Source organism: Blautia sp. NSJ-140 (assembly GCF_022868965.1).
In the GTDB taxonomy this organism is placed as follows: domain Bacteria; phylum Bacillota; class Clostridia; order Lachnospirales; family Lachnospiraceae; genus Blautia_A.
In genome coordinates, this window is the sequence record NZ_JALIFS010000006.1 from 57672 (window position 1) to 231665 (window position 173994).

A 173994-nucleotide genomic window follows, 5' to 3' on the forward strand; every position below is an offset into this window, starting at 1 on the left:
GTCCAATCAGTATAACGATAGACCACCCGCCACTTCCCAGTGACATTATCTTTGTAAATACTCATACAAATTCTCCTCTCTTTCTCTTACATTTCGCTGTAACATACTTTTTTGCGGAAATAATTAGTGTTTACTCTGCCAACTACCGTAAGATAACCCAGCTTCTGTAATTCTTCATTTAGCTGTTTGACAATCTTATAAGCATAAGACTTGGAAACTCCCAGTTCCGCTGCAACTTCTTCTAATCAGCAAGGAAGAATATGATGAATGGAGATATAAGTATCCGGAACTGGATACTTACCAGAAACGTGCCAAGATACCATCTCAGGAATTGAGTGATTACCTCGTAAAAGAATTGACTAAAAAAGAAAAATAAGGAAAAAGAAAACCTTACCGATATTCAGTTTTTTACTTCTGAAAATCAGTAAGGTTTCTTTATATACGTTATGAAATAAAATTTTTATTCGCCGAATAACCACAAAATGTTGCCATTTTGTTTCCAGATACTAAGCAAATTTGTTTGAAACTCGCATAAATACTGGTTAATCTGATGTTATCATGTATCAAAATCGTATCATTTTGATGCGTTTTTATTTTTTGTTAATGTGGTTTCAAAGCTGCTGTACCCAAATTGTACCCATTTACATAAAAACAAATATATATATATTTATATATTGCTCAATAATGTTGATATCCATATAAGAAGCACATAGAAACCTATAAATGCCAACAAAACACCTACAACTTTTATCCGTTGTTTCCAATTCATTTTAGACCATAAATCAACTATTTCTCCCACAAAATTTTTTGCTTCTTTTATATCCGACCGAATCATTTCTTCATTTTTTTCATATTGTTTGTCAACTCCTTCAAGATATTTCTCTAATCTTCCTTCTCTCATTGTGACATTCTCCCTTCATTTATCGTTTTCCATAGGGCGCCCTGTTTTAGGGCCCCCTTTACAATTTTTCAGCTCCAAACAAATTGTCAATATATTCATAACGTTCCGTCTGCGCCTTATCATCCCTCTCCTTTGTCTGCTATCTACAGGTGCGTGACACGCTCCTGCAATAAGGCAATCAGAGAAAATCTTTACCATCGAAAGTTCTCTGGTATTCCCCGCCTGTCCAGATATTCCTGCCGGGATTTTTCCCGTTCTTCCTCTGTCGGTGCAGTTTTATATTTGCTGTATAATTCTCGGTTGACCATTGTATCCAACTTTCTTTCCAATCCCTGCCGAATTATTTCTTCGCTTTCATAGTTTTCCATCAAAAAATATTGCAAAAGTTGAAAGAACAACTCGTATGGGATCTGCACATTTCTGTTTTTCATCCTATCTCCTTTCAAGGTGGCAAGATGCCCTTTTCTTAAGATATGGTCACCTTGCCATCTTCCCTTTCTATTCAGGCAGCACCCAGTACCACTGATTTCCCCGTTTTATCGAATCTACTTCCAGTTCTGACTTCGCATTTCTCAGCGTTTTTCCTTTGATTCCACGCTTCGCAGCTTCTTCTAATATTTTCTTCTGTGACATACCACCATCTGCCAGTATCTCAAGCAGAAATTCTTTCGCTTTCCGGCTTTTCTGTCCCTTGCCATCTCCATTAAGCAACTCGTCTGCACTGATATCATATTCTCCAATCCACTCAAATCCATTATCCTTATCTAATCGAAAAGCAATAGATTTTCCTTCTGGTGCTAAAGAACTTTTCGTATGGCACACCACCCTCGTTTCTGGTTCTTCCTTGATTCTGCCAACAATCAGGACACTTCTTGCTGCTGCTTGAAAGTCAATGGATCCAAGTCCACGGTAGGAAGATTTTCCGTTACTGTTTTTGTTCATATGTCCGATTAAGATAATCGCACAGTGATATTTTTCTGCCAGCACTGCAATGCGCTTCATCAGCGGACGAATCTCATTTGCACGGTGCATATCAACTTCAGCTCCCAAGAATCCCTGAATTGGATCAAGCACAACCATTCTTGCTTTTGTCTGTATAATTGCCTCCTCCAGCCGGATATCTGCCATTGTCAATGGCTGGTCTGTATCATCAATAACCAGCACCTTGGAGCAGTCTGCACCTGCAGCAAGCAATCTGGGTTTTATGGTATCTCCCAAACCATCCTCTGCTGTCTGGTAAATCACATTTACAGGTACTTCGGCATTTTCTTTATCATCAGTTAATGAAACTGTCGGAAGAATTGCTTCTCCTCTGGTCAGTTTTGCAATGATCTGAAGTACCATTGTAGTCTTTCCTTCTCCCGGATCTCCTTGGATAATCGTTACTTTCCCATATGGGATAAATGGATAGAGCAGCCATTCAATCTGTTCAACTTCTACCTTATCCATGTTGATAAGCTTCAATTTCGGCTCCATTCTTTTCTGTACTGTTTTCTTTGCTTCTGTTACTTTGTTTTCCATCAGTTCCTCCATATTTTCCCGTTGAAAGAAAGAATGGATTTTGATAGAATACTCATAGAAACATTTTGGAAGAGTATTCTACCAAATCCCTGCCTTTAGGTGTTTGCCGACACTTAAAGGCATTTTTATTCATCTTTCATTCCATCCATCGTTACTGTAATCAACTGAATTACTTCCAGTAAATCTTCTGACACATTTTCTCCTTTTTTCATACTCTTCAATTCATTCAATACCTTTGCAAGTTCATTTTTCAATGCCTTATACACTCTCGGATTCCCGGTTACTACAACCTCTTTTTCCTGTAATCTCCGGATAATATACTCTTGTTTCGTCAATCCTGATAAGCGGACTGCTGTTTCCAGAAGTTCATCTTCCTCTGGTGACATTCGAAACGCTACAACCTTATTTCTCCAACGTCCCTGTTGATCCAGACATTTAGCTGACATTTGCAAGTCCTCCTCCCATTTCATTCGGTTCTTCCTTCATATTTTCCGCATCTAATTGCTCTGCCATATCCAACTGTACCGATGGAAACAGGTGTGCATAACGGTAAGTGATCTTTTCTGCTGAATGACCAACTCTTTTTCCAATTGCCAGAGCTGTATATCCCATATTGATCAGTAAAGATACATGACTGTGCCGTTACGGTATAATAACGACAAACAGAAAAAGCCTTTATTTTCAAGGGGTTTGAGCGTTTGTCGTCTTTTATTCAATTCCTTTTCCAAGTTGAAAATTGACGAAAACTATAAAGAAAAAAGGAGGCTGTTTTATTAACGACAAAATTTAATAGTGCCAGCGGTCCGGCTTTATGTCTGACTGGAAACTCGGTACCTACTATGTGACAAAAGGCTATTCGATCCTGCGGACCAATTTTGAAACCAAAGAAGCTGCCCTGAAATGGGTGCAGGAACTTGCCAAAGGCAGGAACAAAAATGGGAAAATCCGGTTTGTCCCTCCCCAGCTCGCCCATGTCAAACGTACCGGCCCGGATTACCGGAATGGTGTGGAGATCACCGGACAGCATTATCTTGATACATTTGGATTCCGCGGCGGCGAGTTTGGAAACTGGATGAACCAGAACGACCGGCAGACCTCCCTTAACATGGGATTTGAAGCACTAAAGGATCTGGCGTCAGCCCTTAAGATCAGCGATAAAGATATTGCTTATCAGGGAACACTTGCTATCGCTTTTGGTGCAAGAGGCAGCGGCAATGCTGCAGCTCATTATGAACCTTTGCGTACAGTCATCAATCTTACAAAAATGCACGGGGCCGGTTCCCTGGCACATGAATGGTGGCATGGACTTGACGATTATCTTGGTACAAAGATGAGAGCAAAAGGGATGCTGTCAGAACAGCCCCGCCTCTATGCGCCGTTCCAAAAACTCATTGACACCATGAAGTATAAACCGGAAACACCGGAACAGGCAGCAAAGCGCACGGAAGCACAAACAGAACGCACCCGGAAAAATGCGGCAAGCTGGCTGGATTCCTCGGTTCTTGCCTCTCTGAAACGGTATGGCAATGAGGAACAGATGGAAACCTACGCAGTCTTGCGGGAAGCATTTTTGTCCGGCGAACCCGGCTCTGTGGAACAGATCAGCGCATTTAAGAAGAATGTTACCGGCCGGGTAATTCCCAAAAGTGAACGGGAACGGCTGGAAATTTTTGAGCGTATGCTTTCCGGGATGCAGGCGCAGGAAGCTCCGCAGATTGGACGGACGGAAACTGATTTTTACCGTAATTCGGTACGCATGGGAAAAGAATGTGAAAAAGACGGCGGTTATTGGGACAGCAATGTGGAAATGACAGCCAGAGCCTTTGCCTGTTATATCAAGGACAAACTGCCCTACACATCGGATTATCTGGCAGGCCATGCCGACTGTGCCCTTACCCTGGTTTCCGGTAAAGACGGAGAAATGGAGGTATTGAAAGCCTTCCCTGTGGGGGAAGAACGCCGTGCAATCAACGCTGTTTTTGACGAGATCATTCAGGATTTGAAACGGGAACAGCTATTGACCCATGCCGATGTAACGCTTCCCCTCTCTGTTTCTGAACTTCGTGAGGCGGCGGACGGGCAGCTATCCATGTTCGGCGTCGGCCGTCCTTCCGTGATGGATCAGCTTGCGGCAAACAGGCCGGCAGATAAAAAATCACCGGCACAGACGTTTTCCAGAAAAAACCACGAGCCGGAAATATAGCAGGAGGTGAACAGCATTTTGGAAGAAAATAAAGATTATCATGCCTACCGGTATGGCGACCACTTGACGCCGGGATCAGAGCTTAAAATTGAACACAGCGTAGTTTGTGAAAATGTGGATATTTCTACTCTGATCACAATGGGAATAGATAGCCTGGAAGCCATGCGCCAGGGAAGTATCGACGGGGAGCAGAAAGCCTATGAAATCGTGGTGGCTGCTGCAAAACAATGGGAACAGCAGGCAGCGGCAACACAGACGATCAACCGGGCTTTGGAATATCTTCGTACACCGGAGATTGAACATACCGGCAACCAGTGGAAAGACACCGATAACTGGAGGGCGGATCAGAAAATCAGCAACCGGGTCTATCAGATGACCTGCAGTATTTGGGAAGATACGAAATATGACAGAGAAACCAAACAGAGTGTTCCGATTGCCTGGTATGTGACATGGGAAGTCCGTATTCATTCCCCGAAGCAGGGATATGGAGCAAAGATTGCCGGACAAAACCAGAAACGATATACAGATAAGAACGCAGCCATAAAATACCTGGACGGGCGAAAGAAAGCCTATTCCCATTTATTCACGGAAATTTCCCCGCCGATCCCGAAAGAATATGAGCACCATTTTATGGTTCACGGTACTCTTTTACCTGGCTATACGGTTGAAGGACTGGAACAGGCCAAAACGGAACATGCCGCCGCCGAGGTTTCGGAGGGCGGTATTTTTACACCCGAAAACCAGGAGAAGCCTTCCGTCCTGGGGAAGCTCTCTGTGGCAAAAACTCAGGAAAAAACGCCAACCACTCCCGGTACGGCAATGAAAAAGAAGGAGGATATACAATTATGAAAGTGTTAATGGTAGAGCCGGGCAAGTCCCCTTATGCTGCGGAGATCGAAAGTGGTCTGAAATCCTTGCAGGCGGCAGTGGGCGGAGATATTCAGGCGGTCTATCCGTATGAGGACCCGGTGGCTCTGATCTGCAATGAAGAAGGCAAGCTGATGGGGCTGCCTTTGAACCGGGCTCTCTTTGACGATGACGGCCACATCTATGATATTGTGTCCGGGAATTTTCTGATCGTTGGTCTTGGCGAGGAAAATTTTACAGACCTTTCCCCGGATCTGATGGAGAAATATGGGGAGCAGTTTAAGTACCCTGAAAAATTTGCAAGGCTTGCCGGCGAGATCATTGCAGTCAAGCAGCCTGCAACCAATGAGCGCCGGGAAAAACCGATGATGCACCATTCCGGCCCGGATTTGTAGAAAGAAAGGAGCCAATTATGTTAATGGCAGTAAATGAACCTTATGCCCTTATGGTGCAGCCGGACGATATTCTGATCTCTCCCCGTGAGGTAGATGAACATTTTGGGACGATGGTATGCTTTCATCCCCGCTATGCGCTGGGCGACCATCACAACCATATGGACAAAGATGACTTCCTGCGGGAAATGTATTTAGATACCGTAGGACATGATGAAGCCGGCATGAAACGCTATGAACGGATGGTAAACATTGTAAGCAGCCGTTTCCGGCATGGACCAAAGACAGAGGAACGGGCGATCGATGAAGCAATGCAGAAAGTAATTTCGGAAAAGTATCTGATGCTCCCCCTCTATCTCTACGACCACTCAGGTCTTGCCATGAGTACAGAAAGTTTCTCAGGCAGGGCTCCTCATGCAGAATGGGACAGCGGACAGGTCGGCTGGATCTATGTTTCCAAAGAAGATGCCCTAAAGGAATTTGACGCTGACAAGATGACCGGCGCCATCCGGCAGAAAGCGGACGCACTGATGCGCAGCGAAGTCGCCGCTTATGATTCCTATCTGCGTGGCGAATGTTATGGGTTTGAGCTTTATAAAAACGGGGAGCTGTCGGATAGCTGCTGGGGCTTTATGGGTAACTTTTCCGATGTGTTGAAAGATATGGCGGCATACCTCCCGGATGAGTGCAAAGGGATGGTCGATCATCTGGAGGAACAGGAACGCCCGGCTACGATCATCAAGACGCTTTTGAAACATGCTAAAATTCAGGTCGATCAGGCAGCAAAAGCCTTTGAACACGCTTCCCGACAGCAGGTTCTTGGGGAAAGCCGGTAAAAAGTTATTTCCATATTATAAATACCGATTTTATCAGAAAGGAGGATGCTCTTGCAGGAAGATCTCGAACAACGAACGGTTTCTGTTTCTATACAGGCAGCAAAACTGTCAGGGCGGGTACTGCGTGCGGCTATTGCTGCGGTACTCCAAAAGATGGAACAGGAACGCACAATGCCAAAAGTCGGGCGCAACAGCATGAAGCGGCTGACTTATAAAGACCCCGGAGCCAATACCATTGAAGTTTCAGGGCGAATCCGCTCTTTTGAACGGTATGCCAGGAAACATCAGGTACGCTACCATATAGAAAAAGAACTTGGGACCGATCCCCCAAAATGGACGGTATATTTCAAGGCAAACCAGGCAGATGCACTGACGGCAGCTTTTAAGGAATATACGAAGAAAGACCTTACACACAGCACCAGACCGTCGCTGCTTACACAGCTTCATAAGTTCAAAGAACTGGCGCAGTCGCTTGGCCGTGACCGTGTAAAGAACAAAGAACACGGAGGACCGGAACGATGAAGATCGATGCAGAAACATTGAAAAAACAGGTCATTCTCCATCTGCCTTATGTTCTGTTCCTTCTGGTATTTGCCAAGCTGGGCGAGGCGGTGCGTCTGGCTCCCGGAGCAGACGCTTCCCAAAAGCTGTTAGGACTGTCCGAAGGCTTTGCCCTTGCGTTTCAGAGTATGTGGCCGGGGGCGGCAATGGACTGGCTGATCGGTTTATGCGGTGCAGCCATTATGCGGCTGGCAGTCTATCTTAGAGGGAAAGACGCTAAGAAATACCGCAAAAATGTGGAATACGGTTCAGCTCGTTGGGGAAATAAAACCGATATTGCCCCGTTTATGGACCCAAAGCCGGAAAACAATATCATTCTTACCCAAAGTGAAGGACTGATGTTAAACGGAAGGCCCAAAAATCCGGCCAATGCAAGAAATAAAAATGTACTGGTAGTCGGAGGATCAGGTTCGGGAAAAACGCGCTTTTTCATCAAGCCCAATCTGATGCAAATGCACAGTTCCTACGTCGTCACCGATCCGAAAGGTACAGTCCTTGTGGAATGCGGAAAGATGTTACAGCGAGGCACGCCAAAGCTGGACAAGGACGGAAAGCCTGTGCGGAATGAAAAAGGAAAGATCATCTATGAGCCCTATAAAATACGGGTATTCAATACGATCAATTTTCAGAAAAGTATGCACTTTAACCCATTCGCCTACATTCATTCCGAGAAAGATATTTTGAAAATCGTCACGACTCTGATCTCCAATACCAAAGGCGAAGGAAAAGCCGGAGACGATTTCTGGGTCAAAGCAGAAACCCTGCTCTATACGGCACTGATCGGATATATCTACTATGAAGCCCCGGCAAACGAACAGAATTTTGCCACACTGGTAGAAATGCTGAACGCAATGGAGGTCCGTGAGGATGATGAATCGTTCAAAAATGCCGTTGACCTTCTCTTTGACGCGCTGGAACAAAAAGACCCGGATCATTTTGCCCTGCGTCAATATAAGAAATATAAGCTCGCTGCCGGAAAAACAGCAAAGTCGATCCTTATTTCCTGTGCTTCCAGACTGGCTCCTTTTGACATTAAAGAAGTCAGGGAAATTACCATGTATGACGAACTGGATCTGGATATGCTGGGGGATGAACGGACTGCTCTTTTCCTTATTATGAGTGATACGGACGGGACCTTTGCATTTTTGATCAGTCTGATCTATTCCATTTTGTTTAACCGCTTGTGCGAACGGGCAGATGATATATATGGCGGAAGGCTTCCCATCCATGTACGCTGCCTGATCGACGAGGCGGCAAATATCGGGCAGATCCCGAACCTGGAGCGTCTTATGGCGACCATCCGAAGCCGTGAGATCTCTGCCTGCCTGGTGCTGCAGGCGCAAAGCCAGCTCAAAGCCCTGTATAAAGACAACATGGACACCGTCATCGGTAACTGTGACGCCTCTCTTTTCTTAGGAGGCAAAGAAGAAACCACCTTAAAAAGCTGGAACTCCCTATTGGGGAAAGAGACCATCGACCTGTATAACACCAGTGTCACAAAGGGCAATCAGGAATCCCACGGACAAAATTTTCAAAAGCTGGGAAAGGATCTGATGTCGGTGGATGAACTGGCAGTTATGGACGGGGGCAAATGTCTGCTGCAGATCAGGGGTGTGCGGCCGTTCCTCTCCCGGAAATACGATATAACCAAACACCCAAATTACAAACTGCTTTCCGATTTTAATGAGAAGAACGCTTTTAATATCGAAAAGTTTCTTTCTACCCGGATGCCGATGCGTCCCGGTGAACGATACCGCAATTATGAAGTCACAGCCGAAGATCTGGCTTCCCAGACTTTATAGAGTTGTTCCTGCCTGTCAAAGCATGATGCCCCGGCAGGCTTTGTTTTTGTCACGATGAAAGGAGGATTTTTTGAGGATTCGTGATTCTCCCTGAAAAGTAAATAACCGCAGGATTCTTCCTGCCCCATGCCGCCGTGCTGTTTGAAACAGATTTTTTTCTAAAAACAGTGCGGCGACTTTTTTTGTTTCCGGCCTGATACGGCCATATCACAAATTAAAATTTCTGAAATTAAAGGAGGAACATTATGGCATTTTTTGCAAGCGCGATTGATACTTTGAAGATCCTTGTGATCGCCCTGGGCGCAGGTCTGGGCGCATGGGGTGTTGTAAACCTTCTCGAAGGTTACGGAAATGATAACCCAGGTGCAAAATCCCAGGGGATCAAGCAGTTCATGGCTAATTAAAGGGAACAAAAAGAAAGGAAAAGCACAATCCAGACGGTATCAGCGGCAGTCCACAAGAATAAATTGTGATTTCACAAGATTGGTGCTATAATAAGAGAAAAGTTCCTGCCGGGGCAGCCGCCCCGGTGGTATGGATAGGAAGGCGGGAAAGCAATATGCACATCAGCTATAAACCACTCTGGCATACACTGTTAGAGCGTGATATGAGAAAAGAAGATTTAAGGCTTGCTGCTGGTATGACAACGAATATGATTGCCAACATGAGCAAAGAGGGAAAGCACATCAGCATGGATACATTAGCCCGTATCTGCGAAACGCTGAATTGTGAGATTACCGATGTGATTGAGTTAGTATCAGACGAGCCTGCTTCCACAGGAGGTAAGGAGCATGAGCGAATTGAAACCAAGAATAACGGAAAACGGAATTGATTATATCCTTGTCGGAGATTACTATATCCCAGATTTGAAGCTGCCGGAGGAACATCGCCCTATCGGAAAGTACGGACGGATGCACCGGGAGTATTTAAGAGAAGTCCACCCAGCCAAATTGAACACCTTGACCTTGACAGGGGAGTTATGGACATACCTTGCAGACCTGAACGAACAGGCACAGGAACGGTTAGACACCATCATGGAGCAGATGAAAGATGCCGAGGGCGTGACCGAGGAATTGAAACGAACCCAACAAATGGAATGGGTGCGGCGTTGCAATAACATTCACAACCGGGCAGAAGAAATTATTTTGCAAGAGATGATTTATTCATAACGGTATGGTAGAATGATTATGACAAATAAGAATTTTTTGCTCCATACGCCCTTGACAATAGTCCTTACAATATACTATAATAGTATTTGTAAATACTATTTGTAAGAGGAGGACTTATGGAAAACAATCATTTTAACGTTGCGTGGGCGAAAAGCACTGCGCTATATACAAAAGCAGCTTCAGTACTTGGCATCGGATACCCGGAAATGATGGTGCTGTATGCGCTGGAATCCATGGGAGAACTGACGCAAAAGCAGATCGCAGAGAATTTCGGTATGCAAAAACAGACGGTTCATACGGTCGTGAGCGCACTTCAAAAGAAGGGCTATTTACTGTTGGAGGCCAGCGAGGGCGATAAACGTGAGAAGCGGATCGTCTTGACTGAAAGCGGACAGGTATACGCCCACAGAATGATTGCGCCTTTACGAAAAGCCGAGGAGAAGGTTTATAGAACAATCGGGAACGAACGGCTCCAAGCCATGTGTGAAATTCTTGACCTTTTCAATCTTCTCTTTGAAAGAGAGCTGAGAGGAGGTCTGGGCAGTGAATAACAAGCGGACTTTCTTTCAGTATGTGATTCCGTCCGTGTTATCCTTTGCGCTTTCCGGGGTGTATGCCATCGTTGACGGTTTCTTTGTAGGCAACTCAATCGGGGATGCCGGACTTTCCGCAATCAACATTGCATATCCCATCACGGCGGTCCTGCAATCCGTAGGGACAGGAATCGGAATGGGCGGTTCAGTCAAATACTCCATTCTGAAAGCAGCAGGAAATGAGAAAAAAGCACGGGAGTTCGTTGCCGGTGCAACATGGCTGATGCTTCTTTTCAGCGCTGTCCTGACTGTCACCGTTTTCTTCACTTCAGAGAAAATCCTTTCTGCCCTTGGTGCATCGGGCGAGTTGCTTACTCTGGGAAATGAGTATATCAAGGTAATTGCCCTTGGAGCGATTTTACAGGTGTTCGGCACCGGACTGGTTCCGTTTATGCGTAATTACGGCGGTTCTTTGTGGGCAATGATCGCTATGATCTGCGGCTTTGCTACCAATGTTGCTCTTGACTATACTTTTGTGTGGGTTCTTGGACGGGGCATGTACGGTGCGGCATTGGCGACCATTATTGGGCAGGGAGTTACCATGGCGGTTGCACTCGTGTATTGCGCCATCAAAAAGAACCTCACTCTGAAAATCGCACCTGTTGATACCCCGAAAACGGCATTTCAGATATTAAAAATCGGACTTGCTCCATTTGGCTTGACCCTTGCCCCAAATATCTCTCTTGTGATCATCAACCGATTTTCGGTTTATTATGGCGGACAGGAGGCTATCGCCACCTATGCCTGTATCTCCTATATCATCTGCATTGTTTATCTTCTTTTGCAGGGTGTCGGTGATGGTAGCCAGCCGCTCATGAGTCAGTTCTACGGAGCAGGCGAAGAAAAATCGCTCAAACAAACCAAAACGCTGGCGTATGAATTTTCCATGGTTTTGGCGGTAATCAGTGCGATTCTGATTTACCTGCTCCGTGGAAAGATTGGACTACTGTTCGGTTCATCTGCCGAGGTAAACGCAGGGGTCATAAAGGTCATGCCGATCTTCCTTGTGTCGGTTCCGTTTGACGCCATCACACGAGTTTCCGCGGCGGCTTTCTACGCAACCGAAAAAAGTGTGCTGTCCTATGTTCTGACCTTTATCGAACCCATCATCATGCTGGTGTTGATGCTGATGCTGCCGCCGGTGTTTGGCGGTCAAATCACGATTTGGTGGAGCGCCGTATTTGCAAAGGTCATTACCGCATCAGTAAGCATTGTGCTGTCCGTTAGATACAGCGCACAAAGAAATCGATAACTTCCAGTTTATCGTTCTGATTTTCAACTGAATAACCACAGTAAAAACCGCTGCTACATGGAAGCTAACAAACCATGCAACAGCGGTTTTTCTTTACCGTTTTTTCCTTTGGCTGATAGGCGTTCCCATTTTCTTTGATTTTTTGAGAATCCGAATGAGCCAGCGAAATTCTTCATCTGACAGATTTTTATAGTTGATACCGAGCTGCTTGCAGTAAAGGACAACGAGCTTTTCATCCCGACTGCCCTTGAAATTTTCGACCGCTTCCAGATTTTCTTTCAGTTCATCGGCAACGGTGGTCTGGGGCGCACTCTCACTGTCCTTTTTGTGAGCTTCCCGAATATCCCGGATAATGAGATTGAGGTCATCCAGAACCATGTGGCTGAAATATTCATCATCGCTGATATGGGCGGCTTGCAGCACTTTCAAATGCGGGTCATCTTCGCCGGGGCGATACCGTTCAATGATTTCATGCCGGACGGTATCGACAAGTGCATTGAGATTTTGAATCTGCATGGTGGCAATCCCGTCCACATAAATCTCAATGTCTGCAAGAAACTTGATAAAATCTTTATGTGTGGCAAGCTCACAGAGCAGACGGTTGTTAATCCGACCGCTTTTCAGGAGAGCAACCATCTCATCATTCAAATGCAGCTCCGTCAATGACGTGTTGATCTGCTCCCTGTTCTCTGTCCGGCACAGTAGATAATCAACGGAAACCCCATAGAAGTCTGCCAGCGTGATAAGGTTGCCATGATTGATTTCCTTAAAATCCTCTTTTTCATAACTTCCGAGAGCAGATTTGGAAATACCCGTCAGCTTTGATAGTTCTTCCAGATTTAAGCCTTTGTCCTTGCGGAGTTCCCAAAGGCGTTCCTGTATGCTTGTTGCTCCTTTCATGGGCGCACACTCCTTTCCGGCGGTTTCATTGCTGCCGCTTAACTGGATTATATCACACTTTCCGCAATCGTGGAAATTTCTGATTTTTACTCCTAATTCCTACTTTGTGGACATACGGCACAGGGCACAAAAATGTTCTATGATACAGGTAGTTCATCGATGGATTATTCCAATCGAATGACCAGCCTGTGTGGGATATGCTTCCCCGGCGATGTAGTGCCATGACTTTTGGCAGGGATGTGGAGGAACCCTGACCGAAACGAGCGTACCAAAGGGAGCGATACGCCGCTGTGAGATTCAGGGGAGGAACGACACCGGGGAGAACTGGCGGACTGACACCGAAATGATACCGAAACACGACAATCTGATAGGGGGATAGCCTACCCTATCGCTGATACTTCGGGAGATTTTAGGCGGCTCTATGGCTGTAATTTTTCCGAAAATCGCCCCGAAACCATACACAAAAACGGGAGGAAGCGCAATATGCCGAGAATGAGCAAAAAGAGGAAACAGGAGCTTTCCTTTTACCTCAATGACCGGGGGCGTGTCACTTACAACGAATTATGCCGGAAATGCCAGCATGGGTGCAAGCAGAGCTTCCGGGCGGTTGTGATTGACTGCCCCCGTTATTTATCCAAACGAGCAAAGAAAAAGGAGGAACACACCGAATGAATTTTGAATTTATGACGATAGACACACCCTTGCCGCCCTGTATGCCTTTTCCCAGGGCGTTGACAGGATTTCCAGTCAGCAGCACCGCAAAGGTCATGTACTGCCAGATGCTGGACGCTATGCTGTCCAAAGGGCAGGAGGACGAAAACGGAATCCTGTTTGTCTGCTTCCCTGTTACAGCCATTGCCGCAGTCCTGTCCCGCAGCTCCATGACAGTCAAGCGTTCTCTGAATGAACTGGAAATCGCCGGACTTATCATGCGGGTGCGTCAGGGCATTGGAGAACCAAACCGAATTTATGTGCTGATACCGGGAAAGGAGGACGCTGCCTTTGCCTGATACCTCAATGCTGGAAAAGCTAAACCAGAAGCTGGAGAAAAGCGAAAAGAAACTGCGGAAAGCCATCAATGATGAAAAGGTATTGCAGCACCAGTTGAAACAGCTTACCCGAAAGGAACGGACGCACCGGCTCTGTACCCGTGGCGGTATGCTGGAAAGTTTTCTGCAAGAGCCGGAACGCCTGACAGATGATGATATCATGCTGTTGTTGAAACTCATTTTTCACAGGCAGGACACACAGGAACTATTGAAAAAACTGCTGGAACGGAAGAAGCCGGAAACCCCTTAGTTTACTAAGGGCGCAATTATACACCACCCAGAGGTTGGTGCATTGCGTTCTCCGAAGGCTCCTCGCCGGAGGGCTGTGATTTTCCGCAGTCATGGTCTGCTTCAAATCAAACAGGGGACGCTACGCTTCCCCTGCGCTGGCTGCCGCCAGCTACCCTTTTGTGTACTTGCCATCTGGGGACACCTTGCGTTGCAAGCTGTTCCCAGCCGACAAGTTTCATAAAATATGCTATCTTTTCGATAGCCAATGAAGTATAATGAAGATGACAACAAATCGTTAAGGAAAGAATCGAAGGTGGTGCAAACGAAAAAGCAGTATGGAGACTTTTCATTAACTGCCCTTTCGTTTGCATCAATTTCGATTTTTTCTGGTTGAACAAAGTGCGTCAACTCTATATGGACTTTTAATTATGACACTCTATTTATAATAGGATAGCATGTACACATAGAAACACATAGAATTTATAATTCAGTCCTATATTATGACACCAGAAATAAGCCTCCCTAAAGAAGCTAAAAAAATATACAGTTATGATACGTTAACAGAGCATATGTGGTTTTGGTTTTATAAAATGTTGTTCTGTAGACAGAGGAATAATCTTACCACCACAGGAAGAACACTTGCATATATCTTTATTATAAAGAAGACGGATAATGGCAGGTGCATCCATATCTTTCAGCTTGGAAATATATTTTTTGCAACCAAGGATGTTTCTACATAGGGTAATCTTTTTCTTCTTATTTCTGGATGAAAGAAGACCATAGTGCCTGATACGTACAAAACGTTTTGGAGGAACATGCATTAAAAATCGACGGATAAATTCCTCGCTGGATATGGTGATCTCTTTCCAAAGCCCTTGGTTTTTGTAATCTTTAGCGGAAAAAGTAACTGTAGATTCTGTCATGTCTTTGATACGGTAGTTGCTGATAGCAATCCGGTGGGTGTATTTTCCAAGGTATCTGATGACAGATTCGGCACCGTCAAATGGTTTCTTGCAATAAGGAATCCATTCCTTTGTATAGCAGGTATTTAACAATTCCTTGAAAGTATAGTAGTTTTTGTAAGGTGCAGCCGATCCATGAAATTCAAGCCTGTCATTTTCCCAGAGCTGCTTAAGTTCAGCCATATATTTTCCACGAAATATTTTGGAGATCACCTTAATCGGAAGAAAAAACTCTTTCCCGTTGTCTTTCCAATGATTTTTCACATCCAGCCCTCCACCAAGAACAATCGCATGGATATGAGGATGAAAATTCATGGTGCTTCCCCATGTATGGAGGATACAAATATAGCCGATATCAGTCCCAAGATATTTACTATCAGCAGCAAGTTCACTGAGAGTATCTGAAGCCGCATGATAAAGAGCAGTGTATAAGAATTTCTGGTTGCTGTAGATAATGGGATTAAGTTCTTCTGGAACTGTAAAAACTACATGGAAATAAGGAGCATCTAAGATATCCTCACGCCGTGCATCTACCCATTTTTCTTTTGGAAACTCCTGACACATAGGACAGCATCTGTCACGGCAGGAGTTATAGTGGACTGACATGCAGCCGCAGTCCTCGCATACGCTTACATTCACACCAAAGGCACCGGTTTTGCAATTCATGATGTGATAAGCGGCCTTTCGCTGAGCGGGAGAAATACTATGTGTGGATTCAAAAGATGGATAAAAACGATGAAAAACATCCTGAATCGTACAATCCTTACTCATGATTCACCACCTTCCGGGTTGTCGAACGGGCTGCGGATTCCAAGAAGTGTCTTGTTGCTCACATGAAGGTAAACATCTGTAGAGCGAGGATCAACATGTCCCAGAAGTGACTGGATATATTTTATATCTGTGCCACTTTCGAATAGGTGGCTGGCAAAACTATGACGGCACGCATGAGAGGAAACATGACGGTTAATGCCGGCGAGTTTAGCACTTTTCTTAAAGAACTGGTTAACACTGGCTATATCAAGATATCCACCGGACCAGGAACTTGGGAAAAGGATATCTTTAGGGCGACCACATTTGTACCAATACTCTGTGAGAAGGTCTAAATTTTTTTGAGACAGAATTGTATACCTGTCAATTCTGCCTTTGGTTTCACGAACATGAATTGTCATGTTGGTACGTGAAATGTCATCATAATGAAGATGAACAACCTCTGATACACGTAATCCGGAAGAATACATAGTTGCAATAATCGCTTTATGCTTCAGATTCGGAGTGGCGTCAATGATTGCATTTATTTCATCGCGGGATAGAACAGCAGGAAGATTTCGCTCTCTTTTCATAGCCGGAACAGTGTCATCATCCCAGAGAATCTTCAACACCTTTTTATATAAGAACTTGATTGCAGACCGATAGTGATTGTGAGTTTCAGGAGACCTTCCTTCCAGACGTTTGGCAGTGAGAAAACTTTCCGCATCTTCAAGTGTAAGATCAGAAACATTTTTTCCAATCCAACGAAGGAAGTAACTGACATCAGAGCAATACAGTTGAATAGTTCTTTCACGCAGGTTACGTTTTTCCGCTTCATTGCGGATGGATTCAAAAATATCTTTATACATAATAAAACCTCCAGAATAAGTAGTGTTAATAATTACATCTACCTATTCGGAGGTGCGTTAGCATCATAATTCCGATTGCGGAAGAGACTGGAAAATGTTATTCTTATCATAGGCAGTGGAGCTTTCTTAGTTCAGTTGTTTCGTGTGGTAACTTAACAATAACGGATTATGGAAAGTAATTCCACTGCTTTTTTAATAAAAATAAAACTGCGCCACAGCCTTGGCAGGCCATCGCGCAGCGATTTTGTTCAATCGGCATTTGTAAAGGAGGATTTACAATGAAGAAAATTGGATTAGGTATTGCAATACTACTCTTTGCCATTATAATTTCTCTTTGCTCATCAGGAATGGGGCTGCTCGTTATCGGAATTGGGATTGTAGGATTGATTTTTTCAATCATAGGATTTATAGAACGCAAGTAAAATAACTTCCAGTTGATATTTCACATATTTTAGGAAATTTAATAACTGTTATATTTGATTATCAAATTCTTCGCAAACCCTTGAAAATACTAAGTTTGTAGCAAGTGAACTTTCCCTTACTCTTTCCCTTGTGTTACATTTTCCCATTGCTTTTCATGAACCTTAATATGGGAAAAATTAAGGGAAAGAAAATTTCATAACACAATATAACATATAACAATAACGACATGGTGAACTGATTGAAATGTTTTCGATATTTAACTCTGTAACTGATTATCAAAAGAAAATGGAGATAAGATACGATGAGAACAATTTATGCAGAATATAATATAAACCACGATAGTATTGATGTTTACACAAGTGCTGGATATATGCTTCGCATTGATTGCTGGGAAGCTGAAAAAAATTTAAAAACCACATATGGATCAGAATGTGCGCTTACTTCATTGGCTGTGGATGAGCCTTTGGAATATGCAAGATTATATCTTGATGGCAATTTACAGATGTGGGTGGATACAGAAGATTCATTAGAACTTTATTAAGCAAGAAGTGAGATAGTGTTGTAGGGAGTTTCCTGTAGTTAAAGATACCACACCCGATATGATGAACCCACGCTTATACACTACCAGCTATGATAAAAGAAAGGACAGCAATTTGACACTGCTGTCCTTTCTTTTATAAAATTGCAGTACACAGAAAAAAGCTGTAAAATGAAAAATATATTTGTCCTTGTAACAATTCTCGGACATTTGCCTGTTATACTATCTGCAAAAAGAAAAGGAAGTGATAATATGAAGCATATTTTAATTGTCGAAGATGATAATCTTTTGAATAAAACGCTTACTTATAATTTGGAATTGGACGGTTACACAATAACTTCTGTTCTGAATGCAAGGACAGCCGCTGAATCATTAAAAACAAACATTTTTGATTTGGTATTGCTGGATATAAATTTACCAGACGGAAATGGTTATGACCTATGCCGTCTTATCAAGCCAGAGCATCCTGATACAGTAGTTATATTTCTAACTGCCAACGATCAGGAAAGCAATCAGATACGGGGATATGAAGCTGGTGCAGTGGATTATATCACGAAACCTTTTTCGATTAGTGCTTTGCAGCGAAAAATCAAAGCCATGTTCGCTATGTTGGAGCATCACAAACCAGCTAAGGATATTTACGAGGATGGTAGCTTGTTTCTGGATTTTTCGGAACAATTTGCAAGTTTGAACGGGAAACCATTAGCACTTTCTGCGATGGAATATAAAATGTTGAACCTATTTCTTAAAAATCCGAAGCAGGTACTTACTCGCCAACAATTTTTAGAAAAACTGTGGGATGTTGATGAAAAATATGTAGATGAACATACCCTTACTACTTCTATCAGCCGTATTCGCAGTAAGATTGAAGCGGATGGCGACACATATATCAAAACGGTTTATGGTATGGGGTATCAATGGACAGGAGGCGAAAAGAAATGAATCTGAATAACCTTTCTGCTAAGAAAATTTGTAGACTGGTTAGTGCTGGCATGGTTTTCTCTATGCTGGTAATTACCGGTATTTTCGGCGGTATAATGCAGGATATACGAATTTTTATAGTGGGTGGAACATTGACACTCTGTGCGTTTTTCTGGATTTGGCTATTGGTGCTGATTTTTGGAAAACGCCTTTCTCATTTTACTTCTAATTTGTGCCGGACGCTGGACAACATGATTGATGGAAACGAGGAATTACAAAAGTCAAATGATAGTGAAACTCTTTTTGCCCGTATCAACCACCGCTTAATTCGGTTGTATGAGATTATGCAGAAAAACCGGCACAAGGTAGACATGGAACGACAGGAGCTTCAAATGCTGATTTCTGATATTTCACATCAAGTTAAAACGCCTGTCAGCAATTTGCAAATGGTAACGGACACACTTTTAACAAAGCCTGTTTCAGAAGAAGAACGGATGGACTTTTTACAAGGCATACGTAGTCAGACTGATAAACTGGATTTTCTGTTCCAAGCACTGGTTAAAACGTCCCGGTTGGAAACCGGAGCAATACGATTAGAAAAGAAAGACAGCAGCTTATTCCATACGCTTGCACAAGCCATGAGCAGTATTGTATATGCCGCAGAGAAAAAAGAAATTGCTGTATCCGTGGATTGCCCGGAAAATTTGATAATCTCCCATGACAGCAAGTGGACAAGCGAAGCCCTTTTCAATCTGCTGGACAATGCAGTAAAATACACTCCGTCAGGTGGAAAGATTTCTGTATCAGTGGTTCAGTGGGAAATGTACGTAGAGGTCAAAGTGACCGACACCGGCAAGGGCATTTCAGAAAGCAATCAGGCTGCCATCTTCCGGCGCTTCTATCGTGAGGAAGAAGTACACGATCAACAGGGTGTGGGAATAGGTTTGTATTTGGCTCGTGAGATTGTAACAAGGCAAGGGGGCTATATCAAGGTTGTTTCAGAGCTGAGGCAAGGCTCAGAATTTTCTATTATGCTTCCTGTAAGGTAAGATATAACCACTTTTTTTGAAATGTCCGAGCGTTGTAACATTTCACTCTGATTTTCGATAAAAATTTTTTCTATCTCGGACATTTGTGTAACATTTGTGGTTTACAATGGCTTTATCAACAGATAGAAAGCCTTGAAAGGAGCATTTGAATATGAGCATTTTACAAACAATCGACTTAAAGAAGTATTACGGCACAGAACCAAATATTACTCGTGCCCTTAATGGTGTAAATTTTACTGTGGAACAGGGAGAATTTGTTGCCGTAGTTGGAACTTCCGGCAGCGGTAAGTCTACATTGCTTCACATGATGGGAGGACTTGATACCCCCACTTCCGGCAGCGTGATTGTACGGGGAGAAGAACTCGCAAAAAAGAATGATGATGAATTGACAATTTTCCGCCGTCGTAACATCGGATTTATCTTCCAAAATTATAATCTGGTTCCGATTTTGAATGTATATGAAAATATCGTCCTGCCTGTGGAACTGGATGGCGATACAGTAGACCAGAAATTTATGGACGAAGTTGTGTATATGTTGGCTTTAGAAGATAAACTGGAAAATATGCCGAACAATCTTTCAGGCGGTCAACAGCAACGTGTAGCGATTGCACGAGCTTTAATTACGAAGCCTGCGATTATCCTTGCTGATGAACCGACCGGAAATCTTGATAGCAAGACCAGTGCAGATGTGTTAGGGCTTTTGAAGCATACCAGCGGAGAATTTAATCAGACCATTGTAATGATTACTCACAACAACGAGATCGCTCAACTCGCAGACCGCATTGTACGGATTGAAGATGGTAAAATTGTTGGCTAAAGGAGGTGGGAATTATGAATTATCCTTTTGAAAATGATACCAGTGCAGTAATTAAAAAATTAGCACGAAAAAGTGTGCGTTTTGATAAGAAGAAAAACTTATTTTGCCTTTCGGCAATTATTGTAGCCGTTGCTATGATAATGATGTCGTTGCTCACAGTGCAAAATATCATTTATCAAAATCAGAAAGAAATCGAAGGATTACATCAAGGGATTTTCTTTGACATTACGCAGGACAGTAAAGAAAAGTTGTTAGCAAACGAAGAAGTAAAAAGTGTAGGACTTTCCTGTAATATCAAAACAGTGAAAGAAAATTCTAAAGAACTGTCTCTGATTTATTATGATGATGACATGCTTAGTTTGATTCCTGCCTTTGACGGAAAATATCCAGAGAAAGCAAGTGAAATTGCTGTTACAGATGCCTTTTTTGCCAGTGAAAATAAGTCTCCGGAAATCAACGCCATAGTTCAGTTGAATCTGGATGGTACTTTGAAGAATTATACTATTGTTGGTATTTATCATGATAAAACTTCTACCGCTTATCCTGTTTTTGTTTCACTTGAAAAATGCCGGGAATTACGTGGAAATAACCTGCTTAATGGATATGTTTGGCTTGAAAATGCAGATACCCTTACAAAAGACGAAGCAACAGAAATATTATCTCAAATTTCAGAGGAGACTGGACTGAATAATTGGACAGTCAGCAGTTACTATGATTATGTAAATACAACTTTGTCCTTCAGTAATTATGCGGTATATGGTGTAGTTGCTGCCATTTTGTTTTTAGCTGCCGCACTTGTAATTTACAGCATTTTCTATATTTCGGTTGGACAAAAAGTTGCTGAGTTCGGACAGCTTCGGACAATAGGGGCAAGTAAAAAGCAAATTTATAAAATAGTTCTTAAACAGGGTTATATGCTTGCAGTTCCGGGGATTTTAATTGGTAGTATCATGGGAACGATCATCAGCTATTGTCTGCAATCAAAAGGCTGGTCAGTATTTGCATTTATTGTTTCTCTATGTGGCGCATGCCTTTTTGGAATACTGCTTGTTTATATTAGTGTTCGTAAACCAGCAAAAATTGCAGCGAATACTTCTCCAATTTCCGCCCTGAAAAATCCAGTGGGAATTGTAAATTACCGCACTCACAAAAGACATCGTATTACGCCTGTATATTTAGCGAAAATCAGCTTTTCCAGAAACAGAAAAAAATCTCTATTGACCATTTTATCATTGGGACTGTGCGGAGTTATATTTTTCCTTGCAGCAAGTTATCAGAGTTCTTTTAATGCCGAGAGTATGGCTCGTTATTGGGATATGAAGTACGGAGATTTCAAAATCAGCATTGATTTAGAAAACGAAAGTGAAAATTTGGATGCTCTCTTGCAGAAAGAATATTTTTCTGATTATGTAAAGCGTGTTGGAGATATAGAGGGAGTTAGCAATATATTTACTTATGCTACCGTACCAGTTGATTTCTCAACAGACAATGATATTTCAGATAGCACCTTGATGCTCGGCTATAATGAAAAGGATTTGGCGTCGCTAAATGCAGCGGTTTTGTCTGGAAATATTACTGATGATACAGAATTAGTTGTAAGTGATCCCGAACGTATTTATGATGTTTACCATTGGAAACCTCAAATTGGGGATACTGTGACCTTTAATTTCAAAAATCATAGTGGTAAAACAATAACAAAAGCATTCAAAATTGGTGCAATCACTTCCAGCAATGATGGAATGGGTGGCTATATTTTCAGAATGCCGGAAAATATGCTCAAAGAACTTGCAGGTTATGACTGTACATACGCAATCGAAATACAAGCAGAAACTGAATATCAGGAGATAATCGAGCAAGAACTCAAATTACTCGTTTCTGACAATAGGGATGTTCGCTTACAAACCCTTCAAGATTTTATTGTAGAACACCAATCAGACAATCGTGCAGGTTTTACATTAGCTTATGCGATTGCAGCCATCTTGTGGATATTTGCGGTCATCAATCAAATCAATCTTACTGTGACAAATCTTTTATCACAGAAACAGGAAATGGGCACACTAAAATCTATTGGTATGACAAATAAGCAGTTGAAGCAAGCATTTATGATGGAAGGTCTTTTTACTACTTTGATTGCATTGCTTATAACTGCTGTTGTTGGAATCCCCGGCGGATATGCAATCGGTATATTTTTGAAAAATGCAGGCATGTCTACGGGATTTGTATTTCCGGTTGTTGCTTTTACTCTTTTTGCTGTTGCTATGTTTATGCTTGAAAGTTTGATGACAATATTGCTTATTCATTCATGGAAGAAGCAATCTGTTATTGCAATAATGCGAAATTGATGATAGAAAGCTTTTCATATCTCGGTCAGCTCCACAATTACATTACTCTGCTGATACAGCCAGTCCGTAAATTCTTTCGGGCTGGCTGTTCCTGTTTTTACAGCCTTTTTTCTCTGTAATACTTCTTTTCATACAGTAAATTTTCACTAGGCTGGTATGGAGTAATTTTACTGTCTATACAGTAAGTTGAAAATACTAATATGGTCTTTTTTCTAACCAAACTTTAAGATAACATCTAATTCCAACATATGCGCCCTGCGAAAGTACGAAAAGCAATAGAAGATTTACTGACAGTACTTTTTTGATTGATTCTCCAAAATAAATGACAATAGCAACACTTGTCAGTATCATTAGTAGAGTAATAACATCCCAACAGTTTTTCTTATATAATTCTATAACCTTTATTTCTATCAGTATCGCCAGCATCCCTGTTCCTGCCATACATATTCCTACAATCAATATTAGCAATAACCAATATACCATTCCGGCTATAAAAGCATTTGGAATTTTTGTACTAATCTGTGCCGCAGAATGCCCGGCATCAATCGTCCATCCGACAAAGGTTTGTATGAATGATGCTAAATCATTGAAGAATGATTTACAATCGACAAGGAACATATCTGACTGTACTGCCTGAAAAAGAGTGGTTGTCAACGAATACCATGCAAGAAGGAACAAGGTTGTTTGGAACATTACCGTTTTTGCTTTATACTGTCCTGCAAGTCGCTCTTTTTGTGTTTCGTATTTTGCTTTTGCATTCTGATAGGCTGTCCGGTTACAGGCTTCACATTTTTCATAGAGTACCGGCTTTTCTACCGGTATTTCTACGATTTTCTGATGTGTCCGGGCATAATCCCGTTCCTGTGTTAAATAGCATATTTTATCTTGACATTCCTCTATCATGACGTTTGCGCTTCGCAACTTCTCTTTCTCGATCCGCAATGCTCTGTCTGCCAGCTTCAAGTCGTTCTTTAATGCTTGAATATTCCCGGCTCTGTTCTCTTTGTTTAATTTCTCGTTCAAGGTCAGAGATTCGCTGAGCTGCGTCTTCAGTTCCACGATAAGCTGTTCTTTCTGTTCTAGTTCTTCTTGTATCTCCTCGGTCAAGAGCAGAAGTTCTTCCAACTGTTCGGCGTTCTTTGATTCTCTGGATTCGTTCATCTATATCACGTCCTTTCTCTATCTGCTGTTCCAGTTCAGCAATTCGGTGTTCTGTTTCAGTAATAAACTGTTTTCGCTGTTCAGCTTCTGTGCCAATTTCTGCCATTGCTGATTTTCGTTTTCCAAAAGCTCTATCTTCGTTTTCTGTTCTTCCATCTTGGAAAGCAGTTCCTCGGTATTTGGCAAAATGTTGAGCAGCTCGGTTAACTCGTTGTTTAATTTTTGTAATTTCTGATTCTGTTTTTGCATAAGAGAGAGTTGAGTGTCCCGGTTCTGCATTTCCAGAATCATTTCTGCCATTAGGTTCTGCTGTTCTTCGATTTGACCAATCATGGATTCCATTAAGGGTATAATTTCCCGGCTTTCTTCTAATGTCATTTAATCGCTCCTTCCATAATGATAATGCACCCGATACTTTCCCAAAGGTGTTTAGTATCTTTTGCAATAACGTGTTTTGTTGTTTTATGATTTGATTTTCCGCTACTTTCCACGAGCCTTTTATTTCCTGCCCGGCAAAAAACTTTTGTTCAATCTTTCTTGCGTCAGCTCCTTCATGGATGGTAGGAATCTGGAGTTTTCCCTGCTTTTCATAAGAACGATGATCAACTTGATTATGCAAAGGCAGATGTTCATTACATACCTTTGCCCATTCACTCCGCCACAGTTCACAATTTTTTGGATTGTTCCATCCAGTAGCATCGGTCAGCACCCGTTTCCATTGCAGGCGGTTTCTTGCTCCAATCTTCTGAATTCCGTTTTCGTCTAATACAGGGATACGGATTCCATGACGGTCAGGGTTTTTCTTATCCTGCCACCAGTTCGGATGGGATTCATCAATCACGATATTTCCGTTTTTATCTCTGACAAAATCCCAATCCTTGACTTCTTTCTTTCCCCAAGAATGATCCGGGTTAAAAGGACGCATAGTTAGAAGCAGATGGACATGGGGGTTGCCATCCCCTTTGTCGTGGATACTCCAATCAGCGCACATTCCTCTATCTACAAAAGTTTTTTGGATATAGTCGGTTGTATATTGAATTTGTTCCTGTCTGCTCCATTCTTTGGGGAGGGCAAATTCAAATGACCTGCCAAGTTGGGCATCTGCATTTTTTTCAATCTTCAATACCTCATTCCATAACCTCTGTTTTTGAAATGTGATTTTAAATTTTTTTATAGCAGCTTCTTTATCTTCTGACCTTTTGTATCGGACAGACTTTTGAAAGCGTTTTATATTTTCCTCTGGTACTATCTGCCATTCAGAAGGTGCGTTTTCGCACATCATCAGACTGGTGTAGACCACTTCTTTTTTAGAAGTGTAATAACTGATACTCCCGGTTTCTTCGTTTTTCATCACATCCCCATTGAGATATGCAGAAGCGGAGATAACAGATTTTCCTTTACTTCGTCCGACTATTTTGATTGTGTAATGAAAAATCGCCATGTCTGGATTCCTCCTTTCTGCACATCCGGCATAGATTTCCGGCAACATTGCTTTCAATTTTAGAAAAAGCAGCATTGCCGGAACGCCCTCTGCGTAAGAGTGCCCTGCGCATAGCAGTCTGCATGGAATGCGCCCCTCTGGCGAAGAGTGCCTCCTGCGGCATGAGCAGGTCTGGCTGAAAGCCCCGCCGACGGAACGAGCCCGGCAAGCGTGAGCGCAGACCGGTTGCCACTTGTGGCAAACTTATTGGGACGACCTCTGGTTGTCCATAAGTGCGCCCTTCATGAAAAAGCAATGAAGGGAATGAAAAACTCATCCCCTCCGCCATTACACTTCCTCCATATCGGTATTGGCTTCTTTCTGCATTGCCTTTGAGAAAAACTTCCCATTGGCTTCCTGCCTTTTCAGAAAACCAATCAGCTTTGGGATGTCTTCCTCCTCAATAGGTGCACCAAGAACGGATTCCACTGCACCGCCAATCTGACAGAGCCTATGGGTTCGTTTTTTACTTTCTTCGGCTTTCTTTCGTTTCAGAAGTTCTTTCTTCTGTGTTGCATATCTTTTCGCCTTTTCAAGGCTTTCCTGTTCCTTCTTTTCCATTTCAAGCATTCGTTCTTCATAACTTTTTGTTGATTTTGCCATGATTACATTCCCCTTTCTTTTGCAAACATAAGTTCTCGGTTGCGTATCAGAAGAAGCACATGGTATAATCTTCTTGCGTGTAGGTATATCATGGCTTCGGTCTGATAGAACCTTTGGCGGTTTCTTTGGAAGCCGCCTTTTTAATTTGCCGCAGTTCTTGTTACGGCTTTTACATTTCCTCTATCCCTCAAATCACGACCTTCATTCGCTTCCATAAACATTTCCAGAATATCGGTTTTAATCAGGACTTTGCGACCAACCTTTAATACTGGAAGTTTCTTCCATTCTACAAGCTGTCTTAAGGTATTTCTGCCGATTCCCGTATAATCAGCAGCTTCTTCGATGGATAATGCAATTTTTCTTTGCGTCATATAATCACCTCCTTATAAATTGCATTATGCAATTCTTGTGATGTAAGTATATCCTTTCCAAATCTTTTTGTCAAGCGTTACGAAATATTAAAAATAATTTTTATATTGCATATTGCAATTTCAGAAAAACAATGCTATAATTCATACATACCGAAAAAGGAGGCAGTCAGCATGAAAGATAAAGAACTACGCAAGCTGATAGGCAGCAGAATAAAACAGCGCCGTCTGGAATTGAATCTGACACAGCCTTATGTCGCAGAAAAGATGGGTGTTACCGCTTCTACAATCCTGCGTTATGAGAATGGTTCGATTGACAATACGAAAAAAATGGTGCTGGAAGGTCTTTCGGAAGCACTCCATGTATCCGTGGAATGGCTCAAAGGGGAAACAGATGAATATGAAACCGACATTACGGATAAGAGAGAATTACAGATTCGTGATGCGATGGGAGATATTCTGGAACAGTTACCGCTTGCCCTTACCAAAGAAGAAGATGCTTTTTCAAAAGATTTATTACTGCTGATGTTAAAACAATATGGTCTGTTTTTGGATTCCTTCCAGTTCGCCTGCAAAAACTTCAAGGGAAATGCTGGTCAGACGGATATTGCCAAAACAATAGGGTTTGAATCGAATGATGAATATAATGAGATTATGTTCTTAAGGGAAATCACTCCTACCATCAATGCTTTTAATGAGATGGCAGACATTGTAAGGCTCTATTCCAAGAAACAAAAAACAGCAGAACAAAGGCTTGCAAATCTTTTATCAGAAGTCTTATACGAAGATTCCGAATCGGTATAGTAAGACAACCGGAGTTATGATATACTTACACGCACGAAGCATTTCATCAGTTCCGATTTTACGATTGTGATGGCGGTCTTTGATGTGGCCCAAAATGTGGTGTCGCAAAGTGCCGGTGTCATAAACGGGAACCTGGATGTGCAGGCGGCGTTGTCTGATCTGGAAACCCAGCTTGAAGCAATGGGAATGTGGGAACTGATTGGACTGTGGCTGGAAACCAACATCATCAATCTGTGTATGTGGGTACTGTCCATCGTGATCTTTGTCATTGTATATGGCCGTATGATCGAGATTTATTTAACCGTGAGCCTTGCACCGATCCCGTTTTCCACAATGGCAAACCGGGAATGGGGACAAATGGGAACCGGGTATCTGCGTTCCCTTTTTGCCCTGGGTTTTCAGGGTTTTTTGATTCTGATCTGTGTTGCCATTTATGCAGTGCTGGTCCAGTCTATCCCATCGTCCGGCGACGTGCACGGCGCGATCTGGGGAACGGCGGGTTATACGGTACTGCTGGCCTTTGCCCTGTTTAAGACAGGTTCGTTATCCAAATCCATATTTAATGCAAGATAGCATGAACAAAACCAATTCTAAAAAGGAGGATTTTATATATGAGTAAAACCAATACAGAAAAAATGGCGCCGGAGACACAGACGCCGGAAATGACAAACGGCATGAAGCTGGATGTCCGCGTGCGTCCGATCGCCCCAATGGGAAACCTGCTGGCGTTTGCCAATGTTACGATTGGCGGATGCTTTAAGATTGACGGCTTCCGTATCTGTTCCAGTGAAAAGGGGCTGTATGTCAATATGCCCGCAACCCAGGATAAGGGAGGTAACTGGAAAGATGTCTGCTGGCCGGTTACGGCAGAGTTCCGCAAACAGCTTAATGACGCTCTGATCGATGGATATGGGCAGGCTATTGAAAATTTGCAAGCAACTCTTGAAGCAACAAAGGGAGCTGCGGAAAAACCTTCCCTGACCGGTGCATTGAAGGAAAATGCCGGTAAGGTCAAAGAACAGCCGGCCAAACCTGCCCCATCTAAGAATGAGCAGGCTCGCTAATGCCGGAAACGAAACAGTACGGCATTATCTATGCCGATCCGCCCTGGCGCTATGATAGGAAACATGGAAGCGGCGTTGCGGAGAACCATTACCCCACAATGAGCATTGAAGAAATCTGTGCCCTGCCGGTATCGGAACTTGCCGCAAAAGACAGCACCCTTTTTCTGTGGGCGACCTTCCCGCAGCTCAATGAAGCCTTCCGGGTGATCGATGCCTGGGGATTCAAATATAAAACGCTGGCTTTTCTATGGCTCAAACAGAACCGGAAAGCGGATAGCTGGTTTTATGGCATGGGCTTTTGGACCCGATCTAATGCGGAGGTCTGCCTGCTGGCAACCAGAGGCCGACCGAAACGCCAGTGTGCGGGAATCCATCAGTTTGTAATCTCCCATATTGAGCAGCACAGCAAGAAACCGGACGAGGTGCGGGATAAGATCGTAAAACTCATGGGCGATCAGCCCAGAGTGGAACTGTTTGCAAGACAAAAGACACCCGGCTGGGATGTGTGGGGCAATGAAGTGAACTGTACGCTGACTATGCCGGAGCGAAAGGGGTGATTTTGATAGAACAAGATGCAAAGCGGCTGCTTATGGAACGGCTGGACGAGTGTTTGAAGGTTCATGCGGATATGCTGGATGCACAGAATATCGGTAGTATTTACGAGTTACAGGGACTTTCGGAACTCCACTATTATCTGAAGGTTGAACATGTATTTACCCCGGCGGAAGTAGAGGCGCTTCTTTCTTTTCAGGACCCGTTGGACGTAGCCCGATGGTGCTGGGAAGAAAATAACCATGAACATAGTTTCCCGATCTGCGATCTTCTCAAAGAAATTGATGCAGAGCAAAAATTTGAACATTTCACAAGCGAAGCTTCCGCACAGGACAAATATACACTCCTGATGAAACGGCTGGGACAGAATTACTTTGCTTACCGGGAAAGCCTTATGTCAAGAGATAAGGAATCCTTAATTGAAAAAGCTGCTGAAATTACAGCCATGCAGGAGGCGTATTCCTATCTGACAACAAAGTTTGAGTTCGGGGATGAAATGTTGGATGATGTGCTGGCGCTTGAGAATCCTTTGAAATACTTTGCAGACCGTTGGCTTTTACCGGTTTCGGATGTGTTCGACGTGGATATGGATATTCGGGAAAATATTGCCGGAATCCGAGATAGCCAGGAATACCTGTGTCAGAGAGGACCGGCTGTTTCTGTCCTGGCACGGCTGCAAAATGCGGCTCAGGAAGTGCGGGAATGTCCGGCTTCGGAGAAACCGGTACGCGAATTCGGTGCACGGTAATGGGCCGGAAACTATATTACGATGGGAGGTGTATAGATGCCTTATGTACCTGTACCAAAGGATTTAACCAAAGTTAAAACCAAGCTGGCCTTCAATCTGACGAAGCGCCAGCTTATTTGTTTCAGTCTTGCCGGGCTTGTCGGCCTTCCGGTGTATTTCTTTACCCGCGGGGCGATCGGCAATTCGGCGGCTGTACTTTTGATGATCGGGCTGATGATGCCCTTTTTCTTCTTCGCCATGTATGAGCGTGACGGACAGCCGGCAGAAAAGATCTTGAAGAACCGGCTCCGTTATAAGCTCTGGCCGAAGAACCGTCCATACAGGACGGATAACCTGTATAAATCTATGTCAAAGAAGGAGGTTACAAAGATTGCCAAAAAACAAGCAGCAGGAAGCTCAGGAAAAGCGTCTGCAAAAAAATATCAGGCAGGCCAAAAAGACCAGATCCGATGCAAAGCAGGGCAAAACTAAGTCTGCCCGTTCCAAGCCGTCTAAAAAAGGCGGCTTTTTTGCCGGGCTGAAAGCAGATGCCCCGCAGACGGTCCAGCAGAGCATTCCCTACCGTGAAATGTACCGGGATGGGATCTGCCGGTTGACCGATACCCTTTACACCAAAACGGTACAGTTTTTTGATATTAACTATCAGCTTGCACAGGCAGATGATAAAGCACAGATCTTCGAGGGTTACTGCGATTTCTTAAATTACTTCGATGCTTCGATCCATGTGCAGCTTACCTTTATCAACCAGCGGGCCAATATGCAGGATTTTACCAGAAGCATTGAAATCCCTCCCCGCGGCGACGAGTATGACGGAATCCGCAAGGAATACGGGGATATGTTAAAGAACCAGTTGCAGAAAGGAAATAACGGTCTCACCAAACGCAAATACATTACCTTTGGGATCGAGGCAGATGACCTGCGTACTGCGAAAATGCGTCTGGAACGCATTGAAACGGATGTGCTGGCAAATTTCAAAACCCTTGGAGTCCAGTCAAGATCCTTAAACGGACTGGAACGTCTGGAACTTCTTCACGGCCAGCTTCACCCGGACGGTCAGGAAAAGTTTCATTTCCAGTGGTCGGATCTGCCTAAGACCGGTCTTTCTACCAAAGACTTCATTTCCCCATCCGGGCTGTCTTTTTCAAAGGATGGAAAGACATTCCGGGTAGGCGACCATTCCGGTGCCGTCTCCTTTTTGCAGATTTTGGCGCCGGAGCTTACTGACCGGCTTTTAGCGGATCTTCTTGACTTAAACGACGCCGTGACTGTCAACTTGCATATTCAGTCTATCGACCAGGCACAGGCAATCCGAAACATCAAGCGTAAAATGTCGGACCTGCAGAAAATGACCATTGAGGAACAAAAGAAAGCGGTCCGATCCGGGTATGATATGGACATCATTCCCACCGACCTTGCCACCTATGGAGAGGAAGCAAAAAATCTTTTGCAGGATTTACAGAGCCGCAATGAGCGCATGTTCCTTGTGACGGTACTGGTGGAAAATATCGCTGCCAAACGCCAAAAGCTGTTCAATGATATTTTTGCCGCTTCGGGTGTGGCACAGAAATACAACTGTGCCTTAAAACGGCTGGATTACCAGCAGGAACAGGGGCTTATGTCCTCGCTTGCTCTTGGTACGAACCAGATTGAAATTGAGCGCGGGCTTACGACCAGCAGCACAGCGATCTTTGTACCGTTTACCACCTGTGAATTGTTCCAGGAGGGCGAGGCGTTGTATTACGGCCTGAACGCCCTTTCCAATAACTTGATCATGGCGAACAGAAAAACGCTGAAAAACCCCAATGGGCTGTTTCTCGGTACCCCAGGAAGCGGTAAATCTTTCTCTGCCAAGCGTGAGATCGTCAATGTGTTCCTTCTGACGGAGGACGACATCATTATCGCTGACCCGGAAAATGAGTATGGGCCGCTGGTGCAGCAGTTCGGTTCCCAGGGGCAGGTCATTGATATTTCCCCTACTTCCACAAACTACATTAACCCTATGGACATCAATCTGGACTATTCCGATGATGAAAACCCGATCACTTTGAAAAGTGATTTTATTCTGTCGCTGTGTGACCTTATCATCGGCGGCAAAGAAGGGCTTTCCCCTATTGAAAGGACGATCATCGACCGTTGTACCAGACTGGTGTACCGGGAATACCTGCAGGACCCATGCCCGGAAAATATGCCGATCTTAGGCGATCTTTACGAGCTGCTTTTGAAACAGTCTGAACCGGAGGCACAGAATATCGCAACTGCGCTGGAAATCTATGTCAATGGTTCCCTTAACGTGTTCAACCACCGTTCCAATATCCAAATGGATCAACACCGGGTACTGTGTTTCCAGCTTAAATCACTGGGAAAAGCCTTAAAGGAAATCGGGCTTTTGATCATGCAGGATGCGGTGTGGAACCGTGTTACGGCCAACCGTTCCAAACATAAAACAACCTGGTTCTATATCGACGAATTCCACCTTCTTTTGAAAGGGCAGACAGGAAGTTTCAGCGTGGAGATCTGGAAACGCTTTCGTAAATGGGGCGGAATCCCATCAGGTTTAACGCAGAACGTCAAGGACCTTCTGGCTTCCCGTGAGATCGAGAACATTTTTGAGAACTCGGACTTTATCTATATGCTCAACCAGGCCCAGGGAGACCGTCAGATTTTGGCAAAGCAGCTGGGAATCTCCCCGCACCAGCTTTCCTATGTGACCCATTCCGGTCCCGGCGAGGGGCTTTTGTTCTTTGGAAATGTGATCATCCCCTTTGTGGACCACTTCCCGAAGGACACACTGTTGTACAGTGTGCTTACCACAAGACCGGATGAAATAGCGGGGACCAAAGCGTGAGACAAAAATTAAAATGGATCGGAGGTGAGAACAATGGCACACGACAGGGAATTTCAAAGGAAGCGCAAAGATACCCGGATGCCGGTGCGTGATTCCCACGGGGAGGATCAGCCGGCAGTCAGGCAGACCGAACAGGATTTTGACCTGCGCAGGGCACGGGACACCCCTTCTTCTGTCACCGGCAAAACACACAGGCAGGACATCCCTGTACAGACGGAATTTTCCCATCTGTCACCGGAAACACCGGAGTCCTTGCTGGAGCAGGGCGAAGTGTATGCAACCTCTTTGGATGGCTTTTCAGATCGCTTTGAGATACCGGATGCTACCGGAACAGAGTCCCCGACACAGGACAACGGACGAAGCAATTTCCGGCAGGAGGTTTCCAGGCGTTCTTTTGTAACAGAGGATGTGACAGACCATGATACCGGACAATATGCACCTTCTTCCGAAGGATCAGCCCCACCGAGCGGCACAGACAGATCCGGTCAGGGACATCGTTATCGGACACATCAGCATGGGAACAAATATCAGCAGCGTTTTCAGGAAGCGGCACAGGCGGAGGAACAGGCAGCACAAAAGGAAAAGGGTGTGGATAGCGAACCGCCGAAAACATCCAAGCTGGAATTTACTGCGGATGAACTGCCACCGGAGACAAAGGATAAAAAGCTCACCCATGCAAGACGGAAGGCGGAACGGACTGCACAAAAAGCAGAGCAGGCGCAAAATCGTCTGCCGGCCCGGAAGAAACTGCGCATGGAGACGGTTTCCGACCCGGAGACCGGAAAAGCCAAAAAACACTTAAAATTTGAAAAGGAGGTTAAATCCCAAAAGGCCCATGTAAAAGGACCTGTACCCCTGCGTCCGGTCAAGGCGGGCGCCAATACTGCCATTGGTTACGCTCATAAAAAGATTTATGAGGCAGAGGATGAAAATGTGGGGATCAAGGCAGCCCACCGCTCTGAACTTGTGGGCGAGGCGGGGCTTCGCACGGCATATCACCGGCATAAAACTGCCCCCTACCGAAAGGCAGCGAAATTACAGCAAAAATCAGCAAAGGCCAACGCAAGACTTGCCTACCGGCAGGCTCTTAGCGACCACCCGGAGCTGAAGAAACATGCGATTGCCCGGATATGGCAGAAACAAAAACTGAAAAGGCAGTATGCCAAGGCTGCCCGTGAAGCCGGGAAACAGGCAAAAAATGCCGCAGTCGCAACAGAGAGGGTCAGCGTCGGTATTGTCCATGCGGTCAAACGGCACCCTATGATCTGCCTTGTCCTCCTGCTTCTCCTTTTGGTAATTTTCTTGATCATGTCCCTGTTTTCCACGTTCTCCAATATTGGGACCGGCGGTCTGGGAAGTCTGGCTGCTTCTACCTATCTTGCAGACGATCAGGACATCAATCAGGCGGAGCTTACCTATACCGAGTGGGAAACAGATCTGCAAATGGAAATAGACCGGGTGGAATCAGACCGCCCCGGTTATGACGAATACCGGTATAACCTGGGTGCGATCGAGCATGACCCGTATGTGCTGATGGGGTATCTGACTTCTGCTTATCAGGGATTTACTTACGATGAAGTGGAAAGCGTGCTGCGGCAGCTTTTCCAGGAACAATATACCCTGTCCTTTTCAGAAGAAACCGAGATCCGTTACCGCACCGAAACTTCCGTTGACCCGGAAACCGGGGAAGAAACCCAGGAGGAAGTGCCTTATGAATGGCGCATCTTAAATGTCAAGCTCACAGTCACACCTCTGGAAAACCTGGTCGTTTCCCGGATGAACGCAGACCAGAAAGAGATCTGCGAGATCCTGCTGCAGACAAAAGGAAACCGCCAGTATGTCAAAAATATCTTTGGCACCAACTGGCTCCCTTATGTGACCAGCTACTACGGCTACCGGGTACATCCCATCAGCGGGGAAAAGAACTATCACACCGGTGTGGACATCGGGATGCCGGAGGGCACAGAGATCCTTGCCGGGCATGACGGAACAGTCACCCTTGCGGGAAATGCCAGCGGTTATGGCTTATGTGTTGCCATTGAAGGCGAGGCATACGAAGGACATACCCTGACGACCAAATACGGGCACTGTTCCCAGATCCTTGTTTCTGCCGGGCAGGAGGTCAAAGCCGGGGATGTGATCGCAAAGGTCGGGAATACCGGAAATTCCACCGGTCCCCACCTGCATTTAGAAGTCCTGGTTGACGGTCAGTATTTGAATCCCCTGTATTTTGCTGATACCGGCGATACCAGCGAACGGCACCTGCCGGAAGTTGGTTCAGGCGGCACAGGAAACTACTTCGATTATGACATTCCACCGGAAGCCCTTGCGGATGAACAGTTTGCTGCAATGATGGCCGAGGCGGAAAAATATCTTGGCTATCCGTATGTATGGGGAGGCGCAAGCCCTTCCACTTCCTTTGACTGTTCCGGCTATGTGTCCTGGGTGATCAACAACTGCGGCGTCGGCTGGAATTTCGGAAGGCTGACTGCGGACGGTCTTTTAGGTGTATGTACGCCGGTATCAAGCGCAGATGCAAAACCGGGCGACCTGATCTTCTTCCAGGGGACCTACAATACCAGCGGCGCAAGCCATGTAGGGATCTATGTAGGAAATGGAATGATGATCCACTGCGGAGACCCGATCTCTTATGCCAACATCAATACAAGCTACTGGCAGCAGCATTTTTATACATTTGGGCGTCTGCCTTAACAGATTGGAGGTAATAAATTGAATCCTAAAATTGAAAAACTGGAAAAGGAAATTGAAAAGACCAAAACAAAGATTGCGGAAATGCAGGCAAAGCTCCATAAGCTGGAGGAACAGAAAACGGAGCTGGAAAATACCGATTATGTGGCGGTGGCGCGCAGTTTCAAACTGACGCCCCAGCAGCTTGCGGATTTTTTGAAATCACAGCAGGCGGCCCCTTCGGAAACTATTTTACCGCAGGAGAAGGAGGATGTGCATGAGGCTTAAAAAACTTTCCCTGCTGCTGGCGCTTACGCTTCTTGTAAGTGTCAGCGCATTACCTGTAACGGCTCATGCCGGCGGTTCCAAAGACACCACACCGCCAACGCTGACTGCTTCCCTGGAGGGCGATGCCCTGAAAATAGAAAGCAGTGACGATCTATCCGGCGTGGAGGCGGTCTTTGTTGATGAAAACCGTATCAACTCCCTTACCGATGGGAAAGCGTCGGTTGCACTAAAAGATTATGCAGGAACAGAAAAACAGGTAAGCATATACGCAAAGGATTATGCAGGAAACCGTTCTGATGCGGTAAAGCTGGATAATCCGTATTACAAAGAACCGGCTCCTGAAAAGAAACCTGCTGTGGCAGCACCCCAGAGTCCGTCCGGTACACAGACAAAACCGCCTAAGGAAGAAAAACCTTCCGGCTCAAACGTTGCAACCCCTTCCGGCGGCGGAAATTCTTCCGGTTCAGATAACAGTACCGGACAGCAGGAAAATACTTCTGCGGTCCCGGAAGGTGCATTTACCCCGGAAGGCACCGGAACGGTACAGGACAACATCAGTGGTACGGATGGGGAAAAACAGTTTTACACCATCACTACGGACGCGGGCAATGTCTTTTATCTGGTGATCGACGGGAAACGGGAAGATAACAATGTCTACTTCTTAAACGGCGTCACAGAGTCCGACCTGATGGCGCTTGCAGAAAAGAACAATGGCAGCATGAGCATGATTCCCCAGGAAGAAAGCTGCAGCTGCACAGAAAAATGTGAGGCGGGAAAAGTCAATACCGGCTGCCCGGTCTGCAAAAATGACTTAAATGGCTGCAAAGGAAAAGAAAAGCCGACGGAAACTGAAAAACCGGCAGAACCGGAAAAGCCGAAGAAAGAAACCGGCAGCGTCGGCACGATCCTGTTTATCCTTGTTGCCTTACTTGCGGTCGGCGGAATCGGTTACTATGTAAAAATCGTGCGTCCGAAACAGCAGGCCGAGGACGATGCGGAATTTGAGGATGACGGTTATGGCGAAGGCTTTGACCCGGATGAGGCATACGGGGAACCGGAATATCTTTCCGAGGACGATTTTGACGACAAGGACAGCAAATAAGGCTGTCCTTTTAGATTTTATGAAAGTGAGGATTTTTTCATGGAACATATCATAACCAGACGCCGCGGCTTTCGCAAGCTGTTGGCGTTTTTGCTTTGTATGGCAAGCATTTTGGGGCTTCTTCCGGCTCAGGCTTTTGCCATGTCTGTCGGACAGACGGCAAGCTCCTGGCTGGGCGACCAGTATGTAGGCTCTGATGGGAACCACTACCGCGCCCCGGCGCCTTACACCTATCTTGCCTACCATACAGACGGAACCATCGACGTACACACCAGTTCCGGGGGCAATGCTTACCGGCACTATATGCTGACGGATTCTGACGGGATCAGCCACCAGGTTTACTGTGTGGAGAGCGGGATTCCTTACCATACTTCGGAAAATACCTATGTTTCGGAAAGCGGGACCAACAGCCAATACCTGAACCTGCTTCCTGCCGAGGCAAGGAGGGGGATCACCCTGACTGCGATCTATGGCTGGAAACCCGGTGCGGCGCTCCCTGTTTCCGGAATCAACGAGGATGACTATAAGATGGCAACCCAGATCATCCTTTGGGAATACCAGCAGCAACTTAGAAGCGATCCGTACAGCCGCCACGGAAACGGCCACGCAGACGCCGACCAGTATTTCAGCGTGATCGCCGGACGACCGGCAGAAAAAGCCTATGACTGGATTCTTGCACAGGTCGCTTCCCATTCCACAGTACCTTCCTTTACTTCTTCTAAGAAAAGCGAAGCACCGGAACTGGAACTGAAATGGGATGTAGAAAAAAAGGTCTATACCCTGACGGTCACAGATACCAACAACTTGAAGATCGATCTGGAGGCTTTGAAAGGCAGCGGCGTTTCTGTGACAAGAAACGGAAATGAATACACCTTTACCAGCAGGCAGATGATGATGGACCCGGTGCTGTTTGAATTCCGAAAGAATATCCCGGTGGCAAACGACATGCTGATCTGGGGCAGACCAGGCTACCAGACCATGATGACCGGCGCCAGCGATCCGGTTTCCTTCTTTGTAAAGATCAAAACGGAAACTTACGGTACCGCAAAACTTGTCAAGACCAGTGAGGACGGCATTGTTTCCGGTATCACCTTCCATATCTCCGGTACGGACATTTTGGGAAATGAAGTCAATGAGGAAGTTACGACCGGAGAAAACGGCCAGATTGAAAAGAAGCTCCTGCCGGGAACCTATCTGGTAAAAGAACTTCCGGTGGATCGCTATGTGACCCCTTCCGCACAGTACGTGACCATTGAAAGCGGGCAGACTTCTTCGGTACATTTCAGCAATATCCTGAAGAAGTTCCGTGTCCATGTGGTAAAGAGTGATGCTGACACCGGAAATGCCCAGGGGGATGCCACGCTTGCAGGAGCGACCTATGGGATCTTCCGTGATGGCGAACTGATCGACACTTATACTACCGGGCCGGATGGCAGCTTTATGACCCGCTATTATGTATGCGGGGATGGCTGGACGATCCGGGAAATCGAACCGAGCACCGGGTATCTTCTGAATGAAACCATTTATGAAGTGGGTGCATCCCCTTCCCTGTATGAAGTGGAACTCAATACCACAGAAAATCAGGTGACGGAAACGGTTATTTACGGAAATATCCAGCTTGTCAAGCACACCGATGACCTGGACCCGGATGTGCCTGAGGGCGAAAATACCGACGATCCCAATGCCGGTATCATCGAACGCCCGGAAGCAGGCGCAGTCTTTGAAGTTTACTTAAAGGCAGCCGGAAGCTATGACGCGGCAAAGGAAAGTGAACGTGACCTTCTTACCACGGATGCGGATGGTTTTGCTTCCAGTAAACCGCTTCCTTATGGGCATTATACGGTCCATCAGATCGCAGGCGAGGAAGGCAAAGCCTTTGTCCCGGACTTTACGGTATTCATTTCCTCTGACGGAAAGACTTACAGCTATATCCTGAACAACCGCACCATCACAGCCCGTCTGAAAGTTGAAAAATGTGACGCAGAGACCGGAAAGATTATCCCTGTGACCGGAACCGGTTTTCAGATCAAGGATCTTTCCACCGGGGAATTTATCACCCAGACCGTCTACTATCCGAACCCGGAAACACTGGATACCTTCTATGTTTCTGACGAGGGCTGGCTGATGCTGCCGGAGCCTTTGGCCGCTGGGGATTATGAACTTTATGAGGTGGCTGCCCCTTATGGCTATGTGCTTTCCGATCAGCCGGTACCGTTTACCATTGACGGCAGCGAGGCGGTTGTGACGGTCACTCAGTACAATATGCCGCAGAAAGGTCAGCTTACCATCACAAAGACCGGAGAAGTATTTGCTTCTGTCCAGGAAAACGACGGACTGTACCAACCGGTATATGAGGTTGCCGGACTTCCTGGAGCGGTCTATGATGTGATCGCAGATGAAGATATTTATACCGGTGACGGTACCTTGCGGGCAGAAAAAGATACGGTTGTGGAAACACTTACGACCGGCGAGGACGGCACAGCGAAAAGCGGGTCTCTCTATCTTGGCCGTTATCGTCTGGAGGAACGTCAGGCGCCTTCCGGCTGTGTGTTGAATCCTCAACCGGAATATGTGGAACTGACCTATGCGGGTGAGACCGTAGAGGTTACACAGACAGCGGCCGGTCTTTATGACGAACGCCAGAAAGTGGATGTCACACTTTTCAAGGCAATGGAGACCGATGACCTGTTCGGTCTTGGCATGAACGAGGAATATAAGGATATTTCCTTTGGACTTTATGCTTCCGCAGACCTGACGGCGGCAGATGGCAGCGTAATCCCGGCAGGTGGACTTCTGGAAGTGGTCTCTGTTTCGTCTGAGGAATCCGGCGGTTACAGCGCTTCCTTCGCTTCCGACCTGCCTTTTGGCAGCTATTATGTCAAGGAACGCACAACCAACGGCGCCTATATCCTTTCGGATCAGGAATATCCGGTTGTCTTTGAGTATGCTGGTCAGGAAACCGCCCTGGTACAGATCCTTGTCAATGAAGGCGAGGCTGTTTCCAATGAACTTCTCCGCGGGCGTGTAGACGGTGTAAAAGTTGGGGAAAACCCGGAAGGCGGCGAAGATGTCACGCTAGCCGGTGCACTCATGGGACTGTTTAGACCTGATACAGAAGAATTTACCGAAGAAAATGCACTGCTTACTGCTGTTACCGGAAAAGACGGCAGTTTTTCCTTTGAGAACATTCCTTACGGACACTGGATCGTCAAGGAGATCTCTGCCCCTGACCTTTATACAGTAAGCCCGCAGCAGCACCATGTATATATCGGTGCAGACGGACAGCATATCGAGATCCGTGTGGAAAACACCCTGATCCGCGGCAGCGTGCAGGTGACCAAAACCGAAGCTGTGGAAGAACCTTCCCCTGCGGAAAAGGAGGATAAGAAAGACAAGAATTCTTTCCTGCGTTTCCTGCCCGGTGCGGTGTTCGACCTGTATGCGGATTCCAATGCCAACCAGGAATATGATCCTGACGATCAAAAGATCAGTACGCTGAAAGAAACCGATGCAGGCTATCATACGGCGGAAAACCTTCTGGCTGGCGGCTACTTTATCAAAGAAAGCAAAGCGCCGGAGGGCTATCAGCCTGACCCAAACGCTTACTATTTTTCCATCACAGAAGATGGACAGATCGCAGTTGTGGAAAATGGAGAAGCCGGGCACGGATTTACCAATGAGGCTTACCGCGGCAACTTAAAGATCACAAAGGATTCCAGCGACGGGCGCAAAGATGGTTTTGCCATCGAGGTCAAGAGCGCGGACGGCTCCTACTGCGAGACATTCACCACTCCAAAATCCGGTGTAATTGAAGTCAAGGGCCTTCGTGTTGGTATTTATACCGTAACAGAAGTTGCAAACCGGGCAAGCAAGGATTACATCATTCCTGATGCCGCTACGGTGGAGATCAAAGCTGACCAGACATCTACGGTCCAGTTCTTTAATGAAAAACCGGAAAAGCCGGAGAAGCCAGAAAAGCCTTCTGTTCCGTCCAATCCTTCCACCCCTCAAAAGCCGGTACCGCAGACCGGGGATGATCCATATATTTTCCTATATGGCGGACTGTTGGCAGCCGCACTGATCGGCGGCAGCGTATTTGCTGTGTATTATTTCAAAAAGGGAAAATACAGCAGGACTTCCCTGAAAAGAACGGCTGTCGGGGTTTCTGTCCTTTCACTCTGCGTTCTGGTGGCTCTTGGCAGCGGTTTTTTGGTGTTCCGTGACTTGAACCAGTATGCTGAGAGTAAAGATGCCTATCGAGATCTTGCCGGATATGTGGAAGTGCCGGAGCAGACAGCTTCCCCGGAGTCGGCACCCGATCCGACAGAACCAAAACGGGACGATACCGATATTGTCCTGCCTTCGGTAGACTTTGAAACGCTCCGTGAAAATGGACCGGACATCATCGGATGGCTTTCCCTTCCTGATACGGTGCTCAATTATCCGGTAACGCAGACCGACAACAACGAATATTACCTGAACCATCTTTATGACGGAACCTATAACAAGGTTGGCTGCCTGTTTGCCGATTATGAAAACCAGGCAGATTTTTCAGACCGCAATACGATCATTTATGGTCATAATATGCGGGATGGTTCCATGTTTGCGCTGCTGAACCGGTACGATGAACAAAGTTACTTTGATGCTCACAGGCAGATGTATCTCGTTACTCCGAAGGGGGGTTATGTCATGGAGATCTTTGCGGCGTTTGCAGCAAAGCCGGAAGAATCCGGCAGTGAAACTTCTCCCTGGCAGCTTTCCTGGAAGGATGACGGTGCTTATACTACCTGGCTTACAGCTATGAAGGAACGTTCTGCGGTGGAAAGTGATGTGACTGTGACCTGCAGCGATAAGGTACTGACCCTTTCTACCTGTACGCCGGGCGGCACAGGACGCTTCCTTGTCATGGGAAAACTCGTGAAAGTAGATAACGAAATATAGATTTTAGACGGTGCGGGGGCAAAAGCTCCCGCACCTGCTGTTTACAAGGAGGATTTTATTTTATGGTAAATACCATGATTTCCATTCCCGGCTATGTCCATCTTTACCGCTCGCTTTTGCGGTTTTACGACATGCCGGAAAATGAAGTCCGGGAAATGCTCTATCTTCTGAATACGGCAAACCTGGACTGCTATGAGTATTATCACCCGGACCGCAGTGTGATCCAGAGCGGACCGGTCGCTTTTTGCGGATGGCTGGAAACGAAAGACTGCCGCCCTTACCGCACAGAGGTACAGCTTTACAAATCGCTGCTGTTTTTGAAGCGTAGCATTGACCGTGACCTGATCGTATCAGCTCAAAGGGAGGCTCTGCAAACCCTGCGCTGTATTATCTCCAATCTGGAATACCGCTTTTATAAAGCCTATGGCATGGAGATCGAGGACAAACGCACGGTCTATGGGGAATGTACCTACCGTCTGGTTCCCAGGGAGGATGAACCCAGCGTGTGCCTGATGCACGACTGGATCTACCTGCCAACTGCCTGATGTCACGAATAATATATAAAATATGTGACATATATGAAAACTGTACTGCCTTGCAAAATTTTTGATTTTTGATGTATAAATCAGATTTTTAATGGGAACACTCAAAATAAGAGGAATAGGACCTATTGCAATCATGTCACGAATAATATATAATATTCGTGACATGAAGGGAGGCGGTATTGTGGACAACGGATATACAAAACGAATACGAGAGCGTGTTCTTTCTCTTGAAGATGGAACTGTTTTTGTGATGTCTGATTTTGCGGATATTGCAGATACATCCACTATTCGTCAAAGTTTAAGCCGTTTAGTGCAATCAGGAACATTGCGCCGTATTTTGAAAGGAGTTTATGAAAAACCAAAATATAGCAAACTTCTGGATGAATATGTGGCGGCAGACCCGGAAGCGGTGGCGAACGCATTGGCACGAAGTTATCACTGGACGATTGCCCCATGTGGGAATACAGCATTGAACCTGTTAGGTCTTTCAACACAGGTAACAGCAGTATGGTCCTATATCAGCGATGGTCCATATAAGACCTACGAGTGGAACTCTACAAAGCTGGAATTTAAGCACCGGACCAATAAGGAGATTACCGGATTGTCCTATATGACAAGTTTGGTTATACAGGCATTAAAAACGCTTGGCAGATCGAATGTTACGCCAGAAGTCATACAGATGCTTTCCGAAAAACTGACAGACAAGGATAAACAGGCTTGTTTGAAGGAAGCAACCGAGTCTACGGATTGGGTTTACGATACGATACGGCAGATTTGTGGAGGTGAAAAGGTACAATGAGAAATATAGCAAGACTTTCAGATAACGACCGCAGGGAGCTGTTCAGAAATACAGCAGATAAAATGGGGCTGAATGATGCCATCGTGGAAAAAGACTTTTGGGTATGTTTTACGCTGGATTATTTATTTCATCGCTCACCATGGAAAGAGTCCATCACCTTTAAGGGTGGTACCAGCCTTTCAAAAGCCTTTCACCTGATCAGCCGGTTTTCAGAAGATATTGATTTGATTCTGGACTGGCGTGTATTGGGATATGGTAAAGATGAACCATGGGAGAAACGTTCCAATACAAAACAGGATGCTTTTAACAAAGAAGCCAATGTGCGTGCAGAGGTATTTCTGTCCGAAACATTCTGCCCGGCAGTCAAAGCCGGCTTATCCCAGGAAATCGGTTGTGAAGCAAATGTCTACATAGATGAAAAGGATAAACAGACGGTCATTTTCGCCTATCCGCACCTTTTTACGAATACGGCGACTTTACAGGTGATCCGTTTAGAGATTGGTGCGCTGGCAGCGTGGACTCCTGCAAAAACAGCGCTGATCGAACCATACGCGGCAAAATATTATCCGAAGATTTTTGAGCAAAAAGAAACTGCAATCCTTACCGTTGCCCCGGAACGGACCTTCTGGGAAAAAGCCACAATCCTGCACCATGAAGCGAACAGACCGGAACATTTGGAAATGCCGCAGCGGTATTTCAGACATTATTATGATCTCTACCGCATGGCTGCAACACCGGTCAAAGAAGCTGCTTTTTCCAGGCTGGATCTCCTGAAGAAAGTTGTAGATTTCAAAATGAAATTCTATCCCAGAGCATGGGCGAAGTACCCGGAGGCTGTGCCGGGCACATTAAAATTACTCCCGCCGGAATATCGGTTCGCAGCATTGGAAACGGACTATAACTCTATGCAGGATATGTTGTATGGGGATATTCCGACATTTGAGACAGTCATAGCAGCGGTCCAGGAACTGGAAAAAGAGATCAATACACTATAAACAATTACATATCCATTTATTTGCCGGCTATTCTAAGATGCTTTAGAATAGCCGGTTTCTTGTTTTCAAAGGAGGGATGCTATATTACGCAAAATGAAGTCAATGCCGTTTTTGACGAACAGGTGCGGCTCTGTGCTGATACCTTGAAACGGAAAACCAAAGAATACACCGGGGATGATCCGGACCGGCTGGGTGCATTTAAGGCAGCGGCAGCTTTACAGCACACAACGCCCCAGCGTGCCCTTGCCGGTATGCTGGCAAAGCATATTGTTTCTCTATACGATATGTGCTTTGCCGAGGAAACAGTTTATCCGATGGACACATGGGACGAAAAGATCACAGACAGTCTTAACTATCTGTTCTTACTGAAAGCGATTGTAAAGGAGGGACATACCAATTAAACAGATTGAAGTAAAAATTTTGAACTGCCAGGCGGTAGCGGAAGCAGAAAAAAACATGGTCTTTGCGGCAAGACTTACCCAGCAGGGACATAAGATTGCCTCAATGGACGACCTGATGGAGCTCTACGAAAAATCATTCAGCGTTCAGACAGTAGCAGCTATGGGGGCGCTTCCCCATCCTACCATCCAGAAATTTGCGGTGATCACGGTAGCCATTGTCGGCGCCAGCAGGCGTTTTCTGGCGCAGATCACCCGCCACCAGAACGAAGTAAAATTTATGAGTGCATCGCTGCAGTACAGCAACTATACGGGACAGGCGGATTTCGCTGTCCCGTATTCTATTATGACGGCTCCGGCTGTGGTACAGGAGCTGTACTTAAAAAGTTGTAATGAAAGCATGAAATGTTATGAAGCCCTGTGCACTGCCGGAAGCGGGCACGATGCGGCCGGCTATGCCACGCCCCAGGGATTACGGAATGTACTGCTCATCAGCGCCACCCCTTATCAGTGGAAACATATCATCGGCCAGCGGGTATGCCGGAGAAATACAGATGAAACAAGGATCGTGCTGTTAAAGGTCTGGAAAGAACTTTATGACCTAAGCCCTGCCTTGTTTGCCCCGTCACTGACCGGGCCTTTCTGTCAGTTGGATCGATGTCTGGAAGGGAAAATGACCTGCGGGCGAAAACTGCAGGCAGATATGACGCCAGAGGATATTTTAGAAAAAGACTATCCCGCTCTTTGGGAAGGAGGCTGCCGATGAAAATAAAACTAATCGATTTTGGCGTGCCGGAGCACCAGCGTCCTTACCGTCCTCATGGCAATGATGCCGGAGCAGATGTTTATCTGCCCTATGACTGCACCTTACAGCCCGGAGAAATCGCCAAAATTCCTCTTGGCTTTGGACTGGAAATACCGGATGGGTATGCGGGATATATCTTTCCCCGTACCAGTATGGCGGTAAAAGGTCTGGTCTGTGAACTGCCGCCTGTGGATTCCGGCTACCGAGGAGAGATCCATGCGATCATCAGCAATGTAAGCAATCAGGCGCAGTCTCTTTTTAAGGGAGCCCGTATCGGGCAGCTTGTGATCACGCCGACTGTCATTGCGGATTTTGTAACAGATCTGGGAACAGAGCGAGGAACCGGCAGCTTTGGCAGTACCGGCGAATAGAAAAAGGCTGTTTGGGGAACAGTTTTTGAATACTTATCGGTATAGGGAGCGGACATTTCGAGAACATTATAAAATATAATAAAGAAAGTCACGAAAAAAGCGGCCATTACCGTGACCGCCTACTTTCTGCTATTGAGTTCTTTCATAATACCAAGGATATATTGCATGGATTGAGGATCAAGCTGTCTTGCCTCTGCAATGAATGAGGCGGAAATCTTACTGCACCAGATAGCGAAGAATCATTTTGACGAACTGGGAATCAAAAAGCTCCCCTCTGTCAAATCTCTCCGAGAGGAATACACCGATCTTCTGGAACAAAAACGGAAAGCCTATTCTGCCTATAAAGAAGAATTTCTTTCTTATCGAGAGGACTATCAACAAAAAGAAACGCTTTACTCCAAACAGATTGAAACGCTGGAAGAAAAGAAAAAGGAAAGTGTAACAGAAGATGTTTTTGAAACACCGTGGTTAAGGCGGTTGTTGGAACTGAAAGACATTGAAGAATTAGACAGAGATATTATTGTGGAAATGATAGACCAGATAACAGTTTATGAAAACCGCAAACTTAAAATCTCATACAACTTTGGAAATGAGCTGGAACATTTATTTTCAAGCGTTTACTGTGAGGACTTGGAGAAAAAGGCTATCTAATCTCAATACATTTCTAACTCCCCATATATACTGGGGAATACATATCACAATTTGCGTAAACTACAATCAGCACAACCGCAGCGCAGCACAGAAAAATCCCGTCAATAAGATTTGTCTGCTTTTGGTTTTCAGCGTTCCAACGGAACGCGCAGCCATTGCCACCGGCAATGATCTCAGGGGTTTGGGGATATGTCACCAACAAGCATTAGCAGGAATTCCGGAAACGGGATTTCTGCTAAATACGCAATCTTACGTAAGATTGCATTGCTTGCCAGTAGTTTTAAGAGTTTTTGGCAGAGGATCTGTTTACAGTTGCCGCATTGATAAACCTTTGATAACTGCCTATAATAGAGTTATTATTTTGAACTGCTATAACAGAGAAATGCAAAAAATTAAAATTTTTTGTCCGCTGTAACATTTCGCGGACATTTGCCTGTTATACTATCTGCAAAAAGCAAAGGGAGTGAGAATATGAAGCAGATTTTAATTGTCGAGGACGACAGTTTTTTGAATAAGATGTTGGCCTATAACCTGACCGCAGACGGTTACGGCGTGACTTCTACTCTAAATGCCAGAACCGCAGCCGAAGCTATCCGCCAGCGGGAATTTGATTTAGTGCTGCTGGACATCAACCTGCCAGACGGGAACGGCTTTGAGCTATGTAAGCTGATAAAGCCCCAGCACCCGGACACCATTGTGATTTTCCTGACCGCCAACGATCAGGAGAGCGACCAGATACGGGGCTATGAGGTGGGCGCGGTGGACTACATCACAAAGCCCTTTGTGATCGGGGCCTTGCAGCGGAAAATCAAAGCCATGTTCGCCATGCTGGAACACCACAAGCCGGCCAAGGACATTTACGACGACGGGCGGCTGTTTCTGGACTTCTCGGAGCAGACGGCTTCCTTAAATGGCAAGCCCCTGACCCTATCCCCGATGGAGTACAAAATGCTGAACCTGTTCCGTAAAAATCCCCGGCAAGTGCTGACCCGTGGGCAGCTTTTGGAAAAGCTGTGGGATATAGACGAGAAGTATGTGGACGAACACACCCTGACAACCTCCATCAGCCGGATTCGCAGCAAGATTGAATCCGACGGCGGCGCACCCTACATCAAGACCGTTTACGGCATGGGCTATCAATGGACGGGAGGCGAGGCAAAATGAAGGTTAAGAACCTCTCGGTAAAGCGGCTGTTTGGCCGGGTGGCAATGGGGCTTGTCCTCTCCATGTCCGGAATCACCATAGCCCTGTTTCTTGTGACAAAACAGATTGCGGTGCTGCTGACGGGCGGGGCGCTGCTGTTGTGCGCCCTTGTGGGGATTTTTGTACTGACGCAGGCGTTTGGAAAGCGGCTGTCGCAGTTTACCGCTGACCTGTGCCAGACCTTAGACCACATGATCGCCGGGAATGAAGCGCCCCAGCGCCCGGAGGACAGCGAAACCCAGCTTGCCAGAATCGGACACCGGCTGGCAAGGCTTTACCAGATCATGCAGGAGAACCGCCGCCGGGTGGACGAGGAACGGCAGGAGTTACAGACCCTTGTATCGGATATTTCCCATCAGGTGAAAACGCCGGTAAGCAATCTGAAAATGGCGACGGACACCCTGCTGGAAAAGCCTATGACCGAGGCAGAGCGCACCGACTTTATCCGGGGAATCCGCAGCCAGACGGATAAGCTGGACTTTCTCTTTCAGGCCCTTGTGAAAACCTCCCGGCTGGAAACGGGCGTGATCCAGTTGGATAAGAAACCGGGCCGCCTCTTTGATACCGTGGCGCAGGCCATGAGTGGGATCGTGTATGCAGCGGAGAAAAAGGAAATTGCCGTGTCCGTGGACTGCCCGGAGGATTTGGCCGTTTCCCATGACAGCAAGTGGACATCCGAAGCCCTCTTTAACCTGCTGGACAATGCGGTGAAGTACACCCCGGCAGGCGGGAAAATCGCTGTGTCGGTGGTGCTGTGGGAAATGTATGTGGAGATCAAAGTAGCCGACACCGGCAAGGGAATTTCCGAAAGCAATCAGGCCGCCATCTTCCGGCGCTTCTATCGTGAGGAAGAAGTACACGAACAGCAAGGTGTGGGTATTGGACTGTATCTGGCCCGCGAGATCGTAACGCGGCAGGGCGGCTATATCAAAGTGGTTTCGGAGCCGGGCAAGGGTTCGGAATTTTCCATTATGCTGCCTACAAAATAGAACGCGGCGGACGGCCATTTCCGGCTGCCCGCCGTAAATTTTTTTGAAATGTCCGAGCATTGTAACATTTCACCCCGATTTTCAATGAAATTTTTTGGCCGCTGTAACATTTCGCGGACATTTGGGTTTTACAATACCCTTATCAAATATGGAGGTGATACAACTATGACATGGCCTTTTGAGAACGATACAAGTGCCATTACAAAAAAGTTGGCAAAACGAAACTTAAAAGCAGATAAAAGTAGAAACATCCTCATTATCATTACGATTGCCTTAGCTACCTGCTTGATAATGACAACGACCTTGTATTTTTTTGCTTCGCAGCGAAAATCATTAAATGATGCGGCTGGGCGTTATCAAGCAATTATCAATGAAGTCGATAATGATACCATTACGAAATTAGTAAATGACGATAGGGTTCAAGTAGGTGTAAGTCATTTATTGGGTTTAGTATCTTATGGGGACTACAAATTAACCGTTCGTTCAATGGATGAAACACTAATGAAATTAGCAAAATATCCTGATTTAGAGGGAGAATTGCCCAAATCTACAAATGAAATTGCTATCACAAAGGCGTTTCTTGATAGAGCTGGATTGTCCAAATCCATAGGCGATACTATATCGTTAAATCTGGGAGATGGAGAAAAAGATTATACCTTATGTGGTATTTTGCCTGTCGAAAATTCAAATTATTCCGTATTCGTGTCGCAGTCTTATATTGAAAACAAGATCAGCGAACCGGCATCCTCCGCTTATATCCGTTTGAATGAATCTGATGGTTGGTCTAAGGCTGCTATACAAGCTGAATTATCAACATTGTGCAGAGAATTGGAAATACAGCCGGAGCAAATGCAGTTTTCAACATATTATTTTTCTCTCATTGAACAGAGAAGCAGTCAATATATCACTGTAATAGCATTTATCAGTCTTATTATCGCTTTGGCTTGTACTCTTGTTATTTACAGCCTGTTTTATGTGTCCATAGCCAGAAAAACAAAAGAATATGGAAAACTGCGGACAATAGGGGCAACTGGAAAACAAATGAAAAGAATCGTTTTTAGAGAGGGATTTCATCTTTCCAGAATTGGTATTCCGATTGGAATATTAGCCGGTGCAATAGCGGGATATGTCCTTGTCCCGCAAGGCTGGAACACTTTAATGGTATTTGTAATTGCCGCTGTCACAGCTCTGTTTGTGTATCTATGTGTTATGATTGCTGTAATTAAGCCAGCCAAAATTGCTGCTCATGTTACGCCTATTGAAGCAGTCCGTTATATGGCGGGCAATAATGATGTAATGTCCAACAGTACAAAAGTGTTACATCGTTCTCTATCCGCGAAAAATTTAGCATTCCTTAATTTTGCGAGGAACAGAAAGAAAACCGCTTTAACGATCCTGTCGTTAGGGGTATGTGGAATTTTGCTGATGGCAAGCTCTGCATATTTTAATTCCATTGATCCTTTAGCGATGGCGCGTAGGAGTTTTCCTTACGGAGAAATTCGCCTTGAATTAGGCGATTACGGGCCGCAGGCACATAACAGCGAACAATATTCAGAACTCCAAAAATCGAATCTGCTTACAGAAGATTTTAGAGAATCCATTTTGGACATAGATGGTGTGGAAGAAATAAAAGAATACCAAGGCACCGTTTTGAATGTTCGTATGCCAACGGGGGATATTGAACCGATTGTTTCAGACGCATATACGCCAAGCTCTCAAAAATTGCTTGAAGAATACTTGATTGATGGTACAGCAGATTTACAGGAACTAATCAATAATAATGGCATTATTATTGAAAATGGCCCACAGTGGAAAGAAACTTTTGGGTGGGATGCAGCGATTGGGGACGAACTTCTGATTGAAGTTGGCGGACAAACATTGGAAGTAAAAGTAATGGGAATTGTGGACACTAATATTCCGTATGGCGGATATGATACGCTATTTATTCCTTTAGAAATGCTGTCAAAGATCGTTCCTATTGAAAACCTCAATTATCAATTTATTGTAGATACAGATGACAGTAAATGGGCAGCCGCAAAGGATGAAATCCAAAAGATAATTCCACCGACTTCCAGCCTCTATGTTAGTACCTTGAATGATTGGGTAGAGGCATACAACGAAAAACTATTGAACTATCGTATGCCAGTCTACATTTTTGTGATGTTTATCGGGGTTTTTGGCATTATCAATCTGCTAAATACACTGATAACAAACATCTTGACACGGAAGCGAGAATTGGGTGTTTTGCAAGCGGTTGGTTTGAGCAGTAAACAGCTTTCAAAAATGTTATTGATAGAGGGCTTGTTCTATACATTAGGGGTGCTGCTTCTTTCCATATCATGCGGAACTCTTATCGGGTATCTTCTCTGCACTGTCTTTAGTGCAATGAGTATTTTTGGAAAAGTAAGCTATCATTTTCCGACAGTTGAAATGTTCAGTTATTTTATACTGATGCTTGCCGTCCAAATGCTTTTCTCGTATTTGGCAATTCGGCAGATAAAAAAACAATCTCTGGTAGATCAAATACGGGAATTGTCATAAGAATTTTTGAAATGTCCGAGCGTTGTAACATTTCACCCCGATTTTCAATGAAATTTTTTGGCCGCTGTAACATTTCGCGGACATTTGGGTTTTACAATGACCTTATCAACAAAAGCGAGGAGGCAACGCAATGGAACTGACCCCGACATTGATTTTGAATCTGGCGCTGCTGATCGTCCTACCCGTTGCCCTTGTGCTGGTGTTCCGGCAATGGCTGGCCCGGCACATCCGCTGGACGGTTGCCTTGACTGCTCTCTGTGATGTTCTCCTGTTTTGGAATGAACTGTTCTACTATGAGAGTTTCGGCCTGTTCGCTGTGCTGATTCTGGTACAGTTGGCAGCCACCGGCGCAGCAGCGTTCCGCATTTACAACAAACAAAGAAAGGATTGAATTTTATGAGCATTTTACAGACTATCGACCTGAAAAAGTATTACGGCACAGAGCCGAACATCACCCGCGCCCTTGACGGCGTGAACTTCTCCGTGGAGGACGGCGAGTTTGTGGCTGTTGTGGGAACCTCCGGCAGCGGCAAGTCCACCCTGCTTCACATGATGGGCGGGTTAGACACTCCCACCAGCGGAACCGTGATCGTCCGGGGCGAAGAACTGGCAAAGAAGAACGACGAACAGCTCACCATCTTCCGCCGCCGCAACATCGGCTTTATCTTCCAGAATTATAACCTTGTTCCCATCCTGAATGTGTATGAGAACATCGTCCTGCCGGTGGAGCTGGACGGGGACACGGTGGATCAGAAGTTTTTGGACGAGATCGTTCACCTGCTGGGGCTGGAAGATAAACTGAAAAATATGCCGAACAATCTTTCTGGCGGCCAGCAGCAGCGTGTGGCGATTGCCCGCGCCCTGATTACCAAACCGGCTATTGTGCTGGCCGACGAGCCGACCGGCAACCTTGACAGTAAGACCAGCGCCGAGGTGCTGGGGCTTATCAAGCGCACCAGTGCGGAGTTCCGGCAAACTGTTGTGATGATTACCCACAATAATGACATAGCCCGTCTTGCAGATCGGATTGTCCGCATTGAGGACGGAAAGATTGTGGAATAAGGAGGTGGCAGGCTATGACATGGCCTTTTGAAAATGATACCAGCGCCATTACAAAGAAGCTGGCAAAGAAAAGTTTGCAAAGCGAGAAGCGCCGGAATCTGATGGTAGTGATTGCCGTTGCGCTGGCGGCGTTTCTGATCTGCTTTACGGGAATTGTAGCTACTTCCCTGACACAAATGCAGCGCAATCAGGTTGTCGATACTTATGAGGCGGTCTGGCTGGGCGTAGAGGAAAACGACATTGAAACCCTGAAAGGACTGCCGGAGTTTGAGCGCGTAGGCGGCTACTATATGCTCGGTGAGGAACTTTCGGAACAGGGCTATCATGCCTCTTATGTATATAATGACGCAGAAATGATGGAGATTGGGCGCGACCAAATGAAGCTATTGGAGGGGAATCTGCCCCAAAAAGCAAATGAAGTTGTCGTAAGCGAATACTTTCTCTCCACCTATGGAAACAATGCCAAGATCGGGGACACTGTGACCTTAGATACCGAGAGTTTTCATGGTGATTATGTCGTTACCGGCATTATGGACAGCGTAAATGAAAAAGAAGCGAATACCTGCGCTATCATTCTTTCCAAAGCTGCCCTGACAGAATGGAAAGGGTTTGATCCGGCTGGGTATCGCGCCTATGTCCATTTCAAAAACAGCGACCAGTTGGGCGAGGAACTGATAACCTCTTATTGCAGGGAGATTGCAGAGGAATATCAGCTCCCTAATCCCAGCATGAACAACAAGTATTTTGCTTATGCTTCTAAATCCTTTGATTTTTTACCGATTGTTGGTGTGATTGTTATTGTTCTGATCGGCGGCTATATTGTGATCCAGAGTATCTTCCGTATCTCCATCAATGACAAAATCAGGAGCTACGGACAGCTTCGGACGATTGGTGCAACGCCAAAGCAAATCAAGCGGATTGTAAAGCGGGAGGGACGCAAACTCGGCAGTATCGGAATTTTGATTGGTACAGTGCTGGGTGTATGCTGCGGTTTTCTTCTGTTTTCCAAGGGATTTAACGCTGTTTCCTATGTCGTTATGGTTTCCCTGACACTCATAAGCAGTTGGATCATGGTGTCTATTTCCATCCGTAAGCCGGTGAAAATCGCGGCAGGGATTTCCCCCATTGAAGCCGTCCGTTTTACCCCGGTGCAAAAGGATATCCGCAGACGGAAAAAGAATATCAAGCTCAATCCTGTTTCAATGGGAATTGCGAATTTTAAGCGTGACCGCAAAAAGACAATCTCTATTATAGCGTCTTTGAGTTTGGGCGGAATTATCCTGCTTGTGGTATCTTCCATTGTTTTGCTGCGCTCCCCAGAGGCACTTGCAAGGCAGATTTATCCGTATGGTGACTATAAAATTTATTTACATTCCGAGTTGGCAGTAGAAGAAGCTATGGCAGCGGGAAATCCTTTGAATGAGAAATTGAAGCAGGAAATTTTGGCCATTGATGGTGTAACCGATGTGATTACAAAAAGGCAAAGCCTTCATATAAATTATCGTGCCAACGGAATTGATACGGCTGGTTGGTGTGATATACTGACTGAACAAAATTATTCTGCGGTTGAAGCTGCATTGATAGAGGGAACTATGCCAGCGGATGCACACAGCATCATAATTGATTCGGCAACAAGTAACCTTTATAATATAGGAGTAGGAGAAACCGTTAAACTTATCTCCGGGAAATCAACCATTCCTGTTACTATATCCGGGGTGTTTGACAACGCTAACATACCAACTGATGGACATGGAACAGTTCCCCTTGACTCTCCACTTGAATTTGCACCGGAAGCATTGTTCCATGAACTGCACCCAGAAATCACTTCTTTCGATTATTCATGGAGTATTGTAAGTGATCCGAAAAAAGCGGACGATGTAGAGTCTGAATTGAAAAATATTGTAGCCACTCATACTGATATTGCGTTAGAAAATATTGACACTATAATTGAGTATGAAAAAATGGTAAATTCTATTGTTTTTGGAAGTATGGAAGCGTTTTCGTGGGTGGTATTCCTCTTTGGCGTTATCAACCTGATTAACACAACACTATCTAACCAGATGTCCAGAAAGCAGGAAAACAGTGTTTTGCGTTCCATCGGCCTGACCCAAAAACAGCTATGTAAAATGAACATCTGTGAGGGGCTGTGCTATGCGTTCTTCGCAACATTGGCGACGCTGATCGTTGGGCTTCCGGCTTCCATCTTTGCTTGTAGCAAAGTTAGTGTAGGTGCTTTTGCCGGAAAGGTAGTGCCTTATCAATTCCCGGTTTTGGAAATGGGACTGTTCATTCTGGTATTGTTCGGAATGGAACTGATTTTGTCTGTATGGACAGTCCGCAGACAGAAAAAACAATCCCTGATTGAACAAATGCGGGCGATGGAATAACCGTATGGGATCGGCGGGGCAGCGTGTGCTGCCCCGCTTTTTCCGCCATTTCTCAAAAAAATTTTTGAAATGTCCGTGCTTTGTAACAATTCAGCCTGTTTTTCTGTCGAAATCAAAGGCACCTCGGACATTTGTGTAACATTTGTAGTTTATGCTTGTGGTAAATCAATATTGGGGGTGAGGACACATGAAAAAGATACTGCTGATCGACGACAGCGACACCTATACATGGTGCCTGCAAAAATACTTACAGCACCAGGGCTACCCGGTGAAAACGGCTTGTACGCTAAAAGAAGCGCGGGCCGCCATCCAAGAGGAAATGCCGCTGGTGGTCTGCTGTGATCTCGACCTGCCGGATGGTTCCGGCATGGAGCTGTTGGACGAGGTGCGGGCCGCAGACAAGAAACTGCCTTTTATTCTGGTGTCCTGCCATGACAAGGAGGACTACGAACAGGAGGCCAAGCGCCGGGGCGCGACGCTGTGCATGGACAAAATGAAAGGACTGTTGCTGCAAGATAAGCTGGTGGAATATGCCTACCGGCAGTTATCCGGCGAAAAGGCCCCGACTTTTCACAAGCTGCTCTTTGTCCATGCGGAAGATACCAGTGCCGAAGTGCTGCGGGCTGCTATGCTGCAAAAGGGCTTTGACCTGATTTTGATTCCCTCGATTGGGGAGGCCAAGCGCCGGATTTTTGAGGATAAGGAAATAGAACTGATCTTGTGTGATCTGGAACTGCCGGACGGCACAGCAATGGAGCTGTTTCATACGCTGCGGCGGGTGGCGGGGATGTTCCAAATGAAGAATCCCCCTGTCCGGCTTCTGCCGTTCTTTATCCTCACCGAGAACAACGACCTTGCCACGGAATATGAATACCAGCATGAGGGCGTGAACGACTATATCACCGCCCCGGTAAATATCCCGGAGCTGATCCGGCGGGTTTTGTTCTTTGTGGAATGAAAATTTTACGGAGGTGATGATATAATGGGACATTAGCTGTTTTTGATATAGAAGAATCCGGAAAGCAGATCGGAGAAAAGTTATTTCTGCTTCTTAACGAGGAACAAAAAAATGCTCTAATGCAATATATTTTGGAACAAGGAGTCTGTCATGGAACGGTATTCAATTCCTGTCACACTTCCTCCGCAGCAAAGAAGAATCCTCTAACAGAAATACAGGAAGGCGAGCTTTATCTATGCCTGGAGCACCGCACTGTCAGGGTTCGTGAACGGATTATCAACCTGACAAGTAAAGAGTTTGATATACTGGCATTGCTCATTGCCAATCCCAAACGTGTTTTTACTTACGAACTAATTACCGATTTGGTTTGGAAAGAGGATTGTGATTTCTATTCGAGAAAAGCCATTCATAATCATATAAGTAAGTTGCGTAAGAAATTGCGTTTTGAACCGGATCTTCCAAACTATATTGAGAGTGTCGCCGGGATTGGCTATAAATTTGAACACTTGTAAGCTAAAGCCATGAGATTTTTTATCTTGTGGCTTTAGTTTTTAATATTTATTTCCAAACACTTAATATGGGATGTTGTATTCTTCGAGCAAAAGAAATATAATAATCCATATTGGAGGGACACTATATGGACTACATGACTCTAAAAGAGACAAGCGAGAAATGGGGTATCTCTCCCCGAATGATTAACTACTATTGCACCGAGGGTCGCATCCCCGGCGCTGTGAAGATGGCCGGTGTTTGGCTGATACCAAAAGAGGCAGAAAGACCGGTTGATCGACGATATAAGAAAAAGTGAAAGGAGGCCCCTCTCTATGGCAAATATTTTAATCGTGGAAGATGAAAAAAATATGCAGAGCATTATTGCCGAGTATATGCAGCGAGGCGGCCACACCTGCTTTACGGCTGACGATGGCGTGGACGCACTAATGATCTTGAAAAACAATCCTATGGACTTAATGATACTGGATGTGATGATGCCCCACCTTGACGGTTTTTCCGTCTGCAAGATGGCAAGAGAAATGAGCAACCTCCCTATTATCATGCTAACTGCGAAAAGTGAGGAAGAAGATAAACTGAAAGGCTATGAGCTGGGAGCTGATGACTATATTACCAAACCATTCAGCCCAAAAGTGTTACTGGCAAAGGTGGGCGCTTTGCTGCGCCGTTCCTCTATCACACCTACCGATTCTGTGAACGCCGGAAAAATTACGATCATCCCCACATCTCATAAGGTCTTTGTAGATGGACAGGAAATCAATTTAACCCACAAGGAATATGAACTGCTGTATTTCTTCATGGGCAATCCCGGCCAGATATTCAGCAGAGAACAGCTTCTTAACCGGATTTGGGGCTACGACTTTGAGGGAACAACACGGACGGTCGATACCCATATCAAAACCTTGCGGCAGAAATTGGGCGATGAGGGCAAGCATATTGTCACCCTGATCCGTTCCGGCTACAAATTCGAGGTGAGCGTATGAAAATCAAGGAAAACATGAACATCTTTACCATACGGAAGAAGATCCTGCTGGCCTCCAAACTGATCGGCGTTGTCCTGATTATTTCTTATGTACTGTCCACCAAACTGCCGATGGACACAGATATTTCCTTTGTGATCTGGCTGGCTTTTGTGGTGGTTCTGGTCTGTGCCATTGACCTACTAATGGCTCGCTTTATCACAAAGCCGGTTTCGGAACTGAATGAAGCTGCCCGGAACATGGCAGAGCTTAATTTTTCCCATCCCTGCCATGTGGAAAGCCATGATGAATTTGGAGAACTTGCGGAGAGCCTGAACAAGATGGCTGAAAATCTGCAACAGGCGTTTTCTTCTCTGGAAGGTGCCAACCGGAAATTAGAGCAGGATGTTGAGCAGAAAAAAAGACTGCTTGCCGAGCGTAAAGAACTGGTGGACAACCTCTCCCATGAAATGAAAACTCCGCTGGGCGTGATCCGGGCCTATGCCGAGGGATTGCAAGACGAAACGGACGAAGCAAAACGGCAAAAGTATTCCGAGGTCATCATAACGGAAACAGAACGCATGAGCCGCTTAATCACTACGCTGCTTGATCTGTCTGCATTGGAAAATGGGGCTACCCAGCTCCGCCCGGAGCGGTTCGACTTTGTAGACTTTTTGGAAACGGTGGCAGGACGGCTGCTGATCGACACCCCGGACGCAGATTTTGTTTTGGAATATGAACTGCCGGAGCATCCTGTCTATGTCAATACAGACAAAGGGCGGATGGAACAGGTCTTGAATAATCTGATCGTCAATGCCAAACGAAATAACAGGCCGGGCGGGATTTTGAGATTGTCCCTGCTTGAAAAAGACGGCCTTTTGAACTTCTCTATCTTCAATCAGGGGGCGCCTATCCCGGAAGAAAGCCTGTCAAAGATATGGTCGAAATTTTATCGTGATAAAAATTCCAAATACAGCGGTTCCGGGCTGGGCCTTGCCATTGTTGCACAGGTCTTGTCCATGCAGTACCTACACTATGGCGCAGAAAATCAGCCGGGGGGCGTGGCCTTTTATTTCTCCCTCCCCACAGTAAAATAACAAATTCATATTCTCTCATAGGCTCTGGTTTCCAAATGGAGATCAGGGCCTTTTCTTCTGCCGGTAAGATTTCACACCAACTTCACAGCGACCTCACACCGACTTCAACGCATTTTCGTACCTTTATCCCACAAGGAGGGAATGACCCTCCAGATAAAGGAGGTAGCGATTATGTTTTTAGGTATGGAATGGTACTGGTGGCTTTTGATTGTTGTGGCGCTGGTGATCTGCATCCCGTTCAAGGTAAAGTTTATGAAATGGTGGAGCAAACGGGAACAGGAGAAGAAAAAGAACCAGATCGGAAAATGGGGTGATGAAGATGATCGAGGTTAAAAACCTGACTTTTTCCTACGGAAAGGATAAGCAGGCGTTACATGGCTTGAATTTTTCTGTGGCAGATGGGGAGATTTTCGGATTTTTGGGGCCGAATGGTTCCGGGAAGTCCACCACCCAAAAGATATTGACCGGCATCTTAAAAGGGCATGGCGGCGAGGTTTCCCTATTCGGAAAGGATTTGAGAACCGTGCAGACGCAGGAGTTTTTTCAGCAGATCGGCGTCCTGTTTGAGTTTCCTTATCTGTACGCTAATTTAAGCGCAGTGGATAATCTGAACTATTTTGCGTCCTTTTATCCCAAAGAACAACTGCGGGATGTAAAAGAACTGCTGGAAGAACTGGAATTTAAGAAAGACTTTCTCAATAAGCCGGTGTCCTCCTACTCCAAAGGGATGCGGCAGCGTGTAAGCATGGCGAGAGCTTTGATCAGCAATCCGAAACTTTTATTTCTGGACGAACCCACCAGCGGCCTTGATCCCGCCGGCGCTGTCCTTTTTAGAAAAATCATCGAGGAAGAACGGCAAAAAGGCACAACGGTATTTCTCACAACACACAATATGCTGGACGCTGACCTACTCTGTGACCGTGTAGCGTTTATCACGAATGGAAATATCGTTGCGCTGGACACGCCCCAAAATCTGAAAGAGAAAAACAGCAATCACCGCATTGTGGTTTCCTATCTTTATCAGGGCAAGCGAAAGGAGCAGACCATAGAAGCGCCTGAACTGAAAGCCGGTATTCCTTTCGCCTATGATGAAATCATCAGCATCCATTCGCAGGAGCCGACACTGGAAGATGTCTTTATCCAGTACACGGGAAGGGGGCTGTCTTAATGTGGAAAAGCCTTTGTTCTCTGTTCAAAAAAGACTGCCGGATGATGATGTCCGGGAAATTCTTTCTGGTGGCGCTGGGTTCCCTTGTTTTATACACGCTGTTCATCAATTTCGGCTATGTGAAATTCATGGACGCCCAGCTCTACAATGTGTATCTGTATGATCCGGCTGGGATGCAGACAGAGGTTTCCTCCCTCGTTCGGCCCGTGTCCTCTTTGGAAGAACTGAATAATGCCCTTGCCAGTGATACGAACGGTGTCGGGATTGACGCCAGCGGAAAGACACCCCATGTTCTGTTCTATGCGGCCACCGAAAAAGCAGACAGACACAGAACAGACTATGCGTTGTCCCTGCTTTCCCCAGATGGGAATGATACAGCAAAAACCGTCGGCAGCAACAGCCCTGAAATGAAGCAGCGCCGGGAGATCACCTGTGAACTTCTCTTTATTGAGATTGTAGCCGTTGGATTTTTGGGGATTGCTTCGGTGCTGTTTAAGGAAAAGCAGATGGGAGTGATCCGCGTCCATGCCATTATGCCGCTGCATAAGAGCCTGTTTGTATGCTCCAAAATCATGCTCTTTCTGATTACCGATCTGGTTTTTGCGGCCTTAATGGTTCTGTTCAATGTGGGGTTGGACGGGATGTCGGTTTTGCCTGCGGTGCTGGTGCAGACCGCTATCCTCTCCTTGATTATGGCACTGGCAGGCTTCGGCTGTACCATGCTTCTGCGGGACTTTAAGCAATTTTCACTGGCGTATCTGGTAATTGCGCTCTTTGCGGCTACGCCGGTATTTCTAGCGGCAAATACTTCCGTAAAGATGGCGTGGATCGATTACCACCCGTTTTACCATGTATATATGGGACTGAAAAACGCCTTTTTCGGTGTCCCGACTACAAACCCGGTCTACTATGCCGGTGCGATAGGCGCAATCATTTTACTCTTTCTCCTTGTAGAAGCTGCGTTCCGCAAGGAAATGGGAAAGGAGGGCTGACCATGAAAGGACTGCTCTATCAACTGAAAAGTGTCCGAAAAGACAAGTTCTGTATCATGTCATTTCTCCTGCCTATCGTGGTCGCTGTGGCATTGAATTTTGTCGGCTCCATTGACCTTTCTTCATTGGGGGAATTTCATTTTGGAGTAACGGCAAAGGCCACCACTTCGGAAGTCAACACATGGCTGGAACGATATGGTACTGTCACAGTTTATCCCACACAGGAAGAACTGATTGAGGCCATCAATGAACCGTCAACAAACCTGATTGGTGTGGAAATGTCTAACGGCAGCATCCAGACAATCCTTTCCGGCGATGAACTGGATATGTTTCAGCAGACAGCCAACACGCTCCCGGCTCTTTACGAGCAGAGGGAATGGGCGGCACAGGCCAGTGTGCAGGTATTGGAGCGCCCGGATATGATGGCGGGTTATCAGAATATCTTTATTGCCATTACGCTGATCGTGGCAATGTTCATGGGCTGTACCTTTAATGCCATGAACATTATTTCCGAAAAAGAGGATGGCGTTGCGCTGATCAATGAAATCCTGCCTATGACGCACAGGCAGTACATGATGCAGAAAATCTTTGTGGGTTTTGTATTCGGCTGCCTGTCCGCTATTCTTACGGCGGCCATCTGCTTCCGGCTCTCTTTCACAGGGGCGGCGGTCATGCTGGCATTGATCGTCCTTTCCGCATTTGTGTCGGCTCTGATCGGTTTGTTTGTAGGCAAACTCTCCGATGGCATGATGGTAGGCGTGGTCTATATTAAAATCGTGATGATCGTATTTATGGCAGTTCCAATCCTGAATTATCTGGTCGGTGCAGGAAACAAAGTCCTTTCCTACATTTGCTATCTGATTCCGTCCAGCGCCACCTTTGAGGGCATTATGGATTTGGCAAATGGAACTGCATCAACAGCGGTTAAGGACATCGTTATTCTCACTCTCCATTGTGTTCTTTGGTTCTTGTTTTATCTGCTTGTATCTAAGCGACAGAAAAAACATATTTAACAAAACTATTATTCTTGGGTATATTAGCACTTCTATGTAACGTTAAGATACAAATGGTTTAAGGATGGTGATGTGATGGGACATTAGCTGTTTTGGATATAGAAGAATCTGGAAAGCAGATTGGAGAAAAGTTATTCTTACTTCTTGACGAGGAACAAAAGAATGCTCTGATGCAATATATTTTAGAACAAGAAGTCTGTCATGGATCGGCACTCATTTCCTGTCACACTTCTTCCATAATAGAGAAAAATCCTCTGACAGAAATACAAGAAGGCGAGCTTTATCTATGCCTGGAACATCGTACTGTTAGGGTTCGTGAACGGATTATCAACCTGACAAGTAAAGAGTTTGATATACTGGCATTGCTCATTGCCAATCCCAAACGTGTTTTTACTTACGAACTGATTACCGATTTGGTTTGGAAAGAGGATTGTGATTTCTATTCGAGAAAAGCGATTCATAATCATATAAGTAAGCTGCGTAAGAAGTTGCGCTTTGAACCAGATCTTCCAAACTATATTGAGAGTGTCGCCGGAATCGGCTATAAATTTGAACATTTGTAAGCTAAAGCCACGAGATTTTCTTGTGGCTTTAATTAACATCCACTTCCGAACGCTTAATATTGAAGGTTGTATTATTCGAGCTAAAGAACTATAATAGATTCTATGGAGGTGCGATATGGAATATATGACATTAAAAGAGGCCGCCGAGAAGTGGGGCGTGACACCTCGTAGAGTAAATTATTATTGTGCTGGTGAACGTATTTCTGGAGCAGTAAAGATGGCCGGTATTTGGCTGATTCCCAAAACTGCAGAAAAGCCGATTGATGGTCGGACAAAACAAGGGAGAGAATTGCGCCATGAATAAAATTTTGATTATAGATGATGACAGAGAACTGTGCGCTTTGATTAAACACAGCGTACAATCAGAACATATAGAAGCCGATTTTTGTAATACCGGAAAAGAGGGCTTGCAGAAATTAAAAGAGCAAGAATACCAGCTTGTGGTGCTAGATGTGATGATGCCCGGTATGGATGGCTTTGAAACGCTGGAAGAAATCCGCAAAGAGAACAGCCTGCCGATTTTGATGTTCACATCCAAAAATGACAGCGCTTCTAAAGTGCGGGGCTTACGGGCCGGAGCGGACGATTATCTAACAAAGCCGTTTGATATGGACGAACTGATTGCCCGTATTGCGTCCCTCATTCGCCGCTACACCCGCTTTAATCAGCAAACGGGAACTATGCAAAAACTGGATTTTGATGGGTTGCAAATTGACCTTGAAAATCGTTCTGTTACGACGGAAACCGGCACTTTTGAACTTCCACCAAAGGAATTTGATCTGCTCCTGTACTGTGCAAAACATCAAGGAAAAATTTTGACAAAACAGCAGATTTATGAGGAAGTTTGGGGCGAAGAATATTTCTATGATGACAGCAACATTATGGCGATCATCAGCCGGCTTCGTAAAAAATTAGAAGTCAATCCTTCCAGTCCAAAGTATATTCAAACGGTCAAAGGGATTGGCTACCGCTTTAATAAGGAGGTATAGCTGGTATGAAGATCATCGTTTTCCTGTCCGTTGTGATTGCTATTGTAGCTGTGCTAACCTCCATCCTTCTCATTCGTCGCGTAAAAAAGCAAATAGCAGAAATGACCGATGCGCTGGTTGATGTGAAAAATGGAAATGGCAATCGGCGTATTTTGTCTGCAACAAATGAACTGATAGCACCTCTTGCCTATGAAATCAATGAGATCGTTGTGTCCTATGAAAGCAGACTTTCGATTGTCCGGCAGGCAGAGGAAACCAACCGCCAGCTTATGACGAGCCTTTCCCACGATGTTCGGACACCCCTTACAACCCTCATCGGCTATCTTGACGCTGCACATAAAGGGCTTGTTACAGGGAAAGACCGGGATGATTATATCGAAATCGCCCGCCGGAAAGCCCATGATTTGAAAGAATATATTGATGTACTCTTTGACTGGTTCAAGTTAAATTCCAACGAGTTTGCTTTGGAAATCCATCCTATTGAGGCCGCAGAGCTGACAAGAAATATCCTGATCGACTGGATACCGATTTTTGAAGATAAGCAGGTCGATTATGACATTGATATTCTCGAACAGCCTGTCCGGGTAAGATTGGATACGGACAGCTATATGAGGATTATCAATAATCTCATTCAAAATGTAATCGCTCACAGCCATGCGGACAAAATTAAAATTGCCCTGTCAAAGCAAGGAAATAACATGAGGCTGCTGCTGGCGGATAATGGTGTAGGAATTGAGAAAGAAGATTTGAAACACATTTTTGAACGGCTTTATAAGTGTGATAAAGGTCGGTCTGAAAAAGGCAGCGGTCTTGGTCTTTCTATTGTCCATCAGCTTGTAGAAAAGATGGGTGGAAGCATAACAGTTGAAAGTTTGCCGGGAAAAGGAACTGAATTTATGTTGTTTTTTCCTTTGGAAATTTAAGTGGGTTCCCGTCTTTATGGCGGGAACCTTTGTCATTTTGCCGGATTTCAAATTGCAAGGTTAATGCAAGGTTGCGGCAAGGTTAATGCAAGGTTGGCGTGATAGAATACTTTACAGAACAGGAGGTTTTGAATATGGACACAAATTACATCATTGAAACGAAAAATCTGACGAAGCAATACGGTTCACAAAAGAGTGTGGCTGACTTAAATATCCATGTGATGCGTGGGAGAATTTATGGTCTGCTGGGCAGAAACGGAGCCGGAAAAACTACTACCATGAAAATGCTGTTGGGCTTAACAAATCCGACTTCCGGGGAGGTCAAAATCTGGGGAAAACCCTTGCAGGGGAATGAAAAGAAATTGCTGCCCCGTATCGGCAGCTTGATTGAGTCCCCCGGTTTTTATCCAAATCTGACCGGCACAGAGAACTTGCGTATCTTTGCTACTCTGCGGGGCGTACCAAACAATCATGCCATCAAAGACGCTCTGGATTTGGTAGGACTGCCCTACAAAGATAAAAAGCTCTTTTCACAGTATTCTCTTGGTATGAAGCAGCGGCTTGCCATCGCCCTTGCCGTTATGCACGATCCAGAACTTTTGATTTTGGATGAGCCGATCAACGGTCTTGATCCCATCGGTATTGCGGAGGTACGCTCCTTTATTCGGGAGCTTTGCGACGCAAAGGGAAAAACGATTTTGATTTCCAGTCACATTCTTTCGGAGATTTCCTTGCTGGCTGACGATATTGGAATTATCGACCACGGTGCATTGCTGGAAGAAGAAAGTCTTGCTGAGCTGGAGCAAAAAAGCAGTAAGCATATCCGGTTTACGCTCTCTGATACTGCACAGGCGGCAAGAATTTTGGAACGCAATTTCCGTGAAAACCATTTCTCTATACAGGATGACCACAATCTGCGCCTGCACAACCTTGATCTACCTGTGGGGAAAATTGTAACTGCCTTTGTTGAAAATGGATTGGAGGTATCGGAGGCGCATACTTGTGAAGAAAGTCTTGAAGATTACTTCAAGCGTGTGACGGGAGGCGAGGGAATTGCTTAAACTGATCAAATGCGAATTTTGGAAATTAAAGCGAAAAAGATTATTATACGCACTGATGTCATTATCGTTATTTTTTCCGTTGATTTTGGCATATATGGCAAAGGCGGGAACAGGTGCAGATACAACGGAACATTATCTTCAAACCCGATTTGATTATGTTTATACAATGATGTTGGGATATGGATTGGTTTTTTTGCTTCCATGTCTAATTGGTATCATTGCCGCTATTTTGTTTTTTATAGAAAGAGATTGCGATACTTCCAAAAACCTTAGAACAATTCCTGTTACAAATACACAACTCATTATGGCAAAAATTTCTATGCTCTTTATTTTTAGCATTGCGTTTTGTCTGACAAGCACATTATCTGTTGCGTTGTTTTGTAAACTGTTTCATGTAGGAATGGTTTATGGTATGACTTATAAGATATTTATGAGCCTTATTTTTGGAGTTCTTATCGTAGCAGCTTCTTTGCCGATTGTATTTTTAATTATTTGTTTTAACAAAAGTTTTTTGCTTTCTATCCTGCTTGCGTTTTTTTATTCTATTTTTAACTGGGGCATACTGGGGACGATTGGAACATCTATAAGTGCTGCAAAAATTACTTTCTTAAATTCTTTCCCAGTTATATGTGTTATGAACTGGACAAGCGGCTTAATGATGGATCATTTGCAAAAAGACAATCTTTTGCCGGAAGCCTATGCGATTGTACCAACCACCTTCCATACAATTTTTATTCTGGCAATTACTGTTATACTTTCGTTGTGGTTGATCATTCGCTTTTATAAAAAATGGACGAGGTAAATGATATGGGAAAGATAATAAAAACGGAATTTTTAAAACTAAAACGCTATTCTGTAATAAAAGCCGGAATTATTATGACAGTGCTTTCGCCGCTGCTGTCACTGTTTTATTCCACAGCCAACGGTGGACAGACATGGACATTTGACTATTTTATGCAGCAAGTTATGATTAGTAACTGTACCTTGTTTTTTCCGATTATCATTGCACTGATAGCAGGTTATATTATAACAAGGGAATATACAGACGATACGATGAAGAATATATCAACAATTCCTATTTCATATAAACAGTTACTTTCAGGAAAACTACTTGTCCTATTGTTGTTGACAATCTGCTTTAGCTTTATAGGATGCGTGCTAGCATTAGTAATCAATGTTATTGCTGGATTTCCAGGAGTGCATTTTGGCAATCTGCTCAATATGTTTATTCGTGTTACCGGAGCAAATTTAGGAATTTACATTTCAGTTTTGCCGATTATTTTACTATTCTGTTGTTCGGTAAACAATTTTTTGGGTGGGGTTGCGTTAGCATTTGTGTATGGATATTTCGGAACTTTTGAAGGAACACTGTTAAATTATTATCCGATTAAAGCAAGCATGATTTTAGTAGACCCTACTTGTGGTGCGGAATATGGTTATACTTATCACATTTTCCCTGCTTTCATCACAATAGTTTTGACTTTCTTGATTTCTGTGATTATTCTTGCAAATAAAAAGAAAGAACCCAGCACATTGACTGTCACTAAGAAGAAAAAAGTAGTTAGAAAAAAGGGATGGTGACGTGATGGGACATTAGCTGTTTTTGATATAGAAGAATCCGGCAAACAGATTGGCGAAAAGTTATTTCTGCTTCTTAACGAGGAACAAAAGAATGCTCTAATGCAATATATTTTGGAGCAAGGAGTCTGTCATGGAACCAGGTGCCATTGTTGTTCTTGTAAATTGCCATTCCTAATTCCTCCCATCATTTGATCTGGTTCCGTAGAACTGTTCGTAAAAATATTTGCGGTCAACTTTTCCAGCGATTGTCTGACATCCCATTGCCTGTAATTCTCTGTTGAGTCGCTTCATCAGCTTATAAGCGTAGGATTCTGACACTTCGAGGACTTCCATGACCTCTTTTACATTCATAAACATTTTACTCATTGTAAATCCCTCCTTTGTTTGTCACTATACATTTCTGTATAGCTCGTATGATACTATACTTTTTTGTATTGGTCAAGCGTTTTCAGCGTAAACTTCTATACTTTTTTGTATGGTTTTTTCTTGTCTGTACTATACAGATATGCTATACTCAACCTATCAAGAAAAAGACAGGAGATGTAAAACTATGGCAATAGGAGAAAGAATCCACCATTTTCGACTTCTGCGTGGATTCACGCAGAAATATTTAGGGCAACAACTCGGATTCAGCGAATCACAGGCTGATGTCCGTATTGCACAGTATGAAAAAGGTGCCCGCAGTCCAAAAGAAAACTATCTGAATGCACTGGCTGATATTTTTGAGGTCTCTCCGCATGCACTGGCTGTCCCGGATATTGACAGCTATGTAGGACTTATGCATACTTTATTTGCATTAGAAGACCTTTACGGACTTCATATTGGTGAGATTGATGGAGAACTCTGCCTCCGGCTGGACAAATCCAAAGGAACCACCTACCTTTCTATGTTTGATATGTTCCATGCATGGCAGGAACAAGCTGAAAAGCTAAAATCCGGAGAAATCACTCAGGAAGAATATGACCAGTGGCGGTATAATTATCCAAAAAACTGCAAATAAAAACCAACGAAAAAAGGCCTTACCAAATTGATTTCACTCAATTCAGTAAGACCTTTTTGTTGGTTTCACACATATTACCTGATAACCACAAGATTCCGGATAAATAATGCCAAAATCTCTCGTGTTATTATTTTGTTATCAAATAGAACTTTATCTGCTCGGAAACGCCCTGTTTATAAGGCTTTCCAGAAATTTTTAATTATTCAAACTCTACAAAGACTAACGCTTTTTGTTTAGGAATTATTCTCTGTAATGTTTCTCGTTCTTTTGATTATTTGATATATCCATATTATCCTGCCTATACGAGCTAATGTTATCATTTTGTTATCGGCATTGATAACACCTACTCGATAACTGTGGATAATAACTATATGTAGCATGTCAAATTATAAGCTATTTTGCTTAGAGATTCAACACAAAACTGAAATTTTACTTTTCCTTATATTCATCTGGTATTGCTATTTGAAATGTTTCACACAACAGCATCACATCATGCACATCATTTTTATCGTGTTCATATCCCAAATGAAGCATTACCTGACTCAATGGTTCAATACAAGAAACAGTTATATCTCCAACTTTTCCAATACCGGAAAAAGTTTTTGATGGAAATATATCTCCCTCATAAACAATTCCGTCATCTGTAAATTCAAAACAATGTAAATCAATGATTCTTTGTTTATCATCTTTCCAGACAGTATGACCATCCGTTGTATAATCAGTATTTACTTCCTCAAATCCATGCTGCTTAATCACATAAATATAATCATGATAATGTTTCAGTTCAACAAACAAATCAATATCATTGTGTATTCTTGATTCTCTTTTAAGAAGTGCATCAACACCCCATCCGCCATCTAAATATACTTTAATTTCGTTTTGCAAAGCATATTTTATAATTTCACATGCATCTTCTGTACGTACCATAATCTATCCTCCAAATTCAAATCTTTGTATGCTTTCCAACTCACTAAAAGCCTGAAATTTGTCAGTCTTTCATCCTTTTTGTTATCAATCACCAATTAGCTGTAATCCATTAGGATTTAGCTGATATATTTTATCGCACACCTCTTCAATATACTTTCTATCGTGAGAAATGCTAATGACAGCCCCCGGAAATTCTCGGAGCATTTTTCTTATTACCGGACCGGACAATGGTGAAAAATTTCTTGTCGGTTCATCCAGAATAAGAACATTTGCACCACTTAAGCTCATCCTCAAGAGAAGCACTTTCGCCTTTTGTCCGCCTGATAACTCCCGAATCGGATGCTCCATTTCATCTGGTGTGTATTTAAGTGAACCAAGGTATGTTCTAATTCTTGTACGCTCTTCTTTATCTCCTGTTTTATCAAGGTAATCAACCGGTGTAACATCCAAATCCAGCAGGTCTTCATAAGTTTGAGGCATATATTCTGCTTTAATGTCATTCCGATTTAGGAGTTCTTCCGCTATCTTTTTTAGAAGAGTCGTTTTTCCTGCCCCGTTGGCTCCTATCATACAGATTTTTTCTGAACCTTTTATTTTTAAATGAATTCCTTCTGCTAAAATTCTTTTGCCATCCGGAGTCACAAGCTTTGAAAGTTCATATTCTATGACCGTTTTTCCTGCGGGAATGTGTGAGTTTTCATCCCCTAATTTGACAAAGATTGCTTCTTCCTGTTCCGGCATCTGAGTCATATTTTCATCTTCTTTTTCAAATCTTCGTTCCATTGCCTTAACCGTATGCATTTTGTCCTTTAAGTTTTTGGCAACAGACGGTGCTTGTCTGGTACAACTTCTTAATGCACCTTGTACACTCTGCATAACTCTTTGATATTTTTCATCGCGAATCTTTTTCTCCCTACGGTCACTCAGTGCCCGCTGTTTTTGGATTTCAAATTTATGAAGCCGTTCTTCCACATAGCGTCTATAGGGAAGCTTTGCCACGGTATATCTCGCCTTTGTTTTTCGTATAATCTGCTCGATATGTATCACCATGTTGGCAGTACGCTCTATCAGCGTTTCATCGTGTGAAATAAAAAGCACAATGTGCTTCCAGTCATTTATGATTTTTTCCAGTAATGTAAGCGTCGCAATGTCGATGTCATTGGAAGGTTCGTCCAACAACAGCACAGAAACATCGCGAATGAAAAGCCTCATAAGTTGTGTCTTGACTTTTTCGCCTCCTGAAAGACTACCCATTGTCTGGTTACTGTAGAAAAAATCATTTTTCATTCCAAATTTTCCCGCAATAACAGACAATTCTTTAGGCGTTTTCTCCCAGAATATTTCCTCTTCAGAAAAATATTCGTATATTGTTTTTTCCTTATCTTCATCGAGCATCTCCTGCGGAAGATAACCAAGACGTTCGTGTCCCATTATCCTTTCCCCATCTGCTTCTATATAGTTTTCTACAAGCGACGGATTGTATATCCACTTCATTAATGTCGATTTCCCATTTCCCTCTTCTCCAATAATAACTGCCTTATCTCCATCATTTAGCACAAGGTTGAAATCATTAAGAATTATTCTCAGGTCTTTTTTATGTGTTAAATTTAATTTTTTTATCTGCAACATTAAAGTTTCTCCTTTTCGAAGTCTGAGCCAATTATTATTTTGAACACACAAAAACGAGTCTTTTTTGCATACGCAAAAATAGACTCGCTAAATAGCCCCTTATTTCTTTTCCAAAAGGAAAACAAAGGAAATGCCTCTTGCGATAATCCAACTTAAGCGTACACAAAACAAACCTATTCTCTACAGGCTCAATAACTATATGTGTCTTACTTAAATCAAATTATCTATTAATCATTTCCTCACCTTACACAAAATGTGCCTTTCTTTCTTCTAATGGCAATACTATCATACTGTATTTTTTGTGTCAATACATTTCACCTTATGGAAGTGCAAATTAAAATTTTCACTTCCTAATTATACATCCAACCATTACGAAATTCAATCTTTCACAACCTCTTTACAACCACAACCACAGCACTCCAGCAAACGCAGGAGCACCATACCGTAAAACGCTTATGTGTAAATCAACTCCGTTCCTACAACTTCCCTCACACAAGCCTGAATATTATTCATTCTTCCAATCCATTCGTAGGGATTATCTTTCTTTAATTGTTCCGTCACATCTTGTCTGTCGGCATATTCCTTTACCAGTCGAAGAAACATATCCTCTGCTTGCTTATCGACTTCTGCAAGATAACTATGCAGCTTTCCGCTTGTCAGCAGGTTCATATATAACACTTTATAGTGTTCCTTTAAATGCCTTGCATGTCGTTTCCCCCATAAACCAATCGGCTCTATTTCTTCTTCGGCTGGTACTGTGATGTTCGGCAATAAATAATCACCCACCTGTCTATAAGTTCCGCCCATTTCTTCAAAAATTGTCTTTGTCATTTTCCTTTTCCTCCTGTGATTTTTGTCTATCGTGATCGTGTATTATCACGCTTGCGACCTTTAACTGTTCTTGCCTGCTCCAACAAATCATCTATCTGTTTGCGACCAAAAACCTTACGGAGCAGGCTGTAATCTTTATTTTCTGCTTTTAGGATTTTGTTTTCTTCGGTCAATCTTTCATTGACTTTCTCCAAACGCTGATTGGTGCGGTATAACTGTGCATTCGCTGTATTCAGCCTATGATAGTTGTCCCACCCCTCAAAGCAGCGGGCAAGCACCGTTTTGACAAGTTGCTTCAATTTCCTTACAACCGGCTCTGCCATTTTGGTTTTATATGCCTTTGCAGTCATAAATTTCTCTGGTTCTGGCAACTGATATTTCGGTGCAGTATCAAGCTCTATTTCAAGATTTGACAGCTCGTCTTTTGCCTTATCATAGTTCAATACTCGTTCCGACAACACATCAAATTCAATCTGTTTCTGCTCGATTTTCGCACCTAATGCCGCCACTTCTTTTTCTCTTTCCTGCTTTTTATAATCCAAAACAGAAAGATGTTTTTCGTGTGTGCCTAAATGTTCCCACTCAATCCCATAACGTTCCATCACCGCCGCAAGCTGTTCTTTTTCGGACTGTATCCATTGCGACCACTCCGTATCGCCACGACTGCCGCCCTTAAAACCTTGCGTTGCAAGAGCCTGCTTTAGTGACACTCTTGTATCAAGTCCACGCTTGCTGCCTGTGGTAAAAGGTACAAAATCTATGTGCAGATGTGGTGTAGCTTCATCCATATGCAGATGAGCCGAGAACACCCGAAGCTGTGGATTTCGCTCCTGAAAACCCTGATAGTATTCATCTAAAATCTGCTTTGCCAGTTCTCCGTTTTCCGTATCGGCGTTCATATTTCCCTTACCGCCCACCTGTAAAATGATTTCGTGGAACGGTTTTTCCTGCTTGGAACTTCGGATTTTTTCATAATAATCTTTTATCTTTCGGTCTGACCTTATCTGCTTGGCATTGTATCTTTCCAATGCTTCATCAAACAATTCGTGATAAACTGTCTTTATATTTTCATTGCAGTAGTCGATATTGAGATGAGTACGAGTTCCGTCTACATTTTCTGCTCGGAACTTTCGGCTATTGTGATTGACCGAGCCTTTACCGACCATTGCACTTATCGTTCTCTGCATTTTTTCATCTCCCATCTGTAAATTTCAACATTCTCAGGTTTTGTTACTTTTGTCAAAAGTAACGCAAAAGCACTTTTGACGGGTACACCCATCAAAAATGCGACCTGTAAACAGGTTTTGCGTTCTCCGAAGGCTCTCCGAGGGGTGAGCGTGTGCCGGTGGCACACACGCCTGCGAACCGACCGAGCCAGCAGGCGAGACCAAAGAGCCGCCTTTGAAAAGGCACTCTCTGCACACTCCCCTAAACTTTATCCGGTGTCAAAGTGTGACGATGGTGACAATGTTTTTCACAGCGTGCTGCTCTCAAAAACATTGACACCTTTGACACCGTTTGTCACGCCGTCTGCTCGGTTTCTTTCCAAAGTGAAACCTTTCTTCCGTCGTGTGTGCGGCTGTTCTGATAACGGATACCGTAATCACGAAACAGCCTGCTTGCGTTGATACTGAGCCTTAAAGAAAGTACATTCGGCTTTATATCCACCGCAAGCCTTTCGCAAAGTTCCGAAGCAGTTCCTTCCCATCTGTCACTTTCCGAAAAGAGCGTATCCGCTATCTTCTCAAGCAGAGGTTCGGGCGGTTCTTTCCACATCTCCGTTTCCGATTTTGCAAAGTTCCACACCAATCGCTCGCTGTCCCTTACAAGATGGATTTTCATATCCTGCTGGTCTCTGCCAGCAACATCAAGTGTGGCATTGTTGGAAGTACGCTTGTCCTTACTGAGAACAAATGCACCGTCTGCCGCACCCATCAGACCATTCGTGCCTGAAATCATATCGAATATATCTTCCGATTTTTGTTTGCGTGTATGATGAACAATAAGCATTGAAACCTTGTAACTGTCTGCCAACGCTTTCAGCCTTGCCACAACATCATAATCACTTGCGTAGCTGTAATCTGCTCCGCCTGCTTCACGCACACGCTTTAAGGTGTCTATGATAATCAAGCCTGTGTCTGGGTGTTCCCTCATAAACCCTCTTATCTGTTCTTCCAGTCCGCCATTGACCGTTTTACATTCCGTTGCGAAATACAGATTGCCTGTCTCCTTTGCACCGAACATCTGAAACAATCGCTTCTGCAAACGTGGGTAATCATCTTCAAGGGCAAAATAAAGCACCGTTGCCTTACGCACCTTATACTCCCAAAGCGGTGTGCCTGTGCTGATATGATAGGCAAGCTGTGCCATCATAAAGCTCTTTCCCACTTTCGGGGAACCTACGAAAAGGTAAGTTCCCCTTTGGAGCAGACCGTCGATAAGTGGTGTCTGAACCTCAAACACCGTATCATACAGCGTTGTCATTGATACTGTTTTCAGATAGGAAGGGTCTAACTGTCTGAGTATTTCCCTTTGCATTTCTTCAAAAGATTGCTCGTACCCCTTGAAATCCGTATCCTGATTGACTATACTATTGTCAGTACATTTGGAAAGTGACTGTTCCGCATCTGTTGCCGCAGATACATTTGGAATAGTCATTTCTTTTTTATTCTCCATTCGCATCCTCTCCTTTCAAACCGCCGAGAATAATGGAAATCAGTTCTATTACACTCAGCAGTTCATCATCCACACCTTTTCCTGCTTCAATCCTTTTCAGTTCCGCAAGGACTGTGGCAAATTCCGTTTTCAACGCCTTATACACTCTCGGATTGCCCTGTACCACCACATCCTGATTTAAGCAACGGCGGTAACAATACTCCTGTTTTGGCAATCCTGATAGAGCTACAGCTCTGTTAATGAGTTCGTTTTCTTCGGGCGATACTCGAAACCCTACTGTGATATTCCTCCAACGATTTTTGTTATCTCTGTTCTTAGCTGACATTTTCAAAATCTCCTTTCCCTAAATCATCTAATTTTTCTGCCATCTCAATCTGCTTTGACGGAAAGAGGTGTGCGTACTGATAAGTAATATCAATACTTTCGTGACCAACTCGGTCAGCAATCGCCACCGCAGAAAAGCCCATATCAATCAAGAGTGAAATGTGGCTGTGACGGAGATCGTGAATGCGGATACGCTTCACGCCTGCCGCCTTTGCCCCTCTGTCCATCTCGTGATGAAGATAGCTTTTCGTCACCGTAAAGATACGGTCTTTCTTCTTCAATCCGTAAAGCATACCGAGATATTCTTTCATTTCCTCACACAGAAACTTCGGCATTTTAATCGTGCGGTTGCTCTTTTTCGTTTTCGGAGAAGTAATCACATCCTGCCCTTTCAAACGCTGATAGGATTTATTGATTGTGACTGTTTCCTTATCAAAGTTGAAATCTGCCGGAGTCAAAGCTAACAGCTCGCCCTCTCGGATACCGCACCAGTAAAGCATTTCAAACGCATAAAAGGAAACAGGCTTGTCCATCATCTCAAAAGAGAATTTCTTGTATTCTTCCTTTGTCCAGAACAGCATTTCCTTGTGTTCCTCACGTCCCATATTTCCCACCTTTGCCGCAGGATTGGAACGCAGTTCATAGTAGCGGACAGCGTGATTGAAAATGGCGGACAACTGATTGTGCAGCGTTTTCAGATACGTCTGTGAATAAGGCTTTTTCTTCTCATCACGATAGGCAAGCATTTCATTCTGCCAAGTAATAATCTCCTTTGTGGAAATCTCGCTGATTTTCAGTTTCCCGAAATACGGAAGTATCTTTGTGCGTATGATATGCTCTTTGGTAAGCCACGTGTTTTCCTTCAAACGGTTCTTCACATCATTGATATAAAGCTCCGTAAAGGCTTCAAAACTCATATCAAGGTCTGAAGAAGTCTGCAATTTGAACATTCTTTCCCATTCCTGTGCTTCTCGTTTGGTAGCAAAGCCACGCTTGCATTTCTGCTTGCGTTCCCCTTTCCAGTTCACATACCTTGCCATCACATACCAAGTACCGTTATCTTCATTCTTAAATACCGGCATTTACATTTCCCCCTTTCCTGCTCCGTAGAGCCTTTCGTAAAAATACTGGCGATTTACACGCCCTGCAATCGTAATAAAGCCCTTTGCTTTCAATTCCTCATTTAATTGTCTGATGAGTTTATATGCATAAGGTTTTGATACGTTTAGTTCCTGAGCCACATCTTCGGCTCGGATAAATCTGTTTTCCATATCCTTTTTCTTCCTTTCTTAAAATAATTTTTTGCTTGCCGCTTTCTCCGTGTTAAAGTTCCAACAGGCACTCCTGCTTGTCGGCAGGCGCTGTGCTGTCCCAATGCACCGCAGTACATCAGGCGCTCGCTCGTATAGGGGTTCCCGAAAAGTCGGAGACTTTTGGGGAAGAGGAGGAGCAGTGCAGCGAATGAGCTTTTGTGCTTGCACACAAGCGAACGATACGGAACTTGCTCCGACGAGGTCTTGGCGGTTTGGCTTTTCGGACGGTCATTCAGTTGTCGCATTAAGCATATTTGTTTAATTCGTAATTTATTTTACTAAACATATTTGCTATTGTCAAGTGGTTGCAAAGAAAATATTAAACATTTTTGTTTCGGTTTTTCTTGACTTCCACTAAACATTTCTGCTATACTTATTTCACTAAATATAAAAGGAGCGTATCATTATGGCTATCAGCGAAAGAATACATTTTTTCAGACTAATGCGTGGTATGACACAAAAGTATCTCGGTACAGCAATCGGTTTTCCAGAAAAGAGTGCTGATGTGCGTTTGGCACAGTACGAAACTGGTACACGCAAACCGAAAGCAGACCTTACAAATGCATTGGCACAGGTGCTTGATGTTTCTCCACAGGCTCTTGATGTTCCTGACATAGACAGCTATATCGGTCTTATGCACACTCTGTTTACCCTTGAAGATATTTACGGTCTTACTGTCAGTGAAGCAGACGGAGAGGTATGCTTAAAGGTCAACAAGGACAAAGGCAGAGAAGCATATGAACTCCTCAAAATGCTGTATGCTTGGAAAGAACAGGCAGACAAGCTATCTTCCGAAGAAATCAACAGAGAAGAATACGATAACTGGCGTTACCATTATCCAGAGTTCGACACCACACAGCGTTGGGCAAAAGTTCCATCACAGGAATTAAGTGACGCTCTCGTGGAAGCATTCAAAGACCACTTGAAAGATAAATAAGCACCTACAGGACCTGCCACTGGCAGCTCCCTACAGATGCTTTGGCAACGACAAAAAAGCCCTTAACTATGGTTATTAACCACAGCTAAGGGCTTAGTTTATAATATGGAATTTGTTCAGAGCCAAGCTCCGAACTTTAGTCTGCAAGCCACCTGTTAATTGTTCCGTTACCCATAAACCACTGGATAACAAGAATAATGGCACTTGCTATGACTGTTATCAATTTGTTATCAAAAGACTAATCGAAATCGCTGAAACCCGCATAAACACTGGCTTTTTTAAGCAACTCGATTTATTCGAACTCAATCGTTCCCGGCGGCTTACTAGTAAGATCATAGAATACGCGGTTTACGCCCTTAACTTCATTAATAATACGGTTCATCACCTTATTAAGTACTGCATAAGGAATCTCAGCAGACTCCGCAGTCATGAAGTCAATGGTCTTAACGGCGCGAAGCGCCACTGCATAATCGTATGTTCTGAAGTCTCCCATTACACCTACGCTTCGCATATTTGTAAGGGCTGCAAAGTACTGGTTCGGCATCCAGGACGGATCTTCTCCGTGTTCTTTTTTGTAGTCGGCGGCTGCATTGTCGACTTCTTCACGGTAGATGTAGTCTGCATCCTGTACGATGCGTACTTTTTCCTCGGTAACTTCACCGATGATACGGATTCCAAGTCCCGGGCCCGGGAATGGCTGACGGAATACCAGTCTTTCCGGAATTCCAAGCTCAAGGCCGGCTTTACGGACCTCATCTTTGAACAGGTCACGAAGTGGCTCAATGATTTCTTTGAAGTCAACGAAATCCGGAAGGCCTCCTACGTTGTGGTGGGATTTGATCACTGCGGATTCTCCGCCGAGACCGCTCTCTACAACGTCCGGATAAATGGTTCCCTGTGCAAGGAAATCTACAGCACCGATCTTCTTGGCTTCCTCCTCGAAGATACGGATAAATTCCTCACCGATGATCTTACGCTTCGCTTCAGGCTCTGTAACACCGGCAAGCTTGTCGTAATATCTCTGCTGTGCATTCACGCGGATAAAGTTCAGGTCAAACTGACCATTCGGTCCGAATACACCTTCAACCTCATCACCTTCATCCTTACGAAGAAGACCATGATCTACAAATACGCAGGTAAGCTGCTTGCCGATCGCTCTGGAAAGAAGTCCTGCTGCTACGGAGGAATCTACACCACCTGACAGGGCAAGGAGAACTTTTCCATCACCAACTTTCTCGCGGATCTCTTTGATCGTGTGTTCAACAAAGGCATCCATCTTCCAGTCTCCGGCACATTCGCAGACACCAAGTACGAAGTTGGACAGCATTGTCTTTCCTTCTACTGTGTGCAGTACTTCCGGGTGGAACTGGATCGCATACAGTTTCTTCTCTTCATTCTGTGCAGTTGCTACCGGACAGTCTGCAGTATGTGCAGCGATCTCAAATCCCGGTGCAGTCTGGGAAATATAGTCTGTATGGCTCATCCAGCAGATTGTTTTGTCGGATACATTTTTGAAGATCCTGGAATCTTTCTTATCGATGAGAAGCTCTGTCTTACCGTATTCGCTGACATCTGCCTTCTCAACTTTTCCGCCAAGGACATGCATCATGAGCTGTGCTCCATAGCAAAGTCCAAGTACCGGAATACCAAGCTCAAATAATTCCTTCTGGTAAGTCGGTGAATCTGCCTCATAGCAGCTGTTTGGTCCGCCGGTAAGGATGATTCCCTTAGGATTCATCGCTTTAATCTTCTCAAGATCTGTCTTGTAAGAATAAATTTCGCAATATACATTACATTCTCTGACACGTCTTGCAACCAGCTGATTGTACTGACCGCCAAAATCAATGACAATAACTAATTCTCTTTTCAAGGCTTTCCTCCTGTTATTTATAACATCTTTAGAATCTGTTACTCATTATAAATGAGTACATGCACTTTTACAATGCTAATTTTATCTCCCGCCGGACTTTTTATTTTCCGGAAAAATTTTTCACTGTTTTTTTTGCCTGCTCATCCCAGTAAGCGCAGTCATTTCTTCCAATTATCTCCGATGTAAACGGAGTACCGTCATTCTTCTTATAATGTCTGGTCGCCCGGAAAACATATTTCGCACCGACATAAACGATCGGTACGTTGAAAAATACGATCAGAATATTTCCAAGATCAGAAAATGCCCAGAGATTTCCAAGCTCCAGTCCTGCGATATTACAGAGGATACCAAATGCGGCAACAAAAAGACCGATACAGCGTACAAAATTAATACAGATCTTATCCTTGCGGATACGGTTGGCTGCGATTTCCGAAAAACTGATCATTCCAAGCAGACAGGTAAATGCAAACAGGCAGAAACATAAGGTTACAAGAAATGTAACGATCCCGTTCATTGCAGTTCCCGGAGTCAGCACAGCAATGGACTCCGTATATTTTGGAAGTTTATCAAGAGCCTGCCAGCTTTCCGCATCTGCTCCCGTCCAGCAATGTGCCATAACTACCACAAATCCGGTAAGTGTACAGATCACAATGGTATCAAGAAAAACTCCCAGAGAAGCGATCACACCCTGCTCACATGGATGCTTTGCGTCAGCTGCTGCTGCTGACATGGTGATCGTTCCCTGACCAGCCTCATTGGACATCAGGCCTCGTTTTACGCCCTGTGCAAGAACTGTTCCAAAAACACCTCCAAAAAATGCATCCGGCTTAAAGGCTCCTGCAAACACACTTCCGAAGAAATACGGAATACGGGTAAAATTCAATATGATAAGAAGTAACACTACTACCATATAGAGCACTGCCATCACCGGCACCATCATATCTGTCCATCTGGATACTTTTTTGATTCCGCCAAATGCGATAGCTGCTGTGAGGATTACGATCAGTGTACCTACTATATAATAGAAGGCTGATCCGCTTGGAATGGTTTTTCCGGTTATGATCTCTGCCATGCGTCCTACTGATGAAACAACGTTAAAGCCCTGTGCCGGCAGACAGCAAAGCGCATACAGAATATACAATACCGAAAGAAAAACACCGATCCATACCTTATTTCCAAGAAGCTTTCTCCCATAAAAAGGAAGACCTCCTACGAACTCATCGTCCTTCTTCTCCTTGAAAATCTGAGCAAGGACACCCTCCATGTATGCAACTGCCATCCCGAAAAACGCAGATATCCACATCCAGAACAGGGCCCCCGGTCCACCCACTGCAATAGCACCTGTTACGCCCAGGATATTTCCCGGTCCTACACGCATAGCTGAACTCAGGAAAAACGATGCAAGCGGCGAAATTCCTGTTTCCACAACACGTTTCTCCGTCATGGTTCGGATTCCTTTTTTAAAGTAAGTCACCTGCATAAAACCGATCCTGAAACTGAAAAAAATCCCGGACCCAAGAAGTAATATGATCGCAAAGGATATATTTCCCAGAATCGGGATACTGCTGTACCAGTCAAAATTCGTGGGGAACTCCCACAGAAAATCAGACAGTGGACCGATAAAGCTGAACACTCCATTGATCGCCTCAAACACTTTCTCCATAGCCATCTCCTCCCTTTTCATCTGAATACCTCAGAATTGAACCATCTTTCCGGATATCACATTTTCCGCTGAATATAAAATATAGATATATTCATTTATACCCCTCAGAAAAATTTCCGCACCTGTTCATATAACATGTGTACCACATCCATACTCGTTCATTTCCCCTCCGGATTTTTATGCTATGGTTTATTATACCGTATCGGCTTAAAAAAGTCTTATTTATTTTCACTATTTTTGTACAAATTTCAGAATTTTCTATTCTTACAAGCCCCACCGACTGCTATTGCTTTTCGCCCCCCGCAGGGGACTTACTTGATTCGAGTCAAGCGGATATTCGCAATCCGCTTCGCTACGCGGCTCTACACCGAATAACTTCTTCGCAGTTTATCAGACTTTATAAGATATTTAGACTTTCCTCACAAATTTTTAAAACGCTTCTCACAGTTCCATCACATTTTGACGGTATATTATTAATCAAATAAAGCACAAAGCTTTTTCATCTTATAGATCATTACTTATTTTTCTTTTCATACTCTGCCGGGTCCCTTCCAAGACCCGGCCCTCCTTTTTATCTGAGGTACTTTTCCTAAAAAAACATCTGATCTATAATATCTGAATCAAACACCCGGATATCCCACCTTAACCCCCACATAAACGCAACGAAAAAACACCGTCCCCGCAGCTCCATATCTGCAAAAACAGTGCTTTTAGTGCGTCTTCAGGGGTTCGAACCCTGGACACCCTGATTAAGAGTCAGGTGCTCTACCAACTGAGCTAAAGACGCTTATTTAATTGTTTGTCTTTCGTTTTTTGTTTCGTTCGTTCCTCAAGACATGTTGTATTATACGTTATGATTTGAAGAAAGTCAACACCTTTTTTTAATTTTTTTTATTTTTTTCTTTTTTATTTTTTATATCTTCATTTGATGCAATTTTATCCAGCATTTTTTCCATTTCCGACAACGAATTTCTGATATGGGCAGCCTGGCTGTTAATGCTGCGGCTTACCGTATGGAGATTCTGCTGCAAGGATCTGAATTTTCTTTTTTTCAAAACTTATGGCCTCCTGCTTTGCGCAAATACCTTTCCAACATCACGGATATTTTATTATATGAAAATATCCTGATCTGTTTCCTGATATTTGCGCAAAGTATTTAAAGCGGACTCTTAGAAATCCACTTTTTTCCACCAGCGCCATACCAGCACCACCGCCAGCACTGCCGTAAGGAAATCCGAGATTGCCTGAGAAGCCAGAACGCCATGATACCCTGCCACCTTAAGAGCGATCATCAGTACAACCGCAAAGACCACTCCCTGTCTGCTCACTGATAACAGAAAAGCTCCCATAGCCTGTCCTGCAGACTGAAACGTACAGGTGCTGATCAGCACGATTCCCATACACAACATTCCCGCCAGCTGCAGCCGAAGCATCAGCGCGCCATTTTCCACAACGGAAGGATCGCTCATAAAGATCTTTACCATCTGCGGGGCAAAAAATCCAAGTACCGCCATCAGTACAAGCGCCATTCCTCCCTCAAGAAGATATGCAAACTTCAAAGTTGCTTTCAACCTTGTGCGGTTTCTCGCGCCGTAATTGTATCCGGTCAGCGGCTGTCCACCAAAGGCAAAACCAACCAGGACCAACGCAGCGATCATATTAATTTTCATAACGATTCCCATAGCTGCAACCTTATCGTCACCAAATCCCAGCAACGCGCGGTTTGTCAGCGCAATTCCGATGCTCTGCATCAGATTAGTAACAGAAGCCGGAATACCAATGGCAAAAACCGCTCCTATCTCCGACCTGGAAATGTGAAATCCCCTGGGATCCACAGAAAGATTTTTGCTCTTTTTAATAAGAAACCATACAAAGAAAATATCGGTACAAACATTTCCGATCACGGTCGCTGTAGCTGCGCCGGCCGCACCCCAGCCCAGTACAAAGATCATGATCGGATCCAGAATAATGTTTACAACTGCGCCAAGTACAGAACCAACCATCGAAGCCGTCGCAAATCCTTCTGTTCGTAACTGATTGGACGGTGTCAGCGCAACAATGATAAACGGCGCACCCAGTGCAATACAGGTATAATACTGTGACGCATACTCCCAAGTGGCCTCGCTTGCACCCAGAAGTCCCAATACCAGACTTCTGAAGATCATCAGTACAGCCGCAACTGCAACACCGCTGACGATCGCGCCATAAAAGCTGAATACGCTGATCCGCTTTGCGTCCTCGTATCTTTTTTCTCCAAAAAGCCTGGAAATAAAAGAACTGCCGCCAAGTCCGAAAATATCTCCCAGCGCGATCATCAGGGTAAAGATCGGTGATCCAAGGGCAACCCCCGCCACCAGATCCGTATTGCCGGTTCCTGCGATAAAATACGTATCTACCATATTATAAACAAGCGAGATAACCATACTGAACACAACCGGAAGTGCCAGCTTAAAATATGCCTTTGGTATAGGATACTTTTCAAAAATTTCTTCCTGCATCTTATTCCCTCTATTTCTGTCTGATCACCATTTTACAGATCGGATTTCCCATAGAAGAAAACTTCTCCTCATATTCCGTCATGACATTTCCCTTCACCAGCTCCTCATCATGATGAAGATCAAAGGTACACACCTCCAGATTCCAATCGGAATCCCTAACCTCTTCCAGGGAAAACTCAAACAGACCACGGTTATCTGTCTTAAACTCTACAGTTCCTTCTTTTTTCAAAATCTTCTCATATCTTGCCAGAAATTCCCTGGACGTAAGTCTTCTCTTTGCATGACGCGCCTTCGGCCACGGATCCGAAAAATTCAGATAGATCCCATTAACCTCATCCTTCTCAAAAATCTCCGGCAGCAATCTTGCATCCACCCGGATAAAAACAAGATTGGAAAACTCCTCTCCTGCCGATTCCAGTTCCTCTCTCTTCTGCAGCGCCCGAAGAAGCACACTGTCATACATCTCAATTCCCACAAAATTTCTCTCCGGATGAAGTCTTGCCATATCCATCAGAAAACGCCCCTTCCCCATACCAACTTCCAGAAAAAGCGGTCTCTTCACTCCAAAAACCTCATCCCACTTTCCTTTAAACCTCTCCGGCTCATCAACTACCCACTCACAATCCAAAATAGCATCCTTAGCACCCGGAATATTTCGTAATCTCATAAATAACCTCCAATAATCTTTCCATAATAATGTCTCAATGATTCTTATCAAACAACATTCCAATACTCAACTATACATGTAACCCCCACCCCGCCGCAAGCAAAAAATAAAAAAAATCCTCAACCAAGCAACAACAAAAACGCCTCGCCGTCCACCCCAACACCACCGCATCCTCTCAAACCCAACCAACCAGGCGACAGCAACGCGCCTCGCCGTCCACTTCCAACACCATCCGCATCCAACACCATCCGCATCCACTCAAACCCTCTCAACCAGGCGACAGCAACGCGCCTCGCCGTCCGCATCCAACACCATCCGCATCCACATACATCGGCTCAACCTCACACATCCAACACCGCAGCATACATACACAAGTCAACAACCTCACACCGCCACAACCAAGAACTCCTAAAAAAAGCCCGAGGGGTGTGCAGAGGGGCCGTGGCTTTACGGCCCCTTTGCGGTTTTCATTTTTTCCCAAAACTCAATCATCGTCTAATAAACAAATTTCTTTTTTTCGTCTCTTTTTGAACATATTTATTCAATAATTGCAAAAAATTTAACAATTTTTTAGTTGTTTTTACCATAAAAAAGGTGTATCATATAAAAATCAATTATAAACTATAAACAAACAAGGAGGGCGCTATGGAACAAATCCTAAATAAGCTTTCGGAAATCGAAGCTACAGCCAATGCCATCATGCAGGACGCTGCGCGACAGAAACAGGCTCTCTCGGAAGAAGCAGAAAAACAGACGAAGGAATTCGACGCTTCACTTGAAAAAGAAACCAGCGACGAGATCCAGAAGATCCGTGAAGATCTGGCCCGTGAGAAAGACGCCCGGATCAATGAGCTTCGTGCAGAAACCGAAAACCAGCTTTCCAGGCTGGACGCCTATTACGAAGCCCATCACGAAAGTCTTTGCAGTGAGCTGTTTCAGAAAATAACAGGCATCACCGAAACCTGAAGGGAAAGGAAGTGATTCAATGGGCTCTGTCCTCTCATACAGCGGACTCTCCACCAAGATCCGCGCCATGCAGAGCAGGCTTGTGACAGATGAGCAGCTGGAAGAAATCGTTCAGCTTCCCAATGTCCCCCAGGTAACAGCCTACCTGAAACGGACTCCTGAATATCAGAATGTCTGGTCCGGTCTCGATGAAAATGATCTTCACCGCGGACAGATAGAAAAACTCCTGAAGAAATCCATCTTCCTGAATTTTTCAAGGCTTTACCACTTTGCAAATCAGGAACAGCGAACGTTCCTGTCGCTTTACTCGAGGCGTTATGAGATCCGCGTCCTGAAAGAAATCATGACGAATCTCTTTGACCACCGGGACACCGATCCCGTGGATATTTCTCCCTACCGCGATTTTTTCAGACATCATTCCAAGCTGGACATTGACAGGCTTGCCGCCTGCACCAATATGGATGAATTCATTGCGGCACTGAAGGGAAATGATTTTTTTATTCCGCTGTCTCAGGTCAATGAACGTGGAAATGCCACGCTTTTTGACTTCGGCATGGCACTTGACCTTTCGTATTTTTCACAGATCTGGAATGTGCGGAAGAAGCTTTTCAAAGGTAACGATCTGAAACAGATCACCAGGGCTTACGGTGAAAAATTCGATATGCTGAACCTGCAGTTCATCCAGCGCTCCAAACGCTGCTTTCAGATGGAACCGGCTGCTATTTACGCACTGCTGGTCCCCATGAACTACAAGCTCCGCAAAGAGGAGATCACCACCCTTGTGGAAGCCCCTACACCAGAAGAGTTCCGTCGTATCTTCAATGGGACTTATTATGGTAAAAAATACGAACAGCTGACCGTCGCCAGTCTGGAAGAATTTTATAACTATATTCTTCGCAGCATACTGGAACAGGAAGCACGCAAGGATCCCTATTCCGTAGCAGTCATCTATTCCTATTTATATCACAAAGAACATGAAGTCAACCGTCTGACCATTGCCCTTGAATGCGTGCGCTATGGCGTGGACCCAGAACAATCCCTGCGTTATATACGCAACGGTTAATAACCAGGAGGTAGCAACGTGATTGAAAAAATGAATTTTCTGAGCATCACCGGTCCCAAGGCAGATATCGACCGGGTTGTAAACACCTACCTGTGCAAGTACGAGATCCATCTGGAAAACGCTCTCTCAGAGCTGACCACAGTAGAAAGTCTGACGCCTTTCCTGGATGTCAACCCTTACAGAGATGCCTTAAATTCCATCAATACCATTTATGAGGAGCTAAAAACTCCTCCGTCCACTTCCAACAGAAGCCCGGGTATTGAAACAGCACTTTCCACAGTAAAGGAGATCCGCTCCCAGGCGGATCAGCTCCAGAAGGAACAGTCCGAACTGGAAGAAAAATGTTCCTCTCTGGAAGAGTCACTGCGGATCATACGTCCCTTCCGAAATATTGATTATGATATTTCATCCATACTTCATCTGAAGTATATCCATTTTCATTTCGGACGTATCGAGAAACAGTATTATGAGAAATTCAAGAAATATATTTACGACAATCTGAACACGATCTTCCTTAAATGTGATGAAGATGACCAATACGTCTGGGGCGTTTACTTCGTACCGAAGCATGAAGCGCACAAAATCGATGCCGCCTACTCTTCTATGCACTTTGAGAAGATCTTTGTGCCGGATAATTATACCGGAACTGCCCAGCAGGCATTTTCAAGCGTAAGCAAACAATACGAGGATGCCCTGAAGCATCTGGAAGCACAGAAACAGAAATACCAGAGATTTCTTGCGGATCAGGCAGAAGCCATCGTTACCGCCAGAAACACCCTTCTTCAGTTTTCCAGAAATTTCGATGTCCGTAAAGCGGCTGCCTGCACCGGAAAGCATGAAAATTTCTATATTCTCTGCGGCTGGATGACAGAAGCCGACACCAGAGCCTTTCAAGCCGAAATCTCATCCGACGAAAAAATCTTCTGCCTGGTAGACGGAGAAGATACCAATACGCCGGAGCACGACCAGAACCATCAGCCACCGACCAAGCTGAAAAACCCAAAGCTTTTCAAGCCCTTTGAAATGTATGTAAAAATGTACGGACTTCCCGCCTATGGTGAGATGGACCCCACCTGGTTTGTCGCCATCACCTACTCCTTTATTTTCGGAGCCATGTTCGGTGATGCAGGACAGGGACTCCTGCTTTTTATCGGAGGATTGCTCCTGTACAAACTAAAGCATATCGATCTTGCCGGAATCATCAGCTGCGCCGGAGTCTTTTCCACATTTTTCGGTCTGATGTTCGGAAGCATCTTTGGATTTGAGGATGTCATACCTGCTCTGTGGCTGCGGCCTGTGAACAGTATGACGACCATACCTTTTATCGGAAAACTGAATACCGTATTTATTGTTGCCATCGGCTTCGGCATGGGAATCATCCTCCTGTGTATGGTTTTCAACATCATCAATTCCTTTAAGATGCATGACGTTGAAAAAACCTGGTTTGACACCAACGCTGTGGCAGGACTTGTATTTTATGGCTCCGCAGTTCTCTGCATCGGACTTTTTGTATCCGGGCATGCTGTTCCGGGTGGTGCAGTCCTTGCCATTATGTTTGTTTTACCGCTGCTTCTTATTTTCTTCAAGGAGCCTCTTACAAACCTGGTAGAAAAAAAAGCCGAGGTTATGCCAAAAGAAAAAGGCATGTTTATCGTACAGGGTATCTTTGAACTGTTCGAGGTTATCCTGAGCTACTTTTCCAATACACTCTCCTTCGTGCGTATCGGTGCTTTTGCAGTCAGCCACGCAGCTATGATGGAGGTTGTACTTATGCTTGCAGGCGCAGAGAACGGCAGTCCGAACTGGATCGTCATCATTCTCGGAAACCTGTTTGTATGCGCTATGGAGGGCCTGATCGTAGGTATCCAGGTACTCCGTCTGGAATATTACGAAATGTTCAGCCGTTTTTACAAGGGCAGCGGACGGAAATTCGAGCCGTTCTGCTCCAAGAACAAATAAAATGCCAGAGTCGGAACGCATTCTGATCCGGGCATTCAATTAAACGAATATTAAGGAGGTCATCATCATGACAGTCATTACACAGATCACAATCGCAGTTGCACTTGTACTCAGCATCATTCTTCCATTTGGTTATTATCTTCTCGGCGAAAAAAACCGCGGCCGCTACAAAACAGCTCTTGGTGTCAACGCCTTTTTCTTCTTCGGGATCATGCTTGTTGCCATTGCAGTAACATTTGCAGGCGGAGCTTCCGTACAGGCTGCTACAGGCGCTGACGCAGGCCTTGCAACAGGTATGGGTTACATCGCAGCAGCACTTGTTACCGGACTTTCCTGTATCGGTGGTGGTATTGCCGTTGCCAGTGCGGCAAGCGCAGCACTTGGAGCGATCAGTGAAGATCAGAGCATCCTTGGTAAATCTCTTATCTTCGTAGGTCTTGCCGAAGGTGTTGCTCTTTATGGACTGATCATCTCTTTCATGATCCTGGGTAAACTTTGATATGAAAATGTATCTGATCAGTGACAATATTGATACTCTGACAGGAATGAGACTGGCCGGTGTAGAGGGTGTGATCGTTCATGAGCACGACGAGCTGAAGGAAGCTCTAGAGCGCACCATCGCAGACAAAGAGATCGGAATCATACTCCTGACCGAAAAATTCGGCCGGGAGTTTCCTGAGATCATTGATGATGTCAAGCTTCATCACAAAACACCTCTCATCATTGAAATTCCTGACAGACATGGTACCGGCCGCAGGCCTGATTTCATTACTTCTTATGTAAATGAGGCCATCGGATTAAAATTATAGGCAGGTGATATTATGACAATCGAAGAGAAGCTTACACACTTCTATGACACCTCCGTGGAAGAAGCCCGCCGTCAGGCGGAAAAAGATGTCCGGGAACACAAGGAAGCCCTGGATGCCGCACTGGAGGAACATAAAAAAATGTCTCTGGGAAATGCTGCCAGTTCCCGCAAAGCCGAGATCGCAAACGCAAAGCGCGAGATCAACAAGGCACTTTCCGCAGAGCAGCTTCACATCCGGCGAAACTGGACTGCCAGGCAGAGCCGCTTAAAAGAAAAACTTTTTGCAGATGTTCGGGTACAGATCCTGAAATTCATGGAATCTCCCCGCTATGAAGAATATCTTTGTACAAAGATCGAGGAAGCTGTCTGCTTCGCGGAACACGATGAGATCCAGATCTATCTTTCAAAAGAAGATGAACCCCGTCTGAAGTCTCTCACTGTAAAGACCGGTTTCCCGCTGAAGCTTTCCGATGAATCCTTTATCGGCGGGATCAAGGCGATAATCCCTGAAAAAAATATCCTCATCGACAATTCCTTTGAGGAAGGCTATCAGGCAGCTTACAGAGAATTCAAATTTGACGGAGGTCCAGCACATGAGTAAAACAGGTATTATCTACGGTGTTAACGGTCCTGTTATCTACCTCAAGGGCGACACCGGCTTCAAGATCTCCGAGATGGTCTATGTAGGCCCCGAAAAACTGGTTGGAGAAGTTATCGGTCTCAAGAAACATATGACGACCATACAGGTTTTTGAGGAAACTACGGGACTGAAACCCGGAGAAACTGTTATCGGAACAGGAGACGCCATTTCCGTTCTCCTTGGTCCGGGAATCATCCACAATATTTTTGATGGTATCCAGAGACCTCTGGCAGAGATTGCCCAGGCCTCTGGAAAATATATTTCCCGTGGTGTCAGCGTTGACTCTCTTGACACAGAGAAAAAATGGGAAACACACATTACTGTAAAAGAAGGCGATGTCATCGGTGCAGGTACGGTTATCGCCGAGACACAGGAAACCGCTTCTATCCTTCACAAATCCATGGTTCCGCCGACGATCACACACGGAACCGTTATCCATGCCGTTCCTGACGGAGCTTATACTGTTCTGGAACCCATCGTTACCGTCCGTCTTGATGACGGAACTGAAAAAGAACTGGCACTTGCCCAGAAATGGCCGATCCGTGTGCCGAGACCGACCTACAAACGTTTCCCGGCAAGCGTTCCGCTTCTTACCGGCCAGCGAATCCTGGATACTCTTTTCCCTATTGCCAAGGGAGGCACTGCTGCAGTTCCAGGCGGATTCGGAACAGGAAAAACCATGACACAGCACCAGATCGCCAAGTGGTCTGACGCAGATATCATCATCTACATCGGCTGTGGCGAGCGCGGAAACGAAATGACACAGGTTCTTGAGGACTTCAGCAAGCTGATCGACCCGAAATCCGGAAACCTGATGATGGACCGTACCACACTGATCGCCAACACTTCCAACATGCCGGTTGCAGCCCGTGAGGCTTCCATCTACACAGGTGTTACACTTGCGGAATATTACCGTGATATGGGTTATGACGTAGCAATCATGGCAGACTCCACATCCCGATGGGCCGAGGCTCTCCGTGAGCTTTCCGGACGTCTGGAGGAGATGCCTGCAGAGGAAGGCTTCCCTGCGTATCTGGCAAGTAAGCTTTCCGCCTTCTATGAGCGCGCGGGAATGATGCAGAACCTGAACGGAACAGAAGGTTCCGTATCCATTATCGGTGCAGTTTCCCCTCAGGGCGGTGATTTCTCCGAGCCGGTCACACAGAATACTAAACGTTTTGTCCGCTGTTTCTGGGGACTGGACAAGGCTCTTGCCTATGCCCGTCACTTTCCTGCCATCCAATGGCTGACCAGCTACAGCGAATATCTGGAGGACCTGACTCCCTGGTACAGAGAGCATGTCTCCCCGAAATTCGTTTATGACAGAAACCAGATCATGGCTATCCTCAACCAGGAAAGCTCTCTTATGGAGATCGTCAAGCTGATCGGAAGCGATGTTCTTCCGGATGATCAGAAGCTGACGCTGGAGATCGCCAGGGTTATCCGTCTGGGCTTCCTGCAGCAGAACGCTTTTCACCAGGAGGACACCAGTGTTCCTATGGAAAAGCAGTTCCTGATGATGGAAACCATCCTCTATCTCTACGAAAAATGCCGTGCCCTTGTAAACCGTGGCATGCCGGTTTCCGTGCTGAAGGAGGATAAGATCTTTGAACGTATCATCGCCATCAAATACGAGGTTCCAAATAAAGAGCCGGAGCGTTTTGATGAATATCATAAAGATATCGACCGCTTCTACGACAATGTACTGGAAAGAAACGGTTAAAGGAGGGATCAGTTTATGGCAATCGAATATCTTGGCCTGAGTGAAATAAACGGCCCTCTTGTTGTCCTTGAGGGTGTAAAAAATGCATCTTACGAGGAGATCGTGGAATTCCACATGGAGGACGGCACTCAGAAGATCGGCCGTATCGTGGAAATCTATGAGGACAAGGCCGTTATCCAGGTTTTTGAGGGAACTGACAATATGTCCCTCGGCAATACACACACACGTCTTACCGGACATCCTATGGAGATCGGGCTTTCCCCTGAGATCCTGGGACGTACCTTTAACGGTATCGGCCAGCCCATTGACGGGCTTGGCGAGATCACACCGGAAGTCAGCCTGAACATTAACGGGCTTCCGCTGAATCCGGTAACCCGTGAATATCCACGAAACTATATCAACACCGGTATCTCCGCTATCGACGGACTGACCACACTGATCCGCGGCCAGAAGCTGCCGATCTTTTCCGGTAACGGTCTTCCACATGATAAGCTGGCTGCACAGATCGTTCAGCAGGCTTCCCTGGGAGCAGATTCCGATGAAAAATTCGCCATTGTTTTTGCGGCAATGGGCGTCAAATATGACGTAGCCGAATTCTTCCGCAGAACCTTTGAGGAAAGCGGTGCCTCCGATCACGTTGTGATGTTTTTGAACCTTGCAAACGATCCGGTTGTAGAGCGTCTTCTGACACCGAAGATCGCCCTCACTGCCGCTGAGTATCTTGCTTTTGAAAAAGGCATGCACATCCTGGTAATCCTTACAGATATCACCTCCTTCTGCGAGGCCATGCGAGAGGTTTCCTCCTCCAAAGGTGAAATTCCTTCCCGAAAAGGTTATCCCGGATATCTGTACAGTGAGCTTGCAACTCTTTACGAGCGTGCGGGAATCGTCCGTGGCGGCACCGGTTCTGTAACCCAGATCCCGATCCTGACCATGCCAAACGACGACATCACACACCCGATCCCAGACCTTACCGGATATATCACAGAAGGCCAGATCGTACTGGACCGCCAGCTTCACGGTCAGGCGATCTATCCGCCGATCAATGTTCTGCCATCCCTGTCCCGTCTGATGAAGGACGGTATCGGTGAAGGCTTCACACGTGCCGATCATCAGGATGTTGCCAACCAGCTCTTCTCCTGCTACGCAAAGGTAGGCGACGCAAGAGCTCTGGCATCCGTTATCGGTGAGGATGAGCTTTCTCCGCTGGATAAGCAATACCTTGTATTCGGAAAAGCCTTCGAGGCAGAGTTTGTAGGACAGTCAGAAACAGAGAATCGAAGCATCATCGAAACTCTGGATAAGGGCTGGGAGCTTCTTGGTCTTCTTCCAAGAGAAGAGCTCGACCGTATCGATACCAAAGTTCTGGATCAGTATTACAGAGAAACCGTCCGTTAGTGAGGTGATTTTATGGATCCGAATACCTTTCCTACCAAGGGAAATCTTATACTTGCAAAAAACTCTCTGGCTCTTTCCAAACAGGGCTATGAGCTTATGGACAAAAAGCGTAATATCCTGATCCGTGAAATGATGGAGCTGATTGATCAGGCAAAGGACATTCAGTCCCAGATCGATGAGACCTTCCGTACCGCTTACGCGGCGCTTCAGAAGGCAAATATGGAAATTGGAATCGCTTTCGTAGACCAGATCTCTCATACCGTTCCTGTGGAAGATTCCATCCGAATCAAAACCAGAAGCGTTATGGGAACCGAGATCCCTCTTGTGGAATATGACAAAAAAGCAAGCAACACGCCGACCTACGCCTACTACAGCACCAAGCTGTCCCTGGACGAGGCCAAGGCAGCCTTCGAGCGTGTAAAGGAGCTGTCCATCCAGCTCTCCATGATCGAAAACGCCGCCATCCGTCTTGCTACCAACATCAAGAAAACCCAGAAGCGTGCCAATGCGCTGAAAAACATCACCATCCCCAGATATGAAACCCTCACCAGAGATATCACTAATGCTCTGGAGGAAAAAGAGCGCGAAGAGTTTACACGTCTGAAGGTGATCAAGCGTATGAAACAAAACAGTTAAAAAAATCCTCCGCAGATCTTTCCGGTTCTGCGGAGGATTTTTGGGTTATCCACACTTATCCACATCTGAAAATAACTTTTCAACACCTTGCAGTGACCGTTTTAACTGGGCACTGTTCTTTTTTATCCTCATTTCCATACATCCGATAATCCCCCTTTTAAATAGATTAGTTTTTCAAGAATTTACTCACTATTATCTGATTATTTATTTTTATTCTTTTATATTATGTCTTTTTTGCAATAAATTTTATGATATTTAGAATTTAAAAATGTCAATAGTTTTAAGAACTTTTTTCCCACTTTTTACAATTTTATCATTTTACACAAAACATATGTTTAAATTTATTTATGTAAATCAGCTCATCCACATGGTTATCCTTGTGGATAATGTGGATAAATTTGTGCATAACTTGATTATTAGCGGATTTGCGGATTTTTGTCATGTGGAAAACTTTTTGGAAAGTTTTTCACTTATCCACCATAGTTCGACAGGTTTTGTGCATATTGCCAGAACGACCTTTTCAAGGCTGATATTGCCCGTATCCGCACGCACCTGCCTAACGTTGCCAATCCTCTCCGATGTTTATATCAAGCCTTTCTTTTTGCAGCTTTTTATGGTGTTTCTCCTGCGTGCAGTCTTGACATCAGCACTGTTTTTTGTTAAGGTGAAAACGCTAAAACAACGTGTGGATTTTTCAGTTCCGACTTTTTTCGCCACACAATCTGCCTTCACCAGTAAGACAGATTGTGTGGCTTTTATTATGCACAAAAAGCACACCTTTTTTCCCATGATCTACATTGTGAATTCTGATATAAAGGAGGATTTTTCATGAACGACACATTTATGAAGGAGAAGCCTGTCGGCCCGCTGCTGGCGTCCATGGCGCTGCCTATGGTCTTTTCCATGCTTGTAAACTCACTATACAACATTGTGGACAGCTTCTTCGTGGCACAGATCAGCGAACAGGCCATGACCGCCCTGTCCCTTGTCTATCCGGTCCAGAACATGATCAACGCCGTTGCCATCGGCTTCGGGATCGGAATCAACGCCAGAGTTTCCTATCACCTTGGCGCAGGGGACAAAAAAATGGCAGGCACCGCCGCAACCCACGGATTTTTTCTGTCTGTGATCCATGGAATCCTGATGACTGTGATCAGCATCGCTGTTATGCCCGTATTCCTTCAGATGTATACCCAGGATGAAACTGTGATCCGGATGGGGCTGGAGTATTCTACCATCGTTTTCATGTTTTCCACAGTAATTTCCATCAGCCTTTTCTTCGAAAAACTTTTCCAGGCTGTAGGACGGATGAAAGTATCTATGATCGCCCTGCTGGTGGGATGTACCAGCAACATCATCCTGGATCCGTTCCTGATCTGGGGAATCGGTTTTTTTCCGAAGCTGGGTATCCGGGGCGCAGCTCTGGCAACCGGCATCGGCCAGCTGCTTACGATCATTGTATATGTGGCCTTTTACATCCTGCGTCCGATCCTTGTCCGGGTGACGCCAAAAGCTCTGAAAGCCAGTATCGAGACCGACAAAAGCCTCTACACCATCGGTGTTCCCGCGATCCTGAACCTGGCACTGCCATCGTTTCTGATTTCTTTTTTAAACTCCGTACTGGCTTCTTATTCCGACAGTTACGTTGTGATCCTCGGCATCTACTATAAATTGCAGACCTTCCTGTATCTCCCGGCCAACGGAATCATCCAGGGAATGCGCCCGCTGATCGGTTATAACTTCGGTGCCCGTGAAATGAAGCGTGTGAAAAAAATCTTCCGGCTGACCCTGGAGTCCAGCTGTGTGATCATGCTCTTTGGAACCGTTATCTGTCTCCTGGCATCCGGACAGCTTATGGGACTTTTCACAACTACCCCGGAAACCATTGCCGCAGGCTCCAGAGCCCTGAAGATCATCAGCGCCGGTTTCCTGGTTTCCGCTGTATCCGTTACTGCCTCCGGTGCCCTGGAAGGCCTTGGAAAAGGTACCCAGTCCCTTGTTATTTCTCTTTTCCGCTACGTGGTCGTTATCATGCCCACCGCATATCTTCTGTCCCGTTTTATGGGTCCTGATGGCGTGTGGAACGCATTCTGGATCACAGAGGTGTTTACAGCCATCGTTTCTGTCATGGTTTATCACAAAACGTTGAAAAAAGCCTGAGAATGCAAATGTCCGCCCCACCGGCCTGCTTGCAGCCGCCTGCAGGTTTACGTCCCGAAAGCACAAAAAGCTTCGATCCACCCTCTGAGCACATCGCTCATCGATGAGAGTTGAATCGAAACTTTCTTTTTTAACCAAATCAGGAAAATCCCATGAGTGATCGCTGATATCCGCCTGCTTCAAACGGATATCCATGATCTGCGTTCATTTAATTCGTGGAAATTTCCTCAGTATCTCTTACAGCAGCCCCTTCTCACGGATCAGCTTTAAAGCGCCTTCATCGGCCACAACCGTCACATCCGGGTGAAGCTGCAGGATAGATGCCGGCACGTTGGGCGTGATCGGTCCGTAGAGAGATTTGTAAAGGGCATCTGCCTTTGCCTCTCCGGTAGCGACCAGAAGGATCTTCTTTGCAGTCATGATGTTCTTGATACCCATGGTATACGCCTGCTTCGGCACATCATCCATAGTCTCAAAGAATCTTGCATTTGCCTTGATGGTGCTCTCTGTAAGGTCTACGCAATGAGTCTCTTTCTCAAAAGCTGCTCCCGGCTCATTGAATCCGATATGACCGTTTCCGCCGATTCCAAGCAGCTGCATGTCGATACCGCCTACGCTGCGGATGATCTCATTGTAATCCGCACAGGCTTTCTCACTGTCCTCTTCCAGTCCGTTTGGCACATAAGTTCTTGTCTTATCGATATTTACATGATCAAACAGATTTGTGTTCATAAAATAGCGATAGCTCTGATCGTTATCTCCGGAAAGTCCTTTGTATTCATCAAGATTTACGGATGTGATCTGTGAAAAGTCCAGATCTCCTTTTTTATACCACTCGATCAGCTGCTTGTACATTCCCACCGGTGTGGAGCCTGTAGCAAGTCCGAGAACAGCGTTTGGCTTCATGATGATCTGTGCAGACATGATGTTTGCCGCTTTTCTGCTTACGTCATAGTAATCTTTTCCTGTATAAATAATCATAATCTTTTCCCTTCTCCTTATGGTAAAAAAGAACAACCGGATAACTGAGATTCGCATATCTCCTGCTTTTCCTGTTGTTCTTTTTTTATTATTGATTAGTTTTTTACTCAGCCATCTCTACTTCGAGAACATAGTCTACCGGATCCGGAAGTACCGGGTCAGGTCCCAGATCAACGAATGCGATATCCGGGTAATCGCTGTGCATCCATGCATTGGAGATCGGCACCTCATGTCCGTCATCCAGTGCACGCACCTTCACGATCTTATCCTTATCAAATCCCAGAAGTGGAAGTGGTCCCAGTGTATTCTCATAAATATGCACATAGTATTTATTTCCGTTTCTGGTGATACGTCCGTAATCCGGCTTCGGAATGTTTTCAGCCGGTACACAGCCGTAGATACTGTCATGATTCTTATCCATCCAGCGGCCGATCTCAGCCAGGATCGCAGAAGATTCCTTCGGGAATTTACCTTTGGCATCCGGTCCTACGTTCAGGATCATGTTTCCACCCTTGGAAACACACTCTACCAGCTTCTTGATCAGCATGGAAGCCGGTTTGTAATAATGGTCGTTTGCACAGTATCCCCAGTTGTTGTTCATGGTGAAGCATGCTTCCCAGACCATTGGATTGCCTTCCTTATCGCAGATTCCTTCCGGCGGGATGATCTGCTCAGGGCTTACGAAATCGCCATGGTACGGTGTCGGATCACACTCATACAGGGATCCTCTTCCCTCTCCGCTGGCTTCCAGACGGTTATCGATGATAACCTGCGGCTGTAAGCTGCGCACCATGTTGATCAGCTTTGTTGCGCCCCATTTTTCCCCTCTCATATCGTCGTAGGAGAAATCAAACCAGATGATATCGATCTGTCCGTAGTTTGTACAAATCTCTTCTACCTGATTATACAGATATTCTGTATAACGTGAGAAATCACGGTTCTCATTTCCGCACTCTTTGTGGTTTCTCATCGGATGGATACGGTCTCCGTAATGCGGATAATCCGGATGATGCCAGTCAAGCAGTGTGAAATAAATTCCAACCTTAAGGCCTTCCTCACGAAGTGCCTCTACATATTCCTTGATCAGGTCTCTTCCTGCCGGTGTGTTTGTTACCTTGTAATCTGTGTATTTACTGTCAAATAAGCAGAAGCCGTCGTGATGCTTCGCTGTCAGGACTACATACTTCATACCTGCAGCCTTGGCCTCTTTTGCCCACTGCTTCGGGTTGTAGTCTCTTGCATCAAACTCTTTCATAAACGGAAGATATTCTTCCTCAGGTATTTCCTCTACACTTCGTACCCACTCGCCTCTTGCAGGGATAGAATATAATCCCCAGTGGATAAACATTCCAAAACGGGCATCCTGGTACCACTCCATACGTTTTTCATATTCTTTTCTGTCAAACTGATACATGATTTTTTCCTCCTGTTTAGATTAAAAGCATCAGCCTTTGATAGCTCCGGAAAGCATACCTTTTTCAATCTGTTTATGGAACACGATGTAAATGATAATCATCGGAATTACAGACATTACTACATATGCAAACTGGCTTCCGATCTCCTGTGTATGCGCGGAAGAGAAGTTCAGCATCGCACGTGAAACTGTGAAATATTTGGTATCTGTCATCAGGATCATGGAGAATACAAGTTCACTGTATCCATAGATGAATACGAAGATCGCCTCTGTTGCGATGATCGGCTTGCAGACAGGGAAAAGGATCTTCCACAGCAGCTGCCAGTTGTTACATCCATCAATGATCGCCGCCTCATCCAGGTTCCTGGAGATTCCATCCATGAATCCTGTATAAAGGAATATCGCCTGGGACATGCCAAACGCAACATAGATCAGGATCAGGAAGAACAGGTTGTTCTTTGCATTTAATGCTGTTGCAATGTTGTTGATCGGGATCAGTGTACAGTGAACCGGAACCATTACTCCGATCATAAAGAATACATATACCCATTTCAGGAATTTGTAATCTTTTCTTGATAAGATGTATGCTGCCATCATTCCGACTACAGTATTAAATACAGTTGTCAGAGTTGCTACAACCAGGGAGTTCTTGATGGTATTCAATGCATCCGCTGTTTTGTTTGCGCTGATATAGTTCTGGAACATAAGCTTCTTAGGTAAGCTCAGCAGGTTCAGGTAGATCTCTGAGTTTGTTTTGAAGGAAGCCATTACGGTCACTACTACCGGAAACAGTGTAACAACTGTCCACAGGATCGCGATAACGTACAGTGCTATCTTTCCTCCGTGCATTTTCTGTTTATTAGCTGTTTTTTCCATATTGTCTCTTCTCCTTCCGCCTACATTGCAAGATCTTTATCTTCACGGAACAAATGATTAGTTATAAGACTCAGTGCAACACCCAGTACTAACAGAATAACGCCGTATGCACTGCTTCGTCCAAACAGCTTATAGGAGAATCCCTGTGTATAAAGCATGATTGAAGGTGTGGAGCTGATATCGTTCGGGCCTCCTCTTGTCATCGCCCAGATAATATCGAATACTTTCAGACATCCTGTGATACACAAAATAGAGAATACCTTGAAGGAGTTTTTCATCAGAGGCAGGGTAATGTAACGAACTCTCTGCCATCCGGTAGCTCCATCCAGTGCTGCTGCCTCATTTAACTCATCCGGGATCGCCACCAGACCCGCTGCAAATATCAGCATGTTATATCCGGCATACATCCACTCATTTACCAGGATAACGATCCAAACGTTTACAGTCTTTATCGTCAGCACATCAGGGATCGTACCATGAAGGCCGAAAATATTTTCAATGGTATTAAAGATACCAAAGTTCGGATTTAACATAAATGTCCACATCAGGGCTACTGCTGTTGTTCCTAACATATTCGGAAGGAAGTAACAGGTTCTGAAGAATCCGGTTCCCTTGATCTTTGCAGTTACCAGCATTGCGAGACCAAATGAAAGCGGCATCAGGATAACGAAACCACCGATCATAAAGTACACGCTGTTGAGCATTGCATTCCAGAACAGCTTATCTGAAAAGATCTTCTGATAGTTCTCAAGTCCTACCCACTGCTTTGCTGCACCAAACATACCGTTCCATTTGCGGAATGATAAGCCTACGGTGTCAAAAACAGGGTAGATAACAAAAATAACAGTTATTAAAATTGCCGGAAGAAGGAACGCTAAAGAAAGCGTAAGATCTTTTTTGTCCAGCTTCTGTTTTACCTTTGGTACAGATTTACCTGCCATATGTATACCTCCGTAATAAACAAGGGGAAGCAGATGATGCTTCCCCCTGTTTCTCTTATCCACACATCATGCGTTCAGTCAAAATTCTCTTTATTCGTAAGCAGACATTTTGTCAACGATATCGTCTCCAACTTCCTGTGCACTTGCGCCTGTCGCTAATGCCTGAAGAGAATTACGGATTGTGTCCATAGCTGCTGTGTTGCTGTCATATGTAGGAATCTCAAGTTTAGACTCTGTATTCTCAGCCATGATCGCATTTACATCGTCAAGCAGATAGTTACCTGTATCGATTGTAACCTTCTCAGCATATGTTGTCGGGCTGGATTTGCACATTTCGTTGATGGAATCTACACTTGTAAGGTATTTGATGAATTTAACAGTTGCTGCGATTTCCTCATCACTCTTGTTTAATGTAGTGATGTAGTATGTATCAGAACCGCCACCCATCTCTACAGTCTTGTTTGCTTCGTCGATATAAGGAATTCTTGTAACACCGATCTTCTGAGCATCGAAGAGAGTTGTATCGGAGTCATTCTGGAAGTTACCGCAGTTCCATGTTCCGTCAACTGTGAATGCAGCTTTTCCTGCCTCGAACATATTTCTCTCTGTGTTGAAGTCTGTGCTGAGGATTCCGTCTCCCCAGTATCCTGCATCGATCATATCTTTCATCTTCTGATAGATTGCAACCATCTTCTCGCCGTTGTAAGCTTCTTTGTCGCTTGCAAGATCATCTGCGATGCTTGTTCCGTAAGCTTTCAGAGCAAGAGCACTCATCAGATGCTCGAAGTGATAGTTATCTTTGTCAGAGTAGTTGAATGGCTGGATTCCTGCATCTTTTAATTTCGCGCAGGCATCAACAAGATCATCCCAGGACTCCGGAACATCTACGCCAACCTGATCAAGGTAATCTTTGTTGTAGTAGAGGCAGAGCTGATAAGCGGACCACGGAATACCATAGGTTCCTTCAATGCCGTCAAACTGTGTTGTCTCCCATGCAAAATCCTGAACTCCCTCTTTCCATTCCGGATACTGCTCGAAGTATGGTGTCAGATCCAGTATATATCCTGCATCTACATACTCTCTTGTACGGCTTCCGCCATACTGAAGGAATGCGTTCGGTACATTACCGGAAGCGAAATCTGTTGTAAGCTTCTCTTCGTAATCAGACTCTGTAGAAATACTCTCATCTGTTACATGGATCTTTCCTTCGTTCTCTTTATTGAACTCTTCAAGAGCTTTGTAATACCATTTAGCCTGTCCGTCTGTATCAGATCCGTTGTTAAATCTGAATGCTACACGCAGCTCAACGTTTTCAAAATCCATACTCTCTACATCGTAGTTTGTGTCACCCTTTGCAAATACAGCGCTTCCTGTTACGCCTACTGTAGACATTGCTGTTACACCGGCGAGACACAGTGTTGCAACTTTTTTCATTCGTTTCTTCATGAATAAATCCTCCCTTAATATGATTTTATTTATATAGTTTACCCATTGATGCTCTTAAGTTAATCGATGATCGCCTCAAAGATCGGCTCCTCTTCCTCAAGCTCCAGGCATACACAGTAGTTCTTTGCTCCCTGAAGTTTCTCCGGAAGTTCAACCTCTACCATGGAGTTTCCTTCGCAGCACTTTAATGCGCGGCATGGAAGTTTCTCTCCCGTGCTTACCACATATGCACCTTTTAACTGGTTGCCGATGTTCAGCAGCTCTACACGATATCTCGGTGCAAGTACATGTACATAAAGTTTATGTGGTCTCTTGGTAAATTCAATGCTCGGAATCTCATACGGATAGATACCAACATTCTTGGTTCCGTAAATTGCTTCCGCATTCTCAGTCACGTATTTACCAACCTCATTCATAACCTCGACACAAGCTTCCGGAACAGTTCCGTCTGCCATTGGTCCTACGTTCAGCAGGTAATTTCCGCCTCTGCCGACGATCTTGAGAAGAAGGTTCAGGATATCATCCGGATTCTTCCAGTTTGTATCGTATTTATTGTAACCCCATGTGTCATTTACAGTTGCCGGTACTTCCCAGTCACCGTCGTATGGAAGACGTGGGATAAAGTTATCACCGGTGGTCATGTAATCGCCCTTCTGGTGTCCGATACGTCCGCTGATGATGCAGTCAGGCTTAATACCCTTAACCCAGTCTCTTAATTCCTGAGCCTCGTCTGCGGTCATTCCCATCGGAGTATCAAACCAGATCAGGGAAATATTATCGTAATTCTCAAGAAGCTCTTTTAACTGCGGCTTGCATTTCTCATCGAAGTATGTACGGAATTCCGGCTTCCACTCGTTCTTGTCTTCGTAATCCTTCTTATAGGCATTGTCATCATCCCAGTCCTGAGCCTGTGAATAATAGATACCCATAGTCATGTCATATTTCTTACAAGCATCGGAAAGCTCTCTTAAGATATCTCTTCCTGCAGCCTTCACTACATTAAAATCACTGACCTTGGAATCGTACATTGCGAATCCCTCGTGATGCTTGGAAGTAAGAACGATATATTTAACACCCCACTGCTCTTTCGCTCTTTTCACAAACATGTCCGCGTCAAATTTGTCCGGATGGAACTCATCTTTCAGCTTTCTGTAATCTTCCTTGTCAATGTTGAGATTGTTCTCGATCCACTCTGCAATACGGTCTGTCTTGGTGACCTCGCCGGTCTTCGGATCTTTCCATTCTCCTGCAAGGATGGAATAAAGTCCCCAATGGATGAATAATCCGTATTTGGCATCTTTATACCACTGCTGCTTTGTGTCTGCCATAACCTTCTCCTTGTTTCGTATAGCTGATTTTCTTGTTGCGTAAAACGTTTCGTTTTTTGTTAAGACTATCTTACCGCATCCGAAGCAGTTTTTCAAGTAAAATCATGGGTCAAAAATCATTTTTCCTATTTTTTATAATTATTCCATCTTGTTTTTGTGTATTTTTTCGTATCAGGTTTTGTTAAACGTTTCATTTTTATCAATTTTCTGTACAATACACTCGTTTTTTCTGATAGTTTATGTGTAAAAAATGCCTTATGTGTTGAGGCGTTTTCTTTTTCATGATATAATATGAGAATACTCTATTATCTGTAAATGTATCAGAACCGGAGGTTTTACATGAACGTTACGATCAATGATATCGCCCGTGCGACAGGCCTGTCCACCGCAACGATCTCAAAATATATAAACCACAAAAAAATACGGGAAGAAAATCGTATCATTATAGAAAAGGCAATTCAGGAGCTTGGATATACCCCAAACCGGAATGCCCAGCTTCTCCGTGCCAAAAACACACATACCATCGGTATCCTGATCTCAGATCTTGGTAATTATTTCTGGGGCGAGCTTGTCAATTCCATTATCAAGCATTTCACGGATCATGGTTATACAGTTATTGTCTGTTCTTTCTTTTTTGAACATCAGAAGGAGATCGATACGATACAGGATATTATCTCCCAGCACTTTGACGGAGTTATCATGCTCCCATCCTGCTGGCATGATGATCTGTACCAGCTTTTGCAAAATGCCAGCATACCGGTTGTAATGCTCGATCAGATTCCTGCTTCCATGAGACATTTTCCTGTAGACTGTGTTATTTCTGATAATTACAAAGGCGGTGCACTGCTGGCAGAGCACCTTTTGGAAAAAGGCCACACAAAGGTCTGGATCATGGAACAGTATCTGGACGCCTACACGATCGAGCAGCGGATTCAGGGCTTTGTGGATGTATACCAGAAAAATGGCATTGACCTTCTGAAACAGCAGGATTCTTTTCCCCCTGTTTCTTTTGGTTCCACTGCAGAAACCATCACCCAGAGCAACCTGCATTTCCAGAAGCTTATTGATTCTTCCGATCCCCCTACTGCTGTTTTTTTTGACTGCTATCTCTCCGCAATGGGTGGTTTAAGCGCTGCCAGCCAGGCACGGATTTCCGTTCCTCAGGATATTTCCTTTGTGTGCTTTGATGATGATCCGCTTTTCAAGACCATGAGTGCGACTATGACCTGTGTCTCACAGGATCTGACAAGCATGGGGAAACATGCTGTGGAATTACTTTTAAAAAGAATCCATGGAGACTATACGGATTTTCCAAAAATAGACATGCTGGATATTGTATTCCACCCGCGGCGCTCTGTAAAAGACCTATCCGGGCACAACAGTACAGCATCCGGAAAGGATTGATTTATGAGTGCAACCATCAAGGACATTGCCAAAGAAACCGGTCTGGCACTGGCCACCATTTCAAAATATATCAACGGCGGAACTGTACGGCCGCAAAACAAAAAGCAGATCGACGAAGCGATCCGGAAACTGAATTACGTTCCACGAAACACGGCCCGGGGACTTCGTTCCTCCAAGACATACCGTATCGGTCTGATATCCGCTCCTCCCAATAATCCGCATAATGCTTTTCTTCTGAGCAAAATAGAAAACACCATGCGTGCTCACGGTTATTCTCTCACATTTATGAGCGGCGACAAATATAAGGATCATGTCAATAAATTTATCCCCCATATGCTCCACTCAGGGATCGACGGTCTTATCATTTCTTCTTTCTGTCTGAGCAAGGACATCTGTTCTGCCGTGGAACATACCAAGATCCCTGTTGTGGAGCTGGAAGAGCATAGTCATTTCCACCGTACAGACTGTGTACAGACCAGCTGTACCTCCGGGGCCTATGAGATTGTGGAGCATCTGATAAAAATGGGGCATCAGAAGATCGCCCTTGTCACCGGTCCTCCTGCATCCTATACCGCATGCGAACGAAAAAAAGGATATCTCCGGGCACTGGAAGACTACAATATTCCTGTTAACCCCGATTATATCATCGCTGAAAATTATGCAAACGACTTTGGATATCAGGCAATGCAGAAATTATGGAATCTTCCGGAACGTCCGACTGCCGTATTTTCTGCGAACTACACACTATGCCTCGGTATTTATGAAGCGATCTACAGCCTTGGCATCCGTATCCCGGAAGACCTGTCTGTTGTCTCCTTTGATGATTTTGAACTGTCCATGCTGCTTTCTCCTCAGCTGACCGCTGTCCGTCAGCCGCTGGCCGGTCTGGCAGAGCAGGCCTGTGATCTGCTGCTTCGCAGAATGAACGGAGACTACTGCGATTTTCCAAGGACGATCCGCCTGAAGCCGGAATGCATTTACCGGGATTCTGTGCGTAATCTCTATTCTGATGGTAAGTAATGCAAAACAACTTTTATTACGGCAATTTCGGGAAGCACAACAGGCATTCTCATTCCGATCTGCTTTCATATTCTGAGCATCTGAACCACTGCAATAATTTCACAGCTTTCACAGGGGCACAGACCGTCACCGACACAGTCGATGATACGGTCTGTGTTCCTTCTGTATATATCCGATATATCTGTCACATCAGTCTCAACAGCATATCTCCGGTTCCCACATTGTATCCACTGGTTGCATAAATCCCATTCAGGCTTTTGTTTGTCACAATGATCAGCGGAAGCTTATCCGGATCTACGTACATTCTTCTTCCCAGTGTATTGATGATCTCTGAAAAATCATCATATAAGATCTGGACATTTCCAAGCTTGCCAAGTGCTCTTGAAAGGGTAGGTGTCTCCAGCGCTTTTTTGCTTTTTACTACAAAAATGATTCTCTTCGCATATCGGGAAAAGGCTTCTTCCTGCTCCATCATCTCATTTAAGATATGCTCCGTCGGTTCTTTCTCCTCTTCCAGAAACGCCAGGATATGCTTCCCATCTGCCGTCAGTTCTGACGCCTTCACGGTGCTTCCATCCTCTTTTCTGAGAGTAAATTCCGGTATGGAAATATTCTCCAGCATATCTTCCAGGTTTGCATTCCGAAATGCCAGCTCCACCCTCTTCATTTCTCCGATCTGAATCTCAAAATAATACTCCGCGGCAAATATATTTCCATTTGGCAGTCTGTTTGAGGTAAGGATCCTGTAATTTCCCGCTTCCAGTGGCAGCTTCATCATCTGATCTCTGAAATTTTCGGCTTCCAGCTTCAGTGTGCTGTATTTTCCGGCTTCCAGCTTTGCGATACTCCAGTTCTGGAAATATTTCCACTGTGTATCCTCACTTGCCTTCAGAAGGATCGATGCGTTTTTCTCCGTTTCCGCAGATACCGGGATGAATTTTCCGTTTTTCATATACTCCATGGAACGGTCATGAGGGTTCAGGCGTGCCGGAATTCCCAGTGTTCTCGCCATTGCCACAAAAAGGATCTTCTTTGACAGAAGGCTTCCTGTTCCCGTTTTCAGACATCCGGCCGGCGTGGTGATCACACTGCTGCGTTCTTTCTCCGGGCTGGAAATGATCTTATCCTCAATCCATTTCCAGATCTTTGCCGGATCCTTTTGCAGCATATTTTTCTCTTCTTCCGACAGCTGCTCAAGGATCGCTTTTCTGTATTTCTGTAAAACTTCATCGTCAACTCTCGGGTTCAGTACATATGGTACAAAAATATCTGCATCCATGTTTTTTTCATACGGTAATGCAAATTTCAGATGCTCCTCCAGGACCTGGCTGATGCAGTCTGTTCTGTCTTTCTCTGTGAGGACTTCAAGGAGTTTTTTTCTCATTGAAGAATCTCCGGTTTCTTTTTCCAGGAATTTCCGGCACTCCGGATTGCTCAGGTTTCTTACCTTCTGTTCCCTGTAAGCGTTTGCCTCTGCCAGACGTCTGCTGCCTCTTTCCTTCTGCTCCGGTGTCGGCATATCTTTATTTACAGGCGCATCATGAGGTGCGATCATATCGTTCTCCGCCCACTCCTCATAAAAAATACCCTTTTCCTTTCCCACGGGCATCAGGCAGATCTCACAACAATCCTCTGTTTTTGTATCCATGCTGTTTTCTGCATGCAGCCATTCTCCATCTGCATACATCCTTGCAGAAATATGGATACTTCCAAGCCCTGTTGTCAGGCTGACTTTTCCCAGACTGTCGGTTTTCAGTTCTGCGATCGGAGCATATTCCGAATAATTCAGCACCTCAAAAGAAACTTCTGCACCTTCTGCCGGTTTTCCATGTGAATCCTTTACAGACACAGTGATCTCTTTTGTCAGCGCATATCGTTTCAGCTCGTTGAGCATAGTCACCATACCATCTTTGCCGATCACTTCTCCCTCCGGGATCATGGTATCAAAAACTCTTGAATGGACCATCATGGCCCTTGAGGAGGCATTGGTAAACCATCCCTTATTCAGGATCTCCTCCGGCTCACAGGCTCCCAGAAAATACCAGCTTCCATCGCACCAGATTTCCACCCAGGCATGATTGTCATCACAATGAGACCACTTTGGTGCATATACCTGACGGGCAGGTACACCAACACTTCTCAGTGCATTAACGGTAAATACAGATTCCTCTCCGCATCTTCCGTTTCCTCTGCGGTATACGGCAAGTGCAGACAGGGTACGATCATCTGTACAATGATAGGTAGCCTCCTGTGCACACCAGTAGTTCACCTCCAGGGCAGCTTCTCTGAAGCTCATTCCCTCAGTTCTCTCTCCGATCTCCCTGCGGAAAAATGTACGGCAGGGTGCGATCTCCTCCTCATTTACTCTGTGAAACAGCACATAATTCAAAAAGATCTCTTCCGGCAGCTCTGCCACCCCGGAGTTTTCCTTCCATAAATGTACGCCATTTTCCGCATAATCCAGAAATACTTCAAACGCGTAATTTCCGATATCACTGTATGGCATGAACGCATATAAATATTTGCACGCCAGAGCCACTTCGTCTGTGCATTCCGCAAGCTTTTTATCAATATCCGCAAAAGCCTGCGGTAACCCCATCACCTGCTCCCGATATTTTTTTTCGATCCGATCACGGTTTTCTTTCAGAAAAATCTTCCCCTCAGCCATTATAATTCCTCCAGAACTTTCTTTGCAGCACGAACATTTTCAATATCTGTACGCCATATCTCATATTCACTGAATGTCGGAAGTCCCATATTGACACCTTCCTTGCGAAACTGCATCGCACTGTCCGTTACAACCTTGCCGCTCATATGATAAGCCTTGATCCCGGTAAGGGGATAAAGCTGGCGGATCACTTCCGCACCGACGCCACTCCCCGCCTGGATGGTAATACGCCCCCGGCTCCTGGTTTCCAGTTCCTTCAGAAGCTCCGCGCCCTGAAGGCAGGTATTCTTCTGTCCGGAGGTAAGGATAGTATCGATTCCCAGCGAGATCGCCTGTTCCATAACCTCGATCGGATCTGCACACACATCAAAAGCCCTGTGCAGCGTAACAGACATATCTCCCGCAGCATCCATCAGTTCTTTCATCTGTTCCATATTCAAGGTGCCATCCGGTTTCAGGATACCTACCACAACACCCTCCGCTCCCATTTTGCGGAAATCCTTTACCGCATTCCTTATCATGGAAAATTCCGCATCTGTATAACAGAAATCTCCAAACCGCGGACGGATCAACGCATGGATCCTGATATCTGAACGCTTCCTTATTTCCTCAAAAAGCCATGGGCCGGGAGTTGTCCCCCCGATGATCAGATTGCTGCAAAGCTCCAGTCTATCCGCACCACCCTCGGCTGCTGCCATGGCGGATTCCACAGAATCCACACAGGTTTCCAGAATATAGTCTTTCATGTAAAAATCCCCCTTTGTTACTGTCTGCTCAGAGTAATTTCACTCCGGCATTCCTCAATGTATTCACAATGGTATCATCCGGAAATTCATCGGTAATGATCCCGCTGATATCATCAAAATGTGTATATTTATAAGATTCGTTAAAATAAAACTTCTCTCTCTCCATAACCACATATTTATGTCTGCTGCTCTGAACTGCCGCCTTCTTGGTCAGCCCATCCACCACTCCGGATGTGGTGACTGCAAGATCTGTCATATCCACGCCACAGCTTCCCAAAAAGGCCCGGTCAAAGCTGTACTGCTTGATCACCTCAATGGCCGCAGCTCCCATAAATCCATTCACCGAACGGTACATAGTTCCCCCTGTGCCTATGGCCGTGATGGACGGATTCGCAGCAAGGATCTGCAGGATATCGATCATATTGCTGATAACCACAACATGCATGCCCGACGAAGCGATAAGTCTTGCCAGCTCTATATTTGTAGTGGAAACATCCAGAAAGATCGTTTCGTTATTTTTGATCAGCTTGAAGGCTTTCGCAGCAATCACTTTCTTCTTATCAAGATTGTACATACGCCTGTCTACTACGTTTCTCTCCAGAGGATACTCCTGTGACAGGATTGCTCCGCCGTAAGTCCTCTTTAATCTGCCTGCATTTTCAAGGATCTTGAGATCCTTGCGGATACAGTCCTCCGTAACCTGAAACATCTCACTTAATTCTTTGACTCTGACTTTTCCTTTTTCACGGAGACATTTCTCTATTGCATTCTGTCGTTCTTCTGTAAACATGATCCTATCTCCTCATTCCTGATTTTTCTGTGATAAAAGTTCCAGGAATCAATGCTCCGCAAAACAATATCCGGCGCATTGGTCCCTGGAAAGCCTGTGATTTCAGTATAACAGTTCGGCATCTTACTGTCAATTATTTAGTATTATTTTTTATTGTTTTAGCGTATTTTGATCAAATCATCTGCACATATATTCATCCAGCTCTCTGATAAATTTCTCCGGCATCTTTCTCTCAAACGGGAAAACCTCCGCATTCCCAAGCGCATCCGCAATGCATCCCAGAAGGATCGCACTTCTCTCCAGCGACCAGGCAGACAGCAGATCAATAGTATCATAACGGGTATGCATGCCAAAACCATCCCGGTTCAGAGTCATGGCCGGAATTCCCTTCCAGGCAAAAGAATTGGAATCACTTCCCCAGATCTGATTCTTGACAGACGCTCCGATCCCTGCTCCGTCAGCAACCTCAAGAAGCTTATCACAAACTGAAGTCTCTCCCGTCACTCCCAGAACATTTCCTCCGATCAGCTGCCCGGCCAGATCTACATTCATATTAAAACGATGCGCTCCAAGCTCGCTCTCATGAACTCTGATGTAATCCCGGCTGCCCAGCAAGCCCTTCTCCTCAGCACCAAACCACACAAACTCCATAGTCCTGCGCGGTCTGTACTGCTGAAAATATCTGCAAAGCTCCATGATAATCGCCGCCCCGGACATATTATCATAGGCCCCCGGTCCCTCCGGCACCGAATCATAATGCGCAGTGATCGTTAAGATCTCATCTTTCTTATCCGTTCCCTCAATCCTTGACACTACATTTCGGGATGTACATGCTGTCACTTCCTGTTCTACAGCCAGGCACACCACAGCTGCACCCTCCGTCACCAGCTCCACTGCATCCTTATAATGAAGATTCGCCCCCGGAATCCTGCCACTATATTTTTCCTGCATCTTGTGAATATCCTCTGCAGACTCCGACAATCCTTCTGTCTCTTCTGCCGCATCCCCCGGAAAGATCGTCGGCAGGCTGCGCTGACAGGGAACCCTGTCCACTCCTTCATCCAGCGGAGACCCCTCCACACTGATAAAACCAACAACTCCGGCGCTCACCAGTCTCTGATACACATCACCACTCACCCGGCCGTTCACCATAACGATCTTGCCCTTCGCCCGGGAAAGGCTGACAGCATCCCCGTTCTCTACATACAAAAAAGGGGCTTTCAGACCTTCTTCTCCAGTATTTCCACATCTTCCATACCCGGTCACCACATACTCCTTCTGATAAGGCTCCATAACCTTAAGCACTGCTCTGTTGATCCGAAAGCCCCAGAAATCAAACTCCTCCATCCAATTCTTCGCTCCGAAGCTGTCCAAAGTATCCCGGATCATCTTCGCCGCCTTCACTTCCCCCGCAGTACCCGCTTCTCTGACAAAATCAAACCCGGCCAGAAACTCCATCTGCCGCCTACCGCTGAACTCTTTTGTATTCATACCCCACAACCTTTCTGAATTTTTCTGAGTAGTACAGCGAAAATTAAGTTTCTGCTATATTGACGCAGGATGATTTCTTCATCTGCAAGGCGGAGGAATGAGGCGTAGCGGTGGCTACGACGATTGACGACAACGCAGCAGATGAAAAATCAGACAAGTCAATATGGCGGTTACTTAATATTCGCTGTACCAGATTATACACTATTTTTCTGCAAAAAAACTGCCTGCAGCTATTTTTCAGCCTATCCGGCCAGAAAATCTCCTCAGACAGTTTATATTTCATATCAGTAAATCATTTATATCTATATCCTAAGCCACAAACGTACCGACAGCAGCCGGAGCCCGGTAATCATAGTCGGAAACCTTGATCCCTGTAGCCGCTGTACTGGCGTGAACGATCTTGCCATCACCAATATAAAGAGCCACATGATCAATGCCGCCATCACCATAAAAAACCAGATCACCAGCCTCAATATCCGCAACACTCTTCTTCTCAGAAGCCGCACACTGAGCCGCAGCAACACGAGGAAGCTCATACCCAAACTCCGCAAACACAGACATCACAAATCCGGAGCAATCTGCCCCGTTAGTCAGACTCGTACCACCATAAACATAAGGATTCCCCACAAACTGCAGCGCAAAATCCACAATCCCCTGCCGCTTCTCCAGACGCGCCTCCTCAGCAGCCTTACGCTCCTCTTCCGCCTTACGCGCAGCCTCAGCAGCCGCTTCAGCCTCAAGCCTCTCCTGTGCGATCACCTCAGCCTCAGCCTTCGCCTCCTGATACCCCTGAACCTCAGAAACCGTCTTATCCGCCAGAGCGCTGGCAAAAGCAGAAATAGAATCCGCATCATCCGAGAAATCATCCTCAATAGAAAGCTCCTCCACATCCCCATCAGACACAGCACTGACATCATCCACATCCGCAAAAACAACAGAAGGAACCACACCCACAAGAACAACGCTCAAAACAACAGCAGCAAATTTCTTATAAAACATAAACAATAAAACTCCTCTCAGAAAACCACGCAGCAGCACCCACCCATTCAGGCAGACATTCACAATTCACTTCGCCACGCTCCTCGCTCACTAATTTGTTACAATTTTATTAATTTTGTTACGCAAGTGTGTATCCTACCATAAAAATCCCCACCTGTCAAACCCTTTCACAAAACCTTCACACACCAATCAGCCATCCAGCGCAGCGACGATGGCTCATCCCTCACCTTCAGGCCACAGGAAACTCAGCCTTTCCTCCCAACCATCCAGCGCAGCGCTGATGGCTCATCCCTCACCTTCAGACCACAGGAAACTCAGCCTTTCCTCCCAACCATTCAGCGCAGCGCTGATGGCTCATCCCTCACCTTCAGACCACAGGAAACTCAGCCTTTCCTCCCAGCCATCCAGCGCAGCGTTGATGGCTCATCCAACTCCCGGGAATCCACTCAATCCTCCAGCCCTCATCAATCCCCACTTCCGCCAGTCGCCCCACACCCCCACCACTATCTCCCGCCCGGAACCGAACAGCCGGGGAGACGGGTGCCGGTTTGCTACGACTCTGCAGGAGGGGAGCTGATTCTTGGCTGGCGGAAATCTGCGTTGTTTTTAAAAAGTTCGCTGTCTGAGCGGCAGCAAGCCGCGAGTTCGGACTTTTTAAAAACGGTTTTAGCAGAATTCCGGCAACCTAGAAGCAGCCCCCGACGAAGCCCGGAGCAAACCGGCACCCGTCTCCCAGGCGTCCGTCATCCGCCATCCGTCATCCACCACAAAAAAAGAGCGCTCCCGCAGCCCATCCAGCCCACAAAGAACGCTCTCCTAATTTCCATCAGCTTACAATCATACACGATCACCTGCGATCAGCATACAATCCCATACGATCGCATCAAATATAACTCATAAACCCCTTCCCAATAACCTCACTACTCTTAGTAACCATCAAAAACGCCTGCGGATCCACCTCATCAATAAACCTCTGCAGCAGCACCGCCTGCCTCACATCAACAACCGTCAGAATAATCTTCTTATCCTTATGCGAATAAACACCCTCCCCATGATAAACCGTAGCACTCCGATCCAACCCATTCATAATAAACTCACAGATCTCATCCGGTTTACTGGAAATGATCGTAAAATACTTATTCAGCTTCATCCTCTCAATAGACTTATCGATCAGCAACGTCTTAGCTATAAGCCCCAGTACAGAACAAAGCCCCGTAGTAAGATCAAACACCATAAACGAAACAACAACGATCACACAATCCACTGCAAACAATGCACCCGAAATATTCATCGTAGAATACTTCTTAATGATCATCGCCACAATATCCGTGCCACCACCCGAAGCATTCTCAAAAAACAGCAGCGCCGCAGCCAACGCCGGCAAAATGATCGCAAAGCAAAGCTCCAGCATAATATTCCCCGTCAGCGCCCTGTCCATAGGAAAAACCTTCTCAAACACATTCAGAAGCAAAGAAGAAACAACCGTAACATAAGCCGTCTTCACTCCAAAATCCCGGCCAAGAACAATAAACCCGATCACCAGCAAAATCAGATTGATCACCAGATTGATCTGCGCAGACGTCATCGGAATAAAATGCGAAAACACAACCGCCATACCCGAAACACCACCAAAGGAAAAATTATTCGGAAACTTAAATACATAAATCCCCACATCCATCAGAACAACAGCAAATGTGATAATGATGTACTCCATCACACGCTTTGGTATCAGATTTTTCATTAAAAATTACCCTCCTGATCTCCTCAAATAATTTTCACCGGTAACTGCCAGGCAAAACCAGCAATCCCCGCATCCTCTTCGTTTATCATACCTTATATCACCAAAAATGAAAATAAAAAAGACAGAGAAAAATACATTTCCCTGTCCCTTATATCAACGATCACGATCAACCACAGCTCACAGCCCGAAAAACCTCTCCAGAAATTCCGCCACACCATCATGATCATTATCTCCGGTCACCTCATTAGCTGCATCCTTTACATACTGTTTGGAATTGCCCATAGCAACACCGATACCTGCACCCTCCAGCATTTCCAGATCATTTTCATTATCTCCGAAAGCGATCACATGCATCCGGTCAATACCAAGCTTTGTGCGAAGCATGGCAAGACCCACACCCTTGTCCACGCCTGCTGCATTAAACTCCGCATTGCCGCTGATGGAAGTAGTCACTGCCACATCATCCAGATCCTTCCATTTCTCACGAAGTGCCCTGCTGTTCTCCATATCATCAAAATAAATATTAACCTTCTCTGCCTGATCCAGAATATCTTTCTGCTGATAAAAATCCTTAACATATACATGTCTGCTGAGGAAATAATCTACAAAAGTTTTTTCCAGCAGATCTTTATCCACTACAGATGCCACATAATCTCTGGCATCCACATCAGAATAGGCGATTCCGTTTGCATAAGCCTCTGCGATCCAGCCTTTTGCGCCGCTGTTTTCCACATCCTTCAGGATTTTACTTACCATTCCTTTTGGCATGGTTTTTCTCCAGATCATCTCATTTTTATCGTAATCCCAGACAACACAGCCGTTTTCCACGATTCCCCATTTCACACCCCGGAGCACAGAAAACTCCTGAGGGATCAGCTCTCTGGTCCTTCCGGTTGCCGGCACCACATAATGTCCGTCATCGATCAGACGCTGCAGAACATTTCTGTTCCTTTCAGAAATCTTATTCTCGCTGTTCAGAAGAGTTCCGTCCATATCCACTGCAATGATATATTTTTCCATAAATTCCTCCTGTTTGTCTTTTCCCCACAGGCAAAAAGCGTATCTGCACTGCACCCGGATATCCTTTGGCAGTACAGATACGCACAAATACTCATACCTGCTCTCTGTAAAGCGGAGACTTTTCTTCCACTTTACTACTACATATACAACAGCTCAGGAATTACCGGATCCTCATCATAAACGCCTCGTACGGTCTTAAGTCCGCTTTGATTCCTGTTCTGTCCTTATAGTTTGCAATCTTAATATCCTCTTTATCGGACACATATTTCGCAAGACCTTCTGTACTTACCGTATCCTCAGAAAGGTTTGCCACCACGATCCACTGCTCTTTGTCGGAAGTTCTTAAATATGCAAAGATCTTCTCATCTTCCGGAAGAAGGAGCTGATAGTCACCTTCTGTGAGAAGCTCTTCCTCATGACGAAGACAGATCAGATCCTTATAATAATAAAACACGGAATCATTTTTTTCCAGAGCTTTTTTTACATTGATCTCCTGGTAACGATCAGAAAGGCGGAACCATGGCTTACCGGTCGTAAATCCTGCATTTTCGCTGTCATCCCACTGCATCGGAACCCTGGCATTGTCACGACTCTTGTTCCATACTGCCTTGCGGAAATCATCCTCAGAGATGGTTTTGTTCTTAATAACAAGATCCTGGTATGCGTTACGCACCTCGATATCCTCGTATTCATCCAGCGGGAACTGTACATTTGTCATACCGATCTCCTCACCCTGATATACATAAGGAGTTCCCTGCATGCCGTGGAGAACAGTAGCGTAAGCCTTTGCGCATTCCTCACGGTAAGTGGTATCATTTCCCCATCTGGAGATCACACGTGGCTGGTCATGGTTTTCGAAGTACAGAGCATTCCAGCCCTTCCCATAAAGCTTGTTCTGCCACTGGGTCATCACACGTTTCAGCTCTCGGAGATCAAAAGGTTTCAGCGCCCACTTGCGGTTTACAGAACCCGGAATACGGTCGATGTTCATATGCTCAAATGTGAAGATCATATTCAGTTCCTCACGCTCCGGATCTGTAAACAGTCTTGCAACCTCCGGTGTGGAGCCCGGCGCCTCACCTACCGTCATACAGTCATATTTTGAAAGCACCTCCCGGTTCATCTCATGGATAAACTCATGAAGTCTTGGTCCGTTGCTGTGATATTTTCCTGTATAATACTTGCGGCCATCCGTTTTCGGGTAATCCGGGAAGGACTGATCCTTGGAGATAGATGCGATCACATCCATGCGCCATCCGTCAGCACCTTTGTCCATCCAGAACTTCATCAGATCATAGATTTCCTTACGGACGGCTTCATTTTCCCAGTTGAGGTCCGGCTGCTTTCTGCTGTAAAAATGAAGGTAATACTGGCCGCGCTCTTCTTCATATTCCCAGGCACTTCCGCAGAAGCTGGAGCCCCAGTTGTTTGGCTCACTGCCGTCTGCTTTCGGATCCTTCCAGATATAATAATCATTGTATTTGTTGTCTTTTGACTTCCGGCTTTCCACAAACCATGCATGCTCATCGGAAGTATGGTTGACAACAAGATCCAGAACGATCCTGATACCAAGCTCATGAGCTTTTCCGATCAGCTCATCCATATCCTCGTTACTTCCGAAACCCGCGTAGATTTTACGGTAATCACTGATATCGTAACCGTTGTCGTCCTGTGGGGAGTCAAAAACAGGGCTGAGCCAGATCACATCGATCCCAAGGTTCTGAAGGTAGGGGAGCTTTTCAATAATACCCTTGAGATCGCCGAAGCCGTCTCCGTTGGAGTCCTTAAAGCTTCTTGGATAAATCTGATATACAACGGAATTCTTCCACCAATCTTTCATTTCTTATGTCTCCTTTATTTTGCATTGAGCAGATATTTATAATCCGTATTTGCCGCTTATTTATATCCCGTCAGATACTCTTCAACTGCCCTTTTTACGATCAGTTATTTTAATATAACTTTTTTTCAGGTTTTTTATAGGCGGACCACCCGAGGTCCGCCTTTTCGTAGTTCTGATCTTTATCCTTAAGGTTTATGCAATTCCAAGAAGAGAGAGAATGATGCTCAGGATGATAACACCGATGATCAGAACTGTGATGCTGATATTTTTCTTTTTCAGCAGATAATAGCAAAGAAGAGTCAGTCCAAGAGGAACGATGCCGACAAAAATCTGGTCCAGCATGTTCTGGAGGTTCAGAACAGATTCCCCCTTCATGGTAAGCTCATAAGTAGAATTAAAGGTTACCATGCTTGCAGTCATGCCGCCGACCATGATCAGGCCTACAATGCTGGCAGCCTTTGTCAGGATGTTCATAAGACCGCTTGCATAAACCTTCTGGATGTATTCGGAACCAAGCTTGTATCCCAGGAAGGTTCCGTAATATTTCACAAGAATAGACGGAATATTGAAAAGAAGCAGGAACACGATCGGTGCCAGAACGTTTCCGGATGCACCAAGACCTACTGCGATCCCGGCCGCGATCACACGGAGAACGCCCCAGAAAATGGAATCACCGATGCCGGCCAGAGGTCCCATCAGAGAGGATTTGACTGCATTGATAGAGCTTGCATCAAAATCCTTCTGCTCGCTGTTTTTCTTCTCCATGGAAGCTACAAGACCCATAATGAAAGTGGAACAGGTGATGGTTGTATTGAAATAGGACATACTTCTTGTGAGGGCTGCTTTTTTGCCCTCCTCATCGTTTTTGTAAAATTTGTTGATAAACGGCATCAGGGAATAGCAGAAACCAGAAGCTCCCTGTTTTGCCGGGCTTACTGCCGCATACAGAGTGAAGGAACGCCAGAATGCTTTTCTCAGCATTTTTCTTTCATCTGCAGGAATGGATTTCGTTAAATTACTCATGAGAAAAATTCCTCCTCTTCTTCATCAAGATATTCGTCAGAACCACCGGCCGGTGAAGCTGTCACTCTCTGCGCCGCAAGCTGGTTCAGCTTGTAATCATTCATACCAATAGAAATGGCAATGATCACACCGATCACGGCAAGAGCGATCAGCGGAAGCTTTAAGTATGCTGCAAGGACAAAGCCCAGGAAATAAAACATACAGATCTTGTTATCCCAGAGCATCTTCATCAACATTGCCATACCTACTGCCGGAAGAAGTCCGCCGCAAACTGTCAGACCATTCATAACAACATCCGGGATGGCATCCAGAAGTGCACTGACTGCATCAGATCCGAACAGGATCCCGAAAAATGCGAACAGGGAATATAAAAACCAGTTTACAGTCCAGAGCCCATAGTGAAGAGCAACAATCTGTTTTTCTTTTCCTTCTGCCGCCAGACGGTCGAAGGTTTTTGCAAACATACCTACAATAAAAATGTAGAGAACGGTCTTGATCTGAAGACCAAGGATACCGATTGGAAGTGCAAGTGTCAGGGCAACCTCAGAGCCTTTGCCAAGCATGATGGCAAAGGCAGTTCCTACAGCTGTGGCAATTCCGGGTTCTGCTGCAGAAGCTCCGCCGATATTTACAACTCCCATGAATACAGCTTCCAATGAAGCTCCGATGATAACTCCTGTGTGAAGATCTCCAAGGAACAGACCTACCAGTGGCCCGATGACGATCGGACGGTTCAGCATGGTAAATCCGACCAGCTCTGCACCGCCGACACAGATAAATACGGCAAGTGCTACAAGAAATGCGTTTAACATTTTTTCTTTCCTCCCTTTTTTGTGCTACGTTTTATTTATTCAGTGGATGTCAGTCAAGCTTGTCCAGTATAACCTTCACAAGCTTCTGCTCATCATTGGGTACCTGCTGCATACAGGCCTTCGGATCAAGAGCCACCAGCTCTTTCAGTGCCTGCTGTTCTGCTTTTGTCAGCATGATAGTCGGGGTCAGGACAAGCTTCTCGGAAACATCGATCCCATCAAAACGTCCCGTATTTCCTACATTGAGGAATCCGATCTCACCAACACTTTGTCTTATCTTCAGAGCATCCTTTACCGTTCTTGTCAGAACCAGAATACGCATCCTGGATGCCTTCGGATTGTTTAAGATACGAATGGCTTCATCCACCGGTTTGATCAGCGATTTGATTCCGCCCGGTACGGCCATTTTCAATGCCATCTTCTGGGTGTTATCGTTAGCTGCCTCGTCGTTAGCTACCACGATTCCCTGTACAGCCAGCTGTTTGGTCCAGGTCATGGCAACCTGTCCGTGGATCAGACGGTCATCTACACGAAGTGCGGTGATCTTTGCTGTGGAATTGTCATAGGACTGGGGAGCCAGAGCTTTTTTCGGTGCGGATTTTTTTGCATCCGATGCAGCACCTTCTGAAGTCTGTGCGTTATTTTCGGTACCCTGTGCAGTATCTTCTTCAGCATTTTTTTCAGATGTGGATTTCTTTCCACCGCCAAAGTCCACTACCTGAAGCTCTTCTCTGGCATCATCGATGAACTCCTGGATCTCCTCCTCTGTCACATCGTCATCTGCCATCATGACCTGCATCAGGACCGGAAGGTTGGTTCCTGTGATCAGCGTAACATTTTCTTTCTGGCTGTATCCCAGAAGCTTCTGATTTACGCTTCCTCCCATCAGATCTGTGAAAACGAAAATCCTGTCGTTTTCATGCTGTGCGAAATATTCTTCAAACTTTTTCTCCACATTGTCTTCCGGTGTCACATAAGCGTCGATGGTTGTGATCTCATCCATTTTTCCAACGATCAGCTCTGCTGTATAACGAATGCCGGAGGCCATTTTTCCATGTGTGGCGATCAGAATCTGTTTCATCTGGTATTCACTCCTTCTGTACTCTTTCCCTTTGGTTATGTACCTAACCTTTATATTCACACTATAGCATCAAAGTTAGACTATGTAAATAGGTTATGTACATAACCTATCATTGTAACAAGTTCAAAATCATGGTTTTGTGCAGGTTTCACATAGAACAGCAAATGCTTATTATCCACATCTTCAGCACGAACCTACACAGGATAACTCTTTTACGATTTCAGGTAAATTTACAAAAAGCCGAAAATACTCTGACTGTCAGACACTGACAGTTCCCGTATATTTCGGCTTTTGATATCTTTATATCTCAGATTCTCTGTACTCTTACTATATTGAAAGTCCCGATTTTCTATTTTTCACAGTTCTACAGTGACTTCTCGTATCTACCCCCTGATCAGATCGGGTACATTCTCTGCAGACTTACTTTTCTTCATGCTGCGGCTGTACAGATCTCCTGGGGATCAGCGTGACCGGAAGCATGATCTCATTTTCACGCTCTTTTTCCACTCCATTGATCCGTTCCATCAGAATTTCCACTGCAAGAGATGCCTTCTGCTCCACATTCTGGCTGATAGTAGTCAGACGAGGCACGGAAAATTCCGCATAGCTGATGTTATCGTATCCTGCAATTCCGATCTCCTCCGGAATCTTTACTCCACGACTGCTGAAAAAGCTGATAGCCTCCAATGCATAGAGGTCCGACAGGAAAAACAGTGCGGCCTTTGGTTTTTTCCGCTGGAGCAGCCACGCATAGCTTTCTTTTCGTTTGGCGTAGTTCATTCCAAGAGCAGTAAACTGCACCTTCTGCTTTTTCTTTGCAAAATCCTTCGCCGCCCGCTGAGCGCCCATGTAACGAAGATGATCCACACCATTATCACGGCCTGCGCAAACCTGGATATGCTCATAGCCGCATTCCAGAAGATATTTTGCCATAAGATAGCCACCACTTTCGTCGTCCAGTCCGATATTCAGGACATGGTTTTCCTGGCCTGCATCAAGCTCACCGTATGCATCAATGGAAACGATCGGTTTGTTGATCAGCTGATATATCTTTTCGCAGTTGCTTTTGCTGAAGGAAATGGCAATAACACCATCTACATCCCAGCCCATGACCATCTGGAATATCTTATCTGTATCCTTTGCGGAATACAGCATCAGATAATATCCCAGTTCCTGCACATATTTCTCGATAAAACCGATGATCTTTCCATAAAAAGGATCTCCGATGATAGAATCCTTGAAGTCTTTATGATAATTGATCACAACTGCGATCAGCTGGGATTTTTCTTTATTCAGAACTCTCAGTCCCATTTTCTGGACATATCCCATTTCACGGATAAGATTCTCGATCTTCTGAATATTGGCAGGAGATACTTTTTTTGTTTTTCCATGTATGACGTTGGAAACAGTTGTTGTACTCACGCCTGCTCTTTGCGCGATTTCCTTAATCGTTGCCATTATCTTTCCTCCAGAGATATTTCTGTGCGGAAGCCACTGCATTGGCTCCGTCTGAAACAGCAGTTACTATCTGGCGAAGTGCCTTGGTACGAATATCCCCCGCTGTAAAAACCCCTGGTGCGCTGGTAACACCCTCTTCTCCTGCACAGATATATCCATTTTCATCCAGCTTGAGCTGGTCCTTTACAAGTGTCGTATTAGGAACGATTCCCACAGCAATGAAAACACCATCTGCGGTCAGTTCCCTCTCTTCTTTTGTTTTTATATTACGGATTCTAAGACCGGTCACTTCGTCCTGTCCCAGGATCTCAAGGGGAACACTGTCCCACACCATTTCTATATTCTCACAGGCAAAGACCTTCTCCTGAAGTGCCTTATCTGCTCGAAGCGCATCACGGCGATGAACAAGATATACCCTTTCACAGAGGCCGGAAAGGAAAACTGCATCCTCTGCTGCCACGTTTCCTCCTCCCACTACCACTGCGGTCCGATCCTTATAAAAAGCTCCGTCACAGGTAGCACAGTAGGAAACACCAAGGCCGCTCAGATCATCCTCTCCCGGGATATCCAGCTTCCGGTGCTCTGCCCCAAATGCAAGGATCAAAGCTTTCGCCTGATATTCATGCTTTTTTGTGCGAATCGTCTTGATCTCCCCGGAAATATTTTCCAGGGAAAGGATCTTCTCTCTCTGCGGTTCCAATCCCAGCTTCCGGGCATGCTCCCCGAAGGCTTCTCCGATATCCATGCCCGATATCCCCGGCATTCCCGGATAATTATCCACCTCATAGGTAGCTGTGACCTGGCCGCCCGGTGCAAAGTTTTTATCGATCCATATGGTATTTAACCTGGCCCTGGACGCATAGATCGCCGCCGTGATCCCTGCCGGACCTCCGCCTAAAATTGCAAGATCATAAATATCACTCATGTTATTTCTCCATTTTTGTATATTTCCGCTCACATAATATCATAGATTCCGTAATTTTCCAATATGATAGAACAAAGCGCCACTCTGAAAGGACGTTACTGTTTGCTTCGAGACCATCAGCACTCTCCACATGGCATATGTCTGTAAACAGTAACGAAAGACTGTCGTATGTCTCTTAAAATCAGGAAAAATAAATCTCCTATTTTCATCACTCTGCTTCTTATCCTGGCACTTCTCACCGGCCTTACTGCCGGTTATTTTTCCGCTCACGGGATCACAGAAAACGGAAAATTCGAAGCTTTTTCCGGAAAAGTTTTTCAAAATGAAGTTTCCGGCAGCACCCTTACCCTCCATTATACCCTGGCACATCCGGAAAAACAGGGCATCCGGCGAAAAAAAGCTTCTCTTGGCACTATTCCCACAAATATGAAAAATACATACCAGATCTGCAGCCAGTACGAAAAAAAACTGAAATCCTTCCGCTACAGCCGCCTTTCCACGGAAAATCAACTGACACTGGACTCCATGCTCCTCTATTACCACACAGAAAAATCACTGGGTGACAATTATCTGCTTCAGGAACCCCTTGGTCCAAGTCTTGGTATTCAGGCTCAGCTTCCGGTGCTTCTGGCGGAATATGCCTTTTATGAAGAACGTGATATCACCGACTATCTCACTCTTCTCACCACCATCCGCCCATACTTTCGGAGTATCCTGGAATTTGAGAAAAAGAAATCCGAAGCTGGTTTTTTTATGAGTGATACCACACTGGACCGGATCCTGGCACAATGCAGTTCTTTTATCCGAAACCCCGACAACAGCTATATGCTGAATATCTTTCAGAAAAAACTCTCCGAATACGGAAAGCTTTCCGTGTCAGAGCAGAACGCTCTGATCCTGACCCACCAAAATCTTATGAAAACAGAAGTCATCCCAGCCTATCAGGAACTTATGACCGGTCTGGAAGCTTTGCGTGGCACAGGAAAAAACACTCGTGGCCTGACTTATTTCAAGGGAGGAAAAGCCTACTATCTCTATCTTCTTCAGAGTCAGACCGGCTCTTACGTTCCTGTAAAGCAAATGGAAAAACGACTCTCCAGACAGCTTTCCGACGAGATCGGCATCGCAGGAACCATGCTTCGACAAAGCCCGGAGCTTCTGACTACTCTCAGCCGGGGAATCACTTTCAGAAAAATGAAGCCTGCCCGGATGCTGAATGCCTTGCAGCAGAAGATCCAAACAGACTTCCCACCTCTCACAGATGTCACCTTTGAGCTCCGCACAGTCCACGATTCCATGAAAGAATATCTAAGCCCCGCCTTTTATCTCACTCCACCTATGGATACCGGAACCCCCAATGTGATCTACATAAATCCGGCTGCCAGTTACCAGGGTCTGGAGCTTTTTACCACACTGGCACATGAAGGATTCCCGGGGCATCTTTACCAGACTGTCACCTTCCAGCGCCAAAAATCCTCCAACATCCGAAATCTTCTCTGCACCTCCGGCTTTGCGGAAGGATGGGCCACCTACATTGAACCCTATGCCTACCAGTACGCCGCCGATTATATTCAGGATCCTTCTGCCACAGAGCTTGCCAGGATCTCCTGGCTGAACCGAAGCATCAATTTATGCATGTACTCCCTTCTGGACATTGAGATTCATTACAACGGCTGGACTCAGGCCGAAGCTTCCAGCTTTCTGAAAGCCTTTGGCATCGAAGACAGCGCCGTTGTCTCCGAGATCTACCAGTATATCCTGGAAACCCCGGGAAATTATCTGAAATACTACTGGGGCTACTTAAGCCTTCTGGACTTACGCACTTCCGAACAGAACCGCCTTGGCCAGGACTTTGATCTGAAAGCTTTCCACAGCCAGGTACTGAAGATTGGTGGTGTACAGTTCCCTGTGCTGGAGAAGTATATTGATGCGGAATTGAATTCCATTTTTTATTCCAGCCCGGCAAAAAACAATTCATAAAAATCATCCTCACCCTCAAGCATCGGAGAATTCTCTCCACCACCATTGGTACTCCTCTTCATCGCTGCATAAAATTCCTCACCAGCTGCGATCAGATCCATCTCATAAACCGGAACCCCAAGCTCCCGGCACTTCTTACAGAAAGCAGCCAGCGGCTCTTTCTCCCTGCGGGTAGCAAGCAACATCTCCCGAAGCGCCGGGTCCCTGCGGGCCTTTTCCTTCAGATTATCAAGCATCTCCACAACTTCCATCAAACTCAATCCCCCTTCACACAGCTTCTGAACAGCAAATCCAGTTCCGGAATCTCCTTTTTCAGAGAAATCAGCTCCCCATTCCTGGTAAAACAATGCTTCGAGGAAGCCTCTGTACAAACCTCACTTCTGGTCACATTAAAAAAATCATAAGCCAGCTCCAGAACCACACCACTGTACTTCTTCACCGAAACTGAAATCTCCACTACATCATCAAAAAGCACCGGCTTCTTATAAGAAACCGAAACCCCTGCAACCGGAGAAACAATTCCCCGCTTCTCCACCTCACCATAACCAAAACCCAACTCCTTCATGAAATCGATACGGGCCTCTTCCATCCATTTCACATAATTGGAATGATGGATGATCCCCATCTGATCCGTCTCATGATACTGTGCCTTACGCCTGTAAACACCCATGTCTGTATCCTCTCTTCTGTAAAAATCTGACATTTGCCACCAGTGACAAAATATCCTCTTTATTTCTCACAAACCATACTCTTTATACAACTCCCTGCAAGCCTCCGCACTGTCTATTATTCTCCCAGCTCAAGCAAGCGTTCCGATTCCAACTGTAAAACCTTTCCACCCATAACTTCATCTACTCCATCATCGTCCGAAAAACATCATCAAATATAGTATTATTGGTCATTAACACTCCTACTGATATATAAATTATACCACACAAAGAAAACATAAAAACCACATAAAACGTATTTTCATAACCTTCACAGTAACAAAAAACGGAAAACGCTTCAGAACCCGAAGCTCCAAGAATGTCCATACAGACAAAAGATCTTATAAGATATACCAACCATACCATGCACCAGAGAAAAAATCACACAAAACCCATCCAAAAATTCCACCACAATTCGACACACTCCCAGCCGACAGCGAAGCGCCTCGGCCCACCCCCTTCCCATCAAACCACAAAGAAACTCAGCCTTTCCTCCACGCCGTCCAGCGCAGCGCTGACGGCTCATCCAATTCCCGTGAACCCACTCAGCCTCACACTTTAAATCAAACTCCCGAGCAGCCACCCTAACCCTACCGCCCTGAACCTCACAGCCCGAGCCGGGGATGCTGCCTGGTCTGCCTCTGCAGGAGGGGAGCTGATTCTTGGCTGGCCCCCGACGAAGCCGCAGACCAGGCAGCATCCCCGGCTCAGGCGTACGTTCAATCCCCACCCCCTCTTCCCACCAAAATAAAAATCTGCTATAATACAACCACACAACAAAAAATCAAACAACAAAGTGGCATTCACATTCCACTACACCAAACACTCATGAATGCAATCACCAATCAATCGCATTCAGAATCCAAAGAAAGACAAGGTAAAACATAAATGAAATTTCCACCCAACATCAACATCCCCGACTCCCTCAAAGGAGTCTTCAAAAAAAGCTCCACCCCGGATCCCCTCAGAGAACCCCGGCGCAACCCCAAGGACAACATTCCCCTGAACTTCCGCGAACGCAGCAATGCCCGCGTAAGTCTTATGGCATCCGTCATCGTCCTTGCGATCCTGGTCCTCTTCTTCAATCAGCTGGACTACCGCCTCATCCGCAAACCAGCCATAGACGCACAGAAAAAAGCCGCGGCAGCCAAAGCCAAAGCCGATCAGGAAGCAGCCGACACCACTGCCGAAACTACCACTGCCTCCGTCATCGCAGTAGGCGACAACCTCTATCACCAGAGTCTCATCGACGCAGGCGCATCCTCTGACGGCAACTGGAACTACGACAAGATCTACACCCACATCCAGGACGCCATCAAGGACGCAGACATCAAAATGATCGATCAGGAAACCGTCTTCACAACCGACCATGACAGCGTAAGCTCCTACCCATCCTTTGCAACACCCACAGAAGTAGGAGACGCCATTATAAAAGCCGGATTCAACGTAGTAGAATCCGCCAACAACCACATTGATGACTTCGGAGAGGGCTTCCTCACAGACACACTGAACTTCTGGAAAACCAAATATCCGGATGTCACACTTCTGGGAATCCACGATTCCCAGGAAGATGCCGACACCGTAAAGATCCGCGAAATAAACGGTATCAAGATTGCATTTCTGGATTACACCTACGGTACAAACGTAGGCGGCATTGAAGGAAAAGACTACATGATCGACATGATCCGCAAAGACAAGATCACAGCCATGATCCAGAAAGCAAAAAAGCAGGCCGACTGTATCATCTTTGTAGCACACTGGGGTACCGAAGGCGAAACCATGCCAAACGAATATGAAAAACAATGGGCAGCCTACCTTATGGAGCAAGGCGTAAATGTCATAATCGGCGGACATCCACATGTACTCCAACCATATGGCCGTCTTACTGATGACAAAGGCAATGAAACTGTAGTCTTCTACTCTCTGGGAAATTTCGTATCCACCCAACAGAAGCTGGAAGAACTTCTCGGCGGAATGGCAAAATTCACCATTCAGAAAACCGTACAGAACGGCAAGACCTCAATTGAGATCCTGACTCCTACAGTGGAACCTCTGGTCATGCATTACAACAGCGATGCCGGTGAATTCGGACCATATATGCTTTCCGATTACACAGAAGAACTTGCATCTCAGAACGGTGTACAGTCATACATTGGTTCCGGTGTATTCACTCTTGACAATCTGAAAAAGAAGTTCAACGAGATCATGTCCATGAATGTCACTCCATCCACAGGAACCAACCTCCTGGATGTGACCATTGACACAGACCTGAACATGATCGATGCATCCGGAAATATCGTAGAAGATACCGACTCCATCACAGCAGAAAAATATTACGCAGATAAAGGCATTGACATCACTTCCGAAGACTTTAACTCTGCTGATAATAACTCAGGCAGCACAGACGACTCCTCGGATGACGGTTCCTACGATGATGGTTCCTATGATGACGGTTCCTACGATGATGGTTCCTATGATGATGGTTCCTACGATGACGGTTCCTACGATGACGGTTCCTACGATGATGGTTCTTACGATGATAGCGAAGAATAGTGATAACCTTTCGTGACCAGTCTATACCCTGATTCATAAAATACCGGAGATCCGGCACCTCTGAAGTGAACACTTCAAAGGCACACAGATCTCCGGTATTTTTATTTTATCTTTTATATTTTCTTTCAAAGATTTCACTATACAGAATATCAGTATGTAAATATACCAACTCCATAAGCTTCCAACGGATATGCAAAAGAAAATTCCCGGTTATCACAATTTTTCTTTTCGGCTTTAAATACCTTGCCCTTCGGAAGAAGCCCCTGCTCATCCATGATCAGTTTGTACTGTTTTTTCTTCGGAACGCCTACACGGTAATCCGGACGTGCTACCGGTGTAAAGTTGCATACTACCAGAATATTATTACGTCTTGTAGGAGATTTTCTCACAAAGCTGAAGATACTTCTGTCACCATCGTTGGCATTGATCCACTCAAATGCAGATGGATCATTATCTGCACCGTAAAGTGCCGGATATTTGCGGTAGATATGCAGAAGATCACTGACATACTGCTGCAGCTTCTGATGATTTTCCTCGCCAAGAAGATACCAGTCAAGCTCTCTGGCCTCACTCCACTCACGCAGCTGTCCGAAATCCTGTCCCATAAACAGAAGCTTCTTACCCGGATGCCCGAACATAAAAGTATATCCGGCCTTCAGGTTCTTAAATTTATCATCCAGCTCCCCAGGCATCTTCTCCAGCATAGAACACTTCAGATGTACTACCTCATCGTGAGACAGAACCAGAACATATTTCTCACTGTATGCATAAGTCATAGAAAATGTCATCTTATTATGATTAAATTTACGGAAATATGGATCCAGCTTCATGTATTCCAGGAAGTCGTTCATCCAGCCCATATTCCACTTCAGGGAGAATCCAAGCCCGTCGTCTTCTGCCTTGCCTGTTACCATCGGCCATGCGGTAGATTCCTCTGCGATCATGACAGTTCCATGATTTCTTCCGAGAACAACGGTATTCAGATGCTTAAAAAATTCAATAGCCTCCAGATTCTTGTTTCCGCCGTATTTATTGGCGACCCACTCACCGTCTTTCTTACCGTAATCCAGGTAGAGCATGGATGCAACCGCATCTACACGAAGACCATCAACGTGGCATTCCTCTACCCAGTAAAGAGCATTTGCGATCAGGAAGTTCTTCACCTCCGGACGTCCGTAATTGTAGATCTTGGTTCCCCAGTCCGGATGCTCACCCTGTCTCGGATCTGCATGCTCATATACAGCAGTTCCGTCAAAGTTAGCCAGTCCGTGTGCATCCTTCGGAAAATGTGCCGGTACCCAGTCAAGAATGATACCGATCTTCTGACGATGGAGATAATCCACCAGATATTTGAAATCCTGCGGTGTTCCGTAACGGGAAGTCGGTGCGTAATAGCCGGTTACCTGATAGCCCCAGGAACCGTCAAAAGGATGCTCTGCGATACCCATAAGCTCCACATGGGTGTATCCCATTTTTTTGACATACTGGGCAAGCTTCGGCGCCAGTTCTCTGTAGGAATAGAAACCATCCTCATCCTCTGCTGTCTGCGGATGCTTCATCCAGGAACCCGGATGCACCTCATAGATTGACATGGCACTTGTGTCCGGATCAAAGTTCTCACGATTTTTCATCCAGGTATCATCTTTCCATTTGTAGTTGGTGATATCTGTAATACGAGAGGCTGTTCCGGGACGCATTTCAGCGGCATTGGCATATGGATCTGCCTTGTAAAGTTCCTCACCATGTGCACCTGTAATGTAAAATTTATACAGCTGTCCGATCTTTGCTCCCGGTACAAATGTCTCATAAACGCCAATGGGTCCAACTTTTTTCATGGGATTCTTCTCCGTATCCCATTCGTTGAATTCACCTATAACAGAAACCGCCTGTGCATTAGGTGCCCACACTGCAAAATAAACCCCTTTTTTCCGATTCTGCGTGTCTGGATGTGCTCCCAGCTTCCTGTAAATATCATAATTCGTGCCCTGACCGAACAGATACTGGTCAAGCTCCGTAAATTGTAATTTCTTTCCCATTTTCAGGTACCTCCCTTTATAGTTCTGCCACCGTCCATTCCCCAATTTTAAGTGGAATTTTTTATTCTATAATTATACCAATCCCTATATTTTCAGTCAAGGAAAAACCCTCTCCGGCTAATATGTGTCTATTATCCGACAGTGTCAGATAAAGTCAAAAAAGAGACCTGAATGACGCACATCTTGTCATTCAGGTCTCTCCTGTTATTTTTTAATATTCTCCGCTTCCATCGTCATAGGAACCGTCATCATAGCTTCCATCATCGGAAGATCCATCAGAATAATCACTTTCGTCAGAGCCATCGGAGTAGTCATCTTCGTTGGAAGATCCGTCACTGACATCAGATCCGTCAGAAGAATCGCTTCCATCGGAGCTATCATCAGAGGAATCCTCTGAATCGCTGGAATTTCCTGCATATCCTGCAACACGACCAGCCTGAAGAGAGCTGTCCCAGAAGTCAGAATAGGAAGCACTCTGTAACGTAACATCCTTCGCTTCTGCAAGCTCGCTGACTGTTACAAGCTTATATCCCTGGTCGATCAGTGCCGGGATCAGCTTCTCTGTGGCACACTTCACAGATGGTTCATGAATATCATGCATCAGGATGACGGAACCATCTCCCAAAGAAGAATCATTCATGATCTGATTATAATCTGCATCCGCATCCATCAGCTTCCAGTCCAGAGAATCTGTAGACCACATGAAGAAAGGCTTGCCAACTGCACTTATCTGCTCATCTGTGATCGCGCCATACGGTGCACGACATACAGTTGATGCCTGCCCACAGGCTTTTACCAGTGCATCATCGGTCTTCTGGAACTCCTGCAAAACAGAATCAAGGTCCATATTCGGCAGCGTCTGTTCCGGATGATCCCAAGTATGGTTACCGATCTCGCAGCCAAGCTTTACCATTCGCTGTATGGTAGATTCACGGCCCTCCATATTCTGTCCCAGCATAAAGAACGTAACATGGATATTGTATTTCTCAACAGTATCAAGAAGTGTCTCTGTATACTCTCCAGGACCATCATCAAAGGTCAGAGCGATCATCGGGCGCTTCTTGGAAGGATCATAAGAACCATCCTCATTAAAATAATAATCCTTCACACCTTTTTCCACCCATCCGGTCTGCATGTATCCCTTTTTATCAAAGCTGTATGTTGTTCCGTCAATATCCGCAAAACCATTTACATAATATGTACCATCCGGATTCTGATACCACTTTCCTGTGGAATCCTCATGCCATCCCGGAGTCATAACAGAAAGCCTTTCACCCGCTTCACTGCCCTTTACCGGCATCACCGTTGCATCCGTACTGGAATCCGCGCTGTCTGTATCCGAAGCAGCCGTATCCGTCGATGCCGTACCGTCCTTCGTACTGCTGTCTGTGGAAGCTCCGGCGGTATTTGCCTGGACATTTACTGTCTCCGCATCTTTATTGTTTCCGCCGCCTGCATGGTTGACGATGGGAAGAATTACCCCTCGAACAACAAAAACCAACAGAAGAATCGCCGCAACTACACAGGTTATCCGCTTCATCATCCGCCGCCGTCTTAACTGCTGCTGTTTTCTGCGCATCCTCTCACGCAAAACTCTTTTGTCCATTTTATACATCCCCGTTTATATACTTATATCTTTCTTTGATATTTAACGTCTGTCTTTAATCATACCGCATTTAATGCTTAAATACAATGGGAATTCCCGAAAGAATCTCTTAATTTATTACTGTTCACTCCGTTCTCAGTAACACACCTCGCGGAATATTACCAGTGAACGGTAACCTTAATTTTCCCCTGTCCTTTTGTAAAAAAATGGCACCCGGAACATATTCCGGGCACCACACTCTTTTAGCTGCTGATACTGTCAGATCACTCCTGACCCGCTGCATTCTGATCCGCCTCGCCGTCTTCCGGCACCATATCTGTAGCCTCTGCCGCTTCCAGCTCTTCATCCACGGTACCTTCCGCACTGCTTCCGTCCGAGGAAGGATCATCTCCGTTTACTCCCTGGGTATCACCGGCAGAAACCTTCTCCTCAACCGTTGCATTGTCCAGGATAAAATCTTCCACTCTGAGAAGTCCGATGGATTCATCCACTGCTGCCTGTCCGTATTTATCTACCAACGCAGCCAGATCCTTCACACTGTATGCTTTGATCAGTTCATCCTGGATACTGAGAGATTTTTTATCTTCAAGTGTCATATTCTCCGCATCCATGATCCCCTGTACGATCAGATTCTGCTTTACTTTAAACTCCGCATACTGACCGCTCTGCTCCTCAAAATCATCCATGGAGATTCCCTGAGCTTTTACAAAATCCTCCAGCGTCATAGCACCCTGTTTTGCATAATTCTCATACAGACTGCGAAACTCCGTCTTTGCCGTATCCAGATCCTCCTGTGGATATTCCTTCACTTCAGATGCTGATAGCACTGTGTTCCATGCAGTTTCACGCAATGTGTTCTGTGCACTTGTCTTCGCTTCATCCTCCAGTGTAGTGCGGATTTCCTTCTTGTAATCATCCACACTCTTGCAGTCTGTATTCTTGGCTACCCAGGTATCTGTAAGCTCCGGTGCACGCTTAAAGCTCTGCAGCGTGACCTTAAATACCACTTCCTGTCCGGCCAGTTCTTCCGAAGAGTATTCCTCCGGGAAAGTCAGATCGAGATCCTTGGTCTCACCTTTTTTCATTCCGATGATCCCGTCCTCAAATCCGTCGATAAACGTTCCGGAGCCTATGGTCAGCTCATAATTATTTGCAGTACCGCCGTCAAAAGCCACACCGTCCTTGGTTCCCACATAATTGATGGTAACTACGTCTCCGTTCTGAACGCTGCCTTCCGTTACTTCCTCAGCCTTGTTCTGCAGTTCCTCCTTGATCCTTCCGTCAACCATATCATCGGTTACAGCTTCTACCGTATTATCAAGAGTCAGCCCCTTATATTCTCCGATAGTCACATATTTGCTCACATCATCCACGGAAACAAGCCTTGTGTCTCCGGAGGCTGCCTCTTCGCTGTCTTTATTGGAATCCGTTTCTTCTGACTCTTTGGAATCTGCAGATCCGGAATCTTCTTTATCTGTTGTATCCTGCGCTTCTGCTGCAGGTTTTTTGTCATCTTTCTGGTCTGTTGATGTGCCACATGCAGTGATCGCCAGTGCCGCACACAGTGCAAGAACCATGAGATATGCTTTTTTCTTCATAACCTACTCCCTTCATCAAGTACTGTCGGTTCGATTATAATCTTTTTTTATACAGATTTGTAAAGTGTGTTTGCTGTCTTACATTTCCGGTACCGGTGTCGGTCTGGAAGAATCCCACACCTCCGATACATCAAACAGGTCACTGAGCATATCCGGATTGTAATACATTCTGTATCCATCCAGATTCCGTCTTCCCTGACGGAAATATTCACTTGTGATCTGCACAAAATACTGACTGGAATCTACATTGCAGAAATAGCGGTAGCCACGGCTTTTGTAATACTCATACTTCTCATTATCCGAGGTGTATCCTTCCCAGTCGCCGATATCCGCACCAAAAGCAAAAATGATCATATCGGTTTTTCCGAGGATGGGTGCCACATATTTTTCCCATTTTTTATTATCGGTCTTCAACTCCGCTGCTGTGGAGCTTGTGGCGTTTCTGTGGCCCCAGGTATGGCTTGCAAATTCCCAGCCGTCCTTTTTCATGGCCTTCGCCACTTTTTTGGCTGCTTTTACTTCTTTATCATAGTCAAAATCCGGATTGGCCTTGAGAAACGCCTTCTGGTCATCCTGAAGATTCTTCTTAGTCTTGTATGCCCCGTCTGTACGGTAGCCCAGAACACCATTATAACCGGTCATTGCCAGGATACCCTTTCTTCCATGATAGGAAAAATCCGGATGTTCTTTGATAAAGGAATCCAGGATCGGCACCACATCGTAATCTCCGGTCACAACTGTACCGTCTGCCTTCTTATACTCGCATTTGATATCTCCGTTGTCGTCGATCACCAGCTTTGTGGCAAATCCGTCTCCGTCCATATAATGATAGTAGCTGACATCATCCTCTGAAAGAACAAAAGGGATCTTGCCTTCCGGCAGCATGATCTTTCCTTTGCTCATGGTTCCGTCATCATTGATCACAGCCATATCATGAGGACTCACCAGTACGTAACCCTTATCATACATGATCTGGATCATTTTTTTGAATTCGCTGACTGTGGTCATCATCTGATTATATCCGGCCTCATCGGAATCTCCGTCAAAGGCCAGTGAGGTATTCACGATCAGGGAATGAAAAAATACATGAGTGATATTTTCAAGTGGATATTCCACACAGGCATCTCTTTTTTTCATGTAGGCTGCTGCTGCTTCCTGCATCTTGTCACTGGTGGCAAATTTCCAGTTATTTTTCAGCACGGAGATCGCGCCGGTGTAATCATACTGCTGTGCCAGTTTTTTGGCTTTTCTGAGAAGTGTTTTTTCGTCTGAGGAAGTACTGTCGGAGCTGTTCTCGGCAGCTTCCCTTTTCTGTGTTTCTTTTTCTGCCTTTTTTTCTTCCTTCGGTGTCTCGGTAGCTGCCGGCTGGTCCTCCGGATCCGCTGCTACTTTGGCTTCTTCGGACTGTTCTTCTTCGGCTTCTGCTTCCGCTTCCGCTTCATCAGACTGTGTATCCTCGTCGTCCTGTGTCCCGGAGATCATATTGTCCACCTGAACAGTGACCGGATGGTTTCCGCCCACAAGAAGTGACGCCGCAAGTACTGTTGTCAGTACACCTGCAATTTTTTTCTTCATGATAATATATATGCCCCTTTCTAAAAGTCCCCTCGTATCTCCGGATATGACCGTTACATCGGCGGCACCGGTGTCGGTCTTGCCGGATCAAAAACATCTTTTACGTCAAAAAGATCGGATAACAGTTCCGGGTTATAATACATACGGTATCCATCCAGATTCCGTCTTCCCTGACGGAAGTACCGATCCCTGATCTGTACATAATACTGGCTGGAATCCACGTTGCAGTAATAATTATATCCCTGCCCCTTCAGATATTCGAATTTATCCCCGGAATACTCCTGGTCATTGGTAATGTCAGTTCCAAAAGCAAAAATGATAACATCCGTTCCCCCGATCAGCGGATCTACATTTTTCTTGAAACGTTCGGTATCTGCCTGAAGCTTCTCCAGTGTGACCTGTCCCACATTCTGATGTCCCCAGGTATGGCTTGCAAATTCCCAGCCTTCTGCCTTCATGGCATCGGCAACCTTTTTTGCGGCTGCCCGTTCTTTTTCCAGGCTGAAATCCGGATGTGCATCCAGCCACTGTACTTTATTTTCATCCAGATCTGCCGGACGGGTCTCATAGCTTTCGTCGGTACGGTATCCCAGGATCCCGTTGTATCCGGTAAGCGCCAGGATTCCTTTTGCACCGCGATATGAAAAATCCGGATGCTTTTCCACAAATCGATCGATCAGCGGAACCATGTCGTAATCTCCCACGGATACGCTTCCGTCATCTTCCACATATTCATTGCGGATCTTTCCTTTATCATCCACGATCAGCTTCGTGGCATAGCCGTCACCGTCCATGTAATGATAATAGCATACATCATCTTGTGAGAGGACAAACGGCGTTTTCCCGGGCGGAAGAAGGATCTCTCCCTCTGTGATGTTCCCGTTGTCATCTGCCTTTGCCATGTCCTTGATGCTTACCATCACATAGCCCTTGTCATACATGATCTGCGTGATCTTGTTAAACTCATCAATGGTTGTCATGACCTGATTATAATCTGCTTCTTTGTAATCTCCGTCAAACGCTTTGGATGGATCTTTGATCAGAATATGATAAAAAACATGTGTCACCTTTTCAAGGGGCCATGCCGTACAGGTTGCTTTTACGTCTTCGTATTTTTTTGCAGCCGCCTGCATCTTCTTATCAGAATCATAGGACGGAGCCTTTTTCAGAAGATCGATAGCTTTGTCATAGTTATACTGACTGGCCAGAAGCTCTGCCTCTGCGAGAGTATCTTTGGAAACGGTCTCTGTATTTTTAGTACCCGCTTCTGAAGCTTTTTCTCCGGAAACGGTCTGTTCTTTCTGTTTGTCAGAAGAAACCGTCTTTTCTTTTGAAGCCTTCTCACTTCTGCCCTTCAGCGCACCGACCCCTACTGATGCCCCGACTGCGGCGATCATTGCCACTGTTATGATAACCAGACGTTTTCTGCGTTCCTTCAGCTGGCGCTTTCTGCGGCGTTTCAATACCTCTTTCCGCCATTCTTCGTACTCAGGAGTTCCCATTTCCGGTCGGGTTCTCCCGGGCGTTTTCTCTTCCATATAATATTTCCTCCATCTCTGGTTTATCCATTACATATGTTAGTTCAAAGATAGTTATGTCCTGTAATCTCTGCAGCATACACAGATGAACTGCATCGTAATCATTATAACTGGTAACTGCTGAAATTTCCACCGTTCCACCTGTCTTTTTCACTTTTTTAATTGCCTTTTTGACGAAACAATGCTAAAATGTTGTTTGCGTAATGTAACCGATTGCGAAACAAATATATATACAGGGGGATTCTCAAATGAGTACAGTTACCATCGTTCTTCTGGTCATCCTCGTTATTCTGATCGCAGCAGTGATCGCACTCTATTTCTTCGGAAAAAAAGCTCAGAAAAAACAGGACGAACAGCAGGCTCAGATCCAGGCTAACAAGCAGACAGTTTCCATGCTGGTCATCGATAAAAAACGGATGCCGCTGAAAGATTCTGGACTTCCACAGATGGTCATCGACCAGACACCTAAGCTTATGCGCCGGTCCAAGCTTCCGATCGTAAAAGCCAAAGTCGGTCCGAAGATCAGCATCCTTATTGCAGATGAAAAGGTTTTTGATCTGATCCCGGTCAAAAAAGAGATCAAAGCTGAAGTCAGCGGTCTTTACATCGTTGGCGTAAAAGGAATCCGTGGTTCTCTCGAAGCACCACAGAAGAAGAAAAAAGGCTTCCTCGCAAGATTCCGTAAATGATCAGAATCCAAAACAGCCGCCACGCTTTCAGGAATTTCCCTGATGCATGGCGGCTTTTCTTATGTAATGTAATTATATATCTTTTATTTTCTGCAGGATCTATAAAACAAAATCCTTGCAGTCTCTTGGCTGTACCTGGATCGCCAGATAGCAGTCTGCCACATGTTCTTCATTCATATCCAGCGCATAATCTGCTTTGATCTGAAGGTTCTCTTCGCTTTCCGTCAGCTCCAGATTCGTAGCTGAGATTCCCATCTGAAGTGTTCCGTAAGGGGTAGTATAATAGGTCATGTTTTTTTTGCCCTGTTCAAATACCATGTGTACATTGACAAGCCCCTTCTTGCTGACTTCCAGACCCTTTCCGGATACTTTTATGTAATTGATGGTGGGTTCTGCTGTTTCATCCAGCAGTTCCTCATATCTGAGATAATGAGAACCATTGCGGAAATAATACTGTCCCGGAACAATGATCTCTATAGGTTCCTGATCCCCCTGTGCATCCATCATCTGAAGCCCTCTTACATGGATCAAAACTTCTTTCTGCATTCTTTTCTCCTATCATTTATGTACAGATCTGTTTAATATTTTTCGATATCGATCTTCTGTGTTTTTTCTACGTTATACGGCAGGATGGAATTGGCAAAATCCTTAAACTTCTCTGCAAGATCACTTACATAAAAGCGATACGGAAATTCCTCCTGTGCTACCTCATTGCTGGCAAGATCCAGTCTGGAGAGCAGCTTTTTAAGCTCCAGTGCTGTCTCATATGCAGGATTCACAAGGCAGACCTCCTCACCCATGATCTTGCGGATGGTAGATCTTAAAAGGGGATAATGCGTACATCCGAGGATCAGTGTATCGATCTCCTGCTCTTGCAGCTCCTTCAGATACCTTCTGGCAACCTCCTCGGTGACCGGATCATGATACCAGCCTTCTTCTACCAGCGGAACAAACAGCGGGCACGCTTTTCCGATCACGGTGATCTCCGGATCCAGTTCCTTCAGATAAGAGGCATGGATACCGCTTCCTACCGTGCCCACCGTTCCGATAATGCCCACCCGTTTATTTCTTGTTTCATGGGCAGCAACTCTGGCACCGGCCTCGATCACTCCAAGGATCGGGATATCCAGTTCATCCTTCACCGCATCCAGAGCAAACGCACTGGCTGTATTACAGGCCACCACAATGGCCTTCACCTTCTGTTCCTGCAGAAAATGAATGATCTGGCGGGAATAACGGATCACCGTTTCTCTGGATTTGCTTCCATAGGGAACTCTGGCTGTGTCTCCGAAATATACGATTTTTTCCGATGGGAGATTGCGCATGATCTCCCGGGCTACTGTCAGTCCTCCGATACCGGAATCAAACACACCCACAGGTGCGTTTCTGTCTATATTCATTGATCTTATCTCCTGAAATAATTAATCGAACGTGATTGGTCCGTTGAAATATTGTATCACCAATCCAGGGCTTGCGCAAGCCAGAAGGATATCTTCACCGGCTTATTTTCCCCGTTGTCCTCTGCTTTTTCAAAACAGAATTCCGGATAGATCGTTCCCCACCAGGCATAAAACTGTGGCTGCCGATCACCTGCAGTTCTTCTCTCCCAGGTACTCCCTGCAAGGATCACTGCCATGAGCAGAAGGATTCCTCCTGCTTTTTTTAATACATGCTTCTTCGTTTTTATATGCTCCATGAGCAAGCCCTCCTGTCAAAAATCTTCTGATGATCTTATCCAGGGATATACTGTACGATTTATCGTACTGATCATCATCTGTATTATTAACAGTCCGGCTCCTATCTATTCATTACTGCCGTAATCCACTTCCAGAAGCTCACCTTCCACCCATACCTCCGGAAGCCAGGGCAGCGTTCCATCCTGACAAAACTGATGATATACCTCCCGCAGAGTCACACCCTTCTTCTGCTGCCCGGATGTGCGGTTCTCCTGGATTCCCTGAAGATATTCCCCTATGGAGCTTTTTCGGGCTCCTTTCCAGTGAAAAACATCTCCCAGCATATTCGTCCGAAACACGTAGACATCCTCTCCGATATGCTCTTCCTGCTTCAGATATCCGATCAGTGCTTCCCGGGCTCCCTCTTCCAGGATCTGTTCATCCAGGATCAGCACTTCAAGATGACCAAGATCCAGAAATTTTTCCTGAGACCGGTTGTAGACTGCCTCGATCTCCTGAAAGTCCCGGCCGGAAAGAGTCAGAACAGAAATCGGGTCTTCGTCCGGTTTTTCCTGTCCGGTAGCTGTACTCATATCCGGCATTGCATATTTCAGCACAAAGCCATTCTCTGAAACACCGGCCCCAAGTGCCAGCGGATAAGCTCTTTTTTCCGGTTCTACTGCCGCACAGCCTGATCCCGTCAAAGTGATGACCAGGACAAGTCCTGCCACAGTTATTTTTTTCTTCCGTCTTCCCCTGTTTTCCGTACTGAGAAAAAGCTGTATCACAAGCAGAAACGGCACAAAGATGTACCCCAGATACCAGCCATAATACTCCCGGATCCCCATCCCGTTTCTCTCATACAGGGAAAGCAGCCAGCCTGCTGCCGGGATCCAGTACCGACCGGTCCCGAACCCGGTTTTTTCCGCGATCTGATTTCCGTAATGAAACAAACTTCCCAGAGAAAACAAAAGTCCGAATACCAGAAATCCCATCCATATCACATCAAATCTCGCCAGTACGTTTCCCGGAAGATCCGCACCTTCCAGAAGAGGCAGTACCGGACAGATCTCGTTTTTAAGGCGTGCACCTCCAAAGACCGCCGGAAGAAGGAGCTGCATTCCAAAAATGATCCCGCAAACTGCAAGAAAAGCCAGAATCACAGGTTTTCTGGCACTTCCCTGTTTTTTTGCATACTCCAACCCGAAGGGAAGAAGTCCTGCTCCTGAAAAAGCACACAAAAGTGTATACAGATCACGGAGCCATCGCTCTCCTGCAAATCCTGTTTCCGGATCTTTCATCACTTCCATAAAGTACTCTGTTTTTCCCTGCCCTGCACATAAAAGCATCAGAAGAAGAATCCCTGCCAGAAAAACCCTTCCGGACACCTCAGCGATCCGCCCTCTTCTCTGCATTCCGCGATGCGTTCCCAGACTGCAGACTGCAACTGCAAGAAGAGACAGCCATTTTCCGGAAATCCCGCTGATCAGACTTTCCGGGATCACCTCCCCCAGAAGATCCGAAAGAAATGCCGAACTTGCGATCACATATATTAAAAAGAACAGTCCGATAAATTGTACAGCAAAATCTCCTGTCCTTTTGGAAAGCTCCCCATACGCAGGTGTCAGACGTATCAACCAGATCACATAAAAAGAGAGCACTACGGCCGCAGCAGCTGTCCCTGCCATGGCACTGATGCCCAACATCGCTCCATTCTTAAACAGGCACAGCAGAAACGGCGCCGGAAACACCAGTATGATCTGCCGAAAAAGCTGCCTGTGGGAAATCCTGTTATTCTCCGCAAATCTCATAACCTTTATCCTTTCCGGCTCCATGGCCTTGTCCGAAGCCTGCGTTTCTGGGCATTTCTGGCATACAGCGGCCGGAATTTCCGCTTCCGGAAGGGCTGTCGCAAAATCCTTCCACCGGTTTCCGTCTCACTGTTCTTCTCTACAAAAGGTACCAGATATGGGACACCGAAGCTTAAGAGTCCTGACAGATGCGCCACGGTAAGATACAGTCCCAACACGATTCCGAAGATACCCAGAAACCCTCCCAGAAACAGAAAAGCGTACTTCAGAAGCCGGAATGCAGAAGCAAATTCCTCATTAGGTATAGCCAGTGATCCCAGTGCTGTCAGTGCCACGATGATCACTACCACCGGGCTGACAAGATTGGCCTCCACTGCTGCCTGTCCGATGATCAGTCCTCCCACGATCCCAATGGCATTTCCAAGAGCTCCCGGGATCCGCACACCAGCCTCCCGTATCAACTCAAATGACAGTTCCAGGAACACCAGCTCCACTACACTGGAAAATGGAACACCCTCTCTTGCCTGTGCAAAGGAAAGGATCAGATTCGCCGGAAGGATCTGTGTATGAAACCGTATCACAGCCAGATAAAGTCCGGGGAGCAGCGTTGCCACAGCCATGGCCAGATACCGGAGAACCCGCAGGAAGGATGCCATCTCAAAACGATTGTACCAGTCTTCACTGCTTTCCATAAAACTGTTGAATGCTCCGGGAACCACCAGTGCCACCGGCGAATTGTCGCAGAGCAGAACTGCTTTTCCATTCAGCAGCTCCTGGGCAGCCCGATCCGGCCGCTCCGTTGTCTGAAACTGAGGAAAGGGAGAATACCAGGCTTCTTCTGTCAACTGTTCCAGCATCCCGCTGTCCAGGATCCCGTCCACTGCAAAAGATTCCAGACGCTCTTTCACAGCAGTCAGAAGCTCCTCATGGACCAGATCCTCCACATAAAGAAGCTGTACCACCGTATTGGAGCGTACACCGATGCTGCTCTGCTCCACCTTCAGCCTGGTATCCCGGATCCGCTTTCTCACAAGGGCCGCATTGATTTTTACACTGTCACAGAACCCCTCCTTGGAGCCTCTGAGGACCTTTTCCGTTTTCACCTCTGATACAGGCAGCCCCGGATATCCTTTACTGGAAATTTTCATTGCTTTGTCGTATCCATCCAGAAAGAAAACTGCATTTCCCGAAAGAATGGCACCAAATACCTCCTCCATGGAAGACAGCTCCTTCACATCTGCAATTCCAAGGCTGTTCCGGCGGATAAATTCCCGGATCTTTTCCTCCGGGATCTCCCAGAAATGATTGATCATTTTTCCGATAGCAGAATCATCCAGCATCATGTTGGAAACCGCCACCTCAATATAGACCATCAGACAGTCCGCCTTATGTCCCTCACCAAGGCGCATGGGCCTGATCAGGATATCATCGCAGTTTTCACACTGTTTCCGGATATACGATTCATTTTCATGAAGCGATATCGATATCTTCCTTGTTTCCATAAAGCCACCATCCTTTATAGCAAGTTCCCCCACTGCTTATTGCTTTTCGCAATTGAAACAGGGAACTTACCTGATTCGGTTAAAAAAAAGAGATGCCACAATGACATCTCTCTTAATATTCCCGCATATCCGGTTCTTATTCTTTTTTCTCGGCTTCTTTGGCTTCATTCTCCGCGCGGATAGTACGGATGATCGCTTTTCGCTGATTTTCCAGATGATGGAAAGAAATATCCTGCGCCTTTTGCACATCTCCTTCACGGATGGCTTTTACCAGCTCTTCATGCTCACTGACCAGAAGATTTCTTGTCTGCTCCTCCTTCAGATACTCTACACGATAGCGATACATCTGCTCACGGAGATTATTCAGGACCTGGTTCAGACGCTTATTATCAGAAGCCTGGTATATGATCTCGTGGAAAGCCACATCAGTTTCCGCCAGACGGACCAGATTTCCCTCTGCTTTTGTTTTTTCAAATTCCTTGGCTGCCACCCAGAGCCTTCCCAGCTCCTCCTCTGTGATCAGCTTGCACGCTTTTTCTATGGCAACATTTTCGAGAGCGATACGTACCTCCAGAACATCGTTCAGATCCTTCTCTGTGATGCTGGCTACCTGTGCACCTCTGCGTGGGATCATCACTACAAGACCTTCCTGCTCCAGCTTACGCATAGCCTCACGCACCGGTGTTCTGCTCACACCAAGACGCTCTGCAAGGGCAATCTCCAGAAGTCTTTCGCCCGGCTTCAGCTCTCCCTTCAGGATTGCCTGCCGCAAGGTATTAAAAACAACATCCCGAAGCGGCAGATATTCATTCATATCCACAGAAAAATCACTTGTCATTTGTAACTCCTCCATCTCTATTGTAAATATCCGTGGCAAATACAGTCTTTGCAAGCCCGCTCTTTCTGAGGCTTCTGGCTGCCGCGGCCATCTTATCCCTGTTATCAAAGATTCCAAACACAGTAGGACCGCTCCCGCTCATCACGGCTTTCAGCGCACCTTTTTCTTCCATAAGGTTCTTGATATTGCCGATCACCGGATACTGTCGGATGATCCCCGGTTCAAATACATTCTCCATTCTGGATGCCATGGCATACAGATCATTATTTCTGATAGCTCCGATGAGTCCATCGATGTCCGGATGTTTACCGATCCCTTCCAGATTCAGATTCTCATAAGCTGTTTTTGTGGAAACATTGATCCCCGGTTTTCCTATCAGAACATAACATTTCGGAACTTCCGGAAGTCTGGTCAGCTTCTCTCCGATTCCCTCCGCAAGAGCTGTTCCCCGCATGATACAATACGGAACATCTGCTCCGACCTTTACTGCACGTTCCATCAGCTGTTCTTCTGTAAGCCCTAAATGGAACATCCGGTTCACACCCACAAATGCAGCCGCTGCATCGGAGCTGCCTCCTGCCATGCCTGCTGCCACCGGGATAAATTTACGAAGCTTGATGGAAAGTCCCTCTTCAACATCGAACTCCTCCATCAGCATCTGTGCTGCTTTATATACAAGATTTCTCTGATCTGTGGGGATAAACGGAAGATTGGTCGTCAGTACGATCCCCGGCCGTCTGGTCTTTCTGATATCCAGGATATCATACATACGGATGGTCTGCATGATCATGCGTACCTCATGATAACCGTCCTCTCTCTTTCCCAGAACATCAAGTCCGAGATTGATCTTTGCCATTGCTTTTAAACGCATAAGCCCCTCCATTTGTACTTTGTATACAGTATTTATACATGTATTTTATATGATTTTTACATTCTTTTCAACAGCAAAATATTCCACTTTTTATTTGATCTGACCTTCCACTTTTTTCACAACAAGAAGCGGAGTTCCCGGAGATGGTTCCTGATTTTCCTTGAGACCATTGATCGTCCGGATCTCCTGTACAGATGTGTGATATTTCCTTGCGATATCCCACAATTCATCTCCCGGTTTTACCATGTAAACCAGGATTCCCGGCATGGCCTGGAGTTTTTTCATATCCAGTGGTTTTTCCTCTACTTTCTCAATGATAAATACCGGTTCTCTGGCAACTGCCAGAAGCTCCAGTCCTACAGTTGCCCGGATCTCGATCTCATTTCCATCTGCCATGGCTGCGGAAAGCTGCTCCAGCTTTGCTTTTAACTGATAACAGCTGTCCTGTCGGATCCCTCTTGCCTCAACCATATGGGAAAACGGTATCATTGCCTCCATGGAATAAAACGGCATATCATCATTTCCAATAATGTACAGGATCTTCAGCATGACCACGCCATCTGCCTGCACACCGTTCTCTACGATCCTGGTCTTATCGATCTTCACTTTTCCCTGACTGTGACACAGCTGGAGGACTTTTCCCTGAGTCTCCTTTACCTGGATCCTGTCACTGATCCTGCATCTGGAAAAATTACGTACCAGAAGCCGTTCCAGTACCTCATTCTTCCCTTCCGGAACGCATTCACGGATCGGTGTATACACATCGGTAATGAGATCATATTCCTCTTCCCTGAAAAATTTCATATCCAGCTCCAGCACCACATCCGAAACAAGGATCCGTTCTTCCCCATCGACATCCGGTTTGGCCTCCAGACTCTGATGCATCACCGAAGCTTCGATCAGCGGGATCAGTTCTTCCGTGCAGTCCGGACATTCCACTTCCCCGGAAAAAGGCAGCGAATATTCCAGCCATTGCACCGGAGCTTCTGTATCTTCAGCTCCGTACAGCACAAAAACGGACAGCTCTCCCCTTGCTTTTACCACATTTTCCTCCGGCTTCAGATCCAGTCCCCGTACATCCATAGTATACCAGATCAGGCTGGCGATATCCGGACGATTGGAGGCAATGGTATACTCATCCTTGATCCGGAGTGTATCTTTTTTATGTACGGTAAGTCCCAGAAAGCGGACTGTTTTTTTTCTGACGGATACCTCTTCTGCATCCAGCGCCACCGGCAGGCGGATCTGTTCCGTTTCATCCACAGTCGCACAAAAAGTAACCAAAGCTTTGATATTGAGCTTTCTGGAATGGATCAGGCGGATCGTAAGATCTTCAATTTCCCACTTCAGACACATTTTATCCCCATTTATGATGTTCTTCAGGTTCAAGGTTTCCTCAAATGGAAGTTTTGCAGTTAGACCGCTGACAATCCCGCTTTCTTCCCCCACATAAAGGATATCTACCTGCAGATTTCCCGTAAGAATACCTTTCCCGTCAGTAAGACGGACATCATCCATAATGATCCTGCCCTTATTCTGGATCAGTCTTCCTGCATCCGGTTTTGCATCCGGTACATTAAAATCCTCATCAAAAGTGATCTGACTTTTTGCCCTGCTTTTTTCCTTTAATATCTGCATGCTTTCTTTTTTTAATTCCACAGTCTATTCCCCTTTCTCCAACTCTTTTTTCACCGGACTACTGCTTTCCCGGAACGTTACCGGCTTTTCCTGTTTCCGGGTTTTTATCACAATGCAGGGATAGGACGGAACTCCTGCCTCCTTAAGATCCTCCGGTCCAAGAAGTTTTGTAACAAAAAATATCCCATTCGAGGATTCTCCAAGCTCCTCTACCTGGATGCTGTATCCGCCACTCATCTGCCGCCCGTACCCTTTGGCCAGGTAAAGATCATCTCCGGTTTCATAACTCAGCTGAAATTCCTTTTCCTTTTTTTCTTCCATAAGCCTGGAAAGCTCCTCCGGGATATCCCGGCGTTCCACAATGGTGTAATCTACCGGTTTTCGTTCTTCTTCCTCCACCCGGACAAAGCGACACCCGGAAAGCAGCAGCGCCAGCACGGCAGCTGTCAGCACGATCCGCAGAAATACTGCTTTTTTCATAATATAAGCCACCTGCATTATTCAGTATTTATTCTATGTGAGCAGGGAAAGATTTATTGCAACTATCGGATTTTCTTCGTATAATATAAAAATACCATCTTACTGCGGAACACTCCGCAAGTATCTATAACAGAAAGGACAAAAGACATGATTCGATTCATACTTGTCTGTATCGTGGTGATCGCCTATCTGGTGCTGACCATTCCGGTTCTCCTTGTAGAATGGATCATCGGGAAATTTTCTCCCATGACTAAGGATATCAGCTCTCTGCGCATGGTACAGGCCATATTCAAATTCATCCTGTGGATCACAGGCGCCAAAGTCACCGTCATCGGCGAAGAAAACGTTCCAAAGGATCAGGCTGTTCTCTATGTAGCAAACCACCGGAGCTATTTCGACATCCTGCTCACCTACAGCCGCTGTCCGATCCGCACCGGCTATGTTGCCAAGAAGGAAATGGAGCATTATCCGCTGCTCTCCAACTGGATGCGCAATCTCTACTGTCTCTTTCTCGACAGAGAGGATATCAAGCAGGGTCTGAAAACGATCCTTCAGGCCGCAGACTATGTAAAATCCGGCATTTCCGTATGTATCTTCCCGGAAGGAACCAGAAATAAGAATGCTGATGAAACAGAAATGCTGCCTTTCCATGACGGCAGCTTCAAGATCGCGACCAGAGCCAAAAGCCCGATCATTCCTATTGCGATCAGCAACTCTGCCAACATCTGGGAGGCCAATTTCCCGAAGATGACACCTACACACGTAGTGATCGAATATGGCAAGCCTATCATTCCTTCAGAGCTTGACCGGGATACTCAGCGCCGCTTAGGTTCCTATACACAGGATATCATCAAAGAAATGCTGATCAAAAATAAAGAACTGGTATGAACATCAAAAAAAAACCATATCTATGTCTGTTTTTCGACATAAGATATGGTTTTTTATTACTGTGTACCTGCTCCCAGGATTTTTTCCGCATTTTCGATCCGTTCTTTCGTTGGCGGATTGATTCCTTTCAGCGGATAATCAATATGCAGATTTTCCCATTTAAAGGTTCCGAGTGTGTGATATGGAAGAACCTCCACTCTCTCAACTGTCTTCAGTGTTGCAATAAAGTCAGCCAGTCGGTGGAGATAGTCATCCCGGTCATTGCGTTCCGGAACCAGCACGTGACGGATCCACATGGATACGCCCATATCGGAAAGCTTCCGGGCCATGGCAAGGATATTTTTATTGGTACATCCTGTGAGGATCTTATGCTGTTCCTCATCAATGTGCTTGATATCCAGCATGACAAGATCTGTGTATTTCATCAGCTCTTCCCATTTTTCATACCACGCCCCCTCTTCTGTGTAAGGGTTGCCGCTGGTATCAAGTGTTGTGTGGATCCCAAGTTTTTTTGCTTTTCTGAACAGCTCAGTGAGAAAATCGATCTGTAACAGTGGCTCGCCTCCACTCACAGTAATACCGCCCTTACTTCCCCAGTAAGAGCGGTATCGACAGGCTTTTTCAAGCAGCTCATCTGCTGTGTACTCCGTTCCTGTTTTCATTTGCCAGGTGTCCGGATTGTGGCAGAACTGACAGCGCATGGCGCAGCCGCTCAAAAAGATCACATACCGGACTCCTGGTCCGTCAACAGAGCCGAAGCTCTCCAGTGAGTGGACGTAGCCAGTGATTTTTTTCTGGTCGTCCATATTTTTTATTACATCCTTTCGTGGCAGGTTCTTGCGATAACGTCAAGCTGCTGCTCTCTTGTAAGGTCGATGAACTTAACAGCGTATCCGGAAACACGGATCGTGAAGTTTGCATACTCCTCTTTTTCCGGATGCTCCATAGCATCGATAAGTTTCTCTTTACCGAATACGTTTACATTGAGGTGATGTGCACCACGGTCAAAGTATCCGTCAAGTACATTTACAAGGTTCTCTGTACGCTCTTCCTCAGAATGACCAAGAGCATCCGGGTTGATAGTCTGAGTATTGGAGATTCCGTCAAGGGCATCCTCATAGTCAAGCTTTGCAACAGAGTTCAGGGAAGCAAGAAGTCCGTTCTGCTCTGCGCCGTAAGACGGGTTTGCTCCCGGTGCCAGAGGCTCGCCGGCTTTTCTTCCGTCCGGAAGAGATCCTGTAGCTTTACCATAAACAACATTGGATGTGATGGTAAGGATGGATGTGGTTGGCTTGGAATCACGATAGGTATGGATGTGTTTCAGCTTCTCAAGGAATGTGGAAAGCAGGGTTGTTGCGATCTCGTCTGCTCTGTCATCATCGTTACCATAACGTGGGAAGTCACCCTCAACCTGGAAGTCTGTTGTGATTCCGTCCTCGTCACGGATTGCTTTTACTTTTGCATATTTGATAGCGGAAAGGGAATCTACTACGTGTGAGAATCCGGCGATACCTGTTGCAAAGGAACGGTCAACCTTTGTATCGATAAGTGCCATCTCAGCTGCCTCATAGTAGTATTTATCATGCATGTAGTGGATCATGTTCAGTGTTCCAACATACAGATGTGCAAGCCAGTCCATCATCTGATCATATTTTGCGATTACTTCGTCATAGTCAAGGTACTCGGAAGTGATCGGCTGGTACTGCGGTCCTACCTGCTGCTTTGTCTTCTCATCAACACCACCGTTGATCGCGTAAAGAAGGCATTTTGCAAGGTTAGCACGAGCACCGAAGAACTGCATCTCTTTACCGGTCTCTGTAGCAGATACACAGCAGCAGATGCTGTAGTCATCGCCCCATACCGGACGCATAACATCATCGTTCTCATACTGGATGGAACTTGTTGTAACAGAGATGTCTGCTGCATATTTCTTGAAGTTCTCAGGCAGTCTTGAAGAGTAGAGAACTGTAAGGTTCGGCTCCGGAGCCGGTCCCATATCCTCAAGTGTATGAAGGAAACGATAATCGTTCTTTGTTACCATGGAACGTCCGTCCTGTCCCATACCTGCTACTTCCAGAGTTGCCCATACCGGGTCACCGGAGAAGAGCTGGTTGTAAGACGGGATACGAGCGAATTTAACCATACGGAATTTCATTACGATATGGTCAACAAGCTCCTGTGCCTCTTTCTCTGTAAGAGTTCCGTTCTCAAGGTCTCTCTCAATATAGATATCAAGGAATGTGGAGATACGTCCGACACTCATTGCAGCTCCGTTCTGAGTCTTGATTGCTGCAAGATATCCGAAGTACAGCCACTGGAATGCTTCCTTTGCATTCTTAGCCGGCTGGGAAATATCAAAGCCATAGATCTGAGCCATTTCTTTCATCTTCTTCAGAGCACGGATCTGATCAGCGATCTCCTCACGAAGCTGGAAGTCATAACGTCTCATACCCTGACGGTCGCATGCTGCAAAGTCTTTCTCTTTGCCTGCGATCAGGTAATCAATTCCGTAAAGAGCAACTCGTCTGTAATCACCTACGATACGTCCACGTCCGTAAGTATCCGGAAGTCCTGTAAGGATCTTGTTGTGACGTGCTCTCTTCATCTCCGGTGTGTAGATATCGAATACACCCTGATTGTGTGTTTTGAACTCATAGTTGTTAAAAACATCTTTGATCTTGTCGCTTACGTGATATCCGTAAGTCTCGCATGCCTGCTCTGCCATTTTGATTCCGCCGTATGGCATGAAAGCACGTTTCAGAGGTTTGTCTGTCTGAAGACCTACAACCTGCTCCAGATCTTTGAGCTCCGCATCGATATATCCAGGACCGTATGCTGTAATTCCTGTTACTACCTCTGTCTCCATATCAAGAACGCCGCCTTTAGCACGCTCTTCTTTCTGAAGCTCCTGAAGTTTGCCCCAGAGTTTGTCTGTTGCCTCTGTTGGCTCTTCCAGGAAGGAAGCATCTCCGTCGTATGGTGTATAGTTCATGCTGATGAAATTACGAACATCGATCTTCTCTTTCCAACGGTCACCCTTAAAACCATTCCACTGTTCAAAATCAACTTTTGCCAATTTGTTACACATCCTTTCCTGTTGTCTCAATATTTCGTTCACTGTCCGCGCAGTTAGTAATATATAACATTTCTCATGACGACCATAAGATAACAGATTCAGATTTCAAAGTCAACAGATTGGATGTATGTTCTTTATAATATACAAGGGAATGTACTATTGACAAAATTAATGAGAAAATTGTACCAGATATTGTACACTGTCGGGCGTCTGACGTACGCTCCTGCGCGGAGGGCGTTTCCCTTTCAGGGGGACACTTGAGCAGTGGGCGTTTCCCTTTCAGGGGGACACTTGAGCAGTGGGCAGGTTTGCGAGGGGGAAAGGCGCTCGGAGTTACGAAGCCCGCTTTTCCCCCTCGCGCTCCCCCTTTCCGGGCACGTCGCTGTTCTGCGTTGTGGTATGTTACAATGTATTGGAAAGGATTCTGTATTCTTCGGTGTTGGTTGTGTGGGGATTGTGCCGATCCGATGGGTGTGTGGTGAACGTAACACCAAACTCCTCCTATTTGCCATATCCCAGGGAACAGGCCCGCTGCGCGGGCCGCTTTCCCGTCCGGCGGAACAAAAAAATCGGCTCAGCCTGACACCACCGATACAGCAGCATACAGGACTAAGCCGATAAATTAACACGCTCCAAGGCGTAGCACAGCGGCGTGCCCGGAGGGGTGGGGTGTGGGGAGGGGAAACGGGCTTCGCAACTTCGAGTGCCTCCCCTCCCCACGGTTTTCCCCGCTTTTTCAAAGCAGAACTTTTTTCACAAAAAAACTACAACACTTTAGAAAGAAACTCCTTCGTCCGTTCCTCCCGAGGATCACTAAAAAGTTCTTTCGGATTTCTATCCTCAAGAATCACCCCATCATCCATAAAGAGTACTCTGTCGCTGACCTCCCTTGCAAATCCCATCTCGTGGGTAACCACCAGCATGGTCATACCTTCTTTTGCAAGCTCTTTCATAACCTCAAGAACCTCTCCGACCATCTCAGGATCAAGAGCTGACGTTGGTTCGTCGAACAGAAGCACCTGGGGATTCATAGCCAGTGCTCTGGCGATAGCAACCCTCTGCTTCTGTCCGCCGGAAAGCTTTCCGGGATAAACATCGGCTTTTTCTTCAAGCCCGACTCTTTTCAAAAGATCTCTTGCCTTCTGGTCAGCCTCTGTCGCATTCCATTTGCCAAGACGTACCGGCGCAAGAGTGATATTTTTTAATACTGTCATATTGGGGAACAGATTAAAATGCTGAAAAACCATTCCCACATTTTCCCTGAATTTATCTACATTCAGCTTCGGATCCAGGAGCTGCTGTCCGTTTACGGTGATCTCGCCTTCCTCCGGTTTTTCCAGAAGATTCAGGCAGCGCAGAAAAGTAGATTTTCCGGAGCCGGACGGACCGATGATGCAGATACACTCACCCTTGTTTACATGAGTTGTGATTCCCTTTAATACGTGTACATCCCCGAAGGATTTTTTCAGATTTTTAACATCAATCACTTTCTCTCAGTCTCCTTTCAAATCTCTTCAGCAGAAGGCTCAGGCACTTCACGATCAGATAGTACATGATACCTGCAACGATCAGCGGTATGAACATCTGATAAGTACGGGAAGAAACATAGCTTGCCGCCTTTGTCAGATCCATGATACCCACATAGCCCAAAATAGAAGTCTCCTTGATCAGCTGGATAAACTCATTACCCATTGCCGGAAGGATGGTTTTTACAGCCTGCGGAATGATAATAAAACGCATGGTATCTTTGTACCCAAGTCCCAGAGAACGTCCTGCCTCACTCTGACCTTTGTCTACAGACAAAATACCTCCGCGGATAACCTCGGAAACATACGCACCGCTGTTGATACCGAAGCTGACCACTGCTGCCACATATCCAAGTCTGCTGTGGAACACAGCAAAATAAATGATCATCAGCTGAAGAACTGACGGTGTTCCGCGGATCACATCAACATAAATATCTGCTATCGTGGAAAGAATGGTTCTTCTGCCTTTTTTCGCAGCTCCGAGACGTACCAGAGCCACCACAAGGCCGATCAGGATACCTACGATCACAGACAAAAGGGAAACGATCAGTGTAATTCCAAGACCGTTAATATAAAACTTCCAGCGGTTATCCTGAAGGAAAATAAAGCTTAAAAGTCCCAGAAAACCATCTGTTGCTGCTACATCTGTCACATCCTCACTGTTTTCAAGTGTGTCCACAAAATACTTCTGATAAAGATCATCATATTTTCCTGATTTTTTTACTTTTGCAAGCCCGTCATTGATGATCTGGACAAGCTCTGTGTTTCCTTTTTCAATACAGAAAACCGTGTCCTCTGCTGTGCTTGGCACAGACTCATACTGCAGATCTGAATTCTGTTTACAGTAGATCTCAGCCATGATATTGTCGATCAGAACTGCATCTGCTCCACCGTTTTTCAGCTCCATGACTGCACTGGAAGCGTTTTTAAATCTTTTTACTTTGGCATCCTTAACTTCACCGTAATCAGTAGTCTCGCCGGATGCGATCATATCACTCTGTGCACCCTCCAGAACTGCAACTGTTTTTCCGGACATCTCCTCAAAATCCTTGATCGGATTATCCTTACGGCTGATGATGCACTGTGTACCGGTATAGTAAACATCGGAAAAATCAACACTTTTTTTACGATCCTCAGTAGGTCCGATTCCGGCAGCGATCACCTGCACATCTCCGGCCTCCATGGAACCCATCAGGGAATCGAAAGGCATATCCTTCCATACCAGCTTTACATTTTCTTCCTTGGCTATCGCCTCCAGAAGATCGTAATCAAAACCTGTAATATTTCCATCATCATCCAGGTATTCAAACGGCGAATACTCTGCATTCGTTCCTATGATGATGGTCTGCTGTTCTGCCGCTTTTACTGCCACTGCACTGCTGAAATATACCGGCAGAGCCATGATCATGCACAGTACAAAGCAAATAAGAGCTCTGCTTTTTCCATTGCGTCCCATTATTTTCCCCTCCTGCTATTCATATTTTTTTCCGTAGCCAAAAGCACCTTCCATGCCACAGATGCCTGCTGCAAAAGCTGCTGCCTCTTTAAGACTTTCACAAATCGCGGTTTCCTTATCCATACCAGCTTTAGTTCTTCCAATAAAGCCAGTAAGGAAAGACGCGATCAGGGAATCTCCTGCACCGAGAGTATCCTTCACTTTCTCAAGCGGAGCTGCTTCCTGAGCAAAAAATTTCTCCCCATCATAGAGAATACAGCCTTTCGCACCTCTGGAAGCCATGGCAAGTTCCGGTCCCATGGAGGTGAGCTTTTTCAGATGTTCTTCTGCCTCCTCATCGGTTCCATCAAAAGAGCAAAAAGCATATGTAACATACGGTGCCGTTTTTTCATAATATTCTTCTGTGGAATCATCGGAAAAATCGAAGGAGACCGGGATTCCGGCTTCTTTGATCTTGTGGAGCTCACGCTCTGTAAAAGAATAATTTCCACTGTGTACCACATCGAAGCCTTTCATATATTCCAGATCAAAACGATCAAGGATATACGGTGTTTTTCCACGGATACCACCATCATTAAAATCCAGGAACTCACGGTCTCCGTCTTTTAATGTGATCCTGGAATAACCGTTTTCACCGTGAAGCTGTTTACATTTCACAGTTTCCACGCCGATTCTTTCCAGTGTATCCATGATCAGATCTGCTCTGTCGTCATCTCCGAAATATCCCATATACGCTGTTTTTTCACATCCGGCCATTTTACCGTAGACACTGACATTTACACAGTTTCCGCCTGGATACATGGTTTTTAGGTGATCATAGATATCCACAACATTGTCTCCGAACCCAAGGAGTTTTGTACTGTATCTGCTCATTTTTCCCCTTTCTCTGTGCACAGGCACAGGCAGCGTTTTTAGTATTCCACAACGCCCATATATCTTCTCATATCCAACGGATGACGGCGTTTATCCTGCAGTGCAGTGCGGTAAACAGTTGTCATGGTATAGAAAAGCATTGGTGTAAAATATTCCACGCAGCTGTCGTCAATAGCTGCCATGCCAAGTTTGTCTGCATCGATCACTTCGTATTTTTTTCCGTATTTTTCAAGGAAAGTCAGCACACGCTCATCCATCATACGGTTTCTGCCCCTGCTCATCATAAGAATATAAAGGTGCTCCTCGTCTGTCACCTCAAATGGTCCATGGAAATATTCCGCACTGTTCAGATAACCGCAGTCCATCCACTGCATTTCCTGAAGTGAGCAGATCGCAAAGCCATATGCCTGAGAATAGGAGGCTCCGGATGCCATGATATAAAGGTTCGGTTCCTCTGAATATTTTTCTGCAAAAAGCCATGCCGCATTCTGCTGATCCTTCACTGCTGCTGCAATAATCTCATCGATCTTATCAAATCCTTCTGCGATTTTGTCATAAAGAACATATCCCGGCTCCTGTATTTTCATCAGCTCATTAAGAATACGAAGTACGATTCCCTGCGGCTTCTCTGCCTCTTTCACTCCCGGTGCCCAGTCATATACAATAGATATCCACTCATCTGTATCGCAGGCAGATCCCGGTGCATGTGTCATAGTCACAACTGCTGCACCTGCATTCATTCCCACTTTCGCCGCTTCCAGGCATTCTTTGGTCTTTCCGCTGTGAGAACAGATGATCAAAAGGCTGTCTTTTCCAAGCTTCTTAGGCGGTGTCAGAGCAAACTCTCTTGCAGGGATCCACTGTGCATCCATCACTGCTGACTCCGCACGGACAAAATAATATCCCGGATACAGATCCACAAGAGATCCTCCGCATGCAAGAAAATACACATTTTTGATTGTTCCATGCTCTTTGTTGATCTTATTTACGATTTTTACTGCGTCCATTTTCATCCTCCGGTTTTCGTGGAAATTCGTCTGATAATCCTCTGAATCCATTGAAAATACAGGTTTTTTCAGATTTTCAGATGATTTTCTTTCTCTTAAATTTTTGCATTTTATCTTTTTAAAAAATATAACATATTATAACGTTATAGTAAAGAGTATATTCATGATTTATGATTAATTATTCATCCTATACACATTCCTCCGCACTGCAAAGGTTTGTCTCTTACTGGACAAATATATCCGCACTATAGTAAAATATCGTTTATGAACAATCTCAGAAAGGATATTTTCATGTTAAATAAAAATTCGATCCAGCCGCTTTACAAGCAGCTTATGGATATTATTACCAGCCAGATCAAAAACGGTACCTACAAGCCCGGGGAAAAAATCCCGACAGAGCCGGAGCTTGCCGAGCTTTACCATGTCAGCCGGATCACTGTCCGACGTACAGTGGAGGAGCTTTGTACCCAGGGGTATCTGATCAAGCATCAGGGCAAGGGAACTTTCGTAAAGTCTCCTATGATCTTCCGTAAATTTGAATCCCAAAAAAATATGAGTTTTTCCGAATCCTGCCGCCAGAATGACCGTATTCCGGAATCTCACGTACTGTCCTTCTGCAAAAAAAATGCGAACACCGTAACCTCTGATTTTCTGCAGCTTGCTCCCGATGAAGAAGTTTTTTTCCTGGAACGTCTTCTTCTGGCTGACAGTATTCCGGTTATTGATGTTCACACCTGGCTCCCCACACGGCTTTTCCCGGATTTTGATCCGAACGCTGTAGAAAACGGTTCTTTTTTTGAATATATAAAAAATACCTACTGCTGTACGATCGCAGAGTCCAGCCGCAGCACCATTTCTGTTACTGCAGCCTCTCCGGATATGGCAAAAACTTTGCGTCTGTCTTCCGGTGATCCTGTGCTGATCCTGGATTCCTATATGGAAACTCCTGATGGAAGTCCGCTTTACATCAGCCGTGAATACATTGCAGGTTCCCGCTATACGATTTCATTTTGAAGAATCAAATACAGTTTATTCAGGACTCCGATCCATCACTGCCTGTCATCTGTGCCTCAATAGCCTTTCCAAGGCGGTTATAGATCTTCACCGCATCCTCCACATGGAGCGGGCTTCCGGTATTTCCCGATGCGCCTGCCGTTACCAGTATGTATTCCCTGTCGTAGACCTCTGCAAAGCTTGCAAGACACAGACCCGCCTCGCTGGTATATCCTGTCTTGCCGCCCAGGATCTTGCCGCCGGTAACGGAAGGGTCAGAAAGATTTTTGAACATGGTACTGTAATATGTAATCCCGCTGGGATGGATATTCGTCACTCCTGTGGAATGCCGTGGACTCTCAATGATCTCTCTGAACGTATCGTTCCGAAGCGCATACCTGAGCAGCACCGCAATGTCTCTCACCGTACTGTAATGATCCGGATCATGAAGCCCTGTAGTATCACAGAAATGTGTACCATTCATTCCAATCCTCTGTGCCTTCTTATTCATCAGCTCCACAAATCCATCCCTGGAACCGCCTACAGTATCTGCCAGTGCGATACAGCACTCCGCACCGGATGGCAGCATGGCACCATAAAGAAGATCGATGGCCCGCACGGTCTCACCGGGCTGAAATCCTGCCTGGGTGGCATCCTGCTCATAAAGCCCCTGGAACATTTCCTGGGTCAGTGTGATCTCCTGATCCAGATCATCCAGGTTCTCAATAGCCACGAGCACCGTCATGATCTTCGTCATGGAAGCCGGATAGATCTTCTCATCGCCCTTCATATTTCCGATGATCTTTCCGCCTTTTACCTGCATCAGCACTGCGTAGGGACTGTTGATACCGCTCATCTCAAGCTTACGGACAACCGGTCTCTGCAGAGACTCCATCCAGTCACCTACCCCTTTGTTCCAGCCGATGATCACTACAAGTGTCAGGATCACGATAGCCTCTACCACCAGGCAGAGTATCATTTTTATTTTGTTTACCTGTTTTTTTATTTTCTTCGCTCTACGCTTTTTTGATCTCAATTTATACTCCCTGTTCAGACAAATTCATCTGTAAGAAAAACTTACAGAAACGTTTTCCCCATCTTTTTTATATTAACATGATTATTATTTTTTTCTGTAAAATCTATATGAAAAAGCTCTGATGAGCTTTCAGTCTGTTACAACTCTGTTTGTGCCTTATTGTAGGATTTTTGTCCCCAAAAATCAAGGTGTATAAATGTATAAAAAAACACCCTGTACAAAGTTTTCTCTGTACAGGGTATTTAAAATTTATTACTGAGCTAATTTAATCGGGTTAAGCTTAACACCAGGTCCCATTGTCGGAGCGATTGTAACGCTCTTCAGATACTGACCTTTCAGTGTGCTAGGTCTAGCCTTTGTGATAGCTCCCATAAGCGTCTGGAAGTTGTCGCTTAACTGCTCCTCGGTAAAGGAAGCCTTTCCGATCGGAACATGGATGATGTTGGATTTGTCAAGACGATACTCGATCTTACCTGCTTTAATGTCGTTAACAGCTTTTGTTACGTCCATTGTTACAGTACCAGCTTTCGGGTTTGGCATTAAACCTTTCGGTCCAAGTACACGACCAAGACGACCTACAACGCCCATCATATCCGGTGTTGCAACTACAACGTCAAAGTCAAGCCATCCCTCGTTCTGGATCTTCGGAATGAGGTCCTCAGCTCCTACGAAGTCTGCTCCTGCTGCCTTTGCCTCTTCTGCCTTAGCATCTTTAGCAAATACAAGTACACGAACTTTTTTTCCTGTTCCGTGTGGCAGAACAACTGCTCCACGGATCTGCTGATCTGCGTGACGTCCATCGCAGCCTGTACGGATGTGAACTTCGATGGTCTCGTCGAACTTAGCTACAGCTGCTTTTTTAACAAGGCTGATAGCCTCTGGTGCATCATATAATGTTGCGCGGTCTACTGCTTTCGCAGCTTCCACATATTTCTTTCCTCGTTTCATTTCTATAACCTCCTGTGGTATTTGCGGGGAAAAGCCCTCCCACTTGAAAATTTCACTTTTTCTACGGGAACCCCGAACTTAAGCTTCGGTATTTATTAGTCTACGACTTCGATTCCCATACTTCTTGCTGTACCGGCGATCATGCTCATAGCAGCCTCGATGGATGCTGCATTGAGGTCTTTCATCTTCAGCTCAGCGATCTCCTGAATCTGTGCCTTAGTAACTTTAGCTACTTTGGTCTTGTTCGGTACACCGGAACCAGATTTGATGTTTGCAGCTTTCTTAAGAAGAACTGCTGCCGGCGGAGTCTTGGTTATGAAGCTGAAACTTCTGTCAGCGTAAACAGTGATAACAACCGGGATGATAAGATCTCCCTGATCAGCTGTTCTTGCGTTGAACTCCTTAGTAAACTGTACGATGTTTACACCGTGCTGTCCAAGAGCCGGACCTACAGGTGGTGCTGGAGTTGCTTTACCAGCCGGAATCTGTAATTTGATATATCCTGTTACTTTCTTTGCCATTTTCGGCACCTCCTATGTGGTATTGGCGGGGGTGTGTCCCTCCCACTTGCTGTTACCTTGTTTTTGAATTACTCAGCTTTTTTGATTTCTGTGAAACTTATTTCTACCGGTGTTTCACGACCGAAAAGCTCAACATTGATCGTTACCGTCTGTTTCTGCATGTTGATACCTGTGATCACACCTGCGGTATCTTTCCATGCACCACCGGTAACGACTACCATGTCGCCCTCTGCGAAGTCCACTTCGATATCCGGTTTCTGGATACCAAGCGGCATCATTTCCTCTTCTGTAAGAGGCACAGGCTTTGATCCCGGTCCTACGAATCCTGTAACACCGCGGGTATTACGGACAACATACCAGGTATCGTCATTCATCACCATATTGAGAAGCACATAGCCTGGAAACATCTTTTTCTGAACCTGTCTTGAGGTTCCGTTCTTCATCTCCACTACATCCTGCAGCGGGACACGTACCTCCAGGATCTGGTCTTCCAGGTGTCTGTTCTCGATCGTCTTTTCAATGTTGGCTTTTACCTTGTTCTCATACCCAGAATAGGTATGGACAACGTACCATTTTGCTGCTTCTGACATATAATCACCTTGTCCTTACTTCATTAAGAAATTAATGCATTCCAGAATTCCGGAATCCATTACACTGATAACCACTGCCAGGATGATCGTGATGATCACGACCACAACAGTCTGCTTTGCCAGTGTGGGACGGTCTGTCCAGACAATCTTCTCAAATTCTGACTGAAGTCCCTGAAACCAACTTTTCTTCTGCGGCTTATCCGCAGATTTCTGTTTTTCCATAGCATAACCTCACAAATCTCTGTGATTACTTCGTTTCCTTGTGCAGAGTGTGTGTATGACAGAACTTACAATATTTCTTGGTCTCCATTCTCTCAGGATGGTTCTTTTTCTCCTTCGTCATATTGTAGTTACGCTGCTTGCACTCGGTACATGCTAATGTAATCTTAACGCGCACAACTTCCACCTCCAGTGTTTTCATTTGCATGGTCTTTTGCGCCGCCCGGAACGTATATCCGTCGTCATTTTCGGGCATAAAAAAAAGACCTAACTTCCATGTCGCTCGTCAATTTTATCACAGAGCATGGGTACAAGTCAAGCCTTTTTCGCTTAAATATAAAGAAAGATAAAGAAAGACATGAGAAGCCTCTCAGGCGCAGGCACACCATGTCTTCTTCTGTCTTCCTGCGCACTTTCGACTTCTGTTAAAAGTAGTCATAACCACCGTGGATATCCACTACACTGCCGTTCATATATCCGTTAGACAGCACTGCATAAGCCATATCCGCCACTTCCTCCACAGTTCCAAACCTGTGGAGTGCGATCTTCCGGTTGATACGGTCGTAGCTCTCCTGGGTGCGGGCGCTGTGCCACGGAGTTTCGATGAAGCCAGGTGCAATAGCGTTGACTGTGATGCCCTTTGGCTCAAATTCCTTTACTAGGGATCTGGTCAGGAAATGGATGGCTGCCTTGGTGACTCCATATACAAGGGAGGAAGAATACGCCTGCTGTCCTGCATAGGAACCGGTAAAGAGCACACTGCCACCCTCCACCATCATGGCTCTCAGTTCTTTGACCATAAATACAGGTACGGAAAGATTGGTGTTTACGATCCGTGTCCATTCCTCAAAGCTGTAGTCTTCATATTTTGCGTAGGTGCTGATTCCGGCATTGCTTACAAGCCAGTCAATATGGTCTGTCTGCTTTTTCAGCTCCTCCACAAAAACCATCATCTCTTCATAGGAAGACATATCTGCCTTTATCAAAGTCACCTGAGATCTTTTTTCCTCAGGAAGGCTCTCCTGAAACGACAGTGCCTTCTTCTCATCATGTCCATATGTTACGAAGATCCTGTCAGCTTTTGCTGACTCTGCCAGGATCTTTTCGGCGATCCCTCTTCCGATTCCGGAGGTACCGCCTGTGATCACAGTTATTTTTCCCATTTTACAGCTCCATCAGTTCATCAAATATCGGTTTCGGTATATAAGGCTGCTGATTGTGGATCGGCTCACCCAGACAGGTTTTCGGGTATGCGTAGGTTCCATGCTCCAGCATGATCTCAAGAAGTCCCGGTCCATTCTGCTCCAGGAATCCACCGGCATATTTTTCCACGTCTTCTCCCTGGATGCGCTTTGCAGAAATTCCGTAGGCCTGCGCCACATCTGTAAAATCGCAGGACGAGAATCCGCTGCCATCGGAGGTATCCGCATATACACAGTCAAAATAATCTCTCTGAAGATGACGGATCATTCCCAGCGCCTCATTATTCATTACGATCATCTTCACCGGGATATTCTCGCGCTTCACCCACTGCAGCTCCTGGATATTCATCTGGAAGGCTCCGTCTCCGCAGATACATGCCACCGGCTTACCAGTAGCATAATAAGCTCCGATAGCCGCCGGAAGTGCATATCCCATAGCACCATGTCCGCCGGAAAAAAGTGTCTTCTGACCCTGCTGATTATGGAAGGACTGATAGCTCCAGACCATATGCTGTCCCACATCCACAGCAACAGCTCCGGTATCGGAAAGCTGATCACTCAAGTATGCGATCATGCGGTTCGGATAGCGCTGCGGTGTCTCATCGTCCACTTTCCAGAGTTCCTTACGGATCTTCTGGCAGACAGCAAGCCATTCCTCATAGGAACCGATCTGTGCCTGCTGATCTGTCAGCTTACGCACCACAGTCTCTGCGCTGACGCAAAAGCATTTCTCACCTTTTCTTCCCTCATGGATCTCTCTTTGAAGATTATAAGGATCAATATCCACACGGATGATTTCTGCATTCTTCGCAAACTCATGAACCTTAGTACCAATCTGACGGGTACACAGGGAAATTCCAAAGCAGAGCAGAAGGTCGCTTTTTGCATTGGCGATCATATTTGCATACCGGTGTCCGTAGGCACCGCCGATGCACCCGAAGTTCAGAGGATCATCAAAGCCCAGTACGGACCGGGCAAGTACGCTTGTGATCACCGGAATGTGATGGGCGCGTGCGAGATCTGTGAGCATTTTTTCTGCTTCTCCGGAAGCTCCGTGACCGATCATAAATACCGGCCGTTTTGCAGTCCTGATCTTATTCAGAATATATTCTGCCGCCTCTGCTCCATCAGAAGAATCCGCCTTTGCAACTGCATCCCTGTAAAAGGCTGCCCCGTTTTCCGGATCATTTTTTCCATATACAGCTGTCTCGATCTCTTCCTCAGAAAATTCCATATCATAAACCGGATCTTCCACCTCGCCTCTCTGCACGTTCATGGGAAGGTCGATAAGAACCGGCCCCTTCCGTCCTGTATTGGCGATCTGCCATGCAAGATTCAGTTCACGGACGATATTTTTCGGATCACGGACCTGCACCGCGTACTTGGTTACCGGCTTTGCCATGGAAACCATATCGATCTCCTGAAAGCCCTGCTGACGAAGGCCTGTAATACCGGAATATTCATAGGTATTCAGCTGTCCGGTGATAAAGATCACCGGAAGCGAATCGAAATACGCATCTGCCACACCGGAAAGCAGATTAGCAGCTCCCGGACCGCTGGTGGCATAAGCACAGCCGCAGGCATTCTTTGCCTGAGCATAACCGCAGGCAGCAAAAGCAGCTCCCTGCTCATGATAGCTGGAATGACTTCTTACATGGGGATTCTTCTCAATGGAATCTACCAGATGTGCGATCATGGTTCCCTGATATCCAAAAAAATCATGGATCCCTTTTTTCTGCAAAAACTCCACAACATAATCTGTAAGCTTGACCTTAGACATATTTTTTTACCTTCTCCATATACGAGACCCTTCCTGTTTTTTCCAGATACTTAAGATACAGGTCAAAAACCTCCGGATCTGTTTCAAATGCTTCTTCATATTTCAGACAGCGATCATTCATCCTGGTATATCCTGCAAATGCTTTTTCCAGTTCCACATAATCTTCATTTTTGAAGAGATTCCGGATATAGCTGAGCTTTTTGCGATAAGCCAGTGCACAGGTATATTTTTCCCCGCAGAATTTGGCATAATCCCAGCATTGTGCAAGATATTCCCGGTAATTCATTCCAAACTGCCTGCGCTTTTCCCTTTTCTTCCTGACAGAAGCAAATTTCTTCAGCTCCTTTGACTGCTGCAGAAATTCCTCGCATGGGATCAGTGTGCTGCACACCACCAGCGAGCTGGGAACATAATTTTCCATTGACTTATTTCGATAATTTTTGCCGTAGGCCCGGGTGAGATAGCTGTCCGTATTTCCCGGGACCATAAAGGATTCTCCTCCAAGCATTGCCTCCCCGGGATTTTCAAAAATATGCGCAGGAAAATAAAGATTCTGGTCAAAATATCGGAGTACATAGGTTTTTGCGCCATCCTGCGGCTGCCGGAGCAGATCCCGGAATATGCTCTTTGCCAGCCAGCCTCGTCCGCACAGGGAAAGGACTCGCACCATCCAGATACATCCCAGCTCACGCCGGTTTCGCCACTCGCCTTTTTTTCCGTAGATCCTTTTCCATCCATCTTCGCGCATACGGTTCCAGAGATATTTTCCCTTTGGGCCATATTCACACTGCAGCGGAAGGATATTGATCCCCAGTCCCGGATGTTTGTATTTTCCGTACTCGTCCAGCTTATAAAACAACGTATCTTTATCTGTATAACGCAGAAAAAATCCGGGGAACCGGCTGTTATTCTCCATAGATTCCAGAGCTCTGCGCAGCTCCGGTTCTTCATCAAAGATATTTTTAAATCTGGCCATATCACCGGTCTTCATATAAATATCATTGCTTGCCGGATTCATGGGAAGAGGACGCTCCGTTACCGCACAGAGGGTAAGATACGGAGAAAGATAATATGTGATCTTATTTTTTCTGCATATGGTATCTATTTCTTTTAGAAGTTCCAGTACTTTCTGCTGTTCTCTGTTCAATACACTCTGCCTCGTTTCTGTTGATCTGTCATTACAGGATCCGCTTCAGAAGCTTCTGAAGTTCCTCCTGACTTTTATACTTCTCCAGCCAGCTGTTCAGAAATTCTGTCACGTCAGCTTTCTTTGCGAAAAACCTGGTCCGCCGGCTTCCATCGTAAAGATCCTCCAGGAAGATCCTGGAAAGCTCATTTTTTATATAGGGATGCATCTCATGATCCAGTGCCATGAAATAATTCTCGAAGGCTTCCCGGGTACGCCCCTGTTTCTTCCGGATATCTCCCAGAAGCTTGTATACCTCTCCCTGCCATTCCTTGTGGACCAGAAGGCTGCGGATCTCCTCTGCCAGATATTCCATCTCGCCCTCTTCCTCACTGCACAGGATCCTGGTACGGCCCTCTGCCAGTGCTTTGGGATAGCCAAATCTCTGCCATGCACAGGTAAGTGCCTCTTTGTACACTGGCTCCTCAAGGGTTCCCTCCCTTGGAGAATCACCGGTGATCCCAAGCTCTTTGCAAAGCTCTCTCACCAGCTCTTCCAGTTCCCCTTTTGTACGGACGGAAGATACCTTTGCAAGATAAAAAGCGCCTCTGATCTCCTCGTCCTCCGGCATCAGTCTGCTCCAGAATTCCATCAGAGAGAGCGCTTCTGATCTTCTCTGGCTTCCAAGCAGATCCCGACAGTCCCGGATCGCCTGGGACTTCTGTTTTTTCAGGAATTTATCAAGTTCCAGCTGCACAATGCCGTTATTGGTGCATTCTCTGGCTTTCAGATACTCTGCCATTGCTTCGTTCCGGAGGCCCTTTTTCCAGAGAAGATCGCCCTTATATTTCATAAAATATCCATCCTGGGGAAATGCTCTCAGGCAGTAAGACAGAAATTTCTCCGCTTCCGAAGCATTCTGCGGTCCTTCCAGGCGCTCCATCACAAACCGGCATTTAAATTTCAGAAATCCCGGAACATCCGGATATTTTCTGAGAAGATCATCCACGATCGCCTCTGCTTCCTGCATTTCTTTAAATTCATAGTGGCTGGCTGCTTTTCGGAAACGGCGGATATCCTCCACTGTCTGCTCCATTTCTGGAGTAAGATGATCCATTTTCCTGCGTACCTCGTACATACGGTATGCCTTAGAAACACGCTCCTGATAGATCAGTGTCAGCATAGCCGCCTGAAAAGCCTCATCCTCCAGCGGGATCAGGATCGGATGATAGAACGGACGGATCCCGTTAAAATCCTCACGCCCGATAAACTCCATGCTGAGCTGTACACGGTAATACTCCTCAAAGATCTCACCAAGCACATCATATCTTCTCTCATTCAGCAGGGTCTCCGCTGTTTTTTCGGATCTCATCAGCCGGGCAGACACATCCCGGGCTACAACACCGGCTTTGATCCTTCTTCGTCTGTCATCCTGTTTATGGTCTCCCTTTGCCATTAAAAGGCAGTAGAATTTGCGGAAAAGCATCTGTCTGCGGATACGTTTTTTGTCGATCCTTGGCATATATTCATCTCGCACCTCCTGATAGCCGGTGCCCGGAACATCAACAGACTCATGAGATTCCCTTTCCCCATGAGGCGGTATATAGGACCATTCGTCCCCGTAATGCCAGATCAGATAATCACTGGTCCTGTGAGGGATCATAACCTTTTCGCCCTCGAAGTCCATATATTTTACAGGGAACATCATATCCTTGTCAAAAAGAAACGGGCAGCCTCCCCATCGCATGGCATAGCGGCTGCACTCCTCTTCTTTATAGGAAAACATGATCTTCTCCAATTTCTTTAAGGTTCTGTCCTTTCCGCAGAAGGTATAGCGGAAAAGCCAGTACAGATATCGCCAGGGAGAAATTTCCCATCTGGTTCCCACGACCATGCTGATATTCAGAAGTTCCGTATAGATCATCATATGGTCCCGATATTTCTCATACTCACGGTCATCATCCGGAATGGGATCCAGAGTCAGTACGTCAATGATCTCACCAGCTTTGTCGTCTCCTATGATCTGATGCTTGTGGATCGCACAGGTATCCGTACTTCCGTAGCGCGGAAAACCGTTGGTATAATTACGGTCCACTTCTGCACAATAAATCGCCCGGTTCGGCGGCATCTCGTTCTGACATATTTCTACAAATTTATCCCAGTCACTTTTGGGCATGTAGATATCCACATCATCGTCCCATGGGATAAAGCCTTCATTTCGAAGAACACCGATCAGAGTACCTCCGGCCATTACATATCTAAGATCATGCTTTTTGCAGATCGCATCAACCTCCCGGAAGAGCTGCAAAAGAAGCTTCTGTTTTTCTGTCATCTGTCAACCTCTTTGATTAATTATTTTCAAAAGCTCAGCCAGAGTTTCTGATTCTTCATAAAAAATTCTCGTACATTCTGTCCGTCTGTCACGGATCATGATGACCAGCTCCTGAAGCAGATAACGAAGACCATTTCCCTCAAAATTAAAGCTGTAGCGTTTCAGGAATTCCTGACCTTCTATTTTGGCTTCAAAATATCCGGTATTCCACCAGTCACCGGGTACGGTGATACGGCCCCTGGTCCCGATGATCACAAGCTCGTTTTCCACATCCACCGTTGTTCCGATCTCAATGGTCGCCAGTGCCCGGAGATACTTCATCGTGATCGTATTATAAATAAAGCTGCCGTCACTGCTCTTCACCGCATTGGTCTTCACATCCAGATAATCCTTACCGAGAAGCTTGATACATGCACAAAGCGCCTGGCTGACTGTTTCGCTGAAATTCTTTCCGCCCTCAAAATCATCCTGAGAAATCGCGCATTTTACAGCTACCACATCTCCCACAAGCGCTCCATGTGTCAGCCAGACAAGCTGCGTAAAAGCACGCAGATAGACCATGGTAAGCTTCTCTACCAGAACAACCTGATGTGCCTTTGCCAGTGCAAACAGCTCTCTTATCTCTTCCGGTTCCAGAGCCATAGGCGTGTCACTGATCACATATTTATCACATTCCAGTGCCTTTCGGATATAATCTGCCCTGTTTTTCAGACCGGATCGGATATAAACGATATCCAGTCCTTCCAGAAACTGTCCGTAATCTGTACCATAAGAGTCAAGTTCGTATCTGTCACAGAATTCTCTCGCAACAAAAACGTCCTCGGAATACACACTTTCTACATGCAGTCCGCTGACGTACTTGGACTCCATCACCATTTCGTTGTCCTCTGCATCATCCGTAACAATGCCCATGCTGTAGATCATACCCTCACTTCTGAGCTTGGTACTGGAAATATTTTTGGTACGTTCCAGATAAACGACCTCACAGTAATTCTTCAGATAATCAAATTTGCCACGCCAATCCGAACCGACTACCAGAAGATCGATATTGTATTTTGTAATGTCATTTAGCTTCTGCCCCTGATATTCCTCTACAATGATCTCATCCGCAAAACCCGTCTTGCGGACATTTTCGATACGCTTCAGAAGGCTGTCCTGTACATTCAGCTTGCCACGTTCGATATCATAGCTTTCACTGGTGACACCCACAATAAGGTAATCCCCCAGCTCCCTGGCCCTTTTCAGAATATTGTAATGTCCCTGGTGGAACAGATCAAAGGTACCGTAAGTAATGACTTTTTTCATTATTAATTTAATCCTGCGCTTTCTCTTCTTTATTTTTCAAAAGCACTTCCATTTCCCCCTGCGGTTCTGTAATCTCTAATATATCATCCAGGTCCTGGAGCTGCTCAAATTCCTGTGGAGCTCCGGCATCATCCATGCCGTCCTCCATCTCAAGATTCTCATCTACAAAGAAATCCTCGTCACGGATCTCTTCCTGTTCTTCTGTCTCACGTTCCAGTACAGCCGCCACATCATCCTTTACCTTCCGCGCATCCTCCTCGTCCAGAGTTGCCGCAAGCTCCTCAATGGCTTTCTTTCTTTTCAGTATGATCTCATAACGGTCATCTTCATCATATTCATCCTCAAGTCCTTCATCCTGCACCTGCTTCTCACGTTTGAACAGAATAAATGTAAGCAGGTTCAGTACTCCTCCGTAGAGGAAAGATACCGGCTTGCTTCCAAGGATCAGCACAAGCACCCAGGATACTCCGAAAAGCACCCAGACATTCAGCATCTGCGGGATGCTGAGAAGAAGCAGACCGTTGAGTACGATCATGATCGGATAATGGAAAAAATAGATCCCCATGGTATTTCTTCCGATAAAGGTAACCGGCAGCTTCACATCCGGGATCAGTGCCAGAAACGTCAGAACCAGCACAAAAGATACCAGATACATCAGAAGGCGGATCAGCATTCCCGTGATATCATCCATTCCCGATAACTGATACGTATGATTCCCGCGGAAAATATCTACCGGAATCTCATTGGCGATCATAAAATTCGGAACTGCATACAAAAGCAGGGCTGAAACCAGGATCAGGATCCATTTGCCCTTGAATTTACGGACTACATCTGTGTAATCACTCTTCCACAAATAGCCTGCCACAAAAAGCGGAAAAAATACAACGATCCTGGAGCTTGAAAGATAGGTCGTAAATTCCGGTCTTGTTCCTGCCCACAATGCAAAAATAATGCTCAGAGGCACGATAAAACGTATCTTGCCAAGTGCTTCGATAGTCAGCCTGTAGATAAACAGTGCCAGCACATACCACATAACTGTTCCGGACGGACGGAGCAGTTCATAATCCATGCTTCTGCCGGTCCAGATATACGCATACCAGGTCAGACTGTATCCAAGAATATAAGGGATCAGCAGATTCTTCACATTCTTCAGTACATCCTGTGGCTTCTTGGAAAGATATCCGGATATAAAAATAAAAGCAGGCATGTGAAAAATGGTGATCCCATACCATACATAACGCACCACCATGTCCACCTTGACCAGCTGAAATGCGATCAGATGATTAAATACGACAAGAAAGATCAGTACTACTTTAATATTATCGACCAGGTAAGAATACGGGACTCCCTGGCTATCCGTTCTCTGTTTCATTTGTTTCCACCTTGTAATATTTGATAAAAGTATGAATAAATAATAACATATATTTATGAATTTGGAAATAAAAAATTAATATATGTCAGAATTATTCACCTCTTCCAGAATTTTTCAACGGTATTTCCATATCCCGTGGAACGCATAGGAAACAAAGAAAAACAGACTCTTCAGCGGACCATATCCCACGTACCGATACACCTGATAAGTCATTGCCGCAGACTTCAGCTTGTTTCTGGATTTTCCCTCTTCACTGAGCCGGTATTTCAGGTAAGGTCTGTTGATCCCTGCTGCAAATCCTCCCTTTCCCAATATCCGGAGCCAGGTAATGTAATCTTCATGGCTGTCATCATGCTCCATTGGAAACGCAAGTGCATCTTCTCTGCGCAGCAATACGGAAGAACAGTTGATGCTGTTATGCTTCAGAAGCTCCCTGTATGTGATCCGTTCCTTTACTGGAATATATTTGCCGGTAGTGCGGCCATCCGGCGTCATCAATTCTCTTCCGGTGGAGCAGATTGCACAGCCGGTCTGTTCCATAACCTCAGTCTGGGCTTTCAGCTTGCCCTTTTCCCACCAGTCATCCGCATCCAGAAATGCGATATATTTTCCCCGGGCTTCCTTCACGCCCCGGTTTCTGGAACGGGCAGCACCCATATTCTGTTCATTTCGGATATAACGGATCTTTCCGCTGTCCATATATTTCATCACAGCAAGCTCCGTGCCGTCTGCAGAACAATCATCAATGACCAGCACTTCTACCGGAACCTCCTGTCCCAGTGCTGATTCGATCGCTTTTCCAATATATCTTTCCCCGTTATATACGGGCATCACTACGGAAACCAACGGTTTTTCCATAAAAACAACCTCCGTCCTCTCTATCCACAAAATGCGCGTCAGGATGATCTGCCGCAGCCTGACACGCATTTCGTTTCGTTGCTTATTTTTTGTCTTCGGAATCCTTAAGAGCGTTCTTCTGATTATCATCCACGCCCTCGGAAACTTCTTTCTGGAAAAAGATCTTTACAGTCATAAACAGAAGCTTGATATCCAGAAGGAATGAATAATTTTCAATATAAAACAGATCCAGCTTCAGCTTATCATACGGTGTGGTGTTATATTTGCCATATACCTGAGCATAACCGGTCAGTCCCGCTTTTACCTTAAGACGATAGTGGAATTCCGGGATTTCCTGCTCATATTCCTGCATGATCACATCTCGTTCCGGACGTGGACCTACCAGAGACATATCACCCATAAAAACGTTAAACAGCTGGGGAAGCTCATCCAAATGCAAGTTACGCAGAACATGTCCTACCGGTGTGATACGGGAATCATGCTTGGACGCAAGACGTGCCCCGTTCTTCTCGGAATCCACACACATGCTTCGGAATTTCCGGATGCGGAACTCCTTTCCCTGATAGGTAAGACGATCCTGGAGATAAAATACCGGACCGCCGTCATAAACCTTCACCGCAATGGCAATGATCAGCATGATGGGTGAGGATACGATGATTCCAAGTCCGGAAACAATGATATCCAGAACTCTCTTGGCTGCACGCTGCTCCATGGAAAGTCCCTGATTCCTGCACATCAGAAGCGGCGTATCAAACAGATGGATCCTGTCTGTTCCAAGCAGGATGATATCGGAAATCTTCGGACTCATATAGCAGCGGATGGAATGAGAAAAACAGTATTTCAGATACCTGTTTCGGATCTGGGATGGAAGATCCCAGATGATCACGCCTTCATAATCTTCCATCATGGCATGGATTTTCTCTTCGCCCTCACGGATATGAACCTTACCGCTGATATCGTATTTATCCTTTCGGGTGTTCATCTTGTGGATCACATCACCGGGATCACGGTCTCCGTAAATCACCAGCAGCCTTCTGGCTCCGTACAGTCTGGAGTAAATATACCTGGAACCCCAGATCCACAGTACCGTCACAATAAGCTGGACTCCGGTCATTTCGATCACCGGTCTGACCGACATAAACCATCTGTTGATCAGTGTGATCTGAAAATACGTCACAACATTGGTACAGATCGTTGCCAGCGTCAGTGAATAAAATACATCGATCCTCTTCAGATATCCTACCTTCAGACCTCCGTAAAGCTTGGCAAACATCAGATAGATCAGCGCATAGATCAGGATCATTACCCAGTTACCTTTTCTCCAGAATGGCTTCAGGATCAGGTCACTGTAAAAATCATACCATACATAAGCAAAGATCGCTGCCTGTGCGATCACGATCAGACTTGCCAGGCAAAATACCACAAATCTCTTATAATCTTCTCTTTTACTTCTATTCACAGATTTTTCTTCCTTCCTGAGGAGTAGATATTAACTTCATTATTATAGCCAATATATACTCTTACGTCCAGAGATTCCTCTGATTTTTCTCCTGATATTTTCCCGTCAGGATGTTTTTTTCCGTGACCGTAGCAAAAATCCCCAGGAGTTTACCCAGGGATTTTTGGCTGTATATATTTATTTTTCTTTTTCAGTTTCCACGCCTTTTCGAATTATTCATTCACCAGATTATACTCTTCGATGGATTTGTTGATGGAATCTGCCATGTTTTTCACAGCTGTATCCACATCCTCTTTTCCGTTGAGCATGCTCTCGATCTCAGACTCTACTGTAGCTCTTGCCTCAGGGAATACACTTAACAGAGCACCTGCATAGTCTGCGGAAGAATCATGAAGCTGGTCGATCGCTGTCTGGAACTGCGGATATTTTGCAACATTATCCTTGAATACCTGCTCGTCCTGAGCCTTTACGGTTACAGGGAAATATCCGGTCTGTGCGTTCCAGTAAGCCTGAGACTCCGGAGAGATCAGGAATTTTACGAATTCCCATGTTGCACGAAGCTTTTTTGGATCGTTGTTGTTCAGTGCCCAGAGAGATGCACCTCCGATGGAAACACCACCCTCATCGCTGGATTTGATCTTCGGGAAGTATGCAGTACCAACCTCAAATTTTCCGTTTACATCCTGAAGAATCTGTTTCAGGGAAGCTGTGGAGCCAAGTGTGATCGCAGATTTTCCTGCGGAGAAATCTGCCAGACCTGCATCGCCGCCCTTTCCTACGACAGGTGCGAAGCCCTTGTCGTTAAGATCCTTCCATGCTGTAAGGATATTTTTTGCAGCACTGTTCTCATCAAAAGCAACAGTTGTAGCAGCCTCTTTACGTCCGTTTCCGTTGTTTGCATACTCAAGGCCCTGCTTTCCGATAAACTGCTCGAAGAACCAGCCGTAGATTCCAAGAGACATGACCTCGCCTGCGCCGCCTTTATCCAGAAGCTCCTGTCCGATCTCACCGATGCCCTCCAGGCTGTCCGGAATTTCTGTGATGCCTGCTTTTTCAAACATGTCCTTGTTGTAATACATGATCGGTGTAGAAGAGTTGAACGGCATGGAGTACAGCTCGTTGTCGATGGTGTAGTATGCAGCCAGGTTCGGCTCGATCTCAGATACATCGTAGCTGTCCGAATCGATCATCTGCTGCATAGGCACGATCCATCCGGAATCGATCATGAATCTTGTTCCAATCTCATATACCTGTACAAGATCCGCACCCATGTTTCCGATCTGTGCACTTTTCAGCTTGTTCAGGGAGTCATCATATTCACCCTGATACTGAGCATCTACAGTAATTCCGTATTTATTCTCATCATTGAATTTTTTTACCAGTGTATCGATTGCCTCACCATTGACACCACCCATGGAATGCCAGAAGGTAATGGTAGTTCCGTCTACATCGGAAGCATCTGCCATTTCCACTTTTTCATCTGTGCCGGCCTCTGCGGCGAATACAGTTACTCCGGAAAGAGAACCGATGGTCATTGCTGTGGTAAGGAAAGCTGCGATGATTTTTTTCTTCATAACTTTTTTCTCCTCTTGAAAATTTTCTCTTTTTTCATTTTTTTATATAAGATGAACTGCTTGTCTTACGACTTTGCAGTATCTTTTTGCAATATTTTTTCCCTTACAGCAGGATGCTGCAGGGTTGCTGCCTGCTCCGATATCAGCCCTTGACTGCACCCGAAAACATTCCTCTGATCAGCTGTTTCTGTCCAACGATAAAGATGGAAATAGACGGAATGATGATCATAACAACACCTGCGATCATCAGGGTGATGGACTGTGAATCCACACTGTCCAGCATACTGATACCGATCTGGACGGTTCTCATATTGTTGGAGCCTGTTACAAGCAACGGCCACATGTACATATTCCATGCATTGATGAAGGTATACACTGCCATAGCTCCGATAGCGGATTTTGTCAGCGGAATCAGGATCCTTACGATAAATTTCAGATTGCTGCAGCCGTCAAGCTTCGCCGATTCATACAGTGAGATCGGGAAAGTCATGTAAAACTGACGGAACAGGAAAATTCCCATTGCGGATGTAAGGTAAGGCACGATCAGTACCTGATAGGTATCCAGCATTCCCCAGCCTGATACAGTCAGGTAGTTGGAAATGATCGTTGCCTCTCCCGGAACCATCATGGTTGCCATCACAACCATGAAGAGAATACCTTTTCCTTTGAATTCCAGGAAAGAAAACGCAAAAGCAGCAAGAGAACAGGTAATGATCTGTCCGATGGTAATGCATCCCGCCATGATAAAGGAATTCAATATGAATCGGAGAAGCGGAACGGTGCGGAATGCATTGATAAAATTGGAAAAGGTCGGATTCTTAGGAAAGAGATTCAACTCTGTTGTAAACAATTCACCGGAAGGCATCAGTGCAATACTGATGGCATAAAGCAATGGAAGCAGGATCAGAACTGCAAACACAACATTTGCCGTAACACGGAGTACCGTTCTTGTCCTTCTCTTTGCAAGAGCTTTTGCATTCATGGCTTTTTTCAGCTCCAGAAGCTCCTCTTTTGACATGTTTCCCACTGCCGGGACTGCCATATTTTCTATCTGGCTCATCAGTAGTTCACTCCCTTCTTCTCAATACGGAACATGATCAGTGTGATGATCATGATGATCACAAACAGGATAACAGACTGGGCTGCCGCACTTCCGAAGCGATAGTTAAAAAACGCATCCCTGTAAATGGAATAAACAATAACATTGGTAGACTCATTAGGACCACCCTCCGTCAGGATCTTGATCTGTCCAAAGGACTGAAATGCCTGTATGATATTTACCACCAGTGTGTAAAACATGATCGGGGAAAGTCCCGGAAGTGTCAGGCTGAAAAACTGCTGCACGCTGCTGGCTCCATCCACAGAAGCTCTCTCATAAATGGTCTCATCAATATTTCCGAGTCCTGCGGAAAAATACAAAAAATTGATCCCGCTGTTAAGCCACGCAGTAAGAATGGCTACGCAGATCAGAGCAGTATTCGGATCGTTCAGCCAGTTGATATCCAGGCCGGTAAGCTTGTTCACAATACCTACTGCCGGGTGGAGCATGATCTGGAAGATCATTGCCGCAGAACTGGATGCAATAGCCATTGGCAGAGCATAAGATGTACTGAACACCCGGATTCCCGGAAACGCCTTGTTGCAAAGCACTGCTGCGATCAGACCAAGAAGCATGCCGCCGACCACAACGATCAGCACAAAGATCAACGTCATCTTCAGACTGTTGATAAAGGATGCTGACTGAAGCAACTCTTTATAGTTTCCCAGACCAACGTACAGCTTTGCCTGTCCCATCTTGTTGGTCTTGTAAAGACTTAAATAAATTGTTTTCACAAACGGATAAAACAGAAAAATTCCAAAAATAAGCATACAAGGCACCAGATATAAGTACGGTGTGATCTTGCTTTTGCTGTTATTTCCCATAACTATTTCTCCTCCTTGCATAATCAGATTCTATCTACAGGCTGATCTGCCTGCACTCAAGCTCTTCCGTGATATAAATTCATGACACAAAAATATTTTCTTCTGTCTCCGGATCAAACACATGGGCCTTCTCCATATCAAAATACAGAGAAACCTTCTCCCCTACCTGTGTCTGATTTTCCGGACTTAAGCGGACTGCCAGAGTTTTGCCCTGCTCATCAAAATAGAGGATCACTTCCGCTCCCAGCATCTCCCGGTTTACTACAGGCTCATCTACATCTACGCTTTCATTTTCAATACCAAGCTTTTTCGCCTCAGCAAGCTCGTAGATATCCTCCGGACGGATTCCAAGGATCACGTGTCTGCCATTATATCTGTCTGCGATCTGTTTTCCTCTGGTTCCGTCCAGATAAACCTTTTTCACAGTTTTGGCATCATCCAGAAGAAGAGCCGTGCGATTATTTTCTTCTGCTTTTACCGTACACCGGAAAAAGTTCATGGACGGAGAACCAAGGAAGCCTGCCACGAAAAGATTTACCGGATTGTCATAAATACTCTGAGGTGCTCCCACCTGCTGGATCAGACCATCCTTCATGACCACGATCTTAGTCCCAAGAGTCATGGCCTCTGTCTGGTCATGTGTTACATAAATAATAGTGGTATCCAGCTGTTTATGTAATTTTACAAGCTCCACACGCATCTGGGCACGAAGCTTTGCATCCAGGTTGGAAAGGGGCTCATCCATGAGAAAGGCTTTCGGCTTCCGGATAATTGCACTTCCGATGGCAACTCGCTGTTTCTGACCGCCGGAAAGAGCTGCCGGCTTCCGGTCAAGAAGCTGCTCGATCTCCAGGATCTTTGCCACCTCGTGGACCTTTCTGTCGATCTCATCCTTCGGAAACTTACGGATCTTCAGGGCATATGCCATATTTCCGTAAACTGTCATATTGGGATATAAAGCATAGTTCTGGAAAACCATGGACATTCCACGCTCCTTTGGTTCCAGATAATTGGAAAACTCACCGTCGATCCACAGCTCACCGTCTGTAATCTCCTCCAGACCTGCGATGATACGCAAAGTAGTAGATTTTCCACATCCGGACGGACCTACAAAGATCACAAACTCTTTGTCATGTATATCAAGATTAAAATCCTTCACACCGTAATGCTCTGAATCAAATTGCTTACATACATTTCTGAGTGCAATTTCTGACATTACTTATCTCCTTTCTCTTCTCTCGCTCGCATGGTTTGTAGTATAGAACTTTTCCGGCTGTTCAGATATCGTGGTTGAGATAAAGCTTTGTGAATTGTATGTAAAATTGTTTCAGAAATTATATGCAATTCCGTTAAATTCTTTCTCCAGAGTAAAATACCCATCGCGTTATGTTGCCACCTTCTTTCGCCGTCATCTCTGTCATGCATCATATCTTCCAATTTTTATTACATTGATCACAACAGCTCTCTCCAATATGTCAGCAATATGGATATTTCCCGTCTCCTCGCATATCTGAATCAAATAAAAATAGAATATTCATATTTAATACTTGCCTCTCTTCCAGATAAATGCCAACTTTCAGGCTTTTATGATCACTTGATTTGTGCAATTTTTTATGTTGTTTTAATTTTTTCTGTAAAATCTCAAATATATGCTTTGTTTTTGTCTAATTTTACCCTTGAAGTTTTGTACATAAGTTAAACAATACAAAATATTGTTCTTAAATTTTCTAACTTTTTGTTAGCCACCTCGTCCGAGAAGTGCTATAATAATCCCAGTCAGAAAAGAAATGCAGAATTCGTGTTACTGCGAACAGCGCGAACAGCAACATTACCGGAATCCATGCATCAGGAGGAGGAATTTGACATGATCACATTGAAAGCAGAGAAAAGAAACCCGAATGTAAAAGCTAAAAAATTAAGACGTGAGGGTTACGTCACAGGAATTCTTAGTGGAAAAGAAATGAAGGAGCCTGTAGCACTTCAGTTTGAGGGTGCCGAGGCAGCCAAATTCATTAAAGCAAATAAAGAAGGTACACAGGTTTACCTGGACATCGAAGGCGAAAAAGTTGATGCCCTGGTAAAAAATATTGACTATAATCCAATTGAAAAACAGCTGATGGCTCTGGATTTCCAGGCACTGGTAGCCGGTGAGAAGGTTTCCACAACAGTCGCTGTCAAACTGGAGCACACCGACATGGTTCAGGGTATCGTTGAGCAGGAGATGGAAGAGATCCACTACAAAGCAGATCCGGCCAACCTTCTTGACACCATCGTCATCGACTTCAACGGCTATCCTGCAGACGTCCGTGATATCCATGTAAAAGACCTCCCGATCCCGGAAGGCAAACAGGTTCACTTCGTTACACCTGAGGATGCAGTTGTTGTTCATATCGGTGAGTATGAGGCAGCTCCGGAAGAGGATGAGGATGCTGAAGGCGCTGAAGCTGAAGCGAAGTAATTTTATAATTTTTCTTATGAAATATTTCAGGGGATTGCCACCAGGCAATCCCCTGTCTTTTTGTTATTTACAACAAAAAAACGCTGAAAATCTTAATTTATAAGATCTTTCAACGTTTCTTAAAACAGGGGATGAGAGAATCGAACTCCCACCAAAGGTTTTGGAGACCCCTATCATACCATTTGACCAATCCCCTATATACAAGAAAAAGTGGCTGTTGGCCACAAATTCTTTTACATTGTACTCTCAAAACTACATACATGCTTGTTGATCGTCAATCAAACTCTTGAATCAATTCTTAACCTGCGTTTCTTGGTCAAGCCCTCACCCGATTAGTAACAGTCAGCTCCATGTGTTACCACACTTCCACCTCTGCCCTATCTACCTCGTCGTCTTCAAGGGGGTTTACTTCACTAAGAATGGGATATCTCATCTTGAGGGGGGCTTCACGCTTAGATGCCTTCAGCGTTTATCCCTTCCGGACTTGGCTACCCGGCCATGGCTTTGGCAAGCCAACCGGTCCACCAGCGGTC

At 45.4% G+C, this 173994-nt stretch carries 164 protein-coding genes, 2 tRNA genes, 1 rRNA gene and 4 pseudogenes (1 of these 171 cut by a window edge); 82 read left to right on the forward strand and 89 right to left on the reverse strand.

Features of this window, described 5'->3' with window-relative positions; translation table 11 throughout:
* Window positions 1–65, reverse strand: partial view of an Arm DNA-binding domain-containing protein gene (locus MUB50_RS17180; RefSeq protein ID WP_243164920.1) — the 5' portion only. Its footprint begins 55 nt before the window's first position; 65 of the gene's 120 nt are visible here — the first part of the coding sequence; the start codon lies at window positions 63–65; its stop codon lies off the left edge, out of view.
* A 179-nt stretch (window positions 66–244) separates the two neighbouring features.
* Between MUB50_RS17180 and MUB50_RS17190 the strand changes: the two are divergent.
* Window positions 245–376, forward strand: a pseudogene (locus MUB50_RS17190) (helix-turn-helix domain-containing protein); the annotation flags it as partial.
* Window positions 377–667: 291 nt separating this feature from the next.
* Here the strand turns inward: MUB50_RS17190 and MUB50_RS08585 are convergent.
* From MUB50_RS08585 to MUB50_RS08605, 5 genes and pseudogenes are all read right to left on the reverse strand, one after another.
* Complete coding sequence (locus MUB50_RS08585) at window positions 668–901, reverse strand: hypothetical protein (protein ID WP_244802531.1); 234 nt, start codon at window positions 899–901, stop codon at window positions 668–670.
* A 191-nt stretch (window positions 902–1092) separates the two neighbouring features.
* Window positions 1093–1332, reverse strand: a complete 240-nt coding sequence (locus MUB50_RS08590; RefSeq protein WP_055060781.1) for a hypothetical protein — start codon at window positions 1330–1332, stop codon at window positions 1093–1095.
* A gap of 67 nt (window positions 1333–1399) precedes the next feature.
* The gene (locus MUB50_RS08595) at window positions 1400–2422 is read right to left on the reverse strand and encodes an AAA family ATPase (protein WP_237949107.1); all 1023 of its coding nucleotides are present in this window, start codon (window positions 2420–2422) and stop codon (window positions 1400–1402) included.
* Between the two features lie 125 nt (window positions 2423–2547).
* Window positions 2548–2868 carry a plasmid mobilization protein gene (locus tag MUB50_RS08600; RefSeq protein ID WP_118411515.1) on the reverse strand — a complete coding sequence of 107 codons (321 nt, stop codon included), beginning with the start codon at window positions 2866–2868 and terminating at the stop codon, window positions 2548–2550.
* Window positions 2858–3064, reverse strand: a pseudogene (locus MUB50_RS08605) (site-specific integrase); the annotation flags it as partial. The gene MUB50_RS08600 and the pseudogene MUB50_RS08605, both read right to left, overlap by 11 nt.
* A gap of 169 nt (window positions 3065–3233) precedes the next feature.
* Between MUB50_RS08605 and MUB50_RS08610 the strand changes: the two are divergent.
* From MUB50_RS08610 to MUB50_RS17050, 11 genes are all read left to right on the forward strand, one after another.
* A complete protein-coding gene (locus tag MUB50_RS08610) occupies window positions 3234–4625 on the forward strand; it encodes an LPD1 domain-containing protein (RefSeq protein WP_330637656.1) in 1392 nt (463 codons plus the stop codon).
* Window positions 4626–4643: 18 nt separating this feature from the next.
* Complete coding sequence (locus MUB50_RS08615; RefSeq protein WP_040446570.1) at window positions 4644–5474, forward strand: hypothetical protein; 831 nt, start codon at window positions 4644–4646, stop codon at window positions 5472–5474.
* Window positions 5471–5887 (forward strand): DUF3846 domain-containing protein, encoded by a 417-nt coding sequence (locus MUB50_RS08620; RefSeq protein ID WP_015542959.1) that lies wholly within the window; start codon window positions 5471–5473, stop codon window positions 5885–5887. The genes MUB50_RS08615 and MUB50_RS08620 overlap by 4 nt, the downstream gene beginning before the upstream one ends.
* Window positions 5888–5904: 17 nt before the next feature.
* Window positions 5905–6720: a hypothetical protein gene (locus MUB50_RS08625; RefSeq protein ID WP_005361071.1), complete on the forward strand. Its 816-nt coding sequence runs from the start codon at window positions 5905–5907 to the stop codon at window positions 6718–6720.
* Between the two features lie 45 nt (window positions 6721–6765).
* Entirely contained in the window at window positions 6766–7242 is a 477-nt protein-coding gene (locus MUB50_RS08630; protein WP_244802532.1) for a PcfB family protein, read from the forward strand.
* Window positions 7239–9083 (forward strand): VirD4-like conjugal transfer protein, CD1115 family, encoded by a 1845-nt coding sequence (locus tag MUB50_RS08635; protein ID WP_244802533.1) that lies wholly within the window; start codon window positions 7239–7241, stop codon window positions 9081–9083. The genes MUB50_RS08630 and MUB50_RS08635 overlap by 4 nt, the downstream gene beginning before the upstream one ends.
* A 245-nt stretch (window positions 9084–9328) precedes the next feature.
* Window positions 9329–9487 (forward strand): Maff2 family mobile element protein, encoded by a 159-nt coding sequence (locus tag MUB50_RS08640; protein WP_055156893.1) that lies wholly within the window; start codon window positions 9329–9331, stop codon window positions 9485–9487.
* 155 nt (window positions 9488–9642) lie between these two features.
* Entirely contained in the window at window positions 9643–9915 is a 273-nt protein-coding gene (locus tag MUB50_RS08645) for a helix-turn-helix domain-containing protein (RefSeq protein WP_009274451.1), read from the forward strand.
* On the forward strand, window positions 9875–10252 hold the full coding sequence (locus tag MUB50_RS08650) for a TnpV protein (protein ID WP_009274452.1): 378 nt from the start codon (window positions 9875–9877) through the stop codon (window positions 10250–10252). Before MUB50_RS08645 ends, MUB50_RS08650 begins: the two co-directional genes overlap by 41 nt.
* A gap of 116 nt (window positions 10253–10368) precedes the next feature.
* On the forward strand, window positions 10369–10803 hold the full coding sequence (locus MUB50_RS08655; RefSeq protein WP_009274453.1) for a MarR family winged helix-turn-helix transcriptional regulator: 435 nt from the start codon (window positions 10369–10371) through the stop codon (window positions 10801–10803).
* Window positions 10796–12097 (forward strand): MATE family efflux transporter, encoded by a 1302-nt coding sequence (locus MUB50_RS17050; RefSeq protein WP_003020289.1) that lies wholly within the window; start codon window positions 10796–10798, stop codon window positions 12095–12097. The genes MUB50_RS08655 and MUB50_RS17050 overlap by 8 nt, the downstream gene beginning before the upstream one ends.
* Before the next feature lie 93 nt (window positions 12098–12190).
* Here the strand turns inward: MUB50_RS17050 and MUB50_RS08665 are convergent, their stop codons facing one another.
* Window positions 12191–12997, reverse strand: coding sequence for a helix-turn-helix domain-containing protein (locus MUB50_RS08665; RefSeq protein ID WP_003020299.1), 807 nt, complete (start codon window positions 12995–12997; stop codon window positions 12191–12193).
* A gap of 483 nt (window positions 12998–13480) precedes the next feature.
* Between MUB50_RS08665 and MUB50_RS08670 the strand changes: the two genes are divergently transcribed.
* The 3 genes from MUB50_RS08670 to MUB50_RS08680 are packed head-to-tail and all read left to right on the forward strand — an operon-like array spanning window position 13481 to window position 14296.
* Complete coding sequence (locus MUB50_RS08670) at window positions 13481–13669, forward strand: hypothetical protein (protein ID WP_003020302.1); 189 nt, start codon at window positions 13481–13483, stop codon at window positions 13667–13669.
* On the forward strand, window positions 13666–14007 hold the full coding sequence (locus MUB50_RS08675) for a hypothetical protein (RefSeq protein ID WP_009274456.1): 342 nt from the start codon (window positions 13666–13668) through the stop codon (window positions 14005–14007). The genes MUB50_RS08670 and MUB50_RS08675 overlap by 4 nt, the downstream gene beginning before the upstream one ends.
* Entirely contained in the window at window positions 14000–14296 is a 297-nt protein-coding gene (locus MUB50_RS08680; RefSeq protein WP_009274457.1) for a DUF3847 domain-containing protein, read from the forward strand. Before MUB50_RS08675 ends, MUB50_RS08680 begins: the two co-directional genes overlap by 8 nt.
* Before the next feature lie 538 nt (window positions 14297–14834).
* On the opposite strand, the gene MUB50_RS08685 is transcribed toward MUB50_RS08680, so the two are convergent.
* Entirely contained in the window at window positions 14835–16010 is a 1176-nt protein-coding gene (locus MUB50_RS08685) for an IS91 family transposase (RefSeq protein WP_118085134.1), read from the reverse strand.
* Window positions 16007–16855, reverse strand: a complete 849-nt coding sequence (locus MUB50_RS08690) for a tyrosine-type recombinase/integrase (RefSeq protein WP_118085135.1) — start codon at window positions 16853–16855, stop codon at window positions 16007–16009. Before MUB50_RS08690 ends, MUB50_RS08685 begins: the two co-directional genes overlap by 4 nt.
* A 278-nt stretch (window positions 16856–17133) precedes the next feature.
* On the opposite strand from MUB50_RS08690, the gene MUB50_RS08695 reads away from it, so the two are divergent.
* The 6 genes from MUB50_RS08695 (at window position 17134) to MUB50_RS08720 (ending at window position 22945) form a co-directional block, all read left to right on the forward strand.
* Window positions 17134–17277: a hypothetical protein gene (locus MUB50_RS08695; protein ID WP_009274458.1), complete on the forward strand. Its 144-nt coding sequence runs from the start codon at window positions 17134–17136 to the stop codon at window positions 17275–17277.
* Window positions 17278–17579: 302 nt separating this feature from the next.
* Window positions 17580–17819, forward strand: a complete 240-nt coding sequence (locus tag MUB50_RS08700) for a DUF6061 family protein (RefSeq protein ID WP_006859036.1) — start codon at window positions 17580–17582, stop codon at window positions 17817–17819.
* A 249-nt stretch (window positions 17820–18068) separates the two neighbouring features.
* On the forward strand, window positions 18069–18758 hold the full coding sequence (locus MUB50_RS08705) for a response regulator transcription factor (RefSeq protein WP_009265522.1): 690 nt from the start codon (window positions 18069–18071) through the stop codon (window positions 18756–18758).
* Window positions 18755–19786: a sensor histidine kinase gene (locus MUB50_RS08710; RefSeq protein WP_006859034.1), complete on the forward strand. Its 1032-nt coding sequence runs from the start codon at window positions 18755–18757 to the stop codon at window positions 19784–19786. The genes MUB50_RS08705 and MUB50_RS08710 overlap by 4 nt, the downstream gene beginning before the upstream one ends.
* Window positions 19787–19937: 151 nt before the next feature.
* Window positions 19938–20603, forward strand: a complete 666-nt coding sequence (locus MUB50_RS08715; RefSeq protein ID WP_006859033.1) for an ABC transporter ATP-binding protein — start codon at window positions 19938–19940, stop codon at window positions 20601–20603.
* Window positions 20604–20617: 14 nt separating this feature from the next.
* Entirely contained in the window at window positions 20618–22945 is a 2328-nt protein-coding gene (locus tag MUB50_RS08720; protein ID WP_117593969.1) for an ABC transporter permease, read from the forward strand.
* Between the two features lie 195 nt (window positions 22946–23140).
* Here the strand turns inward: MUB50_RS08720 and MUB50_RS08725 are convergent, their stop codons facing one another.
* From MUB50_RS08725 to MUB50_RS08740, 4 genes are all read right to left on the reverse strand, one after another.
* On the reverse strand, window positions 23141–23848 hold the full coding sequence (locus MUB50_RS08725) for a DUF6040 family protein (protein ID WP_008394183.1): 708 nt from the start codon (window positions 23846–23848) through the stop codon (window positions 23141–23143).
* Window positions 23826–25547: a MobA/MobL family protein gene (locus MUB50_RS08730; protein ID WP_107029154.1), complete on the reverse strand. Its 1722-nt coding sequence runs from the start codon at window positions 25545–25547 to the stop codon at window positions 23826–23828. Before MUB50_RS08730 ends, MUB50_RS08725 begins: the two co-directional genes overlap by 23 nt.
* 327 nt (window positions 25548–25874) lie before the next feature.
* The gene (locus MUB50_RS08735; RefSeq protein ID WP_072522126.1) at window positions 25875–26189 is read right to left on the reverse strand and encodes a relaxasome subunit MobC; all 315 of its coding nucleotides are present in this window, start codon (window positions 26187–26189) and stop codon (window positions 25875–25877) included.
* A gap of 140 nt (window positions 26190–26329) precedes the next feature.
* Window positions 26330–26560, reverse strand: a complete 231-nt coding sequence (locus MUB50_RS08740) for a helix-turn-helix domain-containing protein (protein ID WP_004843519.1) — start codon at window positions 26558–26560, stop codon at window positions 26330–26332.
* A gap of 171 nt (window positions 26561–26731) precedes the next feature.
* Between MUB50_RS08740 and MUB50_RS08745 the strand changes: the two genes are divergently transcribed.
* The 40 genes and pseudogenes from MUB50_RS08745 to MUB50_RS08940 all read left to right on the forward strand — a co-directional run bounded on the left by MUB50_RS08745 (window position 26732) and on the right by MUB50_RS08940 (window position 66149).
* Window positions 26732–27361, forward strand: coding sequence for a helix-turn-helix domain-containing protein (locus MUB50_RS08745; RefSeq protein WP_008369918.1), 630 nt, complete (start codon window positions 26732–26734; stop codon window positions 27359–27361).
* 45 nt (window positions 27362–27406) lie between these two features.
* A pseudogene (locus MUB50_RS08750) lies at window positions 27407–27934 on the forward strand (VirB6/TrbL-like conjugal transfer protein, CD1112 family); the annotation flags it as partial.
* A 38-nt stretch (window positions 27935–27972) separates the two neighbouring features.
* Window positions 27973–28425, forward strand: coding sequence for a SpoVG family protein (locus tag MUB50_RS08755; RefSeq protein WP_015542955.1), 453 nt, complete (start codon window positions 27973–27975; stop codon window positions 28423–28425).
* Window positions 28425–28982, forward strand: coding sequence for an MT-A70 family methyltransferase (locus MUB50_RS08760; RefSeq protein WP_015542954.1), 558 nt, complete (start codon window positions 28425–28427; stop codon window positions 28980–28982). Before MUB50_RS08755 ends, MUB50_RS08760 begins: the two co-directional genes overlap by 1 nt.
* 2 nt (window positions 28983–28984) lie before the next feature.
* Window positions 28985–29725: a hypothetical protein gene (locus tag MUB50_RS08765; protein ID WP_243872589.1), complete on the forward strand. Its 741-nt coding sequence runs from the start codon at window positions 28985–28987 to the stop codon at window positions 29723–29725.
* A 36-nt stretch (window positions 29726–29761) separates the two neighbouring features.
* Window positions 29762–30196, forward strand: a complete 435-nt coding sequence (locus tag MUB50_RS08770; protein WP_025577943.1) for a PrgI family protein — start codon at window positions 29762–29764, stop codon at window positions 30194–30196.
* A complete protein-coding gene (locus MUB50_RS08775) occupies window positions 30135–32570 on the forward strand; it encodes a VirB4-like conjugal transfer ATPase, CD1110 family (RefSeq protein WP_430438583.1) in 2436 nt (811 codons plus the stop codon). Before MUB50_RS08770 ends, MUB50_RS08775 begins: the two co-directional genes overlap by 62 nt.
* Before the next feature lie 33 nt (window positions 32571–32603).
* On the forward strand, window positions 32604–35282 hold the full coding sequence (locus MUB50_RS08780; protein WP_244802535.1) for a CD1108 family mobile element protein: 2679 nt from the start codon (window positions 32604–32606) through the stop codon (window positions 35280–35282).
* An 18-nt stretch (window positions 35283–35300) separates the two neighbouring features.
* A complete protein-coding gene (locus tag MUB50_RS08785; protein ID WP_040446576.1) occupies window positions 35301–35546 on the forward strand; it encodes a DUF4315 family protein in 246 nt (81 codons plus the stop codon).
* Window positions 35536–36648 (forward strand): DUF4366 domain-containing protein, encoded by a 1113-nt coding sequence (locus tag MUB50_RS08790; RefSeq protein ID WP_005361100.1) that lies wholly within the window; start codon window positions 35536–35538, stop codon window positions 36646–36648. Before MUB50_RS08785 ends, MUB50_RS08790 begins: the two co-directional genes overlap by 11 nt.
* A gap of 39 nt (window positions 36649–36687) precedes the next feature.
* On the forward strand, window positions 36688–41589 hold the full coding sequence (gene srtB, locus MUB50_RS08795) for a class B sortase (protein ID WP_244802536.1): 4902 nt from the start codon (window positions 36688–36690) through the stop codon (window positions 41587–41589).
* A 62-nt stretch (window positions 41590–41651) separates the two neighbouring features.
* On the forward strand, window positions 41652–42134 hold the full coding sequence (locus tag MUB50_RS08800) for a hypothetical protein (RefSeq protein WP_015542949.1): 483 nt from the start codon (window positions 41652–41654) through the stop codon (window positions 42132–42134).
* Window positions 42135–42315: 181 nt separating this feature from the next.
* Window positions 42316–42933 carry a DUF6088 family protein gene (locus MUB50_RS08805; RefSeq protein WP_055158509.1) on the forward strand — a complete coding sequence of 206 codons (618 nt, stop codon included), beginning with the start codon at window positions 42316–42318 and terminating at the stop codon, window positions 42931–42933.
* Entirely contained in the window at window positions 42930–43928 is a 999-nt protein-coding gene (locus MUB50_RS08810) for a nucleotidyl transferase AbiEii/AbiGii toxin family protein (protein WP_244802537.1), read from the forward strand. The genes MUB50_RS08805 and MUB50_RS08810 overlap by 4 nt, the downstream gene beginning before the upstream one ends.
* Before the next feature lie 83 nt (window positions 43929–44011).
* On the forward strand, window positions 44012–44329 hold the full coding sequence (locus MUB50_RS08815) for a hypothetical protein (RefSeq protein ID WP_040446694.1): 318 nt from the start codon (window positions 44012–44014) through the stop codon (window positions 44327–44329).
* Window positions 44325–45092: an FAD-dependent thymidylate synthase gene (locus tag MUB50_RS08820; protein ID WP_222847488.1), complete on the forward strand. Its 768-nt coding sequence runs from the start codon at window positions 44325–44327 to the stop codon at window positions 45090–45092. The genes MUB50_RS08815 and MUB50_RS08820 overlap by 5 nt, the downstream gene beginning before the upstream one ends.
* Window positions 45089–45502, forward strand: coding sequence for a dUTP diphosphatase (locus MUB50_RS08825; RefSeq protein ID WP_055158506.1), 414 nt, complete (start codon window positions 45089–45091; stop codon window positions 45500–45502). The genes MUB50_RS08820 and MUB50_RS08825 overlap by 4 nt, the downstream gene beginning before the upstream one ends.
* Before the next feature lie 342 nt (window positions 45503–45844).
* Window positions 45845–46153 (forward strand): annotated as a pseudogene (locus tag MUB50_RS08830) (recombinase family protein); the annotation flags it as partial.
* A gap of 471 nt (window positions 46154–46624) precedes the next feature.
* Complete coding sequence (locus MUB50_RS08835) at window positions 46625–47317, forward strand: response regulator transcription factor (RefSeq protein WP_244791036.1); 693 nt, start codon at window positions 46625–46627, stop codon at window positions 47315–47317.
* Entirely contained in the window at window positions 47314–48345 is a 1032-nt protein-coding gene (locus tag MUB50_RS08840; protein WP_187030847.1) for a sensor histidine kinase, read from the forward strand. The genes MUB50_RS08835 and MUB50_RS08840 overlap by 4 nt, the downstream gene beginning before the upstream one ends.
* Before the next feature lie 165 nt (window positions 48346–48510).
* Complete coding sequence (locus MUB50_RS08845; protein WP_244791038.1) at window positions 48511–50886, forward strand: ABC transporter permease; 2376 nt, start codon at window positions 48511–48513, stop codon at window positions 50884–50886.
* Window positions 50887–51016: 130 nt separating this feature from the next.
* On the forward strand, window positions 51017–51277 hold the full coding sequence (locus MUB50_RS08850; protein ID WP_244791039.1) for a hypothetical protein: 261 nt from the start codon (window positions 51017–51019) through the stop codon (window positions 51275–51277).
* A 5-nt stretch (window positions 51278–51282) separates the two neighbouring features.
* Complete coding sequence (locus MUB50_RS08855; protein WP_071431016.1) at window positions 51283–51948, forward strand: ABC transporter ATP-binding protein; 666 nt, start codon at window positions 51283–51285, stop codon at window positions 51946–51948.
* Between the two features lie 14 nt (window positions 51949–51962).
* A complete protein-coding gene (locus tag MUB50_RS08860; RefSeq protein ID WP_244791041.1) occupies window positions 51963–54335 on the forward strand; it encodes an ABC transporter permease in 2373 nt (790 codons plus the stop codon).
* Window positions 54336–54522: 187 nt separating this feature from the next.
* On the forward strand, window positions 54523–55293 hold the full coding sequence (locus MUB50_RS08865; protein ID WP_244791043.1) for a response regulator: 771 nt from the start codon (window positions 54523–54525) through the stop codon (window positions 55291–55293).
* A 119-nt stretch (window positions 55294–55412) separates the two neighbouring features.
* A complete protein-coding gene (locus tag MUB50_RS08870) occupies window positions 55413–55805 on the forward strand; it encodes a winged helix-turn-helix domain-containing protein (RefSeq protein ID WP_117538747.1) in 393 nt (130 codons plus the stop codon).
* A gap of 125 nt (window positions 55806–55930) precedes the next feature.
* Window positions 55931–56101 (forward strand): helix-turn-helix domain-containing protein, encoded by a 171-nt coding sequence (locus tag MUB50_RS08875; protein ID WP_033143706.1) that lies wholly within the window; start codon window positions 55931–55933, stop codon window positions 56099–56101.
* A 16-nt stretch (window positions 56102–56117) separates the two neighbouring features.
* Window positions 56118–56786, forward strand: a complete 669-nt coding sequence (locus MUB50_RS08880) for a response regulator transcription factor (protein ID WP_118306375.1) — start codon at window positions 56118–56120, stop codon at window positions 56784–56786.
* On the forward strand, window positions 56783–57859 hold the full coding sequence (locus tag MUB50_RS08885; RefSeq protein WP_244791045.1) for a sensor histidine kinase: 1077 nt from the start codon (window positions 56783–56785) through the stop codon (window positions 57857–57859). The genes MUB50_RS08880 and MUB50_RS08885 overlap by 4 nt, the downstream gene beginning before the upstream one ends.
* A 171-nt stretch (window positions 57860–58030) precedes the next feature.
* Window positions 58031–58192 carry a hypothetical protein gene (locus tag MUB50_RS08890; RefSeq protein ID WP_191835411.1) on the forward strand — a complete coding sequence of 54 codons (162 nt, stop codon included), beginning with the start codon at window positions 58031–58033 and terminating at the stop codon, window positions 58190–58192.
* Window positions 58179–59027: an ABC transporter ATP-binding protein gene (locus MUB50_RS08895; protein WP_033143722.1), complete on the forward strand. Its 849-nt coding sequence runs from the start codon at window positions 58179–58181 to the stop codon at window positions 59025–59027. The genes MUB50_RS08890 and MUB50_RS08895 overlap by 14 nt, the downstream gene beginning before the upstream one ends.
* Window positions 59027–60019 (forward strand): ABC transporter permease, encoded by a 993-nt coding sequence (locus MUB50_RS08900; protein ID WP_033143709.1) that lies wholly within the window; start codon window positions 59027–59029, stop codon window positions 60017–60019. Before MUB50_RS08895 ends, MUB50_RS08900 begins: the two co-directional genes overlap by 1 nt.
* 2 nt (window positions 60020–60021) lie before the next feature.
* Window positions 60022–61032, forward strand: coding sequence for an ABC transporter permease (locus tag MUB50_RS08905; RefSeq protein WP_118306374.1), 1011 nt, complete (start codon window positions 60022–60024; stop codon window positions 61030–61032).
* 92 nt (window positions 61033–61124) lie between these two features.
* Window positions 61125–61595: a winged helix-turn-helix domain-containing protein gene (locus tag MUB50_RS08910; RefSeq protein ID WP_233546305.1), complete on the forward strand. Its 471-nt coding sequence runs from the start codon at window positions 61125–61127 to the stop codon at window positions 61593–61595.
* A 115-nt stretch (window positions 61596–61710) separates the two neighbouring features.
* Complete coding sequence (locus tag MUB50_RS08915) at window positions 61711–61899, forward strand: helix-turn-helix domain-containing protein (RefSeq protein WP_055221059.1); 189 nt, start codon at window positions 61711–61713, stop codon at window positions 61897–61899.
* Complete coding sequence (locus MUB50_RS08920) at window positions 61892–62584, forward strand: response regulator transcription factor (protein ID WP_117538748.1); 693 nt, start codon at window positions 61892–61894, stop codon at window positions 62582–62584. Before MUB50_RS08915 ends, MUB50_RS08920 begins: the two co-directional genes overlap by 8 nt.
* Before the next feature lie 5 nt (window positions 62585–62589).
* Complete coding sequence (locus tag MUB50_RS08925) at window positions 62590–63507, forward strand: sensor histidine kinase (RefSeq protein WP_117538749.1); 918 nt, start codon at window positions 62590–62592, stop codon at window positions 63505–63507.
* Window positions 63508–63641: 134 nt separating this feature from the next.
* The gene (locus MUB50_RS08930) at window positions 63642–64568 is read left to right on the forward strand and encodes an ABC transporter ATP-binding protein (RefSeq protein ID WP_117538750.1); all 927 of its coding nucleotides are present in this window, start codon (window positions 63642–63644) and stop codon (window positions 64566–64568) included.
* A complete protein-coding gene (locus MUB50_RS08935; RefSeq protein WP_117538751.1) occupies window positions 64561–65370 on the forward strand; it encodes an ABC transporter permease in 810 nt (269 codons plus the stop codon). Before MUB50_RS08930 ends, MUB50_RS08935 begins: the two co-directional genes overlap by 8 nt.
* 5 nt (window positions 65371–65375) lie before the next feature.
* Window positions 65376–66149, forward strand: a complete 774-nt coding sequence (locus MUB50_RS08940; RefSeq protein WP_117538752.1) for an ABC transporter permease — start codon at window positions 65376–65378, stop codon at window positions 66147–66149.
* Window positions 66150–66320: 171 nt separating this feature from the next.
* On the opposite strand, the gene MUB50_RS08945 is transcribed toward MUB50_RS08940, so the two are convergent.
* Complete coding sequence (locus MUB50_RS08945) at window positions 66321–66515, reverse strand: hypothetical protein (protein ID WP_005611072.1); 195 nt, start codon at window positions 66513–66515, stop codon at window positions 66321–66323.
* Between the two features lie 184 nt (window positions 66516–66699).
* Here MUB50_RS08945 and MUB50_RS08950 point away from each other — a divergent pair, with 184 nt between their 5' ends.
* A complete protein-coding gene (locus MUB50_RS08950; RefSeq protein WP_118625190.1) occupies window positions 66700–67149 on the forward strand; it encodes a helix-turn-helix domain-containing protein in 450 nt (149 codons plus the stop codon).
* 429 nt (window positions 67150–67578) lie between these two features.
* On the opposite strand, the gene MUB50_RS08955 is transcribed toward MUB50_RS08950, so the two are convergent.
* The 8 genes from MUB50_RS08955 to MUB50_RS08990 form a co-directional block, all read right to left on the reverse strand.
* Complete coding sequence (locus MUB50_RS08955; RefSeq protein ID WP_009247521.1) at window positions 67579–68076, reverse strand: nucleotidyltransferase domain-containing protein; 498 nt, start codon at window positions 68074–68076, stop codon at window positions 67579–67581.
* An 84-nt stretch (window positions 68077–68160) separates the two neighbouring features.
* On the reverse strand, window positions 68161–69705 hold the full coding sequence (locus MUB50_RS08960; RefSeq protein ID WP_009247522.1) for an ATP-binding cassette domain-containing protein: 1545 nt from the start codon (window positions 69703–69705) through the stop codon (window positions 68161–68163).
* Window positions 69706–70158: 453 nt separating this feature from the next.
* Window positions 70159–70536, reverse strand: coding sequence for a TnpV protein (locus MUB50_RS08965; protein ID WP_009247523.1), 378 nt, complete (start codon window positions 70534–70536; stop codon window positions 70159–70161).
* A gap of 26 nt (window positions 70537–70562) precedes the next feature.
* A complete protein-coding gene (locus MUB50_RS08970; protein WP_019190307.1) occupies window positions 70563–71702 on the reverse strand; it encodes a plasmid recombination protein in 1140 nt (379 codons plus the stop codon).
* Window positions 71703–72057: 355 nt separating this feature from the next.
* Window positions 72058–73212 (reverse strand): AAA family ATPase, encoded by a 1155-nt coding sequence (locus tag MUB50_RS08975; protein ID WP_009247525.1) that lies wholly within the window; start codon window positions 73210–73212, stop codon window positions 72058–72060.
* Complete coding sequence (locus MUB50_RS08980; protein ID WP_009247526.1) at window positions 73202–73537, reverse strand: plasmid mobilization protein; 336 nt, start codon at window positions 73535–73537, stop codon at window positions 73202–73204. The genes MUB50_RS08975 and MUB50_RS08980 overlap by 11 nt, the downstream gene beginning before the upstream one ends.
* On the reverse strand, window positions 73527–74618 hold the full coding sequence (locus tag MUB50_RS08985; RefSeq protein ID WP_009247527.1) for a site-specific integrase: 1092 nt from the start codon (window positions 74616–74618) through the stop codon (window positions 73527–73529). The genes MUB50_RS08980 and MUB50_RS08985 overlap by 11 nt, the downstream gene beginning before the upstream one ends.
* Window positions 74619–74807, reverse strand: coding sequence for a transcriptional regulator (locus MUB50_RS08990; protein WP_009247528.1), 189 nt, complete (start codon window positions 74805–74807; stop codon window positions 74619–74621).
* 448 nt (window positions 74808–75255) lie between these two features.
* Here MUB50_RS08990 and MUB50_RS08995 point away from each other — a divergent pair, with 448 nt between their 5' ends.
* A complete protein-coding gene (locus tag MUB50_RS08995; RefSeq protein WP_009247529.1) occupies window positions 75256–75786 on the forward strand; it encodes a helix-turn-helix domain-containing protein in 531 nt (176 codons plus the stop codon).
* Between the two features lie 292 nt (window positions 75787–76078).
* Here the strand turns inward: MUB50_RS08995 and guaA are convergent, their stop codons facing one another.
* From guaA to trmB, 6 genes are all read right to left on the reverse strand, one after another.
* Window positions 76079–77656 carry a glutamine-hydrolyzing GMP synthase gene (gene guaA, locus MUB50_RS09000; RefSeq protein ID WP_021652384.1) on the reverse strand — a complete coding sequence of 526 codons (1578 nt, stop codon included), beginning with the start codon at window positions 77654–77656 and terminating at the stop codon, window positions 76079–76081.
* 100 nt (window positions 77657–77756) lie between these two features.
* Window positions 77757–79319: an alanine/glycine:cation symporter family protein gene (locus MUB50_RS09005; RefSeq protein ID WP_118625188.1), complete on the reverse strand. Its 1563-nt coding sequence runs from the start codon at window positions 79317–79319 to the stop codon at window positions 77757–77759.
* 714 nt (window positions 79320–80033) lie between these two features.
* Window positions 80034–80106: transfer RNA gene (locus MUB50_RS09010), tRNA-Lys, on the reverse strand.
* Window positions 80107–80200: 94 nt separating this feature from the next.
* Window positions 80201–80374 (reverse strand): hypothetical protein, encoded by a 174-nt coding sequence (locus MUB50_RS09015; RefSeq protein WP_158293305.1) that lies wholly within the window; start codon window positions 80372–80374, stop codon window positions 80201–80203.
* Window positions 80375–80488: 114 nt separating this feature from the next.
* The gene (locus MUB50_RS09020; protein WP_118625186.1) at window positions 80489–81817 is read right to left on the reverse strand and encodes an MATE family efflux transporter; all 1329 of its coding nucleotides are present in this window, start codon (window positions 81815–81817) and stop codon (window positions 80489–80491) included.
* 10 nt (window positions 81818–81827) lie between these two features.
* Entirely contained in the window at window positions 81828–82484 is a 657-nt protein-coding gene (gene trmB / locus MUB50_RS09025) for a tRNA (guanosine(46)-N7)-methyltransferase TrmB (RefSeq protein ID WP_118515347.1), read from the reverse strand.
* A gap of 645 nt (window positions 82485–83129) precedes the next feature.
* On the opposite strand from trmB, the gene MUB50_RS09030 reads away from it, so the two are divergent.
* The 11 genes from MUB50_RS09030 (at window position 83130) to MUB50_RS09080 (ending at window position 93837) form a co-directional block, all read left to right on the forward strand.
* Window positions 83130–83450: a hypothetical protein gene (locus MUB50_RS09030; protein WP_110103699.1), complete on the forward strand. Its 321-nt coding sequence runs from the start codon at window positions 83130–83132 to the stop codon at window positions 83448–83450.
* 19 nt (window positions 83451–83469) lie between these two features.
* Window positions 83470–84513, forward strand: coding sequence for a V0D/AC39 family V-type ATPase subunit (locus MUB50_RS09035; protein WP_118625182.1), 1044 nt, complete (start codon window positions 83470–83472; stop codon window positions 84511–84513).
* 18 nt (window positions 84514–84531) lie between these two features.
* Window positions 84532–86472, forward strand: coding sequence for a V-type ATP synthase subunit I (locus MUB50_RS09040; RefSeq protein WP_118625180.1), 1941 nt, complete (start codon window positions 84532–84534; stop codon window positions 86470–86472).
* 67 nt (window positions 86473–86539) lie between these two features.
* Window positions 86540–86971: an ATP synthase subunit C gene (locus tag MUB50_RS09045; protein WP_118515353.1), complete on the forward strand. Its 432-nt coding sequence runs from the start codon at window positions 86540–86542 to the stop codon at window positions 86969–86971.
* 1 nt (window position 86972) lies between these two features.
* On the forward strand, window positions 86973–87281 hold the full coding sequence (locus MUB50_RS09050) for a V-type ATP synthase subunit F (RefSeq protein WP_021653137.1): 309 nt from the start codon (window positions 86973–86975) through the stop codon (window positions 87279–87281).
* A gap of 12 nt (window positions 87282–87293) precedes the next feature.
* Entirely contained in the window at window positions 87294–87881 is a 588-nt protein-coding gene (locus MUB50_RS09055) for a V-type ATP synthase subunit E (protein ID WP_110103702.1), read from the forward strand.
* On the forward strand, window positions 87874–89643 hold the full coding sequence (locus MUB50_RS09060) for a V-type ATP synthase subunit A (RefSeq protein ID WP_118625178.1): 1770 nt from the start codon (window positions 87874–87876) through the stop codon (window positions 89641–89643). The genes MUB50_RS09055 and MUB50_RS09060 overlap by 8 nt, the downstream gene beginning before the upstream one ends.
* Before the next feature lie 15 nt (window positions 89644–89658).
* Window positions 89659–91041, forward strand: a complete 1383-nt coding sequence (locus MUB50_RS09065) for a V-type ATP synthase subunit B (RefSeq protein ID WP_015525388.1) — start codon at window positions 89659–89661, stop codon at window positions 91039–91041.
* Window positions 91042–91053: 12 nt separating this feature from the next.
* Complete coding sequence (locus MUB50_RS09070) at window positions 91054–91677, forward strand: V-type ATP synthase subunit D (RefSeq protein WP_118625176.1); 624 nt, start codon at window positions 91054–91056, stop codon at window positions 91675–91677.
* Window positions 91678–91945: 268 nt separating this feature from the next.
* On the forward strand, window positions 91946–92509 hold the full coding sequence (locus tag MUB50_RS09075; RefSeq protein ID WP_118625174.1) for a hypothetical protein: 564 nt from the start codon (window positions 91946–91948) through the stop codon (window positions 92507–92509).
* Window positions 92506–93837 (forward strand): MATE family efflux transporter, encoded by a 1332-nt coding sequence (locus MUB50_RS09080; protein WP_118625172.1) that lies wholly within the window; start codon window positions 92506–92508, stop codon window positions 93835–93837. The genes MUB50_RS09075 and MUB50_RS09080 overlap by 4 nt, the downstream gene beginning before the upstream one ends.
* A 237-nt stretch (window positions 93838–94074) precedes the next feature.
* Here the strand turns inward: MUB50_RS09080 and nagB are convergent, their stop codons facing one another.
* The 6 genes from nagB to MUB50_RS09110 form a co-directional block, all read right to left on the reverse strand.
* Window positions 94075–94818, reverse strand: a complete 744-nt coding sequence (gene nagB / locus MUB50_RS09085; protein ID WP_118625170.1) for a glucosamine-6-phosphate deaminase — start codon at window positions 94816–94818, stop codon at window positions 94075–94077.
* Between the two features lie 103 nt (window positions 94819–94921).
* Window positions 94922–96232 (reverse strand): alpha-L-fucosidase, encoded by a 1311-nt coding sequence (locus MUB50_RS09090; protein WP_021653144.1) that lies wholly within the window; start codon window positions 96230–96232, stop codon window positions 94922–94924.
* Between the two features lie 30 nt (window positions 96233–96262).
* Complete coding sequence (locus MUB50_RS09095) at window positions 96263–97108, reverse strand: carbohydrate ABC transporter permease (RefSeq protein WP_227752335.1); 846 nt, start codon at window positions 97106–97108, stop codon at window positions 96263–96265.
* Between the two features lie 20 nt (window positions 97109–97128).
* On the reverse strand, window positions 97129–98049 hold the full coding sequence (locus tag MUB50_RS09100; protein ID WP_118170019.1) for a carbohydrate ABC transporter permease: 921 nt from the start codon (window positions 98047–98049) through the stop codon (window positions 97129–97131).
* A gap of 90 nt (window positions 98050–98139) precedes the next feature.
* Complete coding sequence (locus tag MUB50_RS09105; RefSeq protein ID WP_118625168.1) at window positions 98140–99495, reverse strand: ABC transporter substrate-binding protein; 1356 nt, start codon at window positions 99493–99495, stop codon at window positions 98140–98142.
* A gap of 59 nt (window positions 99496–99554) precedes the next feature.
* Complete coding sequence (locus tag MUB50_RS09110; protein WP_270427413.1) at window positions 99555–100919, reverse strand: alpha-L-fucosidase; 1365 nt, start codon at window positions 100917–100919, stop codon at window positions 99555–99557.
* Window positions 100920–101162: 243 nt separating this feature from the next.
* Here MUB50_RS09110 and MUB50_RS09115 point away from each other — a divergent pair, with 243 nt between their 5' ends.
* The gene (locus MUB50_RS09115) at window positions 101163–102227 is read left to right on the forward strand and encodes a LacI family DNA-binding transcriptional regulator (RefSeq protein WP_118625164.1); all 1065 of its coding nucleotides are present in this window, start codon (window positions 101163–101165) and stop codon (window positions 102225–102227) included.
* A gap of 3 nt (window positions 102228–102230) precedes the next feature.
* The gene (locus tag MUB50_RS09120) at window positions 102231–103247 is read left to right on the forward strand and encodes a LacI family DNA-binding transcriptional regulator (RefSeq protein WP_118625162.1); all 1017 of its coding nucleotides are present in this window, start codon (window positions 102231–102233) and stop codon (window positions 103245–103247) included.
* A 184-nt stretch (window positions 103248–103431) separates the two neighbouring features.
* Here the strand turns inward: MUB50_RS09120 and MUB50_RS09125 are convergent, their stop codons facing one another.
* The 13 genes from MUB50_RS09125 to trxB all read right to left on the reverse strand — a co-directional run bounded on the left by MUB50_RS09125 (window position 103432) and on the right by trxB (window position 119841).
* Window positions 103432–105915 carry a transglutaminase domain-containing protein gene (locus tag MUB50_RS09125; protein ID WP_244791049.1) on the reverse strand — a complete coding sequence of 828 codons (2484 nt, stop codon included), beginning with the start codon at window positions 105913–105915 and terminating at the stop codon, window positions 103432–103434.
* Window positions 105915–106661 carry a copper homeostasis protein CutC gene (locus tag MUB50_RS09130; RefSeq protein ID WP_244791050.1) on the reverse strand — a complete coding sequence of 249 codons (747 nt, stop codon included), beginning with the start codon at window positions 106659–106661 and terminating at the stop codon, window positions 105915–105917. Before MUB50_RS09130 ends, MUB50_RS09125 begins: the two co-directional genes overlap by 1 nt.
* Before the next feature lie 28 nt (window positions 106662–106689).
* Window positions 106690–107451: a DeoR/GlpR family DNA-binding transcription regulator gene (locus tag MUB50_RS09135; RefSeq protein ID WP_244791052.1), complete on the reverse strand. Its 762-nt coding sequence runs from the start codon at window positions 107449–107451 to the stop codon at window positions 106690–106692.
* A gap of 177 nt (window positions 107452–107628) precedes the next feature.
* Complete coding sequence (locus MUB50_RS09140; RefSeq protein ID WP_173754100.1) at window positions 107629–108942, reverse strand: M28 family metallopeptidase; 1314 nt, start codon at window positions 108940–108942, stop codon at window positions 107629–107631.
* A gap of 309 nt (window positions 108943–109251) precedes the next feature.
* Window positions 109252–109941, reverse strand: coding sequence for a C40 family peptidase (locus tag MUB50_RS09145; protein WP_118515854.1), 690 nt, complete (start codon window positions 109939–109941; stop codon window positions 109252–109254).
* An 883-nt stretch (window positions 109942–110824) separates the two neighbouring features.
* Entirely contained in the window at window positions 110825–111682 is an 858-nt protein-coding gene (locus tag MUB50_RS09150) for a YitT family protein (RefSeq protein ID WP_118625148.1), read from the reverse strand.
* Between the two features lie 177 nt (window positions 111683–111859).
* The gene (locus MUB50_RS09155; RefSeq protein WP_244791054.1) at window positions 111860–112702 is read right to left on the reverse strand and encodes a Cof-type HAD-IIB family hydrolase; all 843 of its coding nucleotides are present in this window, start codon (window positions 112700–112702) and stop codon (window positions 111860–111862) included.
* 160 nt (window positions 112703–112862) lie between these two features.
* On the reverse strand, window positions 112863–114542 hold the full coding sequence (locus tag MUB50_RS09160; protein ID WP_244791056.1) for a glycoside hydrolase family 13 protein: 1680 nt from the start codon (window positions 114540–114542) through the stop codon (window positions 112863–112865).
* A gap of 192 nt (window positions 114543–114734) precedes the next feature.
* Entirely contained in the window at window positions 114735–115565 is an 831-nt protein-coding gene (locus tag MUB50_RS09165) for a PTS system mannose/fructose/sorbose family transporter subunit IID (protein ID WP_186582204.1), read from the reverse strand.
* A complete protein-coding gene (locus MUB50_RS09170; RefSeq protein WP_244791058.1) occupies window positions 115562–116377 on the reverse strand; it encodes a PTS mannose/fructose/sorbose/N-acetylgalactosamine transporter subunit IIC in 816 nt (271 codons plus the stop codon). The genes MUB50_RS09165 and MUB50_RS09170 overlap by 4 nt, the downstream gene beginning before the upstream one ends.
* 49 nt (window positions 116378–116426) lie before the next feature.
* Window positions 116427–117458 carry a PTS mannose/fructose/sorbose transporter subunit IIAB gene (locus tag MUB50_RS09175; protein WP_244791060.1) on the reverse strand — a complete coding sequence of 344 codons (1032 nt, stop codon included), beginning with the start codon at window positions 117456–117458 and terminating at the stop codon, window positions 116427–116429.
* A gap of 420 nt (window positions 117459–117878) precedes the next feature.
* Window positions 117879–118916 carry a LacI family DNA-binding transcriptional regulator gene (locus tag MUB50_RS09180; RefSeq protein WP_244791062.1) on the reverse strand — a complete coding sequence of 346 codons (1038 nt, stop codon included), beginning with the start codon at window positions 118914–118916 and terminating at the stop codon, window positions 117879–117881.
* Window positions 118903–119841 (reverse strand): thioredoxin-disulfide reductase, encoded by a 939-nt coding sequence (gene trxB, locus MUB50_RS09185; RefSeq protein ID WP_244791064.1) that lies wholly within the window; start codon window positions 119839–119841, stop codon window positions 118903–118905. The genes MUB50_RS09180 and trxB overlap by 14 nt, the downstream gene beginning before the upstream one ends.
* 168 nt (window positions 119842–120009) lie before the next feature.
* On the opposite strand from trxB, the gene MUB50_RS09190 reads away from it, so the two are divergent.
* Complete coding sequence (locus MUB50_RS09190; RefSeq protein ID WP_244791066.1) at window positions 120010–121821, forward strand: DUF885 domain-containing protein; 1812 nt, start codon at window positions 120010–120012, stop codon at window positions 121819–121821.
* On the opposite strand, the gene MUB50_RS09195 is transcribed toward MUB50_RS09190, so the two are convergent.
* Both MUB50_RS09195 and MUB50_RS09200 read right to left on the reverse strand, forming a co-directional pair.
* On the reverse strand, window positions 121791–122072 hold the full coding sequence (locus MUB50_RS09195; RefSeq protein WP_015525365.1) for a hypothetical protein: 282 nt from the start codon (window positions 122070–122072) through the stop codon (window positions 121791–121793). The genes MUB50_RS09190 and MUB50_RS09195 overlap by 31 nt on opposite strands.
* A gap of 5 nt (window positions 122073–122077) precedes the next feature.
* Window positions 122078–122491: an acyl-CoA thioesterase gene (locus MUB50_RS09200; protein ID WP_244791068.1), complete on the reverse strand. Its 414-nt coding sequence runs from the start codon at window positions 122489–122491 to the stop codon at window positions 122078–122080.
* A gap of 925 nt (window positions 122492–123416) precedes the next feature.
* Between MUB50_RS09200 and MUB50_RS09205 the strand changes: the two genes are divergently transcribed.
* Window positions 123417–125081: a CapA family protein gene (locus MUB50_RS09205; protein ID WP_244791070.1), complete on the forward strand. Its 1665-nt coding sequence runs from the start codon at window positions 123417–123419 to the stop codon at window positions 125079–125081.
* Window positions 125082–125230: 149 nt separating this feature from the next.
* Here MUB50_RS09205 and glgB read toward each other — a convergent pair whose 3' ends face one another.
* The 5 genes from glgB to MUB50_RS09230 form a co-directional block, all read right to left on the reverse strand.
* Window positions 125231–127117, reverse strand: a complete 1887-nt coding sequence (glgB, locus tag MUB50_RS09210) for a 1,4-alpha-glucan branching protein GlgB (protein WP_244791072.1) — start codon at window positions 127115–127117, stop codon at window positions 125231–125233.
* 211 nt (window positions 127118–127328) lie between these two features.
* Window positions 127329–128723: a polysaccharide deacetylase family protein gene (locus tag MUB50_RS09215; RefSeq protein ID WP_244791074.1), complete on the reverse strand. Its 1395-nt coding sequence runs from the start codon at window positions 128721–128723 to the stop codon at window positions 127329–127331.
* A 263-nt stretch (window positions 128724–128986) separates the two neighbouring features.
* Window positions 128987–130321, reverse strand: coding sequence for a trigger factor (gene tig, locus MUB50_RS09220; RefSeq protein WP_138276719.1), 1335 nt, complete (start codon window positions 130319–130321; stop codon window positions 128987–128989).
* A 78-nt stretch (window positions 130322–130399) separates the two neighbouring features.
* Window positions 130400–131896, reverse strand: a complete 1497-nt coding sequence (locus MUB50_RS09225; protein WP_178687682.1) for a polysaccharide deacetylase family protein — start codon at window positions 131894–131896, stop codon at window positions 130400–130402.
* Between the two features lie 53 nt (window positions 131897–131949).
* A complete protein-coding gene (locus tag MUB50_RS09230; protein ID WP_330637513.1) occupies window positions 131950–133434 on the reverse strand; it encodes a polysaccharide deacetylase family protein in 1485 nt (494 codons plus the stop codon).
* Between the two features lie 248 nt (window positions 133435–133682).
* On the opposite strand from MUB50_RS09230, the gene MUB50_RS09235 reads away from it, so the two are divergent.
* Window positions 133683–134123: a type IV pilin gene (locus MUB50_RS09235; RefSeq protein WP_059086292.1), complete on the forward strand. Its 441-nt coding sequence runs from the start codon at window positions 133683–133685 to the stop codon at window positions 134121–134123.
* Window positions 134124–134222: 99 nt separating this feature from the next.
* Here MUB50_RS09235 and MUB50_RS09240 read toward each other — a convergent pair whose 3' ends face one another.
* From MUB50_RS09240 to MUB50_RS09280, 9 genes are all read right to left on the reverse strand, one after another.
* Window positions 134223–134669: a DUF1934 domain-containing protein gene (locus MUB50_RS09240; protein ID WP_021653071.1), complete on the reverse strand. Its 447-nt coding sequence runs from the start codon at window positions 134667–134669 to the stop codon at window positions 134223–134225.
* 32 nt (window positions 134670–134701) lie between these two features.
* Complete coding sequence (gene murI / locus MUB50_RS09245) at window positions 134702–135523, reverse strand: glutamate racemase (RefSeq protein ID WP_138276721.1); 822 nt, start codon at window positions 135521–135523, stop codon at window positions 134702–134704.
* Window positions 135524–135579: 56 nt separating this feature from the next.
* Window positions 135580–135819: a hypothetical protein gene (locus MUB50_RS09250; protein ID WP_118515840.1), complete on the reverse strand. Its 240-nt coding sequence runs from the start codon at window positions 135817–135819 to the stop codon at window positions 135580–135582.
* Between the two features lie 105 nt (window positions 135820–135924).
* Window positions 135925–137610, reverse strand: a complete 1686-nt coding sequence (locus MUB50_RS09255) for a GerAB/ArcD/ProY family transporter (RefSeq protein WP_244791076.1) — start codon at window positions 137608–137610, stop codon at window positions 135925–135927.
* Between the two features lie 5 nt (window positions 137611–137615).
* Window positions 137616–139112, reverse strand: coding sequence for a spore germination protein (locus tag MUB50_RS09260; RefSeq protein ID WP_118515839.1), 1497 nt, complete (start codon window positions 139110–139112; stop codon window positions 137616–137618).
* Window positions 139113–139248: 136 nt separating this feature from the next.
* Window positions 139249–139950, reverse strand: a complete 702-nt coding sequence (locus MUB50_RS09265; protein WP_118515838.1) for a GntR family transcriptional regulator — start codon at window positions 139948–139950, stop codon at window positions 139249–139251.
* Window positions 139940–140821, reverse strand: coding sequence for a 4-(cytidine 5'-diphospho)-2-C-methyl-D-erythritol kinase (gene ispE / locus MUB50_RS09270; RefSeq protein ID WP_015525345.1), 882 nt, complete (start codon window positions 140819–140821; stop codon window positions 139940–139942). Before ispE ends, MUB50_RS09265 begins: the two co-directional genes overlap by 11 nt.
* A gap of 90 nt (window positions 140822–140911) precedes the next feature.
* On the reverse strand, window positions 140912–142480 hold the full coding sequence (locus MUB50_RS09275) for a DUF3794 and LysM peptidoglycan-binding domain-containing protein (protein WP_173754114.1): 1569 nt from the start codon (window positions 142478–142480) through the stop codon (window positions 140912–140914).
* 3 nt (window positions 142481–142483) lie between these two features.
* Window positions 142484–142939: a protease complex subunit PrcB family protein gene (locus tag MUB50_RS09280; RefSeq protein ID WP_244791078.1), complete on the reverse strand. Its 456-nt coding sequence runs from the start codon at window positions 142937–142939 to the stop codon at window positions 142484–142486.
* Window positions 142940–143086: 147 nt separating this feature from the next.
* Here MUB50_RS09280 and MUB50_RS09285 point away from each other — a divergent pair, with 147 nt between their 5' ends.
* Window positions 143087–143827 carry a lysophospholipid acyltransferase family protein gene (locus tag MUB50_RS09285; RefSeq protein ID WP_022427300.1) on the forward strand — a complete coding sequence of 247 codons (741 nt, stop codon included), beginning with the start codon at window positions 143087–143089 and terminating at the stop codon, window positions 143825–143827.
* Between the two features lie 56 nt (window positions 143828–143883).
* On the opposite strand, the gene pflA is transcribed toward MUB50_RS09285, so the two are convergent.
* From pflA to MUB50_RS09315, 6 genes are all read right to left on the reverse strand, one after another.
* The gene (pflA, locus tag MUB50_RS09290) at window positions 143884–144633 is read right to left on the reverse strand and encodes a pyruvate formate-lyase-activating protein (protein WP_178687677.1); all 750 of its coding nucleotides are present in this window, start codon (window positions 144631–144633) and stop codon (window positions 143884–143886) included.
* Between the two features lie 8 nt (window positions 144634–144641).
* Complete coding sequence (gene pflB / locus MUB50_RS09295; RefSeq protein ID WP_243119227.1) at window positions 144642–146903, reverse strand: formate C-acetyltransferase; 2262 nt, start codon at window positions 146901–146903, stop codon at window positions 144642–144644.
* A 764-nt stretch (window positions 146904–147667) separates the two neighbouring features.
* Window positions 147668–148390: an amino acid ABC transporter ATP-binding protein gene (locus MUB50_RS09300; RefSeq protein WP_244791080.1), complete on the reverse strand. Its 723-nt coding sequence runs from the start codon at window positions 148388–148390 to the stop codon at window positions 147668–147670.
* Window positions 148383–149885 (reverse strand): ABC transporter permease subunit, encoded by a 1503-nt coding sequence (locus MUB50_RS09305; protein WP_244791082.1) that lies wholly within the window; start codon window positions 149883–149885, stop codon window positions 148383–148385. Before MUB50_RS09305 ends, MUB50_RS09300 begins: the two co-directional genes overlap by 8 nt.
* A 15-nt stretch (window positions 149886–149900) precedes the next feature.
* Window positions 149901–150758, reverse strand: coding sequence for a PfkB family carbohydrate kinase (locus MUB50_RS09310; protein ID WP_173754442.1), 858 nt, complete (start codon window positions 150756–150758; stop codon window positions 149901–149903).
* Between the two features lie 38 nt (window positions 150759–150796).
* On the reverse strand, window positions 150797–151765 hold the full coding sequence (locus MUB50_RS09315; RefSeq protein ID WP_118515831.1) for an SIS domain-containing protein: 969 nt from the start codon (window positions 151763–151765) through the stop codon (window positions 150797–150799).
* 291 nt (window positions 151766–152056) lie between these two features.
* Between MUB50_RS09315 and MUB50_RS09320 the strand changes: the two genes are divergently transcribed.
* On the forward strand, window positions 152057–152779 hold the full coding sequence (locus MUB50_RS09320; RefSeq protein WP_173754443.1) for a GntR family transcriptional regulator: 723 nt from the start codon (window positions 152057–152059) through the stop codon (window positions 152777–152779).
* Window positions 152780–152798: 19 nt separating this feature from the next.
* Here the strand turns inward: MUB50_RS09320 and MUB50_RS09325 are convergent, their stop codons facing one another.
* The 18 genes from MUB50_RS09325 to MUB50_RS09410 form a co-directional block, all read right to left on the reverse strand.
* A complete protein-coding gene (locus tag MUB50_RS09325) occupies window positions 152799–153794 on the reverse strand; it encodes a D-alanyl-D-alanine carboxypeptidase family protein (protein WP_330575558.1) in 996 nt (331 codons plus the stop codon).
* Window positions 153795–154046: 252 nt separating this feature from the next.
* Window positions 154047–154742 carry a 50S ribosomal protein L1 gene (rplA, locus tag MUB50_RS09330; protein ID WP_015525334.1) on the reverse strand — a complete coding sequence of 232 codons (696 nt, stop codon included), beginning with the start codon at window positions 154740–154742 and terminating at the stop codon, window positions 154047–154049.
* Window positions 154743–154837: 95 nt separating this feature from the next.
* On the reverse strand, window positions 154838–155263 hold the full coding sequence (rplK, locus tag MUB50_RS09335; RefSeq protein WP_118515829.1) for a 50S ribosomal protein L11: 426 nt from the start codon (window positions 155261–155263) through the stop codon (window positions 154838–154840).
* Between the two features lie 68 nt (window positions 155264–155331).
* Window positions 155332–155853, reverse strand: a complete 522-nt coding sequence (nusG, locus tag MUB50_RS09340) for a transcription termination/antitermination protein NusG (RefSeq protein ID WP_015525332.1) — start codon at window positions 155851–155853, stop codon at window positions 155332–155334.
* Window positions 155854–155868: 15 nt separating this feature from the next.
* Window positions 155869–156075 carry a preprotein translocase subunit SecE gene (secE, locus tag MUB50_RS09345; protein ID WP_118515828.1) on the reverse strand — a complete coding sequence of 69 codons (207 nt, stop codon included), beginning with the start codon at window positions 156073–156075 and terminating at the stop codon, window positions 155869–155871.
* A 25-nt stretch (window positions 156076–156100) separates the two neighbouring features.
* The gene (rpmG, locus tag MUB50_RS09350; protein ID WP_044961412.1) at window positions 156101–156250 is read right to left on the reverse strand and encodes a 50S ribosomal protein L33; all 150 of its coding nucleotides are present in this window, start codon (window positions 156248–156250) and stop codon (window positions 156101–156103) included.
* A 247-nt stretch (window positions 156251–156497) separates the two neighbouring features.
* A complete protein-coding gene (locus tag MUB50_RS09355) occupies window positions 156498–157235 on the reverse strand; it encodes an SDR family NAD(P)-dependent oxidoreductase (RefSeq protein ID WP_244791084.1) in 738 nt (245 codons plus the stop codon).
* A gap of 1 nt (window position 157236) precedes the next feature.
* Window positions 157237–159054, reverse strand: a complete 1818-nt coding sequence (locus MUB50_RS09360; protein ID WP_244791086.1) for a thiamine pyrophosphate-binding protein — start codon at window positions 159052–159054, stop codon at window positions 157237–157239.
* Window positions 159047–160201, reverse strand: coding sequence for a LicD family protein (locus tag MUB50_RS09365; RefSeq protein ID WP_244791087.1), 1155 nt, complete (start codon window positions 160199–160201; stop codon window positions 159047–159049). Before MUB50_RS09365 ends, MUB50_RS09360 begins: the two co-directional genes overlap by 8 nt.
* Before the next feature lie 31 nt (window positions 160202–160232).
* On the reverse strand, window positions 160233–162512 hold the full coding sequence (locus MUB50_RS09370) for a LicD family protein (protein ID WP_244791089.1): 2280 nt from the start codon (window positions 162510–162512) through the stop codon (window positions 160233–160235).
* Between the two features lie 3 nt (window positions 162513–162515).
* Window positions 162516–163817 (reverse strand): adenylyltransferase/cytidyltransferase family protein, encoded by a 1302-nt coding sequence (locus MUB50_RS09375; RefSeq protein WP_118515823.1) that lies wholly within the window; start codon window positions 163815–163817, stop codon window positions 162516–162518.
* 7 nt (window positions 163818–163824) lie between these two features.
* Complete coding sequence (locus MUB50_RS09380) at window positions 163825–165189, reverse strand: acyltransferase family protein (RefSeq protein WP_138276741.1); 1365 nt, start codon at window positions 165187–165189, stop codon at window positions 163825–163827.
* Window positions 165190–165303: 114 nt separating this feature from the next.
* Window positions 165304–166047, reverse strand: a complete 744-nt coding sequence (locus MUB50_RS09385) for a glycosyltransferase family 2 protein (protein WP_138276742.1) — start codon at window positions 166045–166047, stop codon at window positions 165304–165306.
* Window positions 166048–166129: 82 nt separating this feature from the next.
* Window positions 166130–167506 (reverse strand): sugar transferase, encoded by a 1377-nt coding sequence (locus MUB50_RS09390; RefSeq protein WP_138276743.1) that lies wholly within the window; start codon window positions 167504–167506, stop codon window positions 166130–166132.
* 212 nt (window positions 167507–167718) lie between these two features.
* Window positions 167719–169041: an ABC transporter substrate-binding protein gene (locus tag MUB50_RS09395; protein WP_442863187.1), complete on the reverse strand. Its 1323-nt coding sequence runs from the start codon at window positions 169039–169041 to the stop codon at window positions 167719–167721.
* A 181-nt stretch (window positions 169042–169222) separates the two neighbouring features.
* Window positions 169223–170140, reverse strand: a complete 918-nt coding sequence (locus MUB50_RS09400) for a carbohydrate ABC transporter permease (protein ID WP_244791093.1) — start codon at window positions 170138–170140, stop codon at window positions 169223–169225.
* Window positions 170140–171003, reverse strand: a complete 864-nt coding sequence (locus MUB50_RS09405; RefSeq protein WP_244791095.1) for a carbohydrate ABC transporter permease — start codon at window positions 171001–171003, stop codon at window positions 170140–170142. Before MUB50_RS09405 ends, MUB50_RS09400 begins: the two co-directional genes overlap by 1 nt.
* 79 nt (window positions 171004–171082) lie before the next feature.
* Window positions 171083–172219 carry an ABC transporter ATP-binding protein gene (locus tag MUB50_RS09410; protein ID WP_244791097.1) on the reverse strand — a complete coding sequence of 379 codons (1137 nt, stop codon included), beginning with the start codon at window positions 172217–172219 and terminating at the stop codon, window positions 171083–171085.
* Window positions 172220–172867: 648 nt separating this feature from the next.
* Between MUB50_RS09410 and MUB50_RS09415 the strand changes: the two genes are divergently transcribed.
* Window positions 172868–173461: a 50S ribosomal protein L25 gene (locus MUB50_RS09415; protein WP_244791099.1), complete on the forward strand. Its 594-nt coding sequence runs from the start codon at window positions 172868–172870 to the stop codon at window positions 173459–173461.
* 125 nt (window positions 173462–173586) lie between these two features.
* Here the strand turns inward: MUB50_RS09415 and MUB50_RS09420 are convergent.
* Window positions 173587–173657: transfer RNA gene (locus tag MUB50_RS09420), tRNA-Trp, on the reverse strand.
* 116 nt (window positions 173658–173773) lie between these two features.
* Window positions 173774–173994: ribosomal RNA gene (locus MUB50_RS09425) — 23S ribosomal RNA — on the reverse strand; the annotation flags it as partial.

Bases quoted from the DNA above. Each gene is read 5' to 3' on its own strand.
- MUB50_RS08585 (WP_244802531.1), bottom strand. From the start codon at position 901: ATGAGAGAAGGAAGATTAGAGAAATATCTTGAAGGAGTTGACAAACAA.
- MUB50_RS08590 (WP_055060781.1), bottom strand. From the start codon at position 1,332: ATGAAAAACAGAAATGTGCAGATCCCATACGAGTTGTTCTTTCAACTT.
- MUB50_RS08595 (WP_237949107.1), bottom strand. From the start codon at position 2,422: ATGGAAAACAAAGTAACAGAAGCAAAGAAAACAGTACAGAAAAGAATG.
- MUB50_RS08600 (WP_118411515.1), bottom strand. From the start codon at position 2,868: ATGTCAGCTAAATGTCTGGATCAACAGGGACGTTGGAGAAATAAGGTT.
- MUB50_RS08610 (WP_330637656.1), top strand. From the start codon at position 3,234: ATGTCTGACTGGAAACTCGGTACCTACTATGTGACAAAAGGCTATTCG.
- MUB50_RS08620 (WP_015542959.1), top strand. From the start codon at position 5,471: ATGAAAGTGTTAATGGTAGAGCCGGGCAAGTCCCCTTATGCTGCGGAG.
- MUB50_RS08625 (WP_005361071.1), top strand. From the start codon at position 5,905: ATGTTAATGGCAGTAAATGAACCTTATGCCCTTATGGTGCAGCCGGAC.
- MUB50_RS08630 (WP_244802532.1), top strand. From the start codon at position 6,766: ATGCTCTTGCAGGAAGATCTCGAACAACGAACGGTTTCTGTTTCTATA.
- MUB50_RS08635 (WP_244802533.1), top strand. From the start codon at position 7,239: ATGAAGATCGATGCAGAAACATTGAAAAAACAGGTCATTCTCCATCTG.
- MUB50_RS08640 (WP_055156893.1), top strand. From the start codon at position 9,329: ATGGCATTTTTTGCAAGCGCGATTGATACTTTGAAGATCCTTGTGATC.
- MUB50_RS08645 (WP_009274451.1), top strand. From the start codon at position 9,643: ATGCACATCAGCTATAAACCACTCTGGCATACACTGTTAGAGCGTGAT.
- MUB50_RS08650 (WP_009274452.1), top strand. From the start codon at position 9,875: ATGAGCGAATTGAAACCAAGAATAACGGAAAACGGAATTGATTATATC.
- MUB50_RS08655 (WP_009274453.1), top strand. From the start codon at position 10,369: ATGGAAAACAATCATTTTAACGTTGCGTGGGCGAAAAGCACTGCGCTA.
- MUB50_RS08665 (WP_003020299.1), bottom strand. From the start codon at position 12,997: ATGAAAGGAGCAACAAGCATACAGGAACGCCTTTGGGAACTCCGCAAG.
- MUB50_RS08670 (WP_003020302.1), top strand. From the start codon at position 13,481: ATGCCGAGAATGAGCAAAAAGAGGAAACAGGAGCTTTCCTTTTACCTC.
- MUB50_RS08675 (WP_009274456.1), top strand. From the start codon at position 13,666: ATGAATTTTGAATTTATGACGATAGACACACCCTTGCCGCCCTGTATG.
- MUB50_RS08685 (WP_118085134.1), bottom strand. From the start codon at position 16,010: ATGAGTAAGGATTGTACGATTCAGGATGTTTTTCATCGTTTTTATCCA.
- MUB50_RS08690 (WP_118085135.1), bottom strand. From the start codon at position 16,855: ATGTATAAAGATATTTTTGAATCCATCCGCAATGAAGCGGAAAAACGT.
- MUB50_RS08695 (WP_009274458.1), top strand. From the start codon at position 17,134: ATGAAGAAAATTGGATTAGGTATTGCAATACTACTCTTTGCCATTATA.
- MUB50_RS08700 (WP_006859036.1), top strand. From the start codon at position 17,580: ATGAGAACAATTTATGCAGAATATAATATAAACCACGATAGTATTGAT.
- MUB50_RS08705 (WP_009265522.1), top strand. From the start codon at position 18,069: ATGAAGCATATTTTAATTGTCGAAGATGATAATCTTTTGAATAAAACG.
- MUB50_RS08710 (WP_006859034.1), top strand. From the start codon at position 18,755: ATGAATCTGAATAACCTTTCTGCTAAGAAAATTTGTAGACTGGTTAGT.
- MUB50_RS08715 (WP_006859033.1), top strand. From the start codon at position 19,938: ATGAGCATTTTACAAACAATCGACTTAAAGAAGTATTACGGCACAGAA.
- MUB50_RS08720 (WP_117593969.1), top strand. From the start codon at position 20,618: ATGAATTATCCTTTTGAAAATGATACCAGTGCAGTAATTAAAAAATTA.
- MUB50_RS08725 (WP_008394183.1), bottom strand. From the start codon at position 23,848: ATGATAGAGGAATGTCAAGATAAAATATGCTATTTAACACAGGAACGG.
- MUB50_RS08730 (WP_107029154.1), bottom strand. From the start codon at position 25,547: ATGGCGATTTTTCATTACACAATCAAAATAGTCGGACGAAGTAAAGGA.
- MUB50_RS08735 (WP_072522126.1), bottom strand. From the start codon at position 26,189: ATGGCAAAATCAACAAAAAGTTATGAAGAACGAATGCTTGAAATGGAA.
- MUB50_RS08740 (WP_004843519.1), bottom strand. From the start codon at position 26,560: ATGACGCAAAGAAAAATTGCATTATCCATCGAAGAAGCTGCTGATTAT.
- MUB50_RS08745 (WP_008369918.1), top strand. From the start codon at position 26,732: ATGAAAGATAAAGAACTACGCAAGCTGATAGGCAGCAGAATAAAACAG.
- MUB50_RS08755 (WP_015542955.1), top strand. From the start codon at position 27,973: ATGAGTAAAACCAATACAGAAAAAATGGCGCCGGAGACACAGACGCCG.
- MUB50_RS08760 (WP_015542954.1), top strand. From the start codon at position 28,425: ATGCCGGAAACGAAACAGTACGGCATTATCTATGCCGATCCGCCCTGG.
- MUB50_RS08770 (WP_025577943.1), top strand. From the start codon at position 29,762: ATGCCTTATGTACCTGTACCAAAGGATTTAACCAAAGTTAAAACCAAG.
- MUB50_RS08780 (WP_244802535.1), top strand. From the start codon at position 32,604: ATGGCACACGACAGGGAATTTCAAAGGAAGCGCAAAGATACCCGGATG.
- MUB50_RS08790 (WP_005361100.1), top strand. From the start codon at position 35,536: ATGAGGCTTAAAAAACTTTCCCTGCTGCTGGCGCTTACGCTTCTTGTA.
- srtB (WP_244802536.1), top strand. From the start codon at position 36,688: ATGGAACATATCATAACCAGACGCCGCGGCTTTCGCAAGCTGTTGGCG.
- MUB50_RS08800 (WP_015542949.1), top strand. From the start codon at position 41,652: ATGGTAAATACCATGATTTCCATTCCCGGCTATGTCCATCTTTACCGC.
- MUB50_RS08810 (WP_244802537.1), top strand. From the start codon at position 42,930: ATGAGAAATATAGCAAGACTTTCAGATAACGACCGCAGGGAGCTGTTC.
- MUB50_RS08825 (WP_055158506.1), top strand. From the start codon at position 45,089: ATGAAAATAAAACTAATCGATTTTGGCGTGCCGGAGCACCAGCGTCCT.
- MUB50_RS08835 (WP_244791036.1), top strand. From the start codon at position 46,625: ATGAAGCAGATTTTAATTGTCGAGGACGACAGTTTTTTGAATAAGATG.
- MUB50_RS08840 (WP_187030847.1), top strand. From the start codon at position 47,314: ATGAAGGTTAAGAACCTCTCGGTAAAGCGGCTGTTTGGCCGGGTGGCA.
- MUB50_RS08845 (WP_244791038.1), top strand. From the start codon at position 48,511: ATGACATGGCCTTTTGAGAACGATACAAGTGCCATTACAAAAAAGTTG.
- MUB50_RS08850 (WP_244791039.1), top strand. From the start codon at position 51,017: ATGGAACTGACCCCGACATTGATTTTGAATCTGGCGCTGCTGATCGTC.
- MUB50_RS08855 (WP_071431016.1), top strand. From the start codon at position 51,283: ATGAGCATTTTACAGACTATCGACCTGAAAAAGTATTACGGCACAGAG.
- MUB50_RS08860 (WP_244791041.1), top strand. From the start codon at position 51,963: ATGACATGGCCTTTTGAAAATGATACCAGCGCCATTACAAAGAAGCTG.
- MUB50_RS08865 (WP_244791043.1), top strand. From the start codon at position 54,523: ATGAAAAAGATACTGCTGATCGACGACAGCGACACCTATACATGGTGC.
- MUB50_RS08870 (WP_117538747.1), top strand. From the start codon at position 55,413: ATGCAATATATTTTGGAACAAGGAGTCTGTCATGGAACGGTATTCAAT.
- MUB50_RS08875 (WP_033143706.1), top strand. From the start codon at position 55,931: ATGGACTACATGACTCTAAAAGAGACAAGCGAGAAATGGGGTATCTCT.
- MUB50_RS08880 (WP_118306375.1), top strand. From the start codon at position 56,118: ATGGCAAATATTTTAATCGTGGAAGATGAAAAAAATATGCAGAGCATT.
- MUB50_RS08885 (WP_244791045.1), top strand. From the start codon at position 56,783: ATGAAAATCAAGGAAAACATGAACATCTTTACCATACGGAAGAAGATC.
- MUB50_RS08890 (WP_191835411.1), top strand. From the start codon at position 58,031: ATGTTTTTAGGTATGGAATGGTACTGGTGGCTTTTGATTGTTGTGGCG.
- MUB50_RS08895 (WP_033143722.1), top strand. From the start codon at position 58,179: ATGATCGAGGTTAAAAACCTGACTTTTTCCTACGGAAAGGATAAGCAG.
- MUB50_RS08900 (WP_033143709.1), top strand. From the start codon at position 59,027: ATGTGGAAAAGCCTTTGTTCTCTGTTCAAAAAAGACTGCCGGATGATG.
- MUB50_RS08905 (WP_118306374.1), top strand. From the start codon at position 60,022: ATGAAAGGACTGCTCTATCAACTGAAAAGTGTCCGAAAAGACAAGTTC.
- MUB50_RS08915 (WP_055221059.1), top strand. From the start codon at position 61,711: ATGGAATATATGACATTAAAAGAGGCCGCCGAGAAGTGGGGCGTGACA.
- MUB50_RS08920 (WP_117538748.1), top strand. From the start codon at position 61,892: ATGAATAAAATTTTGATTATAGATGATGACAGAGAACTGTGCGCTTTG.
- MUB50_RS08925 (WP_117538749.1), top strand. From the start codon at position 62,590: ATGAAGATCATCGTTTTCCTGTCCGTTGTGATTGCTATTGTAGCTGTG.
- MUB50_RS08930 (WP_117538750.1), top strand. From the start codon at position 63,642: ATGGACACAAATTACATCATTGAAACGAAAAATCTGACGAAGCAATAC.
- MUB50_RS08940 (WP_117538752.1), top strand. From the start codon at position 65,376: ATGGGAAAGATAATAAAAACGGAATTTTTAAAACTAAAACGCTATTCT.
- MUB50_RS08945 (WP_005611072.1), bottom strand. From the start codon at position 66,515: ATGAGTAAAATGTTTATGAATGTAAAAGAGGTCATGGAAGTCCTCGAA.
- MUB50_RS08950 (WP_118625190.1), top strand. From the start codon at position 66,700: ATGGCAATAGGAGAAAGAATCCACCATTTTCGACTTCTGCGTGGATTC.
- MUB50_RS08955 (WP_009247521.1), bottom strand. From the start codon at position 68,076: ATGGTACGTACAGAAGATGCATGTGAAATTATAAAATATGCTTTGCAA.
- MUB50_RS08960 (WP_009247522.1), bottom strand. From the start codon at position 69,705: ATGTTGCAGATAAAAAAATTAAATTTAACACATAAAAAAGACCTGAGA.
- MUB50_RS08965 (WP_009247523.1), bottom strand. From the start codon at position 70,536: ATGACAAAGACAATTTTTGAAGAAATGGGCGGAACTTATAGACAGGTG.
- MUB50_RS08970 (WP_019190307.1), bottom strand. From the start codon at position 71,702: ATGGTCGGTAAAGGCTCGGTCAATCACAATAGCCGAAAGTTCCGAGCA.
- MUB50_RS08975 (WP_009247525.1), bottom strand. From the start codon at position 73,212: ATGGAGAATAAAAAAGAAATGACTATTCCAAATGTATCTGCGGCAACA.
- MUB50_RS08980 (WP_009247526.1), bottom strand. From the start codon at position 73,537: ATGTCAGCTAAGAACAGAGATAACAAAAATCGTTGGAGGAATATCACA.
- MUB50_RS08985 (WP_009247527.1), bottom strand. From the start codon at position 74,618: ATGCCGGTATTTAAGAATGAAGATAACGGTACTTGGTATGTGATGGCA.
- MUB50_RS08990 (WP_009247528.1), bottom strand. From the start codon at position 74,807: ATGGAAAACAGATTTATCCGAGCCGAAGATGTGGCTCAGGAACTAAAC.
- MUB50_RS08995 (WP_009247529.1), top strand. From the start codon at position 75,256: ATGGCTATCAGCGAAAGAATACATTTTTTCAGACTAATGCGTGGTATG.
- MUB50_RS09005 (WP_118625188.1), bottom strand. From the start codon at position 79,319: ATGGAGAAAGTGTTTGAGGCGATCAATGGAGTGTTCAGCTTTATCGGT.
- MUB50_RS09020 (WP_118625186.1), bottom strand. From the start codon at position 81,817: ATGCAGGAAGAAATTTTTGAAAAGTATCCTATACCAAAGGCATATTTT.
- trmB (WP_118515347.1), bottom strand. From the start codon at position 82,484: ATGAGATTACGAAATATTCCGGGTGCTAAGGATGCTATTTTGGATTGT.
- MUB50_RS09030 (WP_110103699.1), top strand. From the start codon at position 83,130: ATGGAACAAATCCTAAATAAGCTTTCGGAAATCGAAGCTACAGCCAAT.
- MUB50_RS09035 (WP_118625182.1), top strand. From the start codon at position 83,470: ATGGGCTCTGTCCTCTCATACAGCGGACTCTCCACCAAGATCCGCGCC.
- MUB50_RS09045 (WP_118515353.1), top strand. From the start codon at position 86,540: ATGACAGTCATTACACAGATCACAATCGCAGTTGCACTTGTACTCAGC.
- MUB50_RS09050 (WP_021653137.1), top strand. From the start codon at position 86,973: ATGAAAATGTATCTGATCAGTGACAATATTGATACTCTGACAGGAATG.
- MUB50_RS09055 (WP_110103702.1), top strand. From the start codon at position 87,294: ATGACAATCGAAGAGAAGCTTACACACTTCTATGACACCTCCGTGGAA.
- MUB50_RS09060 (WP_118625178.1), top strand. From the start codon at position 87,874: ATGAGTAAAACAGGTATTATCTACGGTGTTAACGGTCCTGTTATCTAC.
- MUB50_RS09065 (WP_015525388.1), top strand. From the start codon at position 89,659: ATGGCAATCGAATATCTTGGCCTGAGTGAAATAAACGGCCCTCTTGTT.
- MUB50_RS09070 (WP_118625176.1), top strand. From the start codon at position 91,054: ATGGATCCGAATACCTTTCCTACCAAGGGAAATCTTATACTTGCAAAA.
- MUB50_RS09075 (WP_118625174.1), top strand. From the start codon at position 91,946: ATGTCAATAGTTTTAAGAACTTTTTTCCCACTTTTTACAATTTTATCA.
- MUB50_RS09080 (WP_118625172.1), top strand. From the start codon at position 92,506: ATGAACGACACATTTATGAAGGAGAAGCCTGTCGGCCCGCTGCTGGCG.
- nagB (WP_118625170.1), bottom strand. From the start codon at position 94,818: ATGATTATTTATACAGGAAAAGATTACTATGACGTAAGCAGAAAAGCG.
- MUB50_RS09090 (WP_021653144.1), bottom strand. From the start codon at position 96,232: ATGTATCAGTTTGACAGAAAAGAATATGAAAAACGTATGGAGTGGTAC.
- MUB50_RS09095 (WP_227752335.1), bottom strand. From the start codon at position 97,108: ATGGAAAAAACAGCTAATAAACAGAAAATGCACGGAGGAAAGATAGCA.
- MUB50_RS09100 (WP_118170019.1), bottom strand. From the start codon at position 98,049: ATGGCAGGTAAATCTGTACCAAAGGTAAAACAGAAGCTGGACAAAAAA.
- MUB50_RS09105 (WP_118625168.1), bottom strand. From the start codon at position 99,495: ATGAAGAAACGAATGAAAAAAGTTGCAACACTGTGTCTCGCCGGTGTA.
- MUB50_RS09115 (WP_118625164.1), top strand. From the start codon at position 101,163: ATGAACGTTACGATCAATGATATCGCCCGTGCGACAGGCCTGTCCACC.
- MUB50_RS09120 (WP_118625162.1), top strand. From the start codon at position 102,231: ATGAGTGCAACCATCAAGGACATTGCCAAAGAAACCGGTCTGGCACTG.
- MUB50_RS09125 (WP_244791049.1), bottom strand. From the start codon at position 105,915: ATGGCTGAGGGGAAGATTTTTCTGAAAGAAAACCGTGATCGGATCGAA.
- MUB50_RS09130 (WP_244791050.1), bottom strand. From the start codon at position 106,661: ATGAAAGACTATATTCTGGAAACCTGTGTGGATTCTGTGGAATCCGCC.
- MUB50_RS09135 (WP_244791052.1), bottom strand. From the start codon at position 107,451: ATGTTTACAGAAGAACGACAGAATGCAATAGAGAAATGTCTCCGTGAA.
- MUB50_RS09140 (WP_173754100.1), bottom strand. From the start codon at position 108,942: ATGAATACAAAAGAGTTCAGCGGTAGGCGGCAGATGGAGTTTCTGGCC.
- MUB50_RS09145 (WP_118515854.1), bottom strand. From the start codon at position 109,941: ATGTTTTATAAGAAATTTGCTGCTGTTGTTTTGAGCGTTGTTCTTGTG.
- MUB50_RS09150 (WP_118625148.1), bottom strand. From the start codon at position 111,682: ATGAAAAATCTGATACCAAAGCGTGTGATGGAGTACATCATTATCACA.
- MUB50_RS09155 (WP_244791054.1), bottom strand. From the start codon at position 112,702: ATGGAAAAATATATCATTGCAGTGGATATGGACGGAACTCTTCTGAAC.
- MUB50_RS09160 (WP_244791056.1), bottom strand. From the start codon at position 114,542: ATGAAAGATTGGTGGAAGAATTCCGTTGTATATCAGATTTATCCAAGA.
- MUB50_RS09165 (WP_186582204.1), bottom strand. From the start codon at position 115,565: ATGAGTAATTTAACGAAATCCATTCCTGCAGATGAAAGAAAAATGCTG.
- MUB50_RS09170 (WP_244791058.1), bottom strand. From the start codon at position 116,377: ATGTTAAACGCATTTCTTGTAGCACTTGCCGTATTTATCTGTGTCGGC.
- MUB50_RS09175 (WP_244791060.1), bottom strand. From the start codon at position 117,458: ATGAAACAGATTCTGATCGCCACACATGGAAAAATGGCCTCCGGCATT.
- MUB50_RS09180 (WP_244791062.1), bottom strand. From the start codon at position 118,916: ATGGCAACGATTAAGGAAATCGCGCAAAGAGCAGGCGTGAGTACAACA.
- trxB (WP_244791064.1), bottom strand. From the start codon at position 119,841: ATGAGTGATATTTATGATCTTGCAATTTTAGGCGGAGGTCCGGCAGGG.
- MUB50_RS09190 (WP_244791066.1), top strand. From the start codon at position 120,010: ATGTCTCTTAAAATCAGGAAAAATAAATCTCCTATTTTCATCACTCTG.
- MUB50_RS09195 (WP_015525365.1), bottom strand. From the start codon at position 122,072: ATGGAAGTTGTGGAGATGCTTGATAATCTGAAGGAAAAGGCCCGCAGG.
- MUB50_RS09200 (WP_244791068.1), bottom strand. From the start codon at position 122,491: ATGGGTGTTTACAGGCGTAAGGCACAGTATCATGAGACGGATCAGATG.
- MUB50_RS09205 (WP_244791070.1), top strand. From the start codon at position 123,417: ATGAAATTTCCACCCAACATCAACATCCCCGACTCCCTCAAAGGAGTC.
- glgB (WP_244791072.1), bottom strand. From the start codon at position 127,117: ATGGGAAAGAAATTACAATTTACGGAGCTTGACCAGTATCTGTTCGGT.
- MUB50_RS09215 (WP_244791074.1), bottom strand. From the start codon at position 128,723: ATGGACAAAAGAGTTTTGCGTGAGAGGATGCGCAGAAAACAGCAGCAG.
- tig (WP_138276719.1), bottom strand. From the start codon at position 130,321: ATGAAGAAAAAAGCATATCTCATGGTTCTTGCACTGTGTGCGGCACTG.
- MUB50_RS09225 (WP_178687682.1), bottom strand. From the start codon at position 131,896: ATGAAGAAAAAAATTGCAGGTGTACTGACAACAGTACTTGCGGCGTCA.
- MUB50_RS09230 (WP_330637513.1), bottom strand. From the start codon at position 133,434: ATGGAAGAGAAAACGCCCGGGAGAACCCGACCGGAAATGGGAACTCCT.
- MUB50_RS09235 (WP_059086292.1), top strand. From the start codon at position 133,683: ATGAGTACAGTTACCATCGTTCTTCTGGTCATCCTCGTTATTCTGATC.
- MUB50_RS09240 (WP_021653071.1), bottom strand. From the start codon at position 134,669: ATGCAGAAAGAAGTTTTGATCCATGTAAGAGGGCTTCAGATGATGGAT.
- murI (WP_138276721.1), bottom strand. From the start codon at position 135,523: ATGAATATAGACAGAAACGCACCTGTGGGTGTGTTTGATTCCGGTATC.
- MUB50_RS09250 (WP_118515840.1), bottom strand. From the start codon at position 135,819: ATGGAGCATATAAAAACGAAGAAGCATGTATTAAAAAAAGCAGGAGGA.
- MUB50_RS09255 (WP_244791076.1), bottom strand. From the start codon at position 137,610: ATGAGATTTGCGGAGAATAACAGGATTTCCCACAGGCAGCTTTTTCGG.
- MUB50_RS09260 (WP_118515839.1), bottom strand. From the start codon at position 139,112: ATGGAAACAAGGAAGATATCGATATCGCTTCATGAAAATGAATCGTAT.
- MUB50_RS09265 (WP_118515838.1), bottom strand. From the start codon at position 139,950: ATGACAAGTGATTTTTCTGTGGATATGAATGAATATCTGCCGCTTCGG.
- ispE (WP_015525345.1), bottom strand. From the start codon at position 140,821: ATGCGTTTAAAAGCAATGGCAAAGATCAATCTCGGACTTGATGTTCTG.
- MUB50_RS09280 (WP_244791078.1), bottom strand. From the start codon at position 142,939: ATGAAAAAAGCAGTATTTCTGCGGATCGTGCTGACAGCTGCCGTGCTG.
- MUB50_RS09285 (WP_022427300.1), top strand. From the start codon at position 143,087: ATGATTCGATTCATACTTGTCTGTATCGTGGTGATCGCCTATCTGGTG.
- pflA (WP_178687677.1), bottom strand. From the start codon at position 144,633: ATGGACGACCAGAAAAAAATCACTGGCTACGTCCACTCACTGGAGAGC.
- MUB50_RS09305 (WP_244791082.1), bottom strand. From the start codon at position 149,885: ATGGGACGCAATGGAAAAAGCAGAGCTCTTATTTGCTTTGTACTGTGC.
- MUB50_RS09310 (WP_173754442.1), bottom strand. From the start codon at position 150,758: ATGAGCAGATACAGTACAAAACTCCTTGGGTTCGGAGACAATGTTGTG.
- MUB50_RS09315 (WP_118515831.1), bottom strand. From the start codon at position 151,765: ATGGACGCAGTAAAAATCGTAAATAAGATCAACAAAGAGCATGGAACA.
- MUB50_RS09320 (WP_173754443.1), top strand. From the start codon at position 152,057: ATGTTAAATAAAAATTCGATCCAGCCGCTTTACAAGCAGCTTATGGAT.
- rplA (WP_015525334.1), bottom strand. From the start codon at position 154,742: ATGAAACGAGGAAAGAAATATGTGGAAGCTGCGAAAGCAGTAGACCGC.
- rplK (WP_118515829.1), bottom strand. From the start codon at position 155,263: ATGGCAAAGAAAGTAACAGGATATATCAAATTACAGATTCCGGCTGGT.
- nusG (WP_015525332.1), bottom strand. From the start codon at position 155,853: ATGTCAGAAGCAGCAAAATGGTACGTTGTCCATACCTATTCTGGGTAT.
- secE (WP_118515828.1), bottom strand. From the start codon at position 156,075: ATGGAAAAACAGAAATCTGCGGATAAGCCGCAGAAGAAAAGTTGGTTT.
- MUB50_RS09355 (WP_244791084.1), bottom strand. From the start codon at position 157,235: ATGGGAAAAATAACTGTGATCACAGGCGGTACCTCCGGAATCGGAAGA.
- MUB50_RS09360 (WP_244791086.1), bottom strand. From the start codon at position 159,054: ATGTCTAAGGTCAAGCTTACAGATTATGTTGTGGAGTTTTTGCAGAAA.
- MUB50_RS09370 (WP_244791089.1), bottom strand. From the start codon at position 162,512: ATGACAGAAAAACAGAAGCTTCTTTTGCAGCTCTTCCGGGAGGTTGAT.
- MUB50_RS09375 (WP_118515823.1), bottom strand. From the start codon at position 163,817: ATGAAAAAAGTCATTACTTACGGTACCTTTGATCTGTTCCACCAGGGA.
- MUB50_RS09380 (WP_138276741.1), bottom strand. From the start codon at position 165,189: ATGAAACAGAGAACGGATAGCCAGGGAGTCCCGTATTCTTACCTGGTC.
- MUB50_RS09385 (WP_138276742.1), bottom strand. From the start codon at position 166,047: ATGGAAAAACCGTTGGTTTCCGTAGTGATGCCCGTATATAACGGGGAA.
- MUB50_RS09395 (WP_442863187.1), bottom strand. From the start codon at position 169,041: ATGACCATCGGTTCTCTTTCCGGAGTAACTGTATTCGCCGCAGAGGCC.
- MUB50_RS09400 (WP_244791093.1), bottom strand. From the start codon at position 170,140: ATGAGCCAGATAGAAAATATGGCAGTCCCGGCAGTGGGAAACATGTCA.
- MUB50_RS09405 (WP_244791095.1), bottom strand. From the start codon at position 171,003: ATGGGAAATAACAGCAAAAGCAAGATCACACCGTACTTATATCTGGTG.
- MUB50_RS09410 (WP_244791097.1), bottom strand. From the start codon at position 172,219: ATGTCAGAAATTGCACTCAGAAATGTATGTAAGCAATTTGATTCAGAG.
- MUB50_RS09415 (WP_244791099.1), top strand. From the start codon at position 172,868: ATGATCACATTGAAAGCAGAGAAAAGAAACCCGAATGTAAAAGCTAAA.